Annotated in this window: 152 protein-coding genes, 2 tRNA genes and 1 pseudogene; 95 read left to right on the forward strand and 60 right to left on the reverse strand. The window is 72.8% G+C overall.

Going from position 1 to position 175,889, the window contains the following annotated elements:
* Positions 1-399: 399 nt before the first annotated feature.
* From ABZ576_RS16910 to ABZ576_RS16920, 3 genes are all read right to left on the reverse strand, one after another.
* Positions 400-473 (reverse strand) — tRNA-Pro (locus ABZ576_RS16910).
* A 66-nt stretch (positions 474-539) separates the two neighbouring features.
* Positions 540-1,298 carry a Pr6Pr family membrane protein gene (locus ABZ576_RS16915; protein ID WP_360740840.1) on the reverse strand — a complete coding sequence of 253 codons (759 nt, stop codon included), beginning with the start codon at positions 1,296-1,298 and terminating at the stop codon, positions 540-542.
* Between the two features lie 331 nt (positions 1,299-1,629).
* Entirely contained in the window at positions 1,630-2,556 is a 927-nt protein-coding gene (locus tag ABZ576_RS16920) for a metallophosphoesterase (RefSeq protein WP_360740842.1), read from the reverse strand.
* Positions 2,557-2,650: 94 nt separating this feature from the next.
* Between ABZ576_RS16920 and ABZ576_RS16925 the strand changes: the two genes are divergently transcribed.
* On the forward strand, positions 2,651-3,118 hold the full coding sequence (locus tag ABZ576_RS16925; RefSeq protein WP_360740844.1) for a GatB/YqeY domain-containing protein: 468 nt from the start codon (positions 2,651-2,653) through the stop codon (positions 3,116-3,118).
* Between the two features lie 429 nt (positions 3,119-3,547).
* Here ABZ576_RS16925 and ABZ576_RS16930 read toward each other — a convergent pair whose 3' ends face one another.
* The gene (locus ABZ576_RS16930; RefSeq protein WP_360740846.1) at positions 3,548-5,890 is read right to left on the reverse strand and encodes a transglycosylase domain-containing protein; all 2,343 of its coding nucleotides are present in this window, start codon (positions 5,888-5,890) and stop codon (positions 3,548-3,550) included.
* Positions 5,891-6,381: 491 nt separating this feature from the next.
* Here ABZ576_RS16930 and wblA point away from each other — a divergent pair, with 491 nt between their 5' ends.
* Positions 6,382-6,720 (forward strand): transcriptional regulator WblA, encoded by a 339-nt coding sequence (gene wblA / locus ABZ576_RS16935; RefSeq protein ID WP_018547931.1) that lies wholly within the window; start codon positions 6,382-6,384, stop codon positions 6,718-6,720.
* A 312-nt stretch (positions 6,721-7,032) separates the two neighbouring features.
* Here the strand turns inward: wblA and ABZ576_RS16940 are convergent, their stop codons facing one another.
* Complete coding sequence (locus tag ABZ576_RS16940; RefSeq protein WP_360740848.1) at positions 7,033-8,403, reverse strand: ArsA-related P-loop ATPase; 1,371 nt, start codon at positions 8,401-8,403, stop codon at positions 7,033-7,035.
* Positions 8,400-9,377, reverse strand: coding sequence for an ArsA-related P-loop ATPase (locus ABZ576_RS16945; protein ID WP_360740850.1), 978 nt, complete (start codon positions 9,375-9,377; stop codon positions 8,400-8,402). The genes ABZ576_RS16940 and ABZ576_RS16945 overlap by 4 nt, the downstream gene beginning before the upstream one ends.
* 104 nt (positions 9,378-9,481) lie before the next feature.
* On the opposite strand from ABZ576_RS16945, the gene ABZ576_RS16950 reads away from it, so the two are divergent.
* The 4 genes from ABZ576_RS16950 (at position 9,482) to ABZ576_RS16965 (ending at position 11,904) form a co-directional block, all read left to right on the forward strand.
* On the forward strand, positions 9,482-9,652 hold the full coding sequence (locus tag ABZ576_RS16950) for a hypothetical protein (protein ID WP_360740852.1): 171 nt from the start codon (positions 9,482-9,484) through the stop codon (positions 9,650-9,652).
* Positions 9,649-10,113: a RidA family protein gene (locus ABZ576_RS16955; RefSeq protein WP_360740854.1), complete on the forward strand. Its 465-nt coding sequence runs from the start codon at positions 9,649-9,651 to the stop codon at positions 10,111-10,113. The genes ABZ576_RS16950 and ABZ576_RS16955 overlap by 4 nt, the downstream gene beginning before the upstream one ends.
* A gap of 70 nt (positions 10,114-10,183) precedes the next feature.
* Positions 10,184-11,077 carry an NUDIX hydrolase gene (locus ABZ576_RS16960; RefSeq protein ID WP_360740856.1) on the forward strand — a complete coding sequence of 298 codons (894 nt, stop codon included), beginning with the start codon at positions 10,184-10,186 and terminating at the stop codon, positions 11,075-11,077.
* Positions 11,074-11,904: an MBL fold metallo-hydrolase gene (locus ABZ576_RS16965; RefSeq protein WP_360740858.1), complete on the forward strand. Its 831-nt coding sequence runs from the start codon at positions 11,074-11,076 to the stop codon at positions 11,902-11,904. Before ABZ576_RS16960 ends, ABZ576_RS16965 begins: the two co-directional genes overlap by 4 nt.
* A 123-nt stretch (positions 11,905-12,027) precedes the next feature.
* Here the strand turns inward: ABZ576_RS16965 and ABZ576_RS16970 are convergent, their stop codons facing one another.
* Positions 12,028-12,702, reverse strand: a complete 675-nt coding sequence (locus ABZ576_RS16970; RefSeq protein ID WP_014674022.1) for a Crp/Fnr family transcriptional regulator — start codon at positions 12,700-12,702, stop codon at positions 12,028-12,030.
* 335 nt (positions 12,703-13,037) lie between these two features.
* Between ABZ576_RS16970 and nth the strand changes: the two genes are divergently transcribed.
* Genes nth through ABZ576_RS16985 form a run of 3 tightly spaced genes read left to right on the forward strand, consistent with a single transcriptional unit; the run spans position 13,038 to position 16,057 of the window.
* Positions 13,038-14,093, forward strand: a complete 1,056-nt coding sequence (gene nth / locus ABZ576_RS16975; RefSeq protein ID WP_360740860.1) for an endonuclease III — start codon at positions 13,038-13,040, stop codon at positions 14,091-14,093.
* A 55-nt stretch (positions 14,094-14,148) separates the two neighbouring features.
* Positions 14,149-14,844 (forward strand): CoA pyrophosphatase, encoded by a 696-nt coding sequence (locus ABZ576_RS16980; RefSeq protein WP_360740862.1) that lies wholly within the window; start codon positions 14,149-14,151, stop codon positions 14,842-14,844.
* Between the two features lie 13 nt (positions 14,845-14,857).
* Positions 14,858-16,057 (forward strand): MarP family serine protease, encoded by a 1,200-nt coding sequence (locus tag ABZ576_RS16985; RefSeq protein WP_360740864.1) that lies wholly within the window; start codon positions 14,858-14,860, stop codon positions 16,055-16,057.
* A 16-nt stretch (positions 16,058-16,073) separates the two neighbouring features.
* Here ABZ576_RS16985 and ABZ576_RS16990 read toward each other — a convergent pair whose 3' ends face one another.
* From ABZ576_RS16990 to ABZ576_RS17015, 6 genes are all read right to left on the reverse strand, one after another.
* Positions 16,074-16,253, reverse strand: coding sequence for a hypothetical protein (locus tag ABZ576_RS16990; RefSeq protein ID WP_243769254.1), 180 nt, complete (start codon positions 16,251-16,253; stop codon positions 16,074-16,076).
* Positions 16,254-16,413: 160 nt separating this feature from the next.
* Positions 16,414-17,349 carry an alpha/beta hydrolase gene (locus ABZ576_RS16995; protein WP_360740866.1) on the reverse strand — a complete coding sequence of 312 codons (936 nt, stop codon included), beginning with the start codon at positions 17,347-17,349 and terminating at the stop codon, positions 16,414-16,416.
* Positions 17,346-17,834 carry a phage holin family protein gene (locus tag ABZ576_RS17000; protein ID WP_360740868.1) on the reverse strand — a complete coding sequence of 163 codons (489 nt, stop codon included), beginning with the start codon at positions 17,832-17,834 and terminating at the stop codon, positions 17,346-17,348. The genes ABZ576_RS16995 and ABZ576_RS17000 overlap by 4 nt, the downstream gene beginning before the upstream one ends.
* A 124-nt stretch (positions 17,835-17,958) precedes the next feature.
* Positions 17,959-19,401 (reverse strand): Na+/H+ antiporter NhaA, encoded by a 1,443-nt coding sequence (gene nhaA, locus ABZ576_RS17005; RefSeq protein WP_360740870.1) that lies wholly within the window; start codon positions 19,399-19,401, stop codon positions 17,959-17,961.
* Positions 19,402-19,607: 206 nt separating this feature from the next.
* Positions 19,608-21,563, reverse strand: a complete 1,956-nt coding sequence (gene acs, locus ABZ576_RS17010; RefSeq protein ID WP_360740872.1) for an acetate--CoA ligase — start codon at positions 21,561-21,563, stop codon at positions 19,608-19,610.
* Positions 21,564-21,655: 92 nt separating this feature from the next.
* Positions 21,656-24,010 carry a SulP family inorganic anion transporter gene (locus ABZ576_RS17015; RefSeq protein WP_360740874.1) on the reverse strand — a complete coding sequence of 785 codons (2,355 nt, stop codon included), beginning with the start codon at positions 24,008-24,010 and terminating at the stop codon, positions 21,656-21,658.
* Positions 24,011-24,337: 327 nt separating this feature from the next.
* On the opposite strand from ABZ576_RS17015, the gene ABZ576_RS17020 reads away from it, so the two are divergent.
* Positions 24,338-25,603, forward strand: coding sequence for a hypothetical protein (locus ABZ576_RS17020; RefSeq protein ID WP_360740876.1), 1,266 nt, complete (start codon positions 24,338-24,340; stop codon positions 25,601-25,603).
* Positions 25,604-25,606: 3 nt separating this feature from the next.
* Here ABZ576_RS17020 and ABZ576_RS17025 read toward each other — a convergent pair whose 3' ends face one another.
* Entirely contained in the window at positions 25,607-26,587 is a 981-nt protein-coding gene (locus tag ABZ576_RS17025; RefSeq protein WP_360740878.1) for an ATP-binding protein, read from the reverse strand.
* Positions 26,588-26,688: 101 nt separating this feature from the next.
* Here ABZ576_RS17025 and ABZ576_RS17030 point away from each other — a divergent pair, with 101 nt between their 5' ends.
* The gene (locus ABZ576_RS17030) at positions 26,689-27,552 is read left to right on the forward strand and encodes an oxidoreductase (RefSeq protein ID WP_360740880.1); all 864 of its coding nucleotides are present in this window, start codon (positions 26,689-26,691) and stop codon (positions 27,550-27,552) included.
* A gap of 338 nt (positions 27,553-27,890) precedes the next feature.
* Here ABZ576_RS17030 and ABZ576_RS17035 read toward each other — a convergent pair whose 3' ends face one another.
* Complete coding sequence (locus ABZ576_RS17035; protein ID WP_360740882.1) at positions 27,891-28,721, reverse strand: HAD-IB family hydrolase; 831 nt, start codon at positions 28,719-28,721, stop codon at positions 27,891-27,893.
* Between the two features lie 591 nt (positions 28,722-29,312).
* Here ABZ576_RS17035 and ssd point away from each other — a divergent pair.
* The 7 genes and pseudogenes from ssd to ABZ576_RS17070 all read left to right on the forward strand — a co-directional run.
* Positions 29,313-30,419, forward strand: a complete 1,107-nt coding sequence (gene ssd / locus ABZ576_RS17040) for a septum site-determining protein Ssd (protein ID WP_360740884.1) — start codon at positions 29,313-29,315, stop codon at positions 30,417-30,419.
* Entirely contained in the window at positions 30,416-31,639 is a 1,224-nt protein-coding gene (locus ABZ576_RS17045) for a TadA family conjugal transfer-associated ATPase (protein ID WP_360740886.1), read from the forward strand. The genes ssd and ABZ576_RS17045 overlap by 4 nt, the downstream gene beginning before the upstream one ends.
* A 158-nt stretch (positions 31,640-31,797) precedes the next feature.
* Complete coding sequence (locus tag ABZ576_RS17050) at positions 31,798-32,643, forward strand: type II secretion system F family protein (protein ID WP_360741121.1); 846 nt, start codon at positions 31,798-31,800, stop codon at positions 32,641-32,643.
* A 97-nt stretch (positions 32,644-32,740) separates the two neighbouring features.
* Positions 32,741-33,520: a type II secretion system F family protein gene (locus ABZ576_RS17055; protein ID WP_360740888.1), complete on the forward strand. Its 780-nt coding sequence runs from the start codon at positions 32,741-32,743 to the stop codon at positions 33,518-33,520.
* An 81-nt stretch (positions 33,521-33,601) separates the two neighbouring features.
* Entirely contained in the window at positions 33,602-33,802 is a 201-nt protein-coding gene (locus ABZ576_RS17060) for a DUF4244 domain-containing protein (RefSeq protein WP_360740890.1), read from the forward strand.
* A 22-nt stretch (positions 33,803-33,824) separates the two neighbouring features.
* Positions 33,825-34,193, forward strand: coding sequence for a TadE family type IV pilus minor pilin (locus ABZ576_RS17065; protein WP_360740892.1), 369 nt, complete (start codon positions 33,825-33,827; stop codon positions 34,191-34,193).
* Positions 34,194-34,489: 296 nt separating this feature from the next.
* Positions 34,490-34,852: pseudogene (locus ABZ576_RS17070) on the forward strand (Rv3654c family TadE-like protein); the annotation flags it as partial.
* A 155-nt stretch (positions 34,853-35,007) separates the two neighbouring features.
* On the opposite strand, the gene ABZ576_RS17075 reads toward ABZ576_RS17070, so the two are convergent.
* Positions 35,008-37,482, reverse strand: coding sequence for a DEAD/DEAH box helicase (locus tag ABZ576_RS17075; RefSeq protein ID WP_360740894.1), 2,475 nt, complete (start codon positions 37,480-37,482; stop codon positions 35,008-35,010).
* Between the two features lie 81 nt (positions 37,483-37,563).
* On the opposite strand from ABZ576_RS17075, the gene bldG reads away from it, so the two are divergent.
* From bldG to ABZ576_RS17130, 11 genes are all read left to right on the forward strand, one after another.
* The gene (bldG, locus tag ABZ576_RS17080; protein WP_010986038.1) at positions 37,564-37,905 is read left to right on the forward strand and encodes an anti-sigma factor antagonist BldG; all 342 of its coding nucleotides are present in this window, start codon (positions 37,564-37,566) and stop codon (positions 37,903-37,905) included.
* Positions 37,906-38,069: 164 nt separating this feature from the next.
* The gene (locus ABZ576_RS17085) at positions 38,070-38,498 is read left to right on the forward strand and encodes an ATP-binding protein (RefSeq protein ID WP_360740896.1); all 429 of its coding nucleotides are present in this window, start codon (positions 38,070-38,072) and stop codon (positions 38,496-38,498) included.
* A 315-nt stretch (positions 38,499-38,813) separates the two neighbouring features.
* Positions 38,814-41,222: a sodium-translocating pyrophosphatase gene (locus ABZ576_RS17090; protein ID WP_360740898.1), complete on the forward strand. Its 2,409-nt coding sequence runs from the start codon at positions 38,814-38,816 to the stop codon at positions 41,220-41,222.
* A 214-nt stretch (positions 41,223-41,436) separates the two neighbouring features.
* Positions 41,437-42,042, forward strand: coding sequence for a small secreted protein (locus ABZ576_RS17095; protein ID WP_360740900.1), 606 nt, complete (start codon positions 41,437-41,439; stop codon positions 42,040-42,042).
* 61 nt (positions 42,043-42,103) lie between these two features.
* A complete protein-coding gene (locus ABZ576_RS17100; RefSeq protein ID WP_360740902.1) occupies positions 42,104-43,624 on the forward strand; it encodes a class I SAM-dependent methyltransferase in 1,521 nt (506 codons plus the stop codon).
* 393 nt (positions 43,625-44,017) lie between these two features.
* Positions 44,018-44,215: a hypothetical protein gene (locus tag ABZ576_RS17105; RefSeq protein ID WP_360740904.1), complete on the forward strand. Its 198-nt coding sequence runs from the start codon at positions 44,018-44,020 to the stop codon at positions 44,213-44,215.
* 258 nt (positions 44,216-44,473) lie between these two features.
* Positions 44,474-47,323, forward strand: a complete 2,850-nt coding sequence (gene topA, locus ABZ576_RS17110; RefSeq protein ID WP_360740906.1) for a type I DNA topoisomerase — start codon at positions 44,474-44,476, stop codon at positions 47,321-47,323.
* Between the two features lie 232 nt (positions 47,324-47,555).
* Positions 47,556-51,056, forward strand: a complete 3,501-nt coding sequence (tmk, locus tag ABZ576_RS17115; protein ID WP_360740908.1) for a dTMP kinase — start codon at positions 47,556-47,558, stop codon at positions 51,054-51,056.
* Between the two features lie 430 nt (positions 51,057-51,486).
* Positions 51,487-52,692: a DNA polymerase III subunit delta' gene (locus tag ABZ576_RS17120; RefSeq protein ID WP_360740910.1), complete on the forward strand. Its 1,206-nt coding sequence runs from the start codon at positions 51,487-51,489 to the stop codon at positions 52,690-52,692.
* 81 nt (positions 52,693-52,773) lie between these two features.
* Positions 52,774-54,396, forward strand: coding sequence for an alpha/beta hydrolase (locus ABZ576_RS17125; protein ID WP_360740912.1), 1,623 nt, complete (start codon positions 52,774-52,776; stop codon positions 54,394-54,396).
* A gap of 108 nt (positions 54,397-54,504) precedes the next feature.
* Positions 54,505-54,581 (forward strand) — tRNA-Thr (locus tag ABZ576_RS17130).
* Positions 54,582-54,698: 117 nt separating this feature from the next.
* Here the strand turns inward: ABZ576_RS17130 and ABZ576_RS17135 are convergent.
* On the reverse strand, positions 54,699-54,857 hold the full coding sequence (locus tag ABZ576_RS17135; RefSeq protein ID WP_360740914.1) for a hypothetical protein: 159 nt from the start codon (positions 54,855-54,857) through the stop codon (positions 54,699-54,701).
* Between the two features lie 22 nt (positions 54,858-54,879).
* Here ABZ576_RS17135 and ABZ576_RS17140 point away from each other — a divergent pair, with 22 nt between their 5' ends.
* Complete coding sequence (locus ABZ576_RS17140) at positions 54,880-55,002, forward strand: hypothetical protein (RefSeq protein ID WP_360740916.1); 123 nt, start codon at positions 54,880-54,882, stop codon at positions 55,000-55,002.
* Positions 55,003-55,230: 228 nt separating this feature from the next.
* Here the strand turns inward: ABZ576_RS17140 and ABZ576_RS17145 are convergent, their stop codons facing one another.
* The 3 genes from ABZ576_RS17145 to ABZ576_RS17155 form a co-directional block, all read right to left on the reverse strand.
* The gene (locus tag ABZ576_RS17145; RefSeq protein ID WP_360740918.1) at positions 55,231-56,238 is read right to left on the reverse strand and encodes a winged helix-turn-helix transcriptional regulator; all 1,008 of its coding nucleotides are present in this window, start codon (positions 56,236-56,238) and stop codon (positions 55,231-55,233) included.
* 218 nt (positions 56,239-56,456) lie between these two features.
* Positions 56,457-57,653 carry a GNAT family N-acetyltransferase gene (locus ABZ576_RS17150; protein ID WP_360740920.1) on the reverse strand — a complete coding sequence of 399 codons (1,197 nt, stop codon included), beginning with the start codon at positions 57,651-57,653 and terminating at the stop codon, positions 56,457-56,459.
* Complete coding sequence (locus ABZ576_RS17155) at positions 57,650-58,051, reverse strand: hypothetical protein (protein ID WP_360740922.1); 402 nt, start codon at positions 58,049-58,051, stop codon at positions 57,650-57,652. The genes ABZ576_RS17150 and ABZ576_RS17155 overlap by 4 nt, the downstream gene beginning before the upstream one ends.
* Before the next feature lie 319 nt (positions 58,052-58,370).
* Between ABZ576_RS17155 and ABZ576_RS17160 the strand changes: the two genes are divergently transcribed.
* Genes ABZ576_RS17160 through ABZ576_RS17180 form a run of 5 tightly spaced genes read left to right on the forward strand, consistent with a single transcriptional unit; the run spans position 58,371 to position 65,000 of the window.
* A complete protein-coding gene (locus ABZ576_RS17160; protein ID WP_360740924.1) occupies positions 58,371-58,898 on the forward strand; it encodes a hypothetical protein in 528 nt (175 codons plus the stop codon).
* Positions 58,899-58,900: 2 nt separating this feature from the next.
* The gene (locus ABZ576_RS17165; protein WP_360740926.1) at positions 58,901-60,934 is read left to right on the forward strand and encodes an ABC transporter ATP-binding protein; all 2,034 of its coding nucleotides are present in this window, start codon (positions 58,901-58,903) and stop codon (positions 60,932-60,934) included.
* Positions 60,931-62,715: an ABC transporter ATP-binding protein gene (locus ABZ576_RS17170; protein WP_360740928.1), complete on the forward strand. Its 1,785-nt coding sequence runs from the start codon at positions 60,931-60,933 to the stop codon at positions 62,713-62,715. The genes ABZ576_RS17165 and ABZ576_RS17170 overlap by 4 nt, the downstream gene beginning before the upstream one ends.
* Positions 62,716-62,766: 51 nt before the next feature.
* Positions 62,767-63,729, forward strand: coding sequence for an NAD(P)/FAD-dependent oxidoreductase (locus ABZ576_RS17175; protein WP_360740930.1), 963 nt, complete (start codon positions 62,767-62,769; stop codon positions 63,727-63,729).
* Positions 63,726-65,000: an ATP-grasp domain-containing protein gene (locus ABZ576_RS17180; RefSeq protein WP_360740932.1), complete on the forward strand. Its 1,275-nt coding sequence runs from the start codon at positions 63,726-63,728 to the stop codon at positions 64,998-65,000. Before ABZ576_RS17175 ends, ABZ576_RS17180 begins: the two co-directional genes overlap by 4 nt.
* 141 nt (positions 65,001-65,141) lie before the next feature.
* On the opposite strand, the gene ABZ576_RS17185 is transcribed toward ABZ576_RS17180, so the two are convergent.
* Entirely contained in the window at positions 65,142-66,206 is a 1,065-nt protein-coding gene (locus tag ABZ576_RS17185) for an SIS domain-containing protein (RefSeq protein WP_360740934.1), read from the reverse strand.
* A complete protein-coding gene (locus tag ABZ576_RS17190; RefSeq protein ID WP_360740936.1) occupies positions 66,203-67,033 on the reverse strand; it encodes a BtpA/SgcQ family protein in 831 nt (276 codons plus the stop codon). The genes ABZ576_RS17185 and ABZ576_RS17190 overlap by 4 nt, the downstream gene beginning before the upstream one ends.
* A gap of 115 nt (positions 67,034-67,148) precedes the next feature.
* Here ABZ576_RS17190 and ABZ576_RS17195 point away from each other — a divergent pair, with 115 nt between their 5' ends.
* Positions 67,149-67,706, forward strand: a complete 558-nt coding sequence (locus tag ABZ576_RS17195) for a Type 1 glutamine amidotransferase-like domain-containing protein (protein WP_360740937.1) — start codon at positions 67,149-67,151, stop codon at positions 67,704-67,706.
* Positions 67,707-67,736: 30 nt separating this feature from the next.
* Here ABZ576_RS17195 and ABZ576_RS17200 read toward each other — a convergent pair whose 3' ends face one another.
* Entirely contained in the window at positions 67,737-68,735 is a 999-nt protein-coding gene (locus ABZ576_RS17200; RefSeq protein WP_360740939.1) for an aldose epimerase family protein, read from the reverse strand.
* Positions 68,736-68,799: 64 nt separating this feature from the next.
* Between ABZ576_RS17200 and ABZ576_RS17205 the strand changes: the two genes are divergently transcribed.
* A complete protein-coding gene (locus ABZ576_RS17205) occupies positions 68,800-69,756 on the forward strand; it encodes an LLM class flavin-dependent oxidoreductase (protein WP_360740941.1) in 957 nt (318 codons plus the stop codon).
* Here ABZ576_RS17205 and ABZ576_RS17210 read toward each other — a convergent pair.
* Positions 69,753-70,175: a hypothetical protein gene (locus ABZ576_RS17210; RefSeq protein ID WP_360740943.1), complete on the reverse strand. Its 423-nt coding sequence runs from the start codon at positions 70,173-70,175 to the stop codon at positions 69,753-69,755. The two genes, ABZ576_RS17205 and ABZ576_RS17210, sit on opposite strands and share 4 nt — an antisense overlap.
* 312 nt (positions 70,176-70,487) lie before the next feature.
* Between ABZ576_RS17210 and ABZ576_RS17215 the strand changes: the two genes are divergently transcribed.
* From ABZ576_RS17215 to ABZ576_RS17250, 8 genes are all read left to right on the forward strand, one after another.
* Positions 70,488-71,381 carry a TauD/TfdA family dioxygenase gene (locus tag ABZ576_RS17215; protein ID WP_360740945.1) on the forward strand — a complete coding sequence of 298 codons (894 nt, stop codon included), beginning with the start codon at positions 70,488-70,490 and terminating at the stop codon, positions 71,379-71,381.
* Positions 71,378-72,976, forward strand: coding sequence for a pyridoxal phosphate-dependent aminotransferase (locus ABZ576_RS17220; protein WP_360740947.1), 1,599 nt, complete (start codon positions 71,378-71,380; stop codon positions 72,974-72,976). Before ABZ576_RS17215 ends, ABZ576_RS17220 begins: the two co-directional genes overlap by 4 nt.
* Positions 72,977-73,076: 100 nt before the next feature.
* A complete protein-coding gene (locus tag ABZ576_RS17225) occupies positions 73,077-73,358 on the forward strand; it encodes an acyl carrier protein (protein WP_360740949.1) in 282 nt (93 codons plus the stop codon).
* Complete coding sequence (locus ABZ576_RS17230; protein ID WP_360740951.1) at positions 73,355-74,977, forward strand: class I adenylate-forming enzyme family protein; 1,623 nt, start codon at positions 73,355-73,357, stop codon at positions 74,975-74,977. The genes ABZ576_RS17225 and ABZ576_RS17230 overlap by 4 nt, the downstream gene beginning before the upstream one ends.
* Positions 74,974-76,449 carry a hypothetical protein gene (locus tag ABZ576_RS17235; protein ID WP_360740953.1) on the forward strand — a complete coding sequence of 492 codons (1,476 nt, stop codon included), beginning with the start codon at positions 74,974-74,976 and terminating at the stop codon, positions 76,447-76,449. The genes ABZ576_RS17230 and ABZ576_RS17235 overlap by 4 nt, the downstream gene beginning before the upstream one ends.
* Positions 76,446-77,660, forward strand: coding sequence for an ATP-grasp domain-containing protein (locus tag ABZ576_RS17240; protein WP_360740955.1), 1,215 nt, complete (start codon positions 76,446-76,448; stop codon positions 77,658-77,660). The genes ABZ576_RS17235 and ABZ576_RS17240 overlap by 4 nt, the downstream gene beginning before the upstream one ends.
* A gap of 148 nt (positions 77,661-77,808) precedes the next feature.
* Positions 77,809-78,534 (forward strand): hypothetical protein, encoded by a 726-nt coding sequence (locus tag ABZ576_RS17245; protein WP_360740957.1) that lies wholly within the window; start codon positions 77,809-77,811, stop codon positions 78,532-78,534.
* On the forward strand, positions 78,531-79,364 hold the full coding sequence (locus ABZ576_RS17250; protein ID WP_360740959.1) for an NAD(P)-dependent oxidoreductase: 834 nt from the start codon (positions 78,531-78,533) through the stop codon (positions 79,362-79,364). Before ABZ576_RS17245 ends, ABZ576_RS17250 begins: the two co-directional genes overlap by 4 nt.
* A gap of 10 nt (positions 79,365-79,374) precedes the next feature.
* On the opposite strand, the gene ABZ576_RS17255 is transcribed toward ABZ576_RS17250, so the two are convergent.
* Positions 79,375-81,174: a SpoIIE family protein phosphatase gene (locus tag ABZ576_RS17255; protein ID WP_360740961.1), complete on the reverse strand. Its 1,800-nt coding sequence runs from the start codon at positions 81,172-81,174 to the stop codon at positions 79,375-79,377.
* Between the two features lie 229 nt (positions 81,175-81,403).
* Here ABZ576_RS17255 and ABZ576_RS17260 point away from each other — a divergent pair, with 229 nt between their 5' ends.
* Both ABZ576_RS17260 and ABZ576_RS17265 read left to right on the forward strand, forming a co-directional pair.
* On the forward strand, positions 81,404-82,297 hold the full coding sequence (locus tag ABZ576_RS17260; RefSeq protein ID WP_360740963.1) for a glycosyltransferase: 894 nt from the start codon (positions 81,404-81,406) through the stop codon (positions 82,295-82,297).
* Positions 82,298-82,747: 450 nt separating this feature from the next.
* Entirely contained in the window at positions 82,748-86,410 is a 3,663-nt protein-coding gene (locus ABZ576_RS17265) for a BTAD domain-containing putative transcriptional regulator (protein WP_360740965.1), read from the forward strand.
* 18 nt (positions 86,411-86,428) lie between these two features.
* Here the strand turns inward: ABZ576_RS17265 and ABZ576_RS17270 are convergent, their stop codons facing one another.
* Together ABZ576_RS17270 and ABZ576_RS17275 are read right to left on the reverse strand one after the other, a co-directional pair.
* The gene (locus tag ABZ576_RS17270) at positions 86,429-88,117 is read right to left on the reverse strand and encodes a bifunctional 3'-5' exonuclease/DNA polymerase (protein WP_360740967.1); all 1,689 of its coding nucleotides are present in this window, start codon (positions 88,115-88,117) and stop codon (positions 86,429-86,431) included.
* Between the two features lie 48 nt (positions 88,118-88,165).
* A complete protein-coding gene (locus ABZ576_RS17275; protein WP_360740969.1) occupies positions 88,166-88,924 on the reverse strand; it encodes a Clp protease N-terminal domain-containing protein in 759 nt (252 codons plus the stop codon).
* Positions 88,925-89,071: 147 nt separating this feature from the next.
* On the opposite strand from ABZ576_RS17275, the gene ABZ576_RS17280 reads away from it, so the two are divergent.
* A complete protein-coding gene (locus tag ABZ576_RS17280) occupies positions 89,072-90,178 on the forward strand; it encodes a DUF2786 domain-containing protein (protein WP_360740971.1) in 1,107 nt (368 codons plus the stop codon).
* A 17-nt stretch (positions 90,179-90,195) separates the two neighbouring features.
* On the opposite strand, the gene ABZ576_RS17285 is transcribed toward ABZ576_RS17280, so the two are convergent.
* The 4 genes from ABZ576_RS17285 to rpmB all read right to left on the reverse strand — a co-directional run bounded on the left by ABZ576_RS17285 (position 90,196) and on the right by rpmB (position 92,254).
* On the reverse strand, positions 90,196-90,708 hold the full coding sequence (locus ABZ576_RS17285) for a DUF4232 domain-containing protein (protein WP_360741123.1): 513 nt from the start codon (positions 90,706-90,708) through the stop codon (positions 90,196-90,198).
* A gap of 219 nt (positions 90,709-90,927) precedes the next feature.
* Positions 90,928-91,605 (reverse strand): hypothetical protein, encoded by a 678-nt coding sequence (locus ABZ576_RS17290; RefSeq protein WP_360740973.1) that lies wholly within the window; start codon positions 91,603-91,605, stop codon positions 90,928-90,930.
* A 69-nt stretch (positions 91,606-91,674) separates the two neighbouring features.
* Positions 91,675-91,980 carry a 30S ribosomal protein S14 gene (rpsN, locus tag ABZ576_RS17295; RefSeq protein ID WP_360740975.1) on the reverse strand — a complete coding sequence of 102 codons (306 nt, stop codon included), beginning with the start codon at positions 91,978-91,980 and terminating at the stop codon, positions 91,675-91,677.
* Between the two features lie 37 nt (positions 91,981-92,017).
* On the reverse strand, positions 92,018-92,254 hold the full coding sequence (rpmB, locus tag ABZ576_RS17300; RefSeq protein ID WP_360740977.1) for a 50S ribosomal protein L28: 237 nt from the start codon (positions 92,252-92,254) through the stop codon (positions 92,018-92,020).
* A 61-nt stretch (positions 92,255-92,315) separates the two neighbouring features.
* Here rpmB and rpmG point away from each other — a divergent pair, with 61 nt between their 5' ends.
* The 6 genes from rpmG (at position 92,316) to ABZ576_RS17330 (ending at position 95,154) form a co-directional block, all read left to right on the forward strand.
* A complete protein-coding gene (rpmG, locus tag ABZ576_RS17305) occupies positions 92,316-92,480 on the forward strand; it encodes a 50S ribosomal protein L33 (protein ID WP_360740979.1) in 165 nt (54 codons plus the stop codon).
* Between the two features lie 5 nt (positions 92,481-92,485).
* A complete protein-coding gene (locus tag ABZ576_RS17310; protein ID WP_360740981.1) occupies positions 92,486-92,734 on the forward strand; it encodes a type B 50S ribosomal protein L31 in 249 nt (82 codons plus the stop codon).
* Positions 92,734-93,981, forward strand: a complete 1,248-nt coding sequence (locus ABZ576_RS17315) for a GTP-binding protein (protein WP_360740983.1) — start codon at positions 92,734-92,736, stop codon at positions 93,979-93,981. Before ABZ576_RS17310 ends, ABZ576_RS17315 begins: the two co-directional genes overlap by 1 nt.
* Positions 93,981-94,214 (forward strand): 30S ribosomal protein S18, encoded by a 234-nt coding sequence (gene rpsR / locus ABZ576_RS17320; RefSeq protein ID WP_360740986.1) that lies wholly within the window; start codon positions 93,981-93,983, stop codon positions 94,212-94,214. Before ABZ576_RS17315 ends, rpsR begins: the two co-directional genes overlap by 1 nt.
* 125 nt (positions 94,215-94,339) lie before the next feature.
* Positions 94,340-94,738 (forward strand): SRPBCC domain-containing protein, encoded by a 399-nt coding sequence (locus ABZ576_RS17325; RefSeq protein WP_360740988.1) that lies wholly within the window; start codon positions 94,340-94,342, stop codon positions 94,736-94,738.
* Positions 94,739-94,884: 146 nt separating this feature from the next.
* Complete coding sequence (locus ABZ576_RS17330; RefSeq protein ID WP_360740990.1) at positions 94,885-95,154, forward strand: DUF397 domain-containing protein; 270 nt, start codon at positions 94,885-94,887, stop codon at positions 95,152-95,154.
* 145 nt (positions 95,155-95,299) lie between these two features.
* Here ABZ576_RS17330 and ABZ576_RS17335 read toward each other — a convergent pair whose 3' ends face one another.
* On the reverse strand, positions 95,300-95,776 hold the full coding sequence (locus ABZ576_RS17335; RefSeq protein WP_360740992.1) for an ATP-binding protein: 477 nt from the start codon (positions 95,774-95,776) through the stop codon (positions 95,300-95,302).
* Between the two features lie 366 nt (positions 95,777-96,142).
* Here ABZ576_RS17335 and ABZ576_RS17340 point away from each other — a divergent pair, with 366 nt between their 5' ends.
* From ABZ576_RS17340 to ABZ576_RS17350, 3 genes are all read left to right on the forward strand, one after another.
* A complete protein-coding gene (locus tag ABZ576_RS17340) occupies positions 96,143-96,967 on the forward strand; it encodes a helix-turn-helix transcriptional regulator (protein WP_360741125.1) in 825 nt (274 codons plus the stop codon).
* A gap of 83 nt (positions 96,968-97,050) precedes the next feature.
* Complete coding sequence (locus ABZ576_RS17345; RefSeq protein WP_360740994.1) at positions 97,051-98,511, forward strand: aldehyde dehydrogenase family protein; 1,461 nt, start codon at positions 97,051-97,053, stop codon at positions 98,509-98,511.
* 288 nt (positions 98,512-98,799) lie between these two features.
* On the forward strand, positions 98,800-99,348 hold the full coding sequence (locus ABZ576_RS17350; protein ID WP_360740996.1) for a DinB family protein: 549 nt from the start codon (positions 98,800-98,802) through the stop codon (positions 99,346-99,348).
* Between the two features lie 76 nt (positions 99,349-99,424).
* Here the strand turns inward: ABZ576_RS17350 and ABZ576_RS17355 are convergent, their stop codons facing one another.
* Positions 99,425-100,831, reverse strand: coding sequence for a glutamate decarboxylase (locus tag ABZ576_RS17355; RefSeq protein WP_360740998.1), 1,407 nt, complete (start codon positions 100,829-100,831; stop codon positions 99,425-99,427).
* Positions 100,832-100,861: 30 nt separating this feature from the next.
* Positions 100,862-102,148, reverse strand: a complete 1,287-nt coding sequence (locus tag ABZ576_RS17360) for an ion channel protein (RefSeq protein WP_360741000.1) — start codon at positions 102,146-102,148, stop codon at positions 100,862-100,864.
* A gap of 112 nt (positions 102,149-102,260) precedes the next feature.
* Here ABZ576_RS17360 and ABZ576_RS17365 point away from each other — a divergent pair, with 112 nt between their 5' ends.
* On the forward strand, positions 102,261-103,025 hold the full coding sequence (locus tag ABZ576_RS17365) for a MerR family transcriptional regulator (protein ID WP_360741002.1): 765 nt from the start codon (positions 102,261-102,263) through the stop codon (positions 103,023-103,025).
* A 264-nt stretch (positions 103,026-103,289) separates the two neighbouring features.
* Complete coding sequence (locus ABZ576_RS17370; RefSeq protein ID WP_360741004.1) at positions 103,290-104,387, forward strand: VTT domain-containing protein; 1,098 nt, start codon at positions 103,290-103,292, stop codon at positions 104,385-104,387.
* 18 nt (positions 104,388-104,405) lie between these two features.
* On the opposite strand, the gene ABZ576_RS17375 is transcribed toward ABZ576_RS17370, so the two are convergent.
* Positions 104,406-106,058, reverse strand: coding sequence for a threonine/serine exporter family protein (locus tag ABZ576_RS17375; protein WP_360741127.1), 1,653 nt, complete (start codon positions 106,056-106,058; stop codon positions 104,406-104,408).
* A gap of 150 nt (positions 106,059-106,208) precedes the next feature.
* Positions 106,209-106,700 carry an inorganic diphosphatase gene (locus ABZ576_RS17380; protein ID WP_029381130.1) on the reverse strand — a complete coding sequence of 164 codons (492 nt, stop codon included), beginning with the start codon at positions 106,698-106,700 and terminating at the stop codon, positions 106,209-106,211.
* A gap of 124 nt (positions 106,701-106,824) precedes the next feature.
* Between ABZ576_RS17380 and dacB the strand changes: the two genes are divergently transcribed.
* From dacB to folE, 6 genes are all read left to right on the forward strand, one after another.
* Complete coding sequence (dacB, locus tag ABZ576_RS17385; RefSeq protein ID WP_360741006.1) at positions 106,825-108,390, forward strand: D-alanyl-D-alanine carboxypeptidase/D-alanyl-D-alanine-endopeptidase; 1,566 nt, start codon at positions 106,825-106,827, stop codon at positions 108,388-108,390.
* A 229-nt stretch (positions 108,391-108,619) separates the two neighbouring features.
* Positions 108,620-109,753, forward strand: a complete 1,134-nt coding sequence (locus ABZ576_RS17390; RefSeq protein WP_360741007.1) for a zinc-dependent metalloprotease — start codon at positions 108,620-108,622, stop codon at positions 109,751-109,753.
* 191 nt (positions 109,754-109,944) lie between these two features.
* The gene (gene tilS, locus ABZ576_RS17395) at positions 109,945-111,015 is read left to right on the forward strand and encodes a tRNA lysidine(34) synthetase TilS (protein WP_360741010.1); all 1,071 of its coding nucleotides are present in this window, start codon (positions 109,945-109,947) and stop codon (positions 111,013-111,015) included.
* An 87-nt stretch (positions 111,016-111,102) separates the two neighbouring features.
* On the forward strand, positions 111,103-111,663 hold the full coding sequence (gene hpt / locus ABZ576_RS17400; RefSeq protein ID WP_031165039.1) for a hypoxanthine phosphoribosyltransferase: 561 nt from the start codon (positions 111,103-111,105) through the stop codon (positions 111,661-111,663).
* Between the two features lie 195 nt (positions 111,664-111,858).
* The gene (ftsH, locus tag ABZ576_RS17405; RefSeq protein ID WP_360741012.1) at positions 111,859-113,898 is read left to right on the forward strand and encodes an ATP-dependent zinc metalloprotease FtsH; all 2,040 of its coding nucleotides are present in this window, start codon (positions 111,859-111,861) and stop codon (positions 113,896-113,898) included.
* 133 nt (positions 113,899-114,031) lie between these two features.
* Positions 114,032-114,637: a GTP cyclohydrolase I FolE gene (gene folE / locus ABZ576_RS17410; protein ID WP_360741013.1), complete on the forward strand. Its 606-nt coding sequence runs from the start codon at positions 114,032-114,034 to the stop codon at positions 114,635-114,637.
* Between the two features lie 25 nt (positions 114,638-114,662).
* On the opposite strand, the gene ABZ576_RS17415 is transcribed toward folE, so the two are convergent.
* The 6 genes from ABZ576_RS17415 to ABZ576_RS17440 all read right to left on the reverse strand — a co-directional run bounded on the left by ABZ576_RS17415 (position 114,663) and on the right by ABZ576_RS17440 (position 119,856).
* Complete coding sequence (locus ABZ576_RS17415; RefSeq protein WP_360741015.1) at positions 114,663-115,151, reverse strand: DUF3180 domain-containing protein; 489 nt, start codon at positions 115,149-115,151, stop codon at positions 114,663-114,665.
* Positions 115,152-115,232: 81 nt separating this feature from the next.
* A complete protein-coding gene (gene folK, locus ABZ576_RS17420) occupies positions 115,233-115,844 on the reverse strand; it encodes a 2-amino-4-hydroxy-6-hydroxymethyldihydropteridine diphosphokinase (protein WP_360741017.1) in 612 nt (203 codons plus the stop codon).
* On the reverse strand, positions 115,841-116,200 hold the full coding sequence (gene folB, locus ABZ576_RS17425) for a dihydroneopterin aldolase (RefSeq protein ID WP_360741019.1): 360 nt from the start codon (positions 116,198-116,200) through the stop codon (positions 115,841-115,843). Before folB ends, folK begins: the two co-directional genes overlap by 4 nt.
* A gap of 269 nt (positions 116,201-116,469) precedes the next feature.
* Positions 116,470-117,015 (reverse strand): nuclear transport factor 2 family protein, encoded by a 546-nt coding sequence (locus ABZ576_RS17430; protein ID WP_360741021.1) that lies wholly within the window; start codon positions 117,013-117,015, stop codon positions 116,470-116,472.
* Positions 117,012-117,926, reverse strand: a complete 915-nt coding sequence (gene folP, locus ABZ576_RS17435) for a dihydropteroate synthase (RefSeq protein WP_360741023.1) — start codon at positions 117,924-117,926, stop codon at positions 117,012-117,014. Before folP ends, ABZ576_RS17430 begins: the two co-directional genes overlap by 4 nt.
* Before the next feature lie 103 nt (positions 117,927-118,029).
* Entirely contained in the window at positions 118,030-119,856 is a 1,827-nt protein-coding gene (locus tag ABZ576_RS17440; protein WP_360741025.1) for a phosphatidylglycerol lysyltransferase domain-containing protein, read from the reverse strand.
* 226 nt (positions 119,857-120,082) lie between these two features.
* Between ABZ576_RS17440 and ABZ576_RS17445 the strand changes: the two genes are divergently transcribed.
* Both ABZ576_RS17445 and ABZ576_RS17450 read left to right on the forward strand, forming a co-directional pair.
* The gene (locus ABZ576_RS17445) at positions 120,083-121,210 is read left to right on the forward strand and encodes an alpha/beta hydrolase-fold protein (RefSeq protein WP_360741027.1); all 1,128 of its coding nucleotides are present in this window, start codon (positions 120,083-120,085) and stop codon (positions 121,208-121,210) included.
* 97 nt (positions 121,211-121,307) lie between these two features.
* Positions 121,308-122,906: a hypothetical protein gene (locus tag ABZ576_RS17450; protein ID WP_360741029.1), complete on the forward strand. Its 1,599-nt coding sequence runs from the start codon at positions 121,308-121,310 to the stop codon at positions 122,904-122,906.
* 220 nt (positions 122,907-123,126) lie between these two features.
* On the opposite strand, the gene ABZ576_RS17455 is transcribed toward ABZ576_RS17450, so the two are convergent.
* Entirely contained in the window at positions 123,127-124,473 is a 1,347-nt protein-coding gene (locus ABZ576_RS17455; protein WP_360741031.1) for a PH domain-containing protein, read from the reverse strand.
* Entirely contained in the window at positions 124,470-124,973 is a 504-nt protein-coding gene (locus ABZ576_RS17460; RefSeq protein ID WP_360741033.1) for a PH domain-containing protein, read from the reverse strand. Before ABZ576_RS17460 ends, ABZ576_RS17455 begins: the two co-directional genes overlap by 4 nt.
* 31 nt (positions 124,974-125,004) lie before the next feature.
* Here ABZ576_RS17460 and ABZ576_RS17465 point away from each other — a divergent pair, with 31 nt between their 5' ends.
* On the forward strand, positions 125,005-126,156 hold the full coding sequence (locus tag ABZ576_RS17465; RefSeq protein ID WP_360741035.1) for an NADH-quinone oxidoreductase subunit D: 1,152 nt from the start codon (positions 125,005-125,007) through the stop codon (positions 126,154-126,156).
* Positions 126,157-126,212: 56 nt separating this feature from the next.
* On the opposite strand, the gene ABZ576_RS17470 is transcribed toward ABZ576_RS17465, so the two are convergent.
* Positions 126,213-127,316, reverse strand: coding sequence for an SAM-dependent methyltransferase (locus ABZ576_RS17470; protein ID WP_360741037.1), 1,104 nt, complete (start codon positions 127,314-127,316; stop codon positions 126,213-126,215).
* 118 nt (positions 127,317-127,434) lie between these two features.
* Here ABZ576_RS17470 and ABZ576_RS17475 point away from each other — a divergent pair, with 118 nt between their 5' ends.
* Both ABZ576_RS17475 and ABZ576_RS17480 read left to right on the forward strand, forming a co-directional pair.
* The gene (locus ABZ576_RS17475) at positions 127,435-128,640 is read left to right on the forward strand and encodes a sensor histidine kinase (protein ID WP_360741039.1); all 1,206 of its coding nucleotides are present in this window, start codon (positions 127,435-127,437) and stop codon (positions 128,638-128,640) included.
* A gap of 83 nt (positions 128,641-128,723) precedes the next feature.
* Positions 128,724-129,395, forward strand: coding sequence for a response regulator transcription factor (locus tag ABZ576_RS17480; RefSeq protein WP_360741041.1), 672 nt, complete (start codon positions 128,724-128,726; stop codon positions 129,393-129,395).
* A 165-nt stretch (positions 129,396-129,560) separates the two neighbouring features.
* Here the strand turns inward: ABZ576_RS17480 and ABZ576_RS17485 are convergent, their stop codons facing one another.
* A complete protein-coding gene (locus tag ABZ576_RS17485) occupies positions 129,561-130,751 on the reverse strand; it encodes a beta-eliminating lyase-related protein (protein ID WP_360741043.1) in 1,191 nt (396 codons plus the stop codon).
* 186 nt (positions 130,752-130,937) lie between these two features.
* Here ABZ576_RS17485 and ABZ576_RS17490 point away from each other — a divergent pair, with 186 nt between their 5' ends.
* The 10 genes from ABZ576_RS17490 (at position 130,938) to ABZ576_RS17535 (ending at position 139,389) form a co-directional block, all read left to right on the forward strand.
* On the forward strand, positions 130,938-131,903 hold the full coding sequence (locus ABZ576_RS17490) for a DUF2520 domain-containing protein (protein ID WP_360741045.1): 966 nt from the start codon (positions 130,938-130,940) through the stop codon (positions 131,901-131,903).
* Complete coding sequence (gene panC / locus ABZ576_RS17495; protein ID WP_360741046.1) at positions 131,900-132,901, forward strand: pantoate--beta-alanine ligase; 1,002 nt, start codon at positions 131,900-131,902, stop codon at positions 132,899-132,901. The genes ABZ576_RS17490 and panC overlap by 4 nt, the downstream gene beginning before the upstream one ends.
* A complete protein-coding gene (locus tag ABZ576_RS17500; protein WP_360741048.1) occupies positions 132,898-134,595 on the forward strand; it encodes an L-aspartate oxidase in 1,698 nt (565 codons plus the stop codon). The genes panC and ABZ576_RS17500 overlap by 4 nt, the downstream gene beginning before the upstream one ends.
* Positions 134,596-134,621: 26 nt before the next feature.
* Entirely contained in the window at positions 134,622-135,599 is a 978-nt protein-coding gene (gene nadC, locus ABZ576_RS17505; RefSeq protein WP_360741050.1) for a carboxylating nicotinate-nucleotide diphosphorylase, read from the forward strand.
* A gap of 5 nt (positions 135,600-135,604) precedes the next feature.
* Positions 135,605-136,402, forward strand: a complete 798-nt coding sequence (locus ABZ576_RS17510) for a type III pantothenate kinase (RefSeq protein ID WP_030651508.1) — start codon at positions 135,605-135,607, stop codon at positions 136,400-136,402.
* Positions 136,403-136,603: 201 nt separating this feature from the next.
* Positions 136,604-137,263 carry a hypothetical protein gene (locus tag ABZ576_RS17515; protein WP_360741129.1) on the forward strand — a complete coding sequence of 220 codons (660 nt, stop codon included), beginning with the start codon at positions 136,604-136,606 and terminating at the stop codon, positions 137,261-137,263.
* A gap of 227 nt (positions 137,264-137,490) precedes the next feature.
* Positions 137,491-137,670 carry a hypothetical protein gene (locus ABZ576_RS17520; RefSeq protein WP_360741052.1) on the forward strand — a complete coding sequence of 60 codons (180 nt, stop codon included), beginning with the start codon at positions 137,491-137,493 and terminating at the stop codon, positions 137,668-137,670.
* Positions 137,671-137,847: 177 nt separating this feature from the next.
* Complete coding sequence (locus ABZ576_RS17525; protein WP_360741054.1) at positions 137,848-138,306, forward strand: BlaI/MecI/CopY family transcriptional regulator; 459 nt, start codon at positions 137,848-137,850, stop codon at positions 138,304-138,306.
* 9 nt (positions 138,307-138,315) lie between these two features.
* On the forward strand, positions 138,316-138,849 hold the full coding sequence (locus ABZ576_RS17530) for an amino-acid N-acetyltransferase (protein WP_360741056.1): 534 nt from the start codon (positions 138,316-138,318) through the stop codon (positions 138,847-138,849).
* A gap of 204 nt (positions 138,850-139,053) precedes the next feature.
* Complete coding sequence (locus tag ABZ576_RS17535) at positions 139,054-139,389, forward strand: Lsr2 family protein (protein WP_360741058.1); 336 nt, start codon at positions 139,054-139,056, stop codon at positions 139,387-139,389.
* On the opposite strand, the gene ABZ576_RS17540 is transcribed toward ABZ576_RS17535, so the two are convergent.
* Entirely contained in the window at positions 139,368-140,009 is a 642-nt protein-coding gene (locus ABZ576_RS17540; protein WP_360741060.1) for an SCO3374 family protein, read from the reverse strand. The genes ABZ576_RS17535 and ABZ576_RS17540 overlap by 22 nt on opposite strands.
* Positions 140,010-140,547: 538 nt before the next feature.
* Between ABZ576_RS17540 and ABZ576_RS17545 the strand changes: the two genes are divergently transcribed.
* On the forward strand, positions 140,548-143,073 hold the full coding sequence (locus ABZ576_RS17545) for an ATP-dependent Clp protease ATP-binding subunit (protein WP_360741061.1): 2,526 nt from the start codon (positions 140,548-140,550) through the stop codon (positions 143,071-143,073).
* A gap of 63 nt (positions 143,074-143,136) precedes the next feature.
* Here the strand turns inward: ABZ576_RS17545 and ABZ576_RS17550 are convergent, their stop codons facing one another.
* Both ABZ576_RS17550 and ABZ576_RS17555 read right to left on the reverse strand, forming a co-directional pair.
* Entirely contained in the window at positions 143,137-146,193 is a 3,057-nt protein-coding gene (locus ABZ576_RS17550) for an NACHT domain-containing protein (RefSeq protein WP_360741063.1), read from the reverse strand.
* A 62-nt stretch (positions 146,194-146,255) separates the two neighbouring features.
* Entirely contained in the window at positions 146,256-146,870 is a 615-nt protein-coding gene (locus ABZ576_RS17555) for an HAD family acid phosphatase (RefSeq protein WP_360741065.1), read from the reverse strand.
* Between the two features lie 465 nt (positions 146,871-147,335).
* Between ABZ576_RS17555 and ABZ576_RS17560 the strand changes: the two genes are divergently transcribed.
* Positions 147,336-147,887, forward strand: a complete 552-nt coding sequence (locus ABZ576_RS17560) for a M23 family metallopeptidase (protein ID WP_360741067.1) — start codon at positions 147,336-147,338, stop codon at positions 147,885-147,887.
* A 1-nt stretch (position 147,888) separates the two neighbouring features.
* Here the strand turns inward: ABZ576_RS17560 and ABZ576_RS17565 are convergent, their stop codons facing one another.
* Complete coding sequence (locus ABZ576_RS17565) at positions 147,889-148,488, reverse strand: TetR/AcrR family transcriptional regulator (protein WP_360741069.1); 600 nt, start codon at positions 148,486-148,488, stop codon at positions 147,889-147,891.
* A 125-nt stretch (positions 148,489-148,613) separates the two neighbouring features.
* Here ABZ576_RS17565 and ABZ576_RS17570 point away from each other — a divergent pair, with 125 nt between their 5' ends.
* Positions 148,614-150,197: an MDR family MFS transporter gene (locus ABZ576_RS17570; RefSeq protein ID WP_360741071.1), complete on the forward strand. Its 1,584-nt coding sequence runs from the start codon at positions 148,614-148,616 to the stop codon at positions 150,195-150,197.
* A 278-nt stretch (positions 150,198-150,475) separates the two neighbouring features.
* On the opposite strand, the gene cseC is transcribed toward ABZ576_RS17570, so the two are convergent.
* The 5 genes from cseC to ABZ576_RS17595 all read right to left on the reverse strand — a co-directional run bounded on the left by cseC (position 150,476) and on the right by ABZ576_RS17595 (position 155,018).
* A complete protein-coding gene (gene cseC, locus ABZ576_RS17575; RefSeq protein WP_360741073.1) occupies positions 150,476-151,855 on the reverse strand; it encodes a two-component system sensor histidine kinase CseC in 1,380 nt (459 codons plus the stop codon).
* Positions 151,856-151,868: 13 nt separating this feature from the next.
* Complete coding sequence (gene cseB, locus ABZ576_RS17580; protein WP_360741075.1) at positions 151,869-152,570, reverse strand: two-component system response regulator CseB; 702 nt, start codon at positions 152,568-152,570, stop codon at positions 151,869-151,871.
* Between the two features lie 104 nt (positions 152,571-152,674).
* Entirely contained in the window at positions 152,675-153,328 is a 654-nt protein-coding gene (locus tag ABZ576_RS17585; RefSeq protein WP_360741077.1) for a hypothetical protein, read from the reverse strand.
* Positions 153,316-153,855 carry a SigE family RNA polymerase sigma factor gene (locus ABZ576_RS17590; protein ID WP_055703482.1) on the reverse strand — a complete coding sequence of 180 codons (540 nt, stop codon included), beginning with the start codon at positions 153,853-153,855 and terminating at the stop codon, positions 153,316-153,318. The genes ABZ576_RS17585 and ABZ576_RS17590 overlap by 13 nt, the downstream gene beginning before the upstream one ends.
* A gap of 287 nt (positions 153,856-154,142) precedes the next feature.
* Positions 154,143-155,018, reverse strand: coding sequence for an A/G-specific adenine glycosylase (locus ABZ576_RS17595; protein WP_360741079.1), 876 nt, complete (start codon positions 155,016-155,018; stop codon positions 154,143-154,145).
* Between the two features lie 181 nt (positions 155,019-155,199).
* Here ABZ576_RS17595 and ABZ576_RS17600 point away from each other — a divergent pair, with 181 nt between their 5' ends.
* The gene (locus tag ABZ576_RS17600) at positions 155,200-156,033 is read left to right on the forward strand and encodes a hypothetical protein (protein WP_360741081.1); all 834 of its coding nucleotides are present in this window, start codon (positions 155,200-155,202) and stop codon (positions 156,031-156,033) included.
* A gap of 136 nt (positions 156,034-156,169) precedes the next feature.
* Here ABZ576_RS17600 and disA read toward each other — a convergent pair whose 3' ends face one another.
* Together disA and radA are read right to left on the reverse strand one after the other, a co-directional pair.
* The gene (disA, locus tag ABZ576_RS17605; RefSeq protein ID WP_360741083.1) at positions 156,170-157,294 is read right to left on the reverse strand and encodes a DNA integrity scanning diadenylate cyclase DisA; all 1,125 of its coding nucleotides are present in this window, start codon (positions 157,292-157,294) and stop codon (positions 156,170-156,172) included.
* A gap of 80 nt (positions 157,295-157,374) precedes the next feature.
* Positions 157,375-158,784 (reverse strand): DNA repair protein RadA, encoded by a 1,410-nt coding sequence (gene radA, locus ABZ576_RS17610; RefSeq protein WP_360741084.1) that lies wholly within the window; start codon positions 158,782-158,784, stop codon positions 157,375-157,377.
* A 239-nt stretch (positions 158,785-159,023) separates the two neighbouring features.
* Between radA and ABZ576_RS17615 the strand changes: the two genes are divergently transcribed.
* Positions 159,024-160,841: a hypothetical protein gene (locus ABZ576_RS17615; RefSeq protein WP_360741086.1), complete on the forward strand. Its 1,818-nt coding sequence runs from the start codon at positions 159,024-159,026 to the stop codon at positions 160,839-160,841.
* Between the two features lie 169 nt (positions 160,842-161,010).
* Here the strand turns inward: ABZ576_RS17615 and ABZ576_RS17620 are convergent, their stop codons facing one another.
* Positions 161,011-161,841: a hypothetical protein gene (locus ABZ576_RS17620; RefSeq protein WP_360741088.1), complete on the reverse strand. Its 831-nt coding sequence runs from the start codon at positions 161,839-161,841 to the stop codon at positions 161,011-161,013.
* 71 nt (positions 161,842-161,912) lie between these two features.
* Between ABZ576_RS17620 and ABZ576_RS17625 the strand changes: the two genes are divergently transcribed.
* From ABZ576_RS17625 to ilvD, 4 genes are all read left to right on the forward strand, one after another.
* The gene (locus ABZ576_RS17625) at positions 161,913-162,845 is read left to right on the forward strand and encodes a Ppx/GppA phosphatase family protein (RefSeq protein ID WP_360741090.1); all 933 of its coding nucleotides are present in this window, start codon (positions 161,913-161,915) and stop codon (positions 162,843-162,845) included.
* A 249-nt stretch (positions 162,846-163,094) separates the two neighbouring features.
* Positions 163,095-163,907, forward strand: a complete 813-nt coding sequence (locus ABZ576_RS17630) for a sugar phosphate isomerase/epimerase (protein ID WP_360741092.1) — start codon at positions 163,095-163,097, stop codon at positions 163,905-163,907.
* On the forward strand, positions 163,904-164,509 hold the full coding sequence (locus ABZ576_RS17635) for a TetR family transcriptional regulator (protein WP_360741093.1): 606 nt from the start codon (positions 163,904-163,906) through the stop codon (positions 164,507-164,509). Before ABZ576_RS17630 ends, ABZ576_RS17635 begins: the two co-directional genes overlap by 4 nt.
* A gap of 200 nt (positions 164,510-164,709) precedes the next feature.
* Positions 164,710-166,563 carry a dihydroxy-acid dehydratase gene (gene ilvD / locus ABZ576_RS17640; RefSeq protein ID WP_360741095.1) on the forward strand — a complete coding sequence of 618 codons (1,854 nt, stop codon included), beginning with the start codon at positions 164,710-164,712 and terminating at the stop codon, positions 166,561-166,563.
* 218 nt (positions 166,564-166,781) lie between these two features.
* Here ilvD and ABZ576_RS17645 read toward each other — a convergent pair whose 3' ends face one another.
* The gene (locus ABZ576_RS17645; protein ID WP_360741096.1) at positions 166,782-168,908 is read right to left on the reverse strand and encodes a serine/threonine-protein kinase; all 2,127 of its coding nucleotides are present in this window, start codon (positions 168,906-168,908) and stop codon (positions 166,782-166,784) included.
* A gap of 154 nt (positions 168,909-169,062) precedes the next feature.
* Between ABZ576_RS17645 and ABZ576_RS17650 the strand changes: the two genes are divergently transcribed.
* From ABZ576_RS17650 to proC, 6 genes are all read left to right on the forward strand, one after another.
* Positions 169,063-169,389: an SH3 domain-containing protein gene (locus ABZ576_RS17650; protein WP_360741098.1), complete on the forward strand. Its 327-nt coding sequence runs from the start codon at positions 169,063-169,065 to the stop codon at positions 169,387-169,389.
* A gap of 507 nt (positions 169,390-169,896) precedes the next feature.
* Complete coding sequence (locus ABZ576_RS17655) at positions 169,897-170,436, forward strand: EamA/RhaT family transporter (RefSeq protein ID WP_360741100.1); 540 nt, start codon at positions 169,897-169,899, stop codon at positions 170,434-170,436.
* Between the two features lie 184 nt (positions 170,437-170,620).
* Positions 170,621-171,436 (forward strand): class I SAM-dependent methyltransferase, encoded by an 816-nt coding sequence (locus ABZ576_RS17660; RefSeq protein WP_360741102.1) that lies wholly within the window; start codon positions 170,621-170,623, stop codon positions 171,434-171,436.
* A 201-nt stretch (positions 171,437-171,637) separates the two neighbouring features.
* On the forward strand, positions 171,638-172,441 hold the full coding sequence (locus ABZ576_RS17665; protein WP_360741104.1) for an ABC transporter ATP-binding protein: 804 nt from the start codon (positions 171,638-171,640) through the stop codon (positions 172,439-172,441).
* Positions 172,438-173,247 (forward strand): ABC transporter permease, encoded by an 810-nt coding sequence (locus ABZ576_RS17670; protein ID WP_360741106.1) that lies wholly within the window; start codon positions 172,438-172,440, stop codon positions 173,245-173,247. The genes ABZ576_RS17665 and ABZ576_RS17670 overlap by 4 nt, the downstream gene beginning before the upstream one ends.
* 119 nt (positions 173,248-173,366) lie before the next feature.
* Positions 173,367-174,179 carry a pyrroline-5-carboxylate reductase gene (proC, locus tag ABZ576_RS17675; RefSeq protein ID WP_360741108.1) on the forward strand — a complete coding sequence of 271 codons (813 nt, stop codon included), beginning with the start codon at positions 173,367-173,369 and terminating at the stop codon, positions 174,177-174,179.
* A 64-nt stretch (positions 174,180-174,243) separates the two neighbouring features.
* Here proC and trpS read toward each other — a convergent pair whose 3' ends face one another.
* A complete protein-coding gene (gene trpS, locus ABZ576_RS17680; protein ID WP_360741110.1) occupies positions 174,244-175,269 on the reverse strand; it encodes a tryptophan--tRNA ligase in 1,026 nt (341 codons plus the stop codon).
* Positions 175,270-175,889: the final 620 nt, after the last annotated feature.

The raw sequence follows: 175,889 nt of genomic DNA on the forward strand, positions 1-175,889 counted from the left end.
CAGTCACCGCCCGGATTCGCCCATGCGCGGTCCGTTGGCTGCCACGGCCCGGCGACGCGGGATCCGCTCGCACGGCCAGCTGACATGGAGCCGACGGATTCGTGCCGGACGTGGGATCTGAAGCCCGGGCCCGGGGACGGTGGCAGATCAGGAACGGAGAGGCTCACACAATGGCCGTCCGTATAAGCAACCGCCTGCGCTGTGCCGCACCTAACCCGCGGGTATGCCCCACAGGTTCCCCGTTATGTACCCAGGCGTCGCCACCGGTCGAGAGGAATGTGAGCCGCCCGGGAGCCGGATTCCGAAGTTGGCTCCGACATGGCTCCTAAATCGGCCCTCGGAACCACTCAGGGGCCCGACCCGCGATGCGGATCAGGCCCCTGACCTGGTACTACGGCGTCGGGGTGGCGGGATTTGAACCCACGACCTCTTCGTCCCGAACGAAGCGCGCTGCCAAGCTGCGCTACACCCCGGTGTCGCTGCTTGTCGCGGCGACGACGTTTACTTTAGCCCACCGGTGGCTGTAGACGAAATCCGGTTTAGCCGTGGTGGCGGATCGGGGTCGGGCGGGTGTGGTCCAGGGCCACCAGGAGCACTGCCAGGGCGTACATCGCCAGGCCCAGGAGGAGGGCGTTGGCCAGGGTGCTGCGGTAGCCGTGGGCCGTCACGTCCAGGAAGGGGTAGAGGTACCGGGACTGGTGCGTGGGTGGGAGGACGGCGGCCCGGAGGAGAGAGAAGGCCAGGTAGGCCAGGGGGTACAGGAGCCACGCCGTGGTCTGGCGGAGGTGGAGGCGGGCCGCGGGCGTCAGCAGGAGCCAGTCCAGCAGGGCCGCCGCCGGGATCAGCGTGTGGAGGACCTGGAGGACCGCCCACTGGGCGTGCCAGCGTTCCGGCGGCGTCGTCGCGCCGGTCATGGAGAACGGGGGGGTCGTGTGGGCCAGGAGCAGGTGGTACACCAGCGCCGCGACCAGGGCGTACAGGAGCATGGCGCCCGTCACCGCCGACGGGAGCGGGCGCCGGGCCCGCCAGGCTCGCCTCGCCGACAGGAACATGACCACGGCCACGAGGGCGTTCGCCTGGACGCTGAAGTAGCTCAGTGCGTGGGCCGGGGTGCTCAGCAGCAGCTCCAGTGCGACACCGCCGGCCGCCGCCACGGCGATCAGCAGGCGGAGCACCGCGGCCACGGGGCGGCGGAGCGGGGCGACCACCGCCGTGGCCGGGACCGGGGCGGGCAGCAGCAGGGGCGAGCCCGGGACCGCGGGCAGGTCCGGGATCTCCCTGGGTATCGGGGCCGTCATGCCCCTCACGCTAGGAGTGGGGGAAGGGCGCGGCGAGGTGAGCTGGGCCGGGTGGGTTAACCGGCGCCCGCAACCCACCGGTCCCGGGCCCGGTGGGTTAACCGGCGTCCTCGCCGACCGGTCCCGGTCCGGTCCGTTCCTGACTCCGGCCCCGCGTCGCTTCGGCCTGTACCTCCGACCCGCGCTGCGTCAGGCCCGTACCTCGGGCCCCACGCTGCGTCAGGCCCGTACCTTGGGCCCCATGCTGCGTCAGGCCCGTACCTCCGGCCCCGCGCCGTGTCAGGCCCGTACCTGCGGTCCCGCTCCGTTTCGGGTCCGTACCTCCGGCGCCCTACTCCTTCGCCACCAACGTCAGCAGCGTCGCCTCCGGTGGGCAGGCGAAGCGGATCGGGGTGTAGCGGTTGGTGCCGCAGCCTGCGGAGACGTGGAGGTAGGACGTACGGCCCTCCGCCGTGTGCGTGGAGAGTCCCTTCACGCGGTCCGTGTCCAGGTCGCAGTTGGTGACCAGGGCGCCGTAGAAGGGGATGCACAGCTGGCCGCCGTGGGTGTGGCCGGCCAGGATCAGCGGGTAGTCGTCCGCCGTGAAGGAGTCGAGGACGCGCAGGTAGGGGGCGTGGACCACGCCCATGGAGAAGTCGTACGTCCCCGAGGGACCCCCGGCCACCTGGGCGTAGCGGTCGCGCTTGATGTGCGGGTCGTCCAGGCCGGTCAGCTCGATGGAGACGCCCTCGATCTTGAGGACCCCCCGCGTGTTCGTCAGGTTCAGCCAGCCCGCCGAGTCGAAGCCGTCCCGCAGGTCCTCCCACGGGTTGTGGATCGCGCCCACCGCGGGCGGGTTGCCGTTCAGACCGTGGCGTCCGCTCGCCTTCTCCATCAGGTAGCGGGCGGGGTTGCGGAGCTTGGGGCCGTAGTAGTCGTTGGAGCCGAAGACGTACGCGCCGGGGAACTCCATCAGCGGACCCAGGGCGTCCAGGACCTCCGGGACGCCCTCGGGGTCCGACAGGTTGTCGCCCGTGTTGATCACGAAGTCGGGGCGCAGGCCGGCCAGCGACTGGAGCCAGCGCTGCTTCTTGCGCTGGCCGCCGACCATGTGGATGTCGGAGACCTGCAGCACGCGCAGCGGGCGCATGCCCGGGGGCAGGACGGGGACGGTGACTCGTCGGAGGCGGAAGCTGCGGGCCTCGAAGCCCGCCGCATACACCAGGCCGGCGGTGCCGGCCGCCACGATTCCCAGGGGGATTCCGTATCGCGCACGCATGTGCCCATCGTGTCAGACCGGTTGGACGTGGTGAGACCGGCCGTCGGATAAATGAGCGGGCGTAGCGGACGGTGTACCTGCGACAATCGAGCGCATGACCACCACGCTCAAGTCGAAGCTGCACGACGACCTCAACGCCGCGATCAAGGAGCGCGACGAGCTCCGCTCCTCCACGCTCCGGCTGACGCTCGCCGCGATCACCAAGGAGGAGGTCGCGGGCACGGAGAAGCGGGAGCTTTCCGACGACGAGGTTCTCAAGGTGATCACCCGTGAGGCGAAGAAGCGGCGTGAGGCGGCCGATGCGTTCGCCAAGGGTGGTCGTGCCGAGCAGGCCGAGCGGGAGAAGGCGGAGGGTGTGGTGCTCGCCGAGTACCTGCCCAAGCAGCTGTCCGACGAGGAGCTGACCGCGATCGTGGCCCAGGCCGTCGAGGAGGCCCGGGCGGCCGGTGCCGAGGGGCCGCGGGCCATGGGCGCCGTCATGAAGATCGTGAACCCGAAGGTGGCCGGCCTGGCCGAGGGCGGCCGCGTCGCCGCCGCGGTGAAGAAGCTGCTCCAGGGCTGAGAGCCGTCCGCCGTGGTGAAGAAGCTGCTCCAGGACTGAGAGCCATCTGCCGTGGTGAAGAAGCTGCTCCAGCACTGAGCGGCCACTCACTGCGGCAGTGCTGACCAGCCGCCCGCCGCGGCAGTGGCGATCAGCCGCACGCCGCGGCAGTGCCGATCAGCCGGCCGCCGCCGAGGACTGAGCACCGCCCGCAGTTCCAGGGCTGAGCAGCCACCCCGCCCCGGGAACCAGCGCTCGCACGACGACGGCGGGGCCGCACTCGGGAAACCTCCGAGATGCGGCCCCGCCGTCGCCGTCATAGTGAGCAGCCGAGCGAGTGAGCAGCCGAGCGAGTGAGCAGCCGAGCGAGTGAGCGGCCGGCCGGCCCAGGGAGCGCTCCCCGGCCCAGCCCCCAGCGGTGCTCCTCCGCCCGCCCCGATGGCAGCGGCGCTACCCCCGCCCGCCCCCGATGCCGTTCCCGTTGTTCCCGCCGTTCCCCGGGCCCTGGATCAGGTTCTCGGGGATGGTGAACGTCGGGGTCGGGAACGCGCCGCCGATGCCGCCGGTGGTCGCGTCACCCGTTGTGCCGTCCGTCGTTCCCCCGTCCGTCAGGCCGCCGATCAGTCCGCCGATCACCTGACCCGTCGTGTTCCCGCTGGTCCCGTCCCCGTTCCTCCCGTCGTCCCACCCCCGGTCGCCTTTTCCCTGATCATCCCCGTCCGGGATGTCGATCAGGTTGAACTCGGGAGCGGGCTTGCCCTCCAGCGCGCCGGTCATCATGTCGCGCCAGATGGGGCCGGGGACCTCACCGCCGTAGACCTTGGCGTGCGGGACGCCGCCGATGGTGATGTTGATCATCTTCCGCTTGTGCTGCGGGTCGCCGACCCAGACCGCGCCCGCCATGTTCGGGGTGTAGCCGACGAACCAGGCCGCGTAGCGCTCGTCCGTCGTACCCGTCTTGCCCGCGCTCGCGCGGCCGCCGAGTCCGGCCTCCTGGCCCGTGCCGTCCTCGACCACGCCCTTCAGCAGGGTGCTGATCGTGTCGGCGGTGGTCTCCGACATCGCCCGCGAGCAGGTCGACTTCGGCACCTCCAGGGACTTCTGCTCGCTGCCGGCCTTCTGGGTGATCGACTCGATGGCGACCGGGGTGCAGTACATGCCGCGCGAGGCGAAGGTGGCGTACGCGTTCGCCATCGTCAGCGGCGACATCTCCTGGGTGCCGAGGGCGATCGACGGCGCCTGGTCGATCTTGCGGCCGTCCGCGCGCGCCACGCCCATCTTCTTGGCCATGTCGATGACCGGGCAGATGCCGATGTCGCTGATCATCTGCACGTAGTAGGTGTTGACCGACTTGGCCGTGGCCTCGGCCATGCCGTACGGGCCGCGCTCCGACTCGTTCTCGTTCTTCAGCTTGGCCGGCCGGTTCGGGTCGTTGCGCCACAGCTTGCCGTCGCAGGCGGAGATCGGGCTCGGGTACGGCATCTCGTACGGCGAGGAGTACTCCTGCGTCGCGGGCTTGCCGCCCTCGACGGCCGCCGCGGCGACGATCGGCTTGAACGTGGACCCGGGCTGGTAGCCCGCGCCGCCGCCCATGTCCTGGTTCACGGACAGGTTGATCGTCGTCTCGTCGTTCTTGACGTTGACGCCGTACGGGCGGGACTGGCCCATGGCGAGGATCTTGCCGGTGCCGGGCTGGACGATGGTCGCGGCGGTCGCCACCGCGTCGCTCTTGTAGACGTGGTCCTTGATGGATGCCTGCGCGGACCGCTGCGCCTGCGGGTCGAGCGTCGTACGGATCGTCAGACCGCCCCGGTTCCAGAGCTTGGCCCGCTGCTCCTTGGTCTTGCCGAAGACCGGGTCGGTGAGGACGACCTGGCGGACGTAGTCGCAGAAGAAGCCGGCGCCCTTCACCGCGGTGATGCAGCCGTTCTTGGGGCGGCTGGTGTGCAGGCCGAGCGGCTTCTCCTTGGCCTCGTCGGCCTCCCGCTGGGAGATGTCGCCGACCTCGGCCATGCGCTGGAGGACGGTGTTGCGCCGCTTGGTGGCCTCGGCCTCGTCGTTGACCGGGTCGTACCGGCTCGGGGACTGCACGATGCCGGCCAGCAGCGCCGATTCCTGCAGGTTCAGGTCCTTGGCGTGCTTGGAGAAGTAGCGCTGGGAGGCGGCCTCGACGCCGTAGGCCTGCTCACCGAAGAAGGTGATGTTCAGGTAGTTCTCGAGGATCTTCTTCTTGCCGAGCTTCTCCTCGATCTGGATCGCGTACTTCAGCTCGCGGATCTTGCGGCCGAGGGTCTGCTGGGTGGCCTCGGCGACCTTCGTCGGGTCGTCGCCGGCCTCCTCGACGAAGTAGTTCTTCACCAGCTGCTGGGTGAGCGTGGAGGCGCCCTGCGCGACCCCGCCGCTCTGCGCGTTCTTGTTCAGGGCGCGCAGTACGCCCTTGAGGTCGATCGCGCCGTGCTTGTAGAAGCGCGAGTCCTCGATCGCGACGATCGCCTTCTGCATGTACGGCGAGATGTCCGCGAGGTCGACCACCGTACGGTCGCGGGAGTAGACGGTCGCGATCTGGTTGCCCTGGTTGTCCAGGATGGTCGTGCGCTGGCTGAGCTGGGGACTCTTGAGGTTGGCCGGGATCTCGTCGAATCCCTTGACCGAGCCCTTGGCCGCGAGACCCAGCGCGCCGGCAGCAGGCAGCGCGATGCCCGCCATCACCGCCCCGGCGAGCACACTGACACCGAGGAACTTGGCGGCCTGCTGCATGGGCGAGAGGCCACCGCCCGAGCGCTTCTTTGGCATGGGGGCAGCCTAATCCGTACTGTTGAGCGTTCCTAAGGAGCGACCGCGTCACGGCACGGCAAAGCGCCGGGTCTGCGTTCCCATTCGCCGGACACGCGCGCAGGCCTTGGCCTAAGCTGCTCTCAACTGTCACAGCAGTGCGGTCACGTATCCATACGTCCGGCGACCCCGCATCGTTCCGGACGGAGCCCGAAATCGTCGGGGAGCGGGCCTGTTTCCTGAGGGTGACGTGCCCGAATCCGCCTCGTGTGTCACGTGGCGCCCGATGTGACGTACCACGACTGTCCTGGTTCGCCGGGAAGGTCGGGCATGTCGCACGGTCACTCCCGCGGGTGATCTGCCGCTTACCCATAGTCCGTTCGGGCCATTCAAGATTGGGCCCGAAGGGGGTGTTGCGCTGTCCCCACCTTCCGTAACGTCCTCAACTGGCGGCGGTGAATATGCCGCTGCCGCCGTGGGGGAGCCTCGATTCGGGAGAGGACGGCGCCGGTATGGGCTGGGTAACCGACTGGAGTGCGCAGGCTGCCTGCCGCACTACCGATCCGGATGAACTGTTCGTTCAGGGAGCAGCGCAGAACAGGGCCAAGGCGGTGTGCACCGGATGCCCGGTACGCACCGAGTGCCTGGCGGACGCGCTGGACAACCGTGTGGAGTTCGGCGTGTGGGGAGGCATGACGGAACGGGAGCGGCGCGCACTGCTGCGCCGGCGGCCCACCGTGACCTCGTGGCGGAGGCTGCTGGAGACCGCCCGCTCGGAGTACGAGCGGGGCGCCGGGATCGTACCGCTCGACAACGACGAGGTGTACGAGAACTACGCGGCGGTGAGCTGAGGGCCCCCTCCGGCACACCGCGGCGGCACATCACCCCGGCAAGACCGTTCGAGGGTGCTCGCCCACGCGTACGTACCGACACCCGCCGCGTGCGTGCCCGGGGCGTCCGCCGCGGACGGCGCCCACGCCCCCCGCTCGCGCGCGTGCGTGTCCCACCAGCGGCGCCCACGGCCACTGCGTACGCGCCTCCGCGAGACCCGCGCGGGCCGACGCACCCGGCTCGGCGGATCCTGTGCCCGGCTCAGCGGATGCTGTGCCCGGCTCGGCGAGCTCTGTGCCCGGCTCGGCGAGCCCTGGGTGTCCCGTGCGTGTCTACGCGTGCCCCGGCCGCCCGGTCGCCAGCCGGTCTCCGATGTCACGCAGGCCCGCCAGGTCGTGGACGTCGCCGGGCAGGGCCGGTACTTCGACCACCGCCACCTCGGGGTGGCGGGCGGTGAAGCGGTCACGCGTGCGCTGCTCACGCGAGAGCAGCTGCATGCGGTCGGCGTGCAGTCTCAGCAGGCCCGCGGTGAGCCGGTCGACGGAGTGCTCCGTGTCGGCGGGGGAGCCTTCTTCGGGAGCGGCGGCTGCGGCCTCGGATGCGGGAGATTGTGAACTGCCGTACGTGTCGGGAGAGTTACGAAGTCCAGCTTTCCCGCCCCCCTGATCCACAATGCGGGGGTCCTCAAGATTTTCCGCGGCGGCGAGCGCCCGCTCGGCCGACAGCCGGCCCGCGCCGCTGCCGTGCACCCGGTTGAGCACCAGCCCCACCAGAGGCATGTCCTCCGCGGCCAGCCGCTCCACGAAGTACGCCGCCTCGCGCAGTGCGTCCCGCTCCGGGGCCGCGACCACCAGGAACGCCGTGCCCGGTGCCTGGAGCAGCTTGTACGTGGCGTCCGCGCGCGTACGGAAACCACCGAAGGTGGTGTCCATCGCGGAGACGAACGTCTGGACGTCCTTGAGCAGCTGACCGCCCAGCAGTTTGCCCAGCGTGCCGGTCATCATCGACATGCCGACGTTCAGGAAGGCCATGCCCGCGCGGCCGCCGAGCTTCGCCGGAGCGGTCAGCAGGCGGATGAGCCGGCCGTCGAGGAAGGAGCCGAGCCGCTTGGGGGCGTCCAGGAAGTCCAGCGCCGAGCGGGACGGCGGGGTGTCGACCACGATCAGGTCCCACTCGTCCCTCGCCCGCAGCTGGCCCAGCTTCTCCATCGCCATGTACTCCTGCGTGCCCGCGAAGCCCGCCGAGAGCGACTGGTAGAAGGGGTTCGCCAGGATGGCCGCGGCCCGCTGCGGGTCCGCGTGCGCCTCCACGACCTCGTCGAAGGTCCGCTTCATGTCGAGCATCATGGCGTGCAGTTCGCCGTCGCCCTCGGTGCCCTTCACCCTGCGCGGGACGTTGTCGAGGGAGTCGATGCCCATCGACTGGGCCAGCCTCCTGGCCGGGTCGATGGTGAGGACGACCACCTTGCGGCCCCGCTCGGCCGCCCTGAGTCCCAGGGCCGCCGCGGTCGTCGTCTTGCCGACCCCGCCGGAGCCGCAGCACACCACGATCCGCGTCTTGGGGTCGTCCAGCAGCCGATCGACGTCGAGCGCGCGCACGGGGGCCAGGCGACGGGCCGTCTCCTGTGCCTCGGCCGGCCCCCGCCCCTCGGAGCCTTCCCGCCCCTCGGGGGCCTCCCGCGCCTCTGCCCGGTCCGCGCTCATGACAACCCCTGCCTTCGCAGCTCGGTGGCGAGTTCGTACAGGCCCGCGAGGTCCATGCCCTCGGCGAGCAACGGCAGTTCGTTCAGCGGCAGACCCAGTTCACCGAGGGCCGCGCGCTGCTCCTGCTCCAGCGCGTACCGCTCGGCGTACTCCGCGGCCTGCTCCAGCAGCGGGTCCACCAGCTTCTCGGCGTTCCCGCCCCGCCGGGCCCCGCCCAGACCGGCCGTCGAGAGCGCCTGTGCCACCGATGAACGATCCACGGTCCGTACGAGTTCCAGGTCGGCCGCGTCCAACACCTCCGGCCGGACCATGTTCACGATGACCCTGCCCACCGGCAACCGGGCCGCGCGCAGTTCGGCGATGCCGTCGGCCGTCTCCTGGACCGGCATCTCCTCCAGCAGCGTCACCAGGTGCACAGCCGTCTCCGGCGACTTCAGCACCCGCATGACGGCCTGCGCCTGATTGTGTATCGGGCCGATCTTGGCGAGGCCCGCCACCTCGTCGTTGACGTTCAGGAAGCGGGTGATGCGGCCGGTCGGCGGGGCGTCCATGACGACGTAGTCGTACGCGAACCGCCCGGAGCGGTCCTTGCGGCGCACCGCCTCGCACGCCTTGCCGGTCAGCAGGACGTCTCTGAGACCGGGCGCGATGGTGGTGGCGAAGTCGATCGCGCCGAGCTTCTTCAGGGCCCGGCCCGCGCCGCCCAGCTTGTAGAACATCTGGAGATAGTCCAGAAGGGCCAGTTCCGGATCGATGGCGAGTGCGTACACCTCCCCGCCGCCCGGAGCGACCGCGATCTTCCGTTCCTCATAGGGCAGCGCCTCGGTTTCGAAGAGCTGCGCGATGCCCTGGCGACCCTCGACCTCTACGAGAAGCGTCCGCTTCCCCTCGGTCGCGAGGGCCAGCGCGAGTGCGGCGGCGACCGTCGTCTTTCCGGTCCCGCCCTTGCCGCTGACGACCTGGAGCCTGCTCACGCCTTCGAGCCTAACCAGTCCGGCCGGCGGTCACGCGGGAGGCTGTGGATAACGGGCCGTGGTGGGCCGCCGGACCCCCGGGCCGCAGCGGCTACAGTCGCCCCATGACCAAGAAGTGGGAATACCAGACCGTGCCGCTGCTCATCCACGCCACGAAGCAGATCCTGGACAGCTGGGGCGACCAGGGCTACGAGCTCGTCCAGGTCGTGCCCGGGCCGAACCCGGAATCGCTCGTGGCCTACCTGAAGCGGGAGAAGCAGGAGAAGCAGTCGTGAGCACGGTCGAGGCCAAGCTGGCCGAACTGGGCCTGACCCTGCCGGAGGTCGTCCCGCCGCTGGCCTCGTACCAGCCGGCGGTGCGGTCCGGCGTGTACGTCTACACCGCCGGCCAGCTGCCGATGGTCGAGGGCAAGCTGCCGGTCACCGGCAAGGTGGGCGCCGAGGTCACGCCGGAGGAGGCCAAGGACCTGGCCCGCACCTGTGCGCTGAACGCCCTCGCCGCCGTGAAGTCCGTCGCCGGTGACCTGGACCGCATCGCGCGCGTGGTGAAGGTCGTCGGCTTCGTCGCCTCGGCGGCCGACTTCACCGGGCAGCCCGGGGTCGTCAACGGCGCGAGCGAACTGCTCGGCGAGGTCCTCGGCGACAAGGGCGTACACGCCCGCAGCGCGGTCGGTGTCGCGGTCCTGCCGCTGGACGCGCCGGTCGAGGTCGAGATCCAGGTGGAGCTCGCCCCGTAGGCCACCGCCGTCCCGCCGGCCGCCCCGGGCACCTCTCGAACATTCGCCCTATACGGGATAGCCTCCGGCCATGGCGAACGGTCAGTGGTATCCCCCCGAGTGGCCGGACCGCATCCGCGCGCTCGCGGACGGCACCCTCACCCCTGTGACCCCCAGGCGCGCGGCCACCGTGCTGCTCCTGAAGGACACCCCGGACGGCCCGGCCGTCCACATGCTGCGCAGACGCGCCTCCATGGCCTTCGCCGGAGGCGCGTACGCGTATCCGGGGGGCGGTGTCGACCCGCGTGACGACGACCGGCAGATCCGCTGGGCGGGCCCCGCGCGCGCGTGGTGGGCGAAGCGGCTGGGCGTCGACGAGGCGGGCGCCCAGGCGATCGTCTGCGCGGCCGTGCGGGAGACCTACGAGGAGGCCGGCGTCCTGCTCGCCGGGCCCGACCCGGACTCGGTCGTCGGTGACACCACCGGCGCGGACTGGGAGGCCGACCGCGCGGCCCTGGTCGCGCGCGAGCTGTCGTTCGCCGAGTTCCTCGACCGCCGCGGCCTGGTGCTCCGCGCCGACCTGCTGGGCGCCTGGACCCGCTGGATCACCCCGGAGTTCGAGGCCCGCCGCTACGACACCTGGTTCTTCGTGGCCGCCCTCCCGCAGGGCCAGCGCACCCGGAACGCCTCCACGGAGGCCGACCGCACGGTCTGGATCCGTCCCGCCGAGGCCGCCGCCGGGTACGACCGGGGCGAGCTGCTGATGATGCCGCCCACCATCGCCACCCTGCGCCAGCTGGTGCCCTACGGCACCGCCGCCGAGGCGCTGGCCGCCGCGCCCGCGCGCGACATGACCCCGGTGATCGCCCGCGCCCGCCTGCTGGACGGCGAGATCGTCCTGTCCTGGCCCGGGCACGACGAGTTCACCAAGCACGTCCCGACCGCTCCCGTGACCGCCGAGACGACCGGTGGAGGCCCCGCATGACCGACGCAAGCGTCCTGCCTGGCCAGCCCCGGGGCGGGGCCCTGACCGGCCCGGCCACCGAGCGGACGGTCAACGTCCTCGCGCCCAACGCCTCCGCGATGACCCTGGACGGCACGAACACCTGGATCGTCGCCGAGCCGGACTCCGACCTGGCCGTGGTGATCGATCCGGGCCCGCTGGACGACGGCCACCTGCGCAACGTCGTGGACGTGGCCGAGCGGGCGGGCAAGCGCGTGGCCCTGACCCTGCTCACCCACGGCCACCCCGACCACGCCGAGGGCGCCGGCCGTTTCGCCGAGCTGACCGGTACGCGCGTGCGTGCCCTCGACCCGGCGCTCCGGCTCGGCGACGAGGGCCTGGCAGCCGGCGACGTGATCACCGTGGGCGGCCTGGAGCTGAGGGTCGTACCGACCCCCGGGCACACGGCGGACTCGCTGTCCTTCCATCTCCCGGCCGACCGGGCGGTGCTGACCGGCGACACCGTCCTCGGGCGCGGTACGACGGTCGTGGCGCACCCCGACGGCCGTCTCGGGGACTACCTGGACTCCCTGCGCCGGCTGCGCTCCCTGACGGTGGACGACGGCGTGCACACGGTCCTGCCGGGTCACGGGCCGGTCCTGGAGGACGCCCAGGGTGCCGTCGAGTTCTACCTCGCCCACCGGGCCCACCGGCTGGCCCAGGTGGAGACCGCGGTCGAGGACGGTCACCGCACCCCGGCCGAGGTCGTCGCCCACGTGTACGCCGACGTGGACCGTTCGCTGTGGCCGGCGGCGGAGCTGTCGGTACGGGCCCAGCTGGACTACCTCAGCGAGCACGGGCTGATCTAGTCCGGGCTGGTCCGGGCGCACGCCCACCGTGCCGCGCCGGGGCCGGCCGTCGGCGCGCCGTCCGCACGGGGCACCGGTGACGGCCGTGGCCGGGGGCGCGCCGGTGGCGGCCCCCGGGGGCGGTCAGCGGGACCGCTTGGCGAGCCTCTCGACGTCCAGCAGGATCACGGCCCGCGCCTCCAGGCGCAGCCATCCGCGCTGGGCGAAGTCCGCCAGTGCCTTGTTCACGGTCTCGCGGGAGGCGCCGACCAGCTGGGCGAGCTCCTCCTGGGTGAGGTCGTGGACGACGTGGATGCCCTCTTCGGACTGCACGCCGAAGCGGCGGGAGAGGTCCAGCAGGGCGCGCGCCACCCGGCCGGGGACGTCGGAGAAGACCAGGTCGGACATGGCGTCGTTGGTCTTGCGCAGCCGGCGGGCGACGGCGCGCAGCAGGGCGCCGGCCACCTCCGGGCGGGCGTTCAGCCAGGGCTGGAGGTCGCCGTGGCCGAGACCGAGCAGCTTGACCTCGGTCAGCGCGGTCGCGGTGGCCGTACGCGGGCCCGGGTCGAACAGCGACAGCTCACCGATCAGCTCGCCGGGGCCGACGACGGCGAGCATGTTCTCGCGGCCGTCGGGGGAAGTGCGGTGCAGCTTGACCTTGCCTTCGGTGACGACGTACAGCCGGTCCCCGGGGTCGCCCTCGTGGAACAGGGAGTCGCCGCGTGCGAGGGTCACCTCACTCATGGAGGCGCGAAGCTCCGCGGCCTGCTCGTCGTCGAGAGCCGCGAAGAGCGGGTTGCGCCGCAGAACGTCGTCCACGAGTTCTCTCCTTGTCGACCTGCTCAGGGGATCTTGCTCCCCCGTGTGCCAGGGGACCGTGTTCCCCATTTTGCCGGACGGTCCAAACAGTGTGATCTGTCACAAGGATGCCGCACCGGTGTCCGGGGGTAAGCGGCAGGGGTCCGATCGGGGGCTGATCTTCCGGGTCCGGGGCGGATGCCGGTGCCGGGCTCTAGGCTGGCCGGGTGTCCAAAACGCCGGTGAGAGCACAGGCCAAGGGGGCTGGGCGGGTGGTTGTACGTCGCGATTCCGCTGTGGGCGAACGCACTCCCGAAGGAAGTAGTAAAACGCGCAAATCGGCTAAAAGGACTCCCGTGGTGACCAAGAAGACCGCAGCGGCCAAGAAACCCGCCGCAGCGCCCAAGAAGGCTCCGGCGGCGGCCGAGAAGACCGCAGCGGCCGAGAAGACCGCGGCGGCCGAGAAGACCGCGGCGGCCGAGAAGACCGCGGCGGCCAAGAAACCCGCCGCAGCGCCCAAGAAGGCTGCGGCGGCGGTCAAGAAGACCGCAGCGGCCAAGAAGACCGCGGTGGTCAAGGAGGGTGCGGCGGTCAAGGAGGCCGCGGCCGTCAGGAAGGTCGCCGTCGAGTCGCCGGCCGGGGAGTCCCGTACCGCCCTGGTCCGCCGCGCCCGCCGCATCAACCGCGAGCTGGCCGAGGTGTATCCGTACGCCCACCCCGAGCTGGACTTCGAGAACCCCTTCCAGCTGGTGGTCGCCACCGTGCTGTCGGCGCAGACCACCGACCTGCGCGTCAACCAGACCACCCCGGCGCTGTTCGCCAAGTACCCCACCCCCGAGGACCTCGCCGCCGCCAACCCGGAGGAGGTGGAGGAGATCCTGCGCCCCTGCGGCTTCTTCCGGGCCAAGACCCGGTCGGTGATAGGGCTGTCCAAGGCCCTCGCCGAGGAGTTCGGCGGCGAGGTGCCCGGCAGACTGGAGGACCTGGTCAAGCTGCCGGGCGTCGGCCGCAAGACCGCTTTCGTCGTCCTCGGCAACGCCTTCGGCCGGCCCGGGATCACCGTGGACACCCACTTCCAGCGGCTGGTGCGGCGCTGGCAGTGGACCGCGGAGACCGATCCCGACAAGATCGAGGCCGCCGTCGGCGCGCTCTTCCCGAAGAGCGACTGGACGGACCTGTCCCACCACGTCATCTGGCACGGCCGCCGGATCTGCCACGCCCGCAAGCCCGCCTGCGGCGCCTGCCCCATCGCCCCGCTCTGCCCGGCCTACGGCGAGGGCGAGACCGACCCGGAGAAGGCGAAGAAGCTGCTGAAGTACGAGAAGGGCGGGTTCCCCGGCCAGCGGCTGAAGCCCCCGCAGTCCTACCTCGACGCGGGCGGCCGGCCGGCACCGCCGCTGGGGGCCGCGTGACGGAACGATCTCGGGGCCCTCGCGCGTTGGAGAGGACAGAGCGACGGGGGTGGCGATGACGAAGGCAAGCGACACTCAGGGCGGTCCGGTGACGCTCAGCAAGGAAGGTCTGCCCCACTGGCTGGACCCCGTCGTGCGGGTCGCCGAGACGGTCGAGCCGCGCCAGCTGAGCCGATTCCTGCCGCCGGAGAACGGCTCGGGGCGGCAGTCGGCCGTGCTGATCCTGTTCGGCGACGGCGAGCGCGGCCCCGAGCTGCTGCTCATGGAGCGTGCCGGCTCGCTGCGCTCGCACGCCGGCCAGCCCTCCTTCCCGGGCGGCGCGCTGGATCCACAGGACGGCGATCCGCAAGGCGAGGGGCCGCTGCGGGCGGCGCTGCGCGAGGCCGAGGAGGAGACCGGTCTCGACCCGGCCGGCGTGCAGCTCTTCGGTGTGCTGCCCCGGCTGTACATCCCGGTCAGCGGCTTCGTCGTCACCCCCGTGCTCGGCTGGTGGCGCGAGCCCAGCCCGGTCGGCGTCGTCGACCCGAACGAGACCGCGCGGGTCTTCACCGTCCCCGTGGCGGATCTCACGGATCCCGCCAACCGCGCCACCGCCGTCCACCCTCGCGGCCACCACGGCCCGGCCTTCCTGGTCGAATCGGCCCTGGTCTGGGGCTTCACCGCCGGTGTGATCGACCGTCTGCTGCACTTCGCGGGCTGGGAGCGGCCCTGGGACCGGCGCAAGCAGGTCCCGCTCGACTGGCACGCATGACAGGGTGTCGTACGTGAACGTGCTGGACATCCTCTTGCTGGTCGCGGCCGTGTGGTTCGCGGTGGTGGGTTACCGCCAGGGCTTCGTCGTCGGCATCCTGTCGGTGATCGGCTTCCTGGGCGGCGGGCTCGTCGCCGTGTACTCGCTGCCCGTCATCTGGGACGCCGTGACCGACAAGGCGGAGGTCGGCACCACCGCCGCGGTCGTGGCCGTGGTGGTCGTCATCGTCTGTGCCTCCGTCGGCCAGGCCCTGACCACCCACCTCGGCAACAAACTGCGCCGGTACATCACCTGGTCCCCGGCCCGCGCCCTGGACGCCACCGGCGGCGCGCTGGTCAACGTCGTCGCGATGCTCCTGGTCGCCTGGCTGATCGGCTCCGCCCTGGCCGGTACGACGCTGCCGACGCTCGGCAAGGAGGTCCGCAGCTCCAAGGTGCTCCTCGGGGTGTCCCGGGCGCTGCCCGCGCAGGCCGACACCTGGTTCGCGGACTTCTCCTCCGTCCTCGCGCAGAACGGCTTCCCGCAGGTCTTCAGCCCGTTCTCGGACGAGCCGATCAAGGACGTGCAGCCGCCGGACCCGGCCCTGGCGAACAGCCCGGTGGCCTTCCGCGCCCAGCGCTCCATCGTCAAGGTCACCGGCACCGCCCAGAGCTGCGGCAAGGTCCTGGAGGGCACCGGCTTCGTCTTCGCCGACCGCCGCGTGATGACCAACGCGCACGTCGTCGGCGGCGTCGACGCGCCGAGGGTGCAGATCGGCGGCCAGGGCCGCAAGTACGACGCCAAGGTCGTGCTGTACGACTGGAAGCGCGACATCGCCGTACTCGACGTACCGGACCTGAAGACGACCGCGCTCCGGTTCACCACCGAGGACGCGGCCGGCGGCGACGGCGCCATCGTGGCGGGCTTCCCGGAGAACGGCTCGTACGACGTGCGCGCCGCGCGCGTGCGCGGGCGCATCACGGCCAACGGCCCGGACATCTACCACCGCGGCACGGTCCGCCGCGATGTCTACTCGCTGTACGCCACCGTCCGCCAGGGCAACTCCGGCGGCCCGCTGCTCACCCCGGACGGCAAGGTGTACGGCGTGGTGTTCGCCAAGTCCCTCGACGACGCGGACACCGGCTACGCCCTGACGGCGGACGAGATCGAAGCCGACATCGAGCGGGGGCGTACGGCGAACCAGCAGGTGGGTACGGACAGCTGCGCCCTGTGAGGCGAAGGGGCGGTGGTCAGCCCCGCGGGTGACGCAGGCGCACCGAGACCCAGCGGGCCCGGCGGCGCAGGATGCGCGGGATCCCCACCCTCGGGTCCGCTACCGCGAGTTGCGGGGTGCCTCGCTGAGGCGTGCTCAGGCCCGTGGCCGAGCGGCGGTTGCGGGGTGCGTCACTGTAGTCGTGCGTCCAGCCCATACCCCGACGTCTGCCCCCGCCCCAAGGTCCATAACCGCCCGCGCGCCCCCTATTTGGCCTATGCGGCGGGCATGTGGCCGTCCGGGGAACAGGTGTTCCGCGATCGCGTGCCCCGGGCGCCCTCCGGCGGCGCGGCGGCAGGCGTCCGGCGCCGTACGGCCTACCTGTCCGGCTCGGGGTCCTTCAGCCAGTTGATCAGCTCGCTGGAGAAGGCGGCCGGGTCCTCCTCGTGCGGGAAGTGTCCGAGGCCGTCGAACAGCCGCCAGCGGTAGGGGGCTTCGACGTACTCGCCGGACCCTGCCGCACTGCGCGTGCGCGTCACCGGGTCCAGCGAGCCGTGCAGATGCAGGGTGGGCACCCGCACCGGCCGCTTCATCCGGCGGTAGAACTGCACGCCGTCCGGGCGGGCCAGCGAGCGCACCAGCCAGCGGTACGGCTCGATCGCGCAGTGCGCCGTGGAGGGGATGCACATCGCCCGCCGGTACGCCTCCACGTCCGCGTCCTCCGGCAGTCGCGGCCCGGACCAGTCCCGGATCAGCCGGCCCACCAGCGCGCCGTCGCCGGCGGTCAGTTGACGCTCCGGCAGCCACGGCCGCTGGAAGCCCCAGATGTAGGAGTTGGCGGCCGTCTGCCGGGCGTCCCGCAGCATCGCCGCGCGCCAGCGCCGCGGGTGCGGCATGGAGACCACGGCGAGGCGCCGGACCAGCTTGGGCCGCATGGCCGCCGCCGTCCACGCCAGGTAGCCGCCGAGGTCGTGGCCGACCAGTGCGGCGTCCGGCTCGCCGAGGGAGCGGATCACCCCGGTGACGTCCAGGGCGAGGTTGGCGGGGTCGTACCCGCGGGGCGTGCGGTCGCTGCCGCCGACGCCCCGCAGGTCCATCGCCACCGCCCGGTAGCCCGCGTCGGCGAGCGCGACCAGCTGGTGCCGCCACGTCCACCAGAACTGCGGGAAGCCGTGCAGGAGCAGCACCAGGGGACCGTCACCCAGCTCGGCGATGTGGAAGCGGGCGCCGTTGGCGGCGACGTCCCGGTGCGTGATCGGCGTCCCGTCCGGGAGGTCGATCCGCACGGGGGAGAGGGCGGCGGGGTCCGTCATGACGACGAGCGTGCCACAGCCTCGATGGCCTCGGGCGCCCGGTTCTCGGGCAGCTCGGGGCGCGGGTGCGGTTTGGCGTTCTGGAGGACGCCCGCCGTCTCCTTCATCGAGGCGGCCACCTTCTGCGGACCCTGGCCCCGCTTGGCCTTCTTCGCGAACGTCACGCCGATGAGCGCGAGGAGGCCGGCGACCAGCACGTTGGCCGCGAAGGACAGCACGAAGCAGATCGCCAGGTTCCAGTGGGTCCAGGTGCGGATGCCGTACGCGAGCGCGAAGTTGAGCATCGGCAGGGAGAACACCAGGACCGCGCCCGCCATCGAGAAGGCGCCGCCGCTCATCGCGCCGCGCTTCACGTCCTGCTTCAGCTGGGCCTTCGCCAGCGCGATCTCGTCATGCACCAGCGCCGACAATTCGGTCGTCGCCGAGGCGACCAGCTGGCCGATGCTGCGTTCGGCGCCGACCGGGCTGCCGTCGGGTGCGCTCATCGCGTTCTCCCTCAGAGGTCTCTCGTGCCGCTCGTGTGCTGCTGCGGACGGCCGTGTGCTCGTACGGCCGTCCGTGCAGCCGTCGGGTGTGTGCGGCCGTCTTGTTTTGTACCGTCTCGTCAGATCATGCCGGACGGTCGCGCTCCTCGCCTGCCCCGCCCGGTACTTCCGCAAGCCCGTTTCGCGCCCCGGCCGCCCGCTCGGCGGCGAGACGCCGGTGTTCGGCGGCCTTCCGCTCGTGGATCTCTGCCATCCGGAGGTGGTACGCCGGGTCGTCCTGCTCGTAGATATCCGGAATGCCGTCGAGGTCCTCGTCGCGCTCCTCGTCCTCGCACAGCCTGCGGTACCGGGTGTCGCGTATCTTCAGCAGCACCGTCGCCCACACCGCCGCGATGAGCGACCCGGTCAGGACGGCCGCCTTCACCTCGTCGGTGAGCACGGTGTCGCCCTCGAAGGCCAGCTCGCCGATGAGCAGCGAGACCGTGAAGCCGATGCCGGCGAGCGACGCCACCGCGAAGACGTCGGCCCATTCCAGGTCCTCGCTGAGCTGCGCGCGGGTGAAGCGGGCGGTCAGCCAGGTGCCGCCGAAGATGCCGACCGTCTTGCCCACGACCAGGCCGAGCACGACACCGAGCGTCTCCGGCCTGGTGAACACGTCCCCGAGCGCCCCGCCGGATATCGACACACCCGCGCTGAACAGCGCGAACAGCGGTACGGCGAGCCCTGCCGAAAGGGGCCGCACCAGGTGCTCCAGGCGCTCGCCCGGCGAGTGCTCCTCACCCTCCCGGGTGGTGCAGCGCAGCATCAGGCCCATCGCCACACCGGCGATCGTGGCGTGCACGCCGCTGTTGTACATCAGCGCCCAGATGACGACGGCGAGCGGTACGTACACGTACCAGCCGCGCACCCCCCGGCGCAGCAGCAGCCAGAAGACCACGAGACCGGCGACGGCCCCGCCGAGCGCGGCGAAGTCCAGCCGGTCGGTGAAGAAGACCGCGATGATCAGGATCGCGAAGAGGTCGTCGACGACCGCGAGGGTGAGCAGGAAGGCGCGCAGGGCACTGGGCAGCGAGGTGCCGATGACCGCGAGGACGGCGAGCGCGAAGGCGATGTCGGTGGCGGTGGGCACCGCCCAGCCCTGGGCGGAGCCGCCGCCGGCGAGGCTGGTGAGGGTGTAGACGAGTGCCGGTACGGCCATTCCGCACAGCGCCGCCACCACGGGCAGCACGGCCGCCCTGGGGTCGCGCAGGTCGCCCGCGACCAGCTCGCGCTTGAGCTCGATGCCCGCGACGAAGAAGAACACGGCGAGCAGGCCGTCCGCGGCCCAGTGGGCGACGGAGAGGTGCAGACCGAGGTCGGCGGGGCCGAAGTGGAAGTGGCTGACGGTGGTGTAGCTGTGCCGCAGTGCGGGGATGTTCGCCCAGGCCAGCGCGGCCAGGGCGGCGAGGAGCAGCAGGACACCGCCGACGGTCTCGGCGCGCAGCGCGTCCGCGACGAAGGTGCGCTCGGGCAGGGACAGGCGGCCGAGGACCTTGCGGGGGGTGGTGCGGGCGCGGGGCGCGGTCACGGGAGACCTCCGGAGGCAGGCGGAACTCACATGCCGACCAGACTTCCCGGCGCACCTGTGTGCCGCGTACAGCGGCACTTTGCTTAGTTTACCTAAGCTGGCGCGCGCCGGTATCGGTGATCTTCACCGTAGCCGCCCGCTGGGCACCCGGCACGTCCGGCGGCCGGGTGCCCCGTGCGGTGCGGCTCAGTCCCGCGCGGGTGTACTCAGTCCTCGCTGGGCGCCGCGGGGAGCTTGGTCTGGATCAGGTCCATGACCGTGGAGTCGGTCAGCGTCGTGACGTCACCGAGCTGGCGGTTCTCGGCGACGTCCCGCAGCAGGCGGCGCATGATCTTCCCGGAGCGGGTCTTGGGCAGCTCCGCGACCGGCAGGATCCGCTTGGGCTTGGCGATCGGGCCGAGTGTGGCGCCGACGTGGTCGCGCAGTTCGCCGACGAGCGTCTCGGTTTCCGACGCCGTGCCGCGCAGGATGACGAACGCGACGATCGCCTGGCCGGTGGTCTCGTCCGCGGCGCCGACGACCGCGGCCTCGGCGACCGACGGGTGCGAGACGAGCGCCGACTCCACCTCGGTGGTGGAGATGTTGTGCCCGGAGACGAGCATCACGTCGTCCACCCGGCCCAGCAGCCAGATGTCCCCGTCGTCGTCCTTCTTCGCACCGTCGCCGGCGAAGTACCTGCCCTCGAAACGGGACCAGTAGGTGTCGATGAACCGCTGGTCGTCGCCCCAGATGGTGCGCAGCATGGACGGCCACGGCTCGGTCAGCACCAGGTAACCGCCGCCGCCGTCGGGTACCTCGGAGGCCTCGTCGTCGACGACGGTCGCGCTGATGCCGGGCAGCGGACGCTGCGCCGAACCGGGCTTGGCGTCGGTGACGCCGGGCAGCGGCGAGATCATCATGGCGCCGGTCTCGGTCTGCCACCAGGTGTCCACGACCGGCGTCCGGTCGGCACCGATGTGCTTGCGGTACCAGACCCAGGCCTCGGGGTTGATCGGCTCGCCGACCGAGCCCAGGACGCGCAGGCTGCTCAGGTCGAACTTGGCGGGGATGTCGTCACCCCACTTCATGAACGTCCGGATCGCGGTCGGCGCGGTGTAGAGGATCGTCACCTTGTACTTCTGCACGATCTCCCAGAAACGGCCCTGGTGCGGGGTGTCCGGCGTGCCCTCGTACATCACCTGTGTCGCGCCGTTGGCCAGCGGGCCGTACACGATGTACGAGTGCCCGGTGACCCAGCCGACGTCGGCCGTGCACCAGTACACGTCCGTCTCCGGCTTGAGGTCGAACACCGCCCAGTGGGTGTAGGCCGCCTGGGTGAGGTAGCCGCCGGAGGTGTGCAGGATGCCCTTCGGCTTCCCCGTCGTCCCCGAGGTGTAGAGGATGAACAGCGGGTGCTCGGCCTCGAACGCCTCCGGGGTGTGCTCGGCGGACTGCCGCCCCACCAGCTCGTGCCACCACACGTCCCGCTCGCCGTCCCAGGCCACCTCCTGGCCGGTACGGCGCACCACGAGCACGTGCTCGACGTTGTCCACCTTGCCGATCGCCTCGTCCACGGCCGGCTTGAGCGCGGACGGCTTGCCGCGCCGGTAGCCGCCGTCGGCGGTGATGACGACCTTGGCGTCCGCGTCCTGGATCCGGGTCGCGAGGGCGTCCGCCGAGAAGCCGCCGAAGACCACCGAGTGCGCCGCGCCGATCCGGGCCGCGGCCAGCATCGCGATCGCCGTCTCCGGGATCATCGGCATGTAGACGGCGACGCGGTCGCCCTTCCGTACGCCCAGCTCCAGCAGGGCGTTGGCGGCCTTGGAGACCTCGTCCTTCAGCTCCGCGTAGGTGATCGCGCGGCTGTCGCCGGGCTCACCCTCGAAGTGGATGGCGACACGGTCCCCGTGCCCGGCCTCCACGTGCCGGTCCACGCAGTTGTACGCGACGTTCAGCTCGCCGTCCTTGAACCACTTCGCGAACGGCGGGTTCGACCAGTCCAGCGTCTCGGTCGGTTCCTTGGCCCAGGCCAGCCGGCGGGCCTGCTCGGCCCAGAAGCCGAGCCTGTCAGCCTTGGCCTGTTCGTACGCCTCCGCGGTGACGTTGGCATGCGCGGCCAGGTCGGCGGGCGGCGCGAACCTGCGTTCTTCCTTGAGCAGGTTGGCCAGGCTCTCGTTGCTCACGACATCTCCCTTTCGAAGGGTGTCCGTTGTGTCCCAGGCCACACCTCATCAGACGCGGGGTGCCGATGACAAGGGTCGGCCGGAAAATTGGTTTAGACCTGTCCGGAGCTCGTCACGCGCGCCCGTCCGCGAGCCTGTCCGCCTCCCTCGGTTTCTTCCCTGACCTCCTCGAACACCATTGCCCCGTCCGCTTCCGCGAGCAGGTAGGCCTGCGCCTCTCCCACGTGGAAGTACATGCCGTGCAGCTCCAGTTCTCCCTCGGCCAGCGCCCGGGCGACCGGACCGTGCGCCCGCAGGTGCGCCAGCTGCTGGACCACGTTGGTCAGGCACAGCCGCTCCACCGCGTCCGTGGGGGCCCGGCCGGCCAGCCGGGGCCCGCCGGGCCGGCCGGCCGCCACCCGCGCCAGACTCGGCAGCCCGTGCCGCAGCCACCGCCGCAGCGGGGTCTGCCCGCCCTCCTCGTGGCCGGACCCCGCGGCCAGCAGCGCCTGCATCGCCCCGCACCCGGAGTGCCCGCACACGGTGACAGAGCGCACGCCGAGCACCTCCACCGCGTACTCGATGGCGGCGGCCACCGAGTCGTCACCGTGTTCCTCGCCCGGCGGCGGCACCAGGTTGCCGACGTTGCGGACGACGAACAGGTCTCCCGGACCGCTGGCCGTGATCATCGATGTGACGAGCCGGGAGTCGGCGCAGGTGAGGAAGAGCTGGGCGGGACGCTGGCCCTCCCGGGCCAGCCGGGCCAGCTCCTCCCGCACCAGCGGTGCGGTGTTGCGCTGGAACGAGCTGATGCCACGTGCCAGTTCGTGCGCGGCCTCCCCGCCCGCCGGTGCGGTGGGTGCTCCGGCGAAGCAGGCCCGGTGGTTGCGCCAGGGCGTCCAGGGCCGGCACCGGCACCCGGCGGCCGGGGCCTGACCGTCGGTCCGGATCCCACCGCGCCGGCCCGCGAGCTCGGCCGTGCCCCCTCGCGCGGTGTGGGCACTGCGCCAGTCCTGCAGCGACTCGTACGCCGCGTGGTCCATGAACGAACTGTCCAACTCCACCACGACGTGGGCGCCTTGGGGTACGAGATGCAGGGTCCTGCTGAGCCGGGGCACCGCGAGGAAGGTCAGCTGGCCTCGGACGCGTACGTGATGGACTCCTTCCTTCTCTTCGTGGGTGATGCGGGTGCGGGCGAGGCGGTTCAGGGCGACGGCGACCGCCACGGCGATTCCGAGGAGCACGCCCTGCAGGACGCCGAGGAGCACCACGCCGAGTGTGGTCGCGGCGTAGACCGGCACTTCCCGGTGGCGCGTCACCGTGCGGATGTGGTGCAGGGACACCATCTGGATACCGACGGCCATCACCAGGGCGGCGAGGGAGGCGAGGGGGATCTCCTCCAGAACCGGGACCATCAGCAGCGCGGCGACTACTACGAGAACGCCGTGCAGCATCGTGGAGTTCCGGCTGACGGCACCCGCATTCACATTCGCGGTACTGCGCACCGCGACCCCGGCGACCGGCAGCCCCCCAAGCGCTCCGGAGACCATGTTGGCGGCGCCCTGGCCCAACAGCTCCCGGTCCAGGTCGGACCGGCCGACGCGGGACTGCGGGCCGGGGCGGGCGGCGACCAGCTTGTCCACGGCGACCGCGCCGAGCAGCGACTGCACGCTGCACACCAGGGTGGTGGTGAGCACGGCGGCCACGACCCCGAGCGCCGGACCCTCGGGCAGCCCGGCCAGGGCGTGACTGTGCCAGGACGGCAGCTCCACCCGGGGCAGGGACAGGCCGGCGAGGGAGGCGGTCGCGGCGGCCGCGGTGACGGCGACGAGCGCGGCCGGAACCGTGCGCAGCAGCCGGCCCGCACGGCCGGGCAGCCGTGGCCAGGCCAGCAGCAGGGCGAGGGTCAACGCGCTCATCGAGACGGCGGCCGGGTGCAGGTCGGCCAGTTGGGCCGGCAGGTCGCGCACATTGGCGAGGACGGAGCTGTCCGGGCTTCCGCCGAGGACGATGTGCAACTGGGCGACGGCGATGGTGATGCCGATGCCGGCGAGCATGCCGTGCACCACGGCCGGGCTGACCGCGAGCGCGCCGCGGGCCACCCGCAGACAGCCGAGGCCGAGCTGGGCGAGGCCGGCGAGGACGGTGATGCCGCAGGTGGCCCGCCAGCCGAAACGGTGGATCAGGTCGGCGGTGACCACGGTCAGGCCGGCGGCGGGCCCGCTGACCTGGAGGGGGCAGCCGCCGAGCCGGCCGACGACGAGGCCGCCGACCGCGGCGGCGACCAGGCCCGCCTGGAGCGGGGCGCCGGTGGCGAGGGCGATGCCGAGGGAGAGCGGCAGGGCGATCAGGAAGACCGCAACGGCCGCGGACAGGTCGGCGCCCTCGATGCGGAGGCGTCGGCGTCTCGGTCCGGGGTGGTGCGGCGGGCGGGAGTGCTGGGTGTGAGGGGGCGCGCAGGCTGGCATGTTCCCGTCTCCTCCGGGCGGCGCGGTCGCGGACTGGGGGTGCCCGCTGGGGTGGGCGGACTCGGTCGCGGCCGTGGGTCACGGCGTGCATGGCGGGATCAACTCTCTGTAAAAGAACCGTAATGCAGAGTAAAGACAGGGCATAGCTTTTCAGGGCAAATGGGGCAGGAGATCGCCTGCTGGAGTGAAGTAATCATTTGATCGGCTTGTCGTACTAATTCCTTCTCGGTCCCGTGCGACCTTGGCGGCCCTGTCGGCGCGAACCCGGCAGAAAGCCAGAAACAGCCCTCGTCAGGGTCTGCCTGAGAGAAGGAAGGTGGGCGGAAGATGGCCGCCATCCAGAGGATCGCCGCCGGCGCCGTGGCCGCCGCGGCCTGTGCGGCGTCGCTCGCCGGTTGCGGGACCGGCTCCGACGGCACGAAGGAAGGGGCGTCCGGACCGGAGCCGGGGGCGCCGGCGCCCGGGAGCGTGGTCCGGCTGATCGGCGACGGCTCCACCGCGTACACCGGCGCCCAGCCGCACCTGCCCGGCCCCGAACGGCTGGAACCCGGTCGCAAACCCCCGCAGTTCGTCGTGTTCTCCTGGGACGGGGCGGGTGAGGACAGCCAGCGGCTGTTCTCGCACTTCCGCAAGGTCTCCAAGGAGAACCACGCCACCATGACGTACTTCCTCAGCGGCGTGTACCTGCTGCCGGAGGAGAAGCGTGACCTGTACCGGCCGCCGCAGCACGCGCCGGGCCGCTCCGACATCGGCTTCAACGACGAGCAGGGCATCGCCGACACCCTCAAGCAGGTGCGGCTGGCGTGGCTGGAGGGCAACGAGATCGGCACCCACTTCAACGGCCACTTCTGCGGGCCGGACGGCGGGGTCGGCACCTGGTCGGTGGACGAGTGGAAGAGCGAGGTCGCCCAGGCCAAGGCGTTCGTGAAGTCCTGGAAGACCAACACCGGCATGACCCAGGCGGCCCCGCTGCCCTTCGACTACGACAAGGAGCTGATCGGCGCCCGCACGCCGTGCCTGGAAGGGCGGAAGAACTTCACGAAGGCCGCCCGCGACCTCGGCTTCCGCTACGACTCCAGCGGGGTCAACGACCAGGTGTGGCCCAAGAAGAAGCAGGGCCTGTGGGACCTGTCGATGCAGCTGGTGCCCTTCCCCGGCCACACCTACGAGCAGCTGACCATGGACTACAACTTCATGGTCAACCAGTCCGGCACCGAGACCCAGGGCGACCCCGACATGTTCGACTACTGGGGCGACCAGATGCGCGACGGCCTGCTCAAGGGCTTCTACCGCGCCTATGACGGCAACCGCGCGCCCCTGATCATCGGCAATCACTTCGAGTCCTGGAACGGCGGGACGTACATGCGGGCCATCGAAGAGGTGGTGAAGGAGGTGTGCACCAAGCCCGAGGTGCGCTGCGTCTCCTTCCGCCGGCTGGCCGACTGGCTGGACGCCCAGGACCCGCAGACGCTGGCCAGACTGCGGACCCTGGAAGTCGGCGAGGCGCCCCGGCAGGGCTGGGCGTCCTTCCTGTCCGGCCGACCCGCCCCGGCGCCCAAGGGCGTGCCCGGGGCGCCGGCGGTCAGGCCGTAGGCGTCACGCAGGGGTCGCCACGCTCTCGCCGAGCACGAAATGGGGGTCGACCTGCGCCGCCAGGTCGGCCCCGGTGCGCTCGTTGCCCCAGGATTCGGCGTTCTTCAGGTGGAAGTGCACCATCTGGCGGGTGTAGCGCTCCCAGTCCCGCTGCTCGTAGGTGGCGTCGGCGGTGGCCCGCAGCGTGGCCAGGGCCTGGGCGTTGGCCTCCTCCAGGAGGTCGAACCGGGGCGGGCGGCCCTTCTCCATGGCGCGCACCCAGTCGGAGCGCCCGACCGTCACGAGCAGGTCGTCCCCGACCTCCGCGCGCAGGAAGTCGATGTCGTCCTGTTCCTGGATCTTGTTGCCGACGACCTTCAGGGCGACGCCGAAGTCGCGGGCGTACTCCTTGTACTGGCGGTAGACGGAGACCCCCTTCCGGGTCGGCTCGGCGACGAGGAACGTCATGTCGAAGCGGGTGAACATGCCGGAGGCGAAGGAGTCCGAACCGGCCGTCATGTCGACCACGACGTACTCGTCGGGGCCGTCGACGAGGTGGTTCAGGAACAGCTCCACCGCTCCGGTCTTGGAGTGGTAGCAGGCGACCCCCAGGTCGGCGTCCGTGAAGGGGCCCGTGACCATCAAACGGACGGCACCGCCGTCGAGTTCCACCGGGCGCGCGCAGGCGTCGTAGACCGGGTTGGGCTCCCGCACCCGGACCAGCCGCGAGCCCTCGCCCGGCGGCGTCGTCTTGATCATCGTCGCGGCCGAGGCGATGCGCGGGTTGGTGCCGCGCAGGTAGTCCTTGATCAGCGGCAGTCGCTCGCCCATGGCCGGCAGCGCCGCCGCCTCCGTCTCGCCGAGGCCGAGCGCGGGACCGAGGTGCTGGTTGATGTCCGCGTCGATGGCGACCACCGGGGCGCCCGCGGCCGCGAGATGGCGGATGAACAGGGAGGAGAGCGTCGTCTTGCCGCTGCCGCCCTTCCCGACGAAAGCAATTTTCATGTTCACCAAGGGTAGTGGTGCAATTGCTGTGCGTGCCGCACGGGAGTGAAGAAGACCACTCCTTCGTGGGGTCGGCCGGTGGTGTGCGTAATGTCGTACTCATGAGTACGACAGGCGCGTCCGCCGAGCCTCCGCCGAGCTCTCGTGTGAGCCCGAGCAAGGGGGATCCCCTTGCGGCCCTGGGCTCGCTGCCCGGTGTGGCCGAGTCCGTGGAGTCCGTGCGCAAAGCCGTGGACCGGGTCTACGGACACCGGATCATGCGGCGCCGCAGCAACGAGATCACCTCCGAGGCGGCCCTGCGCGGCGCCCGCGGTTCGGCGGCGCTGTCCGGTGCCGACTGGGCTCTGGAGGAGGTGCGCCGGCGTACCGACTTCGGCGCCGACGACGAGGCCCTCGTCATGGGCGCGGCGCTGCGGCTGACCGCCGAGGCGGGGCAGCTGCTGTCCATCTGGCGCCAGTCGCCCCTGCGGGTGCTGGCCCGGCTGCACCTGGTCGCCGCGGCGAGCGGGGACGACCGGGTCGGCAGGCCCCGCCAGGCCGGTGAGCCGGTGGACGAGCCGCTGGTCGAGCTGCCGCTGCCGGGCGCCGGGGAGGTCTCGGGCCGGCTGGAGGGGCTGGCGGACCTGATCATCGCCGGCACCTCCGCGCCGGCGCTGGTCACGGCCGCCGTGGTGCACGGCGAACTGCTGGCGCTGCGCCCCTTCGTCTCCCACAACGGCCTGGTCGCGCGCGCGGCCGAGCGGATCGTGCTGATCGGCAGCGGCCTGGACCCCAAGGCGGTCTGCCCGGCCGAGGTCGGCCACGCCGAACTGGGCCGCGCCTCCTACCTGGCCGCCCTGGACGGGTACGTCTCCGGCACCCCCGAGGGCATGGCGGCCTGGATCGCCCACTGCGGCCGGGCGGTCGAGCTGGGGGCGCGGGAGTCGACGGCGGTGTGCGAGGCGCTCCAGCGCGGCGCGGCCTGAGGGAAAAAGCTCCCCGGACAAGGGTTGCGGCGGTACGAGTGCTCGTACCGCCGCTGGCATGCCCACCGGGGTACCAAGCGTCCTCGATGTGTCGCCCATCAGGTCGGGATCTTTGCCCGTCACCTGGTGCGGCTGGCCCGTAATCGACGGGTCGACGTCGCGTGGGTGCCCGGTGTTCATGCGGGGTCCGTGGGGCCAGTGCGTAGTGGTAGGGGATCCTCTCGGATGTCCTTTGGTCTCGCGGGCCTACGTTCTTTGTACCGCGAGCCGGGATGAAGCGGAACCCCTGCCTGCACTTCTTTGCTTTCACGTCTGAACGGGGTGAAAACGGACCCCGCTCAGGCGGTGCCCCGGCGTCGGCTGGCGTACCAGACGAGGCCCGCGGTCGCCGCCGCCGCTCCGACGGCCGCCGCGGCGACCAGTGCCGGACGGGACGGGGCGGAGAGGGTGGGCAGTCGCTTCTTGAGCGGGACCGGGCGGCGGAACTCCAGCACCGGCCAGCCGTGCGCGACCGCCTCCCGGCGCAGCGCGCGGTCCGGGTTCACGGCGTGCGGGTGCCCGACCGTCCGGAGCATCGGCAGGTCGGTCGCCGAGTCGCTGTAGGCGTAGCAGCGGTCGAGGTCGTAGCCCTCGGACGCGGCCAGCTCCCTGATGGCCTCGGCCTTGGTCGGGCCGTAGGCGTAGTACTCCACCTCGCCGGTGAAGCAGCCGTCCTCGCCGACCACCATCCGGGTGGCGACCACGCGGTCCGCCCCCAGCAGTTCGCCGATCGGCTCCACCACCTCGGCGCCGGAGGTGGACACGATCACCACGTCCCGGCCGGCCGTGTGGTGCTCCTCGATGAGGGAGGCGGCCTCGTCGTAGATGATCGGGTCGATCAGCTGGTGCAGGGTCTCGGCGACGATCTCCCGCACCTGCTGGACGTTCCAGCCGCGGCACAGCGCGGAGAGGTACTCGCGCATGCGCTCCATCTGGTCGTGGTCGAGGCCGCCGGCCAGGAAGACGAACTGGGCGTATGCGGTACGCAGCGCGGCCCTGCGGTTGATCAGCCCGCCTTGGTAGAAGGACTTGCTGAAGGTGAGCGTGCTGGACTTCGCAATGACCGTCTTGTCCAGATCAAAGAAGGCCGCTGCGCGGGGCAAGGAGTGGTTTTCCACGTCCCTGAGCATAGGCGCCCACCATTCGGCGTAAGGTGGGGCGCGTGGGTTTGCCTGAGAGGGCTCTCGGGTACACCATGGAAGTCACGGATCGTTCGCGACCGTGCTAACCCGGCCCGACTCCTCCCCCCCCGAGTCGGCCGTGGGGACGACCCCCGCTCTCCCCCCCGGCGGGGGTCGTCGCATGTCCGGATGCATTTTCTCCGTTCTCCCCGTTCCTCGCGCGGCTCAGGCCGGCTCGGCGCCGCTGCGGCCGTGCGCTCCCGCATGCCCTTGATCGGTTACTCAGGGTAATCGTAAGGCTGCTCTGTGGAAACCGCGCAGGGATCGGTGCAGACGTCACCGGTGTGGGTGACGGAGATATTCACAGGGTCCGGGTCGTCCACAGTATTCGACCAAGATCCACTTTATTTCGCGGATCGCTGCACCGTGATTCCAGCGCGCTCCGGCGGCGGCGAGTTCATGGCCGGTTCCGATTGCCGGAGCGGGTATGGCCGGTTCCTATCGGCCGTTCATATGGAGGCCGCTTGCCGGTTCTTCACATCTTCGGGAATCGCGGGGCCACGGGGGCTGCGCGGCCCGCGCAGCGAAGGGGGAACTCCCGTGACCGGAATCGTCACCCACGACCCGCCAGGCGGCACCGGAGAGCGGCCCGGACGGCCGCTCATCGTCACCGAGGACGCCGCACTGCTGGACGATCTCCTCCGTCTGTGCGCGGCGGCGGGCGCGACACCCGAGGTCCACCACGGCGTACCGGAATCCGGCGGTGGCTGGGCGGCGGCCCCGCTCGTGCTGGTCGGCGACGACGCCGCGCGCCGGGTGGGCGGAGCGCCGCGCCGTCCCGGAGTGGTGCTGATCGGCCGGGACCAGGACGACTCGGGCGTATGGAAACGGGCCGTTCAGATCGGCGCCGACCATGTCCTGATGCTCCCCGACGGCGAGCCGTGGCTGGTCGACCGCATCGCCGACGTCGCCGAGGGCATCGGGCGCCCGGCTCTCACCGTCGGGGTGATCGGCGGCCGCGGCGGGGCCGGCGCGTCCACGCTGGCGTGCGCCCTCGCCGTCACCTCCGCGCGTGAGGGACTGCGCACACTCCTGGTGGACGCCGATCCGCTCGGTGGCGGACTCGACGTACTCCTCGGCGGGGAGAGCGCGGAAGGACTGCGCTGGCCCGCCTTCGCCGCCTCCCGCGGCCGGGTCGGCGGCGGCGCCCTGGAGGAGTCGCTGCCCCGGCTGCACTCCCTCCGCGTGCTCAGCTGGGACCGCGGTGACTGCGTGGCCGTCCCGTCCCCCGCCGTGCGCGCGGTGCTGGCCGCCGCCCGGCGGCGCGGCGGCACGGTCGTGGTCGACCTGCCCCGCCGTCTCGACGACGGCGTCGCCGAAGCCCTCGCCCAGCTCGACCTGGCCCTGCTCGTCGTCCCGGCCGAACTGCGGGCGGTCGCCGCCGCCGGCCGGGTCGCCTCCGCCGTCGGCATGGTCGTCCGCGACCTGCGGGTGGCGGTCCGCGGGCCGTACGCGCCCGGGCTGGACGACCGTGAGGTGGCCCGGCTGCTCGGTCTGCCGCTGGCCGGCGAGGTGCCCGTCGAACCGGCGCTGCTGCGCCCGCGGGGCGCCCCCAGGCCGCCCGGCGCGACGGGACGCGGCCCGCTCGCCCGTTTCTGCGCGCAGTTCTGGGAGCGGGTGCTGGTGGAGTCGGGAGGCGTCCGATGACCCTGCCCGGACTCGACCCCGCCGAGGGCAGGGCCCTGCTCGACGGAGTCCGCCGCCGGCTCGCCGAGAGCGGCGCCGAACCCACTCCCGCGCGCGTGGCCCAGGCACTGCGGGAACAGGGCCGGGTGCTCGGCGACGCCGAGGTCCTCGGCGCGGCCGAACACCTGCGGTCCGAACTCGTCGGCACCGGCCCCCTGGAACCGCTGCTCGCCGACCCCGACGTCACCGACGTCCTGGTCTCGGCCCCGGACCGGGTGTGGGTGGACCGCGGCGGAGGCCTGGAGCTGACGCCGGTGACCTTCCCCGACGCCGCGGCCGTACGGCGTCTCGCGCAGCGGCTCGCCGCCGTGGCCGGACGCCGGCTGGACGACGCCCGGCCCTGGGCGGACGCCCGGCTGCCCGACGGCACCCGGCTGCACGCGGTGCTGCCCCCGGTCGCCGTCGGCTGCACCTGCCTGGCCCTGCGGGCGGTACGGCCCCGGGCCTTCACCGTGGAGGAGCTCGTCGCGGCGGGCACGGTGCCGCCCGGCGGCGACCGGTTCCTCCGGGCGCTGCTCGAGGCACGCCTCTCCTTCCTCGTCAGCGGCGGAACCGGAAGCGGCAAGACGACCCTCCTCAGCGCCCTGCTCGGACTGGTCGGACCGGGCGAGCGGATCGTGCTCGCCGAGGACTCCGCCGAGCTGAGGCCGGACCATCCGCACGTCGTCCGGCTGGAGACCCGCCCCGCGAACCAGGAGGGCGCGGGTCTGGTCACCCTGGAGGACCTCGTGCGGCAGGCGCTGCGGATGCGGCCGGACCGGCTGGTCGTCGGCGAAGTGCGCGGACCCGAGGTCGTCCATCTGCTGGCGGCCCTCAACACGGGCCACGAGGGCGGCTGCTGCACGGTCCACGCCAATGCCGCCGCGGACGTGCCGGCCCGCCTGGAGGCGCTGGCCACGGCCGCCGGGCTGGACCGGGCCGCGCTGCACAGCCAGTTGGCGGCCGCCCTGTCGGTGGTGGTGCACCTCGTACGCGGCAGGTCCGGGCGGCGCCGGATCGCCGAGGTGCACGTACTGGAGCGGGATGCCACCGGGCTGGTGCGGACGGTACCGGCCCTGCGCTGGGGCGAGCGTGCGTTCGTGCGGGAGCGGGGGTGGGAGCGGCTGCGGCAACTGCTGGGGGCTGTGGAGGACTTTGGGGCCGGCGGGGCCGGGGCGAGTGGGTCCGGGGCGGGGGAGTGAGGGCCGGGGTGTGCCTGGGGGCCAGGAGGTCCGGGGTGAGCGGCCTCGGCGGGTGAGCGGCACGTGGGGGTCGGCGGGGGTCGGGGTGAGTGGCGGGTGCGGGTCGGTGGGGTCCGGAAGCGAGGGATGAGGTGGTGGAAGTGGTCGGCGAGACGTCCATGGGCGCGGCGTTGATCTGTCTCGGTGCGCTGGTCTGGCTGCTCGGCGGGCGGCACTACGGGATGCGGCGGGCTCGGCTGCTGATGGCGGGCGGCGGAGTGGTGGCGACGGGACTGCCCGGGTGGGAGCAGGCCCGTGCGCGGCTGGTGCGGCTGCGCGGCCGGCTGGGGGCCGAATGGTGGGCGCTCGGGGTCGGGCTGGTGATCGCTCTGCTGGGCGCCTCGGTGATTCCGGTCGTCGCGGCGGCGGCCGGGGTGCCGGTCCTGCGCCGGGTACGGCTGGCCCGGCGGGCCAGAAGCGCCCGGGAGCGGCGGGCGGACGCGGTGATCGCCCTGTGCGGAGCACTCGCCGGGGAGGTGCGGGCGGGACGGCAGCCGGGTGACGCGCTGCTGCGGGCCGCACGTGACTCCGGCGGACTCGGTGACGCGCAGGCCACCGTGGTGGCGGCGGCGCGGTTCGGCGGGGACGTGCCCGGCGCGCTCGCCGCGGCGGCGCGGCAGCCGGGCGCCGAGGGGCTGCTCGGACTCGCCACGTGCTGGCGGGTGGCCGTGGACCAGGGCGCCGGACTCGCCGCCGGCCTGGACCGGCTGGACGGGGCCCTGCGCGCCGAGCGGGACCAACGGGCAGACCTGCGCGCGCAGCTGGCGGGTGCCCGGGCGACCGCGGTGCTGCTCGCCGCACTGCCCGCCCTCGGCCTGTTGCTCGGCTCGGCCATGGGCGCGGACCCGTTGCGCGTACTACTGCACAGCGGGGCGGGCTTCGCCTGCCTGACGGCGGGGGCGGTGTTCGAGGCGGCCGGGACGTGGTGGGCGGTGCGGATCGTGCGGGGAGCTGAGTCGGTGTGAAGAGAGCCGGGATGAGCGGGGTGTTGCTCGAGGGGCCGTCGTTCGAGACGACGGGGGAACTCCAGGGCCTCCTGGAACGGCGCGGAGGGCAGGCGGGATGAGTGCGGAAGTCGTCCACAGGCTGGGGATGGCCGCGGTCGCGGTGGCGGCCCTCGGATGGGGTCTTCGGCGGCTGGAGCTGACGCGGCGGAGGCGACGGGCGCGGCGCCGGGTGACCGAGTTGCTGGGTCGTGAAGTGCCCGTGGCCAAGCCCTCGTTCATGATCCCGGGCGGACTGCGGCGGATGCTGCCGTCGGCCGGGGTGGCATGCGGTGCATGGGTGCTGGTCGGCGGGGTCGCCGGGGCCGTACTGGGCCTGGGAGCCGGTGCCGTGCTGTGGCGGTGGCGGGACCGGCGGACCGCGGCCGGCCGGGAAGAGGCGGTTGACACCGCCGCCGCGGCGCGCCAACTCCCGCTCGCGGCCGACCTGCTGGCGGCCTGCATCACGGCCGGAGCCGGCCCGGTGATCGCCGCCCAGGCGGTGGGGGAGGCCCTCGGCGGACCCGTCGGGCAGGCGCTCGCGCGGGGCGCGGCGGAGGTACGGCTCGGCGGCGCGCCGGGGGACGCCTGGCGGACCTTGGCCCTGCTGCCCGGCGCGGGTGCCCTGGCGCGGCTGCTGGAGCGCGCCGACGAGTCCGGGCTTCCCGCGGCCGGCCCGGTCACGCGGCTCGCGTCGGACGCGCGCGCGGCGTGGGCCCGTACGGCGACCGCCCGGGCACGCCGGGCGGCCGTACTGGTCTCGGCGCCGGTCGGCCTGTGCTTCCTGCCCGCGTTCATCGCGCTCGGCGTGCTGCCGGTCGTGATCGGGCTGGCGGGCGGGGCCATGGGAGGGAGGTGAGCCGTACGGGAGCGGACACCCGCGAAGACGTCGGGTGAGCGTGGAGAAGGACGACAGACCGAGAGCCTTACGGAGGTTGAGATGTTCGGGAAGTTCAGGGAAGCGGCGGCCCGGTTGCGCGGGGAGTGCCGTCAGGACGCCGGGATGGTGACGTCCGAGTACGCCATGGGGATCATCGCGGCCGTCGGGTTCGCGGTGCTGCTCTACGAGGTGGTCACCAGCGGCCAGGTCCAGGCGCAGCTGGCGGCGATCGTGAAGCGGGCCCTCAGTGCGCGGATGTGAGCGAGGCGGAGACCGCGGGTTCGTGACCGCGGAGGCGGCTGTGGTGCTGTCCGTGCTGGTGGCGTTCACGATGGCGCTGGTCTGGGGGCTGCTCGTGGTGGCGGCGCAGATCCAGTGCGTGGACGCGGCCCGCGCGGGCGCCCGGGCCGCCGCCCGTCAGGATCCGGCCGACGCGGTGGTGACGGTGACCCGGGAAGCGGCGCCGCGGGGAGCGCGGGTGCGTGTCGCTCGTGAGGGCGACCGGGTCCGGGTGACGGTGGTGGCCGAGCCGCCGGTGCTGAGCGGATTGCCGTTCGAGGTCCGGGAGGAGGCCGTGGCGCTCGCCGAGGACACGGTGGGGCCGGGGGAGGCTGCGCCGTGGGCCGCGGGGGTGGCGGAGGCGGGGCCGTGAGCCGTGAGCCGTTGGGTGGCGGAGGCGGGGCCGTGAGCCGTGAGCCGTTGGGTGGCGGAGGCGGGGCCGTGAGTGGGGTGAAGGGGGCGTGGGCCGTGAGTCGTGGGGACCGAGGAGGCGGGGCCGTGCGGCGTGGGGACCGAGGAGGCGGGGCCGTGCGGCGTGGGGACCGAGGAGGCAGGGCCGTGCGGCGTGGGGACCGAGGAGGCAGGGCCGTGCGGCGTGGGGGTGGACCGGCCGGCAGCCGGAGGTGCGGCGAGAAGGTGCCGGGGATCGGCCGGAGGGTGCGGCAGGAAGTGAAGCGCGGCGAGCGGTGGCGTCCGGGGCGGCGGGAGGGCGACCGGGGGTCCGCCACCGTGTGGAGCCTGGGCGTGATCGCCGTGCTCTGCGTGGTGTTCGGCGCCGTGCTCATGCTCGGGGAGGCCGTCGTCGCCCGGCACCGGGCGGCCGGTGGCGCGGACCTGGCGGCGCTGGCGGCGGCGGACCACTGGTTTGAGGGCGGCCCGGCGGCCTGCGCCCTGGCCGAGCGGGTGGCGGCGGCCCAGGGCGTGCGGCTGGTGCGGTGCGCGATCGCCGGCGAGACCTCGGACGTGACGGCGGCCGCGGGGCGGGAGCCGTTCACGGCCCAGGTCAGGGCGAGAGCGGGCCCACCGGGCCCGGTGCCACCCGCTGCACCGCTAGTGCCACCCGCTTCACCGGCGGGGACACCTGCTTCACCGGCGGGGACACCTGCTTCACCGGCGGTGCCACCCGCGAAGGCGCCCTGGGCGACGCCCTCACGTTTCGCCCACGCCCTGCCGCGCTCAGCCGCCTCCTACTCCTCGGCCGGTCGCGTCTGCCCCTCCGGCGCCCCCCGCAGCAGCACCGTCAGAAGCCGTACCGCGCCCCTCTTGTGCAGGGGGTCGTTGCCGTTGCCGCACTTGGGGGACTGGATGCAGGACGGACAGCCGGCGTCGCACTCGCAGGAGGCGATGGCCTCGCGGGTGGCGGCGAGCCAGGCGCGGGCGGTGTGGAAGGCGCGCTCGGCGAAGCCCGCGCCGCCGGGGTGGCCGTCGTAGACGAAGACGGTCGGCAGCAGCGTGTCGGGGTGCAGGGGTACCGAGACGCCGCCGATGTCCCAGCGGTCGCAGGTCGCGAAGAGCGGCAGCATGCCGATCGAGGCGTGCTCGGCGGCGTGCAGGGAGCCGCCGAGGATCTCCGGGGTGATCCGGGCCTCGTCCAGCTGGTCCTCGGTGACCGTCCACCACACCGCGCGCGTGCGCAGCGTGCGGGGAGGGAGGTCGAGTTTCGTCTCGCCCAGCACTTCGCCGGTGATGAGGCGCCGGCGGAGGTAGGAGACCACCTGGTTGGTGACCTCCACCGAGCCGTAGCACAGGCGGCCGGCGCCCCAGGAGATCTCGGTGTCCGTCTCCAGGACGGAGATCGACGTGGTGTCGCGGGCGACCGTCGAGTACGGCGGGTCGGCCTGCTCCACCAGGGCGACCGAGTCCTCCAGGTCCAGGTCGCGCACCAGGTAGGTGCGGCCCTGGTGCAGGTGGACGGCGCCCTCGTGGACCGTGGAGTGGGCGGCGGCCGCGTCGACCGTACCGAGCAGGCGGCCCGTGCCGGACTCGACGACCTGCACCGGACGGCCGCCGGCGCCGCGGATGTCGGTGAGGTCGGCGGCCCGTTCCCGGCGCGTCCAGTGCCAGGCGCGGGTGCGCCGGCGGAGCAGCTTCGCGGCCTCCAGCTGCGGCAGCACGTCCGCGCAGGCCGGGCCGAAGAGGGCCAGGTCCTCCTCGGTCAGCGGCAGCTCGGCCGCGGCGGCGCACAGGTGCGGGGCGAGGACGTAGGGGTTGTCGGGGTCGAGGACCGTGGATTCCACCGGTTGGTCGAACAGGGCCTCGGGGTGGTGGACGAGGAAGGTGTCCAGCGGGTCGTCGCGGGCGACGAGAACCGCGAGCGCGCCCTGGCCGGCGCGGCCTGCGCGGCCCGCCTGCTGCCACAGGGAGGCGCGTGTGCCCGGGTAACCGGCGATCACCACCGCATCCAGGCCCGAGACGTCCACCCCGAGTTCCAGGGCCGTCGTGGCGGCGAGACCGAGGAGTTCACCCGAGTGCAGGGCGCGTTCCAGCGCGCGGCGCTCCTCGGGGAGGTAGCCGCCGCGGTAGGCCGCGACACGCCGGACCAGGGAGCGGTCGACCTCGGCGAGCCGCTCCTGGGCGATCACCGAGATCAGCTCGGCGCCGCGCCGGGAGCGTACGAAGGCGACCGAGCGCACGCCCTGCACGGTGAGGTCGGTCAGCAGGTCGGCGGTCTCGGCGGTGGCGGTACGCCGTACGGGTGCGCCCTTTTCACCCTGGAGTTCGGTGAGCGGGGGCTCCCAGAGGGCGAAGACCAGCTCGCCGCGCGGGGAGGCGTCGTCGGCGACCTCCACCACCGGCAGACCGGTCAGCCGGCCGGCGGCGACCGCGGGCTCGGCGGAGGTCGCCGAAGCCAGCAGGAAGACGGGGGAGGAGCCGTAGCGGGCACACAGACGGCGCAGCCGGCGCAGCACCTGGGCCACGTGCGAGCCGAAGACGCCCCGGTAGGTGTGGCACTCGTCGATGACGACGTACTTCAGCGCCTTCAGGAAGGAGGACCAGCGCGAGTGGGAGGGGAGTATCCCGCGGTGCAGCATGTCCGGGTTGGTGAGGACGTAGTTGGCGTACTGGCGCACCCACTCCCGTTCCTCGAACGGTGTGTCGCCGTCGTACACGGCGGGGCGCGCCGAGGTGCCGAGAGGTTGTGAAAGTTCCTTCACAGCCCGGCACTGATCCGCCGCGAGTGCCTTGGTGGGGGCGAGGTAGAGGGCGGTGGCGCCGCGGCCGTTCGGGGCCTCGGCACCGTCCACGAGGGTGGACAGCACGGGCACGAGGTAGGCGAGGGACTTGCCGGAGGCCGTGCCGGTGGCGACCACCACCGAGTCGCCGTCCAGGGCGTGCTCGGCGGCCCGCGCCTGGTGCGCCCACGGGTGCTCGATGCCGCACGCCTGGACGGCCGCGATCACCTCCGGCCTAATACGGTCAGGCCAGACGGCATGGCGGCCCGCGCGCGGGGGCAAGTGCTCCGTATGAGTGATGCGCGCAGCCCGGCTCGGCCCGGAGGCGAGTCGGTCCAGGACCGTGCCCGGAGACGGGCGGGACGCCGGGTTCGCCGGGGATCGATCGGATCGGTGATTCTTGGCCATCGGCACCGAGTGTGTCACTGGCGTGACGGACAATGGAGTCAAGGCGTCGTGCACGCCTGCCGGTAAGTGATTGAATGCCATCGCGGCTGGCGAAGCGTCCTTGGGGCCGCAAGCCGAGGTGCCCGAAGGGCGACCGCTCGATAGCAAGGTGCTGGAGGATCCGTGGACCTGTCCCTGTCGACCCGTACCGTCGGCGATCGTACGGTCGTCGAGGTCGGTGGCGAAATCGACGTATATACCGCGCCCAAGCTGCGCGAGCAGCTGGTCGAGTTGGTGAACGACGGGAATTTCCACCTCGTCGTCGACATGGAGGGCGTGGACTTCCTCGACTCCACCGGGCTCGGCGTGCTGGTGGGCGGCCTGAAGCGGGTTCGCGCCCACGAGGGCTCGCTGCGCCTGGTCTGCAACCAGGAGCGCATTCTCAAGATCTTCCGTATCACCGGCCTGACCAAGGTGTTCCCGATCCACACCTCGGTCGAGGAAGCGGTGGCGGCCACCGACTGACGACGGGCCGGTCGTCGGCACCGGGCTCCCGCGGGAGCCCGGGCGTCGGCCGGTCGCGTCCCCGGGCCGGTGCGGTCGCAGCGGCCCGGGACACAGGAGTACACCAGGGGGTGCGGGCTCTCGGCGGCCCCGCCCCCGACCGCCCGTAGTCGCGAGGGGGATGCATGGCCACCGTCGAACTCCGCTTCAGCGCGCTGCCCGAGCACGTCCGGACCGCCCGGTTGGTGGCGGCAGCGGTGGCGCGCAGGGCCGGGGTGGACGAGGCCGTCCTGGACGAGGTGCGCCTCGCCGTGGGCGAGGCCTGCTCCCGCGCCGTCGGACTGCACCAGAACAGTGGGGTCACGGCGCCGGTGAAGGTGGCGCTGATCGAGGAGGAGAAACAGTTCTCCATCGAGGTCGGCGACGAGGCTCCGCACGCCACGCCCGGCGACACGCCCGGCGGGCAGGGCGGTGACGCGGATGTCGAGGAGGACGAAATGGGCCTCGCGGTCATCAGCGGCCTCGTCGACGACGTGGAGGTCAGCACCGGGCAGAACGGCGGCCTGATCCGGATGACCTGGCCGACCGCACCGCCGGCCGCGGCGCTCCTCTGAACCGTCGCGGCCTCGAAGCCGTCACAGACTCCCGACGAGGGCCCTGCTCCTGAGCAGGGCCCTCGTCGCGTTTCCGGGCCCCGTCCCGGAATTCGTGAAGCAATTCACGATCAATAGCCCGATAATTCGATCAAGCGCCAATGCGGTCGTCAATGGTTTTGAGGCATTAGCTCTTTCGGGTTCCGTGTCGCGCCTCGATCATTTGCTGAAGAGCGCGAGAAGGCCGATTCCGTTTACCGTCCCCTGTTTAGATCACTCACGGGTACCTACAATCCGTCCACATCTTGAGCTCAGCCCAAGCGTCAAGGAGGACGAATGGCGGGGCTTTCTACCCCTCATCAGTCGGGTCATCCCACACACCTCGCGGCCGCGGTCCTGACCGACGACAACCGGATCCTCGTGGCCGTCATCGCGGCGGTCGCCGTGGCCGCGCTGGTGGTCGCGGGGATCCTGGTGCGCCAGGTGCTGGCAGCGGGCGAGGGCACCGACAGCATGAAACGGATTGCCGAGGCGGTCCAGGAAGGTGCCAAGGCGTATCTCGCCCGGCAGTTGCGCACGCTCGGCGTATTCGCCGTCGTCGTCTTCTTCCTGCTCATGCTGCTGCCCGCGGACGACTGGAATCAGCGTGCCGGCCGCTCGGTGTTCTTCCTGATCGGAGCGGCGTTCTCGGCGGCCACCGGCTATATCGGCATGTGGCTGGCCGTGCGCAGCAATGTGCGGGTCGCCGCGGCGGCCCGGGAAGCCACCCCGGCACCCGGCGAACCGCAAAAAGATCTCACCACCGTCTCGCACACCGCGATGAAGATCGCATTTCGCACGGGCGGCGTCGTCGGCATGTTCACGGTGGGGCTCGGCCTGCTGGGCGCCTCCTGCGTGGTGCTGGTGTACGCGGCCGACGCTCCGAAGGTGCTGGAGGGCTTCGGCCTCGGTGCCGCCCTGATCGCGATGTTCATGCGTGTGGGCGGCGGCATCTTCACCAAGGCCGCCGACGTCGGCGCCGACCTGGTCGGCAAGGTCGAGCAGGGCATTCCGGAGGACGACCCGCGCAATGCCGCGACCATCGCCGACAACGTGGGCGACAACGTCGGCGACTGCGCGGGCATGGCGGCCGACCTCTTCGAGTCGTACGCCGTCACCCTGGTGGCCGCGCTGATCCTCGGCAAGGCCGCCTTCGGCGACTCCGGACTGGCTTTCCCGCTGCTGGTACCGGCGATCGGCGTGATCACGGCGATGATCGGCATCTTCGCCGTCGCCCCGCGCCGCACCGACCGCAGCGGCATGACGGCGATCAACCGCGGCTTCTTCATCTCCGCGGTGATCTCCCTGGCACTGGTCGCGGTCGCGGTCTTCGTCTACCTGCCCTCCACCTACGCCGGCCTGGACGGCGTCACCGACGCGGCGATCAGGGGCAAGGACGGCGACCCGCGGCTCCTCGCGCTGGTCGCGGTGGCCATCGGCATCCTGCTCGCCGCCGTCATCCAGCAGCTGACCGGCTACTTCACCGAGACCAGCCGCCGCCCGGTGCGGGACATCGGCAAGACCTCCCTCACCGGCCCCGCCACCGTCGTCCTCTCCGGCATCTCCGTCGGTCTGGAGTCGGCGGTCTACACCGCGCTGCTCATCGGGCTCGGGGTGTACGGCGCGTTCCTGCTCGGCGGTACGTCGATCATGCTGGCACTGTTCGCGGTCGCGCTGGCCGGCACCGGCCTGCTCACCACGGTCGGCGTGATCGTCGCCATGGACACCTTCGGTCCGGTCTCCGACAACGCGCAGGGCATCGCCGAGATGTCCGGTGACGTGGAGGGCGCGGGCGCGCAGGTGCTCACCAACCTGGACGCGGTCGGCAACACGACCAAGGCCATCACCAAGGGCATCGCCATCGCCACCGCCGTCCTCGCCGCGTCGGCGCTGTTCGGGTCGTACCGCGACGCGATCACCACCAACGTGCACGACGTCGGCGCGAAGCTGTCCGGGCCGGGCTCGCCGCTCAGCCTGTCGCTGGACATCTCGCAGCCCAACAACCTCGTGGGCCTCATCGCGGGCGCCGCGGTCGTCTTCCTCTTCTCCGGGCTGGCCATCAACGCGGTGTCGCGGTCGGCGGGTTCGGTGGTGTTCGAGGTCCGGCGGCAGTTCCGCGAGCGGCCCGGGATCATGGACTTCACCGAGAAGCCCGAGTACGGCAAGGTCGTCGACATCTGCACCAAGGACGCGCTGCGGGAGCTGGCCACGCCGGGTCTGCTCGCCGTGATGGCGCCGATCTTCATCGGGTTCACGCTCGGCGTCGGCGCGCTCGGCTCCTACCTCGCCGGCGCGATCGGCGCCGGCACGCTGATGGCGGTGTTCCTGGCCAACTCCGGTGGCGCCTGGGACAACGCCAAGAAGCTGGTGGAGGACGGTCACCACGGCGGCAAGGGCAGCGAGGCCCACGCGGCCACGGTGATCGGCGACACGGTCGGCGACCCCTTCAAGGACACCGCCGGACCCGCGATCAACCCGCTGCTGAAGGTCATGAACCTGGTCTCGCTGCTGATCGCACCCGCGGTGATCAAGTTCTCGTACGGCCAGGACAAGAACCTCGGTGTGCGGATCGCGATCGCGATCCTCGCGCTGCTGGTGATCGTCGTGGCCGTGTACATCTCCAAGCGCCGCGGCATCGCCGTCGGCGAGGAGGAGGAGAGCGCCGAGCGGGTCGCCAACTCGCCGGACGCGGCGGTGCTTTCGTAGGACCGGCCCCCGGGGCCTGATCAACGGGCGGGCGGACGGCGCGTGCTGACGCGCCGCCCGCCCGCTTCCTTCTGTGCGCCCGACCACGTCGTGAGCCTTCTCTCCCGTGGTGCGAAAGGTCACAAAAGCCGACTAATGCGCCGTCCGGGAAGGGGAGGGGGTCCGTCCGCCGTGTAGATTCCGGGGGCCGAGAGCCATGGAAGGGACCAATCCGGTGAACAAGAAGCTCGCGGCCGCACTGTCCGGCGGTGCGGTACTGGTGGTGGCGGTGTCCGGGTGCAGCAGCAGCGACAGCCAGGAGCCCGACCCCAAGCTGGTGGCCTGGGCCAAGACGGTGTGCGACGCGGTGCCCGCGCAGGACACGAAGATCAGGTCGGCCAACGCCTCGATCGCGGCCATCGCCACGAACAGCAACCTCCCGCCCAAGGACGCGAAGAAGACCTACGTCCAGGCATTCACGGACATGGCCGAGGGCTACAAGGCGCTGTCCGACGCCCTCAGCGGCGCCGGGGCGCCCCCCGGCGTGGAGGACGGGGCGAAGCGGCAGCAGGACGCCGTCAAGAGCCTCGCCGGTCTCGCCGCCTCGTACACCGAGCTGAAGAAGAAGGTCGACGGGCTCGACACCAAGGACCAGGGCAAGTTCGCCCGGGGCCTCAAGGAGGTCGCCGGCCAGTCCAAGGAGATCGGCGAGCAGAGCAGCACCGGCACCAAGGTGCTGAAGCGGCTGGAGCAGGAAGACGTCAAGCAGGCGATGGCCAAGCAGCCCAGCTGCACGGTCGCCGCGTCCGCCACCGCGAAGGCGCCGGCGGCGGCCGGCTGACGCCGGCGAACGGCGGACGCGACGTCGGCTCCGGGCGCCCGCCCCGGGCCACAATGGTGGCGTGACTGACTCCGGACTCGCTCCCCTGCCCGCTGCCGACCGGCCCGACATCGCCGCGCGCCTGCGGGACGCCCTGCTGGCCGCCTCCTTCACCGCCGACGGGCTGCTCGACCTGCTCGGCGCCGCCGCGTACGCGGCGCTGGCCCGCAGCGAGACCGTGCCCGCGCTGCGGGCTACCCGCGGCGACACGCCGCTGGAGACGCTCGTACGGCTGTTCCTGCTCCAGCAGCCGGTGTCGCACGCGCGCGTGGCCGCCGTGCTGCCGGTCGAGGAGGCGCTGGAGGCCGGCTGGCTCGCGCGCGCGGGCGGCGACGAGGTGGCCGCGACCGTGGACGTACGGCCGTACGGCGGTCCGGGCGGCGAGGACTGGTTCATCGTCTCGGACCTCGGTTGCGCGGTGGGCGGCGCCGGGGGCATCGGACAGCGCGACGAGGCCGTCGTCCTGGGCGTCGGCGGTGCCTCCACGACCCTCGCCGGCATCACCGTCCGCACCCCCGCCGCCTCCGCCCTGGACCTCGGCACCGGCTCCGGCATCCAGGCGCTGCACGCCGCCCGGCACGCCACGCGCGTGACGGCGACCGACCTCAACCCGCGCGCGCTGCACGTCACGGCGCTGACGCTGGCGCTGTCCGGCGCGCCCGCCGCCGACCTGCGCGAGGGCTCGCTGTTCGAGCCGGTACGGGACGACGAGACGTTCGACCTGATCGTGTCCAACCCGCCGTTCGTGATCTCCCCGGGAGCCCGGCTGACGTACCGGGACGGTGGCATGGGCGGGGACGATCTGTGCCGCTCGCTCGTTCAGCAGTCGGGGGAACGGCTGAACGAGGGCGGGTTCGCGCAGTTCCTCGCCAACTGGCAGCACGTGGCAGGGGAGGACTGGCAGGACAGGCTCAGGGCATGGGTGCCGCGCGGGTGCGACGCCTGGATCGTGCAGCGCGAGGTGCAGGACATCACGCAGTACGCCGAGCTGTGGCTGAGGGACGCCGGTGACCACCGCGGGGACCCGGTGGAGTACCAGGCGCGGTACGACGCCTGGCTGGACGAGTTCGAGGCGCGCAAGGTCAAGGCGGTCGGCTTCGGCTGGATCACCCTGCGCAAGTCCGGGTCCGCCACGCCCTCGATCACCGTGGAGGAGTGGCCGCACCCGGTCGAGCAGCCGCTCGGGGAGACGATCCGGGCCCACTTCGAGCGTCTCGACTACCTCCGGGACCACGACGACGCCGCGCTGCTCGACGGCCACTTCAAGCTGGCCGCCGAGGTGGTCCAGGAGCAGGTCGGGCTGCCCGGCGCCGAGGACCCCGAGCATGTGGTGCTGCGCCAGCACCGCGGGATGCGCCGGGCGACGAAGGTGGACACGGTCGGTGCCGGATTCGCGGGCGTGTGCGACGGCACGCTGAGCGCGGGCCGCATCCTGGACGCCATCGCGCAGCTCGTCGGCGAGGACCGGGTGGCGCTGCGCGACCGGACGCCCGCGCAGATCCGGCTGCTGGTCGAGCAGGGCTTCCTGGAGCCGGCGGGCTGAGCGGGGCACGGGGGTGAGCGGTGAGAGGTGAGGCGCCGGGGGCCGGCGGCGCGGCGTGGGGCGCACCGAGGAGCGGGGGGTGCCGGGCGGGGGCACGCCAAGGGGCGGAGGCGCGACGGGACAGGGGTGCCCAGGGGGCGTGCGAGGCAGGTCCGGGCGGCTTCGCACCCCGGGGCGCGGGCCGGTGGAGGGGGCGCCGGCGGACGCCGTGGCGCCCCCCTCGCGAAAACGGCCGGAAAAATATGGGTGCTGTGTCCCACCTCTCCCCGTTCGAGTACACGTTCGATAATCCATCGGCCTCCCGTTCACCGTGATGTCGCCTGTCTGCCGCCCGCGCGTGGCACCCTCCGGGCGCTGGGCGGAGCCGGACGACAGGAAGACGGTGGGTGGGCGATGGAGAGCGGACCGGCGATCTTCGGTGCGGTGGTGTTCGCCCTGTTCGGAACGGGTCTGCTGGCCTGGACCGGCACCCGGGTGAGGCGCCGGGAACCGGTCGCCCACGATGTGAATCCGATCGCATCGGCGACTCTCGCCGGCGTCGCCGGGACGGTCGCGCTGGCCCTGGGTCTGTACTGCCTGACCCGGCTCTGACCGCGGTGCGCGCCGTGTCCGCTGGGTAAGGGGAGCGTCACGCTCCGGACATGTGCGTGCGGGGTACCCGGTGGTCGGGGCGGCAGGAATGGCGGTAGTCGGGTTACCGTTCGAGTGGCCGTTGTGGGCTTTTCCCGTTTGACACGGGGGCGGGATGTAGCGTCACACTCCGCAGCGTCACACGAGCCAGCAGTACGCCGCGACCCCGGGACGAAGCCCTGGGGAGGCCCCCAGCGTCGACCGGAGAGAAGAGCGAAGTTGTCCCCGACCAGCGAGACCGCACAGGGCGGCCGCCGACTCGTCATCGTCGAGTCGCCTGCCAAGGCGAAGACGATCAAGGGCTACCTCGGCCCCGGCTACATCGTCGAGGCGAGCGTCGGGCACATCCGCGATCTTCCCAACGGCGCCGCGGAGGTGCCGGAGAAGTACACCGGCGAGGTCCGTCGCCTCGGTGTGGACGTCGACCATGACTTCCAGCCGATCTATGTGGTCAACGCCGATAAGAAGGCACAGGTCAAGAAGCTCAAGGACCTCCTGAAGGAGTCCGACGAGCTCTTCCTCGCCACCGATGAGGACCGGGAGGGCGAGGCGATCGCCTGGCACCTCCAGGAGGTCCTCAAGCCGAAGATCCCGGTCAAGCGCATGGTGTTCCACGAGATCACCAAGGACGCGATCCGCGAGGCCGTCGCCAACCCGCGCCAGCTCAACCAGCGCCTGGTCGACGCCCAGGAGACCCGCCGCATCCTCGACCGCCTGTACGGCTACGAGGTCTCCCCGGTGCTGTGGAAGAAGGTCATGCCCCGGCTGTCGGCCGGCCGCGTGCAGTCCGTCGCCACCCGGCTCGTGGTGGAGCGGGAACGCGACCGCATCGCCTTCCGCTCCGCCGAGTACTGGGACCTGACGGGCACCTTCGCCACCGGCCGCGCGGGGGACTCGTCGGACCCGTCGTCGCTGGTCGCCCGCCTCCAGACCGTCGACGGCAGGCGTGTCGCGCAGGGCCGCGACTTCGACTCCCTGGGACAGCTGAAGAGCGCGAACACCCTCCACCTCGACGAGGCGACCGCCCGCGCCCTCGCCGCCGCCCTGGAGAACACCCGTTTCTCCGTGCGGTCCGTCGAGTCCAAGCCGTACCGCCGCTCGCCGTACGCCCCGTTCCGCACGACGACGCTCCAGCAGGAGGCCAGCCGCAAGCTCGGCTTCGGTGCGAAGGCGACGATGCAGATCGCGCAGAAGCTGTACGAGAACGGCTACATCACGTACATGCGTACGGACTCCACGACGCTGAGCGACACGGCGATCGCCGCCGCCCGCGCCCAGGTCACGCAGCTGTACGGCGCCGACTACCTGCCGCCGCAGCCGCGCACCTACGCCGCCAAGGTGAAGAACGCCCAGGAGGCGCACGAGGCGATCCGTCCCTCGGGTGATCGTTTCCGCACGCCCGCCGAGACCGGTCTGTCCGGCGACCAGTTCAAGCTCTACGAGCTGATCTGGAAGCGGACCGTCGCCTCCCAGATGAAGGACGCGACCGGCGACAGCGTCACGGTGAAGATCGGCGGCACCGCCGCCGACGGCCGGGACGTCGAGTTCAGCGCCTCCGGCAAGACGATCACCTTCCACGGCTTCCTGAAGGCCTACGTCGAGGGTGCCGACGACCCGAACGCCGAGCTGGACGACCGCGAGCGCCGGCTGCCGCAGGTCGCCCAGGGCGACGCGCTGTCGGCCGAGGAGATCACGGTCGACGGGCACGCCACCAAGCCGCCGGCCCGCTACACCGAGGCCTCGCTGGTCAAGGAGCTGGAAGAGCGCGAGATCGGCCGCCCGTCGACGTACGCGTCGATCATCGGCACGATCCTGGACCGCGGCTACGTCTTCAAGAAGGGCACGGCCCTGGTGCCGTCCTTCCTCTCCTTCGCCGTCGTCAACCTCCTGGAGAAGCACTTCGGGCGGCTGGTCGACTACGACTTCACGGCCAAGATGGAGGACGACCTCGACCGCATCGCGCGGGGCGAGGCGCAGGCCGTGCCGTGGCTGAAGCGGTTCTACTTCGGCGAGGGCCACAACGGCGTCGGCAGCGCCGCCGAGGCCGGCAACGGCGACGGGGACCACCTCGGTGGCCTCAAGGAGCTGGTGACCGACCTGGGCGCGATCGACGCGCGCGAGGTCTCCTCCTTCCCGGTGGGCAACGACATCGTGCTCCGCGTCGGCCGCTACGGCCCGTACATCGAGCGCGGCGAGAAGGACACCGAGCAGCACCAGCGCGCCGACATCCCCGACGACCTGGCACCCGACGAGCTGAGCGTCGAGCTGGCGGAGGAGCTGCTGGCCAAGCCCAGCGGAGACTTCGAGCTGGGCACCGACCCGGCCACCGGCCACGCGATCGTCGCCAAGGACGGCCGCTACGGCCCGTACGTCACGGAGATCCTTCCCGAGGGCACCCCGAAGACCGGCAAGAACGCGGTCAAGCCGCGCACCGCCTCCCTCTTCAAGTCCATGTCACTGGACACCGTGACCCTGGACGACGCGCTGAAGCTGATGTCGCTGCCCCGGGTCGTCGGAACGGACGCCGACGGGGTGGAGATCACCGCGCAGAACGGCCGGTACGGCCCGTACCTGAAGAAGGGCACGGACTCGCGCTCGCTGCAGTCCGAGGACCAGCTCTTCACGATCACGCTGGAGGAGGCCCAGGCGATCTACGCCCAGCCGAAGCAGCGCGGTCGGGCCGCGGCCAAGCCGCCGCTGAAGGAACTGGGCGCGGACCCGGTCTCCGGCAAGCCGGTCGTGGTCAAGGACGGCCGCTTCGGCCCGTACGTCACCGACGGCGAGACCAACGCGACCCTCCGTTCCGGTGACAGCGTGGAAACGATCACTCCGGAGCGTGGTTTCGAGCTGCTCGCCGAAAAGCGCGCGAAGGGGCCCGCCAAGAAGACGGCGAAGAAGGCGGCGGCCAAGAAGACCGCCCCGGCGAAGAAGACCGCCGCCAAGAAGACGGCCGCGAAGAAGACGACGGCCGCCGCGAAGAAGACGACCGCCAAGAAGACCACCGCGACGAAGACGGCCGCGAAGAAGGCGACGGCTTCCAAGGCGACGGCTTCCGGCGCGGAGGACTGAGGCGCGGAGGACTGACCCGGGTCGGCCCGGCGGCCCCTCGCCGGGCCGACGGCCGGGTCGCCGACCGCCTCCGCGGGTCGCCGACCGCCTCCCGGTTCCCCGACCGCCTCCGCGGGTCGCCGGCCGCCTCCCGCTTCGCGAAACGAACGCCCCGGTACCGCTTCGGTACCGGGGCGCGCTCACGTCCGGACACGCGAGGTGTGCTGTCAGTCGCTGCGGATAGGCTGAACGCATGACGCGAGCCGAGCAGCCAACGGCCCACCCCACAGCACCGGACGACGCCCTGGTCGCGGACTCCCGCGAACGCGCCGTCCGTTCCCTGCTGCGCCGACCGCAGCTGAGGCGCTTGTGGAGCGCGCAGCTGGTCAGTGGTGTCGGCGACACCCTCTCCCTCCTCGTGCTGGTCGTCCTGGTCCTCCAGGCGGCCATAGCGGGGGGTGCCTTCGGCGGTGGCTACCGCGGCGTGGCGTTCGCAGTGGCGACGGTCTTCGCGGCCCGCGTCCTGGCCACGCTGCTCTTCGGCGCGGTCCTCCTCGGCCCGCTGACCTCGCTCACCGCCCAGGAGGGCCCGCTCGACCGCCGCTGGACCATGGTCGGCGCGGACGGCGTGCGCGCCGTACTGCTGATCATCGCGCCCCTGTGGATCGACTGGACCCCGGACAACGCGCTCGCCGCCCTGCTGGTCACCGCCTTCGTCACCGGCGTCGCCGAGCGGCTGTGGACCGTGTGCCGGGAGAGTGCCGCGCCCGCCCTGCTGCCGGCCCCGCCCCCGGAGGGCGCGACCGTACGGCCGCTGCCGGACCACCTGGACGCCCTGCGCCGCCTGGCGCTGCGGACCACGTTCCTGGCGGTCCCGCTGGCGGCCGCCGCCCTGGTCGTCGCCGCCCTGCTGAACAACCTGCTGGGCACCGGCATGGCCTGGTTCGACCAGCACCAGGCGGCCCTCGGGTCGTACGTGGCGGCGGGGCTGTTCGCCGCCTCCCTGTCCGTGCTGGTCTTCCTGGAACTCCCCGACACCCGCACCCCCCGCGCGCGGTCACCGCTGGAGGGCCTGCGCCGCCCGCGCACCGGCACCGGCGTCGACAAGGGCCGCACGGGCGCCGTCCCGCTGCTCGTCCCGGCCTGCGCCGGGGTCGCCGGCGCGATCGCGGCGGCCGTCGCGGTGTGCGTGCTGCACGCCAAGGACCTGGGCGGCGGCCCGGTGCTCTACGGCCTGCTGGTGCTGGGCCTGACCGGCGGTGTCGCCATCGGCATCCGCGTCGCGCCCGCGCTGCTGCCCTCGCTCTCGCGCCGCCGTCTGCTGGCGCTGTCGATCGCCGTCACCGGGATCGCGCTGCTGGCCGCCGGGCTGGTCCCGGACGTCACCACGGTCCTGCTGATCGTCACGCTGGCCGGCGCCGGCGCGGGCGTGGCCGCCAACACCGGCCACACGCTGCTCGACCAGGAGACCGAGGACTACCGCCGGGCCCGCACCACCGAGCACCTGCACGCCGTCGTCCGCGTCTTCATAGCGCTCGGCGTCCTGATCGCGCCCCTGATCGCGGCGCTGATCGGCCCGCACCGGCTGGAGAACGGCAAGTTCGTCTTCGCGCACGGCGGCGCGGCGTTCACGCTGATGCTGGTCGGCGCGCTGCTGCTGCCGGTGGCCGCGCTGGTGCTCGCCAAGGTCGACGACCGGTCCGGCGTGCCACTGCGCCATGACCTCAGGGACGCACTGCTGGGCGGCGACGACCCGGTGCAGGCACCGGCCGGGAAGGGCTTCTTCATCGCCTTGGAGGGCGGTGACGGCGCCGGCAAGTCCACCCAGGCCGAGGCCCTCGCCGAGTGGATCCGGGCCAAGGGCCACGAGGTCGTGCTCACCCGCGAGCCCGGCGCCACCCCCGTGGGCAAGCGGCTGCGCTCGATCCTGCTGGACGTGTCCTCGGCGGGCCTGTCGCACCGTGCGGAGGCGCTGCTGTACGCCGCCGACCGGGCCGAGCACGTGGACACCGTCGTACGCCCCGCCCTGGAGCGCGGCGCCGTCGTGATCAGCGACCGGTACATCGACTCCTCCGTCGCCTACCAGGGCGCCGGCCGCGACCTGTCCCCGACCGAGATCGCCCGTATCAACCGGTGGGCCACCAACGGGCTCGTCCCGCACCTCACCGTCCTGCTCGACGTCTCCCCGGAGACCGCCCGCGAGCGGTTCACCGAGGCACCGGACCGGCTGGAGTCGGAGCCGGCGGAGTTCCACGCACGTGTGCGGGCCGGGTTCCTCACGCTCGCCGCCTCCGACCCGGGCCGCTATCTCGTGGTGGACGCCGGGCAGGAGCCCGAGGGCGTCACCACCGTGATCCGGCACCGGCTCGACACCGTGCTGCCGCTGTCCGAGGCCGAGATCAAGGCCCGGGAGGAGGCCCGCCGCAAGGCCGAGGAGGAGGCCCGCCGCAAGGCCGAGGAAGAGGCCGCCCGCAAGGCCGAGGAGGAGCGTCTGGAGCGTGAGCGCCAGGAGCAGCTCGCCCGCCTGCGCGCCGAGGAGGAGGAGCGCAAGCGGCGCGAGCTGGAGGAGGCGCAGCGGCGCGAGGCCGAACGCCAGGCGGAGGAGGCCCGGCAGCGGGCCGAGGAGGCGGCCCGGCGCGCGGAGGAGGAGCGGCAGCGGCTGCTCGCCGAGGAGAAGGCCCGCGCCGAGGAGGAGGCCCGCCGCAGGGCAGAGGAGGAGCGGCGCCGCAGGCAGGCCGAGGAGGAAGCCCGCCGGCGCGCGGAGGAGGAGGCCCGGCAGGCCCGCATCCGCGCGGAGGAGGAGGCCCGGCGCCTGGAGGCGCAGCGCAGGGCCGAGGAGGCGCTGCTGCGGGCCGAGGAGGCCCGTCGGCGGGCCGCCGAGGCGGCGGCAGCGGCCGACGCGGCCGCCCGCAGGCCCAGCACGCCCCTGCCGACGGCACCGGGCATGGCCACCGACGCGCCGACGGTCCCGACGCCGGTGGTGTCACCGGACGCGGCCGTACGGGACGCCGACGCGCGCCGAGCGGAGGGCGGTCGTACGGCGGGCCGTGCGGAAGCGGGTCGTGCGGAGGGAAGCCGTGCGGAGGGAAGCCGTGCGGAGGGTCCCGGCGCGGAGGTCCGCGACACGGACGAGACGACGGTGCTGCGACCGGTGCGCGAGGAGCGCGCCGGCTCCGCCGACGACACCCGGGGCACGTACGACGATTTCCGCGGCGCGTACGACGACCCGCGGGGCACGTATGACGAGCCGCGGGGTGCGTACCCGGACGCCGAGGTGACCGCCGAGCTGCCGCAGCCGCCGGTGTCCTCGGGCCCGGCGGACGAGACCGCGGTCCTGCCGCCGGTGCCCGCGGGCGCGGCGGACGAGACGGCCGTACTGCCGCCGGTGTCCGCCGACGAGACGGCCGAGCTGCCGTCGGTGGCCCCGGGTGCGGCCGACGAGACCGCGGTGCTGCCGCCCGTACGGGCCGGCGACCCGGCTGACCGGGTGCCGCCGGGCTTCTTCCGGGACGAGCGGCCCGCCGCGGGCCCCGACGGGTCCGAGCCACGCACGCGCGAGATGCCCCAGCTCGACGAGGACGGCACGCCGCGCCGCCGACCGCGCTCCGACTGGGCCGAGGAGACCCCGCTGGACGACCTGCCGACGCTGGCGGACGAGCTGCTGGGGACGTACGACGAGGCGCCGTACGGCGGCGACCAGGGCGACGGCGAGCAGCAGAGCCGCAAGGGCCGGGGCCGGGGCCGACGAGGCTGACGGGGCCGACGGGGCCGACCGCAACCGCCAGGGCCTTCGGGCACGGCGTTGCGGGGCTTTCGGGCACGGCCTCGGGCGTCGGGGTTTTTGGCAGGGCGTCCACGAGAACAGGTGTGACCGGTTTCCGTGGACGCCTTCGCCATAGGGGCCACACGGTTCCGTCCCCGACGTCAGCGCTCGCAGCCGTACGCTTCCTTGGCCGTCGGCTCCTGGTGCGCCGGTACCGCCTCTGCCGTCGGCCCCCTGATTCGCCGTACGCCGCCTTGGCCGTCGGTCTTCTGCCTCGCCGGGTACCGCCTCCGCCGTCCGTCTTCACGTCGTCCGCAAGGTTCAGCCAGCCCCCCCGCATCCGCCGTCGGCCCTCGTTGTCAGTTCTCACCCGCACAATGGAGGGCGGAACGCGGAGTGTGACGGAAGGGCGGCGTGACCCATGACGGTGTGGGACGACCTCGTCGGGCAGGAGAAGGTCAGCGCGGTGCTCGACGCGGCCGCGCGGGACGCCGACGCCCTCGTCACGGCCGCCGCGGCCGACGAGCCGCTGCCCACGGCCTCGAAGATGACGCACGCCTGGCTGTTCACGGGCCCGCCCGGCGCGGGCCGGAACCAGGCGGCGCGGGCCTTCGCCGCGGCCCTCCAGTGCGTGAGCCCCGACCGCGCCCTCGGCGGCGCCCCCGGCTGCGGTTTCTGCGACGGCTGCCACACCGCGCTGCTCGGCACCCACGCGGACGTCAACACGATCGCCGCGGTCGGCGCCGAAATCCTGGTCAAGGACATGCGGGACACGGTCCGCAAGTCGTTCACCGCCCCGGCCAACGGCCGCTGGCAGATCATCCTGGTCGAGGACGCCGAGCGGCTGAACGAGAAGTCGGCCAACGCCGTTCTCAAGGCAGTGGAGGAGCCCGCTCCGCGCACGGTCTGGCTGCTGTGCGCCCCCTCCGTCGAGGACGTCCTGCCGACCATCCGCTCCCGCTGCCGCCACCTGACCCTGCGCACACCGTCCGTCGAGTCGGTCGCCGACATGCTGATCCGGCGCGACGGCATCGAGCCCGAGGTCGCCATGTCCGTGGCCCGTGCCACCCAGGGCCATGTCGACCGGGCCCGCCGCCTGGCCACCGACCCGGCGGCCCGCGAGCGCCGTGCCGCCGTGCTGAAGCTGCCGCTGCGGCTGGACGAGGTCGGCGCCTGCCTCAAGGCCGCCCAGGAGCTGGTGGACGCGGCCGCCGAGGACGCCAAGCAGCTCGCCGAGGAGATGGACGGCAAGGAGACCGAGGAGCTGAAGGCGGCGCTCGGCGCGGCCCAGGGCGGCCGGCTGCCGCGCGGTACGGCGGGGGTCATGAAGGACCTGGAGGACATGCAGAAGCGCCGCAGGACCCGCACGCAGCGCGACAGCCTGGACGTCGCCCTCGGCGACCTGACCGCCTTCTACCGGGACGTCCTCGCCCTCCAGCTCGGTACGCGCGTGGCGCTCGCCAACGCCGACGCCGAGGACGCCCTGACGCGGCTGGCCCGCGCCGGCACCCCGGAGTCCACGCTCCGCCGCATCGAGGCGATTGCCGCGTGCCGCGAGGCACTGGACCGCAATGTGGCTCCGCTGCTGGCGGTCGAGGCGATGACGATGGCGTTGCGAGCGGGGTGAGGGCGCGTGCCCGTGTCCCTCGATCGAGCCACAAAATCCACGCTGCGTACCCAACCCATCGCACAGCGTTAGGCTCGCCGGATGGACACCAGGCCATCCCTCCGCCGCAGCCGCCGCCCCGGCCGCATCCGCCGCACGCGCTCCCGGCCGACACCCCGCCTCACGGCGGCCGTGGTCACGGCCGCCGCCCTGCTCCTTGCCGCCTGCTCCTCAGGGACCTCCTCCAGCTCGGCGGGCGGCACGGTGCAGGCGGCGCTGGCCGCACTGCCGCACGCGACGCCGTCGGCGCTCACGCCGTACTACGGCCAGCGGCTGCACTGGCGTGACTGCGGAGTCCCCGGCTTCCAGTGCGCGACGATGAAGGCCCCGCTGGACTACGACAAGCCCGCGTCGGGAACCGTCCGGCTCGCGGTCGCCCGCAAGAAGGCCACCGGCAAGGCCAGGCCGCTCGGCTCGCTGCTGGTCAATCCGGGCGGTCCGGGCGGTTCCGCGGTCGGCTACCTCCAGCAGTACGCGGGTGTCGGCTACCCGGCGGAGGTCCGCGCCCGCTACGACATGGTCGCGGTGGACCCGCGGGGCGTGGCCCGCAGCGAGCCCGTCGAATGCCTCGACGGACGGCAGATGGACGCGTACACGCAGACGGACATGACCCCCGACGACCAGGAGGAGCGCGACGCGCTGGTCGCGGCGGACCGGAAGTTCGCGGAGAGCTGCGGCTCCCGCTCGGCGCGGCTGCTGCGGCACGTGTCCACCGTCGAGGCGGCACGGGACATGGACATCCTGCGGGCGGTGCTCGGGGACCGGAAGCTCAATTACGTCGGGGCGTCGTACGGCACGTTCCTCGGGGCGACGTACGCCGGGCTGTTCCCCGAACGGGTCGGGCGCATGGTCCTGGACGGTGCGATGGACCCGTCGCTGGACGCCCGCAGGCTCAACCTGGACCAGACGGCGGGCTTCGAGACGGCGTTCCAGGCGTTCGCGAAGGACTGCGTACGGCACGACGACTGCCCGCTCGGCGGGAAGGGTGCGACGCCCGCGCAGGTCGGCGACCGTCTCCAGGCGTTCTTCCGCGAGCTGGACGCGCACCCCGCGCCGACCGGCGACGGTGACGGCCGGAAGCTGGGGGAGTCGCTGGCCACCACGGGCGTGATCGCGGCGATGTACGACGAGGGGTCCTGGGAGGAGCTGCGCGAGGCGCTGACGTCGGCGATGCGGGAGCGCGACGGGGCCGGCCTGCTGGCCCTCTCCGACAGCTACTTCGAGCGGGACCCGAGCGGGCACTACAGCAACCTGATGATGGCCAACGCCGCCGTCAACTGCCTGGACCTCCCGCCGGCCTTCAGCGGCCCCGAGGACGTGCGGCGGGCGCTGCCCACGTTCGAGGAGGTGTCCCCGGTCTTCGGGCCGGGCCTGGCCTGGGCCTCGCTGAACTGCACGTACTGGCCGGTGCGGGCGACGGGCGAGCCGCACCGCATCGAGGCGGAGGGGGCGGCGCCGATCGTGGTGGTCGGCACGGTCCGCGACCCGGCGACGCCGTACCGCTGGGCGCGGTCCCTGGCCCGCCAGCTCGCCTCGGGGCGCCTGCTGACCTACGACGGCGACGGCCACACGGCCTACGGCCGGGGCAGCGCCTGCATCGACGCGGCGATCGACGGCTACCTCCTGCGGGGCACCCCGCCGGCCGCCGGCAAACGCTGCTCGTAGCCCCTGCCGCCGGCCCCGGAGCCGCCCGCTCCGGGGCCGGTACGAACCACCCCGGGAAACTGTGTAGACTTACCGACGTTGCCGATCGCACCATGGTGCGGGCAGCACGCCGCTTTAGCTCAGATGGCCAGAGCAACGCACTCGTAATGCGTAGGTCTCGGGTTCGAATCCCGAAAGCGGCTCCACTGGAGAGACCAGCCAGGAATGTTCCTGGCTGGTCTTTCGTCGTTCAGCGGACGCGACGGCGGCGCCGCGCGCGGGCCGCACGGCTGTCGCCGGTCTCGGTTCGGCGCCGCGCAACCTCAGGACTTGGTCACGGCCCACTCGATCGGGTCGGTGCCCTCCGGTGCGTACACGATGCGTTCGGGCCGTTTGCCGCTCGGCACCGGGTAGGCGATCAGTCCTGCCGCACAGCGGCCGGCCTTGACGGGCTTGTCCATGGGGAACTCGGGCTTGGGCATATCGCCCTCGGAAACTGTCCTGGTGACGGTGACGGTGACGGTGACGGTGACCGTGGGCGAAGGCTTGGCGCTTCCGCTCGTGCACGCGCTGACGCCTGCTGCGGCGAGCAGTGCGCCGGCGGGCGCGATGGCGGGGAGGTTGTGAAGATCGGCTGGATTTCCCTCGTCGGGTGGGGCGGGGTTCGGCCGGTTGCTTCTCGTGGGCGTCGTCCGGGCCGAATTCCGAGTCGGCGCCACGGCCGGACGCCACGGCCGGAGGGGACGGGCAGGCCGGGATTCGTTGCGTGGTGTGGTCGCGGTGGTGTCGGCAGCGACTCGGCCGGTTAACGTGGGTGTAAGGCGAGGAGTCGACGTAGTGGCGAATCGGTGGGGTCTAGCCGATCGCCGCGTGACTTTCGCCGGTCTCGCCTTTCAGCTGTTCGGCGAATTCCTGCCATGCCGTTGCGTTCGCCTGTGCGACCTGGGCGACGCTTTCCACGCAATGGGGCGGGATGTTCTTGAGCAACGCCTGCCAATGCTCCCGCTCCGGCTGGTTGCTCAGCCAGCTCAGCAGGATTCTCCCCGTCTCGCTGAATCGCAGGGACGGGTCCTTGCGTAACCGCTGTAACGCGGTCCAGCCCGCCACGGGGTCCGCCGTGATGACCGTACGGTCCGATGTGGCGGCGACTGCTTTCCGGGGCCTTCCGGTGTTTTTCTTCGGTCGTCGCTGGCTGGCGGGCACCGGATCCTGTCCGCAGCGCAGTCTGTCCCGCACGTCCATCACCGTGGACGGAGCCAGGCCCGCGGCCCTGGCTATCTCCCGCAGGGAGGCGCGGGGGTTCTCGCGCAGCAGCGCGGCGGCGAGCTCTCGCCCGGTGGCGCTGTTCAGCGGGCGCACCCGCCCGTCGCGCCCCACCCTGGCGGAGTCCTGCTCGTCCTTGTCGGTGAGCCGGTCCCGCACCGCTCGCACCGAGCGCGCCGACAGCCCCGTGATGGCGGATATGGTCCGGTCCGACAACTCGGGATGCTCGGCGACGATGCGGCCGGCCGCCGCTTTGCGGTCGGGGAGTGAGAGGGGTAACCCGTGCCTCACATTCATTTCGACCGCGATGACGAAAGCGTCCTCCACGCTGCCGTCGAAGAAGCGGACGTCTATGGATTTGTCGCCCCTCAACGCGGCGGCGCGCAGCCTGTGCATTCCGTCGACGACGCGCATGGTGGCCCGGTGCACGATAATGGGCGGGAAATGTGCGTCGGATTCGATGAGCAATCGGATGTGGTCCGCTCTTTCGCCCTCCAGGCGGGGTGAATCCGCAGACAGGATGGAGCTGATAGGAAGCCGCACGACTGGGTGCCGCTCCAGAGTCGCAGCCAGTCGCTTTTCGTCCTCAACGAGCGTCACAGATGGCCCCCTATCCTCTGCGGCGGATAGATTCTGTCCCGGAGTCAATCATGGGTGCTGCTGGCATGCAACCACTTGCTTAACATTTTGATCGCAAAATAACCTGACGGCGGTCGCACGCCGACTCGGTGCATCCCGAAATGTGTAAACAGTAGTCAGGTATCCCGCAAAGGATGCAAAGAATTGGACACCTCTCGCCGAGTCGCGCATAACGCACTCTAAGGCTGGAAACCGGATGTCTCCGACGTGTCCTGCGTGTCCGACGGCCGGTCGGCGAGCCGTGTCCGTACGGCCTCGACGAACAGGGCCGCCTCCGTGGCGGGGAGGGCCGCGGCCAGTCGGTGCGCCCGGTCGAGTACGGCGCTCTTCGGGCCGGGAACTCCCGGGGCCACGGCCCACAGCGGGCGGACGCGGGCCCCTCTGCGGCACTTCGCCTCGTACGACTCCGTGCCGAGGTGCAGGCGGCGCAGGCCGCGCTCGTAGCAGTACCGGAGCGGGGCGTGCAGCATGACCTGCGCGTACGTCGCGGAGTCCGGGGCCGTCGCGTAGTCGAAACCCACCAGGCGCAGACTGAGCTCGCCGCCCCATTCGTAGCAGAGGGAGAAGCCGGCCAGGCGCCCCCTGGCGTCCCTGGCCTCGAAGACGACGGAGAGGTGGTCGAGGTGCTCGGCCTGGCGGCTCAGGGAGGAGCGCTGGTCTTCGACGGTCTCGTCGTGGCCGTACTTCCACTGCACCTGGGCGAGGAGGGGGGCTCCTTCCTCGCAGACCTCGGACAGCCGGGTGCGGCGGACCGTCAGGCCGCTCTCCGCGAAGCGCCGTACCTCCCGCTGCCAGTTGGTGCGGCGCTGCTTGGCGGGCAGCGACCGGCGCAGGTCCTCGGGGCTCTCGCCGACCAGGTCGACGACGCAGTCCGCGCCCACGAGATGGACCTCCTCCGCGGTGAGCGGTCCGAGGAGGCGCGCGGCGGCGACGACGGTGTCCACCGCCTCCGGACCGAGATAGGGCCACCACCAGCGGCCTCTGGCCTGAGGCAGTTCGTCCAGGGCGCCGGCCAGCAGCGCCGCCGTGTGTTCCGCCGCCACCGCCGGGGACCGGCCGGGCGGGAGCAGCACCGCGGAGCAGTAACCCCGCCGGCCGCCCACCGTCAGGGCGGGGCCGGCGCCCTGGTCCCGCAGCACGGTCGCGGGCTGGTAGCGGCTGTGCGGTTCCCGGGGGTTCCAGTGCACCGGCAGGCCCGCGACCGTGCCGGTGCCGTCCTGGAGCGCGAAGTAGTGCGGTTCGCCGGTCGGGCTGGTGTCGACGAAGCGGAGCCAGGGGGCGGAGAGGTAGAACGGGGAGGCTGTCGCGAGAGCGTCCCAGCCCGGGATGCCGTCCACTGCGCGGGCATGGCGTACGGGGCCGAGGTGTCTGCTCATGGGTGTGTCTCGCTTTCCGTCGGGACCCGCGGCCGGGTACGGCGGAGCCGTGCCGCGTCCGCGACCGTGCCGTCCCTGACCGTGCCGTCCGCGTCCATGCCGCCCGCGTCCATGCCGTCCGCGTCCATGCCGCCCGGGTCGCTGCCGCCCGCGACCGTGCCGGCCCTGTCGGCCAAGTCGCCCGCGACCGTGCCGGTCCCGTCGGCCAAGTCGCCCGCGACCGTGCCGGTCCTGTCGGCCAAGTCGCCCGCGACCGTGCCCTCCCCGGCCGTGCCGTCCGCGATCACGCCGGTGGGCCGCCCGTGGCCCGGTGAGCGGAAGAGGGGGCGGGAGCACGGTCCCGGGCCGAGTCGGCGGGCGCCGCCGCCACGCTCCAACTCGCCTGCTGTACCGGTCATTTCGTCGAAGTGCTCCGAGGCCCGGGGTAACCGGTCCGCAACTGTACATGCGTACGTCGTCCCCGTCCGCGTCCGACGGATCGAACACCTCGGCCCGCGCGGAGCCGGGACACCCGCGAGGGCGGCCGCGTCGGTCCCGCGTACGTCGGCCCGGCCGCTCCCGCTCGGTCCGGACACGGCCTGACGACCGTCACGCGGCCGCGGCCGGGCGGGTGTTCGGCAGTTCGACCGTGCGTCATCCGCGGTCGAACACCGCCGGCCGCGTTCGCGGTCCCGGCGAACATGGACAGCCCCGGAGCCGTGCGTCATATTGAGGCGCATGACAAAGCACGGCGCTGAGTTGTCCGATGGGTGGTCGATCGCCACCGAGGCCGATGAGGTACACGAATTGCTCTGCGCGTCGGACGCTTTTGTCGCAGCGACTTACGGAACTCCGGTGCCGCGGCGCAACAGGGAAAGCACCGAGGGTCTGGTGTCCGCCGGAGCCGTGCATCTCCTCCGGCAAGACGGCACGGCGACCGGCATGTTCACCCTGACGTGGGCACCCACGTTCAGCATCGGTGCGGACATCTTCCCCCACACGGACAAGCCGATCCACATGCAGCGTCTGGCCGTCCTCCCGGACCGTATGGCCAGTGGTGAATTGACCGGCCTGATGTGCGTGCGCCGGGCGATGGAAGTCGCGCTCGAATACGGGGCGACAGCCATTCGAGCGGAAACCAATCCCGATCTCACGAACACGGTGCGCCTCATCGAGCGATTCGGATTCAAGACGTACGGTCCCGTCCTCGAACACGGCGGGGTGCGGCGCATCTATCTCCAGAACGACCTCGGAATACCCGCGTAGCGATGGACCGACGCCGACCGCAGGCGGTTCGGGATGCCGTGACCCGGCTCCGGGACCTCTGGCGCCTGACCGGGTTGCTCCGGGCGGCGGGCCTGCCGGCCTTCGCGGCACTGACCGTCGTCGACCTCTCGCTCGCGCTGCTGCCCACGGCCACGGGCCTGATGACGGGAGCCCTGGTGTCCCGCCTGGTGTCCGCGCCGGACGACGGGCACGCGCTCACCTTGGCGACCCTGGCCCTCGGTGCGCTGATCTTCGCCTCACAGGCGTTCGAGTTCCTGCACTCGGCACTGCGCGTCGTGGCGGCCCAGCGGGTCAACGCCCACCAGCGGCTGCGGCTGGGCGACCTGGCGACCCGGTCCGACGGCATCGCGCGCCTGGAGGAACCGGCCGTCCAGGACGATCTCGCCCTCGGAGTGATGAAGGGGCTCCCGAGCTGGGTGTTCTACACCGTGGGCACGGGAGCGGCCGGCCAGCTCACGATCACGACCCGGACGGTCGGGGCCTGTGCCGCGGCGGGCGTGCTCGCGTTCTTCTCCTGGCCCCTGGCCCTCGGCATGCTGGCGGTCTCGCTGTTCGTACGGGCCTCCACCCGCCGGCAGTGGATGAAACAGCACGCCGTGGTACGCGGCTGGGCGCCCGGCATGCGCCGGGAGGAGTACTTCACCCAGGTCGCCGCGGCTCCGTGGGCCGCGAAGGAACTCCGCGTCTTCGGGCTGGCGGACTGGGCGATCGGCCGGTACCGCGAGGTGACCGGCGACAGGGTGCACGGAACGGCCTCGGTGCGCCGGGAGCTGCTGCTGCGCCTGCGGTGGCACTTCGTGCTGCTCGCCGTGGCCACGGGGGCCGGGCTCGCCCAGCTCGGGTGGTCGGCGGCGACCGGACGGATCACGCCCGGCCAGCTCGCCGTCCACCTGGGGGCGTTCTGGGGCGTCCTCGCGGTCAGCCGCTGGGACACGGAGGCGTACGACGTGGAGTTCGCCGGTCTGCCGGCGCTGCACGCGGCCGACCGGCTCGCCGACAGACTCGCCGGCCCGCCCACGGCACGGGACGGCGCGCCGGAGCCGCCCGCGCCGGAGCCGCCCGCGCCGGCGTCGCCCGCGCCGGCGTCGCCCGCGCCGGCGTCACACGCCCGCGCGTCGGAGCCGCCTGCCCGCGCGCCGGAGACGCCTGTCCCCGTGCCGGAACCACGCGGTCCCGTGCCGCGGGAGGCGGCCGGTCCCCCGCCGCTGGTGCGGTTCGAAGCGGTGGACTTCCGCTACGACGGCTCGGAGCGCCGTGTGCTCAAGGGGCTGGACCTGGAGATCCGGCCCGGCGAACTGCTGGCCCTGGTCGGCGTCAACGGTGCCGGGAAGACCACGCTGACCAAACTGCTGGCCGGGCTGTACCAGCCCACGGCGGGGGCGGTCACTGTCGACGGGGTGCCGCTGGCCACGATGGACCCGGCGGCCTGGCGACGGCGGATCACCGTCGTCTTCCAGGAGTTCACGCGCTACGAGATGTCCCTGCGGGACAACGTGGTGCTCGGCGCACCCGGACACCCCGCTCCGGAACGGCTGCTGGAGGACATCGCGCGGCAGGCCGGCATCACCGACCTGGTCGAACGCGCCCCCTCGGGCTGGGACACGCCGCTGGCCCGCGGGTACACGGACGGCATCGACCTCTCCGGCGGGCAGTGGCAGCGCGTCGCGCTGGCGCGGGCGCTGTACGCCGTGGCCTGCGGCGCCCGGCTGCTCGTCCTCGACGAGCCGACCGCCCACCTCGACGTCCGGGCCGAACTCGACGTCTTTTCACGGGTGATGACCCACGCCGAGGAGGCGAGCGTCCTGCTGATCTCGCACCGGCTGTCCACCGTGCGCAGGGCGGACCGGATCGCCGTGCTCGACGGCGGCCGGGTGACCGAGACGGGCACGCACGACGAACTGATGGCCCGGGGCGGCCAGTACGCCGGCATGTTCCGCCTCCAGGCCGCCCGCTTCACCGCCGACGACGCGCGGCCCGGCCCCTCCGACCGCACCAGTGAGGTGACCTCCCCATGACCCGCGGACAGGGGCTGCGCCGGCTGTTCGGGCTCTCCTGGCAGCGGCACCGCGGCTGGGTCCTGGCGTTCGCCGTCCTCGCGGCGGCCGACGTCCTGGCCACCGGCGCGTTCGCGCTGACCCTGCGCATGCTGATCCAGAGCGCGCTGCACGAACACCTCCGGGACGCGCTGATCGCCACGGTGGGTGCCGCGCTCAGCTACGCGGTGACCGTCGTCGGAGCCTCCGCCCGGCTGAACGTCGTCAACCTGCTGGCCGAGGCCATCGGGATCGACCTGGACGAGCGCATCCTCGGCCTGATCGCCGGGCTGGACGGCATCGAGCACCTCGAACGCCCCGAGTACGCGGACCGGATCGCGATGGTGCGCGGCAGCGGGGACGTCATCGCCCGCTGCGGGTGGGTGCTGCTGGACGGTGTGACCATGCTGGTCAGGCTGTGCGTGGTGCTCGTGATCCTGGCACTGACGGCCCCGGTCCTGCTCGTCCTCGCGCTGCTGCTGGTACCGGCGCTGTGGCTGCCGCGCCGGGGGCAGCGCGGGATCCGGGAGGCGGCCGTCGCCGTCGCGCAGGACGTCCGGCAGGCGGAGCACGTGCAGACGCTGCTGACCGACCCGACGCCGAACATGGAGGTGCGGATCGCCGGGGCGGGCCCGCTGCTGCGCGGCCACGGCCGGGAGGTGTGGGACCGGATCATCCGCACCCAGGCCAGGGCGCAGTGGGCCAACGCCGGACTGGGCATCGCGGGGTGGGCGGTCTTCTCCCTGGGGTACACGGCCGCGCTGCTGCTCATCGTGCGCGACGTGGCGTCCGGGCGGGCGCAGCCCGGTGACGTCCTGCTGCTGGTCACCCTGACCAACACGCTGCGAGCCCAGGCCGAGGGCGTCGTACGGTCCGTGCAGCGCACGACCGACGGGATGAGCGCGCTGGAGGCCTTCCTGTGGCTGGAGGGCCACGCGGAGGCGCACCGTACGGCAGCGGCCGAGGCCCGGGTGCCGGACCGGCTGACCGACGGCATCACGCTGTCCGGGGTGTCCTTCCGGTACCCGGGCACGGACACCCGGGTGCTCGAGGGCGTCGACCTGCACCTGCCGGCCGGGTCGACCGTCGCGGTCGTGGGGGAGCACGGGGCGGGCAAGACCAGCCTCGTCAAACTGCTGTGCAAGTTCTACGAGCCGACCGAGGGCGCCGTCCTCGTCGACGGCGTCCGCCTGGCCGACATCCCCGCCCAGCGGTGGTGGTCCCGGACGACCGCCAACTTCCAGGACTTCGCGCGGTTCCTGTTCCTGGTGCGCGAGTCGGTCGGCATCGGCGACCTCTCCGCGGCCGGCCGGCCCGACCGGCTGGCCCGGGCGATCGCCGACGGGGACGCGGAGGAGGTCGTTGCCGGACTCCCGGACGGTCTGGACACCCAGCTCGGCCGCATGTTCGACGGCGCCGAGCTGTCGACCGGCCAGTGGCAGCGGGTGGCGCTGAGCCGCGCGCACATGCGGAGCTCACCGCTGCTGTGCGTCATCGACGAGCCGACCGCCTCCCTGGACCCGCGCAGCGAGTACGCGGTCTACCGGCGGCAGATGGCGCTGGCCAAGACCCTCGGCGAGCGTTGCGGAACGGTCACCGTGGTGGTCTCCCACCGGTTCTCCACCGTGCAGATGGCGGACCTGATCGTCGTCGTCGAGGGCGGCTCGGTGGCCGAGCTCGGCGACCACGAGGAACTGATGGCGCTGGGCGGAATCTACGCGGACCTGTTCCGCATGCAGGCGGCCGCCTTCCGGAACGGTTGACAGGGCCGCGGGCCGTACCGGATCGCCCGCGCAGGCTACAGAAGGAGAATCGTGTCTTCCCCTCCCCACGATGTGGTTGTGATCGGCGCCGGAGCCGCGGGTCTGACGGCGTCGGTCATGCTCGCCCGCGCCAAGCTGCGGGTGCTGGTGGTGTCGACGGAGACCCGGCGCAACTCCTGCGTCGAGGCGGTGCACAACGTGCCGTACGCGGAAGGCGTCCCGCCGGCCCAGCTGTACGGCACGATGGAGGAGACCGCCCGGGAGTACGGCGTCACGTTCGTGTGGGACGAGGTGCTCACGGCCGAGGCGGACGAGACCGGTGTGGCCGTGGGGACCCGTGGCGGTGCCCGGTACACGGCCGACCGTCTGCTCCTCGCGACCGGTCCGATCGACGAGATGCCCCCCTGGCTGCCGGAGGGCGTCTGGGGCAAGACCGTCTTCGAGTGCCCCTTCTGCCACACCCACGAGCACGACGGGAAACCGTTCGCGTCGGTCGGCAGGGGACTGGAGGCGATCGGCATGGCCCTGATGTCCATCCAGTACGCGACGGCCATGACCGCCGTCGTCTCCGACGAGAACGCCGCACGGACCCCCATGGCCGACCGGCTGCGCCAGGCCGGCGGGACCGTGCTCGTCGACGAGGTCACCGCGGCCGACCGGGACGCGGACGGAGCGCTGACGCTGTACACCAAGGGGGGCGCCGAGGTGGCCGCGGGAGCCCTGCTGATCCCCGGGGTGAAGAAGCACAACCTGCGCTTCGTGCCGCAGCTCGGCCTGGAACTGAACGAGAGGGGCGGCATCGGCACCACGACCCTCGGCCAGACCTCGAACCCTCGCGTGTGGTGCGCGGGCAACGGATCCGGCGACGGGCCGTACTTCATGTGGACCGGAGCGGCCGCCAGCGGCATCAACGCGGCCCGCTCCATCTGCGAGGACATCGCGTTCGGGCCGCTCCTCGACTCGTACTGGGACCAGCTGAAGAAGACCCCCGGCGGACAGGGACAGAAGGCATGACGATGAACGTTCTGTTGGTGAGGTACAGCCCGTACTGGGCCGCTCCGCTGCTCGACCGCGACGACGTCACCCTCCACGTCGTGCAGGAGCGGACCCCGCAGGGGCTCGGCGCCGACGCCCTGGCGCGCTTCGGGAAGGTCTACTACGTCTCCTCCTTCGACGCGCTGGAGGAGCTCAGTGCCGTCGCCGCGGACCTCCTCAGCGAGGGCGTCGGCATCGACAAGGTGGTGTCCTCCAACGAGTTCAGCCAGTACGCGGCCGCCTACCTGGCCCACCTGCTCTCCGTGGACGAACCCTCGACCTCCGTGGTGCTGGCCACGCGCGACAAGCGGCTGATGAAGCGGCAGGCCGGTGCGGCGGGACTGCACACCGCCCGCACCCGGTCCGTGCCCGACCCGGCGTCCCTCGTGGACGGCGGCGACGACGCCCTCGCGGAGCTGGAGGACGCCGTCGGCTACCCGGCCGTCGTCAAACCGGCCAACGGCTGGGGCACCGTGTCGACGACGGTCGCCCGCGACCGGGAGGAACTGCGCGCCGCGCTGAAGGACTTCCGGTACGCACCGGAGCTCCGTTCCCAGCAGCTGCTGGTCGAGGAGTACATCGACGGCGAGGAGTTCCACGTCGACGCCGTCTGGCGGGACGGCGAACCCTGGGTCTTCTGCGTCAGCCGCTACGTCACGCCGCCGCTGCGCCTGCGCGAGGGCGCCGGTCCGGGCCTGTCGGTGCTGCTCGACGCGGACGACCACGCCGGCCTGTACGCCGAGGTCCGTGAACTGCACCGGCGGCTCAACGAACAGCTCGGCCTGACGCGGGGCCCGACCCACCTGGAGTTCTTCCGCGAACACGGCACGGGCCGGCTGGTGTTCTCCGAGATGGCCAGCCGTCTCGGCGGGCTCACCGTGGCGCAGCTGGTCGGTGCCGGCGTCGGTGTCGACGAGCGGGAGATAGCCGCGCACGAGCTGCTCGACGGCGACCTCGCCGAACTGCCGTTGCGCAGAAGCCGGTTCCGGTACGTCGGCATGCTGAACATCATCCCGTCGCGCTCCGGCCGGGTGACCCGGATACCGTCCCGCGAGGACCTGCTCGCCCACGACCGGGTCCTCGACGTCTCCATCGGTCCCTCCGTCGGCGCCGAGGTGACACTGGGACAGTCCTCCGCCAGCGTCTGCGTCATGGTCATCTACGGCGCCGACAGCGAGGAGGAGCTGCTGAAGACCGGGACCGAACTGGCCGAGGCCCACCCGGTCGAGGTCGAGGTCGAGGTCGAGTAGCGGGCGTGGCCGCGCCGCCCGCTCCGGTCGTGGCCGAGCAGCCGGCCGTACCGCGGTGCCCGCCCCGGTCGCGGGCGGGCACCGCGGTACGGCGCGAACACCGCGGGCGGCGCGGACGCGCTGGAGCGGGTGTCCGCCGCCTCAGCGGGTCGAGAACGGGACCCGGCCCAGCGCGTCCGCGAGCGCGGCCCCGAACAGGCCGGCGAAGATGTGGTCGACCAGCGGGTTCCACTCCTCGCGCAGCCCGCCGTGGGTCGGCAGCACCCGGTGCGCGGCGCGCACCGCGAGGTCGTCGTGCCGGGCGACCGCCACGACCCGCCGCCCGATCTCCGTGCCGCGCACCACCAGGTCGACGGCGCGGGCGTGGCTGCGGCCGGGCGGGGCCAGGACGAGCAGCGGGCTGTCACCGGTGAGCGCGAAGCGCTCCACGTGCCACCACTCCTCCAGGTCCTGGGCGAACGCGGGCAGCCCGGACGCCTCCACCACCTTCGCCGCCGCGTATTTGGCGGTGCCCGCCTGCGGCCCGGTACCCGTCACCATCAGCACACCGGGATCCGCGGCCACCTCCTGGGCCAGCTCCCGGCACGGCTCCTCCAGCGCGCCGGCCGTCGCCGCCACGGCGCCGGCGGCGGCGCGCAGCTCGTCCAGGAGCGGCTTCGCGGGCTGCCGTGCGGCACCGAGGCGGACGGCGATGACGAAGAGCGCGGTCAGACAGGCCTGGTAGGTGAGGATGCCCGGGGACGGCTGCCTCGGGCCGGTCGGGGCGATCACCCCGACGTCCGCCGCCCGAGTCACCGGGCCGCCCTCCGCCACGGTCACCGCGACGGTCGGCGACCCCCGGTGCGCGGCCTCCTCCAGGGCACGGGCCACGGCCCTGCTGCCGCCGGACGCGGAGACCCCGACGACCAGGGTGTCCCGCCCGTCGCCGCCGGGTCCGACCCCGCCGTAGTCGAGGAACCGCTGGGCGTTCAGCGGCGCGCAGGCCAGGCCGGAGAAGCTCGCGAAGGCCGGCTCGGCGGCGCGGACCGCGTGGTAGGAGTCCCCGTTGCCGATGAGCACCACCCGGCGTGCCCCGCGGGCCGCCGAGCCGAGCGCCCCGTCCGCGGTCGTCGCGGCGAGGTGGTCGACCACCTGTGCCAACTCCTCGGCGAGGGCGCGGGCCTGGCGCCGCATCTCCTCGGTCGTGTAACCCTGGCGTGTGGTCACTCGGTGTCCTCCAGCGAGCGCAGTACGTCCATGTAGGCGGCGACCTTCTCCACCTCGATCCGGCCCTTCCAGCCGTTGAGGCAGGTGCTCACGAACGCCCCGTCGGCGTGGGCCATGAGCCGCGCGGCGTTCTCGTGGTCGGTGTGGCCCGCGAGGAAGACCGGCACGTCGGGTGCGGTCCGCCGGACCGCCGCGATGGTCTCCACGGTCCGCTGCTCGTCCTTGCCGCCCAGGCAGACCGCGTCCGCGCCGACGAACGCGGCCTGGCGGGCTATCGACTCCGTCGGGACGCCGCCGCCGAGCCACTGGAAGTGCATGGAGTCCACGTCGGCGATGATCTGGACGTCCCACGCGTCGATCTTCCGCCGGTACTCCATCACGTCGAGCGGGTCCGCCTGCACCAGGCCGTGGGTGCTGACCGTGGCGCCGACGATCGCGGTCGCCCGCACGAAGTCGCCCCCGCAGACCTTCGCCACCGCGAGCGAGGCCTTCGTGGCGTGCCGCATGAGCTGCACCCCGATCCGGAAGCCGCCGCCGGTGGCCTCCCGGGCCGCCCGGGCGATCAGGGCCATCGCCGTGATCCGGGCCGGGTCGGACTCGTCGCGGGTGCTGTAGACGCGGTCGACGGTCTGGAGGAGGGCGCCGTGCGCGCCGCCCTCGTACAGCGCCCGTACGGACGCCACCGCGTCGTCCAGGATCCGCGCGAAGGAACCGGCCTCGTGGAAGGGGGTGCCGGGCAGCGGATCCAGGTGGACGACGCCGAGGCACACCTTGCGCGGCCGGGCCGGCCGGCCACCGCCCGTCCCCTGTTTTCCATCCTGACTCAACGGATCACCTCGTATACTGAGTGTTATGCGCCTTTATCTTTCTTCGTTTCGCATCGGGAATCGGCCCGACGAGTTGCAGCGCCTGCTCGACGGGCGCACGCGCACGGCTCTTGTGATGAATGCGTACGATTTCCAGGATGCGGACACCAGGGCCGCTTCCACGGAGCGGGAGCTCACCGAACTGAAATCGGTGGGCCTGGCTCCGGAGGAACTCGACCTCCGTGACTTTTTCACGGACGGACGCTCGCTCCGGAAAACCCTGGAAAGCTTCGATCTGGTGTATGTGCGCGGCGGGAACACGTTCGTCCTGCGCCGTGCCCTGCTGCACAGCGGCGCGGACCGGCTGCTGCAGGAGTTCCTGGCCGACGACACCCTGGTCCTCGGCGGCTACAGCGCCGCCGCGGCCGTCGCCGGCACCACCCTGCGCGGCATCGCCGGCCACGTGGACGACCCCGACCACGTTCCCGCGGGCTACCCCGCGGGCCCGCCGCTGTGGGACGGGCTCGGCCTGCTGCCCTTCGCCGTCGCGCCGCACTACCGCTCCGACCACCCCGAGACCGAGGAGATCGAGCACACCGTCCAGTACTACATCGACCACCACGAGCCCTTCCTGGCGCTGCGGGACGGCCAGGCGATCGTGGTCGACGACGCCGGCGTCCGGGTGGTCGGCTGAGAGGTTGAGCGGCTGAGCGGCTGACCGGCTTCAGGGGGCGACGGAGAAGCGGTAGAGGGTGGTCTCGGTGCGGGTTTCGCCCGGGTCCAGGCGCACCGACGGGTAGTCCGGCCGGTTCGGCGCGTCCGGGAAGCAGCCCGGTTCCAGGGCCAGGCCGGCCCGTGGGGTGAGCATCTTGTCACCGGAGTACACGCCCATCCCCGGGCCCTCGGTGCGGATCTCCAGCAGCCTGCCGCTGACCGGATCGTGCAGCTGCGCGGCCCACAGCCAGGGGTCGTCCAGCACGAAGAAGTTGTCGAGCTGCTCGTCCCCGAGGGTGCGCGGGCTCTGGTAGTCCAGGCGGGTGCCCCGGATGTCCGCGGGTGGTCCGGTGCGCGGCATCTGCTCGTCGTCGAAGAGCACGCTGCTGCTGGAGTTGACGGCCAGCCGGTGCCCGTCGACGGTGCCGTGCCCGGCCAGGTTCCAGAAGGCGTGGTTGGTGAGCCCGAAGACCGTCGGCGCCGTCGTCGTACCCCGGAACTCGATGGCCAGCTGGGCCTCACGGCCGACGCGGTAGACCGTCTCGGCCGTGACCGCGCCGGGATAGCCCTGGTCGCCGTCGGGGCTGTCCAGCCGCAGCCGCAGCACCAGCTCGTCGCCGTCCCGGCCGGCCTCGGCCGCCCACACCCTGCGGTCGAACCCCTCGTCGCCGCCGTGGATGTGGTGCGGCCCCTCGTTGCGGGTGAGCTGGTGCGGCACGCCGTCGAGGACCAGCCGGCCGTCCCGGACGCAGCGGCAGTACCGGCCCACCGTCGACCCGACGTACGGGTTGCGGCCGCGGTCCTCGTAGTCGGCCAGTCCGGGCAGTCGCACGACCACGTTGTCGGTGCGGTTGTCCCGGTCCGGCGTGCGGACCTCGACCAGGGTGGCCCCGTAGGTCCAGACGGTGACCGCCAGACCGTCGCCGTTGTCGAGTGTGTACGCCTCGACTGGCAGGCCGGTTCCCTGCGGGGTGTTCGTCCGTCCGACGGGCTGTCGCTGGATTTTCACGGTTCCCTCCACGGAAAATATGGCCGCACACGGTTTCGGCGAGACCCTCGGGAGCGCTCGGCTCATGCGCATATACGGTGACGCGATACGGTTCGGAATTCATTCCGGGCAGCAGTACACGTCCTTTTCTGAAATGGTCGACCTGTGGCAGCGGACCGAGGAGGCGGGGTACGACTGGATCTCCTGTTTCGACCATTTCCGGCCGCCCATAGGCGGCCCCGGCGGACCCTGTTTCGAGGGCACCACACTGCTGTCCGCGCTCGCCGCGCGCACCAGCCGCATCCGCTGCGCCATGCTCGTCTCAGCGGTCACCTGGCGGCACCCCGCGGTGGCCGCGGCCGCCGCCACCACCATCGACCACGTCTCCGGCGGCCGGGTGGAGTTCGGCGTCGGCGCAGCCGGTGACGACCTCGGCTACGAGCAGTACGGAATCCCCTTCCCGCCCGCCGGACAGCGGCTGGACATGCTGGACGAAGCGTGCCGGGTCATGCGCGGACTGTGGGACGAGGAGAGGACGGACTTCGAGGGGAAGTACTTCCGGCTCACCGCCGCGCACCTGGAGCCCAAACCGGTGCAGCGGCGGCTTCCCCTGGTGATAGGCGGTGAAGGCGAGCGACGGATGCTGCGCATCGTCGCCGAGCACGCCGACATCTGGAACACGCTCGTGGCCGAGCCGGAGGTCTACCGGCGCAGGGTCGGTGCGCTGGCCGGCCATGCCGCCGCCGTCGGCCGGGACCCGGGCGAGATCCGGCAGTCGATGACCTTCCGGGCCATCCTCGGCGAGGACCGGCGGCAGGTGGAGGAGCGGCGGGAGGCCGTGGCCCGGATCCTGCCGCCGGACTCGCCGCTGTGGTCGGAGTATCTGGTCTTCGGCACCCCCGAAGAGTGCGTGGAGCGGCTGAAGCCCTACCTCGAACTCGGGGTGCGGGACTTCCTGCTGGGCTCCCGGCCGCCCCTGGACTGGCGGACCATCGAGCTGTTCGCGACCCATGTGATCCCCGCCCTCCGCGCCGCGGGTTAGGCCCGTACGGGCGCGTGGCCGCCGTGCGGCGAAGTGCCGGCCGCCCGGTCGCCGAGCCGGCCGGGAACGGTGGCCGCGAGGCGCCCGGCCTCCTCGGAGTACCGCGGCGCGGAATCCGGCACCTCTTCCGGGTATTTTCCGCCGCGCGGGATCTGGGCGAATTCCTTGCGGTCGAGTTCCGGGGCGTCTGGGCCGCTGTCCGCCGGCAGTGGAAAGAATCCCTTCCGGCCTCCGGAGTTCCGGTACTTCCACTCGGTGGCGCAGGCGAGGAATCCCGCCCGTTCCCGGCGGATCTGTTCGACCAGGCCCGTCCGGGCCGGGGGGTGGCCGGCGAGGACGCCGCAACCGGTCACCTCCAGGGACCTGGCGAGCTCGGCCGGCGCAGGGGGGTCGGCGTGGTCGACGGTCGCTGTGTGCATGGCCTCCAACTCTTCCCAAAGGTCCGGCCCGCGGATCTCGGTGGCAGACGGTATGCCACGTGTCGCGTTTGAGTCCACAGCCGTTGCTTTCAGGCGTTCGAGCGAACGCGCGGCCGCCGTTGTCACTGCCGGAAAGGGCACTTACGCTTTCTGGCCGGTCCAGTCAGAGGCGATTCGTTTTCGAGGCCGCGGAGGCTTTCTTGTGACTCGTTCCGACTCCCTGAATGACAGGGAATTCTTCGATTACGTGTGTAGTCGCCCGCGGACGGTCCCGGTCTCCGGCCAGGCGCCGGTGACCGGCGGGGACGAGTGATGGTGCACGGCACCTTCGTCGAACGCGACTCGGATCCCCATGTCGCCCTGCGCGGCTCGCTGCTGGCAGGCGGCCGGCGGCTGCCCGCGGTGCGCGCGGCGGTGCCGGCGGTGCCGGCGGGTGAACTGGCCGCCGAGACCGCCCGCCGCCTGGACGCGGACGGCCTCTTCCTCGGCGCCCTCGACACCCTCCTCGCGGACGACGACTTCATCGCCCTGGGCGCGGCCCTGGGGGAGCTGATACCGGAGACGGACCCGGCGGTCCAGGCCCATGTCTCCCAGGAGGTCCTGCTCAACCTGGTCAGCGTGCACCCGGAGACCGACGACGTGGCGCTGCAGCCCTTCGCGACCGGGGCGCTGACCCTGCACTCGGAGGGCAGCGGGCGCCCCGTCGCCGGGCAGCCCCGGTACATCGCGCTGATGTGCTGCGACCCCGGGAAGCCCGCCGTCACCGCGGACGGCCGGGAACTCGTCCCGGCGCAGACCGTCCTGGTGCCGATGGCCGACGTGCACGAGGCGCTGACCCCGGCGCAGCGCGACATCCTGCGCGCCACCCGCTACCGCGGCCACCGGTCCGTACCCACCGTGCTGCGCGAGGTCGACGGCAGGCCCGTCTTCTCCTTCCGCGACTTCGGTACCGCGGAGCTGCACTGGACGAGCGACGCCCGCGGGGCCTCCGCGTCCGATGTGAACGACGCCTTCCGCGCGCTGCTCGCGGCCATGTACGCGCCGGATCCGGCCGGGGCCGTCCACTGGGCGCGGGGCACGTTCGCCGCCATCGACAACACGTACTTCTTCCACGGCCGCACGTCCGGAGCGGCCCATCTGCCCAAGTCCCGGCGCCACTTGAAGCGGCTGCGGATCAGGACGCCACGGCACACGGGGGACCGATGACCACACAACCGGTGCTGTTCTCCTCCCTGGTGACCAGCGCACCTCTCGCGGTGCCCGAGGAGGTCGCCCGCCGGGCGAGCGCCGTCCCGCCGTCAGCGGGGCGCTTGCTGGACCCCTCCCCGGACGACCGGCTGGCCGAGCTCTTCCGGCGGGCCGCCGATCCGGCGGACCCCATGGAACTGCGCGACCTGTACCTGGGCCGGATGGAGGCCGAACTCGGCCGGCACGGCACCCGGCCCGAACTCGCCGAGCTATGGCGGCGGTCGGCGGTGCGCCGCCCGTTCGGCACCGAGGAGATCCTGACGTCGCGGGCCACGGTCCGCTTCGTCAAGGAGATGTTCAACTACTACTTCCGCGACGACCTCTACGGCGATCTGCGCTCCTCCGCCGATGTGATCCTCTCCGGCGGCTCCGTGGACGAGGAGGCCTGGGGGCTGCCCGGGGTCCTCAAGGAGTGCGTCTCCTACGCGCTGACCCGGGACTGGTACGGCTACTCCGACTCCCGCGGCCGGGAGGCGTCGCGCGAGGCGGTCGCCGGGTACGAGTCGGCCCGGCTGGGCTTTGCCGCGTACGGCGCGGAGAACATCGCGCTGACGATGGGCGCGACCTTCGCCATCAGCAGCCTCGCCGACTTCCTCCTGCTCGGCGGCACCGGCGGCGCGCCCGCGCTGTGCGCCATCCCCAACTACCCGCCGCTCGTGGAGTCCGTGGCCCGGCGCGCCGACGTCCGGCTGGTGCCGCTGCCGGCCCGGGACGGCACGACGTCGCTGCGCCCGCTGATCGACCAGCTCCGTCCGGACACCCCGCTGGTGCTGCTGCAGACCGCGGCGAACCCGACCGGCGCCCTGGTCTCCGAGGAGGGGCTCGACGAACTGATCCAGGCGGCGTCCCCGAACACGGCCATCGTGCTGGACGAGTGCCACGAGTGGCTGGGCCGGCCGGTCGCCCTGTCCAAGCTGCGCGCGGCACCCAACGTCATCCGGGTGAACAGCCTGTCGAAGAACTGGTCCGCCCCCGGCCTCAAGGTCGGCTGGATCATCGCCGACCGCACCTTCGTCGACGAGTACTACGAGTACGCGTCGACGACCTTCGGCGGACCGCCCTCCTTCTTCTACACCCTCGTCGAGGTGCTGGCGCGGATGGAGCGGTGGGTCGTCACGGGCGTCGAGGAGCCGGGCCCGGAGCAGTGCGGGGAGTTCGAGCCGGGTTACGGCGTCCAGCCGCGTGCCCTGGCCGCGGCCTACCGCGCCTACCGCTCCGACCGGCTGCTGCGGCAGGACGCCCTGCTGGCCCTGCGCGACGCGGTGACCGGCGGCCTCGATCTGCCGGGCGTCTCCGTCATGCCCGCCGCGTACTCCATCAACCTGGCACTGACCTTCGACGACCACGCCGACTCCTACCTCTGCTTCCGGGACCTGCTCCGGGAGACGGGCGTCTCCGTCTTCCCCGGCCTGCTGACCTTCGGCCTGTCCGGCGGCACCGTGCGGATCACCACCGCCCGCCGCTGGGAGGAGCTGTCCACGGCCCTGGAGCGGCTGGCGGACCGGCAGGAGCGCCTGCGGAGCACCGCTCGTTCGACCGCGTCGTATCCGTAGTCGAACGGGGGGCGGGCGCCGCCGTGACCATGCCCGGCGGCCGCCGCCCCCCTGTACCCAGACCCAGACAGGCAACCCGAGCAAGGAAGGCAGCGCGCGGATGAACGACGTGACGCGGACGGTCGAGGAGCTGGTCGTCCGGCACCTCAAGGCGGGAGCCGCGGGGGAGGGCGCGGACCTCGACACCCCGCTGAAGGACCGCGGTGTGGACTCGCTGTCAATCGCCGCACTGATCGTGGACATCGAGCGGACCTTCGGCGTCCGCTTTCCCTCCGGCCTGATCACGCAGGACACGTTCGTGTCCGTGCGCACGGTGGCCTCCGCCGTCAGCGGCCTCACCGAGGACGGCTCGGCCGGGCCCCGGGACGGGGGCGGCGCATGACCGGCGCCGAGCGGGACCACACGGCCGTCCACACCTACCTGGGCCTGCCCCCGGACCGGTTCGCCGGCCGCCACCCCACCGTGCCGGCGGCGCTGGCGGCCCGCGCCCGTGACATGCCCGACGCGCCCTATCTGACCGCGGTCGCCGCCGACGGCACCGAAACCGTCCTGACCTTCGGGCTGCTCGACCTGTGGAGCGCCCGGCTGGCCCGGTGGCTGCGGCACGAGCTGGCGATCACCCCGGGCGACGTGGTGGCGCTCATGCCGCTCAACGAACCGGTCTCCATCGCCGCCCTCTTCGGCATCGTGCGCGCCGGCGCGGCCTGCCTGCTGCTCAACCCCGGCGACCCGGCCGAGCGGGCGCTGCAGCAGAGCGACAGCCAGTCGGCGGTGCGGGTGCTGTACACGCCGGCGGTCCTGCGCGAGCGGGATCCGCTGCCGGGCGCCGTCACGGTGCCGGACCCGTCCACGCTGCCGGACGGCCCCGACGAGTCCGGCGGGCACGGCCTCACCGACGTACGGCCGGGCGCCGACGCGCTGCTCTTCGGCACCTCCGGGTCCACGGCGGCGTCCAAGATCGTGGCGCAGACCCACGGCAACGCCGCCGCGAACGCCGAGGCGTTCCGCCGCCACCACCGCGTCCGGCCCGGCGAGCGCATCCTGGGCTTCCTGCCGATCCACCACGCGAACGGCGTGCACACCACCCTGTTCTCCCCGCTCTTCTCGGGCGCCCACACGGTGCTGGCCGGTGCGTTCAGCCCCTTCCAGTACCCCGAGCTGGTCGAGCGGTACCGCCCGCGGATCGCCAGCACGGTGCCCAGCGTCCTCGACTCGCTGCTGCACACCTGGCGCGAGCCGCGGTTCCCCGCCGGCTTCGAGTACTTCCTGACCGCCGCCGCACCGCTGTCGGCGACGACGAGCGCCGGGGTGCGGCGGACCTTCGGCGTCCGGATCGTCCAGGGCTACGGGCTGACCGAGACGACCAACTTCTCCACCACCCTGCCGATCGGCCTCTCGGAGGACGAGTACCGGCGGCTCATGCTCGACACGGACATCCCCTCCATCGGCACCGCCGTGTACGGCAACGAGGTCGCGGTGTTCACCGAATCGGGGGAGCGGGCGCGGCCCGGCGAGGTCGGCGAGATCCGGATGCGCGGGTACAACGTCATGTCCCGGTACGCGGGGAACCCCGAGGCCACCGAGGAGGCGTTCCGGGGCGGATGGTTCCACTCCGGTGACCTCGGCTACGAGGTGGAGTCCGCCGAGAGCCCCGGCAACCTGCTGGTCATCACCGGCCGCACCAAGAACATGGCGAAGGTGCGGGGGGAGGCGGTCTCCCTGGAGGAGATGGAGCGCGTCCTGGTGCGGCTCGACGGCGTGCGGGACGCCGCCTGCGTCGCCGTCGCCGACGCCGTGGACGGGGAGGCCGTCGTCGCGGTCGTGGTGTCACCGCAGCGGGGCCAGGACGAGGTCTTCCAGCACCTGAAGGCCGCCTTCTCGGCGAACGCCCTGCCCCGGCGGATCGTCTTCGCCGACCGGATCCCCCGGACGAGCACCGGCAAGATCATCCGGCGGCGGCTCGCCGACGAGATCGACACGGGCCGGGGGGAGCGGCCGTGAACACCGGCGCGGAGCTCCGCCTGTACAACTCGCTGAGCCGCCGGCCGGAGGCGTTCGCGCCGTCCGGGCCGGACGCGGAGGAGGTCCGCGTGTACAGCTGCGGGCCGGTCGCCTTCGCCTCCGCGCACCTGGGCATCCTGCGCGGCTCCGTCTGCGTCGACCTGCTCCGGCGGGCGCTGCGCTGGAAGGGGCACTCCGTCCGCCACGCCATGATGACCACCGACGTGGTCCGGGCCAGCGTGCCGCGGGACACCGACCCGGAGTTCCACATCAAGGAGTTCCGCGGCCACCTGGCGGACCTGAACGTCCTGCCCGCCACACACCGCCCGCGGGCCTCGGAGCACGTCGACGACATGGTCGGCATAGCGGCCGAGCTGGAGCGCCGCGGCTTCGCCTACCGGCTCGCCTCGGGGCTGTACTTCGACACCTCCCGCTCACCGGGGTACGGGCAGCTCGCCGGCCTGGACGCGGACGGCCAGCGCGACGGCGCCAGGGCGGAGAGCATCCCGGGCCGGCGCAACAAGAACGACTTCGCCCTGTGGCGGCTCACCGGCCCCGACAGCGAGCCGGGAAGCGGCACCGGGACGGGGTGGGAGTCCCCGTGGGGCCGCGGCCTGCCGGGCAGCCACCTGCCCTGCACCGCCGCGAGCATGGCACTGCTGGGGGCGCACCCCGACATCCACACCGGTGGCCGCCACCACCGCTCCCTGCACCACGTCAACGAGATCGCGCAGAGCGAGGCGTACCTCGCCGACCGGCGCCCCTGGGTGCGGCACTGGCTGCACCACGGCGCGCTGACCTCGGCCCACCAGCCGATGGTCAGGAACAGCGCCCCGCTGCTGGGCGACCTGGCGGACGCCGGGCTCCACCCCATGGCGTTCCGCCTGTTCCTGCTGCGCGGCCACTACCACCGGGACCTGGCCTACACCCACGACGGCGTGGTCGCCGCCCAGGCCGCACTGCGCCGGCTGCTGACCCGGCGCCGTCCCCCCGCCCCCTACCCGCACGTCGAGACCTATCCGGACGCCAAGCGGCTGCTGCCCCCGGACGACACCGCCGCCCACCGGCTCCTGGACGCCATGGACACCGCGATCTGCGCGGACCTGAACACCGCGCAGGTCCTGGCCCGGCTCCAGCAGGCCGTCCGCTCCCCGGACGTCACCGACGACGGCCTGCGCGTCCTCCTCGCGGCGGCCGACGCCCTCCTCGGACTGCGCCTGACCACGCTCGACCCCGGACAGCTCGCCCACCGGACCCTCACCGGGGAGCCGTCCCGCGGGCAGCGGCACCTCATCGACCGACTGATCGCCGACCGCACCGCCGCACGCGCCCGCCGGGACTGGGAACAGGCCGACGCGATCCGCTCGCGGCTGTCCCGGATGGGCGTCGACGTCACCGACACCGGCGACCACTCGACCTGGACCCTGCGCCGGGACGGCCGCGTGCAGACGGAGAGCGAGACACACGCATGACCAGGAAACGCCTGATGATGGTCGCCAGCACCGGACGGCCGTTCCGCGAGTACATCCTGGCCGGCATGAGCGAGGTCGTGGACCTGATCCTCGTCGACGACCGGGAGCCGTCCTGGCAGCAGCCGTACGTCAGCCGGTTCCACCGGGCCGACCTCCGGGACCCGGTCGCCGTCTCCCGGATCGCGCGCGCCGAGGCACCCGACGGGCTCCTCACCTACGACGACGCGCTGGTCGAGATGGTGGCGGACCTGGCCGCCGGACTGGGCCTGCCCCAGGCCGCGCCCGAGGCCGTACGGCGCTGCAAGGACAAGGCGGCGCTGCGGGCCTGCCTGGACGCGGCCGGCCTCGGACCGGTGCGGTTCGCGGTCGCGACCGACGAGCGGGAGGCCCTCGCCGCCGCCGAGGACATCGGCTACCCGGTGGTGCTCAAACCCCGTGACCTCGGCGGGAGCATCGGCGTCGTACGAGCGGGCGACAAGGACCAACTCCTCGCCGGGTACGCCATGACGGCCGGCACCCGGGCCCGGTACAGCGAGATCGACGGACCGGCCGGTGTCCTCATCGAGGAGTACCTGGACGGGCCCGAGTACAGCGTCGACTGCCTCACCTGGCGGGGCGTCACCCACCCGCTGTTCGTGGCCGAGAAGGTCCTCGGACTCGCGCCGTACTTCGAGGAGGTCGGGCACGTCGTGCCGGCCGCGCCGCACCCGGGCCTGGACGAGGCCCTGCGCCTGGTGTGCGAGGCGCACCGGGCGGCCGGCCTGGACGACCTGGCCACGCACACCGAGTTCCGGCTGACCGGCCGCGGTCCGCGCATCATCGAGATCAACGTCCGGCTCGGCGGGGACCTGATCCCCCACCTCGGCCTGCTGGCCACCGGCGTCGACCTGTCGGCGGCCACCGCCGACGTCGCCGTCGGGCGGGAACCGCGGCTCACGGCCGACCGCTCCCGGGTGGCCGCCGTCCACATGATCTACCCGCCCCACGACATGACGTTCCGGCGGCTGCGCCTGGCCGGCGGCCCCGGCCGGCTCCCCGGCCTGGAGCGGTTCGAGACCATCGTGCCCGAGGGCCGGCAGGTCCGGCTGCCGCCGAACGGCTTCCGTTCCCGGGTGGGTTACGCGGTGGTCACCGGCGCGGACCGGGCGGAGTGCCTGGCGCGCCGCGCCGCGGTCGAGGCGGCCGTCGTGGTCGAGGGAGAACCGCTGTGAGCGGCGCCCTCACCCCGTGCGCGACGCCCGCGGGCCGGGCGTGGCGCCTCACCCCGTGCGCGACTCCCGCGGGCCGGGCGCCCTCGTGGGCGGGGCCACCGTCGCGGCCACTTCATCCGTTCGCACCGATGCAGGAAATGGAGAGCTCATGGCTTCCGAAACGCTGAAGGTCAATCCTGACGACGAGAACGAGGTGCACGACCTCGACGGCTTCCAGGATGCGGGATCCTGCATCGTCACCCCGGTCGCGTCGCTGCCGGCGGTGGCGGCGAACGCCCTGGTGAGCGCCCTGGCGCAGGTCGTCCGCAACGGCCACGCGGCGGAGGCGGCGCTGACCCCCGACGACGACGGGGTGATACGCGCCCAGTACTTCGAGGAAGGCCACGTCTACATGCTGGCCAAACCCATGGACGGGTACTCGGCGAGCCGTTACTGCATGGACCTCTTCAACGTCGGCGAGCGCGGCGCGTGTTCGCGGATGCACTACCACACGGGTGCGCGGATGGTCCGGCTGATCACGGGGGAGGACACCACGATCCGGGTGTCCGCGCTCTCCCCCTTCCACTACACCTACGTCGACGGGGTGACGCCCTTCAAGCTGGAGGTGGAGTGCGACCCGATGCCGGACAGCACCCGCAACCGGTACAGCTTCTGGGTGCCCGAGGCGTCCATCGTGGACATGCAGATCCCGCGCGGCACCTCGCACCAGTTCAATTCCTTCGGGGACAACGCGGTGATCGACACGATCCACCCGGAGGAGACCATCGAGGCGTTCCGGGAGAAGATGTCCGGACTGCGCATGATGGCCCAGACGGTGTTCCTGTCGGACGCTTTCCCGGCGGTCGAGGACTGCGGCGGAGAGCTGCGGCGATGACGGCGGTCGACTGGTACGGGCTGGGCGCCTTCGGCCTGCCGATGGCGTGCCGCTGCGTCGAGGCCGGTCACACCGTGCGCGCGGGCGCTGATCGCGGCCGGGTCGCCGAGTTCGTCCGGGCCGGCGGCCTGGAGCCCTCGGCGACGGTGCGGGAGCTGCCGATCGTGGCGCTGTGCCTGCCGTCGGCCGTCGAGGTCCTGGACGTGGTGCGGGACCTGGAGACGGCGGCCTGGGTGGTGGACTTCTCCTCGCACGATCCGCGGTCGGCCGCGAAGGCGGCCGAGCTGTTGCGCGAGCGCGGGATCGGATACGTCGACTGCCCCGTGTCGGGGAGCGTGGAGCTTGCCCGCGCCGGGGAGTTGACGGGGTATCTCGGGGCCGGCGCCGAGGACCTCACCGAGGACGTCCGCGCGCTCGTCGACAGCCTCTGCGGCCGTGTCTTCCCGACCGGCGGCCTCGGCCAGGGGCAGGCGATGAAGCTGGTCAACCAGGTCATCCACCTGGGCAACGTGCTGGTCCTGGGGGAGGGGTTCGAGCTGGCGGACCAGCTGGGGCTGGAGCCCGACACGGTTCTGGAGGCGCTGCGGGCGTCATCGGGTTCGAGCCGCATGCTGGAGCGGTTCGGCCGGCAGATGCTGAACGAGTCGTACCCGCGCCAGTTCAGCGCACGGCTGGCCCGCAAGGACATCCGCAACGCCCTGCGGCTGTCGCCCGGCCTGCCCGTGGCGGCCATGGTCGAGGAACGCCTGCGCGCTCTCGTCGACTCCGGCCTCGGCGAGGACAACTTCACCCGGCTGGCGAAGCGGCCGCAGGGGCGGCCGGAGCGGTAGCCGGCGCGGATCAGCGGGACGGCCCGGAACCCTCGGCGTCCGCCGGCGGCCGTCGGCGGGCGGCCAGCAGGGCGATGTCGTCGTCGCACATGCCGTTCGTCAGCCGGCTCAGGCAGGTGTCGAGCAGGTGCTCCAGCGAGTCGTCGGCCGACAGGCCCATCGTGGTGAGGGCGTTCACCGAGTCGTCGATGTCCACTCCCCGCTGCTCCACGAGGCCGTCCGTGTAGAGCAGGAGCACGGAGCCCGGTTCGCACGCGAACGTCGTCATCTCGTAGTCGCCGAGCTCGGTCCCGAGGGGCGGGCCGGCCGGGAGGTGCATGAGACCGGCGCTGCCGTTCGGGCGGATCACCAGGGGCGGCAGGTGTCCGGCCGTGGCCGCCGTACAGGTGCCGGCCTCGGTGTCCAGGAGGACGAGCAGGCAGGTGGCGACGCGGTCGAGGCCGATGCGGGCGGCCCGGCGGTCGGCCTCGGTGAGCATGGCGTCCACGGGCAGTCCGGCGGCGGCCACGGTGCGCAGGACCGAGCGGTACTGGCTCATGGCCACCGCCGCCTGGAAGCCGTGTCCCATCACGTCGCCCATGACGAGCAGGGTCCGGCAGTCCGGGAGCGCCACGGAGTCGTACCAGTCGCCGCCGACGAGGGCGCTGCGGCCCGAGGGCAGGTAGCGGGTGGCCACCTCGACCGTGGGGTGCGGGCGGTCGGGTTCGGACAGCAGGGCCCGCTGGAGTTCCAGCGTCATCGTGTGCTCGTGGCTGTACCGGCGGGCGCTGTCGATGGAGACGGCCGCGCGCGCGGCGACGCCCTGCGCGGTGAGGATGTCGTCCTTGCTGAAGGGGGGCGACTGGCCGATCCGCATCAGCATCACGGTGCCGACACTGCGGCCGGCCGTGGGCAGGGGGACTATGAGCACGGAGTGGACCCCGGCGGTCCGGAAGATCCGTACGCGGGCGGGGTCCAGGACGACCTTGTGGAACAGCTCGTCGGAGGCCTGGTTGCCGAGCCAGGGCCGTCCGCTGTCGATGCAGCGCCGGAACGCCGAGCCGCGCGGCAGGTCGACGTGGGGTCCGGGCCCGCCCAGTTCGCCCAGGTGCCGCTGGAGTTCGGGCGGCCCGGACAGCTTCATCTTGCGCAGCCGGAGCATCCCGGGAGCCGGCGGCGGCGTACCGAGGAAGGTGTCCTCGACGATCCCGACCGCGGCGACGTCGGCGAGCGAGGGCGCGAGGAAGTCGGCCAGTTCGGCGCAGGTGGCCTCCACGTCTAGGGTGGTGCCGACCCGGGTGGCCGCGGCGTCCAGCAGGGCGAGCCGCTGGTGGGCGTTCTCCAGGTCGTCCAGGTACTGGCGCAGGTTGCTGATCTCCACCGCGATCCCGCACACGCCGACGACGTGCCCGTCCGTCTGCAGCCGGTGGAAGACGGCGCGCCAGAGCCTGCGTCCCACCGGTGAGGGGACGCGGGTGGTGCCGGCCAGGGTGACGTCGCGGGGCCGTCCGTCGGCGAGGACCTCGATCAGTACGTCGTCGGGTGCCTGCACGTCCGGCAGCACCTCGCCGATCGTCCTGCCGAGGAACGCGGCGGCGGGGACGCCGGTCACCCGGGACCAGGCGGGGTTGACGTAGAGGCAGCGCAGGTGGCGGTCCAGGAGGACCACGGGGGCCAGGGTGCCTTCGATGATCCCGCGCAGGAAACCGCACTCGCAGGGCGTCCGGGCGCCGTCGGCCGACGGGATGAAGACCTCGCCCCCCATGATCCTCGGCGCTTGGGCCTGGACCTCGGGGAAGAGCCACGACGGCGGGAGTCGTTCAGCATTCACCTTCTTCTCCGGCGGTCCGGGCGGTCGGCCCCTTCCCATCGTGCGGGGGCGGCGGACCGGCCGCATCCCGGCTGCGGTGCGGGCCGGGGAACGCGGCGACAAAACCGGGGCAAAGGGCTCGCAAAGTGAATCGGCGCCGGGCGGATCCGCACCCCTGAGGCAACATCCTGGTGAACGGCGGGCAGCGCGCGGCCGGAGCGCGGTGCCGCCGCCGGCCGGGGTGGAGGACGTGGTGGAGCCGAGGATCGCCGTCGCCGTGGTGACGATGGGCAACCGCCCGGCCGAGGTCGACGCCCTGCTGGAGTCCGTGGCCGCGCAGGACCTCGCTCCCGCGCGCATCGTCATCGTCGGCAACGGCTGCCGGCTGCCCGAGTTCGCCCGCCGGCTCTCCCTGCCCGGCAAGGTCACCACCATCGACGTCGAGGAGAACCTCGGCTGCCCGGGCGGCCGGAACGTCGCCCTCGGCCGGCTGCGCGAGTTCGGGGACGTCGACGTCGTCGTGGAGCTCGACGACGACGGACTCCTCGTCGGCCCCGACGTCCTGCGCCGCGTGCGGGACCTGTACGCCGCCGACCCCCGCCTCGGCATCGTCGGCTTCCGCATCGCCGACGAGCACGGCGAGACCCAGCAGCGGCACGTGCCCCGGGTGGGGGCGTCCGACCCGATGCGCGGCGGTTACGTCACCGGGTTCCTCGGCGGCGGGCACGCCCTGCGCATGGCGATGCTCGCCGAGACCGGGGACTGGCCCGCCGAGTTCTTCTTCGCGCACGAGGAGACCGACCTCGCCTGGCGCGCCGCCGACGCCGGCTGGAAGATCCTGTACGCCCCCGAGCTGCTCCTGCGCCACCCCAGGACCTCGCCGGCCCGGCACGCCGTCTACCACCGCGTCAACGCCCGCAACCGTGTCTGGCTCGTCCGCCGCCGGCTGCCGCTCCCGCTCGTCCCCGTGCACCTCGGCGTGTGGACCCTCCTCACCCTCGCCCGCGCCCGGTCGGCAGCGGGCCTCAGGGCTTGGTTCGGCGGGTTCGTGGAGGGGCTGCGGGAGCCGGCCGGTGAGCGCCGGCCGATGCGCTGGCGCACCGTGTGGCTGCTCACCCGGCTGGGGCGGCCGCCGGTCATCTAGCCGGGCGGCGGGACCGGGCGGCAAGACCGGGCGGCGCGGGAAGCGGGCCGGCGGCCGCGGGAGGAACGGCGGACGGGACGGGGCCCCGGTCGTTCACCTCCGCCGGCCGGGGCCCTGCACGTCCCCGGACCCAACCTGCGGCGACACTCCCCCGAGTTACGCGACATACGCGCGCGCCGTGAGGCCGGATCCGATGGAATGATCACATCAGGACGCACCAACGGATCGCTAACATGAGGCCAACGGTTCGTCGGCAAGTCGCCGACCGGTCGGCCGGAAGGCGGCCGGCGGCAGCGGGCACGGCCCGGCAGGGACACGGGTCCCACCGCCGGGCGGACGGTGGCGGGAGACCGTGGGGACAGGGCGGAACTCCGCCGGACGACGGCGGGCACGCGCCCGCCGGGGAGCGCGGTCGGCCCCGGCCGGGCGGGAAGGCAGTGGAGCGGCGTGATGCGGCGGTGCGAGCTGCGCTTCGGACTGCTGGGACCGCCGGTCCTCTACGACCGGTCGCAGTACGGGATTTCGTACGACCCCTGGGACGGCACCTCCCACGACGTTCCCCACGGCACTTCCTACGGCCCCTCCCACGGCACTTCCTACGGACCCTCCCACGGCCCCTCCGGCGCGTACCCCGCCTCCGGCGGGCGGTCCTGCGCCGGGGGCGGCAAGAGCTCCTCCGCCGCTTACGGCCGTCCCTTCTGCCCCGCCTCCCCCGGCCGCTCCGCCGAGCAGCCCGGTGACGACCCCCGCGACAACGGCGTACGGGCCATCGGCAGCCCCAAGGTCCGTGTGCTGCTGGCCGCGTTGCTGCTGGAGGCGGGCCGGGTCGTGTCGGTCGAGTCGCTGAAGGACGCGCTGTGGGGCGGCGCGCCGCCCGTGTCGGCACAGGCGTCCCTGCACAACCACGTCGCCCGGCTGCGCCGTCTGCTGGACGACCCCGAGCGGCTCAGGGCCGTACCCCCGGGATACCTGCTGCGCGTGGACCACGGCGAGCTGGACGTGCACGTCTTCGACGTCCGGGTCGCCGAGGCGCGGGCCGCGCACGCCCGGCGGGACTGGCCCGGCGTCGTACGGGCCTGCACCGCCGCGCTCGCCCTCTGGCGCGGTACCCCGCTCAGCGGGCTCCCCGCGGACATCGGCGGCTACGCCCTCGTGCAGCGCCTGGAGGAGGCCCGGCTGCTCCTGCTGGAGTGGCGCTACGACGCCGAACTCGCCCTCGGCGGAGCACGCCCGGCCGCGCTCGTGCCCGAGCTTGCGGCGCTGGTCGCGGAGTATCCGCTGCGCGAGGCGTACCACCGTCAGCTGATGCTCGCCCTGCACCGCACCGGCCGCCAGGCCGAGGCCCTCGCCGTCCACCGGGACCTGCGGGCCCGCCTGCTGGAGGAACTCGGCGTCGAACCCGGCCCGTCGGTCCGTGACGCGCACGTGGAGGTGCTGCGGGGGAGCGGCGAGCGGCGGCGTCGGGACGCGGAGCACGGCGACCGGGGGCCGGCCGGCCAGGACGCGCGGTCCCGGCGGGTGAGCGACGTGCCGGACGGCGGCACCGGTGACCCCGCGACGACCGGCACGCCCGCGGACTCCGCGGCTTCCGCGGCGGGGGAGGCCCCCGCGACTTCCGGCGCTTCCGGGGGCTCCGCGCCCTCCCACGCTTCCGGGACGTCCGCGCCCTCCGACGTTCACGGGGCCTCCGCGTCCTCCCAAGCCCACGGGACATCCGAGGCGCCCGTGGCCCCCGCGCCGCTGGCGGGCCCCGGGTCAGCCGCGTCCTCGGCGTCCTCGGCGCCTGCGCAGGCCGGCAACGGACCGGCCCCTGACGGTCCGGACCCTGACGGTCCGGACCCTGACGGTCCGGCCCCTGACGGTCCGGCCCCTGACGGTCCGGCCCCTGACGGACCGGCCCCTGACGGACCGGCCCCCGCGCGGCAGACTCCGCGTCCGGCCCAGCTGCCGGCCCCGCCGGGCCACTTCACCGGCCGCTCCGACGTACGCCGTGAGCTGCGGCGCGCGCTGACCGAGGCGCCCGCCCCGGCCTCCGGCGTCGCGGTGATCAGCGGTATGGCGGGCGTCGGCAAGAGCGCGCTCGCCCTGCACGTCGCCCATGAGCTGAGGGAACGTTTCACCGACGGCCAGCTCTACGTCAACCTGCACGGTGCCACGCCCGGCAGGACCCCGATGACCGCGACCCAGGCGCTGGCCGCGCTGCTGCGCGACCTCGGTACCGAGCCGCGCAACATCCCCGAACACCTGGACGCGGCGGCCGCGTTGCTCCGCTCGCTGCTCGCGCCCGCCCGCATCCTGCTGGTGCTGGACGACGCGGCGAACGCGGCCCAGGTACGGCCCCTGCTGCCGGCCGGGCCCGGCTGCGCGGTGATCGTCACCAGCCGTTCACCGCTCACCGCGCTCGACGGCGCCCGGCGTTTCCCGCTGTCCCCGCTGACCGGTGAGGACAGCGCCGCCCTGCTACGCGCGGTGAGCGGACGCGCGGGACTGGACGCCGGCCACGCGCTGGTGGAGCTGACCGGCCGGCTCCCGCTCGCGCTGCGCGTGGTGGCCGCCCGGCTGGCCGCCCGCCGCGCCCTCACCCCGGACGTCCTCGCCGCCCAGCTGGCGGACACGGGCGGACGCCTGCGCCACCTGGAGTACGACGACCTGAGCGTCCGCCGCTCCCTGGCGGTCGCCCACGACGCGCTCGCCGCCGCCGAGCGCGAGGCCGACCGGGACGCGGCCCTCGCCCTGCGGCACATCGGCGCGCTCGACCTGCCGGCCTACGGCGCCTCCCTGATCGCCCGCCTCACCGGCATCGGCGAGCGGCGCGCCGAGGCCGCCCTGGACCGCCTGGTCGACGTGGCCCTCCTGGAGGAGACCGCCTACGGCCGCTACGCCCCCCACGACCTGGTCCGCGACTTCGCCCGCGAACTGGCGGACGCCGGCACCGGCACCGCCGGCAGCCCCGACCTCACCGCCCTGCGCTGGTACGCCGCCATGGCCGAGCGGGTGCTGGAGGCCGTCGTGGAGCCCGGGCTCGACCAGGACGACCGGCGGCGGCCGACCGCCGCGCAGCCGGCCGGGCACGCCGCGGAGGTGGCCGCCCTCGCGCCCTTCGAATCGGCCGAGGACGCCTTCGCCTGGGGCGAGGTGGAACTGGAGAACGTCGTCGCCCTGGTGGCACGGAACGCCGGCACCGAGGACGCGCCCACCGCGGCCGCTCTCTCCGCGCTCGCCCGGCTGCTCTTCCCGTACGTGCAGCGCGGTGGCCGGGTCGCCGAGATGGAGGTGCTGGGGCGGGCCGCGCTCGATGCGGCGCGGCGGCTCGGCGACCCGGCGGCCGAGGCGTACGCGCTGGGCGACCTCTCGGGCCTGTACTTCCTGACCGGCCGGCAGAACGACGCCCTGGCCCTGACCGACCGGGCCCTGGAGATCTGGGGGCGGCTGGGCACGGCCTCCCGCATCCGGCGCTGTCTGAACAACCGCGGGCTGCTGCTGGAGGGGCTCGGCCGGTTCGAGGAGTCGGGGGAGGCGCTGCGGCAGAGCCTCGCCTACTCGCGGCTGCTGAACGACCCCCACGGCGAGGCCGTCACCCATAGCCACCTCGGCAACCTCTACGAGCACACCGACCCGCGCGCCGCCATCGAGCAGCACCGGCGCTCGCTGGCGATCGGGGACGCGATCGGCGCGGTCATCGTGCAGCACTCCGCGCACTGCAACATCGGCTACGCCCATCTCAGCCTCGACGAACCGGCCGCCGCCGCCCGGCACTTCGAGGAGAGTCTGCGCATCCTCGGCGGCCACGGCGACTGGCACGGCGAGTCCCAGACCCGGCTCGGCCTGGTCCGCGCGCTGCGCCGGCTCGGGCAGGCCGAGCGGGCGGCCGGCGAGTGCGCCGAACTGCTGCGCGGGGCCGACGCCCGCGCCGACCGCTACATGGGCGGGCTGGCTCTGCACCAGCACGGCTTGCTGCTGCGCGGGCGGGGACGGGAGGCGGAGGCGCGGGATGCCTGGCGCCGGGCGTGCGCGGCGCTGGACGGAACGGACGCGCAGGCGGTCCTGACCGAGCTGCGCACGCTGCTGGAGGGCGGCTCGGCCACGGGACGGGACGCGGGCGCGGGCGGCTGAACCACCGGCGGGCACCGCTCACTTGGCGTCGGCATAGCACTCCACCACCGCGGTGCTGAACGGGAACCGCACCGGTGTCCGGCCGAAGGTCAGCCGTCCGGCGAGGGCGGCGGACTCGCGGATGGCCTCGACGACGGTGCCGGCCTCCTCGGCCGGGCAGTGCACGATCACCTCGTCGTGCTGGAAGAAGACCAGCTCGGCCCGGAGCCCCGCGCAGGCCCGGCGCAGCGCGGCGAGCAGCAGCAGGGCCCAGTCGGCGGCGCTGCCCTGGACGACGAAGTTCCGCGCGAAGCGGCCGCGCGCGCGGGAGCTGCCGGAGGCGTGTCCGGGAGCCCAGCCGGCCTGGCCCTCCGGGCCCTCCTCGCCGACCGGGATGCCCGCCTCCTCCGCCGCCTCCTCGCCCGCTCCGGCGGCCGGCGGGCAGGTGCGGCCCAGCCAGGTGCGCACCAGCCGGCCCTCCTCGCCGGCGCGGGCGGCCTCGTCGACGTAGGCCACGGCCTGCGGGAAGCGGCGGCGGAGCGCGGCGAGGTTCTTCAGGCCGTCCCCCGAGGTCTGGCCGTAGATCGCGCCGAGCACGGCGATCTTGGCCTGGTCGCGGTCGCCGGAGAAGGCGCGGTCGGAGACGGACTGGTAGAGGTCGCTCTCCCGGCCCGCCACCTCCATCAGGCCGGGGTCGCGGGAGATCGCGGCCAGCACGCGGGGCTCCATCTGGTCCGCGTCGGCCACCACCAGCCGCCAGCCGGGGTCGGCGACGACGGCCCGGCGGATCACCTTGGGGATCTGGAGGCCGCCCCCGCCGTTCGTCACCCAGCGGCCGGTGACCGTGCCACCGGCGAGGAACTCGGGGCGGAAACGGCCGTCGCGCACCCAGTCCTGCAGCCAGGACCAGCCGTGCGCCACCCAGATGCGGTACAGCTTCTTGTACGCCAGCAGGGGCGCCACCGCGGGGTGGTCGACGGACTGGATCTCCCAGCGGCGGGTGGACTTCACCTTGATCCCGGCCTGCGCGAAAGCCTTGATCACGTCGGCGGGCAGGTCGGGCCGCACCCGGCGCCCGAAGGCCGCGGACACCTCGTCGGCCAGCTCGGCGAGGCGGCGCGGCTCGCCGCCGCCCGCGTACCGCTCGCCGAGCAGGTCGTGCAGCAGCTCGCGGTGGACTGCGGCGCTCCAGGGTAGGCCCGCGTGGTTCATCTCGGCGGCCACCAGCATCCCGGCCGACTCGGCGGCGGTCAGCAGGCGCATCCGGTCGGGGTGGGCGGTCTTCTCGTGCCGCCGCAGCTGGTCGGCGTAGACCGCGAGGAGGTCGGACAGCGGCAGGTGGGCGCCGGACGGTTCGAACAGGGGGGACTGTGCGCCCGGCTGGGCGGCGCGCTGCGGCGGATCGGGTGGCACGGGGCCGCCTCGGAGGCGGGCCAGGGCGGCGGCGGCCGAGCGTGGCTCGCCGTACCGGCCCTCGTGGCCCAGCAGGAGTGTCTCGGCGTCCTCGATGTCGTAGCACCGCTCCACTCGCACCCCCGTGGCGAGCAGACGCGGATAGACCTCGGGGGTCGACCGCCACACCCAGCGTGTCACCTCCGGGCGGCTCCGCACCGCCCCGGCGAGATCGCTCTCCCGCCGCACCGGCCCGGCGGGCAGCCCGTCCGGGCCGAGGGGGGCGACGTCCACGCCACCGTCCTCGGCCGGTGCGAGCGCCCACCGGTCGGTCATGACAGCGAGTCTGGCAGGGGGGTCTGACAATCGCCCCGACCTGCGGTTCTATCCGCGGTTCTGCTCCTGCTCACCGCCCGCACCGGCTGTCTGGTCGAGCAGCAGCGCCAGCACCTCGGCGACGTACTCCTCGGTGGCCGCCTTGGTGATGCCGAGACCGCTGAGGACGCCGTGTCCGTTCTCGTGCTCCAGCAGGGCGAGCAGGATGTGTTCGGTGCCGATGTAGTTGTGGCCGAGGCGGAGAGCCTCGCGGAAGGTGAGCTGGAGGACCTTCTTGGCCTCGGGGCCGTAGGGGACGAGGCCGGGGGCGTCGTCGGCGGCGGGCGGGAGCCCGGCGGTCGCGGCCTCGCGCACGGCGTCCAGCGGGACGCCCTGTGCGGTGATCGCCTTCGCGGCCAGGCCCTCCGGCTCGGTCAGCAGGCCGAGTACCAGGTGCTCGGTGCGGCCCTCGGTGCTGCGGGCGGCCAGCGCCTCGTCGTGTGCGGCCGCGACCACCTGCCGGGCGCGGGGCGTGTAGCGGCTGAATCCCTGGCCGGGGTCGAGGTCGGCGGACTCCTTGGGCACGAACCGCTTCTGTGCCGCCTGCCGGGTCACGCCCATGTTCCGTCCGATGTCGGTCCAGGACGCGCCCGACCGCCGGGCCTGGTCGACGAAGTGGCCGATGAGGTGGTCGGCCACGTCACCGAGGTGATCGGCGGCGATGACCGCGTCCTGGAGCTGTTCGAGGGGTTCACTGTGAACCTTCTTGATCGCCTCGATGAGGTCGTCGAGGCGCACGGATGCCGTGAAATCTGCGTTGGTCGCCATACTGTCAACCGTAGGTTGCGCCCCCCGGGGGTGTCAACTGTCGGTTGACAGTGGTTGGTGATGTCCCGGACGCGCCCGGCCGCCGCTTTGTCCACAGGGTGTGGACGGCCCGGCCCGGTGTCGGGGGTGCGTGGCACGATCGAGGGCGTGACCAGCACTGCGAGCACCGTCGAGCGGGCCTTCCGGGCCGCCCTGTACGACGACACCGACACCGGACTCGACACGGGCGCCTCCCTGCTCGCCGCCGATCCCGGCGCCGACGCCGAACTGGTGCGGCGGGGTGAGGAGTTCGTCGCGACGGCCTGGCGGCGCGGCTGGCAGCCCGCCGACGTCGTACGGCTCGTCCGGCGGGAGCTGGACGACGTGCACGTACGGCTCGCCGCCGGGCTGATCCGCGCGCAGACCGGGCGGGACCGTCCGCGCGGGCGCCGGTGGGCCGCCCAGGTCGAGGCCCTGCCGGAGGGCCCTGCACGCGGGGGCGACCGTTTCTCGCACGCCACCGCCGTCCTGGAGCTGTACCGCCTGCTGCTGCGCCTGCCCCCGCTGGAGCCGCTGGAGGAGCCCCGCCGGGAGCACGGTCCGGCCGCCTCGCGCATGCTCACCCGGATCCGGGCGCTGCTCGCCAAGGCCGAGGCGACTAGCTATCCGGAGGAGGCGGAGGCGCTCAGCGCCAAGGCCCAGGAGCTGATGGCCCGGCACAGCGTCGACGAGGCGCTGCTCGCCGCCGAGGCGCCCGCGCCGGACTCGCCCGGTGCCTGCCGCATCGGGGTCGAGCCGCCGTACGAGCAGGCCAAGGCCGTCCTGCTGGACGCGGTGGCCACGGCGAACCACTGCCGCGCGGTGTGGAACGAACCGCTGGGCTTCTCCACGGTCGTCGGCTTCGAGGCCGACCTGGAGGCGGTCGAGCTGCTCTACACCTCGCTGCTGGTGCAGGCCACGCACGCGATGGCCAAGGCGGAAGCGGCCCAGCGCGCGGGCGGGCGCAAGCGGACCAAGACTTTCCGGCAGTCCTTCCTCGCGGCGTACGCCCACCGCGTGGGCGACCGGCTCGCGGCCGCCGCCGAGACCCAGGTGACCCAGGACCTGCTGCCGGTGCTGGCCACGCGCGCGGTGGCCGTCACCAGTCGGCTGGAGCGCATGTTCCCGGAGACCACCACGACCCGGCTGCGCGGGGCCGGCGACGCGGCCGGCTGGACGGAGGGCGCACGCGCGGCGGACCGCGCCCAGGTCAGAGCCCGGCCACGGCTGGAGTGAGCCGGCCGGGACGGTGATCAGTCGCCGGCCCGCTGGAAGGCGCTGACCGAGGCGTCCGGCTTGTCCGCCGCGCCCTTGCCCGCCACCGGGCCGTACTTCCACGGGTATGCGCGGGTGGTGTCGGAGCCGGGGAAGGCGATCTTCACGGCCGTCGCCTCCAGGCTGCTCCCGTCACCCGCCGCACCGCGCACGTAGGTGATGGTGAAGGACGCGGAGTCCCCCTTGGCGAGCTCGATCTTCTGGGGCTTCGCGCCCTGCTGCGGCGACAGCGGGGTCTCGGTGCGGCCGGACTCCAGCAGCACGCGGGGGAACCGGTCCAGGGTGCACGCCGCGGTCTGGTTGGTGATGCTGACCGGCACCTCGCCCGTGTCACCGGCCGCCGGAGCCACGCTCGCCGGCCCCACCTGCACCGAGAGGTCGCCGATCTCGCAGGCGGAGCCGTTCTTGTCCCCGCCCGAGCCACCGTTGTCGCAGGCGGTCAGGGCGAGGGCGGCGGCGAGGGCGGTGACGGTGAGCGGAAGGGCGCGCATGGGCTGGTTCCTGTCGATGTCGTGACGGTGCTCCAGCATCATGGCCCGTACGGTCCCGGCCCGCTCGCGCGCCCCTCCGGACGAGGCACGCTTCCCGGCCGCCGCGTCACCGGTCCGGGAAAGTCCAGCGGCCCCGACGGCCGCCGCGTCACCGGTTCCGCGAGGTCCAGCGGCCCCGACGGCGGTCTCCTCCACTGCCGGGAGAGCCCGGCGGCCGCGTCACTCGTTCGGGAAGCCCGGCAGTCCCGACGGCAGCTTGCCGCCCTCCGCCTTGGTGTACGTCTCCTGGCCCGTCTTGCCCGACCAGGTCACCTTCAGGGTGTCGCCGTCCACCGAGTCGACCGTGCCGGCGGTCCGGTCCTTGCCGCCGTCGGCGCAGGTCAGGCGGATCATCCGGGTGCCGTCCTCGGCGCCCGCCGTCCCGCTGCACACGGTCCCGCCGGTCGCGAAGACCCCGGCCTCCCTCCCGGTGATCACCAGGGCCACGATCTTCCCCCCGGCGGTGGTGATCCAGCTGCCCTGGAGCTCGGCCGAAGCACCGGTCACGGCCGGGGAGGGGGTGCTCGCCGACGGGGTCGCGCTGGGCGTCGGCGACGAGCCGTCCTTGTCCTCGGAACCGCCCCCGCCGCCGCACGCCGCCAGCGCCAGCGAGCCCAGCAGCGCGCAGACGGCCGGCGCCGCGCCCCGCCACCTGCGCCCCGGAGCCGAAGCGGCCGCCACACCCGTTCCGGACGCGCGGCCCGTGGCGGTCGGTGCGGTCGCCGTACCCGGGCCCGACGGGCGGCCCGAGGCGGTCGGTGCGGTCGCCGTACCCGGGCCCGACGGGCGGCCCGTGGCGGTCGGTGCGGTCGCCGTACCCGGGGCGGACGCGGCCTCCGTCGCGGTCGAAGCAGTCACCGTCGAGCTCCCATGCGGTAGCGGGCCGGCCGCCCTCTGCGGACGGCCCGCAGCGCAAGCTACCAGCAGTTACCAGGAGGCCTTCCGGACCCCGGGCAGATGGCCGAGGTGGGCCTGTGCCCGCAGGTTCACCCGGGACAGGCCGAAGGCGCGCAGGAAGCCGCGCGGGCGGCCGTCGGTCTGGTCCCGGTTGCGGACCCGGGTGGCGCTGGCGTCCCGTGGCTGCCCGCGCAGCTCCCGCTGGGCGGCGAGCCGTTCGGCGGGGCTGCCGGAGGGGCGGCGGACGATCTCCTTCAGCTCCGCCCGGCGCTCGGCGTACCGGGCGACGGTCTCCTTGCGCCGCTCGTTCTTCGCGATCTTGCTCTTCTTCGCCATCAGCCCCTCACTCCCCGCGTGCGGACGCGCGTCGCCATCAGACCCGCACCCCCCGCGCGCGGATGCGGGCGACGGCCGCCTCGACGCCGATCGCGTCCACCGTCCTGACGGCCCTGGCGCTGAGCCGCAGCCGCACGTACCGGCCCTCGCCGGGCAGCCAGTAGCGCTTGGTCTGGATATTCGGGTCGAAACGGCGGGAGGTGCGCCGGTGGGAGTGGGAGATGCGGTTGCCGAAGCCCGGCCGGGCCCCGGTGAGCATGCAGTGCGCGGACATGGTGATCCAGCTCTCCTCAGTCAGTGATGCTAATGGAATTCATTTTCAGTAAGGTAGCAGCATGGCACGCAACGAACTCCGCCCGGTCATCAGACTCCGGTCCACCGCCGGCACCGGCTACACCTACGTGACCCGCAAGAACCGCCGAAACGACCCCGACCGCGTGACGCTGCGCAAGTACGACCCGGTCGTCGGCCGGCACGTCGACTTCCGAGAGGAGCGCTGACCGCCATGCGCCAGGGCATCCACCCCGAGTACGGGCCGGTCGTGTTCCGTGACCGTGCCGCGGACTACGCGTTCCTGACCCGGTCGACCATGACCAGCGACCGGACGATCGAGTGGGAGGACGGCCACACCTACCCGGTCGTGGACGTCGAGATCTCGAACGCCAGCCACCCCTTCTACACCGGTACCGCGCGCGTGCTGGACACCGCCGGGCGCGTGGAGCGCTTCGAGCGCCGGTACGGAAAGAAGGGTTGATGCTCCCCGTCGTGATCGTCGGTGGACTGCACGCCGACGCCCGCCGGGCGGCCGTCGACCGGCTGCTCGCCGACGTCCCGGGCGGCGTCGTCCTCCACCACGACCTCGCCACGGCCGCCGCCGGCACGGTCGTACGGACGGTGCGTGACCGCGACGGCCTGCTGTCCACGGGCGAGACGCCGCTGGTCGCCGACTGCGCCTGCTGCGCCCTGCGCGAGGACCTGGTGCCCGAGCTGCGCCGGCTCGCCGAGGCCGGCACGACGCGGCTCGCGATCGTCGAGCTGTGGGACTCGGTCGAGCCCAAGGCGATGGCCGAGGTGATCGCGGCCGGCGGTCTGACCGTCACGTCCGTGATCACCGCGGTCGACCCGGCGCTCGTGCTGCCGTACCTCGGCAACGGCGACGACCTCGCCGACGCCGGGCTCGCGGCCGCCGCCACCGACCGGCGCACGGTCGCCGACACCTTCGCCCGGCAGCTGGAGTACGCCCCCGTGCTCGCCGTCGCCGACTCCCCGGAGGCCGACGACGAGGACCGCGAGCTGCTCGCGCAGCTCCATCCGACGGCCCGCCGGGTCCCGGTCGGCCACGGCGGCCGGGCGGGTGGCGGAGTCGAAAACGCTGCCGCGGACCCCTCCGGCACCCCCGGGCCCCTGCCCGCGGGCCCCTCCGGCACCCCCGGGGTCCTGCCCGCGGGCCCCTCCGGCACCCCCGGGCCCCTGGCCGCGGCCGCGCTGGCCGGGTTCGACGTGGAGGCCGCCGCGGCCGCCCAGCACCCGGCCTGCGCGCTGCTGCCCCAGGAGGCCGACCGGCACGGCGTCGCCACCATGGTCTGGCGCCGCCGCCGGCCCTTCCACCCCGAGCGGCTCTACGCGGCGCTGGAGGACCTGACCTGCGCCGCCGCCCGCAGCCGGGGCCGGTTCTGGCTCGCCGACAAGGCGGACACGCTGCTGCACTGGGACGCGGCCGGCGGGGCGCTGTGCGTGGAGAGCGCGGGGCCCTGGCTCGCCGCGCTGCCGGACGCCGCCTGGGAGATGGTCCCGCCCGTCCGCCGGGCCGCCGCCGCGCTGGACTGGCACCCCGAGCACGGCGACCGGTGCAACCACCTCGTCTTCACCTCGCCCGCCCTCGACCGCGACGGACTCACGCACCTGCTGGAGTCCTGCCTGCTCACCGACGCCGAGTACGCCGCCGGACGGGACGCCTGGCGGCAACTCCCGCCCGCCTTCGACACCCTGCTGGAGGTCTGATGCCGCGCAGAAGCGACCGCACGCCCGCCCGGAGCCGCCCGAACCCGCTGGACCGGGCCGGGATCACGTACATCGACTACAAGGACACCGACCTGCTGAGGCAGTTCCTCTCCGACCGCGGCAAGATCCGCAGCCGCCGGGTCACCCGGGTCACGGCACAGCAGCAGCGGCAGCTGGCCCGCGCGGTCAAGAACGCCCGGGAGATGGCACTGCTGCCGTACTCCGGCAGGTGAGACACTCCGGGCAGGCGATCTCCCGCGGTTGACGCGCGGGGGGCCGCCTGCCTGTTCGCCATGCGCCGCCCGAGCCTCCCGGAACACCCCTGGGTGTTCCGGGAGGCCGCTCGCGTCTTTGGGCGGTGCTCGGCCACCGCCTCGCGGCCGCCCCGCCCGCCCGCCGGTCGATGCCGGGCGCCGAGGTGTTCCGGCACCGGCCGGAGGTCGGCCACCGGTACCGGGTGACGTCCGTCCCGCGTCCCGACGCCCGCTTCCCGGGTGCCGTGGAGGTGCGGGTGCCGGCCTACGGCATCGAGCGGATGCCGTCCCTCCGGTGGGCGGACGCCGATCCGGCCAATCCTGCGGACCGGGCCGTCGCCCCGACCCTGGAACACGAAGGGCGCGATACGCGTCTCTTCCTAGTGCACGAGGGGTTCGATCCGGACGATCCGGCTCGGATGACGGAGCGCCCGATCATGGGCCGGGACCGGCGGGGTCATGTCCTGCCTGCTCCCGGGCACGTACTGGATCGGCTCGGGTAAAGCGGTCGTCAAAGCTGTAACCGGAGGAGCACCCCGCGTGCACGTGCATCTGCTCATGCATGCGCACGTGAACAGAGTTATGATCCGGGTCAGTTGACCACAGCATCTATGGCCACATCAGCCAGTGCACCACCGGGGAGCGACTCGTGGACCGCGACGTTGACGGCGTGTACGGGGGGTACGACGTGTACAACGGCATGGCTGCCGCGCAGCTGGACGGAGTGGCCTGGCAGAAGAGCAGGCACAGCAACTCGCAGGGCTCCTGCGTGGAGTTCGCGCGCCTGCCCGGCGGTGATGTCGCCGTGCGCAACTCGCGCTTCCCGGACGGGCCGGCGCTCGTCTACACGCGCGCGGAGATCGAGGCGATGCTCCTGGGCGTCAAGGACGGTGAGTTCGACCACCTGATAGCGAGCTGACCGGCGGCGGGCCGGCCGGGGCGGACCGTGGCAACGATGTCGGAGCCTCGCCGGCGGCCGGGGCACCCGGTGGGAGTGTCCGGGCGGGCGAGGACCGACGGGTGTACGCGCGTAGATGGACGCCGGCCGTCGGTGCCCGGCCGGATCAGCCGGCCGTTTTCAGGCGGAACAGCGCCCAGACCACCTTGCCCTCCAGCGTGCCGGCGAGCGGGTGCCAGCCCCAGCTGTCGGCGAAGGAGTCGACCAGGAACAGCCCCCGGCCCGACTCGGCGGAGAAGTCGTCGGAGTCACGCGGGACCGGGGTCTCGTGGCTCGGGTCGCGCACCGCGCACACCAGCCGCTCGGTCCAGCGCATCAGGTGCAGCCGCACACACGGACCGCGCCCGTCGGTGCGGCCCTGGTCGGCCGGCACCGCGTGGCGCAGGGCGTTGGTGACGAGTTCGGAGACGACGAGGCACACGTCGTCGAAACGCTCGCCGACGTCCCACTGGTCCAGGGTGTTCCGGGTGAAGCGCCGGGCCTCGCGCACCGCCTCGTAACGGGCGGGGAGGGCGCAGGAGGCGGCATCGGACACGGCCGCGGGGTCCAACGGCGGAAGGCCCTGCCGTAACGGCTTGAGCATGGTCGATCCATTCGTCCCCATGCGAGGCACTCCCGGGAATTCGCGGTCGTTGCGATGCAGCGGTGGCGCGGCACCATGGTTTCGGATGCGCAGAGCAGATGCAAGGGCAGATGCACGTGCACGCGACCGAAATGGCCCTGCCCGTACCGCTTCTTGGCCATTTTTTCTGCCATCTCGGGAGCACTCCTGTCAGAGGTCCGGACCTCTTCCCGATCGAGGCGTGACAGAAACGGCCGAGCTCTTTCCGTTTCCGTAACCGTACGAGTACTGCTCGAAGTGTTTTAGTGGCAGACTTCGGGCCCTGAAACACGGTTGGGGAGGCTGGCGAACGTGAGCGCGGGAGAGCCCGGATCGGTGGTGCGGCGCATGCTGCTCGGCTCGCAACTCAGGCGACTGCGTGAAGCACGGGGGATCACGCGCGAGGCGGCGGGGTACTCGATCCGCGCCTCCGAGTCGAAGATCAGCCGGATGGAGCTGGGCCGGGTGAGCTTCAAGACGAGAGACGTGGAAGACCTGCTGACGCTCTACGGCATCACCGACGGGGCGGAGCGCGAGTCGCTGCTCTCCCTCGCCCGTGAGGCCAACGTGGCGGGCTGGTGGCACAGTTACACCGACGTCCTGCCCAGCTGGTTCCCCACCTACGTGGGCCTGGAGGGCGCCGCCTCGCTGATCCGCGTCTACGAGGTGCAGTTCGTGCACGGCCTGCTCCAGACCGAGGAGTACGCGCGCGCGGTGGTCCGGCGCGGCATGAAGGGCGCGAGCACCGCCGACGTCGAACGCCGGGTCGCGCTGCGCCTGGAGCGGCAGAAGTGCCTGCTGTCCGACAACGCCCCCGAGTTCCACATCGTCCTGGACGAGGCCGCCCTGCGCCGCCCCTACGGCGACCGCGAGGTGATGCGCGGGCAGCTCCAGCACCTGATCGACATCTCCGAGCGGCCCAACGTACGGCTGCAGGTGATGCCCTTCAGCTTCGGCGGGCACTCCGGTGAGAGCGGGGCCTTCACGATCCTCAGCTTCCCGGACGCGGACCTGTCCGACGTGGTCTACCTGGAGCAGCTGACCAGCGCCCTCTACCTGGACAAGCGTGAGGACGTCGCCCAGTACGAGCAGGCGCTGAAGGAGCTCCAGCAGGACAGCCCCGGCCCCGGCGAGAGCCGGGACGTGCTCCGCGGTCTCCTCCAGCTCTCCTGACCCAACTGCCCCTGATCGCACGTACCATGACGTTCGATCAGACCCGGCGCAGTTCTGGTGTCCGCTAGCGATTGAGGGATCACATGTCGTCCTACTTCACCGACCTGGCCCAGCAGTACATCGACGGCGAGTGGCGTCCGGGCACCGGCTCCTGGGACGTCATCGACTTCAACCCGTACGACGACGAGAAGCTGGCCTCGATCACCGTGGCCACGGTCGACGAGGTGGACCAGGCCTACCGGGCGGCCGCCCGCGCCCAGAGGAAGTGGGCCGAGACCAACGCCTACACCCGGCGCGCGGTCTTCGAGCGGGCACTGCGCCTGATAGAGGACCGCGAGCAGGAGATAGCCGACCTGATCATCGCGGAACTGGGCGGCACCCGTGTGAAGGCCGCCTTCGAGCTCCACCTCGCCAAGGAGTTCCTGCGCGAGTCGATCCACCTGGCGCTGCGCCCCGAGGGGAAGATCCTGCCCTCCCCGACCGAGGGCAAGGAGAACCGCGTCTACCGGGTGCCGGTCGGCGTCGTCGGCGTGATCAGCCCCTTCAACTTCCCGTTCCTGCTGTCGCTGAAGTCGGTCGCCCCGGCCCTCGCGCTCGGCAACGCCGTGGTCCTCAAGCCGCACCAGAACACCCCGATCGCCGGCGGCACCCTGCTCGGGAAGATCTTCGAGGACGCCGGACTGCCCGGCGGGCTGCTCAACGTGGTCGTCACCGACATCGCCGAGATCGGTGACGCGTTCATCGAGCACCCCGTCCCGAAGGTCATCTCCTTCACCGGCTCCGACAAGGTCGGTAGGCACGTGGCCACCGTCTGCGCCCGCAACTTCAAGCGCTCGATCCTCGAACTGGGCGGCAACAGCGCCCTGGTGGTCCTGGACGACGCCGACGTCGACTACGCGGTCGACGCGGCGGTCTTCAGCCGGTTCGTGCACCAGGGCCAGGTCTGCATGGCCGCCAACCGGGTCCTGGTGGACCGCTCGGTCGCCGACGAGTTCACCGAGAAGTTCGTCGCCAAGGTCCGCACGCTCAAGGTCGGCGACCCGCGCGACCCGCGGACCGTCATCGGCCCGGTGATCAACTCCGCGCAGGCGAGCGCGATCGCCGGCACCGTCGAGCAGGCGCTCGCCGAGGGCGCCACCGCCCTGGTGCGGGGCACCACGACCGACAACCTGGTCGAGCCCACCGTGCTGACCGGCGTCCCGGCCGACTCCGCACTGCTCAGGCAGGAGGTCTTCGGACCGGTCGTCTTCCTCGTCCCGTTCGACGGCGAGGAGGAGGCGGTCCGGATCGTCAACGACACCCCGTACGGCCTCAGCGGCGCCGTCCACACGGGTGACATCGAGCGGGGCGTGGCCTTCGCCAAGCGGATCGACTCCGGCATGTTCCACGTGAACGACGGCACGGTCCACGACGAGCCGATCGTCCCGTTCGGCGGCGAGAAGCACTCCGGCGTCGGCCGTCTCAACGGCGAGACCACCCTGGAGGCGTTCACCACGGTCAAGTGGATCTCGGTGCAGCACGGCCGCAGCGGCTTCCCGTTCTAGCCGCTGCCCGCTGCCCGCTGCCCGCTGCCCGCTGCCCGCTGCCCGCTGCCCGCTGCCCGCCGCCCGCTGCCCGCTGCCCGCCGCCCGCCGCGAGGCGCGAGGCGCCCGGGTCCGCCTGCCCGACGCCCGCGTCGGCCTGCCCGCCGCCCCCTGCCCGGCCGCTTCCGGCGGCCGGCTTTTCTCCGGTGCGGCGGGCCCATGCGGACAGGATCTGACCGCATTGGCCCGTAGCGTCGTCGGTGTCGGGGGCCAGTCCCCGGCGAACGGTCCGACGAAAGGCGGCACGCCATGGTCACGCACGTTCCGGCGGAGGCGAAGGGCGACGAGCGGGGAGCGCTCCTCGCGTTCATCGAGGAGCAGCGCGGCGGGATCCGCCGGGCGCTGCTCGGGCTGACCGAGGAGCAGGCGCGTACCCGCCCGAGCGCCAGCGAGCTGTCCCTGGGCGGGCTGCTCAAGCACGTCGCCGAGGTGGAGCAGAGCTGGCTGGCCCGGGCCAGGCAGGAGCCGCCCGCGGTGCGCCGCGACGAGTCGAACTGGCACGAGACCTTCCAGCTGGTCGGCGACGAGACGGTCGCCTCGCAGCTGGCGTACTGGGAGCGGGTGGCCGCCGAGACGGAGGAGTACATCCGCTCCGCGCCCAGCCTGGACGACACCTTCCCGCTGCCGCCCGACCCCTGGTTCCCGCCGGAGGGCCGCGTCTCGCTGCGCTGGCTCTGCCTGCACCTGATCCGCGAGACGGCCCGGCACGCCGGCCACGCCGACATCATCCGCGAGTCGCTGGACGGCAGGACGGCGTTCGAACTGGTGGCCCTGGAGCAGGCCGGCTCCCGGGGGTGAGCGCGGCACCCCCTGGGGGGCGTCTCCCCGATCATCCCGGGCTCCCGGTGATCCGGCCTGATCGACGAGACACCCCCTAGTGGTGGAACCCGGTGGCCGCGTCCTTGTCCCGGGTCAGCGGCTGCGACTGCCGGCGCAGCTCCGGCAGCAGCCGGCTCAGGTCGTCCAGGAACAGGTCGGCCAGGTCGTGCGAGAAGCCGTTGCGGCACACGATCCGCAGTACGGACAGGTCCTGGCGGTTGGCCGGGAAGGTGTAGGCCGGCACCAGCCAGCCGCCCTCGCGCAGCCGCCGGGAGACGTCGAAGACGTCGTACGACGTGACGTCCTCGGCCGTGGTCAGCGCGAACACCGGCAGCTGGTCCCCGTGGGTGAGCAGCCGGAAGTCGCCGAGCGCCGCGATCCGGCCGGCGAGTGAGGTCGCGACGTCCCGGGTGGACTGCTGCACCGCCCGGTAGCCCTCCCGGCCCAGCCGCAGGAAGGTGTAGTACTGCGCCACCACCTGGGCGCCGGGCCGGGAGAAGTTCAGCGCGAAGGTCGGCATGTCCCCGCCCAGGTAGTTGACCCGGAAGACCAGTTCCCCGGGCAGCGCCTCCTTGTCCCGCCACAGGGCCCAGCCGACGCCCGGGTAGACCAGCCCGTACTTGTGCCCGGACGTGTTGATCGAGGCCACGCGCGGCAGGCGGAAGTCCCACACCAGGTCCTCGTCCAGGAAGGGCGCCACCATCGCGCCGGACGCCCCGTCCACGTGCACGGGGACGTCCAGCCCGGTGCGCTCCTGCAGGGCGTCCAGGGCCGCGCACAGGTCGGCGACCGGCTCGTAGGAGCCGTCGAAGGTGGAGCCGAGGATGCCGACCACCCCGATGGTGTTCTCGTCGCACAGTTCCGCGGCGGCCTGCGGGTCCAGGTGGAAGCGGTCGCCCTCCATCGGGACCAGCCGGGCCTCCACCTCCCAGAAGGTGCAGAACTTCTCCCAGCACACCTGGACGTTGACGCCCATGACCAGATTGGGCCGCGCGCCCGGGTACCGGTCGGCGTTCCGCTTCGCCCAGCGGCGCTTGAGGGCCATCCCGGCGAGCATGCACGCCTCGCTCGACCCGGTCGTGGAACAGCCCACCGCGGCCGACGGATCGGGCGCGTTCCACAGGTCGGCCAGCATCGCCACGCAGCGCCGCTCCAGCTCGGCCGTGCGCGGGTACTCGTCCTTGTCGATCATGTTCTTGTCCCGGCACTCCGCCATCAGCACCCCGGCCTGCGGCTCCATCCAGGTGGTGACGAAGGTGGCCAGGTTCAGCCGGGAGTTGCCGTCCAGCATCAGCTCGTCGTGCACCAGCTGGTAGGCGGTGGAGGGGGCCAGCGGGGCGTCCGGGAGGCGGTGGGTGGGCGGGGCCTCGGTCATGCCGCCGACCGGGTCGGCCTCCCCGTAGAACGGGTTGACCGACACCTTCCGCTCCTCGTGCTTCGCGGGACCGTTGTGCAGGGCCATGGGTGTGCCTCCAGGGGGACGGGACGAAGGTCAGCGGGCGGGGGTGCCGTCCTGGCGCAGCTGCATCTGCGGGCGGCCGGTCACCAGCAGCCAGGCCGGCAGCGAGGCGGCGCACAGCAGGGCGAGGACGGCGGGCGAGGCGACCAGGACGGCGGCGGTGAACAGGCTCACCCAGCCCTGCCGGGTGATCGCCAGGAGCACGCCCAGGACGGCCGTCGCCACGCCGAGCGAGGGGTGCACGGCCGGCACGAGCGCGTGCGCGCACAGGCCGAGGGCGGTGCCGACGAAGACCGCGGGGAAGATCCGGCCGCCCCGGAAGCCGCAGGACGCGGCGACGAGCAGCGCGGCCAGTTTCACCAGCGTCATCACGGCGAACTGCCCCGCCGACCACCCTTCGGGATCCCGGGCCAGCTCACCGACCTCCGAGAGCCCCTTGAAGAGCGTCAGATGGCCGCCCAGGGCCGCCAGCGCCCCCAGCACGGCCCCGCCCGCCGGGAGCATCAGCATCGGGTGCCGCAGCCGCCGGAAGCCCGCGTGGACGTAGGGGAAGGCGTAGACGGCGCACATCCCGAGCAGCGCGGCCGCCGGGGCGATCACGAGGGCCGCGGCCAGGTCCCCGGCGCGCGGGTGGCCCATCGGCGGCAGGCCCAGGTCGAAGGTCGGGTGGGCGACCAGCGTGGTCGTCATGGCCCCGCACGTACCGGCGGTCAGCGGCGCGAACAGGTTGTCCCACAGCCGCCCGCGCATCGGCCGCCCCGCCAGCGCCTCGGAGACGACCAGCGCCGCCGCCACCGGGGTGCCGAACAGCGCGCCGATCGTCGCAGACTCCGCCAGCACCGGCCACAGGGAGCCCGGTGCCCGGGGCATCAGCCGGGTGCCGAGCCAGGCCGCGAGACCCACGTTCACGGCGATGATCGGGTTCTCCGGGCCGAGGCTCGGGCCGCCCGCGAGCATCAGCGCGGTCGCCAGCAGCAGCCCCGGCAGCACTGCCGGCGGCAGGGCCGGCGCGTCCAGGCCGAGCGTGGCGGGGTCCGGCCCGGCGTGCCCCGGCACCTTCCAGACCACCAGCCCGACGGCGATCCCGGTCGTCACGAGCATGACGAACATCCACAGCACGCTCCAGCGGCCCACGCCGAGCGCGTCCGGCAGCGACCCCCACAGCACGTGCTGGAGCCGCTCCGCCGCCGCGCTCACCCCGACGAAGAGCAGGCTCGCGGCCACGCCCACGACGACGGCGGGCAGGATGAACGGCAGCAGAGCCCGCGCCGGTGCGGTCGGAGCGCTCAAGGGCGCCTGCTGCGTCGTCTCCTGGGCCACGCGCTCACCATAAACGGACAAAACGCCCACAACATCCCGGACGTCATCCGGCTTGCACCTCACGCGACGTGAGGCCTCAGCGTGGAGGGCGTACCGAACGAAGGAGCGGAAAGTGAGCTACTCCGTGGGACGGGTCGCGCGGTTCGCCGGGATCACGGTGCGCGCCCTGCACCACTACGACGAGATCGGACTGCTGGTGCCCGGCGGGCGCACACACGCCGGGCACCGGCGCTACACCGACGCCGACCTCGACCGGCTCCAGCAGATCCTGTTCTACCGGGAGCTCGGCTTCCCGCTCGATGAGGTCGCGGTCCTGCTCGACGATCCGGACGCCGACCCGCGCACGCACCTGCGCCGTCAGCACGGGCTGCTGACCGCCCGGATCGAGAAGCTGCAGAAGATGGCCGCGGCCGTGGAGCACGCCATGGAGGCACGCACGATGGGCATCAACCTCACACCCGAGGAGAAGTTCGAGGTCTTCGGCGACTTCGACCCCGACGAGCACGCGGACGAGGTCCGCGAGCGCTGGGGCGGCACGGAGGCGTACCGGCAGTCGCAGCTGCGGACCGCCTCGTACACCAAGGAGGACTGGCAGCGGCTCGGCGCCGAGCTGGACGCCGTCCACCAGCGGATGGCCGGCCTGCTCGCCGAGGGCGTGCCCGCCGGCTCCACGGCGGCCATGGACGTCGCCGAGGAGCACCGCCGGTTCATCACGGGCACGTACTACGACTGCTCGCACACGCTGCACTCCTGCCTCGGGGAGATGTACGTCGCGGACGCGCGCTTCACCGCGACGTACGAGGCCATCCGGCCGGGGCTGGCCGCGTACCTGCGGGACGCCATCGTGGCGAACGCGGCCCGGCACACCGCGTCCTGACGTCCCGGCCCGGGGGCCGTCCCCGGGCCGGGACCCACCGCCGTACCGCGGGCGCGCCCTCGGGGCCCCTCCGCGGCCCCGGACGGGCGCCCTGGCCGCCTACCGTGATCACCGGGTCCCCGGGGCGCGGCTTCCTCCCGGCCGTCCCCCGGTGCATCCTGGAGGGCGCCGCCGGAACCCGGGAAGGTCGCGTCACGTTGATAGCTTTGTGCGGCCGTACCTGGATGCCGTAGCCGCCCTCACCCCCTTCAGGAGCCCGGACCCGTGATGACCCTCGCCCTCGGCCCCACCTGGCTCACACCGGACTACCTGATCTCGACGTTCGGTCTGGTCGGCATCCTGGTCATCGTCTTCGCCGAGTCGGGCCTGTTCGCCTTCCTGCCCGGCGACTCCCTGCTGTTCACGGCGGGCCTGCTGGTCGCCGACGGCAAGTGGATCCACCAGCCCCTGTGGCTGGTGTGCACGCTGATCGTCCTCGCCGCGGTCCTCGGCGACCAGGTCGGGTACCTGATCGGCAAGTTCTTCGGGCCCAAGCTCTTCAACCGGCCCAACTCCAAGATCTTCAAGCGGGAGAACCTGGAGAAGGCGCACGAGTTCGTCGAGAAGTACGGCCCCAAGGCCATCGTGCTGGCCCGCTTCGTGCCGATCGTGCGCACGTTCGCCCCGATCATCGTCGGCGCCGGCCGCATGAAGTACCGCACGTTCCTGATCTACAACGTGATCGGCGGCGCCGTGTGGGGGACCGGCGTCACCGTGGCGGGCTACTTCCTCGGTCAGATCGAGGTCATCAAGAACAACGTCGAGTCCATCCTCGTCCTCATCGTCCTGATCTCGGTCATCCCGGTGGTCTTCGAGGTCCTGAAGGCCCGCAGGGAACAGCGCCGGGCCCCGGCCGCCTCCCCGCAGCAGGCCCAGGCCCCGCAGCCGCAGAGCGCCCCGCACGCCTACCCGCCGGCCATGGACACCGCGACCGCGCAGCTGCGCCGCATCGAGCCGGACCAGTCCTACGAGCAGGCGTACGAGCAGCAGTACGGCAACCGGCACGGCGCCCAGTACGGCGATCAGTTCGAGCAGCCCCACCAGCAGTACCCGCAGCAGCAGGACTGGAGCCCGCAGCACTACGGCCGGCAGCAGCAGCCCCAGCCGCAGCAGCAGCCGCAGTACGGCCACGACCAGTACGGCGGAAACCAGTACGGCCAGAACCAGTACGGGCAGGACCAGTACGGGCAGGGCCAGTACGGCCAGGACCAGTACGGGCAGACCCCCTACGGCGACGACCCGTACGGGCAGGACGGCCAGGGCCGGTACGAGCGCGAGCCGTACGACCCGAACCGGTACCCGAACGGCCACCGCCCGCAGTAGGCGCGGGCGCGGGACCGCTCAGAAGCCCCGGGTCCGCTTGGCGGCGCGGCGCTTGCCGGGCGAGCCCACCCGCAGGAAGAGCCGGAAGACCTCCGACCCCAGATTCACCCCGATCGCGATGGCCATCGCCAGCGACGCCGCGTTGGCCAGCGACACCAGCCCCTTGTCCACCTCGTTCTGGGCCATGTTCAGCAGCCCGAAGTAGGTGGCGGAACCGGGCAGCAGCGGACCGATCGCCGCCGTGGTGTACGGCAGCGCGGAGGCGAACCGGTACCGCGACAGAAGCTGCCCGAACAGGCCCACCAGTCCCGCCGCCACCGCCGTGGACGCCACCGGGGAGATGTCGGCGACATAGCGCATCGCGCCGTACACCGACCACGCGACGCCTCCGTTCAGCGTCACCCACAGCACGGTGGACCGTTCCTGCTGAAGCAGGACCGCGAACGTCAGTGACAGCAGCATCGACGCCGCGATCTGCACCAGCGGCCGCTGGGTGATGTGGAGCGCCGCGTCCGGATTGAGCTCGCCGCCGAGCTTCACGCCGAAATACAGCACGATCAGCACGCCGGTGACGATGCCCACGAAGAAGTACAGGACCTCCAGCAGGCGGGCCGACGCGGTGATGTAGAAGCCCGTCAGCCCGTCCTGGACGCCCGCCACCAGCGCCCGTCCGGGCAGCAGCGCGAACAGCCCACCGGTGACCACGGCCGACGCCTTCACGTCCACGTGGGCCAGCGCGAAGCCCACCCCGATCGCCGCGGGCGGCATCGCGGCCACCGTGAACTGGTAGAACTCCGGCAGCCCGCGCCCCGCGCACAGCCAGGCCAGCCGGTCGCCCAGCATCGCGCCCACCGCGGCCGCCACGAACACGATCAGATCGCCGCCGACCAGCATGGAGGCCGCACCGGCCAGCAGCCCGCTGGCCAGGCTCAGCGCCCAGCCGGGGTAGGGGTGCCGGTTGCGGCGGATCTCCGCCAGGCGCCGGTAGGCCTCCTCCAGCGAGACGTGCGTCTCGGGGTCGGTCAGGTCGTCCACGAGCCGGAACACGGCCGCCAGCCGCGTGTAGTCGGTGCCCCGCCGCCGTACCGTCCGGGACGCCGTCACCGGGTCGTCCACCAGGGACGGCTGGTGCGAGATCGACAGCAGTGTGAAGGTGACGTTCGGCTCGCAGCGGTCCAGGCCGTAGGACCGGCACACCGCGAACATCGCGGCCTCCACGTCCTCCGCGCCCTCACCGCCGGCCAGCAGCAGCTCACCGATGCGCAGGGTCAGGTCCAGCACGCGCGGGACGGCCGGTCCGCCCTCCTCCTCGCGCTGCACCGGCTCCGGCGCCGGCCGTTCGGTCACCGGCATGCGCAGCATCGTGCGCATGCGGTCCTGCCAGGGCGCGTCCTTGACCAGGCTGACCAGCGGCACCCCGGCGGCCGGCGTGAACGCGGCCGGCGCGTCCTGGCTGCTGTAGGTGCTCGGCGTGCTGAACGCCGACACCTCCGGCTCGGCGCTCGGCGGCACCGGCACCGGCAGCCCCTGCGGGACCGCGAACTCGGAGGTCGTCTCCTGATCGCCGCCCCTGGAAACGTCGAGACCCTCCGGAACGGCGAATTCGGACGTGATCTCCGGGTCGTACCGCGCCTCGTCCGACCGGGGCTTGCGGTCCTCCGCCTCCGTCACCTCGCACCGCTTCCTGAACGACACATTCCGAGCATCAGTATGCGCACACGTACCCCGGCGGGCCGCACCTGTGCCCGGCTACGCGAGCGGGCCGGACACGCGGACGGGCCGCACGCGTGCGCGTGCGGCCCGTCACGGGATCAGCGGGGCTCAGTGACCGCCCTGCTCCTTGAAGCGCTTGTACGACCGCTCGATCTCCGCCTCGGCGTCCGTGCGGCCCACCCAGTTGGCACCCTCGACCGACTTGCCGGGCTCCAGGTCCTTGTACACCTCGAAGAAGTGCTGGATCTCCAGACGGTCGAACTCCGACACGTGGTGGATGTCACGCAGGTGCTCCACGCGCGGGTCGGTGGCCGGCACGCACAGCAGCTTGTCGTCGCCGCCCGCCTCGTCCGTCATACGGAACATGCCGATCGCGCGGCAGCGGATCAGGCAGCCCGGGAAGGTCGGCTCGTCCAGGATGACCAGCGCGTCCAACGGGTCGCCGTCCTCGCCGAGGGTGTTCTCGACGAAGCCGTAGTCGGTCGGGTAGGCGGTCGAGGTGAAGAGGCGACGGTCCAGGCGGATCCGACCGGTCTCGTGGTCCACCTCGTACTTGTTCCGCGAACCCTTCGGGATCTCGATCGTGACGTCGAACTCCACCGGTGGCTCCTCCATGATCAACACATAGTTCTGGTGGTTAAGTGTCCCTCACGCAGGTGTGTGATCGCGAAAGGGGCTGGTGGTCGTGCCAGAGCTGAGGCCTTGGCGAACCGCGAGACCGCAGGTGGCGCGGATCGCGAACGCCGTACGACCGCGTCTGGCGAGCGCCGTGACGGCCGCCGGGCCGCGGATCGCGCGGCTGGCGAAGGCCGTGCGGATCGGGCCTGCGCACCTCCCCCGCCTCCCCCGTTCGCGGACCGTCAGGACCTGGCAGTACACCGCGGGCGCCGCCACCGCCGGCCTGGCGCTGGCCGCCGGCGTGGTGACCGCGGCCGGTCCCTGGGACGCCAGAGGTCAGCGTACGGCCGAGCGGCACCGGGCGGCTGCCCAGGAGCGGCCGGGTGGCGCAGATCACGGTCGCTCCGCGACGGCCGCCGAGGCGCCCGGCGCCGCGCCGAGCGCCCCGCCCGTCCTGACGGGCCTGGGCGGCGTCACCGGCGCCGTCGGCACCAGGAAGGCCGCCCCCGGCCACCAGGCGCTCTCGGACGTCCTCCAGCCCCTCCTGGACAGCGGCGCGCTCGGCGACCGCCACGCGGCCGCCGTCGTCGACGTCGCGACCGGCGAACGCCTCTACGAGAGCGACGCCGGCGAAAGCCTCACCCCCGCCTCCACCACCAAGATCGCCACCGCCGTCGCCGCCCTGTCCGCCCTCGGCCCCGACCACCGGCTCACCACCCGCGCCGCCCTCGAACCGGACACCCGCGAACTCGTCCTCGTCGGCGGCGGCGACCCCACCCTCACCGCGCGCGCCGGGACCGGCGGTGAGGCCGGCCTGCGCACGCTCGCCACCGACACCGCGCGGGCCCTGCACCGGCGCGGCATCCGCACCATCACCCTCTCCTACGACGCCGGCCTGTTCACCGGCCCCGCCCTGCACCCCATCGGCGTCAACGACAACCTGGCACCGGTCAGCGCCCTGATGGCCGACGAGGGCCGCACCGACGACTCCACCAGCGGCCCGGCGACCCGCGTGAGCGACCCGGCCGCGGCCGCGGCGGCCGCCTTCGCCGAGTTCCTGGGGGACGCCGGCATCACGACCACCTCCCCGGGCCCCTCCAAGGCCGGCACGCGCGCGCAGACCCTCGCCACCGTCTCCTCGCCCCCGCTGTCCGACCTGGTCGAGCGGATGCTCACCAACAGCGACAACGACATCGCCGAGGCCCTGGCCCGGCACACGGCCCTGGCCAGCGGCGAACCCGCCAGCTTCGCCGGCGGCGCCAGGGCCATCGGCACGCAGCTGCGCAAACTCGGCGTGCCCCTGTCCGGCGCCTCCTTCCACGACGGCAGCGGCCTCGACCGCGCCGACCGGCTGACGGCCGGCCTGCTCACCGCCCTGCTGGCCGAGGCCGGCGACCCGGACCGCCCCGGCCTGCGGCCCGTCCTCACCGGCCTCCCCGTGGCCGGCTTCACCGGCACCCTGAGCACCCGCTACACCGACGGTGCCTCCGGCCTCGTACGCGCCAAGACGGGCACCCTGACCGGCGTGAACACCCTCGCCGGCACGGTCGTCGACCAGGACGGCCACCTCCTCGCCTTCGCCTTCCTGGCCTCCGGCACGGACAGCGCCCCCGAGGCCCAGGCGGCCCTGGACGAGGCGGCGACCGCGCTGGCGCGGTGCGGCTGCGGGTAGCCGCACCCCCGGCGACCGGCAGCCGACCCCCGGCGACCGGCAGCCGACCCCCGGCGACCGGCAGCCGACCCCCGGCGACCGGCAGCCGACCCCCGGCGACCGGCAGCCGCACCCCCGGCAGCCGCACCCCGGCAACCGGCAGCCGCACCCCCGGCAACCGGCAGCCGGGAGCACCCCCGCCCGTCCCACGGCCTGCCCCAAGGGGGAGGGCTCACGTACGGTTGACAACATGACGAGCTTCGGTGGCACCGCATCTCCCGGGATGGTCGACTGGAACCTCGCGGTGGCGACCGCGACACGGCTCGTGCGTCCCGGCCCCGAGGTCAGCCGCGACGAGGCCAGGGCGGTCGTCGCGGAACTGCGCCGGCACGCCAAGGCCTCGGAAGGACACGTGCGGGGCTTCACCCGTATGGGCACCGAGGAGATCCACGACACCCCCGTCCTGGTGGTCGACCGCCCCGGCTGGGTCCGCGCCAACGTCGCCGGCTTCCGGGAGATCCTCCGGCCGCTGCTGGAGAAGATGCAGGAGCGCCGCGGCAACAACCCCGGCAGCGCGGTCCTCGGCGCCGTCGGCGGCAAGGTCACCGGCGTGGAACTGGGCATGCTGCTGTCGTTCCTGTCCTCCCGCGTCCTCGGCCAGTACGAGACCTTCGCCCCCGCCACCCGCGACCTCCCGGCCGGCGGGAACGGCGCCGGCCGGCTGCTGCTCGTGGCGCCCAACATCGTCCACGTCGAGCGCGAACTCGACGTCGAACCGCACGACTTCCGCCTGTGGGTGTGCCTGCACGAGGAGACCCACCGCACCCAGTTCACCGCCGTGCCCTGGCTGCGGGACCACCTCGAGGGTGAGATCCAGTCGTTCTTGGCGGAGACCGACGTCGACCCGATGACCTTCCTGGAGCGCATGCGGGAAGCCGCCCAGTCCCTCGCCGGCGGCCGCCCCGAGGGCGAGGAGGAGGACGGCGGACGCTCCTTCGTCGAGCTGGTGCAGACCCCCGCCCAGCGGGAGATCCTCGGCCGGCTCACCGCCGTGATGTCCCTGCTCGAAGGCCACGCCGACTACGTCATGGACGGCGTCGGCCCGAGCGTCGTACCGACCGTCGCGGAGATCCGCGAGAAGTTCCAGCAGCGCCGCGCGAAGGGCGCCTCCCGCCTGGACCTCGCCCTGCGGAAACTGCTGGGCCTGGACGCCAAACTGCGGCAGTACCGGGACGGCGAACGCTTCGTACGGGCCGTCGTCGACGAGGTCGGCATCGAGGGCTTCAACCGCGTGTGGACCTCGCCCAACACCCTGCCCACCAAGGCGGAGATCACCAAACCGGCGGACTGGGTCGCGCGGGTGCACCGGAGGACCGAGTCGTGAAGTCAAGCGGAAGGTCGTGAACCGAATCCGGCCGACGGCAGGCGAACGCCCCTCCAATCACCCGTCCGAGGGACCGTGTGCCATGCGTAGGCGTGCGATGCTCGGGGAACGGCCCGCTTCTGTCACCATCTACACACTCTGAGTGACCGTCTCGGGTTCACCCCCCGAAAACTTCATGAAGGGAACCGGACATGGGTCCCCATCCTGCGGTCGCGGCGATACGCCTGGCGGTTCGCCGCGTCCTCCACGACATCCTGAACGACCACCCGGCCGGCCGCGCGCACCCGGCCGGCGGCGCCTCCTGCGAGCACCTCGACCGGCGCCCGGACGACACGGCCGAGCGGTCCCCCTCCCCACTCGTGCTGGTCGCCTGCTCCGGCGGCGCCGATTCCATGGCCCTCGCCTCGGCACTCGCCTTCGAGGCCCCCAAGCTCGGCATCCGCGCCGGCGGGATCACCGTCGACCACGGGCTCCAGCCCGGCTCCGACCTCCGCGCCGACGAGGTCGTCCTGCGACTGCGCGAACTCGGCCTCGATCCGGTCGAGTCGGTCGCCGTGACCGTCGGCCGCGAGGGCGGACCCGAAGCCGCCGCCCGCGACGCCCGCTACGCCGCCCTGGACGCCGCCGCCGAACGCCACGGCGCCGCCGCCGTCCTGCTCGGCCACACCCGCGACGACCAGGCCGAGACCGTCCTGCTGGGCCTGGCCCGCGGCTCCGGCATCCGCTCCCTGTCCGGCATGGCCGCGGTCTCGGGGGCCGGCGGCCGTTACCGGCGGCCCTTCCTGCACCTGGACCGGCAGACCGCCCGCAAGGCCTGCATGGTCCAGTCCCTGCCGGTCTGGGACGACCCGCACAACGCCGACCCGGCCTACACCCGCTCCCGGCTCCGCCACGAGGGCCTGCCCGCCCTGGAGAAGGCCCTCGGCAAGGGCGTCGTGGAAGCGCTCGCCCGCACCGCCCAGCTCTCCCGGGACGACGCCGATGCCCTGGACGCCTGGGCCAGCCAGGCCGAGGCCGCCGTACGGGACTCCGCCGGCCTGCTGGAGTGCGCCAAGCTGTACGCCCTCCCGCCCGCCGTACGCCGCCGGATCCTGCGCCGCGCGGCCATCGAGGCCGGGGCCCCGGCCGGCGCGCTCTTCGCCCGCCACATCGAGGAAGTCGACCGCCTGATCACCGGCTGGCGCGGCCAGGGAGCCATCAATCTCCCGGGCAGAGTCGTCGCCCAGCGTCAGGGTGGCAGACTGGTGATTCGGCAAGGCTGATTACCGACCCCTCCCGGAGCGACCCTCCGGCGGGCCGGGCGGCCGGAGGCCGTGATGACGGCCGTAAGTGCGGGACGACCGAAAGTGATGCGGGTGGACGCGAAAGACATGGGTGCCGACCTCCAGCAGGTGCTCATCACCAAGGAAGAGATCGACGCGAAGCTGGCCGAGCTGGCCGCGAAGATCGACGCGGAGTACGCGGGCAAGGACCTGCTGATCGTCGGCGTCCTCAAGGGCGCGGTCATGGTCATGGCGGACCTGGCCCGGGCGCTGTCCACCCCCGTCACCATGGACTGGATGGCCGTGTCCTCCTACGGCGCGGGCACCCAGTCCTCCGGGGTCGTCCGCATCCTCAAGGACCTCGACACCGACATCAAGGGCAAGCACGTCCTGATCGTCGAGGACATCATCGACTCCGGCCTGACCCTGTCCTGGCTGATCAACAACCTCGGCTCCCGCGAGCCCGCCTCCCTGAAGGTGTGCACGCTGCTGCGCAAGCCGGACGCCGCCAAGGTCGCCATCGACGTGGAGTGGGTCGGCTTCGACATCCCGAACGAGTTCGTCGTCGGCTACGGCCTCGACTACGCCGAGAAGTACCGCAACCTGCCGTTCGTCGGTACGCTCGCGCCTCACGTCTACGGCGGCTGAGCCAGTCGGCCCAAGCCCGGTAGGACGATCGGGAACCCCAGCGGGTTCCGTGCCGTTGAAGCAAGCAGAGACGGGTTCTCCAGCCGTCGAACCGGCTCCGTGCGGCTTCGGACAACAATGCTGGGGTACCGTCAGAAGAACTGTCTTATCAAACTCACTATGGCAGGAGGGACGGGGCGGCACCGCTCCGTATGGATGGACGTGAAGCGATACTTCCGTGGGCCGGTCATGTGGATCGTGCTGGCCGTCCTTGCCGTGGTCGTGTTGATGCAGGTCGTCGGCTCGTCCGGCGGCTACAAGACGGTGGACACCGGCCAGGTCGTGGCGGCGATCAACGACAACAAGGTCGAGTCGGCCAAGCTCACCACCGGTGACGAACAGAGCATCAAGGTCACGCTCAAGGACGGCAACAAGGTCGAGGGCAGCTCGAAGATCCAGGCGAGCTACATCGGCGACCAGGGCGTGACGCTCGCCGGCACGCTCCAGACCAAGTACCAGGAGAAGCAGATCCCGGACGGCTACACGGTGTCGCCGTCCAAGCAGAACCCGTTCGTCGGCGTCCTGCTCTCCCTGCTTCCCTTCGTTCTGATCGTGGTCGTCTTCCTGTTCCTGATGAACCAGATGCAGGGCGGCGGCTCCCGGGTCATGAACTTCGGCAAGTCCAAGGCCAAGCTCATCACCAAGGACACCCCGAAGACGACCTTCTCCGACGTCGCCGGCTGCGACGAGGCCGTCGAGGAGCTCCAGGAGATCAAGGAGTTCCTCCAGGAGCCGGCCAAGTTCCAGGCCGTCGGCGCCAAGATCCCCAAGGGCGTGCTCCTGTACGGCCGCCCGGGTACGGGCAAGACCCTGCTCGCGCGCGCCGTCGCGGGCGAGGCGGGCGTCCCCTTCTACTCGATCTCCGGTTCCGACTTCGTCGAGATGTTCGTCGGTGTCGGCGCCTCCCGGGTGCGCGACCTCTTCGAGCAGGCCAAGGCGAACGCCCCGGCGATCGTCTTCGTCGACGAGATCGACGCGGTCGGCCGCCACCGCGGCGCCGGCCTCGGCGGCGGTCACGACGAGCGCGAGCAGACGCTGAACCAGCTGCTGGTCGAGATGGACGGCTTCGACGTCAAGGGCGGCGTCATCCTGATCGCCGCCACCAACCGTCCCGACATCCTCGACCCGGCCCTGCTGCGCCCCGGCCGCTTCGACCGCCAGATCGCGGTCGACCCGCCGGACCTCCAGGGGCGTCTGGAGATCCTCAAGGTCCACCAGAAGGGCAAGCCGGTCGCGCCCGACGTCGACCTCTCCGCGGTCGCCCGCCGTACCCCGGGCATGACCGGTGCCGACCTCGCCAACGTGCTGAACGAGGCCGCGCTGCTCACCGCCCGCGGTGACCAGAAGCTGATCGACAACAAGGCGCTGGACGAGGCGATCGACCGCGTGGTCGCGGGCCCGCAGAAGCGGACCCGGATCATGTCGGACAAGGAAAAGAAGATCACCGCGTACCACGAGGGCGGTCACGCCCTGGTCGCGGCGGCCTCGCCGAACGCCGACCCGGTCCACAAGATCACGATCCTGTCCCGCGGCCGCGCCCTCGGCTACACGATGGTCCTGCCGGACGAGGACAAGTACTCGACCACGCGCAACGAGATGCTCGACCAGCTCGCCTACATGCTGGGCGGCCGCGCGGCCGAGGAACTGGTCTTCCACGACCCGACCACCGGCGCCGCGAACGACATCGAGAAGGCCACCAACCTGGCCCGCGCGATGGTCACGCAGTACGGCATGACCGAGCGCCTCGGCGCCATCAAGTTCGGCGGCGACAACAGCGAGCCCTTCCTCGGCCGTGAGATGGCGCACCAGCGCGACTACTCGGAAGAGGTCGCCGCGCTGGTGGACGAAGAGGTCAAGAAGCTCATCGAGACCGCGCACAACGAGGCCTGGGAGATCCTGGTCGAGAACCGCGACGTGCTCGACAACCTCGTCCTCCAGCTCCTGGAGCGGGAGACGCTGGGCAAGGAGGAGATCGCCGAGATCTTCGCCCCCATCGTCAAGCGCCCGCCGCGGCCCGCCTGGACCGGCTCCTCCCGCCGCACCCCGTCCACCCGCCCGCCGGTGCTCTCCCCGAAGGAGCTGGCACTGACCAACGGTGCGAACGGCTCGACGGCGGCGATCAGCACGGCCAAGTCCACCGCCGCGGAGTCCGCCCCGGTCACGGACCAGGCCCCGGAGGACCGCTCCGACAGCTGAGCCCCTTTCGGCCAGCAGGGCCGGAATGACTGCCGCGCTTCCCGGGTTCTAGCCTGGGGGGCGCGGCAGTCGCATGTCCGCAGACGGAACACGCGTCCGACGCGTGTGCAAGGCACCAGGAACGAGGAACCAGATGACCGACGCGGTGACGCTGGACGGTGAAGGCTCCATCGGCGAGTTCGACGAGAAGCGCGCCGAGAACGCCGTACGGGAGCTGCTGATCGCGGTCGGCGAGGACCCGGACCGCGAAGGTCTGCGCGAGACGCCGGCGCGGGTGGCGCGGGCCTACAAGGAGATCTTCGCGGGTCTGTGGCAGCAGCCCGAGGACGTTCTGACGACCACGTTCGACCTGGGTCACGACGAGATGGTCCTGGTGAAGGACATCGAGGTGTACTCGACCTGTGAGCACCATCTCGTGCCGTTCAGGGGCGTCGCCCACGTCGGCTACATCCCGTCCGTGACCGGCAAGATCACCGGCTTGTCCAAGCTGGCCCGCCTGGTCGACGTCTACGCCCGCCGGCCGCAGGTGCAGGAACGCCTGACCACGCAGATCGCGGACTCCCTGATGGAGATCCTGGAGCCCCGGGGCGTCATCGTGGTCATCGAATGCGAGCACATGTGCATGTCCATGCGCGGCATCCGCAAGCCCGGCGCCAAGACCATAACGTCCGCCGTGCGCGGGCAGCTGCGGGACGCGGCCACGCGGAACGAGGCCATGAGCCTCATCATGGCCCACTGACCGTTCCGGTCGGCGGAGCCGGCGCTCAGGCCACCGGCTCCGCCCCCGGAGGGTTCTGGTCGTCGTCCTCCGGGAGTTTGCAGACGCGTTCCAGGAACAGGGCGGCCGCTATCACGCCGACGCCGGCCAGGACCGAGAAGCCGGCGTAGATCGCCTGGTCGCGGCGGGCCGGGAAGTCGAGCAGTTCCAGCAGCAGGACGCCCGTGCCGCCGTACATGCCGGCGACGAGAGCGGCGACCAGGGCGCTGGCCTGGCCGAAGACGACCGCGCGGGCGGCCATCAGCGGATCCACGCCCTTGGCGCCCGGCCGGCGTTCGCGCTGGGCCTTGAGGCGGGCGCGCAGCGACAGGGCCGTGGCGAGCAGGACCACCGCGATCAGTGCGAGGACGACGGGGGCGGCCAGGGGGACGCTGGGCAGGGTCCCGGTCGAGTTCCAGAGGCGGGCGCCCGCCCAGGACAGGACGCCGGCCACGACGAACACGCCCGCCAGCACCCTGATGCGCAGCTCTCTCACGGTGTCCCTTCGGTTTCCCCGGACCGTCCCGGAGTGTGGTCGAGGCGGGGCCGCGATCGTGCCCCGCCTCGACCTTAACGACTACTCGGGCAGCCGGAGTTCCAGGTCCGCGCGGGGCGCGACACCCTCACGGGTGACGGCCGACAGCAGATCGGCCACCGTGCCGCGGCCGGGCAGCTGTGCCTGCGGGTCCACGTCGTGCCAGGGCGCGAGGACGAAGGCGCGCTCGTGGGCACGCGGGTGGGGGAGGGTGAGCCGCGGGTCGTCGGAGGTGACGTCCGCGTAGGCGACGATGTCGACGTCCAGCGTGCGCGGGCCCCAGCGCTCGTCCCGGACGCGGTTGAAGGCCTCCTCGACGGCGTGCGCCCGCTCCAGCAGGGAGGACGGCGGCAGCGTGGTCCGCAGGAGCACGACGGCGTTGAAGTAGGAGGGCTGGCTGCCGGGCTCGACGCCCCAGGGCTCCGTCTCGTAGACGGGCGAGACGGCCTTCACGCGGACGCCGGGGGTGTCTTCCAGGGCGTCGACGGCGCCCTGGAGGGTCTCCAGGCGGTTGCCCAGGTTGGAGCCGATGGAGAGCACGGCCCATTTGGGGTTGCTGAGGGTCGTGTCGGCGGCGTCCACCTGCTCGACGACCGAGGCGGGCACCGGCTGGACGGTCGGGTCGCTGTGACCCTGGAGGGAAGGTCGGGTCATACTCGGCTCCGGGTGATGGTGACGGTCACGTCGTCGAAGGGAACGGTGATCGGCGCGTCCGGCTTGTGAACGCGGACCTCGACCTCCTCCACCCCTTCGTGCTTCAGGCAGGTACGGGCGATCCGCTCGGCGAGCGTCTCGATGAGGTTCACCGGCTCGCCCTCGACCACGGCCACGACCTCCTCGGCAACGATGCCGTAGTGCACGGTCTTCGCCAGGTCGTCGTCGGCCGCGGCCGGCCGGGTGTCCAGACCGAGGACGAGGTCGACGATGAAGGTCTGGCCCTCTTCTCGTTCCCTGGGGAACACACCGTGGTGCCCGCGGGCCTTGAGGCCGCGCAGCGCGACACGATCCACGCGAATCACTCCTGCAATCGTCGGGAACGGCCGGACCGTACCGCGTGCGGGCGGCACACCGGCCTGAGACGAATCTACCTGCGGACACCGACCGAGCCGGGCCGCGGGGGCGCGGGCCGGGGCCGGAGCCTGGAGGGTTCACCGGATGTTTCCCCGGGGGAACCCGGCACTGTCATGGACTGGTAGCCGCTCCTACCCGGGGGTAGGTGATTCCAACCACTTCCCGCGCCGTGCCTGTCCCGCCCGTGCCCCGGGGCTGGTCCACCCGTTCAGGCGAGCGGTCCGTCGTCCGGATCCACGCCGTTCACGCCATCGAGGCCGGTGTCGTCGTCACCGTCGTCGTCGCTCTCGGCGAGGACGGGGGAGGCGTGGTGCGACCAGAGCTTCCAGCCGGAGGGCGTGCGCCGGAACACGTTCGTGGCGACGACGAGCTGGCCGACCAGCGGTCCCAGTTCCGCGCCCTCCTCCGGGGCGGGGCCGCCGCTGAGGATGTTCTCCGTGCAGGTCACGAGCGCGGTGTCGCCGGTCACGGAGACGTGCACGTCGGTGAGGAAGAACTGGATGTAGTCGGTGTTGGCCATGATCAGGGCGTACGACCTGAGGACCTCGCCGCGGCCGGTGAGCACCGGCCAGCCGGGGTGCACGCAGGAGATTACGCCGGTGTCCGCGGGGTCGTGCCAGGTCTCGTCCACGCCCAGTTCGGAGGGGGTCAGCCAGAGGTTGGAGACCTCTTCGAAGTCGCCGCGCTCGAGTGCCTCGTAGAAGGCCGTGTTGGCGGCCTCCACCTGTTCGACGTCCGTGTGCGGGGCGCTCACCGGTCTCCTTCCGTCCGGCGTGCGCCGTCGGTGCCCGGCGCGGGGTCCGTCACGCGCGCTCCCTCCACCGCCCGCGCCACGCGGACGGCGTCCGCGGTGGCGCGCACCTCGTGCACGCGCACCGCCCATGCGCCGGCGTGCGCCGCGAGTGCGGAGACGGCGGCCGTGGCCGCGTCGCGTTCCCGGGCCGGCGGGGGTGCCGCCTGCGGGCCGGCGAGGACCCGGCCGAGGAACCGCTTGCGGGAGGCGGCGACGAGGAGGGGGTGGCCGAGGGCCCGCAGGCGGTCGAGATGGGCGAGGAGGGCGAGGTCGTGCTCGGCCTCCTTGGAGAATCCGAGGCCGGGGTCGACGATGACGCGGTCGGGGGCGATGCCGCCCGCCAGAACGGCCTCCACGCGCGCGTGCAGCTCCTCCACGACCTCGGCCACGACGTCCTCGTAGACGCCCTTGACGTTGCCGCCCTGGAGGAAGCCGCGCCAGTGCATGACGACGAAGGGGGCGCCCGCGGCGGCGACGACCGGGATCATCGCGGGGTCGGCGAGGCCGCCGCTGACGTCGTTGACGAGGGCGGCACCGGCCGCCAGGGACTGTTCGGCGACGGAGGCGCGCATGGTGTCGACGGAGACGACGACGCCCTCGGAGGCGAGGCCGCGCACCACGGGGACGACCCGCCGCAGCTCCTCGTCCTCGTCGACGCGCGTGGCGCCCGGCCGGGTGGACTCGCCGCCGACGTCGACCAGGTCCGCGCCCTCGGCGACCAGATCCAGGCCGTGCTTGACGGCGGCGGTCGTGTCGAACCAGCGGCCGCCGTCGGAGAAGGAGTCGGGGGTCACGTTCACGACCCCCATGACCGCGCACCGGTCCCATGCCGGAAGGCCGGCCACTCGGCCGCGCCCGCTGAGGTTGTTCATACGTTCAGCGTAGGCCCAGGGCGGCGCCGGGAACGCGCGGCGGCCCGGGCGGGGGCCCCTCGTGCCGGAGGGGGTGGGGCTCCCGCCCGGGCCGGTCCTCGGTTCAGGCCGCGCGGGCGTCCTGTCGTACGTCCCGTTCCGTCACGGCGTGCGCGCACGGGCGCTGGGCGCGCGCCCGGCGCCGGCGCAGGAAGCGGGGCACCGGAAGGGCGAGGGTGACGAAGCCCTCGGCCTGCATGGCGGCGAAGCCGATGCGGGGCAGGTCGCCGGAGGCCCGGTACACCACGAACCGCGGTTCCCAGCGCGGCTGGAACTTGGCGTTGAACTTGTACAGCGACTCGATCTGGAACCAGCGCGAGAGGAAGACCAGCAGCCCGCGCCAGGCGCGCAGCACCGGGCCGGCGCCGATCTTCTCCCCGCGCGCGAGGGCGGAGCGGAACATCGCGAAGTTCAGCGAGACGCGGGCGATGCCGAACTTCGGGGCGGCCTGGAGGGCGGCGACGATCAGGAGTTCGTTCATGCCGGGGTCGGCGCCGCGGTCGCGGCGCATCAGGTCCAGCGACACGCCGTCCCGGCCCCACGGCACGAAGTGGAGGATCGCCTTCAGGTCGCCGTACTCGCCGGGTTCGTCGTCGGCCTTGTGCGCGGTGGCGATGAGGCAGTCGCCGTCGGCGGGGTCGCCGATGCGGCCGAGTGCCATCGAGAAGCCGCGCTCGGTGTCCGTGCCGCGCCAGTCCTCCGCGGCCCGGCGGATCCGCTCCAGCTCGGCGTCGCCGAGGTCACGGACACGCCGTACCCGCGTCTGGTAGCCGGCCCGCTCGATGCGCTTGACCATCTGGCGCACGTTGCGCATCGCGCGTCCGGCGAGCGAGAAATCCGCCACGTCCACCACCGCCTCGTCGCCGAGCTCCAGGGCGTCCAGGCCGGTCTCGCGGGTCCACACCTCGCCGCCCGTCTCGGAACAGCCCATGACGGCCGGCGTCCAGGAGTGGGCCTTGGCCTCGTCCATGAAGCGCTCGATGGCGCCCGGCCAGGCCTCGACGTCTCCGATGGGGTCGCCGCTGGCGAGCATCACGCCGGAGACGACCCGGTAGGTGACCGCGGCCTTGCCGCTCGGCGAGAACACGACCGCCTTGTCGCGGCGCAGCGCGAAGTGGCCGAGCGAGTCGCGCCCGCCGTGCTTGTCCAGCAGGGCGCGCAGCCGGGTCTCGTCCTCCTCGGTGAGGCGCGCGGCCGGGTGCTCGGGGCGGAAGGCGAAGTAGATGGTGGTGACGGCGGTGATCCAGCCGAGGGCGCCGAGGGAGAAGGCGACCGTCCAGGAGGTGTTGCCCTGGTAGTCGACGGGTCCCTCGAAGCCGAACAGGCCGTAGATGACGTGCGTGAGCCGGTCGGCCAGGCTCGGGTCGCCGATCGTCCGGTCCGGGTGGGCGCTGACGATGACGAGTCCGAGGACGAGCGAACCGGCGCTCATCAGGACGAAGTTGGCGAGCGCGCGCCACCTGCTGCGCGGGTCGGGCAGGGCCGCGAACTGGTCCCGGTGGCGCACCAGCGGCACCAGCAGCGCGATGGCGATGAGCACGCCGACGATCGAGTGCCGGTAGGCGAACTGCGCCACCGCGCCCACCGGGAGCAGCGCGACCGCGGCGCGCCAGGCCCGGCGCTTGTGCCGCTTGAGCCCGTGCGCGAGCAGCAGCAACAGCACGCCCGCGCTCAGCGAGAGCGCCGCCGCGAACGGCCCGAAGGAGCCCGGCAGCACCTCGGCCAGGGCGTGCATACGACTGTGACGGAAGCGCGGGAAGACGCCGGCCGCGATGTTCAGGAGACCGACGAGCGCGGCCGCCCGGCCGACCAGAGCGGGAACGGCCTCGGGGCGCGGGCCGCGCAGTATGTGCCGCGCCCGGCTTGATCGGCTCGGAACCCCGCCCGACATTTCCCCATCTATCCTGACAGACATCGCATCCCGTAGTTCTGCGAGAGACCTTGAACCCGGGCCCGATCGGGCATCCGGCGACATTGCGCCCTCTAGGACGGTGTCTCGGGGAGAGAGGTTCACTCCCCTCCGGAAAGTCGGATCAAAGGCCAAGGAAAGCCCCGGGCAAGCTCTCGCGACGACGTGTGGGCGCGGCGCGGGCGGAAAGCGCAGGCAGGAAACAGCCATGGGTCTCACGAGCAACACCGTGCTGGTGCTGGCGATCGCGGTCGCCGCCCTGCTGTTCATCGGCACCGTCTGGCTGTGGCCGCGCCTGGCCCGGCGGAGCTGGCGGGCCGTCGGTGGCCGGGTCGGTCTGCTGCTGTCCGTCCAGCTGGCGCTCTTCGCCTCCCTGGGCCTCGCCGCCAACCAGTCCTTCGGTTTCTACGCGAGCTGGGCGGACCTGTTCGGCAAGGAGACCGACCAGGGCGTCGTCATCGACCACTCGGCCAACGGCAGCAGCGGCGGCCCGCTCCAGGTGGTCTCCACGTCCGACGTACCGGGCGTGCACGCCACGCGGCCGGAGACGGGCGGGCAGATCCAGAAGGTCGACATCGTCGGCCGTGAGAGCCGCATCGCCACACCCGCGTACGTGTACCTGCCGCCGGAGTACTTCCAGCCGCAGTACCGGACGCGTACGTTCCCGGCGGCGGTCGTGCTGACCGGTTACCCGGGCACGGCGCAGTCGCTGGTGGACAAGCTGAACTACCCGCGTACCGCGCAGCGGCTCGCCAAGGACGGGCGGATGCAGCCGATGATCCTGGTGATGATGCGGCCGACCGTGGCGCCGCCGCGCGACACCGAGTGCGTGGACGTGCCGGGCGGCCCGCAGGCGGAAACGTTTTTTGCGAAGGACCTGCCGGACGCCGTCCTCAGCCACTACCGGGCCGGCAAGCGGCCGGGCAGCTGGGGCGTCATCGGCGACTCCACGGGCGGCTACTGCGCGCTCAAGCTCGCCATGCACCACCCTGGCGTGTACGCCGCGGGGGCCGGACTCTCGCCGTACTACAAGGCGCCGATCGACCCCACGACCGGTGACCTCTTCCACGGCGACACGAAGCTGCGGAACCGCGCCGACCTGTTCTGGCTCCTGGGGCACGAACCCGCGCCCGACACCTCGCTGCTGGTCACCAGCAGCAAGGTCGGCGAGCACAACTACAAGGACACGCTGAGGTTCATAGAGCAGGTGCAGGCCACGAACCTGACCCGCATCTCCTCGATCATCCTCGACAGCGGCGGGCACAACTTCAACACCTGGCGGCGCGAGATCCCGCCGACGCTCCAGTGGATCAGTGGACGGCTCACCGACCGCTGAGCCGCCGTCCCCCTGACGCTCCGTGAAGGCCGCGGCATGGCCGGGTTTTTACGGGGCGGGGGCCCGCGATTCGCCTACGCGCGGTAAGTTTCTGGCCATGCCACGTGGACGCCACCGCCATTCCCCGCCTCTGCACCGGCTGTTGCCCCCGTCGGCGATCGCCGGCGTCTCCGTCGCCTGCGCGCTGGGTCCCTGGGTGTTCTCCGAGGCCACGGTGTTGCGCGTGCTGGCCGCCGCGGCCGCCGCGACGTCGGTCGTCGGCGCCTTCGTGATGCGCCGCTGGGACACGCAGGCGGGCAAGCAGGTCGCCGAGCTCACGCGCGCGCGTGCCGGTGACGAGTGGCGGTACGAGGAGCGGGTCGCCGAACTGGAGACCGACCTGGAGGAGTCCCGCGAGCTCCGCGCCAAGCTGGAGCAGCGGCTGCGTGCCAAGCGGGCCGAACTGGCGGGCCTGCGCAACGAGCACGCGGCCCTGCTGCGCCGGTACGCGACCGCGGAGACCGAGCGGGCGAGCGCCCTGGAGGGCCGCCGGCTGCTGGAGCTCGAAGCGGCCGCGCCCGAGCCGGGGCCCGCGTCCTCGGCACCGCGCGCGCTGCCGCCCGCGCGGAGCGCCGGGCCGCGGACGGACGAGGCGCCGGAGACGGCCGACGCGCCGGATGCCGAAGCGCCGGATGCCGAAGCGCCCGAGGACGCCGCGGGTGCCGCGGGTCCGGACGCGCGCGCGGACATGCCGGCGGTCTTCTCGGCCGAAGGCGCCCGGCTGTACGGGCGGGCCCTGATGGCCCTGGCCCGGTTCGGCCGGGGCACGGCGGACGGGCGCGGGGGCGGGGACGAACGCGAGCCGCGGAACGGGCGGGAACCCGGGGACGAGCGCGCGGACGACGGTGAGCGCGGGGCCGGGGCCGAGGGCGTGGCGGAGACCGTCACGGCGTCCGGGGCCGGAGGTGACGGGGAGACACCGGCGGGAGCTGAGGTGCCGGCCGTGCGCTCCGGGACCGCCGTGCGCTCCGAGTCCACCGCGCGGTCCGAGACCGCCGTCACCGGCGAGCCGGTTGAGACCGCCGTCACGGGTGAGCCGGTTGAGACCGCCGTCACGGGCGAGCCGGTTGAGTCCGCCGTCACGGGTGAGCCCGAGGATTCCGCCGGGTCCGCGGAGGACGCGAAGACCGTCGAGTCCGCGGCCGCGAAGACCGCCGAGTCCGTGGTCGGGACGCCGGAGGCCGCCGGGGACGAGGCGGCCGGGGCCGGTTCCGTGGCCAAAGGAGAGGGCGTCGAGGGAGGCGTGACGGACGGCGCCGGTGCGCTGCCCGCGGCCGAGTCCGCCCAGGAGGCGGGGCAGGCGTCCGCCGCCGGACCGGCCCGGCCCGCGGGGCCGCCGCCCGCCGGGCACTTCGCGGTGCCGACCGCGGTGGCCGTCGTGCCGCCCGCGCCCGCGCGGCGCCCGGTGGTCGAGGGCGGCTTCGACTTCTTCGGCACGCAGAAGGGCGCGCGGAAGGAGACGGTGGACTCCGTGCAGAACGAGGACCTCGCCGACGTCGTCGGCCCGGAGGCCCTGGCCGTGCACAAGGCCGAGACCGAGGCCGGGTTCAAGCCCGCCGACGCGCGGTCCCGGGAGGTCGGTCAGGTCATCGACCTGACGGCACATGACGAGACCGAGCAGATCGACGTCCAGGGGCTGCGCACCGCGGCCTCCTGAGCCCGCGGCAGCCGGCCTCACCAGGCACCGGGCCCGGCCTTCCCCGATGGGAAGCCGGGCCCGACGCGTCGGCGCAGCTCAGGGACCGGCGCACCACCGCGCGAGGCCCCTGGACGCGCGCACGCACCGCGCGGCGGGCCGGTGGCCGCTCCCGCCCGTCCCCGCCGTCGGCCGTCGGCCATCCAGCGTGAACCGGCCAAAACCGGACGCAGGCCGGTGGTCATCCGGTGGTCATCCAGCGGTCCGGCGGGGCGTCCCGGCGGCCCGTCCGCGACCTCTCCGCCTGTTCGGCCAGGAACCGCCCGGCCTCCCCGGCGTCGCGCAGGCGGGCCGTCACGGTGCTGTCGGCCCCGGTGTCCACGTGCACGTCGGCGAGGTCCCAGCGGCGCTGCCACGGCCCCTGTGTGAGCCGTACGCTCTGCACCTTCGCGTGCGGGACGAGCGACAGCCGGCGGCACAGCAGCCCGCTGCGGGCGGCGAACACCGCGCCGGTGACCGCGAGCCCGTGCCCGCGCCACCACACCGGCACGCACCACCGGGCCCGGCGCGGCACCGGCGCCGGCTCCCGTGGCACGGACACGCCGGGCAGCACGCGCGCGACGACCGACTCGGCGACCGCGCGCGGGGCGACCGGTACGAGCAGCGAGTTCGCGGACCCGGCCACGTCCAGTTCCACGCGCACCCAGTCCCACCGCCGCCACAGCAGCGGTTCCACGATCCGCACGGTCTGCACGCGCCCCGGCGGCACCGTCTCGTGCGCACGGTCGAGCAGCCCGCGGTCGATGCGCAGCCCGTCCGGGGACTCGCTCACCGTCCAGTCGTACTCGGTGACGAACCTGCCCACGCTGCTCGCGCCGGCCGCGCCGAGCAGGGGCAGGGCGGTGGCGATGACCGCCCACAGGTTGTGGGTGACGAGGTACAGCACGCTCGGTACGACGAGCGCGGCGCACAGCGTGCCCCAGGTGGCGCCCGTCATTACCAGGGAGCGCGCCAGCCCTGGCGAGGGCACGCGCAGCAGCTCGCGCGCCGGCGCCTCCCCGACGTCACGCGCCGTTTCGGGCGCGAATCCCGCCGCGCGGGCGAGCAGCTCCGCCCGGAGGGCGCGCGCCTCCCGCTCGCCCAGGAAGGCCAGCTCGTCCTTGTCGCCGGTGCCGATGACATCGATCCGCAGCTTCGCGACGCCCGCCACGCGCGCGAGGAGCGGACGGGAGACGTCCACGGCCTGGACGCGCTCCAGCCGGATGTGCGCGGTGCGCCGGAACAGCAGTCCCGTGCGGATGCGCAGTTCGGTGTCGGTGACCGAGTAGTGGGTGAACCACCACGACAGGAAGCCGTAGAGACCGGCCGCGGGCACCAGCACCGCGAGAACCACCAGGAGCGTGGTGCCGGTCAGCCGCCCGACCTGTTCCTGCGCGCCGCTCGGATCGTGCACCGCCCAGCCGGCGAGCGCGGCGAGCGGCGCCCACGCCCGGCGCAGGGGCGTGACCGGGTGCAGTCGGCGCTCGGTGACGGCCGGACGCTCCGGTATGCCGCCGGCCGGGCCCTCGGCGCTGCCCGGGGGTGTCACAGTCCCGCCGATCGGGCCTCGCCCAGCTCGGTCAGCCGGTCGCGCAGCCGCTCCGCCTCGGCCGGGTCGAGGCCCGGGAGGGTCGCGTCGGTCGCGGCGGCGGCCGTGTGCAGCTGCACGGTGGCCAGTCCGAAGCGCCGCTCCACGGGCCCGGAGGTCACCTCCACCAGCTGCATCCGCCCGTACGGCACCACCGTCTCCTCGCGCCACAGCACCCCGCGGCTGATCAGCAGGTCGTCGGCGCGCTCGGCGTACCGCCAGGAGCGCCAGTTGCGCCCCAGCAGCCGCCAGCCCCAGGCGGCGAACGCCGGCGGCAGCAGCGCGCAGGCGGCCCAGCCCGGCCCCGCCAGAAGGCCCGGCAGCAGCCCCGCGGCGACCGTCAGGACCCCCGTCCAGACGACCAGCAGCAGCCGGCGCACGCGCAGCAGCCCGGGTTTCAGCCGGCGCCAGACCGGCTGCTCCGCCGGCGCTCCGGTCCCTTCTCGGCTCCCCGTTTCCATGGGGCCAGCGTACGTAGGGGAAACTGGGGCCATGACTCCTACGACGGAGACCACGGTCGGCATCGGCGGCGCGGCGGAGAGCACCGACATGGTGCTCAACATCGGGCCTCAGCACCCGTCCACGCACGGCGTGCTGCGGCTCAGGCTCGTGCTGGACGGGGAGCGCATCGTGCACGCGGAGCCGGTGATCGGCTACATGCACCGGGGCGCCGAGAAACTCTTCGAGGCGCGCGACTACCGGCAGATCATCGTGCTCGCCAACCGCCACGACTGGCTGTCGGCGTTCTCGAACGAGCTGGGCGTGGTCCTCGCCGTGGAGCGGATGCTCGGCATGGAGGTGCCCGAGCGGGCGGTGTGGACGCGCACGCTGCTCGCCGAGCTGAACCGGGTGCTCAACCACCTGATGTTCCTCGGCTCCTACCCGCTGGAGCTCGGCGGGATCACGCCGGTCTTCTACGCGTTCCGGGAGCGCGAGGTGCTCCAGAACGTCATGGAGGAGGTCTCCGGCGGGCGCATGCACTACATGTTCAACCGCGTCGGCGGCCTCAAGGAGGACCTGCCGGCCGGCTGGACGGCACGCGCGCGCGAGGCCGTCGCCGCGGTGCGCTCGCGCATGGACGTCTTCGACGACCTGGTGCTCGGCAACGAGATCTTCCGGGGGCGTACGCGCGGGGTCGGGGCGCTGGCGGCGGAGGCGGTGCACGCGTACGGCGTGAGCGGCCCCATCGCGCGCGCCTCGGGCGTCGACTTCGACCTGCGCCGCGACGAGCCGTACCTGGCCTACGGCGACCTCCAGGACACCCTGAAGGTCGTCACCCGGAGCGAGGGCGACTGCCTGGCCCGCTTCGAGGTGCTGCTGGAGCAGACGCACAACGCCCTCGACCTCGCCGACGCCTGTCTGGACCGGCTGGCGGAGCTGGCGCCAGGGCCGATCAACCAGCGGCTGCCGAAGGTGCTGAAGGCGCCCGAGGGCCACACGTACGCGTGGACCGAGAACCCGCTCGGCATCAACGGCTACTACCTCGTCAGCAAGGGCGAGAAGACCCCGTACCGGCTGAAGCTGCGCTCGGCCTCGTACAACAACATCCAGGCGCTGACCGAGCTGCTGCCGGGGACGCTGGTGGCGGACATGGTGGCGATCCTGGGCTCGATGTTCTTCGTGGTCGGCGACATCGACAAGTAGCCCGCGCGGGCGCCGGGGTGCGCTCCGCCGGGCGGGCGCCTCGTACGGCTTGGGATCTAGATCTCCTGCACCTCCTGGGAGCCGCGCCCCAGGGGATCGCCGATGCCCACCGGCTGGAGCAGCCAGCCGAAGTCGCCGAGGCCGCCCGGTGCCGTGAGCTCGGCGGCCTCGCCGGCGCTCGCGAGGGCGCGTACGTAGGCGGAGGGGTCCGTGGAGGCCAGCGCGAGCGAGGGGCGTGCGCCGGTGATGTCGAGAGCGCGTAGGGCAGCGCGTTGCGTGAGCACGCGCGCGCCGGCCAGCTCGCGCGCCCCTTCGGCGGTCCGCTGCGCCGTGCCGGACGGCGCCCGTGCCGCGCCCGGCGCCGCCGCGCACGCGTCCAGGGCGACGTGTGCCGTGAGGTCGCAGGAGCCGTCCGGCACGGGCGTCGTCTCGCGGCCCTCCCTGAAGCCGGTGAGCGTCCCGAACAGCGGGCGGGTGTCCACGGTGTGCGCGTAGTCCACGGCCACCGCCAGTCCGCGCGCCACCCGGTCCACGGCCGCCGCCCAGGCCCGGTCCCGGGGCAGTCCGATCTCCGCCCGCAGTCCCTCCTCGGCGGGCAGCGGCCACCAGCGCGCGAGCCAGCCGGCCTCCTCGCCCGTCACGGGCTCCCCGAGCCGCTCGGTGCCGTCCGGCGCGACGAGGACCAGCCGGGGCACGCCCGAGGCGTCCACCTCGACGACGTCCACGGGGACGTTGTCCAGCCACTCGTTGGCGAACAGCAGCCCGTCGACGGCGTCCGGGAGTTCGCTCAGCCAGGTGATCCGCGCGTCCAGCCCGGCCGGGCGGTCGGCGATCTCGACGGCGTACGCGCGCGTGCGTGCCGCCACGTCCGACGGCAGGACGGCGAGCACCCCCGCCACCAGTTCCCCCCGCCCGGCGGCCATGTCGACGAAGTCCAGTACCGGGGGCCGGCCGAGCGCCGCGTCGACCCGGCACAGCAGCCGGGCCACGGCCCGCGCGAAGAGCGGGGAGGCGTGCACGGAGGTGCGGAAGTGACCGGCCGGCCCCTCCGGGCGCCGGTAGAAGCCGCCGGGTCCGTACAGCGCCGCCTCGGCCGCCGCGCGCCAGCCGCGCGGGCCCGGATCCCCGCCGGATCCCCGCCGCCTCGTCTCATCCGTCACGGCACCAGACTAGGCACACAGATGATCACGGCCTCCACCTTGCGGAGTATGTGCGCGGAGCACGGATCGGCCCCTCGGTTGACTCCCGCACACATCCCGTTTCCCTACTCTGGGTTACGTGCAGCGCCTCTACGACTTCCTCCGCCACCACCCGACATGGGTCGACGCCTTCTGGGCCGTCGTCCTGCTCGGGGTGTCCGGGCTGAGCGCGGTCAATCTCGACGGGGTGCCCGGCCGCCACGGCACGATCCCCCTGGTGATGGCCGTCTCCGTCGTCCTGTGCGCCGTCGTGGCGCTGCGCCGCCGCTTCCCGGAGCCGATGCTCCTGCTCGCCCTCCTCACCGGGCTGGCCCAGCTGGTGCTGGACGTGGAGACGACCGTCGCCGACTTCGCCATGCTGGTGATCACCTACACGGTCGCGGCGGTCGGCGTCCGCTGGGCCTCCCGGCTCGCACTCGCCGTCAGCCTGTGCGCGGCGACCGTGGCCCAGATCCGCTGGCCGGACCCGCACAGCAGCTTCGCCGGGCAGATCGCCATCGCCGTCTTCCAGACGGTGCCCTTCGCCCTCGCCTGGGTGCTCGGCGACTCCATGCGCACCCGGCGCGCCTACTTCGCGCAGCTGGAGGAGCGCGCGGCCCGCCTGGAGAAGGAGCGCGAGGCGCAGGCGAAGGTCGCGGTCGCCGCCGAGCGCGCCCGCATCGCGCGCGAGCTGCACGACGTCGTCGCGCACAACGTGTCGGTGATGGTGGTGCAGGCCGACGGCGCCGCCTACGTCATGGACGCCGCGCCCGACCAGGCGAGGAAGGCCCTGGAGACGATCTCCTCCACCGGCCGCCAGGCCCTGGCCGAGATGCGCCGCCTGCTGGGCGTGCTGCGCACCGGTGAGCACCAGGAGACCGGGGAGTACGTCCCGCAGCCCGACGTCGAGCAGATCGACGACCTCGTCGAGCAGTGCCGCAGCTCCGGCCTGCCGGTCGACTTCAAGGTGGAGGGCACCCCGCGCCCGCTGCCCACCGGCGTGGAGCTGACCGCGTACCGGATCGTGCAGGAGGCGCTGACCAACACCCGCAAGCACGGCGGGCCGAACGCGGGCGCGAGCGTACGGCTGGTCTACTTCGACGACGGTCTCGGCCTGCTGGTGGAGGACGACGGCAAGGGTGCCCCGCACGAGCTGTACGAGGAGGGCGGCGCCGACGGGCAGGGCCACGGCCTGATCGGCATGCGCGAGCGCGTCGGGATGGTCGGCGGCACGCTGGACGCCGGGCCGCGCCCGGGCGGAGGATTCCGCATCAGCGCCCTGCTGCCGCTCAAACCGGCGCACTGACCCGCCGTACGCCGCCTGCGTACGCCACCCGTACGCCCCCACGGCCCCCGAAGCCGGCAACCGAAGACACGGAAGAGGACCCGATGACGATCCGCGTGATGCTCGTCGACGACCAGGCGCTGCTGCGCACCGGGTTCCGGATGGTGCTCGCCGCCCAGCCGGACATGGAGGTCGTCGCGGAGGCGGGCGACGGCGTGGAGGCCCTCCAGGTGCTGCGGTCCACCGCCGTCGACGTCATCCTGATGGACGTCCGGATGCCGAAGCTGGACGGCGTGGAGACCACCCGGCGGATCTGCTTGGAGCCGGACGCGCCGAAGGTGCTCATCCTGACCACGTTCGACCTGGACGAGTACGCGTTCTCGGGGCTGAAGGCGGGCGCCTCCGGCTTCATGCTCAAGGACGTGCCGCCCGGTGACCTGCTGGCCGCGATCCGCGCCGTGCACAGCGGCGACGCCGTCGTGGCGCCCTCCACCACCCGGCGCCTGCTGGACCGCTTCGCGCCGATGCTGCCCTCCACCGGCAAGGAGCCCCGCCACCAGCAGCTGGAGCGGCTCACCGAGCGGGAGCGCGAGGTGATGGTGCTGGTCGCGCAGGGCCTGTCCAACGGCGAGATCGCGGCGCGGCTGGTGCTGAGCGAGGCGACGGTGAAGACGCACGTGGGCCGCATCCTGACCAAGCTCGGCCTGCGGGACCGGGTCCAGGTGGTGGTGCTGGCGTACGAGACGGGGCTGGTGCGGGCGGGCGGCCACGGCTGACACCGCGGCGGCCGCCGGCTCCGCCGGGGCGCACCGGTCCGGCCGCCCGGCGGGGCGCCCCGGCCCGCCCGCCCCCGGCACGCCCGCCCCCGGCACGCCCGCCCCCGGCACGCCCGCCCCCGGCACGCCGGTTCCCGGCCAGGGGGTGTCTCGCCGTCTCGCCGATCAGGCCGGGCCCGACCGACCAGACGCCTGCTGGCAGGCCCTCCCCGGCAGCCGGGCCACGAACGCGCCGGCCGCCGCCCGTACCTGCTCCGCCGTCCAGTCGAGACCGGCCTCGTCCACCGTGACCTCCGTGCACGCCAGCCCGGGGCCCGCCTGCTCCCAGCCGCCCGCGAACAGCAGCACCGAGGTCTCCTCGGCCTGCCGCACGGCCGCCTCGGCCGCCACGTCCGCGTCGTACGGCACCCAGACCTGGAACTGGTGGATGTGCGGTTCGGCCGGGTGGACGCGCGACCAGGGCATCCCGGCGTCCGCCAGCCCCTCGCGCAGTGAGGAGGCCACCACGCGCGCGTGCCGCACGTACGCGGGCAGCCGGGGCAGCTTCCGGTCGAGGCCGGCGAGCGCCGACAGCACCGTGGGGAACTGCTGCACGACCATGCCGCCGTACCGGTGCCGCCAGGCCCTGGCCTCCTCGATCAGCGTCCCCGGGCCGGCGACCGCGGCACCGCCGAAGCCGCCGAGGGACTTGTAGAACGACACGTAGACGGTGTCGGCGAGGCCGGCGACCTCCGCCAGCGGGCGGCCGAAGTGCACGGTGGACTCCCACAGGCGCGCGCCGTCGAAGTGCACCACCGCGTCGCGCTCCCGCGCGGCCGCGACGACCTCGGTCAGCTCCTCCCACGTGGGCAGCACGAAACCGGCGTCCCTGAGGGGCAGCTCCAGCATGAGGGTGCCGAAGGGTTCCTCGAAGTCCTCCACCTCGGCGGCCGTGGGCAGCCGGGGCGCGGTGGTCACGTGCACCGGGCGCAGGCCGGCGACGTCCCGCAGGGCGTTGCGCTCGTGCACTTCGGGGTGGGCGAGCGGGTGCAGGGCGACCGTGGGGCTGCCGGTGCGGGCGGCCCAGCAGCGCAGGGCGACCTGCTGCGCCATGGTGCCCGTCGGGAAGAACGCGGCGGCCTCCATGCCGAGCAGGGCGGCGACCCGCTCCTCCAGGTGCGCCACGATCCCGTCGCCGTACAGGTCGCCCGGCTCGTCCAGGTCGTAGACCCCCGGCGCCGTCTCCATCAGCTCCGCCAGCCGTTCGCGGATCGTGTCCCGCAAGCCGGGGCGCGCGAGCACCCGCGCCGTCCGCTGGAGGGCCGTCCGCCGCTCCCGCACCGACCGCATACCGTCCTGCTCCGCCGCGTCTCTCATGCGCGCGATCATCCCGCGCCCGCCCGCGCCGCGGCACCCCGGTTTCCGGGGCGGCCGGCACCGGCGCGGCGGCGTGGGGAAACCCACAGCCTGTGGACGGCCGGCCGCCGCCGGACCCGATAGCGTTAACATGACGAGAAATCGTCCGGTACCCAGAGCGGACTGGAACGGGAAGGCCGCCGTCGCGTGAGTACAGTCCACCAGCAAGACCTCAAGGACCGCCCCGCGCGGCTCACCGTCGGCGTCGTCGGCGCCGGTCGCGTGGGCCCCGCGCTGGCCGCGTCGCTCCAGCTCGCCGGGCACCGCCCGGTCGCCGTCTCCGGGGTCTCCGACGCCTCCCGCAGGCGCGCCGAGACCCTGCTCCCGGACGTTCCGCTGGTGCCGCCCGCCGAGGTGCTCCAGCGCGCCGACCTGGTGCTGCTGACGGTCCCCGACGACGCCCTGCCGGGCCTGGTCGCCGGGCTCGCCGAGACGGGCGCGGTACGGCCGGGGCAGCTGCTCGTGCACACCTCCGGGCGGTACGGCGCCAAGGTCCTCGACCCGGCGCTGCGGGCGGGCGCGCTGCCGCTGGCCCTGCACCCGGCGATGACCTTCACCGGCACGCCCGTGGACGTCCAGCGCCTCGCGGGCTGCTCCTTCGGCGTCACCGCGCCCGAGGAGCTGCGGCTGGCCGCCGAGGCCCTGGTGATCGAGATGGGCGGCGAGCCGGAGTGGATCGACGAGCGGAACCGCCCGCTGTACCACGCGGCCCTCGCGCTCGGCGCCAACCACCTGGTGACCCTGGTCGCCCAGTCCATGGAGCTGCTGCGCACGGCCGGCGTGCAGGCGCCCGACCGGATGCTGGGCCCGCTGCTCGGCGCCGCCCTGGACAACGCCCTGCGCTCCGGCGACGCCGCCCTGACCGGGCCGGTCGCGCGCGGGGACGCGGGCACGGTCGCCGCGCACGTCGGCGAGCTGCGCCGGCACGCACCGCAGGCCGTGGCGGGCTACCTGGCGATGGCCCGCGCGACCGCCGACCGCGCGCTCGCCCACGGACTGCTGAAGCCGGAGCTGGCCGAGGACCTGCTCGGGGTACTCGCCGACGGGGCCGGCACGACCGGCGGCACGACCGGCACCGACGGCACGACCGGCACCGAGGGGAACGACCGATGACCACCGTCCTGCTGAGCACCGCCGGCGAACTCCACGCGCGCGCACGCGACGGCCGCCGCGCCGTCGTCATGACCATGGGCGCCCTGCACGAGGGCCACGCCACCCTCATCCGCACCGCGCGCGAAATCGCCGGCCCGGACGGCGAGGTCGTCGTCACGGTTTTCGTCAACCCCCTCCAGTTCGGGGCCGGCGAGGACCTGGACCGCTACCCGCGCACCCTGGACGCCGACCTGGAGCTCGCCGGGCGGGCGGGCGCCGACGCCGTGTTCGCGCCCTCCGTGGACGAGGTCTACCCGGGCGGGGAGCCGCAGGTGCGCGTCACCGCCGGCCCCATGGGCGCGCGCCTGGAGGGCGCCTCGCGGCCCGGCCACTTCGACGGCATGCTCACCGTCGTCGCCAAGCTGCTGCACCTCACCCGCCCCGACGCCGCCCTGTTCGGGCAGAAGGACGCCCAGCAGCTGGCGCTGATCCGGCGCATGGTGCGGGACCTGAACTTCGGCGTCGAGATCGTCGCCGTGCCGACCGTGCGCGAGGAGGACGGGCTCGCCCTGTCCAGCCGCAACCGCTACCTCTCGGCACCGGAGCGCCGTACCGCGCTGGCACTGTCCCGCGCGCTGTTCGCCGGCCGGGACCGGCACGCGGCGCAGGAGGCGCTGCGCGCGCGGGCCCGGGAGGTGCCCTCCACCCGCGCGCGTGCCGAGGCGCTGAGCGCCATAGGGGAGTCCCGCGCGGCGGCCGACGCGCACGCGGTGGCCACCGCGGCGCCGGGCGGCCCGGCGGCCGTCCGGGCGGCCGCCCGCCAGGTCCTGGACGAGGCCGTCCGCTTCGACCCGCCGCTCCGGCTGGACTACCTGGCGCTGGTCGACCCCGCCGACTTCACCGAGATCGGCGACGACTTCACCGGCGAGGCCGTCCTCGCCGTCGCGGCCCGGGTCGGCACGACCCGGCTGATCGACAACATCCCCCTCACCTTCGGATCCCTCGGAGCCGCCTCGTGACCAGCACAGGCATACGACTGCACGCACCCGCCCCCGGGTGGTCCATCTCCGCGGACGTGGTCATCGTCGGTTCCGGTGTGGCCGGTCTCACCGCCGCCCTGCGCTGCGAGGCGGCGGGCCTGACGACGGTCGTCGTCACCAAGGCGCGCCTCGACGACGGCTCCACCCGCTGGGCGCAGGGCGGCGTCGCGGCCGCGCTCGGCGAGGGCGACACCCCCGAACAGCACCTCGACGACACGCTGGTGGCGGGCGCGGGCCTGTGCGACGAGGAGGCCGTACGGATCCTCGTCACCGAGGGCCCCGACGCCGTACGGCGGCTGATCTCCACCGGCGCCCACTTCGACACCGACGACGAGGGCGGCATCCACCTCACGCGCGAGGGCGGCCACCACCGGCGCCGGATCGCGCACGCGGGCGGCGACGCCACCGGCGCGGAGGTCTCCCGGGCGCTCGTGGAGGCCGTCCACGCGCGCGGGCTGCGCACGATCGAGAACGCGCTCGTGCTGGACCTGCTGACCGACGCCGACGGCCGCGCGGCCGGGGTCACCCTGCACGTGATGGGGGAGGGCCAGCACGACGGCGTGGGCGCCGTCCACGCCCCCGCGGTCGTCCTCGCGACCGGCGGCATGGGCCAGGTGTTCTCCGCGACCACCAACCCCTCGGTGTCGACCGGCGACGGCGTGGCGCTGGCGCTGCGCGCGGGCGCCGAGGTGAGCGATCTGGAATTCGTGCAGTTCCACCCGACCGTGCTCTTCCTCGGCACGGAGGCCGAGGGGCAGCAGCCGCTCGTCTCGGAGGCGGTGCGCGGTGAGGGCGCCCACCTGGTCGACCGGGACGGCGTGCGCTTCATGGTCGGCCAGCACGAGCTGGCGGAGCTGGCGCCGCGCGACATCGTCGCCAAGGGCATCCTGCGGCGGATGCTGGAGCAGGGCGCGGAGCACATGTTCCTCGACGCCCGGCACTTCGGCGCCGACATGTGGGAGCACCGCTTCCCGACCATCCTGGCCGCCTGCCGGGCCCACGGCATCGACCCGGTCACCGAGCCCATCCCGATCGCCCCGGCCGCCCACTACGCCTCCGGGGGCGTCCGCACCGACGCCCGGGGCCGGACCACCGTGCCGGGCCTGTACGCGTGCGGCGAGGTCGCCTGCACCGGCGTGCACGGTGCCAACCGGCTGGCCTCGAACTCCCTCCTCGAAGGACTCGTCTACGCCGAGCGGATCGCCGCCGACATCGCCGCCGAGCGGTCCGCGGGCGGCCTCCTCGCGCGCGTGCCCGCGCCCGTCCCCCAGCCGGACCGGCCCGCGCACCCGCTGCTCGCCGCCGAGTCCCGGTTCGCCATCCAGCGGATCATGACCGAGGGCGCGGGCGTGCTGCGCTCCGAGGAGTCCCTCGGCAGGGCCGCGGACCAGCTCCAGAAGCTGCACGGCGAGGCCCGGGAGGCGCTGGCGGAGAACGGCAAGACCGCCGAGCCCGGCGTGGACACCTGGGAGGCGACCAACCTCCTGTGCGTGGCCCGGGTCCTGGTCGCCGCTGCCCGGCGGCGCGAGGAGACCCGCGGCTGCCACTGGCGCGAGGACTGCGCCGGGCGCGACGACACGAACTGGCGGCGCCACATCGTCGTACGGCTCAACCCGGACCGGTCGCTGGCCGTACGCACCACCGACACCGCAGACTTCCCCCCTATCCGGTAACAACCGCCCCAGGAGCAGTGACAGACGTGAGCACCGACGACCTTCCCCTCGCCCCGACCGGTGGCTGCGGCGACGGCTGCGCCTGCGGCGCCGAGGGCGAGGAGGAGTACCTGGAGTGCGGGCTCGACCCCGCGCTCGCCGAGCTGCTGGCCGCCGCCGGGCTCGACCCGGTGGAGGTCGAGGACATCGCCAACGTCGCCATCCAGGAGGACCTGGACGGCGGCGTGGACGTGACGACCGTGTCGACCATCCCCGAGGACGCGGTGGCCACCGCCGACTTCACCGCGCGCGAGGCGGGCGTCGTGGCCGGCCTGCGGGTCGCCGAGGCCGTGCTCTCCGTGGTCTGCACGGACGAGTTCGAGGTCGAGCGGCACGTGGAGGACGGCGACCGGATCGAGGCCGGGCAGAAGCTGCTGTCGGTCACCACGCGCACGCGTGACCTGCTCACCGCCGAGCGCAGCGCGCTGAACATCCTGTGCCGGCTGTCCGGCATCGCGACCGCCACGCGCGCGTGGGCGGACGCGCTGGAGGGCACCAAGGCACGCGTGCGCGACACCCGCAAGACGACCCCGGGCCTGCGCTCGCTGGAGAAGTTCGCCGTGCGCTGCGGCGGGGGCGTCAACCACCGCATGTCGCTGTCCGACGCGGCCCTGGTGAAGGACAACCACGTGGTCGCCGCCGGCGGCGTCGCGCAGGCCTTCAAGGCCGTACGGGAAGCCTTCCCCGAGGTGCCGATCGAGGTCGAGGTCGACACCCTGCACCAGCTGCGCAAGGTCGTGGAGGCGGGCGCCGACCTGATCCTCCTGGACAACTTCACGCCGGGCGAGTGCGCGGAGGCCGTGGGCATCGTCGGCGGCCGGGCGCTGCTGGAGGCGTCCGGGCGGCTGACGCTGGCGACCGCGCGCGCCTACGCCGAGACGGGCGTGGACTTCCTGGCCGTCGGCGCGCTCACCCACTCCTCGCCGATCCTGGACATCGGCCTGGACCTGCGCGAGGCGGAGTAACGGCGATGCTGCTCACCATCGACGTCGGCAACACGCACACCGTCCTCGGTCTGTTCGACGGCGAGGACATCGTCGAGCACTGGCGCATCTCCACGGACGCGCGCCGCACGGCGGACGAGCTGGCCGTGCTGCTCCAGGGCCTGATGGGCATGCACCCGCTGCTGGGCGAGGAGCTGGGCGACGGCATCGACGGCATCGCGATCTGCGCGACCGTCCCCTCGGTGCTGCACGAACTGCGCGAGGTCACCCGGCGGTACTACGGCGACGTGCCGGCCGTCCTGGTGGAGCCCGGCGTGAAGACGGGCGTGCCGATCCTCACCGACAACCCCAAGGAGGTCGGCGCGGACCGGATCATCAACGCGGTCGCGGCCGTCGAGCTGTACGGCGGTCCGGCGATCGTCGTGGACTTCGGTACGGCGACCACGTTCGACGCGGTCTCCGCGCGCGGGGAGTACGTCGGCGGGGTGATCGCACCCGGTATCGAGATCTCGGTGGAGGCGCTCGGCGTCAAGGGCGCCCAGCTGCGGAAGATCGAGGTGGCCCGGCCGCGCAGCGTCATCGGCAAGAACACGGTCGAGGCCATGCAGGCGGGCATCGTGTACGGGTTCGCCGGCCAGGTCGACGGGGTCGTCAGCCGGATGGCGCGGGAGCTGGCGGACGATCCGGACGACGTGACGGTGATCGCCACGGGCGGGCTCGCGCCGATGGTGCTGGGCGAGTCCTCGGTGATCGACGAGCACCAGCCGTGGCTGACGCTGATCGGTCTGCGCCTGGTGTACGAGCGGAACGTCTCACGCCTGTGAGGAGCGGCCGGCGCCCGCGCGGCGACCGGCCCCGCCGGTGAGGCACGGGTTCCGCCGGTGGCCCCGCACGGGGCAAGCCCGGTGGCCCCGGACGGGGGAACGCTGAGCGACACGCGGCGAAACAACGTCCGTATTGATCGCTTTTGTCCGATTAGACGGTAGCGTCGCCGCATGCCCACGCCATACGGATCCCGCGGCGGCATGGCGTTCGGCGTGGAGGAGCTGCGTGTGCTCCGCCGCGCCCTCGCCCTCGCCCTCCACCCCGGCCACGCCTCCGCCGAGGACGTGCAGGACTGTCACCGGCTCGCCGAGTCGCTCGACGAGGCGATGCGCGAGGGGGCCAGACTGCGCGCCTTCCTGGTGGCCGACCTGGGCCGGTACCGGGCCGCCCTGCCGGGCACCGCCGCCGGGTACCTGGCCTTGCTGGAGGAGGTCCTGGGAGCCGGGCACCGGCCGACGCCGGACGACCTCGCCGCGCTCCGGGCGCTGCGCGGGAATCCCGCGGCGGCGGCACTGCTGGACCGCTGCCAGGCGCTGGCCGAGCAGGACGTACGGGCCCGGTTCGCGCAGGGCGCGCGGAAGGTGCCGGCGCCGGCCGTACCGCCCGCGCGGACGCGCCTGCTGGCCCTCGCGGGCGGCGCCGGGGAGCCGGTGGCCCGGCAGGACGAGGGGCAGGCCGAGAAGCCCGCCACGCCCCCGCGGAAGCCCGCGCCGGGGCCCGCCGAGCGGCCCGCACCGGAGCCGGGGCCGGCGGCGCCGGGACCCGCGGCGCCGAAGCGGCCCATTCCCACGCCGGGCGAGGTCTTCCCGCCCCGCAAGCCGGCCCCGCCCGCCGAGCCCCGCCAGCTGGCCGCCGGCTGACCCGCCCCTCGAGCCCTCCGCCCCTCCACCCCCTCGGCCGACCGCCCGCCGGCCGGCCCACCGCCTACCGGCCCACCGGCCCGCCGCCCGCCGGCCCACCGGCCCGCCGCCCGCCGGCCCATCGCCCGCCGGCCCGCCGGCCCACCGCCCACCGCCCACCGGCCCGCCGGTGGGCGGTTCGTGCACCCCGCCCCTTTCGCCCGTTCCCGGCTGGCTACCCTGGAGGCATGGACTACGTCTCCGCGCTCGTGCCGCCGGTCGTCATGGCCGTGTTCTTCGTCGGTGTGGTCAGGGTGATCGTGAAGACCCAGGGCGGCGCCGCCAAGGCCAAGGAGGACGCGGCCGTCGACGCCGCCCTCGCCCGCGCGGAGGGTGCCCGCGGGACGTCCGCCGCCGGCGACGCCTGAGCGGACGACGGCACGCTGCGGCGGGGGCCCTGTGGCGCCCCGCCGGCCCGCGCCCGCTCCGGTGTACGGCCCTTCACCCCGATCCTTTCCGAGCCGTACGCCCTTTTTGTTCCTGTTTGCGGTCCTAGCGCACGTCCGGCACGCCATTGCCCGGATCTCCCACTATTGTTCTGAGCTGTGCCTCGCCCCTTGGGAGAACTCGAAGACGCGGTCATGACGCGGGTGTGGAAGTGGAACCGCCCGGTGACCGTTCGAGAAGTCCTGGAAGACCTCCAGCGGGAACGCTCGATCGCGTACACCACCGTGATGACCGTTTTGGACAATCTCCATCAGAAGGGCTGGGTGCGCCGCGAGGCGGAAGGCCGGGCCTATCGATATGAGGCCGTGTCGACACGCGCCGCCTACGCCGCCGCCCTGATGAACGACGCCTGGTCGCAGAGCGACAACCCGGCCGCCGCTCTCGTCGCCTTCTTCGGGATGATGAGCGAGGAACAGCGCCAGGCCCTCAGGGACGCCGTACGCATCGTCCAGGGACCGGAAGAAACCCAGGAAGCCCCCGAAGTGCGGCAACAGGAAGCCCCCGAAGCCCGGCAAGAGCAGAACCCCGGCGCCGCGGGGGAGACCGACGGGCGATAGCGTCCGCTCATGTCAGCAGAGCGTCCCGAAGTCTCCGCAAAAGCCATCACCGTCCGACGGGCCCGGACCAGCGATGTCCCCGCCGTGCGCCACCTCCTCGACGCCTACGTCCGCGACCGCATCCTGCTCGACAAAGCCATGGTCACCCTTTACGAGGACATCCAGGAGTTCTGGGTGGCGGAACGCGACGACAACGCCGAGGTGGTCGGCTGCGGTGCCCTGCACGTCATGTGGGAGGACCTGGCGGAAGTCCGCACTCTGGCGGTGAAGCCCGGCCTCAAGGGCGCCGGCGTGGGTCACCAGTTGCTGGAGAAGTTGCTCCAGACCGCCCGCTGGCTCGGCGTTCGCCGGGTTTTCTGCCTGACCTTCGAAGTGGACTTCTTCGGCAAGCACGGCTTCGTGGAGATCGGGGAGACGCCGGTCGACACCGATGTCTACGCGGAGCTCTTGCGTTCCTATGACGAGGGCGTCGCGGAGTTCCTCGGTCTCGAACGAGTGAAGCCGAACACCTTGGGCAACAGCCGGATGCTTCTGCATCTGTGATCGTCATTGCCCCGGTGCCCTATGTCCGAAACGCGCATGTTTCCGGACGCCGGTGGTCTGCTGAGTCACTCCCGGGGGTTTGTGTTTTTCCGGCAAAAGCGGTTTGCTTTCCGACGTACTGCAGTACTGCATATAACAGGGGCGGCGAAACGGCGGACGCCGCACACCCCCTGGCCCTCAACGTTATCGATGAAAGGAAATGCGGTGGCACAGAAGGTTCAGGTCCTTCTTGTCGACGACCTCGACGGCGGCGAGGCGGACGAGACCGTGACGTTCGCGCTGGACGGCAAGACGTATGAGATCGATCTCACGACTGCCAATGCGGACAAGCTGCGTGGCCTTCTCGACCCCTATGTGAAGGGCGGACGCCGTACCGGTGGCCGTACCTCCGGCGGGCGTGGAAAGGCGCGTGCCGCTTCCGGCGGCAACCAGGACACCGCGGCGATCCGCGCCTGGGCGAAGGAGAACGGTTACGAGGTCAACGACCGCGGTCGCGTCCCGGCGTCCATCCGTGAGGCCTACGAGAAGGCCAACGGCTGATTCCGCCGGTCGGCGGGATGCCCGGCGCACGCGCGCCGCAGCCGGATCCGGTGACAGTGCGCTGCCACCGTGTCCACCAGTCGTACGAGATCGGGGGCGCTCCCCTCGCGCCCCACGGCCGGCATCGCCGGCAGCGAGGCACCAGCCTCGCCTCCCGGCTCGGGGGGCCGCAGCCACGAAGCGGCCCCCCGCACGGCGCCGGCGCGCATGGGCGCGCTCCTTCCGCGCGCGGGTGCGGACCGGACCGGTCCGGGTTCCGCGGCGGCCGCGGCCGCCGCGGGCGGCGGCGGGGCCTCCAACGAGCCGCCCGCCCCGAGGACCCGCAGGTCCAGATCGACGGCGCCCCACTCCAGCCAGTCCAGCAGACCGGGCAGCTCCTCCGCGCTGCCCGCGGCCACCAGCAGCTGCATCCGGTCGCCCCGCAGGGCCACCGGAGAGCCCGGCGCGAGATGCCGGAGCGCACCCGCGCCCGCCTCGGCCGGCACGTCCAGGACGTCGAACCGCACCCCCGTGAGCAGCCGCAGCGGCCGCCCGGGCGCGGTCGGCCAGCCCAGACCGTTCTCGTACCAGAGCCGGGCCCGGGCCCCGGGTCCGCGGCGGGGAATCCCGGTGGAGGACATCCCCGTGGCAGGGCCGCCGGCGGACGGCGCATCGGGGCCGGGCGCATCCGGACCGGGGGGCCGGCGCGGAAGAGGGACCGTGGAGGTCGTGGGGACGGAGCCAACCATGCCAAGTGCAACCGCCGGAGCGGCCGTCGGGTTACGCTGGGTGCCCTGTCGGCTGCGCACAGTGCCGCAAAAGGGGGCGCTCGGGGGTCCGGGGAGGCGCAAGGTTGTTCGCCCATAGCGGAGGGAACCGGTGCGCGCCGCATGGAGTGTCCGTCCCTGCGGGTAAGACATGCCTAGTGGGAGGGGGCGACACGCAGGACGGGCCGTCTCACGTTCGCCATCGGCGTACTGGCGACTGGGGTAACTGCCTGGCCTGCGGGAACATCGTCTCGCACCATCGGGTTGGAGCAGATGTCGGCGTTCGGGGTCAGGAGGCCATCGACGGTGTCGGCAGTTGGAATGAGCGGTCCCCGCTTGCGGGACTAAGCTGCGGAAGGACAGGGAGGGGAAGTTCCCCCCACTGCCTGACCGCTCTGAGGAGCGATTAACGATGTTCGAGAGGTTCACCGACCGCGCGCGGCGGGTTGTCGTCCTGGCTCAGGAAGAAGCCCGGATGCTCAACCACAACTACATCGGCACCGAGCACATCCTCCTGGGTCTCATCCACGAGGGCGAAGGTGTCGCCGCTAAGGCCCTGGAGAGCCTCGGCATTTCGCTTGAGGCGGTCCGCCAGCAGGTGGAGGAGATCATCGGCCAGGGCCAGCAGGCCCCGTCCGGGCACATCCCCTTCACCCCCCGTGCCAAGAAGGTCCTGGAGCTGTCGCTCCGCGAGGCCCTTCAGCTGGGCCACAACTACATCGGCACGGAGCACATCCTGCTCGGCCTGATCCGCGAGGGCGAGGGCGTCGCCGCCCAGGTCCTGGTCAAGCTGGGCGCAGACCTCAACCGGGTGCGGCAGCAGGTCATCCAGCTGCTCTCCGGTTACCAGGGCAAGGAGACCGCCACCGCCGGCGGCCCGGCCGAGGGCACCCCCTCGACCTCTCTGGTCCTGGACCAGTTCGGCCGGAACCTCACCCAGGCCGCTCGTGAGTCCAAGCTCGACCCGGTCATCGGGCGCGAGAAGGAGATCGAGCGGGTCATGCAGGTGCTGTCCCGCCGTACGAAGAACAACCCGGTGCTGATCGGTGAGCCCGGCGTCGGCAAGACCGCCGTCGTGGAGGGCCTCGCCCAGGCCATCGTCAAGGGCGAGGTGCCCGAGACCCTCAAGGACAAGCACCTCTACACGCTGGACCTCGGCGCGCTGGTCGCCGGCTCCCGCTACCGCGGTGACTTCGAGGAGCGCCTGAAGAAGGTGCTCAAGGAGATCCGCACCCGCGGCGACATCATCCTGTTCATCGACGAGCTGCACACGCTGGTCGGTGCGGGTGCCGCCGAGGGCGCCATCGACGCGGCGAGCATCCTCAAGCCGATGCTGGCCCGCGGTGAGCTCCAGACCATCGGTGCGACCACCCTGGACGAGTACCGCAAGCACCTGGAGAAGGACGCGGCCCTGGAGCGCCGCTTCCAGCCCATCCAGGTCGCCGAGCCGTCCCTGCCGCACACGATCGAGATCCTCAAGGGCCTGCGCGACCGGTACGAGGCGCACCACCGCGTCTCGATCACGGACGAGGCCCTGGTCCAGGCCGCCACCCTGGCCGACCGGTACATCTCGGACCGCTTCCTGCCGGACAAGGCGATCGACCTGATCGACGAGGCCGGTTCCCGGATGCGCATCCGCCGGATGACCGCTCCGCCGGACCTGCGCGAGTTCGACGAGAAGATCGCCGCCGTCCGCCGGGACAAGGAGTCCGCGATCGACTCGCAGGACTTCGAGAAGGCCGCCTCGCTGCGCGACAAGGAGAAGCAGCTCCTGGCCGCCAAGGCCAAGCGCGAGAAGGAGTGGAAGGCCGGCGACATGGACGTCGTCGCCGAGGTCGACGGCGAGCTGATCGCCGAGGTCCTCGCCACGGCGACGGGCATCCCGGTCTTCAAGCTCACGGAGGAGGAGTCCTCCCGCCTGCTGCGCATGGAGGACGAGCTCCACAAGCGGGTCATCGGCCAGAACGACGCCGTCAAGGCGCTGTCGAAGGCGATCCGCCGTACGCGTGCCGGTCTGAAGGACCCGAAGCGTCCGGGTGGCTCGTTCATCTTCGCCGGCCCGTCCGGTGTCGGTAAGACCGAGCTGTCCAAGGCGCTCGCCGAGTTCCTCTTCGGTGACGAGGACGCGCTGATCTCCCTCGACATGTCGGAGTTCAGCGAGAAGCACACGGTGTCGCGTCTCTTCGGTTCCCCGCCCGGATACGTGGGTTACGAAGAGGGCGGCCAGCTGACCGAGAAGGTCCGCCGCAAGCCGTTCTCCGTCGTCCTCTTCGACGAGGTCGAGAAGGCCCACCCGGACATCTTCAACTCGCTGCTGCAGATCCTGGAGGACGGTCGCCTGACCGACTCCCAGGGCCGGGTCGTGGACTTCAAGAACACGGTCATCATCATGACGACCAACCTCGGCACCCGGGACATCTCCAAGGGCTTCAACCTCGGCTTCGCCGCCGCGGGTGACACGAAGACCAACTACGAGCGCATGAAGAACAAGGTGTCGGACGAGCTGAAGCAGCACTTCCGTCCCGAGTTCCTCAACCGTGTCGACGACGTGGTCGTCTTCCCGCAGCTGACGCAGGCCGACATCCTGCGGATCGTCGACCTGATGATCAGCAAGGTGGACGAGCGCCTGAAGGACCGGGACATGGGCATCGAGCTCTCCCAGTCCGCCAAGGAGCTGCTGGCGAAGAAGGGTTACGACCCGGTGCTGGGTGCGCGGCCGCTGCGCCGCACGATCCAGCGCGAAGTCGAGGACACGCTCTCCGAGAAGATCCTCTTCGGCGAGCTGCGCCCCGGTCACATCGTGGTCGTGGACACCGAGGGCGAGGGCGACGCCCAGACCTTCACCTTCCGCGGTGAGGAGAAGTCGGCACTGCCCGACGTCCCGCCGATCGAGCAGGCGGCCGGCGGCGCCGGCCCGAACCTGAGCAAGGACGCGTAAGCGCCCTGCCGTCGGCCGACAAAGGGGCCGGTGCCTTCTGGGCACCGGCCCCTTTCGGCGTTCTCAGCGCCGGTCCAGGCTGACTTCCGCTCCGGGGAAGAGGCGGGCGAAGCGGGAGAGCGGGAAGGAGTGCCCGGTCCGGTTCGCCAGGATCACGGAACGCAGCCCCGGCAACCGGGACGCGAGGCCCGACAGGTCCTCGGTGCCGAGCAGTACGGGCACGCGGAGCGTCTCGATCGCGGGCAGCTCCGGCATGTGTGCGACGGAGTCGGGGAAGTCCCGGATGATCTTCGCGTTCAGGTAGAGCTCGTTCAGCTTCGGAAGCCGGGCAATCGCCCGCCAGTCGCCGGCCGTCGGCGGCGTCGTCAGCGGCCCAAGGCTCAGCACCCGCAGATTCGTCAGGCTCTCCAGCCCGCGCAGCCCCGTCCGGTCGGTGCTGTGCGCGCCGAGGAAGAGGAATTCCAGCGGTGCGTCGACCGGCAGAGTGTCGGTGAGAGCGGTGCCCGGCAGTTCCTGGCTCAGGGTCAGCGAGGTGAGCGACCGCAGGAACCGCAGTCCTGTCACATCGGCGAGGCCCGAGCAGCCGAACAGTGTGAGCGGCAGCGCGCGGAGATGCTCCACACCGTGGGCCGCCTGACAGTCGTCGACCCACAGCTGGTTCAGCGAGCCGAACGACAACAAGGCGCTGAGATCGGTGAGGTGGGGGTTGTCCGACAGGGTGAGTGACCGCACCGTCCCGGGAGCCGGCATGGCGGCCAGGATGTCCTCCACCCGGTGTGCGCCCCTGATGGTGAGGTCGGGCCACGGCCGCATCCGGGCCAGAGCCGTGCGCTGCTCCTCCGACTCGCAGAGCATCCGCAGCCGCGCGCGGTGAAGATGGTCCAGCACCTCGGCCGCGTACTCCTCGGCGGGGAACCGGCCCCACGTCCCGACGAGCTGGCGCCGCACGTCCAGATCCGGATGTTCGCGGAACCGCCGCAGCACCGCCATCGCTCCCTCCGGTTCCTCCTCGCCGAGCAGCGAGGCGGTGACCGTGACCCCGTGCGCCTCCTCGTCCGTCAGCCCCTCCGGCCCCGGCAGCAGCTCCAGCACCAGCGGACCCGCTTCGGCAAGCGCCCGGGCATCGGCCGCCGTACGCGGCGGTATCAGCGCGGCGGCCCGTGACTCCACCTCCGCCCGCACCTCCGGCTGCAAAGCCGCCGCGTGCTCCAGGCAGGCCAGCGCCAGCAGAGTCAGCCGAGGGGTGTCCCGCTCCAGCAAGCGACGGAGGACGGCGGCTCTTTCACGGGGGCGGGCGTGCGCCACCGCCATGCGGATGACGTCCTCCCACTGTGTGTCGTCGGCATGGCCGACCAGGACGTCCAGGTGGCCCTCCTCCACCGCGTACCGCGCGCCCAGGTAGTCCTGGAAGGTGCGGTGGACGAAGTCCACCACTCCCTCGGCCGGCTGGCGCAGCAGGCCGCTGCGCAGGAGCAGGTCGCGCAGCACCGTCGCCGCGTCCCCCTGCGCCGACCCCACCGTCGGCAGACACCGCTCCACGATGCCCTCGGCCGTATCGACGTCCATCTCCGTGCGTCCGCTCAGCACCAGCGCGTACGCCAGCCGCTGGAGCAGCTCCAGCCGGGCCTCCTCGCCCAGGTCGGCACCTATCCCCCGTTCCCGGTCCCGGCGGGCCAGCAGCATCGTGAGGGCGGCGTCGTACAGCTCCTTGCGGCCGGTGGGGAGGTAGCCCCGGCGCTCGCGGTGGAGGGCGCAGATCAGGCCGCACATCAGGGGGTTGGTGGCCAGCCGGGCCAGGTCGCGCTTGGTGCTCAGGGAGTCCAGGAGCGGACCCTCGTACTCCGGTGCCTGGGCCGCCTCGTGCCAGCGGTGCACGAAGGTGGCGACCTCCGAGCGGCGCATCGGGGCCAGCGCCAGTTCCCGGAAGCCCTCCTGGGCCAGCCAGTCGGCGCGTACGGCGGTGGGGCGGGAGGTCAGGAGCCATGCGTTGCCGGGGTAGGCGGCGAGCAGGGAGCGGAGCCAGTCGCGGGTGCGGTTGCGGTCGGCGGCCGGGATCTCGTCCAGGCCGTCCACCAGGACCAGCCCGCGGCCCGCCGTCAGGACGCGTTCCGCCCAGCCCTCCGGCGGGGTCAGCGGACAGCTCACCGCCCTGAGGAAGTCGGACGGCGGTGGGAGGGGGCCCGTGCGGATCAGGGTGCGCAGGGGCAGCACGTAGGGGATGCGGCCGCCGTCCCTGGCCGCCGTGACCGCCAGCCACTGCACCAGCGTGGTCTTGCCGGACCCGGCGTCGCCGCGCACCAGGACACGGGAGTCCGTCAGCAGCGCTTCCTCGGCGGGCAGCCGGCCCGTGGTGACGGCCGGGCGCTCACCCGGCAGTGCCTCCGGCGGAGCCTCCTGCGCGGTGGTCGCCTCCAGGCTGAGGTACGCGACCTCCAGCGGCCAGCGGTCGGGGGAGTCGCGCAGGTCGATGCCGTAGATGGTGATGTGGTCGTGCTGGGCGGCGACGTACGGCAGGTAGCGGCGCTCGAAGTCGGTGTCCCGGGCGTCGGGGCGCGGGACGCGGGAGATCAACTCGTCGACCCGGGCGATGAGTTCGGCGTAGTAGCGGCTCTGTTCCACGAGGGTGCGGGGTACGAAGGAGGAGCGCCGGGTGAAGAAGTCCACGATCTGCAGGCACGCCCACTCGGTGGCCGAGTCGAGGAAGTAGCAGGCGTCGGCGGACAGGCCGTCGACGGCGGACAGGCCGTCGGCGGCGGAGCCGTAGTTCAGCCGCTTGGCCAGCTCCTGGTGCCCCAGGCGTACGGCCTGTACGTCGTCCATGTCCAGGTCGCCCAGGGCGAGCAGGCGCCGAGCGAGCGCGGCGGCGACGGCTGCCTGCTCCTCGGCCGGGAACGGGGGCTCGCCCGGTGACTCCACCGCCTGCGCCACGATCCGCTCGGCCAGCCGCTGGACGTCCTTCTCGCCCAGGGTGCGCTTCTCGCCCCGGAACGACACCAGTGCGGACAGCCGTACCGGCCGGTCGGCCATACCCGCACCCGGGCCGTCCTGCACGAACAGCTTCTTCACCAGCGGGCCGATCAAGCTGGAGGCCAGCTTGCTGCCCAGTACCGCCGGCTCCATCCGCCACCACCCCCGTGTGCGTCGACGTACGGATGGAGCCTAACCAGCGGATCCGGCCGGTGTTACGACAACTGCCCGTCGTAGTCCGGCAGCTTGTAGGTCTTCTCGGCGTGGCCGCCGGAGAGGTCCGTGGGGCTGTTGCCGATGTTGGCGATGATCGTGTAGCCGTCGTTCTCGATGTCGGCGCGCTGGGCGGTCTTGTAGGCGGCGACGTCCTTGAAGAGGTCGAACAGGCCGCGCACGCGCAGGTCGGTGACCTCGTAGCCGTCGTGTTCGAGGTTGTACTCGGTGGGCCAGTACAGGACGCCGGGGCGGGCGGTGACGAAGAAGAGGGAGACGCCGTGCTCCTGGGCGTAGCGGGCGACGTCCAGGACGGGCTTGTTGGCCGGCTGGGGGTAGCTGAAGCCGAAGTCCGTCTCCAGGGTGGTGTTGTCGATGTCGAAGACGATGGCCTGCTTCTCGCCGGGCCGGGCGGCGGCGATGCGCTGCTTCAGGTACGGCAGGGCCTGGTCCATGACCACCTGGCAGTCCCGCTGCCAGGTGGCGTAGTCGACCTTGGCGGCCGCGGTGGCGGAACTCGTCGTGTCCGCGGCCTCGGCCGGGGCGGCCAGCGCGGCCAGGGCGGCCGCGGAGACGGCGGTCACGGTCATGCGGCGCGCCCAGGGGCGTGTGGTCATCGTGGGGGTCCTCTCACGTCCGTACGCGCGTCCGTACGGGTCCCGAAATGTCAGGGGCATGATCTGAGGTGGGGATGGCGCGAGGGGAACCGTAGGGTTACCGGACAGTAGGTGGCTAGGGGTCTGCGTCACATTTCCGGGCTCGCCGCTTTGCCCGAGCGGTGACAAGCCGCACATGGCGTGCGTCACGTACTAAAGGAAATAGTGAGCCGAAATAGATGGATAAAAGGGACTTTCGATCTCGAATCCGCCCAGGTGAATACCGTCGTCAGGGGCCGGTGCCCTGCGAGTGAGAGGTCTGTCGGGAGATGCCGGTTTTGCAGTGCTCTACTACCTGTAGCCGTACATGGGGTCTTTGAGTGATATCGAGTTGTTCGGCTATCAAGGGATGGCCGCTCCGGTGAACGTCCCCCGTGGACGTCTGTCTGCCGGATGGCCCACCGTCCCCTAGCTCACGAGGTCCCGATGTTCCGACGCTTCACGTCCCGCTCCGCCCGTACGTCCTCGCACCGCAACCGCGTGGCTGTCCTGGCTGCCGGTCTCGGCGCCACGGCCGTGCTGGGGACCGGGGTCGCGAGCGCCGCCACCGCGTCCGCCACCGCCTGGGTCGACCCGGTGAAGAAGTACACGCTCTCCGCCGGCTTCGCGCAGGCCGGCAGCCACTGGGCCGCCAAGCACAGCGGTCAGGACTTCGCCGTCCCGACCGGTACCGAGATCGTCGCCGCGCACGGCGGCACCGTCGTCAAGGCCGGCCCCAACGGCGGCGGCGACGGCCCGGCGTACGGCAACGCCATCGTCATCAAGCACGGCAGCGGCACGTACTCGCAGTACGCGCACCTGTCCCGGGTCGACGTCAAGATCGGCCAGGTCGTCAAGACCGGTCAGCACATCGGCCTGTCCGGCTCCACCGGCAACTCCACGGGTCCGCACCTGCACTTCGAGATCCGTACGACCCCGAACTACGGCTCCGCCGTCGACCCGGTCGCGTTCCTGCGCGCCAAGGGCGTGACGGTCTGATCTAACCCCGCTCGCGGGTGTGCTCGTGCGCCTGCGTGACGAGGTCCAGGGCGACTTCGAGAACGGCCTCGCGCTTCTTCTCGGGGTCGCCTTCCAGGTCCTGCATGACGAACATCCCGGCGTGCAGCGTGAACAGCGCGCTGACCGAGCGCACCTGGTCCACCAGCTCCGCCCCCGGATCGATGAGGATGTCCCGCAGTCCCCGCATCCGGTCCTTGAAGGTGTCGCCGATGCGCAGCTCCCGGACCGTCGCCTGGTTCTCCTGCATGAACCGGAAGAGTGGTTCGGCGCCCGCGAGGGCCTCGCTGTAGCGGCGGACGATCAGCTGCCTGGTCTCCAGGGTCTGCGGCTGCCGCCTGCCCCACTCGATCAGGTCCTCGATCGGCTTCGTCAGGTCCTCGAAGAGGCTGACGATGATCTCTTCCTTCGTCTTGAAGTGGTAGTACAGGGCCGCCTTGGTGACGTCGAGGCACTCGGCGATCTCCCGCAGGGAGGTCTTCTCGTAGCCCTGCTCCGCGAAGAGTTCGAGCGCCACGTCCTGGATGCGCTGGCGGGTGTTGCCGCGGCGCTGATGCTTGGTGCCGTCCATGGTGACGCCCATCCTCGTACTCCTCGCGCTCCCGCGGCTACTTACTTGACGCCCGGCTAGTAGCGCGTCTACCTTCCCAGTGTAGTGAGAACTAGCCGGGCGGCAAGTAAGTAGCCGCAGGGGGAGACGAGAAGGCGATGGCGGACACGGTCGGGAACGTCGTAGAGGGCAAACAGCCCAGAAGCGTGCGGGTGGTGCTGCTCGCGCTCATGATCGCGATGATGCTCGCGATGCTCGACAACATGATCGTCGGTACGGCCATGCCCACGATCGTGGGCGAACTGGGCGGCCTGGAGCACCTGTCCTGGGTCGTCACCGGCTACACCCTGGCCACCGCGGCCTCCACCCCGGTCTGGGGCAAGCTCGGTGACATGTACGGGCGCAAGGGCGCCTTCCTGAGCTCGATCGTGATCTTCCTGATCGGCTCGGTGCTGAGCGGCATGGCCCAGGACATGGGCCAGCTGATCGGGTTCCGGGCCGTGCAGGGCCTCGGCGCCGGCGGTCTGATGGTCGGCGTCATGGCCATCATCGGTGACCTGATCCCGCCCCGGGAGCGGGGCAAGTACCAGGGCATGATGGCCGGCGTCATGGCGCTGGCGATGATCGGCGGCCCGCTGGTCGGCGGCACCATCACCGACAACTGGGGCTGGCGCTGGGCCTTCTACATCAACCTGCCGCTCGGCGCGGTCGCCCTCGCGCTGGTCACCGCCGTGCTGCACCTGCCGAAGAAGCGGGCCAAGGCGGGCATCGACTACCTCGGCGTCGTCCTGCTGACCGTCGGCATCACCTCGATCGTGCTGGTCACCACCTGGGGCGGCACCGAGTACGCCTGGACCTCCGCGCGGATCATGGAGCTGACCGGCATCGGCGTGGCCGCGCTGGTCGGGTTCGTGTTCTGGCAGACCAGGGCCACCGAGCCGGTGCTCCCGCTGCACATCTTCAAGAGCCGCAACTTCACCCTGATGTCGGTCATCGGCTTCATCACCGGCTTCGTGATGTTCGGCGCCACGCTGTTCCTGCCGCTCTACCAGCAGGCGGTGCAGGGCGCCTCCGCGACCAACTCCGGCCTGCTGCTCCTGCCGATGCTCGGCGCGATGCTCGTGACCTCCATGGTCGCCGGGCGGGTCACCACCAACAGCGGCCGCTACAAGGTCTTCCCGATCGCCGGCGGCGTCCTGATGATCGCCGGCCTGTACCTGCTGTCCCTGATGGACACCGGCACCTCCCGCCTGACCTCCGGCGTCTACATGGCCGTGCTCGGCGCCGGCATGGGCTGCCTGATGCAGATCACCATGCTGGTCGCGCAGAACAGCGTCCAGATGAAGGACATGGGCGTGGCCTCCTCGTCCACCACCCTCTTCCGTACGCTCGGCTCCTCCTTCGGCGTGGCCATCATGGGCGCGCTGTTCAACCACCGGGTCCAGGACGTCATGGCCGAGCGGGCCGGCGCGCTGGGCGAGAACATCACCGAGAAGTCGGCGCAGCTGGACGCGAAGAGCCTGGAGAAGCTGCCCGCGGCGGCGCGCGAGGCGTACCAGCACGCGGTGTCCTCCGGGACCCACTCCGCGTTCCTGCTCGGCGCGGGCATCGCGGTCCTGGTGCTGATCGCCGCGCTGTTCGTCAAGGAGGTGCCGCTCAAGGGCGGGCCGCAGAAGCCGGCGCCCGCGGAGGGCGGCGACGGTGCGGATGCCGCGCCGACGGCCGTGGCCGAGGCCGTCTGAGGTTCTTCCCGGTCCCAAGGCCCTGCGTGTCCGCCGCGTGGGGCCTTCGGCTTTTCCGGTCCCAAGGTCTCGCGTGTCCGCCGCGTGGGGCCTTCGGCTTTTCCGGTCCCAAGGTCTCGCGTGTCCGCCGCGTGGGGCCTTCGGCCTTTCCGGTCCCAGGGTCCCGGTGCGTGTCCGCCGCGCCGGGCCGCGGCCTTGCCCGGTCAGGGAGGTCCGGGGCCGCTTCCCGCATGCCGGCCTTCCGTGACGACGTGCGGACCTCTCGGCGTCGCGCGCCCCTACCGGGCCCCCGGCGCGCTGCGACGCCGGTGGCCGCCGGACAGCGGCAGCATCGGATAGCTGCCCGTGTTCGTGGGGGCGTGCTCCGGCAGCCACAGGACGGCCACCGCGCCCTCCGAGGGGATGTGGGCGGGCGCGCCCACGGGCCGTACGTTGCGGAAGGTCAGCCGCGCGCCCAGCACCCGCGCCTGGCCGGCGGCGATGGTCAGGCCCAGGCCGTGGCCCTGCCCGGCACGGTCCTTGCTGCCGGTACGGAAGCGGCTCGGGCCCTCGGCGAGCAGCTCCTCCGGGAAGCCGGGACCGTGGTCGCGCACCCGGATGACCCGACCCTCCACGGTGACCTCGACGGGCGGCCGGCCGTGCCGGGCGGCGTTGGCGAGCAGGTTGAACAGCACCCGCTCCAGCCGCCGCGGGTCGGTGGTGACCTCCGACTCGTGCACCACCCGTACGGCGATGGCCGGGTCCTTGGCCGCCACCCGGCGCGCGACGAACTCGCCCAGCATGATGTCCTGGAGCTCGGCCCGCTCCGACGCCCCGTCGAGCCGGGCCACCTCCAGCACGTCCTCGACCAGCGTGCGCATCGCTTTCGCCCGGTCCAGCACCAGTTCCGTGGGCCGGCCGGCCGGCAGCAGCTCGGCGGCCGTCAGCAGGCCCGTCACCGGGGTGCGCAGTTCGTGCGCGATGTCGGCGGTGACCCGCCGCTCGGCCTCCAGGCGCTGGCGCAGCGCGTCCGCCATCGCGTCCACCGCGCGCGCGAGATCGTCGGTCTCGTCCCGTACGACCCCGCCGATCGCCTCCCGCACCCGGACGTCCGTCTCGCCCTTGGCGACCTGGTTCGCGGCGGCCGCGGCCTTGCGCAGCCGGCGGGAGAGCTGGCCGCCGATCAGCACCCCCAGCGCGCTGCCCCCGAGCACCACCGCGACCGAGCCGATCACCAGGGCCTGGTCCAGGTCCTTCATCATGTCGGTACTGCGGTCCGGCATGTGCAGGTGCACGGACAGCACGTGCCCGTCCTTCATCGGCACCGCCGCCCAGATGTCCGGCACCCCGTCGTGCTCCGAGACGTCACTGGCCCGCCGGCCCTGTTCGACCTTCTCGCGCAGCGCGGCCGGCAGCTCGGGATCGTCGACCTTGATGTAGGGGAAGATCGGGCCCCGGTTCAGCTCGTAGTTGCGCTGGGCCAGCAGGAGCCGGTCGTTCGCCAGTTCACGCGCGTTGTCCAGCATCGAGACGCGGGCCGCGTTGTGCACCACCAGGCTCAGCACGATCGCCACGAGACCGGCCACCAGGGCGATCGCCGCGCTCAGTTTCCATCTGAGTCCGGTGCGCAGGCCCGCGCGCTCCATGCGCCGCACCGGCTTGTGAAATATCCCCCGCATGCCGCCGCTCCGCTCAGGCCTTCAGCTTGTAGCCGAAGCCGCGGACCGTCTCGATCCGGTCCTGGCCGATCTTCTGCCGCAGCCGCTGCACGTGCACGTCGACGACCCGGGTGTCCCCGCCCCAGCCGTAGTCCCACACCCGCTCCAGCAGCTTGTCGCGCGAGAGCACGGTGCCCGGCGCCGAGGAGAACTCCAGCAGCAGCCGCATCTCGGTCGGGGTGAGCGCCACCGGCCGGCCGCCCCGGCGCACCTCCATGCCGTCGGTGTCGATCTCCAGCTCCCCGAAGGCCAGCGTGCCGGAGACCGCGGACGCGTCCTCCTCCGCCTGCGCGGTCCCGCCGGCGTGCCCGAACCGGCGCAGCACCGCACGGATCCGGGCCACCAGCACGGCACCGTCGAACGGCTTCGTCACGTAGTCGTCGGCGCCCGCCTCCAGGCCGAGGACGACGTCGATGGAGTCGGCGCGCGCCGACAGCATGATCACCGGCACGGTCGACTCGTCCCGGATCCGGCGGCACAGGCTGACGCCGTCCAGGCCGGGCACCATGACGTCCAGCAGCGCGATGTCGGGGCGGTCGGCCCGGAACGCCTCCAGGCCCGACAGACCGTCGGGCATCGCGGTGACCGCGAAGCCGTCCCGCTCCAGGGCGAGCTGGGTGGCCTCGCGGATGACATCGTCGTCCTCGACGAACAGGACGTGGGTCTGGTCTGCCATCCCGTGCTCTCAGTCCTCGTGGTACGTGTGGCGGTCAGTTGTCCGGCGTCAGTTGTCCGGCGTCAGTTGTCCGGCGTCAGTTGTCCGGCGTCAGCTGTCCGGCGTCAGTTGTCCGGCGCGGGCGTCGGGCTCCCGCCGGTGGAGTCGCTGTACTCGTTGCGGGTGGGCTTGCCCGGTACGAAGCGGCCCGCCTTCCAGGTGTAGGGGGTCACGGTGTCACCGGACGGGCTGGTGATCGCGTCGTCCTCGTCGTAGTACTGCCGGGTGACCGACAGGGTGCCCCGGTCGATCTCCGCGTAGACCGGGGACTCCTCCGTCTTGAAGACGTTCCTGAACTCGCCGTGCTCCTCCCGGTACACGTACGAGCCGATGCCCACCCAGTCCGCACAGGTCATCACGTTGATGACGACGTCGTCCACCGGGCCGCCGGTCAGGTCGCCGTAGGAGACGTCGACCTGGTACTCGTCGCCGTCGCACGGTTCCAGCTCCCGTTTCACCGCCGCCGAGACCTGCGGATCGCTCCTGAGCAGCGCGACGGGATCCACCTTGCGGTACCGCCCGGAGGCGCTGGGGGAGGGGGAGGCGCCGACGCCCTTGAGCGCCGAGGCGTGCGCCGGGCCCTCGTCCCGGGCGCCCGTGCCCCCGCTGCCGCACGCGGCGACCAAAAGGGCGAGGGCGGCGAGCGCGGCCCCCACCGCGATCACCGCCTGTGTACTCCCTCGGACCCGGTCGGGCCCGGCCTTGGTCAGGCCGCGCAACGCTCCCGCTCCTCACGCTCCAGCGCGCGTGCGTCCAGATCGCGGGCCTCCAGCTCCTCGCGGAGCCGGGCGAGCGCCCGGTGCAGCGTGCTCTTGACCGTACCGGCCGACATGCCGAGGGCCGCGGCCGTCTCCTCTGTGGACATCTGCTCCCAGTGTCGCAGCACCACGACACTGCGCTGCTTCGGTGCGAGCACCTTCATGACGTCCATCAGCAGGGCCCGGTCGGCGTGCTGCTCGGTGGAGTCCTCCACGGAGGCGTCCGGCAGCTGCTCGGTCGGCACCTCCTCCAGCTTGCGCGCACGCCACCACTCGGTCCGCGTGTTGATCATCACCCGGCGCAGGTAGGCGTCCGCGAGCCGCTTGTCGGCTATGCCCTCCCAGCGGCCGTACGTCCGGACCAGCGCGGTCTGGAGCAGGTCCTGGGCGTCGACCGGGTCCGGGACCAGCCGGCGGGCGCTGCGCAGCAGCGCGTCCTGCCGGGTGCGGACGTACTCCTCGAACTCGAGCACCTCGCCCTGCGCCATGATCGACCGCCTCCGTTCCCCGTTGTTCTCCCGGTGTGGTCCGGGAGTCCCGCTGTCCCCGTGTCCCGTGGTCTGCCGGGCACGGAAGAAGAAGCTACGGAGTGGTTGTCACGGAGCTGTGCGGACCAGCCTGCGGCTGGCAATCGGCTATCCGTCGGTTGTGTAACGGAAGCGGAAACGGGGTAAGGAGAACAACCTTTCCGTCCCTGTATGGAGGGATTTGCCGGTCGGGAGGCTCCGTAACGTTCCGCGTAACGGACGCGCGTCGGCTGTGGCCTGGCTGTCCGTCAGCCCAGTGGCAGCCGGTACAGACCGCCCGCGAGCGGCTCCACCAGACCGTCCGCGACCAGCCCGTCCAGCGCGCGGGCCCGCTGCACCGGCTCGTGCCACACGCGGTCCAGCGCCGCCTGCGGCACCGGCCCGTGCGCCTCGCGCAGCACGGCCAGCAGCTTGCCGCGCACCTGCCGGTCGGTACCGGCGTACGTCTGCCCGCGGCGCGGCGGCCCGGTGTGCTCCGGCTTGCCCGCGAGCCGCCAGGCGCAGTGTCCGGCGATCGGGCACCGCCGGCACTCCTCGTTCTTCGCCGTGCACACCAGCGCGCCCAGCTCCATGGAGGCGGCCGCCCACCGCGCGGCGGTCTTCTCGTCCTCGGGCAGCAGTTCCCGGGCCAGGCGCCGCTCGGCGGCCGTGGTCGCGTTCGGCGGGTACTGCACACCCGTCACCGCCCGTGCGAGCACCCGGCGGACGTTGGTGTCCAGTACCGCGTGCCGCTGACCGTAGGCGAACGAGGCCACCGCCGCGGCCGTGTACTCACCGATGCCGGGCAGCGCCAGCAGCTGCCCGTGATCCGTCGGCACGTCACCGCCGTGCCGTTCCGTTATGGCGACCGCGGCGCCGTGCAGGCGCAGCGCCCGGCGCGGGTAGCCGAGCCGGCCCCAGGCGCGCACGGCCTCGCCCGGCGTGTCCTTGGCGAGGTCGGCGGGGCGCGGCCAGCGGGCCAGCCACTCCTCGTAGACGGGCAGCACCCGGCTGACCGGGGTCTGCTGGAGCATGAACTCGCTCACCATCACGCCCCACGGGCCCGCCTCCGGGCGGCGCCAGGGGAGGTCGCGGGCGTGGGCGTCGAACCAGGCGATCACGGGGGCGTGCAGCTTCTCAGTCATGGCCCTTCCGATCCTGCCACGGGTTGGCGGGCGTGAAGGGTGACGGCGCGGTCACTCACCGTCGCGGAACGTGAAGAACCGTGCCTGCCGCAGCAGTTGCCGTGATGATGATCCGGAAAAGTTGGCGCCGGCGCGGCGGGTGGCGCGGGCAAGCGCGAGGATCTCTCGTACAGTTTGCGCCGTGGGATCTCTGCGCAATCCGGTCGGGCCGCTTCCCTCCTCCATCTACTGGCGTCGGAGGGCCGTAATGCTGTCCGTGATCGCCCTGTTGGCGCTGGTGATCACCTGGATCGTCACCGCCGGCGGCGGGAGCGGCAAGAAGAGCGCCGACGGCGGCGACGGCAAGAACCCCACGCACACCATCACGCCGGGGCCGAGCCCGTCCGGCTCCGCGATCAGCCAACACCCCGGCGGACGCGACGAGTCGGGCGGCGGGGACACCACCGGGAGCGGCTCGGGTTCCGGCTCCGGCGCGGGCAGCGGCTCGGGGGGCGGATCGACCGGCGGCTCCGGCGGCTCCGGCGGCTCTGCTGGCTCCGGCGGCGGCTCGGGTACGGGCTCCGGTGCCGGCGACGTCGGTGCGGGCGACGCGCTGCCGGCCTCCTCCGGCCTCCCCAAGTGCACCTCGGGCGCGGTGGCGTTGAGCCTGCGCAGTGTGCGCAACTCCTACTCGCCGGACCAGACGCCGACCTTCCAACTCACCGCGAAGAACGGCTCGTCGGCCGACTGCAAGGTCGATCTCGGCCCGAAGAACGCGGTGTTGACGATCACGCCGGCGGAGGCCGACGACGCCTACTGGTCGTCGGCCGACTGCCCCGAGGGCTCGGGCAGCCTGCTGTTCCGGGTGCCGGCCGGGCAGGCCATCACCTACACCGTGAAGTGGGACCGGAAGCCGAGCGCCGCGCACTGCGCGACACCCTCCGGCGGTACGGCCAAGGCCGGCACGTACCTGCTGGAGGCCAAGGCGCCGGGGTACGGAAAGGTCCAGGCGTCGTTCGTCCTGTCGGCGGACTGAGGCCCGGGGCGGCGGACCGAGTTCCGGGTCGGCGGGCCGGGCTCCGGGTCGGCGGAAAGTTGGGCCCGGTGCGGCGGGAAGCCGGGGCCCGGGGACGTGGCGGGCCGAGTGGCGGGCGGTCCGGTCCGGGGCGGACTCAGACGTACCGCTCCAGGATGGAGGACTCCGCCAGCCTGGACAGGCCCTCGCGGACGCTCCTCGCCCGGGCCTCGCCGACCCCGTCCACGGTCTGGAGGTCGTCCACGCTCGCGGCCAGCAGCTTCTGCAGGCCGCCGAAATGCTCCACCAGCCGGTCGATGATGGCGCCCGGAAGGCGCGGCACCTTCGCCAGCAGGCGGAAGCCCCGCGGGGACACCGCCGAGTCGAGCGTCTCGGGCGAGCCCGTGTAGCCCAGCGCCCGCGCCACCGTGCCCATCTCCAGCAGCTCCGCGTGGCTGAGCGCGTCCAGTTCGGAGAGCGCCTCCTCGACCGTGCGGGACCGCTTCGCCGTCGGCTCGGGGACGTAGTCCCGCACGACCAGCTCGCGGTCGGGCTCGACCCCGGCGATCAACTCCTCCAGCTGGAGGGCGAGAAGCCGGCCGTCCGTGCCCAGTTCGACCACGTATTCGGCGATTTCGGTGGCGATGCGGCGGACCATCTCCAGGCGCTGCGCGACCGCCGAGACGTCCCGGACCGTCACCAGGTCCTCGATCTCCAGCGCGGACAGCGTGCCCGCGACCTCGTCCAGCCGGAGCTTGTACCGCTCCAGCGTGGCCAGCGCCTGGTTCGCGCGGGACAGGATCGCCGCCGAGTCCTCCAGGACACGGCGCTGGCCGTCGACGTACAGCGCGATCAGCCGCATCGACTGCGACACCGAGACGACCGGGTAGCCGACCTGCTTGGAGACCCGGTCGGCCGTGCGGTGCCGGGTGCCGGTCTCCTCGGTGGGGATCGTCGCGTCGGGCACGAACTGCACGCCCGCGCGCAGGATCTTCGACAGGTCCGAGGAGAGCACGATGCCGCCGTCCAGCTTGCACAGCTCCCGCAGCCGGGTGGCGGTGAACTCGACGTCCAGCACGAAACCGCCCGTACACATCGCCTCGACCGTCTTGTCGGAGCCGAGGACGATGAGCCCGCCGGTGTTGCCGCGCAGGACGCGCTCCAGGCCGTCGCGCAAGGATGTGCCCGGAGCGACGGCGCTCAGCGAGGCGCGCATCAGGCCATCGGTACCGGCACTCCCACCGGACTTTCCGGGAGCTGCTGCCCGGTCGTTGGCTGCCACTGCACTCCTCCGGTCGCAGGTTCTGACGCGCTCCCGTTCCGGCACGCGGTTCGTACGGACGGGCGAGACCAGGGCAAAGTCTACCGGCGGTCCTCCGCCTCCCGTGGGGCCTCTCGGCGACGGGAGCGCGGCAGGACCCGCAGCGCGTCCCCCATGTCGGCGACTTCCAGGACCTTCATGCCGGCCGGCACCTTGCCCGGGTCGGTCGGTACGAGCGCGTGCGTGAAGCCGAGCCGGTGCGCCTCGGCGAGCCTGCGCTGCACGCCCGTGACCCGTCTGACCTCGCCCGCGAGCCCCACCTCGCCGATGGCCACCAGGTTCTTCGGCAGCGGGGTGTCGCTGGCGGCGGAGGCGAGGGCGAGCGCCACGGCGAGGTCGGCGGCCGGCTCCGAGAGCTTCACGCCGCCGACCGTCGCCGAGTAGATGTCCCGCTTGCCGAGGGCGCTGATCCGGCCGCGCTGCTCCAGCACGGCCAGCATCATCGACACACGGGAGGTCTCCAGGCCGGACGTCGTACGCCGCGGGGAGGGGATCTGGGAGTCGACGGTCAGCGCCTGCACCTCGGCCACCAGCGGGCGGCGGCCCTCCAGGGTGACGGTCAGGCAGGTGCCCGGGACCGGCTCGGCGCGGCGGGTCAGGAACAGGCCGCTGGGGTCGGCGAGACCGGTGATGCCCTCGTCGTGCAGCTCGAAGCAGCCGACCTCGTCCGTCGCCCCGTAGCGGTTCTTCACCCCGCGCACCAGGCGCAGGCGGGCGTGCCGGTCGCCCTCGAAGTGCAGGACGACGTCCACCAGGTGTTCCAGCAGGCGGGGTCCGGCGATGGCGCCGTCCTTGGTGACGTGGCCCACCAGCAGCGTGGACATGCCGCGCTCCTTGGAGGCGCGGATCAGGGCGCCGGCGACCTCCCGGACCTGGGCCATGCCGCCGGGCGCGCCCTCGATCTCGGGGGAGGCCACCGTCTGCACCGAGTCGAGGATCAGCAGGGACGGCCTGACCTCGTCCAAGTGGCCGAGGACGGCGGACAGGTCGGTCTCGGCGGTCAGGTACAGGTGGTCGTCGAGGGCGCCGATGCGGTCGGCGCGCAGCCGCACCTGGCTCGCCGACTCCTCGCCGGTCACATAGAGGGTCCGGTGCTCGGCGCTCGCCGCCTTGGCGGCCACGTCCAGCAGCAGGGTGGACTTGCCGACGCCGGGCTCGCCGGCGAGCAGGACCACCGCGCCCGGCACGAGGCCGCCGCCGAGCACCCGGTCCAGCTCGGGCACGCCGGTCGAGCGGGCGGTGGCCTGCCGGCCGTCGACCTGGCCGATGGGCAGCGCGGAGCTGGTCACACGGCCCGGCGCCGTCGTCCGGACCGCGGGTGCGCCGTACTCCTCGACCGTCCCCCAGGCCTGGCACTCGGGGCAGCGGCCGAGCCACTTGGCCGTCTGCCAGCCGCACTCGGTGCAGCGGTAGGACGGGCGGTCCTTGGTGGTCTTGGTACGGGCAGCCATGCGGAAACCGTAGCCCGCGGCACTGACAACGCGGGCGGGGGCCGGGCGCCCGGGGGCCGGAACCGCCCGCCGGAAGAGCGGGAGCGCGTACGAGTGGTCCGTTCCCGGCCACCGCCCATCGAGATCCGGCCACGGGAGAAAGGGGTCCTGTCCCCTTATGAGGGATCGTTTCACCCGTACGGATTAAAAGTGCTCAAGGTTCCAGAAGGGGCACTCCACCGCCGCCTACGGTCGCACGGGTGATGAGCAGCAGTCCGGAGACCACCACCCGCACAGCCGGAGCGCACCGGGCGCCCCGCGATGCGCGTGCTGCGCGTGAAGCACGCCGTGAGGCGGGTGAGGCGCGCGACCGCGCCGCCGCCCGCACCCTCGCCCAGCGTCCGCCGGCGCGGTACGAGCCGTACCTGGACGGCCTGTTCACCTACTGCCTGTCGGTGCTGTGCGACCACGACGCGGCCACCGCCGCCCTCGGCGACGTCCTCGTCCTGGCCGAGCGGCGCGGCCAGCGGCTCCCCGAGGCCGCCGGCGACCGCCGGGCCTGGCTGTACGCGCTGGCCCGCTGGGCGTGCCTGCGGAAGCTGGCCGAGGCCAAGCAGAAACGTCAGGCCACGCACGCGGCGGGCCGCGCCGGCGCCGGGCGGGCGGCCGGAAAGGGGCCGGGGCCGGGGAACGGGCCGGGGCCGGGAAACGGGCCGGGGACGGCGACGGGCTCGGCGAAGGGGGCGGGCCACGGCGGCGGGAGCGGGGTGCCGGCACCGTCCCCCGCTCCGGAGGCGGAGGAGCAGCGGCGCCGTGAACTCGCCCTGCTCGCCTGGCCGGAGGCGGCCGGCACCAGTCCCGAGCAGCGCGAGGCCCTGGAGCTCGCCGTCCGCCACCACCTCGCCACCCACGAGGTCGCCGCCGTCCTCGGCATGGGACCCGCCGCCGCGCGCGAGCTGCTCGCGTCGGCCGCCTGCGAGGTCGAACGGACCCGCGCCGCCCTCGCCGTGGTCGAGACCGGCGGCTGCCCGAGCGTGGCCCACCTCACCGGCGACAGCCGGCTGGTCCTCAGCACGGCCCTGCGCCGCGAGCTGGTCCGGCACGTCGACGACTGTCCGCGCTGCCGGCGCACGGCGGCCCGCGCGGTCCCCGGCCGCTGGCCCGGCGCCACGGTCACACCCGCCGAGCTGCCCGTCCTGGAGGCTCCGCGCGCGGCCCTCCACATGGCTCTCGCGCACCCTTCACGCACGCGTGGCGCGGCCGCACCGCGCTTCGACCGGCGCGGCTTCCCGATGGACCCCAAGGACCGCGCCGCCCGCCGCGACCGGCTGCGCGCGCGTGCCGTCACGACGACGGTGGTCGCCACGGTCGTCGCCGCGCCGGTGCTCGCCCTCTGGGCCGCCTACCGGGGCGGTCCGGCCGGGGACGACGACGGCCGCTCCGCCACCGCGCGCGAGGCGCAGGGCCCCGACGCGCTGGGCGGTGACACGGCCGGCGGCTACCAGAACGCGGGCAACGCCAGCGTGAAGCCGGGCGCCCGCATCGGCGAGAACGGCAAGGCGGACGTCTCCGTGGAGGTCGTCAGCGTCGACGGAGGGGACCGGCTGGGCGCCGGGCAGCTGACGGTCGGCGCCGCCAACGACGGCGACACGACCCTGATCACCCTGACCGCCTCGGGTGACGCGGGGGTGCGCTGGTCGGTGTCCACGGCGGCCCCGTGGCTCTACTTCAGCCAGTCCTCGGGGACCCTGGAGCCCGGCCGGACGTTGACGATCAGGGTGTACGTCGACCACCTGCGCGAGCCGTCCGGCCCGTGGCACGCGCGGGTGGCGGTGGCCCCGGCGGGTGCGGTGGTCTCCATCGACGGCTACGGCACGGCTCCCGGCCGCCCGACCCCCCACCCGTCCTCCGCACCCCCGTCGACGCCGCCCGGCACACCGCCCACGGCTCCGCCCACCACCGCGTCCCCCACGCCCACGGACCCCACCCCGACCCCGACGACCCCGCCCCCCTCGGAGCCCCCGACGCCGACCCCCACCCCCTCGGACCCGGGAACCCCGAGCCCGTCGGCCGGCTAGACAGGCGCCGCCGACCCGCGAGCCAGCCGGCGCAGACGGGCCCACGGGCCTCACCGGACCAGGCGCCGCCGGCCGCCGGACGAACCGGGACGAGGGGTGGCGCGGGTCGCCTCCGGGTGCACCTTCCGGCCGGGCGAGTCGCGAGGGTGGAGGGGAGGGAAGGGCGGGGTTACGGTGCCGGGTCGGCCGGGTGCGGGGCCAGCAGGGGCAGCTGTGACGCCAGCCGCTGTTCGCAGAGCTCGACCAGCCGGTCGTACCCGGCCTTCCCCATCAGCTCCGTCAGCTCGGCCCGGTAGGAGACGTACACCGGCTCCCCGGCCCCGTGCGCCGACGTCGCCGAGGTGCACCACCAGTGCAGGTCGTGCCCGCCCGGCCCCCAGCCCCGCCGGTCGTACTCCCCGATCGACACCTGGAGCACCCGGGTGTCGTCCGGCCGGTCGATCCAGTCGTACGTCCGCCGGATCGGCAGCTGCCAGCACACGTCCGGCTTGGTCTCCAGCGGCTCCCGCCCCTCCCTCAGCGCCAGGATGTGCAGCGAGCAGCCCGCGCCGCCCGCGAACCCGGGCCGGTTCTGGAAGATGCAGGACCCCTGGAAGGGCCGGGTCTGCCGGGACCCCTCCTCGTCCTCGGAGACCCAGCCGTCGCGCGTCCCCTCGGCGTGGTGCTGCCAGATGTCGGGCGTGAGCCGCGCCACATGCCCGGCGACCCGCTTCTCGTCGTCCTCGTCGGAGAAGTGCGCCCCCAGCGAGCAGCACCCGTCGTCCGCCCGGCCCGCCTGGATGCCCTGGCAGCCGCTGCCGAAGATGCAGTTCCAGCGAGAGGTCAGCCAGGTCAGATCGCAGCGGAAGACCTGCTCGTCGTCCGCCGGATCAGGGAACTCCACCCAGGCGCGCGCGAAGTCGAGCCCCTTCTCGTCGCTCATCTTCGCCTCCTTGGGGGTTTTGGCGGACTTATAACCTTTGCCCGCCTTGTCGACCTTCGCCTTTTTCGTCTTTGGCACTCGTCCAGGGTAAGTGGCCCAGGGCCGCTCAGGGGACCGTGGACGGACGATCTGGCAGTAGCGTTCCGTCCATGAGACTCGGTGTCCTGGACGTGGGTTCGAACACGGTGCATCTGCTGGTGGTGGACGCCCACCCCGGCGCGTGCCCGCTGCCCGCGCATTCGCACAAGGCCGACCTTCGGCTCGCCCAACTCCTCGACGCCGGCGGTGCCATCGGCGACGACGGCATCGACAGGCTGATAGCCGTCGTACGGGACGCGCTCCAGGCCGCCGAGGACAAGGGCGTCGAGGACCTGCTGCCGTTCGCGACCTCGGCAGTCCGCGAGGCCACCAACGCCGACGAGGTCCTCGCGCGCGTGGCCGACGAGACCGGCGTACGGCTCCAGGTCCTCACCGGCGAGGAGGAGGCCCGGCTCACCTTCCTCGCCGTCCGCCGCTGGTTCGGCTGGTCCGCCGGGAAGCTGCTGGTCCTGGACATCGGCGGCGGCTCCCTGGAGATCGCCTACGGCATGGACGAGGAGCCGGACACGGCCGTCTCCCTGCCGCTCGGCGCCGGCCGCCTCACCGCCGGCTGGCTGCCCGGCGACCCGCCCGACCCGGAGGACGTCCGCGCCCTGCGCCGGCACGTCCGCGCGGAGATCGCCCGCACCGTCGGCGAATTCAGCCGCTCCGGCACCCCCGACCACGTCGTCGCCACCTCCAAGACCTTCAAGCAGCTCGCCCGCCTCGCCGGCGCCGCCCGCAGCGCCGAGGGCCCCTACGTCCAGCGCGAGCTCAAGCGCGAGTCCCTGGAGGCCTGGGTCCCGCGGCTGGCCGGCATGACGGCCGAGCAGCGCGCCGAACTGCCCGGAGTCTCGGAGGGCAGGGCCGGCCAGCTTCTCGCCGGAGCCCTGGTCGCCGAGGGTGCCATGGACCTCTTCGGCGTGGAGAGCCTGGAGATCTGCCCCTGGGCCCTGCGGGAAGGCGTGATCCTGCGGCGGCTGGACCACATGGTCTCCGCCTAGGGCTCTCGTCCGAAGCAGAGCAGCCAGGGCTCTCGTCCGAAGCAGAGCAGCCAGGGCTCTCGTCCGAAGCAGCGCAGCCAGGGCTCTCGTTCGGACCAGGCCGGCCGAGCGGCACCGCGCTTCCCGGCCGGGCCGAGCGGGTCACCGCGCGAGCGGCCACGGCGACGCCGGATCCGCCCGAATGGCAAACCTCACAACGGCGAACAGGCACCCGACACCGGCACCGCTCCACGCCGTAAGGTGACGGACGTGGCTGAACCAACGGACGTGCGTATCGCCCTGTCGACCGCCTCCGTCTACCCGGAGTCGACGGCGACGGCCTTCGAGATCGCCGCGCGCCTCGGCTACGACGGAGTCGAGGTCATGGTGTGGACCGACCCGGTCAGCCAGGACATCGAGGCGCTGCGCCGCCTGTCGGACTACCACGGCGTCCCGATCCTGGCCGTCCACGCCCCCTGTCTGCTGATCACCCAGCGCGTCTGGTCCACCGACCCCTGGGTGAAGCTGCAGCGTGCCCGCGCGGCGGCGGAGAAGCTGGGCGCGTCCACCGTCGTCGTCCACCCGCCCTTCCGCTGGCAGCGGCAGTACGCCCGTGACTTCGTCGACGGGATCTGGCGGATGGCGAACGAGACGGACGTCCGGTTCGCCGTCGAGAACATGTACCCCTGGCGCTACCGCGACCGCGAGATGCTCGCCTACGCCCCCGACTGGGACGTCACCAACGACGACTACCGGCACTTCACGATCGACCTCAGCCACACGGCGACGGCCCGTACCGACGCCCTGGACATGGTCGACCGCATGGGGGACCGGCTCGGGCACGTCCACCTTGCCGACGGCCGGGGCTCCGCCAAGGACGAGCACCTGGTCCCCGGCCGCGGCACCCAGCCCTGCGCCGAGCTCCTGGAGCGCCTGGTGCGCACCGGCTTCGACGGCCACGTCGTGATCGAGGTCAACACCCGGCGCGCGATGTCCGGCGCCGAGCGCGAGGCCGACCTCGCCGAGGCCCTGGAGTTCACGCGCAAGCACCTCGCCTCGCCGGTCCGGGTGCCCCGGCGATGACCGAGCCCGCCCCCCGCCGCCGCGGCCGCCCCCCGCGCACCGAGTCCGCCGGCACCCGCGAGCGCATCCTCGACGCCGCCCGCGAGGAGTTCTCCGCGCGCGGGTACGAGAAGACCTCCGTACGCGGCATCGCCAAGGCCGCCGGCGTGGACTCCGCCCTCGTCCACCACTACTTCGGCACCAAGGAGCAGGTGTTCGAGGCGGCCGTCGCGGTCGCCTTCGCGCCCGCGCTGGACGCGCCGAACGCGCTGGCCGAGGGGCCGCTGGACGGTGTCGGCGAGCGGCTGACCCGTTTCGTCTTCGGCGTCTGGGACAACCCCACGACCCGTACGCCCCTCCTCGCCATCCTGCGGTCCGCCGTGAACAACGAGACCGCCGCCGCCGCGCTCCGCCGCCTGGTCGCCTCCCAGCTGCTGCGCCGCATCGCCGCGCAGCTGGACCTGCCGGACGCCGAGCTGCGGGCCGAGCTGGCGGCCGCACAGCTGGTGGGTACGGCGCTGATGCGCTACGTGATCAAGCTGGAGCCGCTGGCCTCGGCGGACCTCGAGCAGATCATCGCCCGGGTCGCACCGGTCGTACAGGGACACCTGACCCGCGCCTGAATGCTCGTACGGGAACCGTCGTACGGAAAGCGTCGTACGGAAACCATCCTGCGGAAAGCGCCGTACGGAGCCGTACGGCGCGGGTTCGCGTCCTCGCGCACACGAGACGGGTGTCCCGAATCACGGACACTCCGTCCCGCACCCTGGATGACCGGCGTACGCTCGATAGCAGCCCTATCTGTCTGAAGGAGCGAGCGACGATGCCCGAGCTGAGGTCCCGCACAGTCACCCACGGCCGCAACATGGCGGGCGCCCGCGCCCTTATGCGTGCCTCCGGTGTACCCGGCGCGGACATCGGCCGGAAGCCGATCATCGCCGTCGCCAACTCCTTCACCGAGTTCGTGCCCGGCCACACCCACCTCCAGCCGGTCGGCCGGATCGTCAGCGAGGCGATCCGGGAGGCGGGCGGCATCCCGCGCGAGTTCAACACGATCGCCGTGGACGACGGCATCGCCATGGGCCACGGCGGCATGCTGTACTCCCTGCCCTCCCGCGACCTGATCGCGGACTCGGTCGAGTACATGGTCGAGGCCCACTGCGCCGACGCCCTGGTCTGCATCTCCAACTGCGACAAGATCACCCCGGGCATGCTGATGGCGGCCCTGCGCCTGAACATCCCGACGGTCTTCGTCTCCGGCGGCCCCATGGAGTCCGGCCGCGCCACCCTCGTGGACGGCACGGTCCGCACGCTCGACCTGGTCGACGCGATCTCCGACGCGGTCAACGACAAGATCTCCGACGAGGACATCCTCCGCATCGAGGAGAACGCCTGCCCGACCTGCGGCAGCTGTTCCGGCATGTTCACCGCCAACTCGATGAACTGCCTCACCGAGGCCATCGGCCTCTCCCTGCCCGGCAACGGCTCGGTCCTCGCCACGCACACCGCCCGCCGCGCCCTGTACGAGAACGCGGCCCGCACGGTGATGGACCTCACCCGCCGCTACTACGAGCAGGACGACGACACCGTCCTGCCCCGCAACATCGCCACCTTCCAGGCGTTCGAGAACGCCATGGCCCTGGACATCGCGATGGGCGGCTCCACCAACACGATCCTGCACCTGCTGGCCGCCGCCCAGGAGGCCGGCGTCCCGTTCGGCCTCGACGAGATCGACGCCGTCTCCCGCCGCGTGCCCTGCCTGGCGAAGGTCGCCCCGAACGTCGCCAAGGACCGCACGTACTACATGGAGGACGTGCACCGCGCCGGCGGCATCCCCGCCCTCCTCGGCGAGCTGCACCGCGGCGGCCTGCTCAACGAGGACGTCCACGCCGTCCACAGCCCCTCCCTCGCCGACTGGCTGAAGACCTGGGACGTGCGCGGCGGTTCCCCCTCCCCGGAGGCGGTCGAGCTCTGGCACGCGGCCCCCGGCTGCGTCCGCTCCGCCGAGGCGTTCTCCCAGTCCGAGCGCTGGGAGGCCCTGGACGAGGACGCCGAGAGCGGCTGCATCCGCTCCGTCGAGCACGCCTACTCCCAGGACGGCGGCCTGGCCGTGCTGCGGGGCAACCTCGCCGTCGACGGCTGCGTGGTCAAGACGGCCGGCGTGGACGAGTCGATCTGGACCTTCGAGGGCCCGGCGGTCGTCTGCGAGTCCCAGGAGGAGGCCGTCCAGCGGATCCTCACCCAGGAGGTCAAGGACGGCGACGTCGTCGTCATCCGCTACGAGGGCCCCAAGGGCGGCCCCGGCATGCAGGAGATGCTCTACCCGACCTCGTACCTGAAGGGCCGCGGCCTCGGCAAGACCTGCGCCCTGATCACCGACGGCCGCTTCTCCGGCGGCACCTCGGGCCTGTCCATCGGCCACGCCTCGCCCGAGGCGGCCTCCGGCGGCACGATCGCGCTGGTCCAAGACGGCGACCGCATCCGCATCGACATCCCGAACCGCTCGATCGAGCTGCTGGTCGACGAGGCGGAGCTGGCCCGCCGCGAGCAGGCCCTCAACGGCCGCTACGCCCCGAAGAACCGCGAACGCAAGGTCTCCGCCGCTCTGCGCGCCTACGCGGCGATGGCGACCAGCGCGGACAAGGGCGCGGTGCGCGACGTGTCCCGACTGGGCTGACCGACACCGACCGGCCGGCCGACACCGGCCGACACCGACTGGCCGGCCGATACCCACCGGCCCACCGATACCGACCGGCCGGCCGACACCGGCCGACCGGCACCGGTCGGGCCGCAGCCGTGGCAGGGGCCGCCTCCCGGGCGGGGGCGGCCCCTTCGCCGTCGCACCACCGGGCCAGCGTGGCGGCGCACCCCCGGGGCGGGCGTGGCGGCGCGTGGTCACCACGTGGCCGGCGCGTGGCCGTCCACGGTGAAGACGGTGCCGTCGGGCGCGCCGGCGTACACCCGGCCGCCGGCGGCCACCGGGGCGGACGGCGCGCTCACGACCCGCGCCGAGCCGGCACCCAGGCGGGCCGGTGTCTGCCCGACCAGCCGGCCCTTACCGGCGTCCACGGCGAGCAGCCGGCCGTCGCTCGCGGTGAAATACACCCGCCCGTCCTGGACGACGGGCAGCGAACCGCGGCTCACCGACGTCTCCAGGTGCCACAGGCGCCTGCCCGACTCCACGTCCACGGCGTCCAGGGAGCCGCCGGTGGCCAGCACGTAGGCCACGTCGCCGCGCACGGTGGCGTGCGCCCCGTCGAGCACGGTCGGCAGCGCGACCCGCCGGGCCGCCCCCGTCCGGGGCGAGTACCGGACGATCTCCTCGGCGCCGTAGCCGCTGTCGACGGCCAGGAAGGACACCGAACCGTCGTCCTGGGCGGCGAACGGCTTGAGCCAGCCCCGCAGCCGCACCTCCCACCGGACCTCGCCGGTGCCCGCGTCGACCGCGCTCACCCGGGTGCTCGACCCGTCGGCGGACGTACGGGTCGCATAGGCCGAGGACGCGCCGGGGAACGTGACGAGGGACGGCACCCCCTGACCGGGTAGCGTCCGCCGCCACCGCGTGGCGCCGGTCGCGCCGTCCACCCCGGTGACCGTCCCGTCGGCCCCGGTCAGCAGGGCCGTGTCGCCGGCGTACCGGACGGTCGTCCCCGCGGGCAGCGGGCGCTGCCACACCTGCCTGCCCGAGGCCGGATCGAGGCCCGCGACACGTGAGCCACCGTCCGTGTACGGCTGCACCAGGCCGCCGGAGACGGCCGGCGGGCCGCTGGGGGAACGCGTGTCGACCGGGCGCCGCCACAGCAGCCTGCCGTCGGTCCCGGAGAGCGCGAAGACGACACCCGCCCGCGCGCACAGCAGCCTGCCCCCCTGGTAAGCGCAGTGCGGCATGCCCTCGCCCCCGACCGCCGGCCGGGCCGACCAGGTGCCGTAGGCCGCCGTCCGGGTGGCCGCGCCCTTCCGGCCGCCGGAGTGGTCGCCCCCGTCGGACACACCGGTCACCCCGGCAGTCCCGACCGCGGTGAGTGCGCCCACCACCGCCAGCCCGAGGGCGCCGGCCGCCAGCACCGCCCGCCGACGGCCCGGACGCTTCACGGCGGGGCGCCCCCCGGCCGGCTCGGAAGGGCCGGGCGCCGCCGGTGCGGGCCCGTCCTCGCTTCGCCGCTGCGCCGGTATGAACGCCTGCGTGTCGTACGAGGCGGCCACCGAGCGCAGCTCCCGCATCAGCTCGTCCGGCGTGGGCCGGTCCGCGGGCTCCTTGGCGAGGCACCGCCGCACCAGCGGGGCGAGGCCCTCCGGTACGCCGGCCAGGTCGGGCTCGTCATGGACCACCTGGTAGGCGACGACATACGGACTGTCGGAGTCGAAGGGACCGCGCCCGGTGGCCGCGTGCACCATGACCGAGCCGAGCGCGAAGATGTCGGCGGCCGGCCCCACTTCCCGCGGGCGCCGGAACTGCTCGGGTGCCATGAACGGCGGTGTGCCGATCAACTTCCCCGTCTCGGTGCGCAGTTCGCTGTCCTTCGGCCGGGAGATGCCGAAGTCGATGACTTTCGGACCGTCCTCGGCGAGCAACACGTTGCTGGGCTTCAGGTCCCGGTGCACGACCCCCACCCGGTGGATGTCCCGCAGCGCCTCGGCGAGCCCGGCCATCAGCCGGCGCAGCTGCTCGGGAGCCATGGGGCCCTTCCGCTTCACCTGCTCGGAGAGGGTGGGGCCGGGAATGAACAAGGTGGCCATCCAGGGCCGTTCGGCCTCCGGATCGGCGTCGACGACGGGCGCGGTGAAGGCCCCGCTGACCCGGCGCGCGGCGGCCACCTCCTGCCGGAAGCGTCCTCGGAACTCGGGGTCCCGGGCGAACTCGGCGTGTACGACCTTCACCGCGAGCTTCATCCCCGAGGTGCTGCGGGCGAGGTGCACGACTCCCATGCCGCCGGAGCCCAGACAGGACTCCAGGCGGTAGTGACCGGCCCATTCCGGAAGTTCCGCTTCCGCGCCCGCTCCGGTATTGCGCTGTGGCGCCATGGACCACCCCCGTGCTCTTCGTCCGCGCGCGCGACGCACGGAGCCTAGTCGATGACTCGTACGAGACAGAGGCGGCTTGCTAGCGTCTGCGTGCGAGTCGCGCGCACGCGTTTCGCGCCGAGTTACAGGGAAATGACGGGGGAGGACCACGTTCATGTCTGTTGACCGTGTACAAGAGGTCGAGGAAACCGACGGCAGCCGCGAGGGCGTGACGGCGCAGGCGGCGGCCGCCGTACGCACCTATGCCGTCGCCCCCGGCGTGCGGCTGAACGTCCGCAGCGGCCCGGGCACCCAGTACAACCTCGTCCGCGTCCTGCCGGAGGGCGTCCGCGTGCCGATCTACTGCCAGACGCCCGGCACGACGGTGTCCGGCCCCTACGGCACGACGAACATCTGGGACCTCATCGACAGCGGCGAGTACGTCTCGGACGCCTTCGTCCACACCGGCAGCGACGGCTACATCGCCCCCCGCTGCAGCTGAACCCCCTCCGCCCACGACCTCCGGACCGGCCGGCGCACTTGGCCGGCCGGCCGTGCCTCCTGGGCCGGTGTCCGGGCCGGTGTCCCGGTCGGGCGACCGGTCTCCCGGCCGCGCAGCCGGGGGCGTGCGGCGGCCTTGCCCGGCCGGGCGGCCGCGAGTCCCGGCCGGGCGGCCGCGAGTCCCGGGCAGGCGAGTCCGGTCGGACGGGGCCGGGGTGCCTGCGGGGCGGATGCTCGCAGATGCTCGGGGGCTCGGAAATGCTCGGGGTGGCGGGTGCTCGCAGACGCTCGGGTGCGGGTGCGGGTGCGGGTGCGGGTACGGGTACGGGTGCGATGCGGGTGCGATGCGGGTCGGGTGCTTGGGTGGACCCGGCTGCCCGGCTGCCCGGCTGCCCGGTTGCCCGGTTGCCCGGTTGCCCGGTTGCCCGGTTGCCCGGTTGCCCGGTTGCCCGCTGCCCGGCTCCGCCCCGCCCGGGACCCCGCTCGTGGCCGGAGCCATAATCGTCCCGTGAGCGACGAAACCGGCACCGCGGACACCTCGGCGAGCCCCACCGGCGGGCCCGGGAAGGCCGGTGCGCCCCGGGGTGGCGGGCCCCGCCCCGAGCCCCTGCGCTTCTTCGGCACGTCCTGGGTGCACCACGACAACGGCTACGCGGCCCGCCGCGCCGGCGTCGCCGTCGGCTCCCTCGTGGCCGCCGCCGTCTCCTGCCTGGTGCTGTGGTTCGCCTACGACGGCATCCGGATCGCCGACACCGGCTCCTTCGTGGCCGTACTCGTCGTCGCCATGTTCGGTATCTGCAGCGCGCTCGCCTTCCGCAACACCTGGGAGGGGTTCGGCAAGCGCCACGACCCGCAGCGCCAGGCTTCCTTGCGCGGCCTGCTCGCCATCGGCTTCGTCGGCTCCCTCCTCGCCTATTTCTTCCGCTCCCTCACCGAGGCCCCGGGCGAGAAGCTGCACCGCGAGGAGTACGACAAGGCCCGCGAGGCCCACGAGCGCCGCACCACCCGCCGCACCGGCAACCCCTCCAGGAAGAAGCGCCACCGGTAGACCACCGCCGAACGACACGGCACCCACCCGCGCCGGGGTGAGCGCGCCGCGGGCAAGCGTGCCGAGGCCGAGTGTGCCGCGGCGAGCGTGGCCCGGGCGCCGTGCCGAGGGCGGGCGCGCCGGAAAGGTGGCGCGAGGAGAAAACGGCTGTCCCCCTCCACTCCCTCCCACCCACCATGCCTTCATGACAGCCACTCAGCCCCCGCCCGCCGACCCGCACGCCCTGCACGCCGCCCGAGCCGAGTCCTTCAACTCCGCCGCCGCCCAGTACGCGGCGAACCGCCCCTCCTACCCGCCCGCCCTCCTCGACGCCGTCGAGGAACTGGCCGGCCGCACGCTGTCCGGTGCCAGGGCCGTCGACGTCGGCGCCGGCACCGGTATCGCCACCGCCCTCCTGCACGCCCGCGGCGCCGACGTCCTCGCCGTCGAACCGGGTGCGGGCATGGCCGCCGAGTTCCGCCGCACGCTGCCGCACATCCCGCTGGTGAGGGGCAGCGGCAACGCCCTCCCCGTCACCGATGCCCACGCCGACCTCGTCACCTACGCCCAGGCCTGGCACTGGACCGACCCGGACCGCTCGGTCCCGGAGGCGCTGCGTGTGCTGCGACCGGGCGGTGCGCTGGCCCTGTGGTGGAACACCGAAGCGCTGGACGTCGAGTGGATCGCCGAGGCCGCCGACCGCACGGGCCGCTTCCTCGGCCCGGGCCCCGCCGCCGAGGTCCGGGAGGGCGCCGAGCGGAGCAAGGCCGGCGGGCTCGTCGACCGGGCCGATCCCAGCGGGCGCCTGGACTTCACCCGCCGCACGGTCCGCTGGAGCCGCCGCGTGCCGATCGACACCCACCTCGCCAACATCGGCAGCCATTCGGCCTTCCTCGTCACCCCGGCGGAGCGCAGGACGGCCTTCCTGGAGGAGGAGCGCGGCCACCTGCTCCAGATCTTCCCGGACGCCGTCGTGGAGGAGACCTACGACGTCGTCCTCCTCGTCGCCCACAGGCCCTGACCCGGTCTCTCCCCGCCCCCCGTTCTCGGCGGCGGCCGGTCCTGGCCCGGTCTCTCCCCGCCCCCCGTTCTCGGCGGCGGCCGGTCCTGACCCGGTCCCCCCGCTCCCCTCCCGTCCTCGGCGGCGGCCGGCCCACGCCGGCCGCCGTTTCCGTGTGTCTGCCCCTTGACGTCCTCAGGGCCACCGCAGATTATTCATCACATGATGAATTATGAGCCGGGCCCGCCACCCGAGCCGGCCGCCCCCGCCGTCCACGCCGACGGCCTCACCGTCGTCCGAGGCACCCGTACCGTCCTGAACCACCTCCGTTTCACCGTCCCCCGCGGCCGCATCACCGGCCTGCTCGGCCCCTCCGGCTGCGGCAAATCCACCCTCATGCGCTCGATCGTCGGCACCCAGGCCAAGGTCACCGGCACCCTGGACGTCCTCGGCCACCCGGCCGGCCACCCCGCCCTGCGCAACCGCATCGGCTACGTCACCCAGGCCCCCTCCGTCTACGACGACCTCACCGTCCGCCAGAACCTGGAGTACTTCGCCGCGATCCTCGACCCCGGCCGCGCCGCCGCCCGACGCCGCCACGACCACGTCACCCAGGCCATCGCCGACGTCGACCTCACCCGCCACGCCGACTCCCTCGCCGGCAACCTCTCCGGCGGCCAGCGCAACCGGGTCTCACTCGCCGTGGCCCTGCTCGGCACCCCCGAACTCCTCGTCCTGGACGAGCCCACCGTCGGCCTCGACCCCGTCCTGCGCCGCGACCTGTGGCACCTCTTCCACGACCTCGCCTCCACCCGCGGCGTCACCCTCCTCGTCTCCTCCCACGTCATGGACGAGGCCGAGCGCTGCCACCGCCTCCTCCTCATGCGCGAGGGCGAGATCCTCGCCGCCGGAGACACACCGGACGCCCTGCGCACCCGCACCGGCGCCGACACCGTCGAGGCCGCCTTCCTGCACCTCGTCGACGAGGCGGCCGCCGCGAGCCGCACGAAGGAGAGCACCCGATGAGCCCGAGCGCCACGCGCCCCGCGAACCCGGACACCACCCCGGCCACCCGCACCACGGCCTCCGGCGGGCTCAACGCCGCCCGCACCACCGCCACCGCCGCGCGAGTCCTGCGCCAGCTCCGCCACGACCCGCGCACCATCGCGCTGATGATCCTCATCCCGTGCGTGATGCTGATCCTGCTGCGCTACGTCTTCGACGCCAGCCCCCGCACCTTCGACAACATCGGCGCCTCGCTGCTCGGCATCTTCCCGCTGATCACGATGTTCCTGGTCACCTCCATAGCCACCCTCCGCGAGCGCACCTCCGGCACCCTCGAACGCCTCCTCGCCATGCCCCTCGGCAAGGCCGACGTCATCGCCGGCTACGCCCTCGCCTTCGGCGCCCTCGCCGCGGTCCAGTCCGCCCTGGCCACCGGACTCGCGGTCTGGCTCCTCGGCCTCGACGTCACCGGCTCCCCCTGGCTGCTCCTCCTCGTCGCCCTCCTCGACGCCCTGCTCGGCACGGCCCTCGGCCTCTTCGTCTCGGCCTTCGCGGCCTCGGAATTCCAGGCGGTCCAGTTCATGCCCGCGGTGATCTTTCCCCAGCTCCTCCTGTGCGGCCTCTTCACGCCCCGCTCCGACATGCACCCCGTCCTGGAGGCCGTCTCCGCCGTTCTGCCGATGTCGTACGCCGTCGACGGCATGAACGAGGTGCTGCACCACACCGACATGACGGCCACCTTCGTGCGGGACATCGCGATCGTGGCGGGCTGCGCGCTGCTGGTGCTGGGACTCGGCGCGGCGACCCTGCGACGCCGGACCCCGTGAGCCCCGAGCGACACCTCACCCGAGCGGCACCCACCCGGTGGACGCCCCCCACACCGGCGGGCGTCCGCCCAGCGGACAACCACCCCCCAACCCCCCACCCCGGTGCGAAACTGAGCCGCATGAGCCAGAAAGTCGCAGTCCTCGGCACCGGCAAGATCGGCGAAGCCCTGCTCAGCGGAATGATCCGGGCCGGCTGGGCCCCCGCCGACCTCCTGGTCACCGCCCGCCGCCCCGAACGCGCCGACGAACTCCGCACCCGCTACGGAGTCACCCCGGTCGGCAACGCGGAGGCCGCCAAGACCGCCGACACCCTGATCCTCACGGTCAAGCCGCAGGACATGGGCACCCTCCTGGACGAGCTCGCCCCGCACATCCCCGCCGACCGCCTGGTCATCAGCGGAGCCGCCGGCATCCCCACCTCCTTCTTCGAGGAGCGCCTCGCCTCCGGCACCCCCGTCGTCCGCGTCATGACGAACACCCCCGCCCTCGTCGACGAGGCGATGTCCGTCATCTCCGCCGGCAGTCACGCCACCGCCGAGCACCTCGCCCACGCCGAGGAGATCTTCGGCGCCGTCGGCAAGACCCTCCGCGTCCCCGAGAGCCAGCAGGACGCCTGCACCGCGCTCTCCGGCTCCGGCCCGGCGTACTTCTTCTACCTGGTCGAGGCCATGACCGACGCGGGCATCCTGCTCGGCCTGCCCCGCGACAAGGCCCACGACCTCATCGTCCAGTCCGCGATCGGCGCCGCCGTGATGCTCCGCGACAGCGGCGAGCACCCCGTCAAGCTCCGGGAGAACGTCACCTCCCCCGCGGGCACCACGATCAACGCCATCCGCGAACTGGAGAACCACGGCGTACGCGCCGCCCTCATCGCCGCCCTCGAAGCCGCCCGCGACCGCAGCCGCGAACTCGCCTCCGGCAAGAAGGACTGACAGGACCGACCCCGGCGCCCCCGCGGGCGGCGGCTGCCCACCGCCCGCTCGGCACGCCGGCCCGCTAACCCGCGGCGCTCAGCGACGGCTCCGCCACGGGCGGCAGCAGCCCTATCGCCCGATAGGCCGTATCGACCGTCGGCCGGGCCAGCGCCCGCGCCTTCTCCGCACCATCCCGCAGCACCCCCTCCACATAGGCCGGATCAGCGCACAGCTCCCGGTGCCTGGCCTGCACCGGCCGCAGCACCTCCACCACCGCCTCCGCGGTGTCCTTCTTCAAAGAGCCGTACGAGTCGTAAACGTTCGCCAGTGACGCAGGGTTCCCACCCGTGCACGCAGCGAGAATGTCCAGCAGATTGGCGACGCCCGGCCGCTCCGCACGGTCGTAGACGACCTCCCGCCCGCTGTCGGTCACCGCCCGCGACACCTTCTTGCGCACCACGTCCGGCTCGTCCAGCAGATAGACGATCCCCGGCCCGGAGTCGTCCGACTTCCCCATCTTGGACGTCGGGTCCTGGAGGTTCATCACCCGCGCCGCCACCTCCGGCCGCGTCGCCTTCGGCACCACGAAGGTGTGCCCGTACCGCTGGTTGAACCGCACCGCCAGATCCCGCGTCAGCTCCACGTGCTGCACCTGGTCGTCCCCGACCGGCACCTGGTCCGCGCCGTACGCCAGGATGTCCGCCGCCATCAGCACCGGATACGTCAGCAGCGACAGCCGGACGCTCCCGCCGCGGTCCCGCTCCCGCGCGGCCTTCTCCTTGTACTGGATCATCCGCCGCATCTCACCGTCGGCCGCCACGCACTCCAGCAGGTACGACAGCCGGGTGTGCTCGTCGACATGGCTCTGCAGGAAGAGGGTGCACACCTGCGGATCGAGCCCGGTGGCCAACAGCACGGTCGCCGCCTGCCGGCTGAGCCTGCGCACCCGCGCCGGATCGTGCTCCACGGTCAGCGCGTGCAGATCCACGACGCAGAACAGCGACTCCGCCTGGTGCTGGTCCACCTCGGCCCAGCGCCGCATGGCCCCGAGGTAGTTCCCCAGGGTCACGTGCCCGGTCGGCTTGATCCCGCTGAAGACCCGAGTCATCTCCACTCCACCTTCCGATCGAGGCCACCGCCTTCGCGGCCGGCCCCCGGGTCCCGGAGGGAGATACGAGAACGGCCGCCGAGGCGGCGGCCGTTGGGTGCATACGTGAGTCCGGCCGCCGTCAGGCGGCCCACCAGAGCTGGGTACACGTACGCGTCGTCATGTCGTCCACAGTACGCCTGCGGAGGGGCCCTGGGACATGAGTTGACACACCCCACGCCCGTACGTAGTGTTCTCCGAGTTGTCCGACGTGAGCGCCGACCCCGGTCGGTCCCCGGACAGCCATTCCGCAAGTACCACCCACTGTTTCGACGCTTCGGTGTCGGCCGCTTTGGTGTGCGTATTTTCGAAATGAGGAATCCGCGTTCGAAAGGACGTCGGCCCCCGATTAGGTCGGGAGCCAGGAATCCGGTAAAGTCTCACTCGTCGGAAGGGCCCAACAGCCCGGAAGCCAAACCCCCCTGACTGGGAGTCAGACGCCGAAAGGATCTGATAGAGTCGGAACCGCCGGAAAGGGAAACGCGAAAGCGGGAACCTGGAAAGCACCGAGGAAATCGGATCGAGAAAAGATCTGATAGAGTCGGAAACGCAAGACCGAAGGGAAGCGCCCGGAGGAAAGC

This window comes from Streptomyces sp. NPDC013455 (genome assembly GCF_040632975.1).
Lineage (GTDB): Bacteria > Actinomycetota > Actinomycetes > Streptomycetales > Streptomycetaceae > Streptomyces.

Excerpts from the sequence above, each read along its gene's own strand:
- ABZ576_RS17355 (WP_360740998.1), bottom strand. The coding sequence starts at position 100,831 with ATGGCCCTGCACAACGGTCCCGCGAAGCACGAGGAGCGGAAGGTGTCG.
- ABZ576_RS17445 (WP_360741027.1), top strand. The coding sequence starts at position 120,083 with ATGGGTCTCACGAGCAACACCGTGCTGGTGCTGGCGATCGCGGTCGCC.
- rpsN (WP_360740975.1), bottom strand. The coding sequence starts at position 91,980 with ATGGCGAAGAAGAGCAAGATCGCGAAGAACGAGCGGCGCAAGGAGACC.
- ABZ576_RS17165 (WP_360740926.1), top strand. The coding sequence starts at position 58,901 with ATGGACCGACGCCGACCGCAGGCGGTTCGGGATGCCGTGACCCGGCTC.
- ABZ576_RS17510 (WP_030651508.1), top strand. The coding sequence starts at position 135,605 with ATGCTGCTCACCATCGACGTCGGCAACACGCACACCGTCCTCGGTCTG.
- ABZ576_RS17485 (WP_360741043.1), bottom strand. The coding sequence starts at position 130,751 with ATGAGAGACGCGGCGGAGCAGGACGGTATGCGGTCGGTGCGGGAGCGG.
- ABZ576_RS16960 (WP_360740856.1), top strand. The coding sequence starts at position 10,184 with ATGGCGAACGGTCAGTGGTATCCCCCCGAGTGGCCGGACCGCATCCGC.
- ABZ576_RS16980 (WP_360740862.1), top strand. The coding sequence starts at position 14,149 with ATGACGAAGGCAAGCGACACTCAGGGCGGTCCGGTGACGCTCAGCAAG.
- ABZ576_RS17060 (WP_360740890.1), top strand. The coding sequence starts at position 33,602 with ATGTTCGGGAAGTTCAGGGAAGCGGCGGCCCGGTTGCGCGGGGAGTGC.
- rpmB (WP_360740977.1), bottom strand. The coding sequence starts at position 92,254 with ATGTCCGCGCACTGCATGCTCACCGGGGCCCGGCCGGGCTTCGGCAAC.
- ABZ576_RS17150 (WP_360740920.1), bottom strand. The coding sequence starts at position 57,653 with ATGAGCAGACACCTCGGCCCCGTACGCCATGCCCGCGCAGTGGACGGC.
- ABZ576_RS17120 (WP_360740910.1), top strand. The coding sequence starts at position 51,487 with ATGACGGTGTGGGACGACCTCGTCGGGCAGGAGAAGGTCAGCGCGGTG.
- ABZ576_RS17155 (WP_360740922.1), bottom strand. The coding sequence starts at position 58,051 with ATGACCGGTACAGCAGGCGAGTTGGAGCGTGGCGGCGGCGCCCGCCGA.
- ABZ576_RS17090 (WP_360740898.1), top strand. The coding sequence starts at position 38,814 with ATGGCGGGGCTTTCTACCCCTCATCAGTCGGGTCATCCCACACACCTC.
- ABZ576_RS17460 (WP_360741033.1), bottom strand. The coding sequence starts at position 124,973 with ATGGAAACGGGGAGCCGAGAAGGGACCGGAGCGCCGGCGGAGCAGCCG.
- ABZ576_RS17450 (WP_360741029.1), top strand. The coding sequence starts at position 121,308 with ATGCCACGTGGACGCCACCGCCATTCCCCGCCTCTGCACCGGCTGTTG.
- ABZ576_RS17350 (WP_360740996.1), top strand. The coding sequence starts at position 98,800 with ATGGTCACGCACGTTCCGGCGGAGGCGAAGGGCGACGAGCGGGGAGCG.
- folP (WP_360741023.1), bottom strand. The coding sequence starts at position 117,926 with ATGAACAACCTCAGCGGGCGCGGCCGAGTGGCCGGCCTTCCGGCATGG.
- ABZ576_RS16920 (WP_360740842.1), bottom strand. The coding sequence starts at position 2,556 with ATGCGTGCGCGATACGGAATCCCCCTGGGAATCGTGGCGGCCGGCACC.
- ABZ576_RS16995 (WP_360740866.1), bottom strand. The coding sequence starts at position 17,349 with ATGACGGACCCCGCCGCCCTCTCCCCCGTGCGGATCGACCTCCCGGAC.
- ABZ576_RS17645 (WP_360741096.1), bottom strand. The coding sequence starts at position 168,908 with ATGGCGCCACAGCGCAATACCGGAGCGGGCGCGGAAGCGGAACTTCCG.
- ABZ576_RS17210 (WP_360740943.1), bottom strand. The coding sequence starts at position 70,175 with ATGCACACAGCGACCGTCGACCACGCCGACCCCCCTGCGCCGGCCGAG.
- ABZ576_RS17245 (WP_360740957.1), top strand. The coding sequence starts at position 77,809 with ATGGCTTCCGAAACGCTGAAGGTCAATCCTGACGACGAGAACGAGGTG.
- ABZ576_RS17555 (WP_360741065.1), bottom strand. The coding sequence starts at position 146,870 with ATGACCACACGCCCCTGGGCGCGCCGCATGACCGTGACCGCCGTCTCC.
- tmk (WP_360740908.1), top strand. The coding sequence starts at position 47,556 with ATGACGCGAGCCGAGCAGCCAACGGCCCACCCCACAGCACCGGACGAC.
- ABZ576_RS17570 (WP_360741071.1), top strand. The coding sequence starts at position 148,614 with ATGGCGGACACGGTCGGGAACGTCGTAGAGGGCAAACAGCCCAGAAGC.
- cseC (WP_360741073.1), bottom strand. The coding sequence starts at position 151,855 with ATGCGGGGGATATTTCACAAGCCGGTGCGGCGCATGGAGCGCGCGGGC.
- ABZ576_RS17125 (WP_360740912.1), top strand. The coding sequence starts at position 52,774 with ATGGACACCAGGCCATCCCTCCGCCGCAGCCGCCGCCCCGGCCGCATC.
- ABZ576_RS17465 (WP_360741035.1), top strand. The coding sequence starts at position 125,005 with ATGACTCCTACGACGGAGACCACGGTCGGCATCGGCGGCGCGGCGGAG.
- ABZ576_RS16915 (WP_360740840.1), bottom strand. The coding sequence starts at position 1,298 with ATGACGGCCCCGATACCCAGGGAGATCCCGGACCTGCCCGCGGTCCCG.
- ABZ576_RS17390 (WP_360741007.1), top strand. The coding sequence starts at position 108,620 with ATGACGAGCTTCGGTGGCACCGCATCTCCCGGGATGGTCGACTGGAAC.
- ABZ576_RS17230 (WP_360740951.1), top strand. The coding sequence starts at position 73,355 with ATGACCGGCGCCGAGCGGGACCACACGGCCGTCCACACCTACCTGGGC.
- ABZ576_RS17205 (WP_360740941.1), top strand. The coding sequence starts at position 68,800 with ATGCGCATATACGGTGACGCGATACGGTTCGGAATTCATTCCGGGCAG.
- ABZ576_RS17635 (WP_360741093.1), top strand. The coding sequence starts at position 163,904 with ATGACCGAGCCCGCCCCCCGCCGCCGCGGCCGCCCCCCGCGCACCGAG.
- ABZ576_RS17310 (WP_360740981.1), top strand. The coding sequence starts at position 92,486 with ATGCGCCAGGGCATCCACCCCGAGTACGGGCCGGTCGTGTTCCGTGAC.
- ABZ576_RS17440 (WP_360741025.1), bottom strand. The coding sequence starts at position 119,856 with ATGTCGGGCGGGGTTCCGAGCCGATCAAGCCGGGCGCGGCACATACTG.
- ABZ576_RS17015 (WP_360740874.1), bottom strand. The coding sequence starts at position 24,010 with ATGCCAGCCTGCGCGCCCCCTCACACCCAGCACTCCCGCCCGCCGCAC.
- ilvD (WP_360741095.1), top strand. The coding sequence starts at position 164,710 with ATGCCCGAGCTGAGGTCCCGCACAGTCACCCACGGCCGCAACATGGCG.
- ABZ576_RS17540 (WP_360741060.1), bottom strand. The coding sequence starts at position 140,009 with ATGTCCTCCACCGGGATTCCCCGCCGCGGACCCGGGGCCCGGGCCCGG.
- radA (WP_360741084.1), bottom strand. The coding sequence starts at position 158,784 with ATGGCTGCCCGTACCAAGACCACCAAGGACCGCCCGTCCTACCGCTGC.
- ABZ576_RS17265 (WP_360740965.1), top strand. The coding sequence starts at position 82,748 with ATGCGGCGGTGCGAGCTGCGCTTCGGACTGCTGGGACCGCCGGTCCTC.
- ABZ576_RS17215 (WP_360740945.1), top strand. The coding sequence starts at position 70,488 with ATGGTGCACGGCACCTTCGTCGAACGCGACTCGGATCCCCATGTCGCC.
- ABZ576_RS17240 (WP_360740955.1), top strand. The coding sequence starts at position 76,446 with ATGACCAGGAAACGCCTGATGATGGTCGCCAGCACCGGACGGCCGTTC.
- ABZ576_RS17660 (WP_360741102.1), top strand. The coding sequence starts at position 170,621 with ATGACAGCCACTCAGCCCCCGCCCGCCGACCCGCACGCCCTGCACGCC.
- ABZ576_RS17545 (WP_360741061.1), top strand. The coding sequence starts at position 140,548 with ATGTTCGAGAGGTTCACCGACCGCGCGCGGCGGGTTGTCGTCCTGGCT.
- ABZ576_RS17480 (WP_360741041.1), top strand. The coding sequence starts at position 128,724 with ATGACGATCCGCGTGATGCTCGTCGACGACCAGGCGCTGCTGCGCACC.
- ABZ576_RS16990 (WP_243769254.1), bottom strand. The coding sequence starts at position 16,253 with ATGGGCTGGACGCACGACTACAGTGACGCACCCCGCAACCGCCGCTCG.
- ABZ576_RS17020 (WP_360740876.1), top strand. The coding sequence starts at position 24,338 with ATGGCCGCCATCCAGAGGATCGCCGCCGGCGCCGTGGCCGCCGCGGCC.
- ABZ576_RS17180 (WP_360740932.1), top strand. The coding sequence starts at position 63,726 with ATGACGATGAACGTTCTGTTGGTGAGGTACAGCCCGTACTGGGCCGCT.
- tilS (WP_360741010.1), top strand. The coding sequence starts at position 109,945 with ATGGGTCCCCATCCTGCGGTCGCGGCGATACGCCTGGCGGTTCGCCGC.
- ABZ576_RS17195 (WP_360740937.1), top strand. The coding sequence starts at position 67,149 with ATGAATGCGTACGATTTCCAGGATGCGGACACCAGGGCCGCTTCCACG.
- rpmG (WP_360740979.1), top strand. The coding sequence starts at position 92,316 with ATGGCACGCAACGAACTCCGCCCGGTCATCAGACTCCGGTCCACCGCC.
- ABZ576_RS17275 (WP_360740969.1), bottom strand. The coding sequence starts at position 88,924 with ATGGCGACCAACGCAGATTTCACGGCATCCGTGCGCCTCGACGACCTC.
- ABZ576_RS16940 (WP_360740848.1), bottom strand. The coding sequence starts at position 8,403 with ATGAGCGCGGACCGGGCAGAGGCGCGGGAGGCCCCCGAGGGGCGGGAA.
- ABZ576_RS16965 (WP_360740858.1), top strand. The coding sequence starts at position 11,074 with ATGACCGACGCAAGCGTCCTGCCTGGCCAGCCCCGGGGCGGGGCCCTG.
- ABZ576_RS17030 (WP_360740880.1), top strand. The coding sequence starts at position 26,689 with ATGAGTACGACAGGCGCGTCCGCCGAGCCTCCGCCGAGCTCTCGTGTG.
- ABZ576_RS16930 (WP_360740846.1), bottom strand. The coding sequence starts at position 5,890 with ATGCCAAAGAAGCGCTCGGGCGGTGGCCTCTCGCCCATGCAGCAGGCC.
- ABZ576_RS17025 (WP_360740878.1), bottom strand. The coding sequence starts at position 26,587 with ATGAAAATTGCTTTCGTCGGGAAGGGCGGCAGCGGCAAGACGACGCTC.
- ABZ576_RS17340 (WP_360741125.1), top strand. The coding sequence starts at position 96,143 with ATGCTGCTCGGCTCGCAACTCAGGCGACTGCGTGAAGCACGGGGGATC.
- ABZ576_RS17285 (WP_360741123.1), bottom strand. The coding sequence starts at position 90,708 with ATGCGCGCCCTTCCGCTCACCGTCACCGCCCTCGCCGCCGCCCTCGCC.
- ABZ576_RS17670 (WP_360741106.1), top strand. The coding sequence starts at position 172,438 with ATGAGCCCGAGCGCCACGCGCCCCGCGAACCCGGACACCACCCCGGCC.
- trpS (WP_360741110.1), bottom strand. The coding sequence starts at position 175,269 with ATGACTCGGGTCTTCAGCGGGATCAAGCCGACCGGGCACGTGACCCTG.
- ABZ576_RS17045 (WP_360740886.1), top strand. The coding sequence starts at position 30,416 with ATGACCCTGCCCGGACTCGACCCCGCCGAGGGCAGGGCCCTGCTCGAC.
- ABZ576_RS17530 (WP_360741056.1), top strand. The coding sequence starts at position 138,316 with ATGTCAGCAGAGCGTCCCGAAGTCTCCGCAAAAGCCATCACCGTCCGA.
- ABZ576_RS17085 (WP_360740896.1), top strand. The coding sequence starts at position 38,070 with ATGGCCACCGTCGAACTCCGCTTCAGCGCGCTGCCCGAGCACGTCCGG.
- folK (WP_360741017.1), bottom strand. The coding sequence starts at position 115,844 with ATGACCCGACCTTCCCTCCAGGGTCACAGCGACCCGACCGTCCAGCCG.
- ABZ576_RS17160 (WP_360740924.1), top strand. The coding sequence starts at position 58,371 with ATGACAAAGCACGGCGCTGAGTTGTCCGATGGGTGGTCGATCGCCACC.
- ABZ576_RS17135 (WP_360740914.1), bottom strand. The coding sequence starts at position 54,857 with ATGCCCAAGCCCGAGTTCCCCATGGACAAGCCCGTCAAGGCCGGCCGC.
- hpt (WP_031165039.1), top strand. The coding sequence starts at position 111,103 with ATGCGGGTGGACGCGAAAGACATGGGTGCCGACCTCCAGCAGGTGCTC.
- rpsR (WP_360740986.1), top strand. The coding sequence starts at position 93,981 with ATGCCGCGCAGAAGCGACCGCACGCCCGCCCGGAGCCGCCCGAACCCG.
- wblA (WP_018547931.1), top strand. The coding sequence starts at position 6,382 with ATGGGCTGGGTAACCGACTGGAGTGCGCAGGCTGCCTGCCGCACTACC.
- ABZ576_RS17075 (WP_360740894.1), bottom strand. The coding sequence starts at position 37,482 with ATGGCATTCAATCACTTACCGGCAGGCGTGCACGACGCCTTGACTCCA.
- ABZ576_RS17050 (WP_360741121.1), top strand. The coding sequence starts at position 31,798 with ATGGGCGCGGCGTTGATCTGTCTCGGTGCGCTGGTCTGGCTGCTCGGC.
- ABZ576_RS17170 (WP_360740928.1), top strand. The coding sequence starts at position 60,931 with ATGACCCGCGGACAGGGGCTGCGCCGGCTGTTCGGGCTCTCCTGGCAG.
- ABZ576_RS17335 (WP_360740992.1), bottom strand. The coding sequence starts at position 95,776 with ATGCTCAAGCCGTTACGGCAGGGCCTTCCGCCGTTGGACCCCGCGGCC.
- ABZ576_RS17515 (WP_360741129.1), top strand. The coding sequence starts at position 136,604 with ATGGCGTTCGGCGTGGAGGAGCTGCGTGTGCTCCGCCGCGCCCTCGCC.
- ABZ576_RS17550 (WP_360741063.1), bottom strand. The coding sequence starts at position 146,193 with ATGGAGCCGGCGGTACTGGGCAGCAAGCTGGCCTCCAGCTTGATCGGC.
- ABZ576_RS17315 (WP_360740983.1), top strand. The coding sequence starts at position 92,734 with ATGCTCCCCGTCGTGATCGTCGGTGGACTGCACGCCGACGCCCGCCGG.
- ABZ576_RS17650 (WP_360741098.1), top strand. The coding sequence starts at position 169,063 with ATGTCTGTTGACCGTGTACAAGAGGTCGAGGAAACCGACGGCAGCCGC.
- ABZ576_RS17225 (WP_360740949.1), top strand. The coding sequence starts at position 73,077 with ATGAACGACGTGACGCGGACGGTCGAGGAGCTGGTCGTCCGGCACCTC.
- ABZ576_RS17105 (WP_360740904.1), top strand. The coding sequence starts at position 44,018 with ATGGAGAGCGGACCGGCGATCTTCGGTGCGGTGGTGTTCGCCCTGTTC.
- ABZ576_RS17270 (WP_360740967.1), bottom strand. The coding sequence starts at position 88,117 with ATGACCGACCGGTGGGCGCTCGCACCGGCCGAGGACGGTGGCGTGGAC.
- ABZ576_RS17035 (WP_360740882.1), bottom strand. The coding sequence starts at position 28,721 with ATGCTCAGGGACGTGGAAAACCACTCCTTGCCCCGCGCAGCGGCCTTC.
- folE (WP_360741013.1), top strand. The coding sequence starts at position 114,032 with ATGACCGACGCGGTGACGCTGGACGGTGAAGGCTCCATCGGCGAGTTC.
- ABZ576_RS17625 (WP_360741090.1), top strand. The coding sequence starts at position 161,913 with ATGAGACTCGGTGTCCTGGACGTGGGTTCGAACACGGTGCATCTGCTG.
- ABZ576_RS17055 (WP_360740888.1), top strand. The coding sequence starts at position 32,741 with ATGAGTGCGGAAGTCGTCCACAGGCTGGGGATGGCCGCGGTCGCGGTG.
- ABZ576_RS17250 (WP_360740959.1), top strand. The coding sequence starts at position 78,531 with ATGACGGCGGTCGACTGGTACGGGCTGGGCGCCTTCGGCCTGCCGATG.
- ABZ576_RS17220 (WP_360740947.1), top strand. The coding sequence starts at position 71,378 with ATGACCACACAACCGGTGCTGTTCTCCTCCCTGGTGACCAGCGCACCT.
- ABZ576_RS17000 (WP_360740868.1), bottom strand. The coding sequence starts at position 17,834 with ATGAGCGCACCCGACGGCAGCCCGGTCGGCGCCGAACGCAGCATCGGC.
- ftsH (WP_360741012.1), top strand. The coding sequence starts at position 111,859 with ATGGACGTGAAGCGATACTTCCGTGGGCCGGTCATGTGGATCGTGCTG.
- ABZ576_RS16925 (WP_360740844.1), top strand. The coding sequence starts at position 2,651 with ATGACCACCACGCTCAAGTCGAAGCTGCACGACGACCTCAACGCCGCG.
- ABZ576_RS17520 (WP_360741052.1), top strand. The coding sequence starts at position 137,491 with ATGGACTACGTCTCCGCGCTCGTGCCGCCGGTCGTCATGGCCGTGTTC.
- ABZ576_RS17595 (WP_360741079.1), bottom strand. The coding sequence starts at position 155,018 with ATGACTGAGAAGCTGCACGCCCCCGTGATCGCCTGGTTCGACGCCCAC.
- cseB (WP_360741075.1), bottom strand. The coding sequence starts at position 152,570 with ATGGCAGACCAGACCCACGTCCTGTTCGTCGAGGACGACGATGTCATC.
- ABZ576_RS17665 (WP_360741104.1), top strand. The coding sequence starts at position 171,638 with ATGATGAATTATGAGCCGGGCCCGCCACCCGAGCCGGCCGCCCCCGCC.
- ABZ576_RS17345 (WP_360740994.1), top strand. The coding sequence starts at position 97,051 with ATGTCGTCCTACTTCACCGACCTGGCCCAGCAGTACATCGACGGCGAG.
- ABZ576_RS17590 (WP_055703482.1), bottom strand. The coding sequence starts at position 153,855 with ATGGCGCAGGGCGAGGTGCTCGAGTTCGAGGAGTACGTCCGCACCCGG.
- ABZ576_RS17560 (WP_360741067.1), top strand. The coding sequence starts at position 147,336 with ATGTTCCGACGCTTCACGTCCCGCTCCGCCCGTACGTCCTCGCACCGC.
- panC (WP_360741046.1), top strand. The coding sequence starts at position 131,900 with ATGACCACCGTCCTGCTGAGCACCGCCGGCGAACTCCACGCGCGCGCA.
- ABZ576_RS16950 (WP_360740852.1), top strand. The coding sequence starts at position 9,482 with ATGACCAAGAAGTGGGAATACCAGACCGTGCCGCTGCTCATCCACGCC.
- ABZ576_RS17565 (WP_360741069.1), bottom strand. The coding sequence starts at position 148,488 with ATGGGCGTCACCATGGACGGCACCAAGCATCAGCGCCGCGGCAACACC.
- proC (WP_360741108.1), top strand. The coding sequence starts at position 173,367 with ATGAGCCAGAAAGTCGCAGTCCTCGGCACCGGCAAGATCGGCGAAGCC.